The sequence below is a fragment of the Pseudomonas sp. B21128 genome, from assembly GCF_044218865.1.
Classification (GTDB): Bacteria; Pseudomonadota; Gammaproteobacteria; order Pseudomonadales; family Pseudomonadaceae; genus Aquipseudomonas; species Aquipseudomonas iridis.
Genome location: NZ_CP162590.1, coordinates 2,592,408 through 2,823,093, shown reverse-complemented (window position 1 = coordinate 2,823,093; position 230,686 = coordinate 2,592,408). Strand labels below are relative to the sequence as shown.

Genomic DNA, 230,686 nt, shown 5'->3' with positions numbered 1-230,686 from the left:
GGCCCTTGCTCAGCACGTCGTTGAACTTGACGGCTTTTGGCAAGTGATAAGCCGGGACCATTTTCTTCACGTACTTGATGACGCTGTTGATCAGCAAGCGCTTGATCGGCGGCAGCAGGTCGGCGACTTCGGTGACGATGACGTGTTTGACGCCGGTTTTCGGCACCACGGCTTCGGCCAGGTGCGCCATGTTCGCCAGGCACACCAGCGCTTTGGCACCGGAGTCGTTGAATTGGTGTTCCATTTCCCGCGTGGTGTACAGCGGGTTGGTGTTAACCACGATCAGCCCGGCGCGGATCGCACCGAAAACGGCCACCGGGTATTGCAGAACGTTGGGCAGTTGCACGGCGATTCGATCACCGGGCTGCAAATCGGTATGCTGTTGCAGATACGCGGCAAACGCACCGGACAATTCATACAATTCACCGTAGGTGATCGTCTTGCCCAGGTTGCTGAAAGCCGGTTTGTCGGCGAAGCGTTGGCAGGATTGCTTCAACACTGCCTGAATGTTCGGATACTCGTCTGGATTGATGTCGGCAGCAATTCCAGCCGGGTATTTATCCTTCCAAAAGTCTTCGATCATGGAAGCCCACTCCTCAGCAACGCGAATTCTTCACCGCATTTGATGCGATTATTATTGGTGTGTGTTTTGTATTGGTGAATCTGGCTTGTATATAGGCCGAGAAGTCACAAAGCGCGCCGAGAGTAGCAGCTTTGCCGAGGGTCGACTAGAGCCAAAAGCGGCCCCTACAGTCACATTGATGACTCAAGACTTTCTAGCAGTCATTTTAGAGCAAAAATCCTAGAACACCTCGAAAGCCCCCGAAATTCAGGGGCTGCACCCTGAAAGCATCGCGGGCAAGCCCGCTCCTACAGGGGCATTGTAGATCCCTGTGGGAGCGTGGCTTGCCCGCGATCCGCGCAAAGCGCGAACCTTCACTGATCAAGCGATATCGCGCAACTCACGCCGCAGAATCTTCCCGACCGGCGTCATCGGCAACGACTCACGCAACACAATGTGCTTGGGCACTTTGTACGCAGTGAAATTCTCCTTGCAATAAGCCTTCAGCTCTTCAAGGCTGACGCCGTTTTCCCGCGCCACCACGAACAACTTCACCGCCTCGCCCGAACGCTCGTCCGGCACACCGATCACCGCGCAGTTGGCGACTTTCGGGTGGGCCATGACCACGTCCTCGATCTCATTCGGATACACGTTGAAACCGGAAACGATGATCATGTCTTTCTTGCGATCCACGATACGCACGAAACCGTCCGGATCGATGACCGCGATGTCGCCGGACTTGAACCAGCCCTCAGCATCCAATACTTCAGCAGTGGCATCGGGTTTGTTCCAATAGCCTTTCATGATCTGCGGGCCCTTGATGCACAGCTCGCCACGCTCGCCCATGGGCTGCTCGACGCCGTCGTCGTTGATCACTTTCAACAGTGTGCCCGGCACTGGCAAACCGACGGTGCCCAGACGCGACTGGTCGCCGTAAGGGTTGGTGCACGCCACCGGCGAGGTTTCGGTCAAGCCGTAACCTTCGGTGATGCGGCAACCGGTGATCTGCTCCCAGCGTTCGGCCGTCGCCTTCACCAGCGCCGTGCCGCCGGAGTTGGTCAGTTTCAGTGTGGAGAAATCCAGGGTCTTGAAATCCGGGTGCTCCATCAATGCGACAAACAAGGTGTTGAGCCCCAGCAGCGCCGAAAACTTCCAGTTCTTCAATTCCTTGATGAACCCGCCAATGTCCCGTGGATTGGTGATCAGTACGTTGTGGTTGCCGGAAACCATCATGCACATGCAGTTCGCGGTGAAGGCATAGATGTGGTACAGCGGCAGCGGCGCGATCATCACTTCCTGGCCTTCGCGCAGGAGCGGCTGACCATCCGGGCCGAGTTGCGCAAGGCAGGCGCGCACTTGCTGCATGTTCGCCACCAGATTGCCGTGGGTGAGCATTGCCCCCTTGGCGAGGCCTGTGGTGCCGCCGGTGTATTGCAACACGGCGATATCGTCGAGGCCGGCCTTCAGCGGCTTGATGCCCAGACCGCGACCCATGCGCAGCGCGCTTTTGAAAGAGATCGCCTGCGGCAATGAATACGCCGGGACCATTTTCTTCACTTTGCTGACCACGGTGTTGACCAGCCAGCCTTTGGCGGTGGGCATCAGGTCGCCCATCTTCGCTTCGATCAGGTATTGAATGTCGGTGTCGGGGAGCACTTCCTGGACTTTCTGGCCGAACATGTTCAGGTAGACCAACGCCCGCGCGCCGGAATCCTTGAATTGGTGGCGCATCTCCCGCGCGGTATACAGCGGGTTGGTGTTGACCACGATCAGCCCGGCGCGCAACGCACCGAACACGGCAATCGGGTAATGCAGGACGTTGGGCATCTGCACCGCGATGCGGTCCCCCGGCACCAGATCGGTATGCGCCTGCAGGTAACCGGCGAAGGCCGCGCTCTGGCGCTCAAGCTCGGCGTAGGTCAAGGTCACGCCCATGTTGCTGAACGCCGGGCGATCCGCGAACTTCTTGCAGGAACGCTCGAACACCTCGATCACCGACTTGAACTCCCCCATGTCGATGTCCAGCGGTACGCCGGCGGGGCGTTTGTCATTCCAGAAATCAGGTTGCATTGGTCTTGTCCTCTTTACCTGAGCCGATCCGGGCCGCTTTCTGTCATTTCTGAAAAAGCGGAGCTTCACGGACACTAGCAGTTATGGCCATTCAGGCAAATATGGGCGAGGTCCTCATTGATCGTGTGAATCTTCGTGCCGTGGCGTGGGCTGATCAGACGCGCTATACAATGTGCCGACGCTGAGCAAAGGAATCGCCATGACCCACGACACCCTATGGCTGGACGCGAGTGACCGCAGCCGCCTGTACGTCAATCGCTGGCTGCCGCCCGGGCCGCTCAAAGCGGTGATCCTGCTGGCCCACGGCATGGCGGAACACAGCGCTCGATACGCCCGACTAGCCGACACGTTTTGCGACAAAGGCTATGGCGTGTACGCCCCGGATCTTCGCGGACATGGCAAAACCGCCGATAACGGCACCCTCGGGCATTTCGCCGATGACGACGGCTGGTGCAAAGTCATCGGTGATCTGGCCAGTCTCAACCAGCACATCGGCCAGCAGCATCCCGGCGTGCCGATCATCCTGCTCGGCCACAGCATGGGCAGTTACCTCGCCCAGGGTTATTTGCTGCATCACAGCGCCAGTCTGCACGGGGCGATTCTCAGTGGCTCGAACTTCCAACCGGTGGCGCTCTATGGCGCGGCGCGGCAGATCGCCCGTCTGGAGAAGCTGCGCCAGGGCGGCAAGGGACGCAGCGCGCTGATCGAGTGGCTGTCGTTCGGCTCGTTCAACAAAAAATTCAAACCGGTGCGCACACCGTTCGACTGGCTGAGCCGCGATCCGGCTGAAGTCGACAAATACGCCAACGACCCATTGTGTGGTTTTCGCTGCACCAATCAGCTGTGGATCGACTTGCTTGGCGGCTTGCAGCAAATCAGCAAAGCGTCCAATCTCGCCCAGATCGCTCCGGGCCTGCCATTGCTGGTAATCGGTGGTGAATGTGATCCGGTGAGCGATGGCAAACGTCTGAAAGATCTGGCTGATGCATTGCGCTCGGCCGGCAGCCAGAACCTGCAACTGAAGATCTACCCGCAGGCGCGGCACGAATTGTTTAACGACACCAATCGCGACGAAGTGATCGCCGATGTGCTGGCCTGGATCGACCAGACCCTGAGCCATCCACGCCCTCAGCGCAGCGAATAATTTTTTGTGGATTGATCCAATCCATCACAGGAATCGAGACCGATGACCCAGGTTACCAACATCCCTTACGAAGCCCTCGAAGTCGGCCAGACCGCCAGCTACAGCAAGACTGTCGAAGAGCGTGACATTCAGCTGTTCGCCGCGATGTCGGGCGACCATAACCCGGTGCACCTGGACGCCGAATTCGCCGCCGCCAGCATGTTCAAGGAGCGCATCGCCCACGGCATGTTCAGTGGCGCGTTGATCAGTGCGGCGGTGGCCTGCGAACTGCCTGGACCGGGCACCATTTATATCGGTCAGCAGATGAGCTTTCAGAAGCCGGTGAAGATTGGCGATACCTTGACGGTACGTCTGGAAATTCTCGAGAAGCTGCCGAAGTTTCGCGTGCGCATTGCCACCCGCGTGTTCAACCAGCGTGATGAGTTGGTCGTGGATGGCGAGGCCGAGATTCTGGCGCCGCGCAAGCAGCAGACAGTGACATTGCCGACGTTGCCGGCTATTAGCATTGGCTGAATGATTGCGCTGTGTCAGGAAAATCTTTTCCCCTCACCCCAGCCCTCTCCCCCAGGGGGCGAGGGGGGAAAGAGAGCAGATTTGTGTGCTTTTCAAATCCTGAGTTCGACTCGTTCATTCAGGTCGATGTATAGCGCAAGACACCTCGGTCAGTCCCCTCTCCCTCCGGGAGAGGGCTAGGGTGAGGGGCTTTCCCCCCGGACATAAAAAAACGCCAGACTAGCTGGCGTTTTTTTTTCAGCCTACGAACGCTTACGAGCGTGCGCGAGCCTGGTTACGCAGGGCTTTCACCTGGTCGTGGTTACGTTGCACGCCGTGGTACTGACGCTCAACCAGATCACGAATACCGACCAGGTTGTGTTTGTTGATTTTTTCGATGGCTTCACGATAAGCCTTGAGGGCGTGGTCTTCACCGCGCTCGGCTTCGTTCAGCACGGCTTCTTCGTCTTTGCCGGTAAACATGGCTTTGACGTCGACCCAGCGACGGTGCAGGTCACCGCTGACACTGGTGGAGGTTTCCGGATCGCCACCCAGTTTGCGAACTTCAGCTTGCAGCTCGGCAGCGGCAGTGGCGCAATCGGCGGAGCGAGTCGCGAACAGGGTTTTCAGTTCAGGATGCTTGATGTCTTCAGCGCAAGTCTTGAACCCTTCCTGACCGTCTTTGCTGGTTTCGATCAGGTCGTTCAGTACAGAGATGGCTTCTTTATTAACGTCGGTCATTTTTCAATTCCTTGCGGGTTGATGAAAGATGCAAGGGATATTGCAGAGTGCGTGCCAGCTTTTTTGTTTTTTAAAAACCCTTATAAATCAACAATTTAAAGATAAATGAACTATCTGTATCTCGGTAATTTGCATGATCTGTCATTTGGCCTGCATGCAGAATGCCTGTATTTTTCAATCTGATTTGAATCCAGACGAAAACCGATGAATCCAGAAAAACTCGAACTGCTGATCACCCGCGAAATGCCCTTCGGCAAATACAAGGGCCGGATCATTGCCGATCTGCCGGGCCCTTACCTTAACTGGTTTGCCCGTGAGGGATTTCCTCACGGCGAGCTCGGTGGCTTGCTGGCATTGATGCAGGAGATCGACCACAACGGCCTCTCGGACTTGCTCGAACCACTGCGCGCCAAACACGGCAAACCTGCCCCGCGCCACTGAAGCGCCCTTCTCTATCAGAGTTAAGCCGACCATGCCTGATAACACCCGCCGCACCCGTGATGAAGACTTCTGGCAAACGTTCAGCAATCGCTACGACGCTCAATCCGCGCCGATAAACCTGGAGAACGGTTACTTCGGGCGCATGTCGCGCACGGTGATCGAGGAGTATCAGCGCAACATCGAGATGATCAACAACAGCAACTCGGTGTATGTACGCCAACGCTTCGAACAGCACGATAACCTCGACATCCGCGCGCAGTTGGCCGAGCTGATCGGGGTGCGTGCGCAGAGTGTCGCGTTCACCCGCAACGCCACTGAAGGCCTGCAATCGCTGATCCGCAACTACAATCGCCTGCAACCGGGCGATCAGGTGTTGATCTGTGATCTGGAGTACGACACGGTCAAGGGGGCCATGCGCTGGCTGGCAAGGCATCGCGGCGTCGAGGTGATCGAAATCGCCCACGCGCATCCGGCCAGTTTCGACAGCCTGCTGCAGACGTATCGCGAGGCGTTCATTCGCCACCCGAAACTCAAGTTGATGGCGCTGACCCATGTTACCCACCGCACCGGCCTGGTGATGCCCGTGCAGGCGATTGCTGCGCTGGCCAAGGAACATGGCGTCGATATCATCCTCGACGGCGCTCATGCGCTGGGTCAGATCGAATTCGATCTCGAAGCCATGGGTATCTCGTTCGCCGGCTATAACCTGCACAAATGGATCGGCGCGCCGCTGACCCTCGGCTTTATCTACATCGCCCCGCAACGCCTGGCTGAAATTGATCCGGACATGGGCGAGATGCATTACCCAGGCAACGATATCCGCGCACGCACGTCGTACAGCACGCCGAACATCCCGGCGCTGATGACGCTGCCGCTGGTGTTCGAGGAACATCGTTCACTCGGCGGCGCTGCGGCCAAAGGTGCGCGGCTCAATTACCTGCGCAATCTTTGGGTCAGCGCCGTGCGCCACTTGCCCGGTATCGAAGTCATGACCCCGGATGATCCGCGACTGTATTGCGGGATCACGGCGATGCGCTTCACCCGCCATGACGATCAACAGTTGATGGCCGAGCGACTGCTCAACGAATACAAGCTGTTCACCGTGGTGCGCACCGGCGCCGCGTGCGGGCCATGCATCCGCATTACGCCGGGGGTGACCACCACCGCCACCGACATGCAGTTACTGACCCGCGCGCTCAACGCGCTGCGTTGACTGGCTTAAACCGTGTACTTGTCGAAGTCCTCGGGTTTGATCTGCGACGACACCGCGAAGGTGTCGATGCCGATGGTCAGGTGGCCGAAAAAGCCGTCCTCGTGCGACTCTCGACCGATCGGCCAGACCGTCAGCGTCGAGGCTTCACCGTTCTGGCTGGCATAGAGAACGTCCTCGCCGTTGTTCCGCGGTAATGACGCGCGCCCGCGATAGGCCTGGGCATTGAGCACTGAACGGGAAACCACCTCGGGAAAATACAGCTGGCCGACCCAGGCGACATTGCGCTCCTCCAGGTACTCGTGACCGGCGACGATGCGCACCGCCACATGGATGTGCAGCGCACGCCCGGCATAGAACCCGGGATAGACAGTGGTGAACCGTACGCGGCCCATGTGATCACAGAACTGGCTGCCGCGCAGGTAAGTGTCATCATCCGTGCGCGGGATAGAGCCGATGGCCGCGACATCGACTTCCGCGTCCGGATTGAGGCGGCTCCAGCCCGAGTACGCGCCCCGTGCGTTGCAGTGCCAGATATCCACCAGCGCACCGTTGACGGGCTCGCCGGTCATGGCATCAACGATGGTCAGGCGCAGGATCAGCGGCACCCCTTCAGCGCCTTCGCTGATGTTGCGCCGCAAGAGTTTGGGGTTGCGAAAGAATGGCCCGGCGATTTGCTCGGGGGCCAGTTGATACAGCGACTGCTGCGCGGTTGATGCGAGATCTCGCTCCATGACTACGTCCTCTCTTCCATAAGATGAACGCAAGGTTAGCGCCACGAAAAATTTGCGGTGCGGTAACTATGTATCGCTGAGTAACCACGCCTGCCGTAAGCGCAGCGGTTTTCTGTGGGCAAAAAAAAACGGTGCACCGACCAAGCGCACCGTAAAGCCGTAGAACACACAACGAAGTGTCAGGTATTGATCAGTCCAGCAGCGCCAACGCCTCGGCGGTGCATTCCTGAATGCGGGCCCAGTCGCCGTTCTTGATCCACTCAGGATCAAGCATCCAGCTACCGCCCACGCACATGACGTTTTTCAGCGCCATGTAGCTCTTGATATTGGCCGGCCCGACGCCGCCAGTCGGGCAGAATTTCACTTCGCCGAACGGACCGCCGAGGGCTTTGATCGCGGCCACGCCGCCGCTGACTTCCGCCGGGAACAGCTTGAAGCGGCGATACCCCAGACCGTAGCCTTCCATGATCCCGGAGGCGTTACTGATGCCCGGCAACAGCGGAATCGGGCTGTCGACACTGGCTTCGAGCAGGTCACGGGTAATGCCTGGGGTGACGATGAATTGCGAGCCGGCCGCTTCAGCTGCCGCGAGCATGGTGCGATCCAGCACAGTGCCGGCGCCGGTCACAAGCTCCGGGCGCTGGTCACGCAGGATCTGGATGGCCTTGAGCCCGAACTGTGAGCGCAGGGTTACTTCCAACGCGGTCAGACCACCGGCAGCGAGGGCGTCGGCCAGCGGCAGTACGTCCTGTTCGCGGGCGATGGTGATCACCGGCAGGATCCGTGCCTTGGCGCAGATGCTGTCGATCAGGGCAACTTTGTCCGCCATGGAAACGGTCGGGGATGGGGTTGTCATAGCGGCTGTTCCTTGGCTCATGGGCACCAGTAAATCTCTAACGTAGGTTGCAGAAACGCGCGCACCGGCATGGCCGCGACGTCATCGGATGCCAGCGCGGCATTCAGGGTGGTCAGTTTCGACTGACCGGAAATCGACAGAATCTTGTGTTTCGCCGAAGCCAGCAGCGCACGGCTCATGGTCAGGCGCTGACGCGGCACACTCGGCGCCAGCATCGGCCAGCAACGACGCGTGCCATCGGTTTGCAGCGCTTCGGCCAGGTTCGGGCTGTCGGGGAACAGCGACGCGGTGTGGCCGTCATCGCCCATGCCCAGCACCAGCACATCAATCGGTGGCAACTCGGCCAGCAAACGGTCAGCCTGTTCGGCAGCCTGTTCGACATTCGCCGCAGCGCTGTAGAGGCTGAGGAATTGCGCCTTGGCCGCCGGGCCCTTGAGCAGATACTGCTTGAGCAGACCGGCATTGCTGTCGGCATGTTCAACCGGCACCCAGCGCTCGTCGGCGAGGGTCACAACGACCTTCGACCAGTCCAGGTCCTGCTTGGCCAGGTGCTGGAAAAACGCCACCGGGCTGCGACCGCCGGACACCACCAGCACCGCGTTGCCGCGTGCGGCGATGGCATCGCTCAGTTGCTTGGCCACATTCAGCGCCAGACCTTCGGCCAACAGCACCGCGCTCTTGAACGCGTGGGCATTCACGCCCGCAGGCAGTTTCACATCAGATATCGCCATACCACGACCTCCCGTCCCGCGTGATCAATGCAATGGAGCTCATCGGCCCCCACGACCCGGCCGCGTACGGCTTGGGCGCGTCACCGGATTTTTTCCACCCGGCGATCAGCTGGTCACACCAGTTCCACGCGGCTTCGATTTCATCTTTACGGACAAACAGGTTCTGATTGCCGTTCATCACTTCCAGCAACAACCGCTCGTAGGCATCGGGGATCCGCGCGCTACGCCAGGTGTCGGAGAAATTCAGTTGCAGCGGACCGCTGCGCAATTGCATGCCTTTATCCAGGCCCTGCTCTTTGGTCATCACGCGCAAGGAAATGCCTTCGTCCGGTTGCAGGCGGATGATCAGTTTGTTGCTGATCTGCAGGCGCTGCTCGGGGGCGAAGATGTAGTGCGACGGTTCCTTGAAGTGGATGACGATCTGCGAGAGTTTCTGCGGCATGCGCTTGCCGGTACGCAGGTAAAACGGCACACCGGCCCAGCGCCAGTTGCGGATGTCGGCACGCAGGGCGACGAAGGTTTCAGTGTCGCTCTGGGTGTTGGAATTCGGTTCTTCGAGGTAGCCCGGTACGGATTTGCCTTCGCTGTGCCCGGCAATGTACTGGCCGCGCACGACCTGAGTGGTCAGGCCTTCCGGGCTGATCGGCGCCAGCGCCTTGAGCACTTTGACTTTCTCGTCACGGATGCTGTCGGCGGACAGGTCGGCCGGCGGGTCCATGGCGATCAGGCAGAGCAGCTGCAACAGGTGATTCTGGATCATGTCGCGCAGTTGGCCGGCCTTGTCGAAATAGCCCCAGCGGCCTTCGATACCGACCTTCTCAGCCACGGTGATTTCCACGTGGGAGATGTAATTCTGGTTCCACTGGGTTTCGAACAGGCTGTTGGCGAAACGCAGGGCGATCAGGTTCTGAACGGTTTCTTTGCCCAGATAGTGGTCGATGCGGTAGGTGCGGTTCTCCGGGAAGAACTGCGCCACGGCGTCGTTGACCTTGCGCGAGGACTCCAGGTCGGAGCCGATCGGTTTTTCCAGGACCACACGGGTGTTTTCTGCCAGCCCGACATTCGCCAGGTTCTCGCAGATCGCGCCGTACACCGCCGCCGGAGTGGCGAAGTAGGCAATCATGCGTTGCGTGCTGCCGGCCATTTCGGCCAGCGCGACGTAATCTTCAGCCTTGAGAAAGTCGACGTGCAGGTAGGTCAGGCGCGCCAGAAAACGTTCAGCGACGGCCTCGTTCAACTCTTTGCCGACGTAGCGGCGCAATTCGGCGGAGATGAATGCCAGGTGCTGCTGCTCGGTGCCGTCTTCACGGGCCAGCGCGATGATGCGCGTGTCCTCGTGCAACAAGTCAGCGCCATCGAGGTGATAAAGGGCAGGAAACAACTTGCGCAGGGCCAGATCGCCAAGAGCGCCGAACAAGGCAAAGGTGCACGGTTCAACCGTAATCGAAGGCATGATGTTTGTTCTTTTATCAAGTTAAGCTACAAATACCTTTTTTCAAGGCATCACTCAAGGGAAAATGTAGTAATAACCACAACATTTTCGCAAAATACAGATTCCGAGTGGTGGTCGGTCGGAGCCATCAGTAGGATAGGCCACCGTTACGGGCGATATCAAAGGCCCAATTTGCATAGCCCGGCGCACCTTTGCGCAGGTGAATTAGGAATTCCATATGGATCGCGTGCGAAATTTACTGGAACAGATCCAGAGTCGCCTTGAAGACCTGAACAAGGCCGAACGCAAAGTTGCCGAAGTGATCCTGCTCAACCCGCAGCAGGCCACCCGCTTCAGCATCGCCGCCCTCGCCCAGGCAGCGTCGGTGAGTGAGCCGACGGTCAACCGTTTTTGCCGTTCGTTCGGTGTCAGCGGCTATCCCGAACTCAAGCTGCAACTGGCGCAGAGCCTGGCCAGCGGCGCGGCGTATGTCAGCCGGGCGGTCGAGGCCGACGACAATCCCGAAGCGTACACGCAGAAGATTTTCGGCAGCGCCATTGCCTCACTGGACAGCGCTTGTCAGGCGCTTGATCCGAACCTGATCAGCCGTGCCGTCGACCTGTTGATTCAGGCGCGACAGATTCACTTCTTCGGCCTCGGGGCTTCGGCGCCGGTGGCCCTGGATGCGCAACACAAATTTTTCCGTTTCAACCTGGCGGTGACAGCGCATGCCGATGTGTTGATGCAGCGAATGATTGCTTCGGTGGCGCACACCGGCGAGCTGTTCGTGATCATCTCCTACACCGGGCGCACCCGCGAACTGGTGGAAGTGGCGCGCATTGCCCGCGAGAACGGTGCTTCGGTGCTGGGTTTGACCGCCGAGAATTCGCCGCTGGCCAAGGCCAGCACCTTGAGCCTGAACATTCCATTGCCGGAAGACACCGACATCTATATGCCGATGACTTCGCGGATCATTCAGTTGACCGTACTGGATGTGTTGGCGACCGGGATGACGCTGCGTCGCGGAGTGGATTTCCAGCCGCATCTGCGCAAGATCAAAGAGAGCTTGAATGCGAGCCGGTATCCGGTGGGTGACGAGTTCAACTAAAGATCAAAAGCCCCTCACCCCAGCCCTCTCCCGGAGGGAGAGGGGGCCGACCGTGGTGTCTGGCGATCTACATCGACCTGAAACACTCAGTCGATTATGGATTCACCGACATTCATTCAGGTCGGTGAATCTCTCGTATATCCCCCATTCGGTCCCCTCTCCTGAAGGGAGAGGAGCCGACCGAGGTGTCTGGCGATCTGCATCGACCTGAAACACTGAGTCGATTATGGATTCACCGACATTCATTCAGGTCGGTGAATCTCTCGAATATCCCCCATTCGGCCTCTCTCCCGAAGGGAGAGGAGCCGACCGAGGTGTCTGGCGATCTGCATCGACCTGAAACACTCAGTCGATTATGGATTCACCGACATTCATTCAGGTCGGTGAATCTCTCGAATATCCCCCATTCGGTCCCCTCTCCTGAAGGGAGAGGAGCCGACCGAGGTGTCTGGCGATCTGCATCGACCTGAAACACTCAGTCGATTATGGATTCACCGACATTCATTCAGGTCGGTGAATCTCTCGAATATCCCCCATTCGGCCCTCTCTCCCGAAGGGAGAGGAGCCGACCGAGGTGTCTGGCGATCTACATCGACCTGAAACACTGAGTCGATTATGGATTCACCGACATTCATTCAGGTCGGTGAATCTCTCGAATATCCCCCATTCGGTCCCCTCTCCCGGAGGGAGAGGAGCCGACCGTGGTGTCTGGCGATCTACATCGACCTGAAACACTGAGTCGATTATGGATTCACCGACATTCATTCAGGTCAGTGAATCTCTCGAATATCCCCCATTCGGCCCTCTCTCCCGAAGGGAGAGGAGCCGACCGAGGTGTCTGGCGATCTGCATCGACCTGAAACACTCAGTCGATTATGGATTCACCGACATTCATTCAGGTCGGTGAATCTCTCGAATATCCCCCATTCGGTCCCCTCTCCCGGAGGGAGAGGGGGCCGACCGAGGTGTCTGGCGATCTACATCGACCTGAAACACTGAGTCGATTATGGATTCACCGACATTCATTCAGGTCGGTGAATCTCTCGAATATCCCCCATTCGGTCCCCTCTCCCGGAGGGAGAGGAGCCGACCGAGGTGTCTGGCGATCTGCATCGACCTGAAACACTCAGTCGATTATGGATTCACCGACATTCATTCAGGTCGGTGAATCTCTCGAATATCCCCCATTCGGTCCCCTCTCCCTCCGGGAGAGGGCTAGGGTGAGGGGCTACGATGTGGCTGACACACTCAAGCAGCCGCCCACGCCTGCAAACTCAAATGCGCCTTCTCCCCCGGCGCCAGATGCAGACTGTCGGTGCCTCCCGCCGCCGCCTCAACACATACAAACTCCAACACCTCATCCCAGCTAACGCCCAGCAAGGGCCGCGAGCCCGGATGCCACACCACCGTGTCTGCACTGTCACCCGTATCGATGCACAACTCGCGCTGCCAGGCGTGATCCTTGAGCTGTAATTCACCGTCGTGCTGGAACACCCGCTGACAGCCACCGTCGACGCGCAACTCACCTTCCTGCTGGCAAGCCTGGCGGTTCAACTGGTCATAACCTTGCGCGCCTTCGAGCCCAGACAGCGCTATCTCACCGACATCGCCAATACGCCAGTACGCGTGCAAAGCCTGGCTCAATTGGCATGGCATGTCGTCCTGGTGCTCGGTGCTCAAGCGCAATTCCATGCGTTCGCCAAGGTGAGCGTGAAGGTCAACCTGCCAGTCGCACAATTGCAATTGCCAATGCAGGCGCACGCCATCTTCAGCGCTGCTGCTGTCTAGCAACTTCCAGTCGAGCAGACGCGCCCAACCATGGGACGGCCACGCGTTTTCGCTTGGATGGCGGCCATACCAGGGCCAGCACACCGGCACACCACCACGGATCGCACCCACATGCGGCCACTTCGCCGCACACCACAACCACGGCTTTTGCCCGCGCGGCTGAAAGTGCAGCAACTGCGCGCCCTGACGACTGAACACGGCCTGACACAGCGGATGATCGATCACCAACACGTCGCGCATCTGATAGCGCTCCCAAGCGAAAACGGGCTGTTCGCGCAGGGATTTGAAGAAGCGTTGCAGCGGATGCTCATGCATGGGACCACGGTCCTGAAATCGTCTTTCACAGGGCGGCGCCTGCCCCAAAAAAAAGCGGACAGCCTAAGGGGCGTTCTCAATTGTTTTTCCCACCGCAGCGGGTACAAACAATTGAGAACGCCCCTCGCTGTCCGCAAATATGCGCACATAGAGAGGAGCTTATCGCAGACGCGTTAGAACACCGACTGAATTTTCAGACCAGCGACCAGAGCGTTGTCCACTTCATCAACACCGCCCGGGTGGGTGATGTATTGCAGGTTAGGACGCACGGTCAGCCAGTTGGTGACATGGAAGCCGTAGTTGATTTCGTAGTTGTATTCGGTTTCACGAATTGGCGAGAACGCGGCACTGTCGTAGTCGGACACACCGCTGGAAGCGTTCAGCAGTTCAGCGTTGCGCTTCACGTCCTTGTTGACGTGGATACGCGCCGCGCCGATGCCGACGTCATCCTTGGGACGTGCGTCGAACGGGCCTTTGTAGACAAACATCACCGACTGATAGTTGTCGATGAAGTTGGTGTCCTTGTCGTGGAACGTGGCGTTGGCCGCGATGTTCAGGCCGCGGGTCGCGTCACCGTTATGGCTGGTAAGTTGCTGTTGCGCCACGAACCAGTAACCGCTTTTGCTGCTGTGGGTCTTGTAGGCGTCGCCAGTCGTGGCAGCGTCGAAACCATTGATGTCTTCACGAACATCATCAGCGTCCGCCGTGCTCTTGTAGTAACCGACGCGGTATTCGCCCGGCAGGCTGTTAACCTTCGGCGACCAGACCAGTTCGACCGGCAAAACGGTGCCTTTGGTGCCGCTGCCGCTGAGTTTGAAGCCGTTGCCGTGCTCCAGTTGCGACGGGTTCTGGTTGTACGCACCGATCTGAGCGTAGAGCTCATCATTGATGTTGTACTTCACACGGATCGCGGCCTGGCTGACGGGCCAGTTGTACCAGATATTGGTCGCCCAGTTACCCACTTGCGAACCGCAGAACGCCAGGTTTTGGAAGTCGCACGGGAAGGTGTTGAAGTCTTCGCCTTCACCGAAGTAACCGGCCTTGACGTCGAGTTTGTTGTCGAAGAACTGGTGCTGAATCCACAACTGGGTCAGACGCACCATGTGGCCACGGCCGTAGACTTCCTGCGACGAACTCAAGGTGCCGGCACGCGGATCACCAACACGGTCGTTGGAGATGTTGTAGCCGTTACGGTTGGTCAGCTGGATCTTGGCCTGAGTATTGTCCCAGCCCCACAGCTTTTGCAGATCGAGTGCCACGCCCAGACCGAACTGGTCGGCGTAACGCGCAGTCTTGTCGTCGTTGTAGCCACCATTCAGGTTGCCACCGACTTCCCCAACGTAGTCGGCCTTGATGTCGATACCCTGCTCGATCAGCTTGGTCCGCTCGCCGCCCCAGTCACCGGTCATCCATTTGGAGTCGGAGCTGAAAGCATCCGCCGCCATCGCATTGCCGGCCAGCACCAGTGCTGCCGCAGCTGACACTTGGCAGATCAACCGGGCATTGACGTGTTTCATTTTCATCCCTACATCCTCGTCTTTATTGTTATTAACTGTTTTTATCTAACGCGGTTTACCTAAAGTGCGATGGATTACAGGCAACCCACCGCGTACTCCCCACTGTGGGAGCGAGCTTGCTCGCGAAGGCGGTGTATCAGGCGACATTGATGCTGAATGTCAGACCGCTTTCGCGAGCAAACTCGCTCCCACATTTGTTCTCTACCGGCCTTTGAATTGGGCCACGTTCGCAGACCGCGCATCGGTCTGTGCTTGACCGGCAACGCCCAACCGCTCGCCCGTCTTGGCATCAAACAACAACACTTTCGACGGATCGAATTGCAGCGTCAGGCTCTCGCCCACTTGCGGCGCCACGTCTGGCGCCAGACGGCAGCAGACCTTGGTGTCGTTCAGATTGACGAACACCAGCGTGTCCGGACCGGTCGGCTCGGTAACCTGCACTTCAGCGCGAATGCTCGGCAGGCCGTTGCCCTCGCCGTTCGCCAGAACGATCTGTTCCGGGCGCAGGCCGAGGATCACTTCGCGGTCTTCAAGACCGGCGTCCTGCATGCCCATCGGCAGTTCGCAACGGGCCTGGCCGCTGTCGAGCAGCGCCAACAGACGACCGTCCTTGCGTTGCAGACGCAGCGGGATGAAGTTCATCGGCGGCGAACCGATGAAGCTCGCCACGAACAGGTTGGCAGGGTCGTTGTAGATCTCTTTTGGCGTGCCGAACTGCTGAATGATGCCGTCCTTCATCACCGCCACTTTATCGCCCAGGGTCATCGCTTCGATCTGGTCGTGGGTCACGTACACCGTGGTGGTTTTCAGGCGCTGGTGCATCAGTTTCATTTCGGTGCGCATCTCGACGCGCAGTTTGGCGTCGAGGTTGGACAGCGGTTCGTCGAACAGATAAATCTTCGGCCGACGCGCCAACGCACGGCCCATCGCCACACGCTGTTGCTGACCACCGGAGAGCTGGCCCGGCTTGCGGTTGAGCAAGTGTTCGATCTGCAACAGCTTGGCCACGCGAGCGACTTCTTCGTCGATCGCCGACTGCGGCATCTTGCGAATCTTGAGACCGAACTCGATGTTCTCGCGCACGCTCATGGTCGGGTACAAGGCGTAGGACTGGAACACCATGGCGATGTCGCGATCCTTGGGGCTCATGCCGCTGACGTCTTGATCACCGATCATGATCGCGCCGCCGGTGATGGTTTCCAGCCCGGCGATGCAGTTCATCAGGGTCGACTTGCCGCAGCCCGACGGGCCGACGAGGATCAGGAACTCACCTTCCTTGATCGACAGTTCGATGTTCTTCAGGGTGTCCGGCAGGCCGGGGCCATAAGTCTTGTTTACGTTGCGAAGTTCGAGCGTTGCCATGATTACCCCTTGACCGCGCCGGCCGTCAGCCCGCGCACGAAATACTTGCCTGCGACCACATAGACCAGCAGGGTCGGCAGGCCGGCGATCATCGCCGCTGCCATATCAACGTTGTATTCCTTGGCGCCGGTGCTGGTATTGACCAGGTTGTTCAGCGCCACCGTGATCGGTTGCGAATCACCGCTGGAGAACACCACACCGAACAGGAAGTCGTTCCAGATCTGGGTGAACTGCCAGATCAGGCAAACCATGATGATCGGCGTCGACATCGGCAGAATGATCCGCCGGAAAATGGTGAAGAACCCTGCGCCATCAAGGCGTGCGGCTTTCACCAATGCATCGGGGATGCTCACGTAGTAGTTACGGAAAAACAGCGTGGTAAACGCCAGGCCGTAGACCACGTGGATGAACACCAGGCCGGTGGTGGTGCTCGCCAGGCCCATCTTGCCGAGGGTGAACGAGGCCGGCAGCAGCACGGTCTGGAACGGCAGGAAGCAGCCGAACAGCAGCAGGCCGAAGAACAGTTGCGAACCACGGAAGCGCCAGAACGACAGCACATAGCCGTTCAACGCACCGATGGCGGTGGAGATGATCACAGCCGGGACGGTGATCTTGATCGAGTTCCAGAAATAGCCGTCGACGGTGGCCCAGGCTTTCACCCAGCCGATGCCGGTGACCACGGTCGGCCAGCTCAGCAGGTTGCCGGTGCCGATGTCTTCCGGGGTCTTGAAGCTGGTCAGCAGCATGACCACCAGCGGCACCAGATACAGAAGCACCGCGAGGATCAGCACCGCGTAGATCGCGATGCGACTCAGGCTGATGGGGGATTTTGCAGCGAGACTAGTCATTACGCTTGGTCCTCAGCTCGGAGTACAGGTAAGGCACGATGATCGCGAGAATCGCACCGAGCATCAGAATCGCACTGGCCGAGCCCATGCCCATCTGGCCGCGACTGAAGGTGAAGGAGTACATGAACATCGCTGGCAGGTCGGAGGAGTAACCCGGACCACCGGCCGTCATCGCCGCGACCAGGTCGAAGCTCTTGATCGCGATGTGCGCCAGAATCATCACGGCACTGAAGAACACCGGGCGCAGGCTTGGCAGCACGACTTTCCAGTAGATGCGCGGCATGCTCGCGCCATCGATCTGCGCGGCACGGATGATCGATTGATCAACCCCGCGCAGGCCGGCGAGGAACATCGCCATGATGAAGCCCGAGGCTTGCCATACAGCCGCGATCACCAGGCAATACACCACGCGATCCGGGTCGATCAGCCAGTCGAGACGGAAGCCTTCCCAACCCCAGTCACGCAACAATTTGTCCAGGCCCATGCCCGGGTTGAGCAGCCATTTCCACGCGGTACCGGTGACGATCATCGAGAGCGCCATCGGGTACAGGTAAATGGTGCGAATAAAGCCTTCACGACGGATACGCTGGTCGAGGAACACCGCCAGCAACACGCCGATCACCAAGGTGATGCCGATGAACATACCGCCGAACATCGCGAGATTCTTGCTCGCGACCCACCAGCGATCGTTGTCGAACAACCGCGCGTATTGCGCCAGACCGGCCCACTTGTAGTTGGGCAGGAATGTCGAGGTAGTGAACGACAGGACGAACGTCCACAGGATGTAGCCATAGAAGCCCACCAGCACGATGAACATGCTCGGCGCCAGCACCAGTTTGGGTAGCCAGCGTTGCAATGCATCGAACGGCGAGGCTTTGCTGAACACAGCAACAGAACTCATGGGGAAATCCATAAAAAAGAGAAGAGCAGCTACAAGCTGCAAGTTTCAAGCTGCAAGATAAGCAGGGCAGTGCTTTTACTTACAGCTTTCAACTTGCCGCTTGCCGCTTGCCACTAAGGCTTATTTGGCCGACTTGATCGCCGCGCCGAGTTTCTTGGCGGTGTCGGCCGGGTCGGCTTTCGGGTCGTTGATGTAGTTGGTGACTACGTCAAAGAACGCGCCTTGTACGGCCAGCGTGGTCGCCATGTTGTGCGCCATGCTCGGCTGCAGGCCGCCGGACTTGGAGTCCGCCAGGAAGTCTTTGGCAGCCGTTTGTGCGCAGGAGTCGAAACCGAGTTTCTCCATGTCGTTCAACATGTCGATTCGTACCGGGATCGAGCCTTTGTTGATGCTGAAGACTTTCTGGAAGTTTTCACCCAGCACGACTTTGGCGATGTCCTGCTGACCCGCCGCGGTGCCCGCGTCTTTCTGCTTGAACACGGCCAGCGAGTCGATGTTGTAGGTGAACGCCTTATCGGTGCCCGGGAACGCTACGCACTGGTAATCCTTGCCGGCAATTTTCTTCGCGGCGGTCCATTCGGACTTGGCCCAGTCACCCATGATCTGCATGCCGGCCTTGCCGTTGATGACCTTGGCCGCTTCCAGGTTCCAGTCCTGGCCTTTGCCGTCGGCGTCCATGTAGGTCGCGACTTTCTTCAGCTCGGTGAGCGCCTTGACCATTTCCGGGCCAGTCAGTGCGGTGTTGTCGAGGTCGACCAGGGCTTTCTTGTAGCCATCAACCCCCATGACCGAAAGCACAACGGCTTCGAACACGGTGCTGTCCTGCCAAGGCTGACCGCCGTGCGCCAGCGGGATGAAGCCCGCAGCCTTGAGCTTGTCGCCAGCGGCGTAGAATTCTTCGAGGGTGGTCGGGGCTTTTTCGATACCGGCTTTCTTGAAGACTTCCGGATTGATCCACAGCCAGTTCACCCGGTGAATGTTCACCGGCACGGCCACGTAATCACCGTCGTACTTCACGGTATCGGAGACTTTCTTGTCGAGCAGGCTGTCCCACTTTTCCGACTTGGCAACGTCCTTCAGAACGTCGGTGTCGAGCAGACCGGTCGACGCCCATTCCTGGATGTCCGGGCCTTTGATCTGGGCAACGCCTGGCGGGTTGCCGGCCACTGCACGGCTTTTCAGCACCGTCATGGCAGTCGCACCGCCACCACCGGCGACAGCGCCGTCTTTCCAAGTGAAACCGTCTTTTTCGACTTGGGCCTTGAGCACATCAACGGCAGCTTTTTCGCCACCTGAGGTCCACCAGTGCACGACTTCCACCGAACCTTTGGATTCGGCAGCGGAAACACTGAGAGGCAGAATTGCGAGCGGGAACAGGGAGGCGACAGAAATGACAGTAGCGAGGCGAGAAATCGCATTCATCTGAGATGTACCTTTCTTGTTGTTATGCATTGCAAGTCTGGTGCTTGCGCTGCACAGGAGTTTAAACAGGGCGAATCCCCTCGCAGGTAACGAAGGGACGCGCGAATGTCACCACATGGTTACACAGGAATGCTCTGGGACAAGCGCTCCAGCGCAGTGGCCATGCTCGGCGCCAAGGGTAGACGCGGAATCAGCACCGCTTGCCAGGCGTGATACAGATCGGGTTTGCCCGGCCAGATATCGGCACTTGGAATGTTTTGCGGATTGAGTTCGTGGTGCCAACTGCCGTCGCAGCGGTCGATGAAATTCACATCGCAGAAATCCCAGAACAGTCGGTACCAGGTTTCATATTGCTCATCGCCGGTGCGCTTGAGCAAAGCGCTGGCCGCAGCACTGGCCTCGGCATGCGTCCAGTGCAAGCGATGGCGGACCACGGCTTGGTTGTTCCAATCGAGGGTGTAGACAATGCCCGGCGCGCCATCAACCTCCCAACCGTAACGGCAGTTTTGCTCGAAGAGTTTCTGCGCGTCGGTGGCGAGCCAGCCGGGAGTAAGCATGCCGGCCTGCACCCGCGCCGCTTCGAGGTGCAGCAAAAGGCGCGCCCACTCGAAACCGTGTCCCGGCGTGGTGCCGTAAGGGCGGAAACCGTCGGCGGGATTGTCATGGTTGTATTCGCGCAGCGGTTGCCAGTCGCGGTCGAAGTGCTCAATGACCATGTAATCGTTGGCAGCAGCGTGACCATGGATCACTCGCTCGACGATGCGCTGGGCGCGCACCAGCCAGCGTGGGTCTTCAGTGACATCGGCCAGGGCGAGGAACGCTTCGGTCGCGTGCATGTTGCTGTTCGCGCCGCGATAGGCTTCCTCTTCGCTCCAGTCACGATTGAAGAATTCGCGCATGGCGCCCTCTTCTTCGCTCCAGAAATAGGTGTCGATGATGTCGATCGCATCATCCAGCAGCGCCTGTGCGCCAGGACGTTGTGCGACCACCGCCGAGCTCGCCGCCAGTGCAACGAAGGCGTGCAGATAGGCGTTCTTACCCGTGTTGTCATCGCGATGCCCGGCCACCGCAAACCAGCCGCCGTGCAGCGCATCGCGCAGCGGCCCGCGCAGGGCGGCAATGCCGTGATCGACCAGTTCGGCAAACCCCGGCAAACCCTGAATATGGGCCATGGCGAAGCTGTGGGTCATGCGCGCGGTGTTCATGGTTTCGGCTCGTGCGTTCGCAGGCAAACGGCCGCGTTCGTCGAGGTTGCCGAAGCCTTCGGGCAGACGTGAAGCCCTGGCGAAATCCAGCAGGCGCAGGCCTTCGGCGGCAAGCCATTGCTGGTGCGCGGGGGCATTGAGCCAGCTGCTGAAGCCGGGTTCGAAGTGATCCATGGGGGGCCTTTTTTGTTGTTATGACTGCGGGGAGTCTAAACAACGGGCCGGGGTGGGCTTGTAACGAAGGGGACGGGTTTTGTCACTGATCCGTGACATAAAAAAGATCGCAGCCTTCGGCAGCTCCTACAGGGATCGGTGTAGGAGCTGCCGAAGGCTGCGATCTTTTGATCTTCAATCCATCGACCGCGGCAACTGCAACGTCACCCGCAACCCACCCTCACGCAGGTTCTGCAACGTCACCTCACCGCCATGGCTATGAGCGATATTGCGCGCAATTCCGAGGCCGAGCCCATACCCCTGCTGCTGTCCCGCCAACCTGAAGTGCGGCTCAAACACCTGCTCCAGCCGCTGCTCCGGCACGCCCGGCCCTTCATCATCGACGTGCAGGACGAATGCACTTTCATCGTCATCAATGTGCAGATGCGCGTTCTGTCCGTACTTCAACGCGTTGTCGATCAGGTTGCCGATGCAGCGCTTCAATGCCAAAGGTTTGCCCGAATACGCCGCCAGCGCCCGCCCATGCTGGGTCACGCGACCATTACCGTTGGGCGCCAGATAAGGCTCCACCAGACAATCGAGCACATGGTTGAGATCGACCGGTTCGATGTTTTCGTGGATGTCAGTGTCTTTCACGCATTGCAACGCGCCTTTGACCAGCAGCTCCAACTCATCCAGATCACGACCGAACTTGATTTGCAGCTGTTCGTCTTCGAGCAGTTCGACGCGCAAACGCAGACGGGTGATCGGGGTGCGCAAGTCGTGGGAAATCGCGCTGAACAATTGGCTGCGTTCGGTCAGGTAACGGCTGATGCGCTCGCGCATGGTGTTGAAGGCGCGGCCGACCTCGACCACTTCACTGCCGCCGCCCTCCGCCACCGGTTCGACGTCGGCGCCCAGCGACAGATCCCGCGCGGCTCGGGCCAGGCGCTTGAGCGGTCGGCTCTGCCAGTGCACCAGCACACCGATGAACAGCAGCAGAAAGCCGCTGGTGAGGACGATGAACCACACTTGCTGCGACGGCAGGCCTTGCTCTTCAAGACTGGTGTAGGGCTCGGGCAACAGCGAGGCGATGTACAGCCACTCGCCCGGCGCCATCTGAATCTGCGTGACCAGCACCGGCGGATTCACCGGCTCAAGGGTCAGCGCGTAGTGCGCCCAGGAGCGCGGCAACTCATCGAGTTTCAGCCCGGCGTTGAAGATGCGCAGATCCTCGGGACTGACGAAAGACACCGAGATGTCGGTGTCTTGACCGAGGGACTGACGCAGCACTTCGTCGACCGCTTTCATCACCGCGGCTTTACGCGGTGTGACCGGCAGCACGTCCATGCCCAGCGGCTTGTCGTTGAGCGTTACGACAAACCGCGTGCCGCCCATGCTGCGCAACTGATCGAGCACAAGCGGCCGATAGGCCACCGGCAACGAACGAAAATAACTGACGCTGGCGGTCATCGAATGAGCAAGGCTGCGGGCGCTGGTGACCAGGCCTTCGAGCTGGGTGGCGCGTAATTGCGAAACCCAGATCACACTCGACAAGGTCTGCGCGAACAGCACCGCGAGCAAGGTCAGCAGCAACATCCGCCCCAGCAGCGAACGCGGCACCGGCACTTTGCTGGCGAGCCGGCGCAGTGACTCAGTGACCATTGCCGGCAACCACGTTGGCTGCCAGTTGATAGCCGCTGCCGCGTACCGTGCGAATCAGCCGTGGCGGCTTTTCCGTGTCACGCAGACGTTGGCGCAAGCGGCTGACGGCCATGTCGACAATGCGATCGAGCGGCATCAGGTCGCGGCCGCGAGTGGCGTTGCCGATGGTGTCGCGGTCGAGAATTTCCTGCGGGTGATCGAGGAACAGTTTCAGCAGAGCGAAATCGGCACCGGACAGAATCACTTCCTCGCCGTCGGTGTGAAACAGCCGATGACTGACCATGTCCAGCCGCCAATCGTCAAACGCCAGCACTTCACTGCCGCTGCGTTCCTGGCCGAATTGTGCGCGGCGCAGCAGCGCTTTGATGCGCGCCTGCAGTTCGCGGGGGCTGAAAGGTTTGCCGAGGTAATCGTCGGCGCCGAGCTCCAGACCGATGACCCGGTCGGCCTCGTCGGAACTGGCGGTGAGCATGATGATCGGCACCTGCGCCTGACGCGGATGCTGACGCACCCAGCGGCACAGACTGAAACCGTCCTCGTCGGGCAGCATGACATCGAGGATCACCAGATCACTCGGCGCCTCGTTGAGGGCCTGACGGAAACTGGCGCCATCGGCTGTGGCCCGTACCTGAAACCCGGCACGGGTCAGATAGGTTTCCAGCAACTCGCGTATTTCCTGGTCGTCATCGACCAACAATATCGACTTGTTGACTGAGCTCACTTCGAAGGCATCCTTGTTGTTGGAATTGGGGCGGATTATGCCTGATGAACCTTGGAAATTTGTTGTCTGTTCTGGCCCCATCGCTGGCAAGCCAGCTCCCACAAAGATCTTTGTCGTTCACACAACCCGTGGGAGCTGGCTTGCCAGCGATGAAAGCAACTCGGTATCAAGCCTGCTCGAGGGCCACGCCGGCGCCAACCAGCCCGGAATACGGTGCCGTCACCAGCCACACCGGAATGCCTTTGAAGTAATCGCTCATGCAGCCCTTGTCGGCAAAACTGCGGGCGAAACCACTTTCGAGGAAGAAGTCGGCAAAACGCGGAATCACCCCACCGACGATAAACACCCCACCCCGTGCGCCCGTGGTCAGCACGTTGTTACCGGCCACGCGGCCGAGCCAGCAGCAGAACTGCTCCAGCACTTCCAGGGCAATCGGATCGCCTGCAAGGCCAGCGGCCGTAATGGCTTCTGGCGTTTCGAGCGTCGGTTCATGGCCATCCACCGCACAAATCGCCCGATAGACACGCGGCAAACCACCACCACTCAATGCAGTCTCCGCGCTGACATGGCCGATCTCGTTGTGGATGTGCTGCCACAGCTGTGTTTCACGCGGGCTGCTCAACGGCAGATCAACGTGACCACCCTCGCCCGGCAGCGCCGCAAATCGACCCTCGCCCAGATCGAGCAAAGTACCGACGCCAAGGCCGGTGCCCGGACCAATCACCACCGAAGGACGCAACGGTTCTGGCGTGCCTTCGCAAACCACACGGAATTCACCCGGCTGCAAACGCGTCATGCCCAGCGCCATTGCCGAGAAGTCATTGACCAGCAACAGCTGCTCGACCTGCAAAATGTTGCAGAACGCTTTGCGGCTCAGCCGCCAGTGGTTGTTGGTGAACTTGAATTCATCGCCACTGACCGGGCCGGCCACCGACAGGCACACCGAACCGATAGCGCCCGGCGCCAGACCGAGCCCGCTCAGGTAGAGGCTGATGGCCTCTTCCGGGCTGGCATGGTCGGCCGTGGCCAGCACCTGAATCGATTCCAGTTGCTGGTTTTTCCACAACGCGAACCGCGCGTTGGTGCCTCCGATGTCACCGACCAAAGCCAGTTTCAATTAAGCGTCTCCAGGGCAGAAGTGAAGGCGCTGGCGCCCTGCTCCGCCGAGCTGAAGGCCACGCGCATGAAACCGAACAGTTCGCGACCGCTGCCGATGTTGTTGCCCAACAGGCCTTTGGCGGGTTCGCGCGCTGCAAATTCGTCGGCGTCCACTTTAATTTCCAAAGTGCCTTTGACGCCATCGACGCGGATGATATCGCCCTCTTGCACGCGAGCCAAAGCACCACCGACATAAGCTTCCGGGCTGACATGGATCGCCGCCGGGATTTTCCCCGAGGCGCCCGACATGCGCCCGTCCGTCACCAGCGCCACTTTGAAGCCGCGATCCTGCAGCACGCCAAGGAACGGCGTCATCTTGTGCAACTCGGGCATGCCGTTGGAACGCGGGCCCTGGAAGCGCATCACGGCGACGAAATCCTTCTCCAGCAAACCGGCCTTGAACGCATCGGCCAGATCCTGTTGATCCTGGAACACCATGGCCGGCGCTTCAACAATCTGGTTTTCCAGCGCCACGGCAGACACCTTCATCACACCGCGACCGAGATTGCCCTCCATCACCCGCAGACCACCCTCCGGCGAGAACGCGCGTGCCACCGGGCGCAAAATGTTTTCGTCGAGGCTGTCGACCGGACCTTCACGCCAAACCAGTTCGCCGTTATCGAGGAACGGCTCTTTGGTGTACTTGCTCAAGCCGTGGCCGAGCACGGTGTTGACGTCTTCGTGCAGCAGGCCGGCACCGAGCAGTTCACGGATCAGGAACGACATGCCGCCCGCTGCCTGGAAGTGATTGATGTCGGCTTTGCCGTTCGGGTAAACGTGGCTCAGGGTCGGCACGACTTCGGAGAGGTCTGCCATGTCCTGCCAGGTCAGTTGAATGCCCGCGGCCATGGCGATGGCCGGCATGTGCAGGGTGTGGTTGGTCGAGCCGCCGGTGGCGTGCAGCGCGACGATCGAGTTGACCAGCGACTTCTCGTCGACGATTTCGCCGATCGGCATGAAGTTGCCGTTCTGCTTGGTCAGGCGCGTAACTTGATGCGCCGCTTCGCGGGTCAGTGCATCACGCAGCGGCGTGTTCGGGTTGACGAAAGAGGCGCCCGGCAAGTGCAGGCCCATGACTTCCATCAGCAACTGGTTGGTGTTGGCGGTGCCGTAGAACGTGCAGGTGCCCGGGCTGTGGTAGGACTTCATCTCCGATTCCAGCAGCTCTTCGCGGGTCGCTTTGCCTTCGGCGTACTTCTGCCGGACGTCGGCTTTTTCCTTGTTGGAAATGCCCGAGACCATCGGCCCGCCCGGCACAAAGATTGTCGGCAGATGACCGAAACGCAGCGAGCCCATCATCAGGCCCGGCACGATCTTGTCGCAGATGCCGAGCATCAGCGCGCCGTCGAACATGTTGTGGGACAACGCCACCGCCGTCGACATCGCGATCACTTCGCGGCTCGGCAGGCTCAGTTCCATGCCCGGTTCGCCTTGGGTCACGCCATCACACATCGCCGGAGTGCCGCCAGCGAACTGGCCGACCGAACCGATCTCACGCAAGGCGTTTTTGATCTGCTCAGGGAAGACCTCGTACGGCTGGTGTGCCGAAAGCATGTCGTTATACGAAGAAACAATGGCGATGTTCGCCGAGTTCATCATCCGCAAGCTGTGCTTGTCTTCAGTGCCACACCCGGCCACACCGTGGGCGAAGTTGGCGCATTGCAGCTTGCCGCGCATCGGGCCGTCAGTTGCAGCGCCGCGAATCAGCGCAAGGTAAGCCTGACGCGTGGCGCGGCTGCGGGCGATAAGCCGTTCGGTGACCTCAAGGACGCGGGGATGCATGTGTAGAACTCCAGGCTAACGGAAATGGCGACCTGATTGTCTATGCTGATCAAGGGCCCGCGCATTCGGGATGACGGACGGTTTTCTTGATCATTCGGACCAGTTGATTCAGGTCACTCGTTGTAGATAAGACAAAATATTGCCACTAAAAAGGCTTGTTTTCTATTTTTATGCGAATAATCTTGTAATTCCAACAACAAAACGACGGCGGCGCTGTTCCATGACTCTTCGAATCGCAATCAATGGTTTTGGCCGCATCGGCCGTAATGTCCTGCGCGCACTGTATACCCAAGGCTATCGACAGGATCTGCAGATTGTCGCCATCAACGATCTGGGCGACAGCTCAATCAATGCGCATCTGCTCAAATACGACACCGTTCATGGCACGTTCGACGCCGAAGTGGCGCACGACAACGAAAGCCTGACCGTCAACGGCGACCGCATTGCGGTGAGCGCCATTCGCAACCCGGCCGAGCTGCCATGGGCTGCGGAAAAAATCGATGTCGTCTTCGAATGCACCGGTCTGTTTACCGACCGTGCCAAAGCCGCTGCGCATATTACGGCCGGCGCGCGCAAAGTGATCATCTCGGCCCCGGCCAAAGGTGCCGATGCCACCGTCGTTTACGGTGTGAACCACGATATTCTGCGCCAGTCGCACCAGATCATCTCCAACGCTTCGTGCACCACCAACTGCCTGGCACCGGTGGCGCAAGTGCTGCACCGCGAGCTGGGCATCGAAAGCGGTCTGATGACCACGATCCACGCTTACACCAACGATCAGAACCTGACCGACGTCTACCACACCGACCCGTACCGCGCGCGTTCGGCCACGCAGAACATGATCCCGAGCAAGACCGGCGCCGCTGAAGCGGTGGGCCTGGTGCTACCGGAACTGGCGGGCAAACTGACCGGCATGGCCGTGCGGGTGCCGGTGATCAATGTGTCGCTGGTGGATCTGACCGTACAACTGAAGAAAGAAGCCACGGCCGAGGAAGTCAACGCACTGCTCAAGGCTGCCAGCCAACATTCGAAAATTTTGGGTTACAACACGTTGCCGCTGGTTTCCAGCGACTTCAACCACAACCCGCTGTCGTCGATCTTCGACGCCAACCACACCAAATCCAGCGGCAAACTGCTGAAAGTGCTGGCCTGGTACGACAACGAGTGGGGCTTCTCCAACCGCATGCTGGATAACTGCCTGGCGCTGTGTAACGCCGAGTAATCCCCCGCCCCACCCCTGATCCCTGTGGGAGCTGGCTTGCCAGCGATGAGGCAGGCACATCCAACATGGATATTGCCTGGCCCATCGCCATCGCTGGCAAGCCAACTCCCACAAGGTCGGTTATTCCCATTCAAAATCAATACTTGACCATTCAGCTAGATGATAAGCATTATCATTCGCTTGAAATGGATCAGGTCCTCCCGTGAGTCAATCGCGCTTCAACCACGTCTTCCTCACCCAGCGCATTTCTTTGCTGCGTACGCTGGAACGGATGGTCAACAATCACAGCACCGCTGAAGACCTGCTGCAGGAGACCTATCTGCGCGTGGCACGGGCGCTGAACGAGCGGGCCATCGATCACCTCGAACCCTTTGTCTTCCAGACCGCACGCAACCTGGCGCTCGATCATCTGCGTGCGCGCAAGATCCATTCGCGAACCATGGTCGATGACGTGCCGCAAGAAATTGTGCACAGCATCGCCGCCCCGGCCAGCAGCGCCGAAGACGCCGCCCACGCCGAACAAATGCTGGAGCGTTTGAACGTGAGTCTCAGTCAACTCAGCCCGCGCCAGCAGCAGATCTTCATCCTCAGCCGCCTGCACGGGCACAGTTATCAGGAAATCGCGCAAGAACTGAGCGTGTCCCTCAGCACCGTGCAGAAAGAACTCAAACTGATCATGAGCATTTGCATCGGCGTTGCCGAGCGACACGACAGCAGCGGCAAGCTGTAAGCTTCACGCTCCCAGTAAAAACGAAAAGCAGTTCACGCGTCTGGCTTGCAGCTTGAAACTTGAAACTGCTTCGCCAGAAGCCCGAGGAAACACCGTGACGGACACCCATCGCTCGCCTTCGTCCCCGTCGGCGCAGGACGCTGCAAGTGCAATGGACCAGGCCCTGGACTGGCTCATCGTGCTCGGCAGTCCGGACGAGGAGCAGACCCGGCAGTTCCATGCCTGGCTGGCAGCGGACCCATTGAATGCCGAGGCGTTCGCCAAGGCTCAGGCAATCTGGGACGGTCCGCAAATTGCCCAGTGCGCGCAAAACCTGGCTTCAAAACCCGCGAAAGTCACCTTCCTCCAGCGGCTGCGTCCACACTGGAAACCACTGGCCACCGCCGCCGTTCTGGTGCTTGGTCTGTTCAGTTTCAGCAACCTGCCGATGCGGTTGCAGGCCGATCACCTGACCGTGGTTGGCGAACGTCAGCGCTTGCAACTGGAGGACGGTTCGCAGGTCCTGCTCAACACCGACTCGGCGTTCTCCAGCACCATCGATGATCAGCAGCGCGTCGCGCGGTTGTATCAGGGCGAAGCGTTTTTCGAGGTCGCAGCCAATCGCAATCAACCGCTGGAAATTGACGCCGGCCCGGTCAAGGCCAGCGTGCGTGACACCGCGTTCGCCGTGCGCTATCTGGACGGGATCGCGCAGGTCAATGTGCAGCGTGGCGATGTCGATTTGCGCGCCACCCACAACGATGCGCGGATGCGCCTGTCTGCCGGGGAAAGCATCCGCATCGGCCCCAACGGTTTCGATCGCCCGGCCAAACTCGACGCGGCCACCGAGCTGGCGTGGGTGCAGGGTCGACTGGTGTTCGAGAACTGCCCGCTGAATCAGGTACTGGCCGAATTGCGCCGCTACTATCCAGGCTGGATCATCAACAACAACGAGCAGTTGGCCGACGTTGCCGTGACCGGCAATTACCGCCTCGATCAGCCGCTCGACGTGGTGCGTTCTCTGGCGCACATCACCTCGGCGCGTCTGCAGGAATTCCCGGCGCTGGTCATCTTGAACTAAATGAGAATTATTTTTACTCGATAGCGTGAGCGCGTTCGTCTAGTTATAGCCAATGCAATTGATTCGCATCCTCGGATGAGAATCAGCAACTATAAAGATTCGTGCGACACGGAGCGCTATCGATGTCCCTTCGCCTTACCCGCCAGACTTCTTCCCCTTCCCGCGTATTGTCGCTGCTGACCGCGGCCATCCTCATGGCCGGCACCGCGCCACTGATGGCTGCGACCGAGCAACCGGCGCGCAACATGGGTGATTACTCTTTCTCTATCAGTCAGCAGCCGCTGGTGTCGGCGCTCAACGCGTTCACCACCGTAACCGGTTGGCAGATCGGCTTGCCGGCAGAACTGGGTCAGGGCATCTCGTCGCCGGGTGTGCGCGGCTCTCTGCCACCGGAAAAAGCCTTGGAGCGTCTGTTGGTGGGGACCAACCTGAGCTTCCGCAAGCTGAGCAACAACAACGTCGTGCTGGAGAAGCGCAGCAGCAGCGGCGCACTGAATCTGGATCAGGTGACCATCAGCGCCACCCGCCAGGAACAGTCGGTGAACAGCGTGCCAAGCACCGTCACCGTGCACACCCGTGAAGAACTCGATCGCAACAACGTCAACTCCATCAAGGATCTGGTGCGCTATGAGCCGGGCGTGTCGGTCGGCGGCGCCGGTCAGCGTGGCGGCATCAGCGGTTACAACATCCGCGGCATCGACGGCGACCGGATTCTGACCCAGGTTGACGGCGTCGAAGTGCCGGACGGTTTCTTCAACGGTCCGTACGCCAAGACCCAGCGCAATTACGTCGACCCGGAAATCGTCAAACGCGTCGAGATCCTCCGTGGCCCGGCGTCGGTGCTGTACGGCAGCAACGCCATTGGCGGCGCCGTCAGCTATTACACGCTCGACCCGGACGACATCATCAAGCCTGGCAACGATGTTGGCGCGCGCCTGAAAACCGGTTACAGCTCGGCCGATGAAAGCTGGCTGAAATCCGCCACCGTCGCCGGCCGTGCCGATCAATTCGACGGTTTGCTGCACTACAGCCAGCGCGACGGTCACGAAACCGACTCCTACGGCAGCCACAACGGCACCGGCCTTGAGCGCACCGCCGCTAACCCGGAAGACGTCAAGGCGAGCAACGTGCTGGCCAAGATCGGCTGGAACTACAACGAAGATTCGCGCCTGGGCCTGACTTACGAAAAGTACAAGGATGATCGCGATACCGATCAGAAAAGCGCGTACGGCGGCCCGTACTTCAATGGCGCGCCAACCATCCCCAACAGCGTACTGCCCGGCGGCATGTACCAGTGGCGCACCGGCAACGACACCATTACCCGTGAGCGTTTCGGCCTTGAACACCGCTTCGCGCTCGACAGCTTGCTGGTGGACAACGTCAAGTGGAGCCTCAACCACCAGATCGCCAAGACCGACCAGAGCACCGAAGAGTATTACTACCCGATCACCCGAAAAGTGCTGCGCACCCGCGATACCGTTTACGAAGAAAAACAGTGGGTATTCGACGCGCAACTGGACAAGGCTTTTGCCATCGGTGACACCGATCACGTCCTGACTTACGGCACCACCATCAAGCAACAGAAAGTCACCGGTTCGCGCAGCGGCGACGGCAAGTGCCTGGCGGTTGGCCGTGGCTGCACTGCGATCGGCGCGACCAGTACCGCTGACGTGTTGGTGAAGGCCACCGACTTCCCGGATCCGACCATCAACACCTACAGCCTGTTCGCCCAGGATCAGATCAGCTGGAATGACTGGACCTTCCTGCCAGGCCTGCGCTATGACTACACCCAGCTCAAGCCGAAGATCACTCAGGAGTTCCTCAATACCGTGGCGGCCGATGGCCAAGGCACGGTCAGCGACAAGAACAAGACCTGGCATAAAGTCTCGCCGAAATTCGGTCTGACCTATGCCCTGAGCGAAAACTACACCTGGTACGGTCAATACGCCGAAGGTTTCCGCACGCCCACCGCGAAAGCCCTGTACGGCCGCTTCGAGAACAGCACCACCGGTTACCACGTGGCGCCGAACCCGGACCTGGAACCGGAAAAAAGCAAAAGCTACGAAACCGGCCTGCGCGGTAACTTCGAGCATGGCTCATTCGATGTGGCGGTGTTCTATAACAAGTACCGCGACTTCATCAACGAAGACGCGGTGTCGCCGGGTTACAACGAGCTGACCTTCCAGTCGAGCAACATCAAGCACGCGACCATCAAGGGTGCTGAAGTCAAAGGTCGTCTGAACCTTGACGCGTTCGGCGCACCGCAGGGCCTCTACACCCAAGGCTCGATTGCCTATGCCTACGGTCGCAACAACGACAGTGGCGAGCCGCTCAACAGCGTTAACCCGCTGACCGGTGTGTTCGGTTTGGGCTACGACCAGGACAACTACGGCGGCCTGCTGAGCTGGACCGTGGTGAAGAAGAAGGATCGCGTCGACGACAGCAACTTCAAGTCGCCGGACGGCGTCAGCAGCCAGTTCAAGTCGCCGGGTTTCGGCATTCTTGATATGACCGCGTTCTACAAAGTCACCAACGACGTCACCGTCAGCGGCGGCATTTACAACCTGACCGACAAGAAATACTGGCTGTGGGATGACGTGCGCGGTTACGACAGCGTCGGCGAAGCGTCGGTGACGCAACCGGCCAACCTTGATCGCCTGACCCAACCGGGTCGCAACTTCGCGATCAATCTGATCTGGGACATCTGACCCCACCCACCTCACTGCGCGTGTTCAAGCACCGCGCCGTGAGGCTTTTTTTACTGTCCGGCGCTTGCCCGTTCGTCTTGTTATCAAGCGCCTCATTTATCAAGGACACGTCATGACCTCTTCGGAAAAAGCCCTGCGTTCACAACGCCTGAACCAGATCACCCACGAGCCGCACAGCAAACTCGACACCTTGGTCAAAGCCCATGCGCCGTTTGAAACCCGCGCCAGCTTCGCCCGTTTCGTGGTCGCGCAATACCTGTTCCAGTCGGAACTGGTTGCGCTGTACAACGATGCCGAACTGACTGCGATCGTGCCCGACCTGCCGGCTCGCTGCCGCGCCGACGCGGCCAAGGCTGACCTGGCAGATCTCGATACCGAAGTGCCGGGCCCGGTACCCGGCGCGGTGAAGAACCCGAGCAAGGCGCGGGCGCTGGGCTGGATCTTCGTTTCCGAAGGTTCGAAGCTCGGTGCTGCGTTTCTGATCAAACGCGCCGTGGCGCTGGAGCTGAGTGAAACCTTTGGCGCCCGTCATTTGAGTGAGCCTGAAGGTGGCCGTGCTGAAGGCTGGAAGCGCTTTGTGCGTACTCTCGACTCGCTGCAGTTCAGCGCCGAAGAAGAGGCTGAAGTCGAGCAAGGCGCGCTCGATGCGTTCAACCGCTTCACCGTGCTGCTGGAACAGGCTTACGCCACAGAAACCGAAATGGCCTGATCCCTGGGCACAGAACAAAACCCTGTGGGCGCTGGCTTGCCAGCGATGAGGGCTGGTCAGTCTCCATTTATGTTGCCTGACCCACCGCTATCGCTGGCAAGCCAGCTCCCACAGGGAACAGAGTAAGTCTGTAAGATCCCCGTCTCGCCTCACAGCAATCCCGAGCCCATGCCGCAACCAGCCTCCTCCAAACTCGTCCGCCTGCTGTTCGGTCTGTTGGCCTATGTCAGCCTCGGCATCGGCCTGATCGCCATTGTCGTACCCGGGTTGCCGACCACCGAGTTCATCCTCCTCGCCGCCTGGGCGGCCACCCGCAGTTCTCCGCGCCTGAGTGCCTGGCTGGAAAATCATCGGCTGTTCGGGCCAATCCTGAATAACTGGCGCAACGGCAAGATCATCGCGCGCAAGGCCAAAGTCAGCGCCACGGTGAGCATGTTGCTGTGTGCGACATTGATGCTGGTAATGCTCGATCACGGCTGGCCGATCTATCTGGCAATGGCCGGGATGGGGTTGGGCAATCTGTGGATCTGGTCGCGGCCCGAGCCACGCGCAAATCCTTCCTGAAACAACGCACTGCGTCTCACAGCTGAAACATCCCTGTAATTAATCCCCTTTTCAGCACATTCCCCTGCGCAAACGTTTAGCGCTGACCGTCCGTCGGCAAGCACCTCATGCGCTCTCGTTCCACGCCGATGAGCATTGAATGGCGCTGAATGGATTTGGCGATTCGGGTACCTCGTACCCACAGCCCCCCGTTTATTCATTCGCGAGATCGCCCCATGTTCGACTCTCTTTCCATTCGCCTGAAAATCGTTCTGCTCTCCGGTCTGTGCCTGCTCGGTGTGGTTGCGCTGATCGTCGGCATGAACATTTACCAGACTAACCAGAACGACGAACTGGTCAGCCATTCCAGCAGCAAGATGCTCACGGCCAGTGTGCAAGACTTGCTGCAGGCCAAAGCCGCCGAACAGGCGGTGCGGGTGCAAAAAACCTTCGGCGAAAGCCTGTTGGTGATCACCGGCCTCGCTGACCAGATCAAGGACATGCGCGTGATGGCCGCCAAGCGTTCGCTGGACGCCGGCGCCCTGCGTGAAGAGCTGAACCTGAGCCTGAAAACCGCCTTCGAGCGCAACGATAAAGTGCTCGGCATCTGGCTCGCTTTCGAACCCGATGGCCTCGATGGCAAGGACAGCGAGTTCGTCAACGACGCCGCGCGTCAGTCCAACGAAGCCGGGCGTTTCGCCACCTACTGGAGCCGCGCCGGTGGCGCATCACTGAACACGATCATGGTCGAAGAGGACCTGACCAAAACCACCCTGAGCGTCAGCGGTACGCCCTATAACAGCTGGTATACCTGCCCTCGCGACAGCAAGCGCACCTGCTTGCTCGACCCGTATTCCGACACCGTGGGCACCAAGGAAATGCTCATGACGACCATTTCGGTGCCATTGATCGTCGACGGTAAAACCATCGGTGTCGCTGGCGTCGATATCGCCCTCGATGCCTTGCAAGGAGCGGCCGTCGAGTCCCAGCGCTACCTGTTCAACAACGCCGGGCACATGCTGATTGTTTCAGGCAGCGGCGTGTTGGCTGCCGACAGTTCCGACGCGGCCAAGGTCGGCAAAAAGATCAGCGAGACCCTCGGTGCCGATGGCAATGAAGTGCTGCAACTGCTCGGCAGCGCAACGCCGAAAATCCTTGAACAGGGCGACCTGATCCGGGCGGTGTATCCGGTCGATCCGATTGGCAACTCGCGCGCCTGGGGCGTGGTCATCGACCTGCCCAAACAGGTGCTGCTGGCCGACTCGGTCAAGCTGCAAGCGGTGCTCGACGAAGCACAGCAAACCGGTGTGATCACTGCACTGGTAGTGGCTGTGGTCGCAGGTCTCATTGGCCTGCTGCTGATATGGCTCACCGCTTCCGGCGTCACTCGTCCCATCAACAGCGTTGCCGAGATGCTGAAAAACATCGCCAGCGGTGAAGGTGATCTGACCCAACGCCTGAACTACAGCAAGAAAGATGAACTGGGCGAACTGGTGAACTGGTTCAACCGCTTCCTCGACAAGCTGCAACCGACCATCGCCCAGATCAAACAGAGCATCACCGAGGCTCGCGGCACTGCCGACCAGTCTTCGGAAATCGCCCGTCAGACCAGTGAAGGCATGCAGGTGCAGTTCCGCGAAATCGACCAGGTCGCCACCGCCTCCAACGAAATGAGCGCCACCGCCCACGATGTCGCCAACAGCGCATCGAACGCGGCCAACGCCGCGAAAGGTGCCGACCAGTCGGCCAAGGACGGCATGTCGATCATCGAGCGCAGCACCCGCGACATCAATCAACTGGCCGATGAGGTCAGCAAAGCGGTGACCGAGGTCGAAGCACTGGCGGTCAACAGCGAGCAGATCGGTTCGGTACTGGAAGTGATCCGCAGCATCGCCGAACAGACCAATCTGCTGGCGCTCAACGCCGCCATCGAAGCCGCCCGCGCCGGTGAAAGCGGTCGCGGTTTTGCCGTGGTCGCGGATGAAGTGCGCAACCTGGCCAAGCGTACGCAGGATTCGGTGGAAGAAATTCGCATCGTCATCGAGAAGATTCAGACCGGCACTCGCGGCGTGGTTGCGACCATGCATTCGAGCCAGACCCAGGCGCACAACAACGCCGGGCAGATCCGCCAGGCCGTGGATGCGCTGGGCAAGATCAGTGATGCGGTAACCGTGATCAGCGACATGAACCTGCAAATCGCCAGCGCCGCCGAACAGCAGAGCGCAGTGGCTGAAGAGGTGAACCGCAACGTCTCGGCGATTCGTACGGTGACTGAAACCTTGACCGGGCAAGCGACGGAGTCGGCGGCGATCAGCAGCCAGCTCAATGCGCTGGCCAGTCAGCAGATGAAGTTGATGGATCAGTTCCGCGTCTAGTGGATCACCTCAAGTCCGTGTGGGAGCTGGCTTGCCAGCGATGACCGTGGATCAGTTGATACAGGGGTCGACTGACACACCGCTATCGCTGGCAACCCAGCTCCCACAGGGTCAAAGGCGCCCAATCCCTCCGGGAGAGGGCTGGGGTGAGGGTAGCGTTCTCAAAGCGACAACACACCGCTGTATAACCCATAAGCCGCCAACCCCGCGCCAATGATCACGCAGGTAAAAATCCCCTTCTCGACCGTGGTGAACAGCGGCTCGCCCTGCTCATGTTTGGCTTTGGCAAACAGGATCACCCCCGGCGCATACAGCAACGCCGACAGCAGCAGATATTTCATCCCGCCGGCATACAACAACCACACCGCATAACTCAGGGCGATGCCGCCGATCAGCAGATCCTTGGTGCGCTCGGCCGAGGCGTGTTCGTAGGTTTCCCCGCGCCCGCTCAATAACACCGCGTAGGCCGCCGACCACAGGTACGGCACCAGAATCATTGATGACGCCAGATAAATAAGACTGGTGTAAGTGCCCTCCGAAACGAGCGTGATCAGCAGGAATATCTGGATCATCACGTTGGTCAGCCACAATGCGTTGACCGGCACATGGTTGGCGTTTTCCTTTTTCAGGAACGCCGGCATGGTCTTGTCCCGGGCCGTGGCGAAAAGGATTTCGGCGCAGAGCAACGCCCACGACAGCAACGCCCCAAGCAGCGAGATCGCCAAACCGATGCTGATCGCCAGCGCCCCCCACGGCCCGACGATGTGTTCAAGCACCGCCGCCAGCGACGGGTTTTGCAGATTGGCCAGTTCCGGCTGGCTCATGATCCCCAGTGACAACACGTTGACCAGCACCAGTAGCGCCAGTACGCCGATGAATCCAATCACCGTGGCACGCCCGACATCGCTGCGTTTTTCCGCTCGCGCCGAGTACACGCTGGCGCCCTCGATGCCGATGAAGACGAACACCGTCACCAGCATCATGTTGCGCACCTGATCCATCACCCCGCCGAAACTCGGGTTGCTGCGGCCCCAGATGTCGCGGGTAAAAATGTCAGCCTTGAACGCCAGCGCGGCGATGACGATGAACATGATCAGCGGCACGATCTTGGCCACGGTGGTCACCTGGTTGATGAACGCCGCTTCCTTGATCCCGCGCATCACCAGAAAGTGCACGGCCCACAGCAACACCGACGCGCAGCCAATGGCGATCGGCGTATTGCCTTGGCCGAATACCGGAAAGAAATAACCGAGTGTGCTGAACAGCAGAACGAAGTAGCCGACATTGCCCAGCCAGGCACTGATCCAGTAACCCCAGGCGGACGAGAAGCCCATGTAGTCGCCAAACCCGGCCTTGGCGTAGGCGTAGACGCCGGAGTCCAGCTCAGGCTTGCGATTGGCCAGGGTTTGAAACACGAAGGCCAGGGTCAGCATGCCAATGGCAGTGATCCCCCAACCGATGAGGATCGCCCCCGCATCGGCGCGTGCCGCCATGTTCTGCGGCAGTGAAAAAATTCCGCCGCCAATCATCGATCCCACCACCAGAGCGATCAACGCACCAAGGCGCAGCTTTTGCGTCGGTTGCGACATTCCAGTCTCCCTTTTATGTGGTGAGCGATTATTTGTAACAACTATTAATTAGATAAATAAAGCAGGATGACGAATATCAGTTAACGCCAATAAATATATAGCGGATAAAGCTAACGCCTACCACGTTAAGACATTTTTGTGCGCTGATCCTGATAAATCAATTCTGTACTGAAAACAGAAGTGAAAAATTTGCCAAACCCGGAAAAAGAACTAGCGTCATAACTCGAAAGTAATAATAGCCATTCCCGACCACATCGCGAAAACCGTCTAGAACGGGTCTTGCAGACGGTCGCTTTATGCCTGAAGCGACTCCCTAAGTCATTCATTAACAATGGAATGTGACCATGAACTGATCTATGTCAGCTATTTGTACAGACAACAGAACTACGCTGTGATCTCTTCCTGCAATGGAGTCATGCAATGTCTGAAGCTCCCGGAAAACTAAGACTCGGCGCACTGGTTGCATTAGTCGTCGGCTCAATGATCGGTGGCGGGATATTCTCCTTGCCACAAAACATGGCCGCCAGTGCCGACGTCGGCGCGGTATTGATCGGTTGGGCGATCACCGCTGTCGGCATGCTCACCCTCGCTTTTGTCTTCCAGACCCTCGCCAATCGCAAGCCTGACCTGGACGGCGGTGTCTACGCTTACGCCAAGGCCGGATTCGGCGATTACATGGGTTTTTCCTCTGCTTGGGGCTACTGGATCAGTGCCTGGCTGGGCAACGTCGGGTACTTCGTTCTGCTGTTCAGCACCTTGGGTTATTTCTTCCCGATTTTCGGTGAAGGCAACACGGTTGCTGCGGTCATTGGTGCTTCGATTCTGTTGTGGGCGGTGCATTTCCTGGTACTTCGCGGGATCAAGGAAGCGGCCTTCATCAACCTCGTGACCACCGTCGCCAAAGTCGTGCCGCTGGTGCTGTTTGTGTTGATCGCCGTCTTCGCCTTCAAACTGGACATCTTCACCGCCGACATCTGGGGCCTGAAAAACCCGGATCTGGGCAGCGTGATGAACCAGGTACGCAACATGATGCTGGTCACTGTGTGGGTGTTCATCGGCATCGAGGGCGCAAGCATTTTCTCGGCCCGCGCTGAAAAACGCTCCGACGTGGGTAAAGCCACCGTGATCGGTTTCATCACCGTGCTGCTGTTTTTGATGCTGGTGAACGTGCTGTCGCTGGGCATCATGACTCAGCCAGAACTGGCCAAACTGCAGAACCCGTCGATGGCTGCCGTGCTTGAGCACGTGGTCGGTCCGTGGGGCGCAGCGCTGATCAGCGTCGGTCTGATCATCTCGCTGCTGGGGGCGCTGCTGTCGTGGGTGCTGCTGTGTGCGGAGATCATGTTCGCCGCCGCCAAAGACCACACCATGCCGGAGTTTCTGCGCAAGGAAAACGCCAACCACGTACCGGTCAACGCCCTGTGGCTGACCAACGCGATGGTGCAGATTTTCCTGGTCATCACCCTGTTCTCGGCCAGCACTTACCTGTCGCTGATCTACCTCGCCACGTCGATGATTCTGGTGCCGTATCTGTGGTCGGCGGCCTACGCCCTGCTGCTGGCAGTGCGCGGCGAAAGCTATGAAGGTTTCGCGGCCGAGCGGCGCAAGGATCTGATCATCGGCGGCATTGCCCTGATCTACGCGGTGTGGCTGCTGTACGCCGGCGGCGTGAAGTACCTGCTGCTCTCAGCCCTGCTTTATGCGCCCGGCGCGATCCTGTTCGCCAAGGCCAAGCTCGAACTCAAACAACCGGTTTTCACCAACGTCGAGAAGCTGATTTTCGCCGCAGTGGTCGTAGGCGCCCTGGTGGCTGCCTACGGACTGTATGACGGCTTCCTGACTCTGTAATTGCCAAACGTTTATCTCTGGAGGATCACTGCAATGACCACGGAAAAAGTTAAGTACGGCGTCCATTCCGAAGCCGGCAAACTGCGCAAAGTCATGGTTTGCTCCCCAGGTCTGGCCCATCAGCGGCTGACCCCGAACAACTGCGATGAACTGCTGTTCGACGATGTGCTGTGGGTTGCCCAGGCCAAGCGCGACCACTTCGACTTCGTCACCAAGATGCGTGAACGCGGGATCGACGTGCTGGAAATGCACAACCTGCTGACCGACATCGTCGCCATTCCCGAAGCGCTGGACTGGATTCTCGATCGCAAGGTCACTGCCGATTCGGTGGGCCTGGGCCTGATCAGCGAAGTGAAATCCTGGCTGAAAAGCCTTGAGCCACGGCACATCGCCGAATTCCTGATTGGCGGCGTGTCCGCCGATGATCTGCCGGACAGCTTCGGCGGCAAGATCATCGAGATGTATCGCGATTTCCTCGGCCACTCCAGCTTCATTCTGCCGCCGCTGCCGAACACCCAGTTCACCCGCGACACCACGTGCTGGATCTACGGCGGCGTGACGCTAAACCCGATGTACTGGCCGGCGCGTCGCCAGGAGACACTGCTGACCACCGCCATCTACAAATTCCATCCGCAGTTCACCAACGCCGAATTCGAGATCTGGTACGGCGACCCGGACAAGGACCACGGCAGCTCCACCCTTGAGGGCGGCGACGTCATGCCAATCGGCAACGGCGTGGTGTTGATCGGTATGGGCGAGCGTTCATCCCGTCAGGCCATCGGTCAATTGGCGCTGAATCTGTTCAAGAACAAAGCCGTGGAGAAAGTCATCGTTGCCGGCCTGCCGAAGTCTCGCGCCGCGATGCACCTGGACACCGTGTTCAGCTTCTGCGACCGCGACCTCGTGACGATTTTCCCGGAAGTGGTCAACCAGATCGTCGCCTTCACCCTGCGACCAGATGAAAGCAAACAGGGCGGCATCGACATTCGCCGCGAAGAAACCAGCTTCCTCGACACCGTCGCGGCCGCGCTCAATCTCAAAGCGCTGCGCGTGGTGGAAACCGGCGGCAACAGCTTCGCCGCCGAACGCGAGCAATGGGACGACGGCAACAACGTGGTGGCCGTGGAACCGGGCGTGGTCATCGGCTACGACCGCAACACCTACACCAACACCCTGCTGCGCAAGGCAGGTGTGGAAGTCATCACCATCAGCGCCGGTGAATTGGGCCGTGGCCGTGGCGGCGGCCACTGCATGACCTGCCCGATCATCCGCGACCCAATCGATTACTAAACCTCTGAGCCCTGGCCGGCACTTACAACGTGCGGCCAGGGGGATAACCGATACCGAAGGAGATCCATCATGGCTTTTAATATGCGCAACCGCAGTTTGCTGAGCTTGATGCACCACACCACTCGCGAACTGAATTACCTGATCGACCTGTCCCGCGACCTCAAACGCGCCAAGTACACCGGCACCGAGCGTCCACACCTGCAAGGCAAGAACATCGCGCTGATCTTCGAAAAAACCTCGACCCGCACCCGTTGCGCGTTCGAAGTCGCGGCCCACGACCAGGGTGCTCACGTCACCTACATCGACCCGGTGTCGTCCCAGATCGGCCACAAAGAAAGCATGAAAGACACCGCCCGCGTCCTCGGCCGGATGTTCGACGCCATCGAGTACCGTGGCTTTGAACAGGAAATCGTCGAAGAGCTGGCCAAGTACGCCGGCGTCCCGGTGTTCAACGGCCTGACCGCTGAATTCCACCCGACGCAAATGATCGCTGACGTGCTGACCATGCGCGAACACAGCGACAAGCCGATGCATGACATCAGCTACGCCTACCTCGGCGACGCCCGCTACAACATGGGCAACTCGCTGCTGATGATCGGCGCCAAACTCGGCATGGACGTGCGTATCGCTGCGCCGAAAGCCCTGTGGCCACACGCTGACTTCATCGCTCAATGCAAAGCGTTCGCCGAAGAAAGCGGCGCGCGCATCACCATCACCGAAGACCCGAAAGAAGCGGTCAAGGGTGTCGACTTCATCCACACCGACATCTGGGTGTCGATGGGTGAACCGGTGGAAGCGTGGGACGAGCGCATCGAGCAACTGCTGCCGTACCAGGTCAACACGCAGATGATGAAAGCCTCCGGTAATCCACGGGTGAAATTCATGCACTGCCTGCCAGCGTTCCACAACAGCGAAACCAAGGTGGGTAAAGACATCGCCGCGCGCTATCCGCACCTGGCCAATGGCGTCGAAGTAACAGAAGAAGTCTTCGAATCCCCGGCCAACATCGCCTTCGAGCAAGCGGAAAACCGCATGCACACGATCAAGGCGATTATCGTGTCGGCGTTGGCGGATATCTAAAAGCCTGACGCAATCTTTCCTGCAGGATCACCGATCCTGTGGGAGCTGGCTTGCCAGCGATGGGATGAACCCGGGCTTTCAGACAACCCGTGGTGACGCCATCGCTGGCAAGCCAGCTCCCACATGGATCGAGTACACATAGAAAGATTGCGTCGCTCGAAACTTCTCTGCTCAAAAGGACATGCACCATGCGTATCGTCGTAGCGTTGGGCGGTAACGCCCTGCTCCGCCGTGGTGAGCCGATGACCGCTGACAACCAGCGCGCCAACATCCGCATCGCCACCGAGCAAATCGCCAAGATCCATCCCGGCAACCAACTGGTCATCGCCCACGGCAATGGCCCGCAAGTCGGTCTGCTATCGCTGCAAGCGGCGGCCTATACCTCCGTCAGCCCTTACCCGCTGGACGTGCTCGGTGCCGAAACCGAAGGCATGATCGGCTACATCATCGAACAGGAACTGGGCAACCTGCTGGACTTCGAAGTACCGTTCGCCACCCTGCTCACCCAGGTCGAAGTCGACGCCAATGACCCGGCCTTCAAGAACCCGACCAAACCGATCGGCCCGGTCTACGAGAAAGCCGAAGCAGAAAAACTTGCCGCCGAGAAAGGTTGGGCCATCGCCGCGGACGGCGACAAGTTCCGCCGTGTGGTCGCCAGTCCACGTCCGAAACGCATCTTCGAAATCCGTCCGATCAAATGGCTGCTGGACAAGGGCAGCATCGTCATCTGCGCCGGTGGCGGCGGGATTCCGACCATGTACGACGAAAACCGCAACCTCAAGGGCATCGAAGCGGTGATCGACAAGGACTTGTGCTCCTCGCTGCTGGCGGAACAGCTTGAGGCGGATTTGCTGGTGATTGCCACTGACGTCAACGCCGCGTTCATCGATTACGGCAAGCCGACGCAGAAAGCCATCGCCGAGGCCCACCCGGACGAACTCGAACGCCTGGGCTTCGCCGCGGGCTCCATGGGACCAAAGGTTCAGGCAGCCTGCGAATTCGCGCGCCATACTGGCAAGGTCGCGGTGATCGGTTCGCTGGCGGACATCGAAGCGATTGTCCAGGGCACCGCCGGTACACGGATCAGCACGGCGAAAACCGGTATTACCTATCGATAATCAGAAACGCCGGGGGCAGGCCCAGGGCCTGCCCTTCTCCCATGCCTTGAAAGGAGAAATCCATGGCCCAGTTTGAACCTGGTCACTTGCACATTGAGCGGCACGCGTTGACCCCGGACGACGTCAGTTACAACGTGCATCTGGACTACGAGGTGTTCACCGATCCTCAAAAAGGCCGAGGCATCCAGTTCACGATGCATGGCAACCTTCAGGGCAAGGACATGAAAGAGGCCTTCTTCCTGCCCAAAGAAGAGGCCTACAACTTTGCCAACAACGTAACGAAAATCGCCGAGAAGTACGGCATTCCCAAGACGCACAGTCAGATCGGTTCGGTTCACAAGCATTACGACATGATGTTTGAAGACATCCGCAAGCAGCTGGATATGAAATCCGGCGATCCGGTGAATCTCGAGCATTTTGAGTAAACCTTCAAAAGCCCCTCACCCTAACCCTCTCCCAAAGGGAGAGGGGACTGATTGGGGGATATTGCGGTATTACGCCGACCTGATGCTGCATCACTGAATCCATAATCGACTCGATTTACCAGGTCGACGCATAGCGCCAGACATCTCGGTCGGCTCCCTCTCCCCCGGGAGAGGGCTGGGGTGAGGGTGCTTTTGATTTAAGGCATACTTGCCCCCCTCCGCACTCCAGAACCCGAAACCGTCCCATGCGTATCCACGTCAGCTTCATCGACCGCGTCGGCATCACCCAGGAAGTACTGGCCATTCTCGGTGGGCGCAACCTTAATCTGGATGCCGTGGAGATGATCCCGCCGAACGTCTACATCGACGCCCCGACCCTGAGCCCGCAAGTGCTCGAAGAACTCAAGGATGCGCTGTTTCGCGTGCTCGGCGTGGAAGCGGTAACGGTGGTCGACATCCTCCCCGGCCAGCGTCGGCACTTGCAACTCGATGCGTTGCTCGCGGCGATGACCGACCCGGTGCTGGCCCTCGACAGTGCGGGCAAAGTGCTGCTGGCCAACCCGGCATTGATCGCGTTGTACGGGCGTGAGCCGGCGGGCGAAGGCGTCTCTGAGCTGTTCAACGATCCCGGCCTGCTGGAAACCCTGCTCGAACACGGTTTTCGCCTGCCGTTGCGCGAGATCACCGTCAACGGCCAGACGCTATTGCTCGACGCTACGCCGATCACCGACGCTGGCGCCCTGCTCACGCTGTATCAACCGAACCGCATCGGCGAACAGCTCTCGGCGTTGCACCACGACCACGCTGAAGGTTTCGACGCGCTGCTCGGCGAATCCCCGGCGATCCGCACCCTCAAGGCACGTGCGCAGCGCGTTGCCGCCCTTGATGCGCCGTTGTTGATTCAAGGCGAAACCGGCACCGGTAAAGAACTGGTCGCCCGTGCCTGCCACGCGATCAGTGCGCGGCACAGCGCGCCATTCCTGGCGCTGAACTGCGCGGCGCTGCCGGAGAACCTCGCCGAGAGCGAACTGTTCGGCTACGCCCCTGGCGCCTTCACTGGCGCGGCGCGCGGCGGCAAACCGGGGCTGATGGAGCTGGCCAACCAAGGCACGGTATTTCTCGACGAGATCGGCGAGATGTCACCGTACTTGCAGGCCAAGTTGCTGCGTTTTCTCAACGATGGCAGCTTCCGTCGGGTCGGCGGCGATCGTGAGGTGAAGGTCAACGTGCGAATTCTCAGCGCGACCCACCGCGACCTGGAAAAAATGGTCAGTGAAGGTTCGTTTCGCGAAGACCTGTTCTACCGCCTCAACGTGCTCAATGTTGAGGTGCCTCCATTGCGCGAACGCGGTCAGGACATTCTGTTGCTGGCGCGTTATTTCATGCAGCAGGCCTGTGCGCAGATTCAGCGCCCGGTCTGCCGCCTCGCACCCGGCACTTACCCGGCACTGCTGGGCAATCGCTGGCCGGGCAACGTGCGGCAGCTGCAGAACGTGATCTTCCGCGCTGCCGCGATCTGCGAGAGCAGCCTGGTCGATATCGGGGACCTCGACATCGCCGGCACGTCCGTTGCGCGCCAGGCCGACAGTGACGTCGACAGCCTTGAACAAGCGGTCGAAGGCTTCGAGAAATCGCTGCTGGAAAAACTCTACGCCAGCTACCCCTCGACCCGCCAACTGGCCAGCCGCCTGCAAACGTCGCACACCGCCATCGCCCATCGTTTGCGCAAGTACGGCATCCCCAACAAATCCTGAGAACACCGCATACCTGTGGGAGCTGGCCTGCCAGCGATGACGTCGGCATGGCCACGATTGAGGGTGACTGATCCACCGCAATCGCGGGCAAGCCAGCTCCCACAGGGAATGTGACGGATTCGAAATCCGTTCAAAAACGACCTCCATCTGTACTGAAAGCGCTACAGCGGAACGATATCGCTACACTCTCCTCCCGTCACCGCTGTGCAAGGCTTTGATCCCGTTCAGCTTTTTTCCTTGCCTCATGCTGTAGCGATTTCGCTACACGCACACCGTTGACCAAATCGCCAAAAATCAATAAGCCATTGTTTTATATAGATAAATACACATTGGCCGCGATCTTGCTAATCAATTGATCATAAATAAGGGCTTCCCTGCCCAAGCCTTCCACCGCGTCCACCAGACGAGTCTGGCCCCCGAGGAGTTTCCATGAGCGAGTTGCGTTTTACTGAAGATCACGAATGGCTGCGCGCCGAAGCTGACGGTAGCGTTACTGTCGGCATCACCGCTTTCGCGCAGAACGCCCTGGGCGACGTGGTGTTCGTGCAACTGCCTGAACTGCAGGCCTACGAAAAAGGCGCCGAAGCCGCCACCGTGGAATCGGTGAAAGCTGCCAGCGGCGTGTACATGCCCCTCGATGGCGACGTGTTGGAAGTGAACCCGGCGCTGGAAGACAGCCCTGAGCTGGTCAACGAAGATCCAACGGGCCAAGGCTGGTTCTTCCGCTTCAAACCAAGCGACGCCGCCGCTGTCGGCAAACTGCTTGATCAAGACGCTTACGACCGTCTGATCAAAGCCCAAGCCGAAGCCTGAGGAGAGCCGACATGACACAAGTAAACCTGGGCACCGCCAACGAATTCATCGCCCGTCACATCGGCCCGCGCGCCGGTGACGAGCAAGCCATGCTCAACAGCCTCGGCTTCGATTCGCTCGAAGCCCTGAGCGCCAGCGTCATCCCGGAAAGCATCAAGGGCACCAGCGTGCTCGGCATGGACGATGGCCTGAGCGAGGCCGATGCACTGGCCATGATCAAGGGCATCGCCGGCAAGAACCAGCTGTTCAAGACCTACATCGGCCAGGGCTATTACAACTGCCACACGCCGTCGCCGATCCTGCGCAACCTTCTGGAAAACCCGGCCTGGTACACAGCTTACACCCCGTACCAGCCAGAAATTTCCCAGGGCCGTCTCGAAGCGCTGCTGAACTTCCAGACCCTGATCAGCGACCTCACCGGCCTGCCGATCGCCAACGCCTCCCTGCTCGACGAAGCGACTGCCGCTGCCGAAGCCATGACCTTCTGCAAACGCCTGAGCAAGAACAAGGGCAGCCACCAATTCTTCGCCTCGATCCACAGCCACCCGCAAACCCTCGACGTGCTGCGCACCCGTGCCGAGCCGCTGGGCATTGAAGTGGTCGTGGGCGATGAGCACGCATTGACCGATGTAACGCCATTCTTCGGCGCGTTGCTGCAATACCCGGCCAGCAACGGGGATGTGTTCGACTACCGCGAACTGACCGAGCGCTTCCACGCCGCCAACGCCTTGGTTGCCGTAGCCGCCGACCTGCTCGCCCTGACCCTGCTGACCGCCCCGGGCGAGTTCGGCGCCGACGTTGCCATCGGTTCCGCACAACGCTTCGGCGTGCCGCTGGGCTTCGGTGGGCCGTACGCGGCTTACTTCTCCACCAAAGATGCGTTCAAGCGCGACATGCCGGGCCGTCTGGTCGGCGTTTCGGTTGACCGTTTCGGCAAGCCTGCCCTGCGCCTGGCGATGCAGACCCGCGAGCAACACATCCGCCGCGAGAAAGCCACGTCGAACATCTGCACCGCGCAAGTGCTGCTGGCCAACATCGCCAGCATGTACGCCGTGTATCACGGCCCGAAAGGCCTGACCCAGATCGCCAACCGCATCCATCACCTGACCGCGATTCTGGCCAAGGGCCTGACTGCCCTGGGTCTGAATGTCGAGCAGGAAAGCTTCTTCGACACCCTGACCGTGGCTACCGGCGCGCAAACCGCTGCGCTGCACGACAAGGCTCACGCCCAGCAGATCAACCTGCGCGTCATTGACGCCCAGCGTCTGGGTCTGTCGGTTGACGAAACCACCGCTCAGGCTGATATCGAAACCCTGTGGAGCGTCTTCGCCGACGGCAAAACCCTGCCGGACTTCGCCGCCCTCGCCGCCACCGTGCAGAGCACTATTCCTGCTGCGCTGGTACGCCAGTCGCCGATCCTCAGCCACCCGGTATTCAACCGTTATCACTCGGAAACCGAGCTGATGCGCTACCTGCGCAAACTGGCGGACAAGGACCTGGCACTGGATCGCACCATGATCCCGCTGGGCTCGTGCACCATGAAACTCAACGCCGCCAGCGAAATGATCCCGGTGACCTGGGCCGAGTTCGGCGCCCTGCACCCGTTCGCACCAGCCGCGCAAAGCGCCGGTTATCAGCAACTGACCGATGAGCTGGAAGCGATGCTCTGCGCCGCCACCGGTTATGACTCGATCTCGCTGCAACCGAACGCCGGTTCGCAAGGTGAATACGCTGGCCTGCTGGCGATCCGCGCCTATCACCAGAGCCGTGGCGATGACCGTCGCGACATCTGCCTGATCCCGTCATCCGCCCACGGCACCAACCCGGCTACTGCCAACATGGCCGGCATGCGCGTGGTCGTGACCGCGTGCGATGCGCGTGGCAACGTCGACATCGAAGACCTGCGCGCCAAAGCCATCGAGCACCGCGATCACCTCGCCGCGCTGATGATCACTTACCCGTCGACCCACGGCGTGTTCGAAGAAGGCATCCGCGAAATCTGCGGGATCATTCATGACAATGGCGGCCAGGTGTACATCGACGGCGCCAACATGAACGCGATGGTCGGCCTCTGCGCGCCAGGCAAGTTCGGCGGCGACGTGTCGCACCTGAACCTGCACAAAACCTTCTGCATTCCCCACGGCGGTGGCGGCCCGGGCGTCGGCCCGATCGGCGTCAAATCGCACCTGACGCCATTCCTGCCAGGCCACGGCCAGATGGAACGCAAGGAAGGCGCGGTCTGCGCAGCACCGTTCGGTAGCGCAAGCATTTTGCCGATCACCTGGATGTACATCCGCATGATGGGCGGCGCCGGTCTGAAGCGCGCTTCGCAACTGGCGATCCTCAATGCCAACTACATTTCCCGTCGCCTCGAAGAGCACTACCCAGTGCTGTACACCGGCAGCAACGGTCTGGTCGCGCACGAATGCATCCTCGACCTGCGTCCGCTGAAAGACAGCAGCGGCATCAGCGTTGATGATGTCGCCAAGCGCCTGATCGACTTCGGCTTCCACGCCCCGACCATGTCGTTCCCGGTGGCCGGCACGCTGATGATCGAGCCGACCGAAAGCGAATCCAGAGAAGAACTCGACCGCTTCTGCGACGCCATGATCCGCATCCGCGAAGAAATCCGCGCAGTGGAAAACGGCACGCTGGACAAGGAAGACAACCCACTGAAAAACGCTCCGCACACCGCAGCGGAACTGGTCGGCGAGTGGACTCACCCGTACAGCCGCGAGCAAGCCGTTTACCCGGTGGCCTCGTTGATCGAAGGCAAATACTGGCCACCGGTCGGTCGCGTCGACAACGTGTTCGGCGACCGCAACCTGGTCTGCGCCTGCCCGTCGATCGAAAGCTACGCTTAATAGAATCAGGGGGCAGGCTTACCTGCCCCGACTTTCAAGAACACCACAAATCCCTGTGGGAGCTGGCTTGCCAGCGATGAGGGTGGATCAGTCTCCATCTTTGTTGCCTGACACACCGCCATCGCTGGCAAGCCAGCTCCCACAGGGGGATGTACCAAGCCTGATGTTTCGCCAATTCCTATAACAAGAAACCGGAGAACCACTCATGTCATTAAGCGTGTTCGACCTGTTCAAGATTGGCATCGGCCCCTCCAGCTCCCACACCGTCGGCCCGATGCGCGCAGCTGCGCGTTTCGCCGAGGGTTTGCGTCGTGAAAACCTGCTGACTGCTACCGCCAGCGTTCGTGTCGAGTTGTACGGTTCTCTCGGCGCCACCGGCAAAGGACACGGCAGCGACAAGGCCGTGTTGCTAGGCCTCGAAGGTGAACACCCCGACACCGTTGATACCGAAACCGTCGCCGCGCGTTTACAGGAAATTCGCGGCAGCGCACGCCTGAACCTGCTCGGCGAACACAGCATTGCGTTCAACGAGAAAGAACACCTGGCGATGATCCGCAAGCCGCTGGCCTATCACCCCAACGGCATGATCTTCCGTGCGTTCGACGCGGCGGGGATTCAGATCCGGAGCCGCGAGTACTACTCGGTCGGCGGCGGTTTTGTTGTCGACGAGGACGCGGCCGGCGCCGACCGCATTGTGGAAGATGTCACCCCACTGACGTTCCCCTTCAAAAGCGCCAAGGACTTGCTCGCTCATTGCAGCACGTATGGCCTGTCGATCAGCCAAGTGATGCTGACCAACGAAAGCGCCTGGCGTCCGGAGGCGGAAACCCGCGCCGGCCTGCTGAAAATCTGGCAAGTCATGCAGGATTGCGTGGACGCCGGCTGCCGCAACGAGGGCATTTTGCCGGGAGGATTGAAGGTCAAACGCCGTGCGGCGGCGCTGCATCGGCAGCTGTGCAAAAACCCCGAATCTGCGCTGCGTGACCCGCTGTCGGTACTCGACTGGGTCAATCTCTACGCGCTGGCCGTCAACGAAGAAAACGCCAATGGCGGGCGCGTAGTGACCGCGCCTACCAACGGCGCAGCGGGAATCATCCCGGCGGTGCTGCATTACTACATTCGCTTTATTCCCGGTGCAAATGACGACGGCGTTGTGCGTTTTCTGCTCACGGCAGCAGCGATCGGCATTCTGTATAAGGAAAACGCCTCGATCTCCGGGGCCGAAGTCGGTTGTCAGGGTGAGGTCGGCGTGGCGTGTTCGATGGCGGCGGGTGCGTTGTGTGAAGTCCTCGGCGGCAGCGTGCAGCAAGTCGAAAATGCGGCGGAAATCGGCATGGAACACAACCTCGGCCTGACCTGCGACCCGATTGGCGGGCTGGTGCAAGTGCCGTGCATCGAGCGCAACGCGATGGGCTCGGTGAAAGCGATCAATGCGGTGCGCATGGCACTGCGGGGTGACGGGCAACACTTCGTCTCTCTCGACAAGGTCATCCGCACCATGCGCCAGACCGGCGCCGACATGAAAAGCAAATACAAAGAGACCGCCCGCGGCGGTCTGGCGGTCAACATTATCGAATGCTGATCACGTAATTAACTTCCTCTCCCTCTGAGAGAGAACGCGTAATTAACGCCCTCTCCCTCCGGGAGAGGGCTGGGGTGAGGGGCTCTTGACCTTGATCTTGATCTCCATCCCCAACCACCCATTCAAGGAGTCCCGCATGTCCACCGAACAACTGTCGAAAACCCCGCTGCACGCCCTGCACATCGAACTCGGCGCCCGTATGGTGCCGTTCGCCGGCTACGACATGCCGGTGCAATACCCTCTCGGTGTGATGAAAGAGCACCAGCACACCCGCGAGCACGCCGGGCTGTTCGATGTCTCGCACATGGGCCAGATCCATCTGACCGGCGCGAACGCCGCCAAAGCCCTGGAAACCCTGGTGCCGGTAGACATCATCGACCTGCCAGTCGGCATGCAGCGTTACGCGATGTTCACCAACGAGCACGGCGGCATTCTCGATGACCTGATGGTTGCCAACCTCGGCAATGATGAACTGTTCCTGGTGGTTAACGCCGCGTGCAAGGATCAGGACCTGGCGCATCTGCAAAAACACATTGGCGATCAGTGCACCATTACGGCGCTGTTCGAGGAGCGCGCACTGCTCGCGCTGCAGGGTCCTGCGGCGGTAACAGCACTGGCGCGTCTTGCTCCGGAAGTGGCGAAGATGACCTTCATGCAATTCAACCGGGTGCAGCTACTCGGCGTTGATTGCTTCGTCAGCCGCTCCGGTTACACCGGTGAAGACGGTTTCGAAATCTCGGTGCCGGCCGCCGACGCAGAAAAACTCGCCCGCGCCCTGCTCGCCGAACCTGAAGTAGCCGCCATCGGCCTCGGCGCTCGCGATTCGTTGCGCCTGGAGGCCGGCCTGTGCCTGTACGGCCACGACATGAACACCGATACCACGCCCATCGAAGCCAGCCTGCTGTGGGCCATGTCCAAGCCACGCCGCGCCGATGGCGCACGGGCCGGCGGTTTCCCGGGGGCAGAACCTATCTTCGCCCAACAACAAAATGGCGTCGCGCGCAAACGCGTCGGCCTACTGCCGCAGGAACGCACGCCGGTGCGCGAATGCGCGGAAATCGTCAACGAAGCCGGCGACATCATCGGTAGCGTGTGCAGTGGCGGCTTCGGCCCGACGCTGGGCGGGCCATTGGCAATGGGTTACCTCGACAGTGCTTACATCGCGCTCGATACGCCAGTGTGGGCAATCGTTCGTGGGAAAAAGGTGCAAATGCTTGTAAGCAAAATGCCATTTGTTCCACAACGCTACTACCGTGGTTGATTGACTGTTTCTATAAGTAACGCGATTGCGTTATGCGTGCACTAATGTGTAACGCAATCGCCATAAAACAGTGCAGTTTCTAACAACCGATTCGAATATGAACTTTACTTATAACGTTCGAAAACATTTGAACAAGCTAATCGTCTAAGCCCGCACTAGTGGATTGACTAAGTGCCATCAAGCGCAGCAAAACCGGGCCTGCAAGGGGCTTGTTTTTCCTCCGGTAGTTGGCGTAGAGTTTCTCCACTGTGTTTGCATGGGTCAGCGTGGAATCGTGACCTGGGCAGTAGCCTACAAGTTAGCTACATCCCGTTCGACGTCTTCTTACTCTCCTGCAACCAGCCCCAGTACTCTTTCATGAGAAAGAGGCTGTCATTAATTTATTGCGTCAAAGGAAATAAGAAATGTCCACACGTCAGAGCGGTACCGTCAAGTGGTTTAACGACGAGAAAGGTTTTGGTTTTATCACTCCAGAAAGCGGTCCGGATCTGTTCGTGCATTTCCGCGCCATTCAGGGCAACGGCTTCAAGAGCCTGAAAGAAGGCCAGAAAGTGACCTTCGTTGCAGTGCAAGGCCAAAAAGGCATGCAGGCTGACGAAGTACAAGCAGAAGCCTGATCTGTGTAACGAAAAGCCCCTGATATTGATATCAGGGGCTTTTTTGTGCGCGCGAATCCGTAAAATGGCAATTCCTTAAAGCGCCCAGAGGCTGCCATGTCGAAAAACCTGCTCACTCCCCAGGGCGATTTTCCTGCCGTTGGCCTCGGCCGTCGTCTGGCCGCGATGTTCTACGATTTTCTGTTGTGCACTGCCCTGCTGATCGTGACCGGCTTCGTTTACAAGCTCATCCAGGGTTTGATCATCGGTGAAGAACGCCTGCGGGTGATGACCGATGCCGGCCAGCTCGACGGTGATCCGTTGTACTCGACCGTGCTGCTGTTGGTATTGTTTGGATTCTTCGCCAAGTTCTGGACCCATGGTGGGCAGACGTTGGGCATGCAGGTGTGGGGCATTCGCGTGCAGAACGCCGATGGCACCGCAATCAGCCTGTGGCAGGCGTTGCTGCGGTTTATGGTGTCGATTGCGTCGTGGTTGTGCGTGGGTCTGGGATTCTTCTGGTCGCTGTACGACAAGCAGAAGCGCACGTGGCATGACATTTACTCGGACAGCTGCGTGGTGCGGGTTCCGAAGAAGACCAAGTAATTGCTGACACCAGAAACCAATGTGGGAGCGGGCCTGCTCGCTCCCACAGGTTTTGTATTTTGCTGATAGATCTCAGGCGTTACCGGCCAGCTTCATACGCGCCGCCTGGGTGAAATCCAGCATCCGCTTCAAAGGTCGAATCGCCTGCGGAATCAACGCCGGATCAACAAAGATCTCGTTCGTCCCTTCCTTCAAGCTCTTGAGCGTACGCTCAAGGGTATTCATGGCCATCCACGGACAATGTGCGCAACTGCGGCACGCGGCGCCGTTACCGGCGGTTGGCGCCTCGATGAAGACCTTGTCCGGGCACAGCTGCTGCATCTTGTAGAAGATGCCGCGGTCAGTGGCAACGATCAGGGTCTTGTTCGGCAGGGACTGCGCAGCGGCGATCAATTGGCTGGTGGAGCCCACGGCGTCTGCCAGTTCGATCACCGCAGTCGGCGATTCGGGGTGCACCAGAATGGCGGCGTCCGGGTACAAGGCCTTCATGTCTTCAAGCTGCTTGGACTTGAACTCCTCGTGAACGATGCAGGCTCCGTCCCACAGCAACATATCCGCGCCGGTCTTGCGCTGAATGTAGGTGCCCAGATGCTTGTCAGGCCCCCAGATGATGGTCTCGCCGTTGTCCATCAGGCTTTCGACGATTTCCAGTGCACAACTCGACGTCACCACCCAGTCGGCCCGGGCTTTGACGGCAGCGGAGGTGTTGGCGTAGACCACCACCGTGCGCTCCGGGTGCTGATCGCAGAACGCCGAGAATTCGTCAACCGGGCAACCCAGGTCCAGCGAGCACGTCGCTTCCAGGGTTGGCATCAGCACGCGTTTTTCCGGGTTGAGAATTTTGGCGGTCTCACCCATGAACTTTACGCCGGCGACTACTACGGTCTTGGCCGGATGGGCATTGCCGAAGCGGGCCATTTCCAGAGAGTCGGATACACAGCCACCGGTTTCTTCGGCCAAGGCCTGAATCACCGGATCGCAATAGAAGTGGGCAACCAGCACCGCGTCCTGAGCCTTGAGCTCGGCGGCGATGGCGGAACGGTAATAAGCCTCTTCCTCGGCAGTCAGCGGTTTGGGCTGTTTGGCATCGAGGTGGGCTTGAACCAGAAGGCGTTCGGAAATCTGCGTCATGTTCGCAAGACCTGCAGGCGCTTTCGCGCGAAAGTCGAGTATACACCCGGCTCCGGACCGCTTGAGGGTACCGCCGGGAGAGTGAGTTTTATCAGGCACGGACAGCGTTGAAGCTGCGCAAGGCTACAGAATATCCCGGGGATACAAAAGATGATTCTGACCTGCGTCAGTGCAACTTGCACTCGAACAACGCACGTCTAAATCGCAGGCAAAAAAAAACCCGGAAATCCTCACTTGCGTGGGCCTTCCGGATTTTCTAAACCGCCAAAAATGGTGGGTCGTGTGGGATTCGAACCTACGACCAATTGGTTAAAAGCCAACTGCTCTACCAACTGAGCTAACGACCCGCTGTGTGGTGGCGCGTATAATACTGATTTTTAAGGACTATTCAACACCTTTTTGAAAATAATCAAAAATAAGGTGTTGGGTCGCTCACGCCGGCCGCTGCAAAGCCTTCTGCGCGCAGGCGGCAGCTGTCGCATTTACCGCAGGCACGGCCTTCATCATCAGCCTGATAGCAGGAAACAGTCAGCCCGTAATCAACGTCCAGCTTCACGCCCGCCTGGACGATTTGCGCCTTGCTCAGGTTCTGCAACGGCGCCTGAATGCGGAAACCATCACCCTCGACGCCGGCCTTGGTCGCCAGATTGGCCATGCGCTCGAACGACTCGATGAACTCGGGGCGGCAATCCGGATAGCCGGAGTAGTCCACCGCGTTCACACCGATGAAGATGTCGCGTGCGCCAAGCACCTCTGCCCAACCCAACGCCAGAGACAGGAACACCGTATTGCGTGCCGGCACGTAAGTGACCGGGATGCCCTCACCCAGCTCTTCAGGGATATCAATGCTGGTGTCGGTCAGTGCCGAGCCGCCCATGCCATTGAGGTTGATGCCGATCACCTTGTGCTCGACCACCCCCAGGTCGCGAGCGACGCGCGCAGCGGCATGCAATTCGGCATGGGAGCGCTGGCCGTAATCGAAACTCATGGTGTAGCAGGCGTAGCCTTCCGCGCGGGCCATGGCCACGACCGTTGCCGAGTCCAGACCACCGGACAGCAGGATCACCGCACGTTTTTCGGTTGTATTCAGTTGTTCAGTCATTTCAGCGCCCCGGCTCATCATTCCATAGATATTTATGCAGCTGCAGTTGCAACCGCACTGGCAGGTTGTCCGCCACCACCCAATCCGCCAGATCCCTTGCGTTGAGGTCATGGTGACTTGGAGAAAACAGGACTTCGCCGGCACGCCGGTCGAGCCCGTACTGGATCAGCTTGGACACCGCCCAGTCGTAGTCTTCCCGCGAGCAGATGACAAACTTCACCTGATCGTTGGGCGTCAGCAGTTCGATATTTTCGTAAAGGTTGCGATGGGCTTCTTTCGAACCCGGTGTCTTCAGATCAAGGACGCGACTGACGCGCGGATCGACCGCCGAAATGTCGAGGGCACCGCTGGTTTCCAGCGAGACCTCATAACCGGCTTCACACAGCTGTTTGAGCAAGGGAATAGCGTTGGGCTGCGCCAACGGCTCACCGCCGGTGACACAGACGTAACGCGGTCGAAATCCGGCCACTTGCTCGAGGATATCGTCGAGGGTACGCACGGTGCCGCCGCTGAACGCGTAGGCACTGTCGCAGTATTGGCAACGCAATGGGCAACCGGTCAGGCGCACAAAAACAGTGGGCAGCCCGGCAGTCCGCGTTTCCCCCTGCAAAGAGTAGAAAACTTCGGTAATTCTCAATGTGTCTTGCATAGTCGCCACGGGCGTAACAGCTAAACAGGCTGTCCGCCTCCGTCAGGCACTTCAGGCAATCGCGCCAACGCGCGGACCACAAGAAGCGTGTTTCAGAAAAAGGGCGTGAATTCTAACGAAAAAACCCGCGACAGGCGCGGGTTTCTTCTAAACGGGTGCAGCCCCTGAAAAGCTCAGGCTTACATGCGCTGCAAATCGCGCTGGGCCAACTGAGCGGCGGACGTACCCGGATATTGGGCCACCACCTGTTGCAGAATGCCTTTTACCTTGTCGGTGTGACCGAGGCGGCGCTCTACGTCAGCCAGCTTGTACAGCGAATCCGGCACTTTGTTGTGCTTGGGATACAGTTGCGAAACCTTGGCGAAAGCCTGACCTGCACCTTGCAGATCACCCTTGGCCAGGTTCACTTCCCCCAACCAGTACTGGGCGTTGCCCGCGTATTGGCTGTTCGGGTATTTGCGCAGGAATGCCGAGAAGGCCTGGCTGGCCTTGTCGAAATCCTTGGCTTTGATCAGGTCGAAAGCGGCATCGTAATACAGCTTTTCCTTGGCCGGATCAGCCGGTTCGCTACCCGCAGCAGGTGCCTGGGCGGCAGCAGCCCCAGCGCCAGCGGCGGCACCGGCAGCAGCACTTGGATCGCCACCGGCAGAAGAATTCTCAGGAGTCGCGGCAGGTGCAACGCCGGTTCCTATGCGTCGATCAAGATCCTGGTATCGCTCCAGGGATTCTTGCTTCATACGCGCAACCTGGTTCTGCAGTTCTTCAATCACACCTTGCTGGCGCGAAATCTGATCCTGCATCTGTTGCAGTTGGTTAAACAGCATGCCTTGTGCCGAGGCAGGGGCCGAAGCCGCTCCCCCGGCATAGGCGCCGTTCGTACCGTAACCCGCAGGCGGATAACTGCTCCCGCTATTGTTATAACCGGAGTTGTCATCGACCACAGGAACCGCAGCCCACACCGCAAGCGGTGCGAGACTGAGAGCCAGAACAGTTACAGCACGACGGCACGTTCGCATATCGAATTACTTACGCAGTTCGACGCGACGGTTTTGAGCCCAGGACTGCTCGTCGTTGCCGGTAGCAACTGGACGCTCTTCGCCGTAGGAAACCAGTTCCAGCTGAGCTGGGGAAACACCTTGCAGTACCAGGTAGCGTTGAACGGCTTTCGCACGACGCTCGCCCAGTGCCATGTTGTACTCACGAGTACCACGTTCGTCGGTGTTGCCTTCCAGCACAACGCGAGCGCCGTTTGCTTTCAGGTCTTTGGCGTGAACGTCCAGAGCGCGCATGGCTTCTGGCTTCAGGTCCGAGCTGTCGTATTCGAAGTAGAAGGTGGTGATTGCGCGCAGAGCAGCTTCTTCGCTCAGGGAACCGTCAACGGCACCAGTGTTTGCGCCGTAACCAGCGTTTGGATCAACAGCGCCTTCACCGGCGTTGTCGCCGCCTTTGGACGAGCAACCTACAGCTACAGCCATGGCCAGAGCCAGCGCAGCAAATTTACCAAACTTCAGCATTTCCATCGTGAAACTCCTAATGAACCCCAGTGTGTTAAGTAAAACGTGTAGCGCCCGCTCACTTCAGGTAAGGGGACCAGGACGGTTCTCTGACTTCGCCTTGAGCGGTAGGAAGCGGGAGCCTAACGCGTCCATTAATGGACACGAGCATCAAGACTCCCCGGCCCTGTTGGCGGGTGGCGTAGATTACCATGGTGCCGTTGGGCGCAACAGTAGGCGACTCGTCCAGAGTGCTATCAGTGAGAATCTTTACACTACCTCGCTGCAAATCCTGGGCGGCCACCTTGAAATTGGTGAAACCATCCTGGCGATGGATCATCACCAGCGTCTTTTCATCTGCCGACAGTTTCGGGTTGGCGTTGTAGTTACCTACGAACGTCACACGCTCGGCACCACCGCCACTGGCGCTGGTTTTGTAGATCTGTGGCTTGCCGCCACGGTCCGAGGTGAAGTAGATGGTCGAACCATCCTTGCCCCAGTACGGTTCGGTGTTGATGCCTGGGCCCGCCGTTACACGGTTGATCTGACGCGAAGCCAGATTCATCACGTAGATGTCCGGGTTACCGTCCTTCGACAACACGAACGCCAGACGATCACCATTCGGCGACCAGGCCGGTGCGCCGTTCAGGCCTTCGAAGTTGGTGATCTGCTCACGACGACCGGTGTCGATGTTCTGCATGAAAATACGTGGACGCTTCTGCTCGAAGGACACGTAAGCGATACGCTTGCCATCCGGTGCGAAACGCGGCGACAGGATCGGCTCGCGCGACTGCAACAGAGTCACGGCGCGAGCACCGTCATAGTCCGAACGCTGCAAGGTGTAACGGGTGTTCTTCTCGGAGAAGCGTTCAGCCGTCACGTACAGCAGGCGGGTCGAAAACGCGCCCTGGATACCGGTGAGTTTCTCGAACGACTGGTCAGAGATGTAGTGCGCCATATCGCGCAGCTGCTCGGTGGTACCGGAAACACTGCCGTCAGCCACTTTCTGCTCGGTGGCCACGTTGAACAGTGCCCATTGCACCTGCAGACGACCGCCCGCTGGTGCGATGCTGCCGACCATCATGTATTGAGCACCCACCGCCTTCCAGTCACGGAAGATGATTTCGCTCGGCTGGCTTGGCTGGCTGATCATGTTTTGCTTTGGAATCGGCGAGTAGTAGCCCGAGTTACGCAAATCGTTACCAATGATTTCAGCCATGTCGTCCGGCAGGACGGCGCCGCCCTGCAAACCGAACGGTACAACGGCGATCGGAGTAGCCCGATCGCTGCCGCTGGTGACCAGAATGTTCTTTTCATCAGCCATCGCGATCCCTGCCATGCAGCAGATCACGACCAGCATTCCTCGAAGAAGGTTTCTCACAAGGCTAGATCCTCAGGTGTGAATGTCATCTTGAATGAACGATACGGAGCGAAATCGCTCGGCTTCATTCCCTGCATTTCTGTCAAACGTCCAATATTCTTGACCGCCGCTACTGCCGAAGCATCGAACGGACCATCGCCACTGGATTTGGACACGCTGACCGAAGTCACCGTACCGTCCGGCAACATGCCGATTTGCAACACGACCGTCATGCCTTTGCGCGCCGAAGGTGGACGAGCCCAGCCTTCCGCTGCCCGCGCACGAATCAGGTCATCGAAACTGCCCGCGACTTCGTCACCCTGCTCATCGGCCAAGGCCTGCTGACGCTGCGGCGTGTCGGAAAGCAAATCTGCCAAGGCCTGAGCCTTTTTGTCTTCGGTAGATTTACGTGCCGCTTCCTGCGCTTTCTTCTTCGCAGCATCGGCAGCAGCTTTCTTCTTCGCTTCGTCGGCGATTTTCTTCTTCGCCTCTTCAGCTTCAGATTTCTTCTTGGCGTCTTCGGCGGCTTTCTTCTTCGCGTCTTCGACGATCTTTTTCTTCGCTTCTTCAGCAGCCGCTTTCTTGGCCTCTTCTTCAGCAGCCTTTTTGGCTTCTTCTTCAGATTTCTTCTTGGCTATATCAGCCAATTGTTTCTCTTCTGCCTTCTTGGCTTCGGCGGTCTTCTTCGCGTCATCGGCTTTTTTGGCTTCATCAGCCTTTTTCGCCTCGTCCGCTTTTTTCGACTCGTCGGCCTTCTTGGCTTCCTCGGCCTTTTGAGCCGCTTCTTCTTTCTTTTGTTCCGCAGCTTTCACCGCTTCCTGCTCGACCTTTTTCTGTTCCATCTGCTCGACTTCAGTCTGACGCGCGGCGGATTTCTTCGCCTCACCCGCAATCTTCTGATTGGTCTGGGTAGTTGCCTGACTTTTCGATTTCAGCTGGTACAGGGTCGCCTGGACAATCGGCTTGGCCGGCGGCAGCTCTGGTGTAAAGGCGAAACTGACGAACAGCATGCCGAATACCAGCACGTGCAGGACAATCGCCAGAACACTAGGCCAGAAGTAGCTTTCCGAGGCAGACGGCTCTCGCAGTGGCTGCATCAGGGGGCCTCGGTAATCAAACCAACGTTACCGACCCCGGCTTTCTGCAATCCGCCCATGGCGCCCATGACGGAACCATAGTCGACGGTTTTGTCGCCGCGGATAAACACTTGGGTACGCTTGCCGTTACCGTTGCCGGCCGCGATGATTTTTGTCACCGCGTCGGTCATCTGCGGCAGGGTCATGGCCCTGTCCTGTTGCTTCTCGGTGTCGACTTCGCTGCCAAGGTTCCAGTAATAGGTCTTGTCAGCCTTGATCGAAATGGTCAGGACCTGGGTGTTGTTGTCCTGCGGCAAGGCTTCGCTGGAAACCTTGGGCAGATCAACTTTCACGCCCTGATTGAGCATCGGCGCGGTCACCATGAAAATGACCAGCAGTACCAGCATCACGTCGATGTAAGGCACCACGTTCATCTCGGCGACCGGCTTGCGCTTTTTGCGAGCTCGAGCGATTAAAGCCATTGGAAATTACCTGCTTATTCTTCGCTGGTGTGCACTTTGCGGTGCAGGATCGCCTGGAATTCATCGGCGAAGGTGTAGTAACGGCCCAGCAGGGTTTCGCTGCGAGCAGCAAAACGGTTGTAAGCGATTACCGCAGGGATGGCGGCAAACAGGCCGATCGCCGTGGCAATCAGTGCTTCGGCGATACCCGGAGCCACGGTGGCCAGGGTCGCTTGCTGGGCGCTGGCCAGACCGCGGAAGGAGTTCATGATGCCCCATACCGTACCGAACAGACCGATGTACGGGCTGACCGAACCCACAGTGGCGAGAAACGGCAGGCTCTGCTCGAGTTTCTCTTCTTCGCGGGAGATGGCAACGCGCATGGCACGGGCCACGCCTTCCATCACCGCTTCAGGATCGACACCTGGCTGCTGGCGCAGACGGGAGAACTCTTTGAAACCGGCGCGGAAGATTTGCTCGACGCCCGAATCCGGATCAGGGTTGCTGCCGGCCTGACGGTACAGTTTGGACAAATCGATACCCGACCAGAAGCGCTCTTCGAAGCTCTCCAGGGCGCGTCGACCGGCACGCAGCAGGTTGCTGCGCTGAAAGATCATGATCCATGAGGTCACCGATGCGGCCACCAGAGTCAACATTACCAACTGCACCACGATGCTGGCATTGCTGACCAGGCTCCACATGGAGGAATGGTCGACGACGTTAGCTTCCACGCTTTATCTCCTGCTTTGAGTGTGTACCCGGGCCGACCGCGTCGGCGAAAGCCGCACGCAAGTCTTCGGGAAGGGCCCGGGGTTTCAAACTGTTAGTGCGCACACAGGCCACCAAAAACTGCCCTTCACAGAGCAGCACATTATCCGTTGCCCGCCTGACCTGCTGTTTGAAACGCAGGCTGGCACGGTTCAATTCGATTACTTCAGCACTTACCAGAAGCTCGTCGTCCAGTCGCGCCGGCGCGTGGTAACGCGCTTCGCTGGAATGCACGACAAACAACAGGTCCTCGCCGGCAAGCTGCGATTGGGCAAAGCCCAGTTCGCGGAGCCGCTCGGTTCGAGCCCGTTCCATAAACTTGAGGTAATTAACGTAATACACGATGCCGCCCGCATCGGTGTCCTCGTAATAAACGCGACAACGATGTGCGAACGGCTCAAGCCCGTTTTGCGCGCGCATACTCTAGTGCTTACTCCTCATGTTGCCAATCCGGCCAGACAACTGTTTTTCGTTGTTTCAGGGCTTTACCGCAAAAGTACCGACCTCTGACAGTACAAACCCTGAATAAATCGACAACAAATGTGTATTAATCGTCCACGGCATCGAGAAACTCGTCTACCACGGGCGTCTCACCCATTCGTGACGGAATGTTTAAACCGAAATGCAGATACGCATGCCGTGTCACTACCCTGCCCCGTGGCGTGCGCATGATGTAACCCTGCTGGATCAGATACGGCTCCAGCACGTCTTCAATCGTGTGGCGTTCTTCACTGATGGCCGCTGCAAGGCTGTCGATACCGACGGGCCCGCCATCGAACTTCTCGATCATGGTTAACAGCAAGCGCCGATCCTGATGATCGAAACCATGCTCGTCGACATCCAGCAGGTTCAGCGCCAGATCCGCCACCGCTTTGGTGATGTGGCCCTTGGCGCGCACTTCGGCAAAATCGCGCACGCGGCGCAGCAATCGGTTGGCAATTCGCGGCGTACCACGGGCACGTCGAGCGATTTCGAAGGCGCCCTCCGGGTCCAGTGGCAGGCCAAGAATATTCGCCGAACGACCGACAATCGTCGCCAGATCCGCGGTGCTGTAGAACTCAAGACGCTGGACGATACCGAAGCGGTCACGCAACGGGTTGGTCAGCATGCCGGCGCGAGTGGTCGCCCCGACCAGGGTGAACGGCGGCAGATCGAGCTTGATCGAGCGTGCTGCCGGCCCTTCACCGATCATGATGTCGAGCTGGAAATCTTCCATCGCCGGGTACAAGACTTCTTCGACGATTGGCGACAGACGATGGATTTCATCGATGAACAGCACGTCATGCGGCTCAAGATTGGTCAGCAACGCCGCCAGATCACCCGGACGCTCCAGCACCGGGCCCGAGGTGCTCTTGATCGACACGCCCATTTCCTGGGCGATGATGTTGGCCAGCGTGGTTTTACCGAGCCCCGGCGGGCCGAAGATCAACGTGTGATCAAGCGATTCGCTACGGCCACGAGCAGCCTGGATGAACAGTTCCATCTGCTCGCGCACGGTCGGCTGACCAATGTAGTCAGCCAGACTGACCGGGCGAATGGCGCGGTCCTGGACTTCTTCGCGCTCGCGCGGAATGTGCGCAGCGGCGATCAGACGATCAGCTTCAATCACTTAAATCATTCCCTTCAGGGCGCGGCGGATCATGTCTTCACTGCTCAAATTCTTGTCCTTGATGGCCGAAATTGCCTTGCTCGCTTCCTGCGGCTTGTAACCCAAGGAAATCAGCGCGCTGACCGCATCGTTCTCGGCGGTATTGACCGGCGCCGGACCGTCCGGCTGATTTGGCACCAGGGCAAACATGGCCGGCGAGGTTTCCCAGGCCTTGAAGCGATCCTTCAGCTCGACGAGCAGACGCTCGGCGGTTTTCTTGCCGACGCCCGGCACCTTGGTCAGCGCCGACGTGTCCTGAGACTGCACACAGCGGACCAGTTCATCGACTTCCAGACTCGACATCAATGCCAGGGCCAATTTCGGCCCGACACCATTGAGACGGATCAACTCGCGAAAAAAGTCTCGCTCACGCTTGCCCGCGAAACCATAGAGTAACTGCGCGTCTTCGCGTACGACCAAGTGCGTGTGCAGGGTCAGCGGTTCACCGACCGGCGGCAGGCGATAGAGAGTGGTCATGGGCACTTCCAGCTCATACCCGAGGCCATTTACATCGAGAATCAGGTGCGGCGGCTGTTTCTCAGCCAGGGTGCCGCGCAAGCGTCCAATCACGTTTCAGATCCTTGAGCGTTGGCCAGCCGTGGGCTGGCGACTGACGGAGAGCGTGCTTCAGGCCGACGACCCAGGCGCGAAACCCGCATTCCGGAAAATTTGATTGCTGATGCTATCAGAGACGCAGGCGCCCGCCACGACTGCGTGCCGCTCCCAGCCCATGCGGCAGCAGACTGGAACGGGTGTGAGCGTGGCAAATGGCAATGGCCAGGGCGTCCGACGCATCGATTTGCGGTTTGCTGGTCAACTTCAGCATGTGCATGACCATCATCTGCACCTGCTCTTTATTGGCCGCGCCCGTGCCGACCACGGCCTGCTTGACCTGGGTTGCTGTGTACTCGGCAATTTCCAGGCTTTCTTCGGCACCGGCAACAATCGCCGCGCCACGGGCCTGCCCGAGTTTGAGCGCCGAGTCGGCGTTTTTCGCCATGAACACTTTTTCGATGCCCATGGTGACCGGGCCGTAGGTCTGAATGATTTCACGCACGCCGCGATAGACGATTTGCAGTCGTTCATGCAGTTCGCCAGCGCCGGTGCGTATACAGCCCGAGGCGACGTAGATGCAGCCGCCACGTCCGGTATCGCGAACAATGCCGTAACCGGTGATGCGCGAACCGGGGTCGATACCAAGAATTAAAGTCATAACGCCTGCGGGTTCGGAAAAAGCACGAAATTCGATACAACAAATAACAAATGTGGGAGCTGGCTTGCCAGCGATGACGGAGTGTCAGACCCCATCATTTTCTGATGTGCCGACGCCATCGCTGGCAAGCCAGCTCCCACATGAAAGCCTAGTCGCTCTTAACCGAGCTGAGCGGCCACGTCCTCCGGAATATCGGCGTTGGAATAAACGTTCTGCACGTCGTCCAGGTCTTCAAGCATGTCGATCAGCTTGAGCACCTTCTCCGCGCCCTCCAGGTCCAGTTCGGCGCTGGTGGTCGGCAGCATGACGATTTCCGCGTCATCACCCTTGAAACCGGCGGCTTCCAACGCGTTACGCACGGAATAGAAACCGGCGAACGAAGTGAACACGTCTATCGAACCATCTTCGTTCGTCACCACGTCATCGGCGTCGGCTTCCATCGCCGCTTCGATCAGTGCGTCCTCATCAACGCCCGGGGCGAAGGCGATCTGGCCCTTGCGCTCGAACAGGTACGCTACCGAACCGTCGGTGCCCAGGTTACCGCCGCACTTGCTGAACGCATGGCGCACAGCCGCTGCGGTGCGATTGCGGTTGTCGGTCATGCACTCGACCATCACCGCCACGCCGCCCGGGCCGTAACCTTCGTAACTCAGCTCGACCATGTCGTCGGTGTCGGCGGCACCGGCACCACGAGCAACCGCGCGATCGATGATATCGCGGCTCATGTTCGCACCAAGGGCCTTGTCCAGGGCCAGGCGCAAACGCGGGTTGGAACCCGGATCACCGCCCCCCTGACGGGCAGCGACGGTCAGCTCACGAATCCACTTGGTAAAGATTTTGCCTTTCTTGGCATCCTGACGTTCTTTGCGGTGCTTGATGTTCGCCCACTTGGAATGACCCGCCATAACTCGCTCCGAATTCTCTTTGAAACGTTGCCCGCCCTGCACTTGCAGCGGCCGGCAAACAAAAAATCTTGAACAGCTTTCAAACCATAAGAAAGAAAAAAGGCGCATCCGAAGATGCGCCTTCAGGCCCGTCTTACTCAGCCTTTGGCGTTTCGCGCAAACGAATGTGCAATTCGCGCAATGCCTTGGCATCCACTACACCCGGTGCTTGCGTCATGACGTCGGCAGCGCTCTGGGTTTTCGGGAAAGCGATCACTTCACGGATCGACTGGGCGCCGGTCATCAGCATCACCAGACGGTCCAGACCGAAGGCCAGGCCACCGTGCGGCGGTGCGCCGTACTTCAGGGCGTCGAGCAGGAAGCCGAACTTCTCTTCCTGCTCCGCTTCGTTGATGCCCAACAGACGGAACACCGACTGCTGCATTTCCTTGCGGTGGATACGGATCGAACCGCCACCCAGCTCAGTACCGTTCAGCACCATGTCGTACGCGCGGGACAGAGCAGCGGCCGGGTTGGCTTCAAGCTCTTGCGGCGTGCACTTCGGTGCAGTGAACGGGTGGTGCAGCGCAGAGAAGCTGCCGTCGTCGTTTTCTTCGAACATCGGGAAGTCGACGACCCACATTGGCGCCCACTCGCAGGTCAGCAGCTTCAAGTCGTGACCGAGCTTGATGCGCAGTGCGCCCAAGGCTTCGCTGACGATCTTGGCCTTATCGGCGCCGAAGAACACGATGTCGCCATCGACTGCGCCAACGCGATCGAGGATCACGTTCAGCTTGTCTTCCGGGATGTTCTTCACGATCGGCGATTGCAGGCCTTCAACACCGGCAGCGCGCTCGTTGACCTTGATGTACGCCAGGCCCTTGGCACCGTAGATGCCGACGAACTTGGTGTAATCGTCGATCTGCTTGCGCGGCATGCTCGCCCCGCCTGGAACGCGCAGTGCGGCGATACGGCATTTCGGATCGTTGGCCGGGCCGCTGAAGACCTTGAAATCGACTTCTTTGAGTTGATCGGCAACGTCGACCAGTTCCAGCGGGTTACGCAGGTCTGGTTTGTCGGAACCGTAGCGGCGCATGGCTTCTTCGAAAGTCATGTGCGGGAATTCGCCGAATTCCAGACCCAGCACTTCCTTGAACAGGTTGCGGATCATTTGCTCGGTGAGGCCCATGATCTCTTTTTCATCGAGGAAGCTGGTCTCGATGTCGATCTGGGTGAATTCAGGCTGACGGTCGGCACGCAGGTCTTCGTCGCGGAAGCACTTGGCGATCTGGTAGTAACGGTCGAAGCCGGCCACCATCAGCAGTTGCTTGAACAGCTGCGGCGATTGCGGCAGTGCGAAGAACGAACCGGCGTGAGTACGGCTTGGCACGAGGTAGTCGCGTGCGCCTTCCGGAGTTGCACGGGTCAGGATCGGCGTTTCAACGTCGAGGAAGCCGTTTTCGTCGAGGAAGCGACGGATGCTGGTGGTCATGCGCGAACGCAGACGCAGCTTCTCGGCCATTTCCGGACGACGCAGGTCGAGGAAGCGATAGCGCAGGCGGGTTTCTTCGCCAACGTCGGAGTATTCGTTGAGCGGGAACGGCGGGGTTTCCGACTCGTTCAGCACTTCCAGTTCGTAACCCAGCACTTCGATCATGCCCGACGCCATGTTGGCATTGGTTGCACCGGCCGGACGCAGACGCACCTTACCGGTGATCTTCACGACGTACTCGCTGCGCACGCGATCGGCGGCGGCGAAGCTCTCGGCGCGATCCGGATCGAACACCACCTGGGCCAGACCGTCACGATCACGGATATCGAGGAAAATCACCCCGCCGTGGTCGCGGCGACGGTGAACCCATCCGCAAAGGGTAATTTCCTGACCTTCCAGGCTTTCGTTCAGTTGGCCGCAATAGTGGCTGCGCATCATGGTAGTGGTTCGCTTCTCGTAATTCGAAATTCGGTGGAGATCCCGTCGCACTCAAGCATTGTGCGACCCGTGGAAACTCACGCGTGTCGTTCGACCTGGGCCTGAACCCTAGTCAGATTTGTCGCTACCGGCCAGGTTCTTCTTGGTTCCGGTCTTGAAATCGGTTTCGTACCAACCGCTGCCGCTGAGGCGAAAGCCGGGCATCGACAGCTGTTTCTTGAGCTCTGGCGCCTGGCAGGCAGGGCAGTCGACCAGCGGTGCATCGCTGATCTTTTGAATGGCTTCCAACTGATGACCACAGGAAGCACATTGATAATCGTACATCGGCATGGGGGTGTCTCGGCGATCAGATTGCCACCGCGCGCAGGGCTTTGCGGCGAAAGAGCGGGATTATATCCATTAAATGCGGCCTGTGCAGCCGTAAGACTGCACAGGCCGCAACCTCCTTTGCAACCGCTGTTTCAGAGCGATTTCGCTGACTCAGCGACTTTGATCCCGTTCATGACACACACCACTCGTACCAGCGCACTGAAATTTTTCACCCCGCCGTGACGCAAATGCACCTCACGGTCAACGTGGGATAACAGAGAGCTGATCGAACAGCAGTTGTCTTTGGCCATGGCGCCGAGGATGTTCCAGTACACCTGCTCCAGCCGCAGGCATGTCGCGTATCCGTTCAAACGCACGGATCGGGACAGTGGCTGTACCAATGACATGTCGAATTCATTGACGAACGGATCGAACTTCAATTCATGCTGCAAGCCGACAATCCTGTCGACTCGCCTGTCTCCCTCTATCATATCGGTGACACTCCTTTGCCATCTCTGCGTGTTTTTCCAAAGTCACATCCTGTGACTTCATAAAAACGCAGACGCAAAGTTATATCCAGATGACTAATTGACCATCCCCGTAGGATAAGCCAACGATAGAAGTAAGACTTTGGACAGCGCGAGCACCCCCAAGGCCTGCCCGCGCACCCGGGTCAGGCTTCGAGCAATGCGCGCAACATCCACGCGGTTTTTTCATGGACCTGCATGCGCTGGGTCAGCAGATCGGCCGTCGGCTCATCGCTGACCTTGTCGAGCAGCGGGAAAATGCCGCGCGCGGTGCGTGTCACGGCTTCCTGACCGTCGACCAATTGCTTGATCATGTCCTCGGCGCTGGGCACACCCTCCTCCTCTTTGATAGAAGAAAGCCGCGCATACGTGGCATAAGCGCCTGGAGCCGGGAAACCAAGGGCGCGAATGCGCTCGGCGATTGAATCGACGGCCAGTGCCAGCTCGTTGTATTGCTCTTCGAACATCAAGTGCAGCGTGCGGAACATCGGGCCTGTGACGTTCCAGTGGAAGTTATGGGTTTTCAGATACAGCACGTAGGTGTCCGACAGCAGACGCGACAGCCCCTCGACGATGGACTTGCGGTCTTCTTCACTGATACCGATATCGATTGCCATGTTTACCCCCTAACGGCGATTTGAATTCATCCAAGGTACCGCCCCACTCTAGCAAGGCTGTCGATCCCTCGCAGCCCCGAATCGACACTCGCACTGCGACAAATCGACCACTGTGCTGCCGCTGGCCGGCCTGATTTGAGTAGCTGCAGGCTTTGCTGTTAAATAGGCAGTGTGTCGCTATGCCCCATTTTCCGGGGATTTGCGCATAGGCTGATGCTGCGTCCGTGTCCACCGCCTCTTATTTTGTCCCGAAGCGAACCGTGCGCCTCCAGCTCTTCCTTGTGAGCCGTTAATAACGTGAGCCAATCAAAATGTTGAAAATCGTCCACCTGCTAATGGGCGCAGCGGCACTGCTGCTGTCGTTCATACCTAGCTTGAAATCCGAAGCCGTTCCCTACCTGCAACAACCCGATGCACTTTACCTGGCCTTTTTCGGCCTGCTGAACCTGGTCATTGCCCCAGTGATCCCTTACTGGAACAAAGGCCCGCGCCAGCATCTGCAAAATCTGGTCAGTGCTCTTCTGGTGCTGACTGTCGTCCTCCAAACCTTGACCCTGATCGCGCCGATGCCTGTCATCGCCGGCCAGCCAGCCGTGTTGTTCAGCCTGGTGATTGCCCTGGTTGCCGTGGTCCTGCACCTGGCCGTCAGCTTTTATCGATCTTCACCGGCCGCCACGCCAACCACCTACGACATGACCAACCGCGATACCGGTACCGTCAAGTGGTTCAACACATCCAAAGGCTTCGGCTTTATCTCCCGGGATTCCGGTGATGACATTTTCGTGCACTTTCGCGCGATCCGTGGCGAAGGCCACCGCGTTCTGGTTGAAGGCCAGCGCGTGGAGTTCTCGGTGATGAACCGGGACAAAGGACTGCAAGCCGAGGACGTGATCGCCGCGCTGCCGCGTCGCTGATCCAAGGCATAAAAAAACCGCGAGCAGCGTGCTGTTCGCGGTTTTTTTACGCCTGTTGAAAACACTTAATAGTGTGGCGGGGGTGCTTCTTCCTCGAAGGATTCGAACTGCCCGACCATCTCTTCCTGACGCTTGAGCAACGCAGCCATTTGCAATTGCAGACGCTCGACCACCCGCTGCTGCGCTACCAGGATGTCGTTCAATGTCTGGATAGTGTCGTCCTGAAACGCCAGACGGCTTTCCAGATCGTTAACGCGTTCTTCCAGGGTCATGACTCAGCCCTCCAAAAAGGTGAAATCTTCGGTCAGCACCACACGCAACTGCGCGCGAATGGCAGCCACCTGTTCGCTGTCATAAGGCTTTGCCGGATGCTTGCCCCAGACCGGCGCAGGCCACGCCGCGTCGTCGCGTTTGCGCACGATCACATGCATGTGCATCTGACTGACCACGTTGCCCAGCGTCGCGACGTTCATTTTGTCGGCGTCGAACAAGTCTTTGAGCAACTCGGCCAGCGCGGTGGTTTCCAGCCAAAGCTGTTGCTGATCGGCGACATCCAACTGAAACAATTCGCTGATACCGTTGCGGCGTGGCACCAGGATGAACCACGGGTAGTTGGCGTCGTTGGACAGCAACAGTCGGCAAAGCGGAAAGTCGCCGATGGTCAGCGTGTCCTGTTGTAGTCGTGAATCTAAAGCAAACACTGCGCGCACTCCCGGCTGATCTACGTAATTTCGCTTGGCAGCCCACCCGACAGGCAGCGCACCAAGCGACAGAACCGCAGCATACCTGCGAATGCGCCCGCCTTCACGACGACTGTGAGCTGCCATCCTCCGGGCGCCCCGACATGTGACATTTTGAGACACCCCGCACCAGCACGGAACCTGAACCGATGATCATCACACTCAAATGGCCGGAATCCCTTGAGGTGCTCACGATCATCCGCAGCCTGAACTGTATGAATCCGGTACAGCGTGTAAATTTTTTGCACCAAAACCGCACAGTGGGTCTACGCTCAGTGCGTCGGGCATCCGCCGAATACTCACTGGCAGGGTGAACCGGTAACGTTTTTTGATGTCAGGCGCCGATTGCTGCGTGGCAACACCATACGAACAATCGCGTCAAGCCCTTACAAAAAGCGGCTTGGTGCCCAGTATTTATGAGGCTTTTACAGGTAAAGACAAGCGTATTGAAAAATAACCGCAGCGAAATTGCAGTTTGTGCACGCTTGTTGCATTCGTACTCACATGGACTATAAGCGCACCACGGGATGTGGGAGCCTTAAGCCCGACAAAAAAAGTGGCAGGGCTGCCCGATGGAGATTCAAGTGTTTTGCCAGGGACTCTTTTTTAACGATGCAAAAGGCTACAAAAACAGCGAGAAAGTTGTCGGTCCGATTGCATCGGTACTGTGAATTTGCGACATCTACCAAGCCATCTGCGACAGCGTCGTAAAGAAGCTGAAAGGTTAGATTTGCAAGTATCGCCAACAATGGCGGCGTGATATAAGTTTGCGCCGACACAAAAAGAAAGAGCCGCCCAGATAATAAAACAGGTGGGACGGCAGTACTCTTCTAAAAACCAAAGGAGCAAATCACGATGCGCGTGATGAAGTGGAGCATGATCGCACTGGCTGTTTCAGCAGGCACCTCGCAGTTCGCAATGGCGTCCGCCCAGGATGAATCCAAAGGCTTCGTTGAAGACAGTACCTTCAATGTAAAGACCCGCATGCTGTATATGAACCGTGATTTCAAGAATGAAAACTTGAAAACCAGCCCATCGGGTGAGCGCCAAGGTTACCGCGAAGAAACCGGTATTGGCATGCACGCCATCTTCGAATCCGGCTTCACTCAAGGCACCATCGGTGTTGGTGTTGACGCTTTCGGTCTGGGCTCGATCAAGCTCGACAGCGGCCGCGGTCGCACTGGCAACGGCCTGTTCGCTGCCGATAGCGATGGCACACCTGAGGACACTCAGTCCAAAGCCGGTGGCGCAGTTAAATTCCGCCTGTCCAACACTGTCTTGAAGTATGGCGACCAATTCGTCGCCAGCCCGGTTTTCTCCACCGACGACAGCCGTTTGCTGCCTGAAGCCACCACCGGCACCTTGCTCGTATCCAAGGAAATCCCTGGCCTTGAGCTGAGCGCTGGTCGTTTCACCGCGATGAGCTCCCAGACCGGCATGGGCCATGACACCATCGTTGACGGCGGCCTGCCGTCCGCCAATATCGGTGGTGCCACCTATCAGTTCACCGACAACTTCGTCGCCGGTGTTGCGGCTTCCGACGTGGATGACCACTTCAAGAAGCAGTACCTCAACGCCAACTACACCCTGCCGATCAACGATGAACAGTCGTTGAACTTCGACTTCAACGGGTACAAGAGCAAGAGCCAAGGCCAGGAACTGTCGGGTGATATCGACAACCGCATCTGGTCCCTGGCTGCCGCTTACAGCATCGGCGCCCACAAATTCACCCTCGCTCACCAGCGTTCGACCGGTGATACCGGTTACGTATACGGCGTAGACGGCGGCGGCACCATTTTCCTCGCCAACTCCGTGCAGTACTCCGACTTCAACGGTGCAGACGAGCGTTCGTGGCAGGGTCGCTACGACCTGAACATGAAAACCTACGGCGTACCGGGCCTGAGCTTCATGACCCGTTACATCAAAGGTGACAACATCTCTACCGGTGCTGAAGAAGGCAAGGAACACGAGCTGGACTTCGAAACCAAGTACGTCATGCAGAATGGCCCGGCAAAAGACCTGTCCTTCCGCCTGCGTAGCGCCTGGTACCGCTCCAACACCGCTTATAACGGCGGTGACAACAACGATCTGCGTCTGATCGTTGAGTATCCGCTGAGCATCTTGTAATCCGGATGTAGTTCAGCAGTACTGTAGAGCTCTGCTCTAATTAGAACCGCTCACCCTGACAGGTGGGCGGTTTTTTTTGCTTATTCAATAGCCGCCTAAGCATATTTGAATAGCAAGCTAATTATGTAGACCGATGCGGGCTTACTGCGAACAATAAAAAACCCAAGAGACTTTGCAGCTCTTGGGTTTAATTGCCTTACTTGACCCTCAGGGCCAATAATCGATCGCTTACTGCGGTGCGCCTTCCTGGACCACACGAATAACGCGCTGCGGAAACGGAATATCAATGCCTGCAGCTTTTAAACGATCGCGGGACTGTTCGTTAAACATGAACATCACATCCCAATAGTCTGCGGTTTTAACCCACACACGCAGGGAAACCGTGATCGAACTGTCGCCCAGTGTCGAAATCACGGCCTGCGGCTCAGGATCTTGCAGAACACGCTCATCCTTGGCCAGATCCAGCAGCACCTGACGGGCCTTTTGCAGATCGGCTTCGTAATCCACGCCCACATCGAACACAACCTTGCGGGTTGGCTGACGGTTGGTATTGGTGATGATGCCGTTCGACAGGTTGCCGTTTGGCACGATGACGGTCTTGTTGTCGCCGGTGCGCAGGACGGTATGGAAAATCTGGATGCTGTCGACGGTACCCGCCACGCCTTGCGCTTCGATCCAGTCACCGATGCGGAACGGACGGAAGAGCAGAATCAGTACGCCGCCGGCGAAGTTTGCCAGGCTGCCCTGCAACGCCAGACCGATGGCCAGACCCGCAGCACCGATCGCTGCAACGAACGAGGTGGTTTCGACACCGATCATCGAGGCCACGCTGACGACCAGCAGCACCTTGAGAATGATGTTGGCCAGGCTGCTGATAAAGCCTTGCAGCGCCAGGTCAGCGTTACGCAGGGCCAGCAAACCACCGAGTTTTTGCGTGACCTTGTTGATCAGCCACCAGCCGATCGCCAGGGTAATCACTGCCAGCAGCACGCGGCTGCCGTATTCCATGATCATCGGGATCCACGCCTGGGATGCCTTGACCAGGTGGTCTACTTCAGCATTCAAATCCATGTTCTATCTCCTGATTTCCGGCTACCCGGGATGTGCACAAATAAATGTGGGAGCGAGCCTGCTCGCGAAAGCGCTGTGTCAGTCAACTTATTGCTGAATGACACAGCGCTTTCGCGAGCAGGCTGGCTCCCACAGTTTCCACGGATAACGCTTAGTCGCGGAAGTTGTTGAACTGCAGCGGCATGCCGAATTCCTTGGCACGCAAGGCCGCGATGGCTTCTTGCAGGTCGTCGCGCTTCTTGCCGGTCACACGCACCTGCTCGCCCTGAATGGCAGCCTGCACCTTGAGTTTGGCGTCCTTGATGTGCCCGACGATTTTCTTCGCCAGTTCCTTGTCGATGCCTTCCTTGAGTACAGCGTCCTGCTTCATCAGCTTGCCCGAGGCGTACTCATCCTTGACTTCAAGGCACTGCACGTCGATCTTGCGCTTGACCAGGGCCAGCTTGAGGATTTCGATCATCGCTTCCAGCTGGAATCCGGCTTCAGCGGTCAGACTGACAGTCAGGTCCTTTTCCTTGAACTCGAAACTGCCTTTACCTTTCAGGTCATAACGACGATCGAGTTCCTTCACGGCGTTCTCGACCGCGTTGGTGAGTTCGTGTTTGTCCAGTTCGGATACCACGTCGAACGACGGCATGTAATTTCTCCAATAAAAAGGCGCGCCCGATGTGGATGGAGCGCGCTTGGCTTGCGGTTAAAATCGGGCTCATTATAACGGGTCTTTTCCTGTCGACACGCGAGCCGCGCATGCCTGTCCCCAATCGAGCAAAAAACTGATGTCTACCCCTTGGCACATTCTCGGCGCCGGCAGTCTCGGCACACTCTGGGCTACGCGGCTGGCTCGGGCCGGCCTGCCGGTGAGGCTGATCGTGCGCGACGTGACGCGTTTGCACAGCTATAACGCAGCCGACGGGTTGACCCTCGTAGAAAACGGACAAGCCATCACCTATGCAGTTCCCGGCGAGACCCCGGACAATCCCGAACCGATCCGTCGCCTGCTGGTGGCCTGCAAGGCCTACGACGCCGAAAACGCGGTGGCCCGGCTCACCCCGCGCTTGACGCCCGATGCGGAAATTATTCTGCTGCAAAACGGCCTCGGCAGTCAGGACGCTGTCGCCGCGCGAGTACCGCATGCGCGCTGCATCAGCGCTTCGAGTACCGAAGGGGCATTCCGCGATGGCGACTGGCGTGTGGTGTTCGCCGGTCACGGTTTTACCTGGCTCGGTGATGCCGCTCATCCGGTGGCACCGATCTGGCTGGATGATCTTGAGGCGGCGAAAATCCCCCACGAATGGAGCACCGACATCCTCACACGGCTGTGGCGCAAACTGGCGCTCAACTGCGCGATCAATCCGCTGACGGTGCTGCACAACTGCCGCAACGGTGGCTTACAGGCGCATCATTGCGAAGTCGCCACGCTCTGCGCTGAGCTTGCCGAGCTGCTGCAGCGCTGTGGCCAACCTGCGGCGGCGGACAATCTGCAACAGGAAGTCGAACGGGTGATCCAGGCCACCGCGGCCAATTACTCATCGATGTATCAAGATGTCGCCAATCAGCGCCGCACGGAGATCAGCTATCTATTGGGCCACGCCTGCAAAGTCGCCGCACGCCACCAACTGAACCTGCCGCACCTCAATCAATTGCAGCAACGCCTGATCACTCATCTGCGCAGCCTCGGATTGCCCAGCGACTGAGCAGCGGCTACGCTGGCGACTTGTTCCTTTGCTGCGAAAAACCCGATGCCATTGCGCCAGCGCCTCGAAAACCTGCCGGTCGGCCAGAAACTCCTGGCCGCCCTGCTGGTGCTGTTGACCACTGTGTTGCTGGTTGCCAACCTGACTTTTATCAGCGCCGCCTACTACATTTCCCAAGAGAGCATGGCCCCGCAGGCCTTGCAGACCATCGGCCGCCTGATCGCCAACCCGAGCCTTGTGAGTGAAGCCCTGCAATCACCGCAAAGCGCCGAACGCCTGCTCAAGGAACTCGACAGTTATTCACCACTGCGCGCCGCCGCCCTGTATGACGGCAAAGGCGAACGGCTGGCGCAATTGCAACACGGCGACAAACTCCACCTGCCGGAACGTTACCGGCACATCGAAGCCTGGCAACTCACCGAATTTCGCACCAATCAGGTGATCACCCTGCCCCGCCCCGGCACCGAGCCGGGTCATCTGCTACTGGTCGCCAGCAGCGAACTGCCGATGGCGTTCTACACCGGCACGCTCACGGCCAGCCTCGGCATCCTGATTTTCAGCGTGCTGTTGTGGCTGGTGATTGCCCGGCAGATCAAACGGCTGATCACCCGCCCTATCCATCAGTTGGAAGAGCTGTCGCGTCAGGTCACCCGCGAAGAGAACTACGCGTTGCGTGCCTCACGCGGCAACCATGACGAAATCGGCAGTCTCGCCGAGGCGTTCAATACCATGCTGTCGCGTATCGAAGCCCGTGAACAGCAGCTCAAACGCGCCCGCGATGACTCGCAAGCCGCTTACGATCAGGCGCAGGGGCTGGCTGAGGAAACCCGCCACACCAACCGCAAGCTTGAGCTGGAAGTTCAGGTGCGCAGCAAGATCGAAAAGAAACTCACCGGTTTCCAGAATTACCTCAACAGCATCATCGACTCAATGCCTTCGGCGCTGATCGCGCTCGATGAGCAGCTCTACGTCACCCAATGGAATCAGGAAGCCAGCGCCCTCTCCGGCACACGCCTGGACGAAGCGCTGAACCAGCCGATCTTCCTCGCGTTCGAACCGCTGAAACCGTTTTTGCCGCAGCTCAAGCAGACGGTCGAGCAGCACACCGTGGCGAAGATCGAACGGGTGACATGGTTCAAGGACGAAGAGCCCAAACATTACGCGCTGACCTTCTACCCGCTGATGGGCGGTACCGGGCGTGGCGTGGTGATCCGAATCGACGACATCACCCAGCGCCTGTCGCTGGAAGAAATGATGGTGCAATCAGAAAAAATGCTCTCGGTCGGCGGCCTCGCAGCGGGCATGGCCCATGAAATCAACAACCCGCTCGGTGCAATCCTGCACAACGTGCAGAACATCCGTCGGCGCCTGTCTGCAGACCTGCCAAAGAATCTCGAAACCGCCGAGCAACTGGGCATTGAGCTGGACACGGTCAACCGCTACCTGCAAGGCCGGGAAGTCCCGAAACTGCTCGACGGTATTCAACAGGCGGGCGCGCGCGCAGCGAAAATCGTCACCCACATGCTCAGCTTCAGTCGCCGCAGCACTCGTCAGATGGCGCCGTGCGATCTGCCGGCCCTGATTGATCAAGCGGTGGAAATCGCCGGCAACGACTTCGACCTGGCCATCGGTTTTGACTTCAAGGGTCAGGCGATCATCCGCCAGTTCGATCCGGCGCTCGGCCCGGTGCCGGGCACCGCCAACGAGCTGGAGCAAGTGCTGCTCAACCTGTTGAAAAACGCCGCGCAGGCCATTCATCAGCGCGAAGAGGACAGCGAGCCAGGCCGGATCATCCTGCGCACCCGGCTCAATCCGCCGTGGGCCGAGATTCAGGTCGAGGACAACGGCATCGGCATGAGCGAGAACGTGCGCAAGCGCACCTTCGAACCGTTTTTCACCACCAAGGAAATCGGCCAGGGCACAGGGCTCGGCTTGTCGGTGTCGTATTTCATCATCACCAATAACCACAAAGGGCAGATGGAAGTGCAGTCGGCGCCGGGGCAAGGAACGTGTTTCACTTTGCGTCTGCCGCTGGCCCAACCGCAGCCTGTCGCTGCTCAACCCATCAATTGACGAGGTAACCCATGGGCTTTCGCCTGTCGAAAATCTACACCCGCACCGGCGACAAAGGTGAAACCGGCCTGGGCGATGGCCGCCGCGTACCCAAGGATCATCCACGCATTGAGGCCATTGGCGAGGTCGATACGCTGAACAGTCAGGTCGGCGTGTTACTGGCCGGTTTGATGGCCGAGCGTGAGACGTATCCAGGCTTGAACGAGCTGATCGAGGTGTTGGCACCTTGTCAGCATCGGCTGTTCGACCTCGGGGGCGAGCTGGCGATGCCGGAATATCAGGCACTGAACGCGGCGGAAATCGAGCGGCTGGAAGCTGCGATTGATGTCTGGAATGAAGAGTTGGGGCCGCTGGAGAATTTCATCTTGCCGGGCGGTTCGATGCTGATTGCTCAGGCACATGTGTGCCGGAGTCTGGCAAGGAGTGCCGAGCGGCGGTGTCAGCATTTGAATGCTGAAGAACCCTTGGCCGGGGTTGGCCTGGCGTATATCAATCGGTTGTCGGATTTGTTGTTTGTCGCGGCACGGGTGATTGCGCGGCGTCAGGGGGTTGCGGAGATTTTGTGGCAGCCGGCGGCGAAGCCTCAGGATTATTAGCGCCAGGCAGGACGCCTTCGCGAGCAAGCTCGCTCCCACAGTTGATTGCGTTCATCCAGTGAGAATGCAGTCAAATGTGGGAGCGCGCTTGCTCGCGAAAGGGCCGGCAGCATCACCGCATAATCAGGCTTCAGGCCAGAACGCCCGAATCCCTGCCACACCCTGCGCGCCGACACCCCAGGCCTTTTCGCGCTCCGCCGGGCCAACTCCCCCCAACAAAAACACGGGTTTGCTGAAGCCCTCGATCAACGTCGAAGCCTGCTCCCAGCCCAGTGGCTGTGCATCAGGATGGGTCAAGGTCGGCTGGACCGGCGACAAGGTCACGAAATCCACACCCATCTGCTCGGCCAGCGCCAGTTCTTCGGCGTTATGGCAAGACGCCGCGAGCCAGCGCTGCGCCGGCAACGGACGCCCCGCCGCTGCATATTTACGCAACTGCGCGGACGTGATGTGCCACCCGGCAGACGGAAAATCGCCGAGCCATTCGAATGGCCCCTTGATCATCAACTGCGCCTTGCCCGCACACAGCCCTGCGGCGTCCACCGCCAGATCGCGGTACTTCGGGTCATAGCCATTGGGCGCGCGCAGCTGGATCAATTTGATCCCACCGGCAATCGCCTTCTGAATCCCGCGCAGCAAGGCCGGGGTTTCCAGATCTTCCGGTGTGATCAGGTACTCGGCCGGCAAACGTGCGGCTGCGACGATCGGCTGGTTGGCGGCAGGAAACTCGTAGTTCGCCAACTCCTTCGCCGTCACCCAGGCCAATGGCTGGCCTTCGGCGCCGTGCGGCTCGCCGCTGAAACCCGACACTTCCCAGACATCCAGCAACACCTGCTTGTCCGGGTAATCGTGACGCACCTTGATCAACGGCCGAGCGGCATCCACGGTGATGCCCAATTCTTCTTGCAGCTCTCGGCCCAGCGCGGTTTCGACCGATTCGTCGGCCTCGACCTTGCCGCCGGGAAACTCCCACAAACCACCCTGATGCTGGGTGTCGGCACGGCGGGCGATAAGGATTTTGCCACTGCTGTCACGAATGACGGCGGCGGCGACGTGTACGCGTTTCACGGGTTCAATTCCTCCAGTCCTGCCTTTTGCCACGCCTTGAAGGCGGGCCATTGGTAGACGGTTTCAACATAGGCTTCGTCGGCGTCCGGCAGTTTCACCTGATAGGTGCGCAGGCGCACGGCGATCGGCGCAAAAAACGCATCGGCCAGGCTCACACGGCCAAACAGGTAAGGCCCGGACTCGGTGGCGACGGCACGGCATTCTGCCCACAGCGCGAGCATGCGCTCGATATCGACCTTGACCTCGGGCGGCACCGGATTCAGCGGCGCGTCGTGGCTCAGGTTGAACGGCATGTGGTTGCGCATGGCGAAAAAGCCGCTGTGCATCTGCGCACAGGCTGATCGCGCTTGGGCGCGGGCGGCGATATCGGTTGGCCAGAGTTGCTCGGAAGGAAACTGCTCGGCCAGGTATTCGGCAATCGCCAGCGAATCGGCAACGGTGCCGCGGGCGGTTTTCAGCAGCGGTACCTTGGCGGTCGGCGAATGCTTGAGCAAAAGCGCACGGGTGTCCGGCTTGCCGAGTTTGATCAACTCTTCGGTGTAGGGGGCGCCGGTCAGCTCAAGCGCCAACGCGGCGCGTAACGACCAGGAGGAAAGCAGTTTGTCGCCGATGATCAGGTGCAGGGGCATGGTGTGGCGCCTTTTCGTCAGTGGAAAAGCTCTGGGACTTGTAGTGCCTGGACCGCCGCCTTCGCGGGCAAGCCCGCTCCCACAGTGATCCCGGATACTCACTAATGTTGTGTACACCAGTGAACCCTGTGGGAGCCAGCCTGCTGGCGATGCAGGTGACCCGGTCTCAGATCAGGTCCGGTACTCGGCGTTGATCTTCACATATTCGTGCGACAGGTCGGTGGTCCAGATGGTTTCGCTGCAATCGCCGCGACCCAGTTCGATGCGGATGGTGATCTCTTCCTGCTGCATCACCGCCGAACCCTGCGCTTCAGTGTAGGTCGCGGCGCGGGCGCCATGGCTGGCGATGCACACGTCACCGAGGAACACGTCGATCTTGCTCACGTCCAGATCCGGCACGCCGGCACGACCGACAGCCGCCAGAATACGGCCCCAGTTCGGGTCGGAGGCGAACAGCGCGGTCTTGATCAGGGGCGAATGCGCCACAGTGTAGCCAACGTCCAGGCATTCCTGATGATTGCCGCCGCCGTTCACTTCAACGGTCACGAACTTGGTCGCGCCTTCGCCGTCACGCACGATGGCCTGGGCCACATCCATGCACACGTCGAACACAGCCTGCTTCAACTTGGCGAACAGTTCACCTTCGGCACGGGTGATTTCCGGCAGCGCAGCTTTACCGGTGGCGATCAGCATGCAGCAGTCGTTGGTCGAAGTGTCGCCGTCGATGGTGATGCGGTTGAACGACTTGTTGGCGCCGTCGAGCATCAGGTTTTGCAAAACGTCACGGGAGACTTTGGCGTCGGTAGCGATGTAGCCCAGCATGGTCGCCATGTTCGGGCGGATCATGCCCGCGCCTTTGCTGATGCCGGTGACGGTGATGGTCACGCCGTCATGCTGGAACTGGCGGCTGGCGCCCTTGGGCAACGTATCAGTGGTCATGATCCCGGTGGCGGCCGCTTCCCAGTTGTTTTCCGACAGATCGTCCAGTGCGGCTTGCAGTGCACCTTCGATCTTCTCGACCGGCAGTGGCTCGCCGATGACACCGGTGGAGTAAGGCAGAATCTGGTTTGCATCGACGCCGGTCAGCTCAGCGAGCTTCGCGCAGGTGCGCTCGGCGGCGGCCAGACCCGGCTCACCGGTACCGGCGTTGGCGTTACCGGTGTTGGTCAGCAAGTAGCGCACATCGTTCTGTACGCGCTTCTTCGCCAGGATCACCGGCGCTGCACAAAAGGCGTTCAACGTGAACACGCCCGCCACCGTCGAACCTTCGGCGCAGCGCATCACCACGACATCTTTGCGCCCGGGGCGCTTGATGCCGGCCGAAGCAATACCGAGTTCAAAACCGGCAACCGGGTGCAACGTTGGCAAAGGACCAAGACCAACAGCCATGAATGCGCTCCTTACTCAATGATGTCTGCACCGCCCATTTGCAGGCAGTGGTTTAAATGGCAAAACGCCGCGACGGCAGGAGCCGGTCGCGGCGCGGGGTATTTCAGCGGTTGAAACGGGTTTTACTGGATCTGCCCGTGGCAATGCTTGAATTTCTTGCCCGAACCGCAGTAGCACAGTTCGTTGCGGCCCAGCTTCTGCTCGTTGCGAACCGGGGCGGTAGCGAGGGCCACATCGACCTCTTCACCGAGCAATTCCGGTTGCTCCAGACCTGGCGCTTCGGCGTGTTCGAACTGCATGCGGGCGGCCAGTGCTTCGGCTTCCTGACGCAGACGTTGCTCTTCGGCTTCCGGATCTTCGCGGCGGACCTGAACGTGCGACAGCACACGGATCGAGTCGCGCTTGATCGAATCGAGCAGCTCGGAGAACAGCGTGAACGACTCGCGCTTGTATTCCTGCTTCGGGTTTTTCTGGGCATAGCCACGCAGGTGGATGCCGTGACGCAGGTGATCCATGGTCGACAGGTGGTCTTTCCACAGATCATCCAGCACACGCAGAACGATTTGCTTCTCGAAGGAGCGCAGTGCCTCGGCACCGGCCTGATCTTCTTTCTCGTTGTACGCGGCCATCAGCTCGGTCATGAGCTTCTCGCGCAGGGTTTCTTCGTACAGGTGATCGTCTTCGTCGAGCCACTGCTGGATCGGCAGCGCCACACCGAAGTCGCTCTGCAGCGAAGCTTCCAGACCGGCGACGTCCCACTGCTCTGGCAGCGATTGCGGCGGAATGTGCGCGCTGACGGTGGCGTTGAGTACGTCCTGACGGAAGTCAGCGATGGTCTCGCCAATGTTGTCAGCGGCCAGCAACGTGTTACGCATGTGATAGATCACTTTACGCTGTTCGTTGTTGACGTCATCGAACTCGAGCAGTTGCTTGCGAATGTCGAAGTTACGGCCTTCAACCTTGCGCTGCGCCTTCTCGATCGCGTTGGTCACCATGCGGTGCTCGATCGCTTCGCCCGGCTGCATGCCCAGGGCTTTCATGAAGTTCTTCACCCGGTCAGAGGCGAAGATGCGCATCAGGCTATCTTCCAGCGACAGGTAGAAGCGGCTGGAACCGGCATCACCCTGGCGACCGGCACGGCCACGCAGCTGGTTGTCGATACGACGCGATTCGTGACGCTCGGACGCGATCACCTGCAAGCCGCCGGATTCCAGCACTTGTTGGTGACGCTTCTGCCAGTCGGCCTTGATCTGGGCGATCTGCTCAGGCGTCGGGTCTTCCAGCGACGCCACTTCAACTTCCCAGTTGCCGCCCAACAGGATGTCGGTACCACGACCGGCCATGTTGGTCGCAATGGTCAGTGCGCCCGGACGACCGGCCTGCGCGATGATCTCGGCTTCTTTTTCGTGGAACTTGGCGTTCAGAACCTTGTGTTCGATGCCTTCCTTCACGAGCAATGCGGACATGTGCTCCGAAGTTTCGATGGTGGCAGTACCCACCAGCACCGGACGACCGGCCGCCATGCTTTCCTTGATGTCAGTCACGATTGCCGCGTACTTCTCTTCGGCAGTCAAGAACACCAGGTCGTTGAAGTCCTTACGCGCCAACGGCTTGTTCGGCGGAATGACCATCACCTCCAGACCATAGATCTGGTGGAATTCGAACGCTTCGGTGTCAGCGGTACCGGTCATGCCGGACAGCTTGGTGTAAAGACGGAAGTAGTTCTGGAACGTGGTCGATGCCAGGGTCTGGCTCTCGGCCTGAATGTTCAAGCCTTCTTTGGCTTCGATGGCCTGGTGCAGACCTTCGGACAAACGACGGCCCGGCATGGTACGACCGGTGTGTTCGTCGACCAGTACGACCTGACCGTCCTGCACGATGTATTCAATGTTGCGATTGAACAGTTTGTGCGCGCGCAGACCGGCATAAACGTGGGTCAACAGGCCCAGGTTATGTGCCGAGTACAGGCTCTCGCCTTCAGCCAGCAGGCCGACGCGGGTGAGCATGTCTTCGATGAACTGGTGACCGGCTTCGTTGAGTTCGACCTGACGGGTCTTCTCGTCAACGGTGTAGTGGCCAGCCTTGGTGACTTCCCCTTCGACTTCTTCAACGTGCAGTTCCAGCTGCGGGATCAGTTTGTTGATCTCGGTGTACAGCTTGGAGCTGTCCTCGGCCTGACCGGAAATGATCAGCGGGGTACGTGCTTCGTCGATGAGGATGGAGTCGACTTCGTCGATCACGGCAAAATTGAGTTCGCGCTGGAATTTTTCTTCCATGCTGAACGCCATGTTGTCGCGCAGGTAGTCGAAACCGAACTCGTTGTTGGTGCCGTACGTGATGTCCGCCGCGTAAGCCTGGCGCTTCTCTTCCGGCGGCTGGAACGGCGTCACGACGCCGACAGTCAGGCCGAGGAATTCGTACAGCGGGCGCATCCAGTTGGCGTCACGACGCGCCAGGTAGTCGTTCACCGTCACAACGTGCACGCCCTTGCCGGACAGTGCGTTGAGGTAAACACCCAGGGTCGCCACGAGGGTTTTACCCTCACCGGTACGCATTTCGGCAATCTTGCCTTCATGCAAGGTCATGCCACCGACGAGTTGCACGTCGAAGTGGCGCATACCCATGACACGCTTGCCGGCTTCGCGGGCAACCGCAAAGGCTTCTGGCAACAGCTTGTCGAGGGTTTCCCCTTTGGCGATGCGGGCCTTGAACTCTTCAGTCTTGGCGCGCAATTGATCGTCCGAAAGGGCTACCATTTGCTCTTCGAAGGCATTGACGTTCTGTACCGTCTTGAGCATGCGTTTGACTTCACGCTCGTTCTTGCTTCCAAAAAGTTTCTTTAACAAAGGCGCAAACATATCGGCAGGATCTTCCACACTAAAGGGATGGAGGGCGGCCCCGTGAGTCGCCCGAGCAGCCCTCATGGCCGCATGCGAACGAGCATTCTACCCGGAAACGGTGGTGAGGAAAGTGGCGATATTCCACGATGCTGGCACTGCGCTTTGACGGGGCTCACTTAAAATAGGGGCGTTTTGCTCAACTTCAACCCACACGGGAAAGAAGTTAGTCGTTGATTTAATGGGTAAAGCAGGGGCAAAAGCAATGGGCGAGTGATTTCGTTGCTTTCTGCTACCATGGCGCTTCTGTTACTTCAGGTGTTCGATCATGGCATTTCGCCCTCTTACGGCCAAAGCACCCGCCGTTTTGCTACGCGAAGCCAAGCCGCTCAAAGCCATCCTCGGCCATGCCCATCGACTGGGTCATCTGCAACGCCTGCTCGAAAGCCAACTGCAACCCGCTGCCCGCGAACATTGCCATGTAGCCTCGTGGCGTGAAGGCAATCTGCTCTTGATCGTGACCGATGGCCACTGGGCCACGCGCTTGCGCTATCAACAAAAACGCCTGCAACGGCAATTGCAGATGTTCGATGAGTTCGCCAGCCTGACGCGGATTCTGTTCAAGGTGCAGCCGCCGACGGTTCAGCGCGGGGCGACCGGGCACACGATGGATCTGTCGACGAACGCGGCGGCGACCATTCAGGCCACGGCCGACGGGATCAGTGACCCGGGCTTGCGCGCGGCACTGGAGCGGTTGGCGGCACACGCAAAGGACAAAACCTGAAAGCCCAACCCTGTGGGAGCGAGCTTGCTCGCGAAAGCGGAGTGTCATTCAACCTACATGGCGTCTGACACGGCCCCTTCGCGAGCAAGTTCGCTCCCACAGTTAGATCTGCAGCCACACCATTGAATCAGCGGCGCTTGCTGCCGCCGAGCAGGGAGCCCATCAGGCCGCGCACCAGTTGTTTGCCCAGGTTGTTGGCGGCCTGGCGCATGGCAGACTTCAAGGCCTGGCCCGCCGCCGTGCCGAGAAATTCTCCGGCACGATCAGCCAGGCTCGGTTCCTCGGCCGCAGGTTTGCCCACGGGTGCCTCTGCCTCCGGCGCCAGGCCTTTACGCCCCATCAGGATTTCATACGCTGACTCGCGATCGATCGGTTTGTCGTAGCGCCCTTTGAACGGTGACCCGGCAATCAGCACCGTGCGCTCGGTTTCCGTCAGCGGCCCGATCCGCGACTGCGGTGGCGCCACCAGCACGCGCTGAACCATTTCCGGCGTGCCTTTTTCCGTCAGTGTGCCGACCAGCGCCTCGCCGATCCCCAACTCAGTCAACACCGACAGACTGTCGAATGCCGGATTGGGCCGGAAGCCGTCCGCCACCGCGCGCAGGGATTTCTGCTCCTTGGCGGTGAATGCGCGCAAGCCGTGCTGAACGCGCAGGCCCAACTGCGCCAGCACGTCGTCCGGCAAGTCGGCTGGCGATTGGGTGACGAAATACACACCCACGCCCTTGGAACGAATCAACCGTACCACTTGCTCCAGCCGTTCCTGCAACGCCTTGGGAGTGTCGCCGAACAGCAAATGCGCCTCATCGAAAAACAGTGCCAGCAGCGGTTTGTCGGCATCGCCGCGCTCCGGCAACTGCTCGAATAATTCGGCCAGCAGCCACAACAGGAACGTGGCGTACACCTTCGGTGCCTCGTGCACCAGACGACTTGCATCCAGCAGATGAATGCGCCCACGGCCATCGGCGGCCGGTTGCAGGATGTCTTCGAGCTGCAGCGCCGGCTCGCCGAACAGGGCTTCGGCGCCCTGCTGTTCCAGAGTTGCCAGGCGGCGCAACAGCGCCTGGCTGGAACCGGTGGTCATCAGCGCCGCGTCTTCGCCCAGCAACTGCGGGTTGTCCTTGAGGTGGTTGAGCAGCGCTTTCAAATCCTTCAGATCCAGCAGCAACAGCCCTTCGCGATCCGCGACCTTGAATGCGGCATACAACGCCGACTGCTGACTGTCGGTGAGCTCCAACAGACTGCCGATCAACAGCGGGCCCATTTCGCTCAACGTGGTGCGCAATGGATGACCGGACTCGCCGTGAATATCCCACAACGTCACCGGATAAGCCTGCGGCTGATGATTGAGCCAAGGCATGCCGGCGATGCGTTCGGCGACCTTGCCCTGAGGGTTGCCGGCAGCACCGAGGCCGCACAGGTCGCCCTTGATGTCGGCAGCAAATACAGCGACGCCGGCGTCGCTGAAGGCTTCGGCCAGGCGCTGCAAGGTCACGGTTTTACCGGTACCGGTGGCGCCGGCGATGAGACCGTGACGGTTTGCCAGGCGCAGGGCCTGTGCGATCGGTTGCCCCGCGAGATCGGCGCCGATTACGAGTTGCGATGAGTCAGGCATTTTGTCACCCAATGGTTAATCTTTAATGCGCGATGGCCGATAGATAAAGGCGTAGACCTGACTGAAAAGTCGGTAGGACATTTCCCTAAGGAGAGACGGAAATATCAGCTTTTATTCACCTTTGCCCATATTGCGCGTCTTTATAAAAGCACGCCCAGGACATTAAGACCTTAGCGGAACCCCAAGCCATGAACAAAAACCTGCGCTTCAGCCATAAAATTTTGCTTGCCGCCGCCCTCATCGTCGTCGCCGCTTTTGCCTCGTTTACGCTTTACAACGACTGGCTACAGCGCAACGCGATTCGTGAAGACCTGGACAACTATCTAAACGAGATGGGCGAAGTCACTGCCGGCAGTATCCAGACCTGGCTCAGCGGCCGCATTATGCTGGTCGAGAACGCCGCCCAGAACATCGCCATCAACCCCGAACCCGCCAACGTCGCCAGTCTGCTGGACCAGAAAACCCTGACGTCGACGTTTATGGCCACCTATCTGGGCGATGCCACTGGCCACTTCACCATCCGCCCGGACGTGAAGATGCCCGACGGTTTCGATCCGCGGGTTCGCCCTTGGTATAAAGGTGCCGAGAGCAGCAGCACCTCGACCTTGACCGAACCGTACATCGATGCGGCCACCGGTCAGTTGATCATCTCCGTCGCCACCGCCTCGAAAAAATCCGGCCAGAGCGTCGGTGTGGTCGGCGGCGACCTGAGCCTGCAATCACTGGTCGACACCCTAGCCGCCCGGGATTTCGACGGCATGGGTTATGTGTTCCTGGTCAGCGCCGACGGCAAGATTTTGGTGCACCCGGACAAAGCCTTGGTGATGAAATCACTCAAGGAAGCGTATCCACAGGACACCCCGCGCATCAGCAGCGATTTCAGTGAAGTCACCGTCGATGGCAAAACCCGCATCGTCACCTTCGCGCCGATCAAAGGCTTGCCGTCGGTGAACTGGTACATCGGCCTGTCGGTGGACAAGGACCAGGCCTTCGCGATGCTCAGCGAATTCCGCACCTCTGCCGTGATTGCGACCATCATCGCCGTCGGCATCATCCTTGCCCTGCTCGGCATGTTGATCCGCATCCTGATTCAGCCTTTGCACGTCATGACCCGTGCCATGGAAGACATCGCCGATGGCGAAGGTGACCTGACCAAGCGCCTGACTATCGTCAATAACGATGAATTTGGTGTACTGGGGACGGCGTTCAACCGCTTCGTCGAGCGGATCCACGGTTCGATCCGCGAAGTGTCATCGGCCACCGGCCAAGTCAACGAAGTCGCTCTGCGCGTGGTCGCTGCGTCTAATTCGTCGATGTACAACTCCGATCAGCAGGCTTCGCGCACCAGCAGTGTCGCCGCCGCGATCAATCAGCTGGGCGCCGCCGCACAGGAGATCGCCCGCAATGCCGCCCAGGCCTCGAATCAGGCCAGCGACGCCCGCGGCCTCGCCGAAGACGGCCAGCAAGTGGTGGATCGCAGCATCAAGGCGATGAATCAACTGTCGAGCATGCTCAGTGCGTCGAGCAGCAACATCGAGTCGCTCAACAGCAAAACCGTGAACATCGGGCAGATTCTCGAAGTGATCACCAGCATTTCCCAGCAAACCAACCTGCTGGCGCTCAACGCGGCCATTGAAGCGGCGCGTGCCGGTGAGGCCGGTCGTGGTTTTGCCGTGGTCGCGGATGAAGTGCGTAACCTGGCGCACCGCACGCAGGAATCGGCGCAGCAAGTGCAGACCATGATCGAAGAGCTGCAAGTCGGTGCGCGGGAATCGGTGAGCACCATGAGTGAGAGCCAGCGTCACAGCCAGGACAGCGTCGAGATCGCCAACCTGGCCGGTGAGCGTCTGAACAGCGTGACTCAGCGGATCGGCGAGATCGACGGAATGAACCAGTCGGTGGCGACCGCGACCGAGGAGCAGACGGCGGTGGTCGAGTCGATCAACGTCGACATCACCGAGATCAACACGCTGAACCAGGAAGGCGTGGAGAACCTGCACGCAACGCTGCGTGCGTGTTCGGATCTGGAGCAGCAGGCTTCGCGGTTGACGCAATTGGTGGGCAGTTTCCGCATTTAAGATCAAGAGCTCACCCCCCTCACCCCAACCCTCTCCCCCAGGGGGGCGAGGGGGAAAGGGAGCCGATCCTCAAGCTGTTCAAATCTGAGTTCGGCTCAAAAGTTCAGATCGATACAACAAGCCCACCCCTCTCCCCCGGGAGAGAGTTAGGGCGCTTTTCAAGACGTTCAAATCCTGAGTTCGACTCGGAATTCCAGGTTGACGCAACAACCCCAACCACCCCGATCAGTCCCCTCTCCCTCCGGGAGAGGGTTAGGGTGAGGGCGCTCTTCGTTCCAGCGCATAAATCCCGACCGAACATCTATTCTTCATAAAGGTCAACCAAGGGAGAACAACAGCGGAGGGATGATCACCGTGCACATTGCCGACATCACCATGTTCTACGCCCCGGCCAGCGGCGGCGTGCGTACTTATCTGGATGCCAAGCACCGTCGGCTGGGCATCAAATCCGGGATTCGCCACAGCTTGCTGATTCCCGGCGCAAAATTCGGCGAACACGATGGTGTGTACACGGTTCCCGCCCCCGCCCTGCCCTTCGGCAAGGGTTATCGCTTTCCGGTACGCCTGGCCCCGTGGCGAAATGTCCTTCAGGATTTGCAGCCGGACCTGATTGAAGTCGGCGATCCGTACCTCACAGCGTGGGCTGCTCTGGATGCCCGGCGACAGCTGGATGTGCCGGTGATCGGCTTTTATCATTCCGACCTGCCGCTGTTGGTCAGTAACCGCATGGGCCAGTGGGTCACGCCGAACATCGAGGCTTACGTCACCAAGCTCTACGGCAACTTTGACCGGGTTCTCGCGCCCAGTCAGGTCATGGCTGACAAACTCATCGGGCTCGGTGTGCGCAACGTCTTTGTGCAACCACTGGGTGTCGATCTGCAAACCTTCAACCCTGCCGCCCGTGATTCAGGCCTGCGCGCCGAGCTGGGGATCGACGAAGACACGCGTCTGCTGATCTTCGCCGGGCGCGGTTCGAAGGAGAAAAACCTGCCAGTGCTGCTCAAATGCATGCAACGCCTCGGCCCACGCTATCACTTGCTGTTGGTCGGCTCGTCGATGCCCGCCGTGGTGCCGGATAACGTCAGTGTCATCAATGAATTCTGCACCGCAGCGACCGTGGCACGGTTGATGGCCAGTGCCGATGCGCTGCTGCACGCTGGTGATCAGGAAACTTTCGGCCTGGTGATCCTTGAGGCCATGGCTTGCGGTATTCCGGTCGTGGCGGTGGCGGCCGGGGCGTTTGAAGAAATCGTCGCCGATTCCTGCGGCCTGCTCTGCGCACCGAATAACCCGCAGGCGATGGCCAATGCCGTGCGCGAATTGTTCAGTCGCGGCGTTTGCAAACTTGGCGCTCAGGCGCGCCAACATGTCGAACACCATTACGCCTGGGACACGGTCGTCGATAGCCTGCTGAGTCACTACCACGCGGTCCTCGGCCAGGCGATTCCTCGGGTGGCTAATGGCTGATCTCCTGAACCAACCCGCTGTGCTGCTGGTGTTGCATGATGTGGCGCCATCGACCTGGGCGGATTATCAACCGTTTGTCGAGGCGGTCGATGCACTCGGCAACGTGCCGATGACCTGGCTGGTGGTGCCGGACTTCCATCGCCACGACAATCTCGATGCGCACGCGGATTTTCGGCAGTTGCTGAGCGAGCGCGTCGCCCGTGGCGATGAATTGGCCCTTCACGGTTTTTTCCATGATGACCCGGAGCCTCGACCGCACACACCAAGAGACTGGTTCATGCGGCGCGTCTATACCCATGAGGGCGAGTTCTATCATTTGTCCCACGAGGCTGCCCTCGCCCGTTTACGCGCCGGCATTGAAATGTTCCAGCGCTACGACTGGCCATTGCACGGCTTCGTCGCTCCGGCCTGGTTGATGAGCGAAGGTACGCGCCAGGCGCTGCGCGAATTGCCGTTGCGCTACACCAGTGATCCACAGCATCTGTATCGTTTGCCCGATTTCACCCCTATCGACGCACCGGGTTTGGTCTGGAGTGCCCGCAGCGCCTGGCGTCGTGGCCTGTCAAAAATCCTCAGCGACCAACGTGAACAGCGCTGGCGCCAAGCGCCGGTGATTCGGCTAGGATTGCACCCGGTGGACATGCGCCACGGGTTCTCCCGCGACTATTGGCGCAATACCCTTGAACGGCTCCTGACGGATGGACGAGTACCGATGACCAAAATCAACTGGCTGGCCCAACAGCGCGGTCAACTGGAACGCGCCGCATGAACCGCGGCATTGTGCTGCTGATCGGACTGCTCGCTGCGGTGCTGATCCCGCTGCTGCTCGGTGGCAGTGACATCTGGGCGCGCCTGCAAAGTTTTCCCCTGAAGTGGCTGCTGATCATGTTTGGCATGATTCTGCTGTGCTGGGGCATCAACACCTTGCGCCTGCGGTTGCTGCTGGGCGATCAACGCGATCGCGTCACGCCGCTGAAAAGCCTGGGCGTGGTCATGGCGGCCGAGTTCGCCTATTGCGCGACACCCGGCGGCAGCGGCGGACCGCTGACGATCATGGCGCTGTTGGCCCGCTGCGGCGTACGACCGGCCCGTGGCAGTGCGGTGTTTGCCATGGATCAACTCAGCGATCTGCTGTTCTTTCTCTGCGCTCTGAGCGGAATTCTGATTTACGCCCTGTTTCAACACCTCAGCGACCGCATGGAATGGCTGCTGATTATCAGCGCCGTGTCGCTGTTCGGCGGGTTGTGCAGTTGTGTGCTGCTGGCGCGCTACCACCGTCGGCTGATCCGCCTGAGCGGCCGGGTGCTGGCACGCATGAACGTGCACCCCAGCACCCGTCGCCGCTGGGCACGCAAGCTGCTGCATTTTCTCGCGGCATTTATCGATACGCTGAAATTGCCATGGCAAACCTTGAGCAAAGTCTTCGCCCTGACCTGTGTGCATTGGCTGCTGCGCTACAGCGTGCTGTATCTGGCATTGCGCGGACTGGGAGCGGATTTGCAGTGGGCCTGGAGTTTTCTGGTGCAGATGCTTTCGCTGGGCGCCGGGCAGTTCAGTCTGTTGCCCGGCGGCGCGGGCGCTGCGGAGTTGACCTCGGCGGCGCTGCTGGCACCCATGGTCGGCAAATCGACAGCAGCGGCGGCGATTCTGATCTGGCGGGTGGTGACGTTTTATTTTTATCTGGTGGTGGGTGGGCCGGTGTTTCTGCTGATGCTTGGGCGACCGCTGCTGAGGAAACTGATGAAAGTCAGGCAGGCTTCTTAGCCTCTTCCTGTTCATCATTGAGTTGTTCCCACAACTCGGCCGCACCGGGAAACTCGGTGCCATCCTCCGGGCTCATATCATCCGGGTCATAACGACTCAAACAACCCTCGCCCACAGTAGCGGGTGCTTTGGAAGTGGCTTTGTCCAGTGGATCGCTCATGGCTTTTCCTCGGATCAAAAAACGGCAACGGGACTTATACGAAAAAGGGCCTGGACGATTGAACGCCCAGGCCTTTCCTTTTTCAAGCATCCGTGAGTTCGATCAGAACACCACAGTCTTGTTGCCGTGCACTAGCACTCGATCTTCGAGGTGATAACGCAGACCGCGCGCCAGAACCATCTTCTCGACGTCACGACCGAAACGCACCATGTCTTCGATGCTGTCGCTGTGGCTGACGCGCACAACGTCCTGCTCGATGATCGGCCCCGCGTCCAGCTCTTCGGTCACGTAATGGCAGGTCGCGCCGATCAGCTTCACGCCACGCAGGGACGCCTGGTGATAAGGCTTGGCGCCGACGAACGACGGCAGGAAGCTGTGGTGAATATTGATGACCTGATGCGCATATTCGCGGCACAGCGCCGGCGGCAGGATTTGCATGTAGCGCGCCAATACGACAACTTCGGCGTCGTGTTGTTTGACCAGACGCGACACTTCGGCGAAGGCCGGTTCCTTGTCCTGCGGATTGACCGGAACATGGTAATAAGGAATGCCGTGCCACTCGACCATGCTTCGCAGGTCGTCATGATTGGAAATCACGCAGGATATTTCGCAATCCAGTTCATCGCTGTGCCAGCGGTGCAGCAGGTCAGCCAGGCAGTGTGATTCGCGGCTGGCCATCAACACCACGCGTTTTTTCTGCTCGGTATCGGTGATGCGCCAGTCCATCGAGAACTCTTCGGCGATTGGCGCAAACTTCTCGCGCAATACTTCAATACCGAACGGCAGCGAATCGGCACGGATCTCGTGACGCATGAAGAACCAGCCAACCTGATTGTCGGAGTGGTGGCTCGCTTCGGTGATCCAGCCGTTGTGGGATGCCAGAAAATTACTGACTTTGGCAACGATGCCAACGCGGTCCGGGCAAGAAATCACCAGCCGAAAAGTGCGCATGAGGGGGTAACTCCAGAACTTCGCAAAGGCCGCCATTCTAGCGACTGCGCAGGAAAACTGCAGTATCGATGAACGCGCGCGCGCGACGGCCCCCGCAGCATGACGTTTTTTCACAGGATCACCGTCAACTTGCCCACCCACCAGTGGCCCTCTTGTGCCGGTCACTGTGAATATCTGTGATGACTGCATCACACTATTAAACTGAACATTCAATTTGCTGCTAATTCTTGTAACTCATTTAAATAAAAAACCCGGTTAAATGTTTACTTGATGAAACAGCCTGACTATTATTGCGCCACTGTCCCCTGCAATTCAGCACTCTACTAAGGTAGTAATCATGTCCTTGATCAACGAATATCGCGCCACCGAAGAAGCAATCAAAGAGCTGCAAGCCCGTTTGAAGAACCTGTCGCAAGACGACAAACTGCAAACCGAGCTGGAATTCGAAGGCAAACTGCGCACCCTGATGGGCGAATACTCCAAATCCCTGCGTGACATCATCGCGCTGCTGGATCCGGAATCGAAAACCAAAGCACCACGCGGCGGCGCAGTCAAAACTACCGGCACCAAGCGTGCTCGCAAAGTTAAACAATACAAAAACCCGCACAACGGCGAAGTCATCGAAACCAAAGGTGGCAACCACAAAACTCTGAAAGAGTGGAAAGCCAAGTGGGGCGGTGACGTGGTTGAAGGCTGGGCTACCCTGCTGGGCTAAGCCGCAACGCCTTCGCAGAGCAATCCGCGAAAACAGAAACGCCAGCGAATGCTGGCGTTTTTTTATGCTTGGAATTTGCTCCCGGCCATGTTCGATTTCAAAGATTCAAACGTTTGCGTAATGCCTGGACATAATTCTGCCATTCATTGAGCACCTCTTTTTGCATCGGTGTCGCACTTAGCAACCATTGCTCTGCGGCCTCCGTAAAAGATTTCAAGGTATTGGGTGCACCCCATTCAGGCTCGGACAAACGCTGCCGCGAAAATATTTGCCAGCGTTCCTGCTCTTCAGGATTCAACGTCTCTGGAAAGTTGCGTGCTCGATATCGAAAGAGTAATTCAGGCAAACGTTCATCATCGAAAGGCCATTGCTCTTGCGCCAATTGAGCAGGATCGGCCGCTCTGACTTGCTCACATAGACGCCGGTCGCGGTCACCGATAAATCCGTCGTACAACTGTTGTTCCGGATCCTCGCTCGGGGTGAAATCTTCACCGGCATAAATCGTCGCAACTTTATCTTTCCAAACTTGTTGTGCGTCAGTTAGTCGCAGCGTTCGTTCCTGATAAAGCGCCATGTCCAGGCCCAGCCGTTGCTGATCCTGCGCACGCAATACCGTCAGCGGTGCCACCACCGGGCAACGGTTTATATGAATCAGCTTGAGCGGCACCGGCAACTCGCCTTCCAGCAAATCGTCACGGCGGGTGTACAAACGCTGGCGCAGGGTTTGCGCATCCAGATCGAGCAAGCCCTGCGGATCGAGGTGCAAGTCGCAGACGATCAAGGCGTTGCGGTTTTTCGGGTGCCAGGCCAGCGGCAGCACAACGCCGACATAACTGCGCGCCGCGGAGAAGCGTCCGCTGATATGCACCATGGGCTGTAACAGGCGAATCTGATCCATGACCTTTTGCTTGCTGCGCAACTGGAACAGCCAGTCGTACAGCTTAGGCTGCTTGTCACGGATCAACCGCGCCAGCGCGATGGTCGCACGCACGTCCGACAAGGCTTCGTGGGCATGCCCGTGATCAATGTTGTTGGCGGCCGTCAGGCGGTCGAGCTTGAGGGTCACCCGCCCTTCGTCATCGGTCGGCCAGACCAGCCCGTCCGGACGCAAGGCATACGCGGCACGCACCACGTCGATCAAGTCCCAGCGACTGTTGCCGCCCTGCCATTCGCGCGCGTACGGGTCGAAGAAATTGCGATACAAACTGTAGCGGGTCATCTCGTCGTCGAACCGCAAGGTGTTGTAACCCGCACCACACGTGCCGGGAGCGGCCAGTTGCGCGTGCACCCGGGTCATGAAATCGGCTTCGCTCAAACCCTTTTCGGCGAGCTGGCTCGGGGTAATGCCAGTGATCGCGCACGCGGCCGGGTGCGGCAGGATGTCTTCGCTGGGCTGACAGTAGAGATTGACCGGCTCGTCGATTTCGTTGAGCTCATGGTCGGTGCGAATCCCGGCAACCTGCAGCGGCCGGTCGCAACGGGGATTGATGCCGGTGGTTTCGTAGTCGTACCAGAAGATGGAAGTCACGGGCGGTTCCTGAACTGAAGATCGGCGAAGTCTAGGCGCTCAACCGCGGTCGCGGCCAGCCTCGCGTCATTCAACCACCGGGCGACACACGATGTGCAATACATAGTTATGTCGTTTTCCCCCGAGAGGCTGCTAGCATCGACCCCACTTGCATCCCGAACAGGCGAACATCAGGTAGCCCATGCTCGAACCCACAGCACCGCCAAGGAAAGCACCGCTGGCCCCCCCGCTGGATACGCGGTATCAGGTCGAAACGCCGGAGGGTATCGACTTGCCGTTGCGTCCTGCCGGGTTGATGGTGCGAGCCATCGCTTTCGCGATCGATCTGGGGATTCGTGGCTTGATCATGGGCGTGCTGTTTATTGTGCTGGCGTTGCTCGGCAGACTCGGCATGGGCCTTGGCTCGCTGCTGTTGTTTGCGATCAGCTGGTGGTACATGGTGCTGTTCGAAGTGCTGCGTCAGGGGCGCTCGCCGGGTAAACAATGGATGGGATTGCGGGTGGTGCACGACGACGGCACCCCCATCGGCTGGTCGGCCTCCTTGCTGCGCAACCTGCTGCGTTTTGTCGACCTGCTGCCGTTCGGCTACTTCCTCGGCGCCATCAGTTGCCTGCAACACCCGACCTTCAAACGTCTGGGCGATATCGCCGCCGGTACGCTGGTGGTGTACAGCGAACGCCCGCTGACCCGCCCGCAATTACCCGACGCCGAACCCCGCCGCGCGCCCGTGCCGCTCACCCTGAGCGAGCAACGTGCTGTGCTCGGGTTTGCGGAACGCCAAGGTGAACTGTCACCTGCACGGGTCAATGAGCTGGCCGGTTTGCTGGCCCAGCCGCTGCATATTTCCGCCCCCAAAGCCGTCGCCGAACTCAACGGGATCGCTCGCGGTTTGTTGGGCCCGACATGAAGCAAAGTCTTTTCGAAAGTCGCCACAAGGCCGAATGGGAGCGTTTTGCGCTGGCCCTTGAACGCCTCGAACGGGGCAAGGAAACCTCGCAAGTGGCGGGTTTCCCCAAGGCATATCGACGCCTTTGCCAACACCTGGCGCTGGCGCAGGAACGCGGCTACAGCAGTTTTCTCATCGACTCTCTGCAACAACAGGTGTTGCGCGGCCATCAACAGCTGTACCGGCATCGCAGTCGACTGGGCGCCAACCTGATCGGCTTCATCCTCGCCGGCTTCCCCCGACTGGTGCGCAGCGAATGGCCCTTCGTGCTGGTCGCCGGCCTGCTGTTTTTTGGCAGCCTGATCGGCGTCGGCGTGCTGGTCTACATGTTCCCCGAGTTGGTTTACAACCTCATCCCCGCCGATCAAGTGCGTGAAATGCAAAGCATGTACGACCCGGTGGCCGGCCACCTCGGGCGCCCGGCCGAACGAGCTGCCAGCGAAGACTGGGTGATGTTCGGTTACTACGTGATGCACAACATCGGCATTGCCTTTCAGACGTTCGCCAGCGGTTTGCTGATGGGCGTGGGCAGCGCGTTTTTCCTGTTCTACAACGGTCTGGTCATCGGCGCCGTGGCCGGGCACCTGAGCGACATCGGTTTCGGCCAGTCTTTCTGGTCATTCGTCATCGCCCATGGCGCTTTCGAACTGACGGCCATCGCCCTGGCCGGCGCCGCGGGGCTCGAACTGGGCTGGGCATTGATCGCACCGGGGCGCCTGACCCGTACAGAAGCGTTGAAACGCGCCGCCCGCAAGAGCGTGTTGCTGATCTGTGGGGTCATGCTGTTCTTGCTGATCGCAGCGTTCATCGAAGCGTACTGGTCGTCGAAAACCAGCGTCGCGCCGCTCACCAAATACCTTGTCGGCGCCGGTCTGTGGATATTGGTCGCAAGCTATTTGCTGTTCGCCGGAAGGACCCGTCATGCGCCTGAGTGATGCCACCGTGGTGATCCGCCCGCGCACAACATGGGAAGCCATGGATCTGGGCGTGCTCATGAGCCAGCAACACCGGCGCCTGTTGATGACCAGTTGGGCCATCGTCACCCTGCCGCTGTTCGCTTTGTTGAGCGTGTTGCTATGGGACTCGCCGTCCCTGGCGGTGTTTATCTTCTGGTGGCTGAAGCCGGCCTACGAACGCCTGCCGCTGTACATTCTGTCCAAAGCCCTGTTCGGCGAAACCCCGACGCTCAAGCAAGCCCTGCGCGAGTGGCCGCGCCTGCTCAAGCCACAATTGCTGGCCAGCCTGACGTGGCGACGGCTGAGTTTCAGCCGCAGTTTCCTGATGCCTGTGGTGCAACTCGAAGGCCTGGACGGCAGTGCACGGCAACAACGTCTACAGGTGCTGCTGCAACGCAACGCCGGCGCCGCGCAGTGGCTGACCATCATCGGCGTGCATCTGGAAACGGCGCTGTGGATCGGCCTGCTGGTGCTGTTCTACCTGCTGTTGCCGCAGCAGATTGAAACCGATTGGGACTGGCAGTCGTTGATTCTCGCGGCGGATCACGAATGGCGCTGGCTGGAGCACCTGACCAATGTCTTCTATGCGCTGGTGCTGGTGGTGTGGGAGCCAATCTACGTGGCCTGCGGGTTCAGCCTCTATCTGAACCGGCGCACGCAACTGGAAGCGTGGGACATTGAACTGGTGTTCCGACGCTTGCGCCAACGGCTGAGCAGCAGCGTGCTTGGTGTGCTGCTGGCGGTGTGTCTGTTGCTGCCACCTGTGCAACCGGTCTGGGCTGCCGAGCCCGTTGATGCGCCGGACGCTCCACGTCTGTTGAATCAGCCACTGACCAGTCAGGCATCGCGCGACAGCATCAAGGCATTGCTCGAGCAACCGCCCTTCAAGAACCCGGAATCCCTCACCCGTTACCGCTTTGGCGATGACCCGGCAAACACCGCCAAAGAAGAACAACCCGGTGAAGCCCCGCAGTGGCTCAAAACCCTGCTGGGTTGGCTGGATGGCCAGCACTTCAACGCCTTGGCCACGATCATCGAAGTATTGCTGTGGGGCACATTGATCGCTGCGCTTGGCTGGCTGATCTGGCGTTACCGCGAGTTTCTGCAAGCGTTTGTCAGCCGCCGTCCGGCCCTTCCCGCCCGGGCAAAACGGCCCGCGCCGCAGCAAGCCTTCGGCCTGGATCTGAACCGCGACTCCTTGCCCGACGATATCGCCGCCCACGCCGAACAACTCTGGCAGAGTCAGCCACGCGCGGCCCTGAGCCTGCTCTATCGTGGCCTGCTCAGCCACTTGCTCCACGACTTCGATCTGACCCTGAAAGCTGCCGACACCGAAAATCAGGTGCTGGCGCGAGTCGAACAACTCCAGCGTCCGGAGCTACTCGCTTTCAGCCGCACCCTGACCACCCATTGGCAGAACATGGCCTACGGGCATCGCGTGCCGGCAGTGCACCTGCAACAACAATTGTGCGATGGCTGGCGCGCGTTATTCGGCCATGGAGCGTCCCGTTGAATCGGCGCACGCTGTGGTGGGTCGGCGCATTGCTCATCGCGCTGCTGAGTGCGCTGGGGGTTTTTCTCTTCCTTGTGGCCAAGCCTTATCAGGAACAGATCGATCACGGCCCATCGCCCGCCGCCCAGGCCAATCCCTATCTGGCGGCGGAAATGTTCTTGCGTGAGCGCGGCATCAACGTCAGCCATGCCGAAAGCCTGGCTGTGCTGCCGGATATCGAACCGCACGGGCACACCCTGCTGCTGTTCAACGACCGATCGCGGATGACTCCGCGTCAGGTCGATCAAGTCTTGAACTGGACGCGGGCGGGCGGACGGCTGGTGTTCGTTGCCGAATCGTTGTGGGATGAACAGTCAAAACAGAGCAACGACCTGTTGCTTGATCGGGTGCAACTGCATCAATCCCTGAGCAAGGATCTGAAGGATTCGCCCGCCGATCAGGAAAAAGATCCGTACCCGAAATTGACCAAGTTGTATCTGGAGGACGAAGACGCCCCGGCCTACGCCGGGTTCGACACCGACTTCCACCTCGACGACCCGAAGAATCTTGCGCAAGCCTGGGCCAACAGCGCCAAGGCCACACACATGATGCAACTGGCCTACAGCCTCGGTTCGATCACCGTGGTCACCGATGCCGAGTTGTGGAAAACCACGGCGATCGCCCAGTACGACAACGCCTGGCTGCTCTGGTACCTGAGTGCCGACACCGATGTCACGCTGATCTACAACACTGAACACGATGGCTTGCTGACGCTGCTCTGGCGCTATTTCCCGCACGCCATCGTCGCCCTGCTTGCGCTGATCGGTTTGTGGCTCTGGCAGGCCGGCGTGCGCCATGGCCCGCTTCAGGCGCCAGCCGCAAATGGCCGCCGGCAGTTGCAGGAACACTTGCGCGCCAGTGCCGATTTCATGCTTCGGCACAACGGTCAGCAAGCGCTGTTGCAGGCGCTGCAACAAGACGTGTTGCGCCGCGCCCGTCGTCGCCATCCCGGTTTTGATCAATTGAACGTTGCCGAACAATGGCTGGCGTTGTCGCGTCTGACCCGACAACCCACCCGCGCCATCAGCCAGGCCTTGAGCCCGGTGCCGAACCGGCGGATGTCCAGCGCCGATTTCTGCCGCCAGGTCGCCCACCTGCAAACCTTGAGGAACACGCTATGACTGAACAGATCGAGCCCGGCAGCGCCAGCCACGCCGCCCAGCAACGCCAGCGCGCCAGTCAACTGGCGCAAGCGGTGCGCAGCGAATTGCGCAAAGCGGTCATCGGCCAGGACCCGGTGATTGATGACGTGCTGACGGCGTTGATCGCTGGCGGCCATGTGCTGCTCGAAGGCGTTCCCGGATTGGGCAAGACCTTGCTGGTACGGGCGTTGGCGCGTTGCTTTGGCGGCGAATTCGCACGCATTCAATTCACCCCCGATCTGATGCCCAGCGACGTCACCGGCCATGCCGTGTATGACCTGCACACCGAGCAATTCAAGCTGCGCAAAGGCCCGTTGTTCACCAATCTGCTGCTGGCCGACGAGATCAACCGCGCCCCGGCGAAAACCCAGGCGGCGCTGCTCGAAGCGATGCAGGAGCGCCAGGTCACGCTGGAGGGACGCGCCCTGCCGATCGCTCAGCCATTCATGGTACTGGCGACGCAAAACCCGATCGAACAGGAAGGCACCTACCCACTGCCCGAAGCCGAACTCGACCGCTTCATGCTCAAGGTGCGCATGGACTACCCCGACGCGGAACAGGAACTGAGCATGGTGCGGCAGGTCAGTCGCTCGACCCGCGCCGACATGCTTGATGTGCAGCCGTTGCGCACCGTGCTGCAAGCCAAGGACGTGCAGGCCCTGCAACGTATCGCCAGTGATTTGCCGCTGGATGATCAGGTGCTCGATTACGCCGTGCGCCTGGCGCGCAGCACTCGCACCTGGCCAGGCCTGACCCTCGGTGCCGGGCCTCGCGCCACGATTGCGCTGGTGCGGTGTGCCCGCGCCAGAGCCTTGTTACGCGGCGGTGAGTTCGTGATTCCGGATGACCTCAAGGGCTGCGCGCTGGCGGTGTTGCGCCATCGTGTGCGCATTGCCCCGGAGCTGGACATCGAAGGCCTGCAAGTCGATCAGGTGCTGCAGCAACTGCTCGACCAAGTCCCGGCGCCGCGTCTGTGAAACCCTCGAAACTCTTATTGAGCTGGGTCGCCGTGCTGCTGGCCATCGGCATCGTGCTCGGCACTTTGCAGGCATTGCAAATCGAGCTCCCGGCCAGTCTGCTGTCGATCAACTGGGGATTGCTGCTGGCACTGTTGGCGTTGGCGACACTCGACGCAGTGCGCCTCAAGCGTTTGCCCACCGTGCGGATCAAGCGACAGATGCCCGGCAGCCTCGCATTAGGACGCTGGGGTGAGGTGCAGCTCAAGGCTGAACACCATTTTTCCGAGCCGTTGAACATTCAGATTTTCGACCATGTACCCGATGGCCTGAGTTTTGAAAACCTGCCGTTGAATGTTGCGCTGCAACCGGGTCAGCACAGCCAGATCAGCTATCGTCTGCGCCCGCTCAAGCGCGGGCATTTCAGTTTCGAACAGTGCGAAATCAGCCTGCCGAGTCCACTGGGTTTATGGTCGGGCAAACGCCTGCTCAGCGTGATCGACAACACCCGGGTTTATCCGGATTTCGCGCGACTCTACGGCGGCCAATTACTGGCGGTAGACAACTGGCTCAGCCAGCTCGGCGTGCGCCAACGGCAACGTCGCGGCCAAGGGCTGGAGTTTCTTCAACTGCGAGAATTCCGCGAAGGCGACAGCCTGCGCCAGATCGACTGGAAGGCCACCGCCCGCCAACGCACACCGATTGCCCGCGAGTATCAGGACGAACGCGATCAGCAGATCATCTTCATGCTCGACTGCGGCCGACGCATGCGCAGTCAGGACGATGACCTGTCGCACTTCGATCACGCGCTCAACGCCTGCCTGCTGCTCAGTTACGTGGCCCTGCGCCAGGGCGATGCGGTGGGCTTGAGCACCTTTGCCAGTGATCAACCGCGCTACGTTGCGCCGGTGAAAGGCAATGGCCAACTCAACGTACTGCTCAATAGCGTCTATGACCTCGACAGCACGCAACGCCCCGCCGATTACCAAGCCGCCATCAACCAACTCCTGGCGCGACAAAAACGCCGGGCACTGGTGGTGCTGGTCACCAATTTGCGCGATGAGGACGATGAGGAACTGCTCAACGCAGTCAAGCGTCTGAGCAAGCAACACCGAGTGCTGGTGGCGAGCCTGCGCGAAGACACACTCGACATATTGCGTAAGTCGCCAGTGCAAACACTGCCCGAAGCATTAGCCTATTGCGGCACCGTGAGCTATTTGAACGAACGGGCAGAACTGCATGAGCGGTTGAGTGCTCATGACATCCAGTTTTTGGATTCGCGCCCCTTTGAACTAGGGGTTGGATTGGTGACACGGTATCTGGCACTCAAGAAGGCGGGTAATTTATAAGCGCTGAGCAAAACACCCTTTCTCAGTGAAAAGGTGCTTATTGCTTAGCCGCCCTACAAGCCGTGTCAAACGATCGTTCCGTCGTATCGGTTGAGAATTTCCAACTGCCCGCCTCCTTGTGAGGCAATATCTGTAGCGGCCTCACCCAATAAATTAGTGCGTTTGTAAATCTGATTGGAACCGGCTTTATTGACCGGAACACGCTCTGCCCTCTTTCCCGAAAAAACCGATGTCGCTCGAATATGACGCTGTGTCCAGTTTATATCCGGCCATTGGAACTCTGGCGTCGTCCATCGCTCAACCGTCACAAGATTATGGGCCAACGACAGGGTTAATGGCGATGACGTAATTCCCCATTCGACTAGCATCAGCTGCAAGGAGAAATCACCTGACTCGTTACTGTGGAGACAGTCCAGTTCCCAGGTTTTTCCTTCCACTGTCAACAGCTCCTCTTTCCCCAGAGCAGGTGCAATCGTCACGGCGAGGTCTGCGCCAGGCTCCCTCCCCCAAATCAGTTTTACAGGCTTGTCCAGCAAGGTGCTGGAGGGTTTGGGCCGAACGGTAAGCGTGTGCTTTGCGCCAAGACATGGAAAAGCGCCACCTCCGAAGGCAACATCAGATTCGTCAAACTTGATTTCCAGTTCCTGCGCCAAATTCACTATCTTCCCCGGCACGGTGGGTGACACCGGTAGCTCGGGAAGTAAAGGCAGGGCAAATTCCAATTTAAAAGCTCCGCTGGGTGCGCCATTTGTTCTGATAGTCCAACTCAGCGAAGTGGTGTCCTCGGCCATTTCAATCAACTGCCCTAAAGGAGGATCGAAAACCAGCCCTTGTCCCTCTTGGCCGGACTGGTATCGCATAGTAATAAAGGCGTCCGGATCGCCGATCAGCCAACTGTATTCATAGTCCAGTGTCAGTGTGCATTCGTCGTTGTCCAATAAATTCAGCGCCAGGTCAGGCCACCTCACACGTTGACCATTAACGTAGGGCGCAAACTCTTGCAGCCAGGTATTTGAGTGGGGCATCGCATTAGTACTCATGCTTATAACTCCCTTGTAAAACGCCAGAGCAAACTAACTAAATAGATGAATGACTTCCCCCAATAAGGTCAGTCAGCATTCGGCACCAGCACAAACTCAATCGACCGAACTTGCCATCCGGCAAACCCACCCTTGACAGAGGCCTGGAGCCACGCACGTCTTATGCCTGGTAATCTGAATTCGACCCGTGCATCGCCGTGGACATCTGTTCTGGTCGGCGCAAGAATTCTGTCAGGGTATTCCCACTCCACTTCGACGTCAGGCAATGGCTCACCGGTAAGGGCCGAAACGACATTGACGACAGCTGAAACCCGCTCTCCGACCTGGCCACTGGGCTTTGGACTGGTGAGTGAGTGAATTTGCCGGGGCTCATTAAGGAAGAACGGCAACGTAAGTGTCTCCGAGTACTGCGCATCGCCAACCGTAGCCGTCAACTCAAACGCCCCCGGTGTGACGGGAACAAAACGAATCCTCGCTTCCCCATAAAAATTGCTTTCGGTTGTGACTTCCCCAAGATCAGGACTGCGCAAGGTGACGGTCATGCCCGCCATCGGTTTATCCGTAACCGAGGAGACCACCGTGATCTGTTCAAACACCTCATCACCCCAGAACAACGTCTGGTTGACGGTCTGACGCTCGGCAATTTTTACCACCTGCGAGCCTTCCCCCAAGGACATCGCGTTCACCGGGGACAAGTTCGCCAGTCGATCGGAGGCCAAGCACAACCCGAAGCTGCCATCCACAACGCTATCGACGATGAATTGACAATCGAACCCTTCCGTCAAGAATGGAATCGGCTTCCCGAGCGCAGGTTCAAGAAAACGTATGCCTAACTGCGCAGGCCCGGTGCCCGTCATCCCCAGCGCGAGCTGGTGATTGAACAGTTCACTGTTTTGCGCTGCCGTGACTCTGAGCGTGTAGATGCCTTTACGCCGCGGGAAGTAGGTCTTTTCACCCCACGCCTGGGCCGGCTGGCCTTCATAGCTGACCATCAACCCGTCCCACGGATTTCTCGCCAGCGCTTTGACCTGAATTGAGCCCGAGTCTGTGTAGCCATCGAAATCGCTGTCTACCAACGCGATCACCGAATGCTCGCCGGGCGTTGTCGGTGCAAAGGGGAAACGGCTCCACCCTTCATCATCGGTCGGTGCAATGTCACCGCCGACGCCGTCCCGCCATTTCACGTTGGCTTGCCCCACCGGCCGGCCGGTGTAGTGCGAAAAGACCTGTGCCCACAACCACACCGGTTCTTGACCAACGACCAGGTCCACTGCCGATTCGAGCACGGTCTGAATCCTGACTTTGTTGTGATACAGCTCCATCGGTTTAGCGACAGCAACAAAGTCCAGTTCAGGCACGCCGACGGTCAGATCGAAACGCCCCCGCTGCTCGCTGGCGGAAAAGTCCAGCGTCCACGCCACGCCACCATCATCCAAGGTTCGAGCAACATCCAGCGCCGGCTCAACCGTTGCACCCAGCTTCTCAGCGGAATCTCCCGTCCATTTCACTTCAGCCTTCAGCCCCACTAACGGACTTAGGGCATTGGGCAAGATTTTGAAATGGTGAATGGCCCCCAGACACGGATAAAACAATTGTTCGTCCAACTGCGCCCGAACTTGATCGAGCATCAGTTGCACTTCTTTATTCAGGTCCGCCGCCAGCAACCTCCCGGGCAGCGCTCGAACAGCGCTTTCGCCATTAAGGCGTAACTCCAGATCGAACAAACTGCTGGTACTGTTATCTACCGCAGACTCCAGGGTCCACTCCGCGCCTGTTTCCCCGATCCCCTGCCATTGTCCAAGGTCAGAGGGGGTCAACCCGATGCCCGGGTCACCGCCACGCCAATTCAACCTGATGAATTGGCCGATCCAGGGGCTGTTGGCGACTGGCTCGACCTTCAGAGTATGGGTCTGCCCACGTCGGCAGAGCAGACCGACCGATTTCAGATCGACTGTCTTGCCGTCGAGCAGGATCTGCACATGGCTCTTCCAGGGGCTGGTCGCAATGGCGTGAACGGCGAAGTCTCGAGTGATCGAGGCCGCTTCGGGATGTGCCTTGATGTAGGCGGTGACCACAAAGTCGCCTGCGGTTTTCGGCGTGTACAACAAGCTTGCCCAGCCACCCGCGCCGGTCACGCACTCTATGACCTCACCTTCAGGTGTTCGCCAGTCCACCAGCGCATTGCTGACCGGAGCGCCATCGCCCAAGGAGGCCTGATACAGCACCTGCACCCGCAACAGCACACTTTCTTCTTCGTCCACGATCGGCGACTTGTTGGCCTCATGCACCTTGCCGATCTTTACCTGGTTGCGCGCCAGCGACATCGGTTTTGGCGGCGAGAGGTGCAACAGTTTCGAACAGCGCAGTGTCAGCTGGAATCGCCCATCGATTTTGTCGTCACAGATCAGCTTCCACGCCAGATCTCCCGATGTCACAGGCACCGGAGTACCGAGCGCCGGGCTGACGTCAACGCCGAGTTGATCAGCGCTATCGCCTTGCCAAAACATTGAAAGTTCGGTGCCGGCGAAGAGGCTGTCCTCAGCAAATCTCAGCTGAACCGAATGGGAACTGCCCCGGTTCGGATAACCTTGCGCCTCCCAGGCCGTCAACCTGCCATCCACAACGGCCTGCAGCTCTGGCCACGGATCCTTCGCGAGCACCGTGACCTGAAACGTTCGAATGACGACACCATCGGTGTAATAGGGGCTGGCAACCGACGCGGTGACATCAAAATCACCGGCAGCGGTCGGCTGATAGACATAGTCACACCAGCCGTTTTCATCGGTGACGGTCGAGTCTTTCAGACCTTGCCCTTCAACCGACCAGGTGACTACCTGGCCAGCCATAGGCTGCCGTGTGTAATACGACACCACCCGCGCACCCAGCCTTACATTCTGCCCGTGCTCCAGCACCGGGTAATGGGCAGCTTCGCGCTCATCCGTGAACGCCAACCGGTGATGCCCAAGCAACACCGGGATAACGTAGGGCATGGCGCTGTAGCGGTTATCCAGGGTCAAATCAAATTCATGACTTTGCTGATCTTCGATCCGCGGGCTATCGAGCAGCCATTCTGCTTCCACCGACTGATTCACCCCCCAGGCGGGTTTGGCGGTCACCGCCTCCTGCGGATTGCGCTCAGCATTCAGCGACGCGCCACTGCCCAGCCAGATACTGTCGGATTCGGGCAAGAACTTCAGTTTATGGGGTTGCCCAGCTTCTTTCGTTCCCAAGCACAGGTATAACGGGGCGCCTGGCAGCAGCGTCTGCCCATCGAGTTGTATTTTTTCCAGCGTCAATGGCGTCAGATGCAGCAGCAATTTTACGCGCGTTATACGGATGTTCGATTGCCTGTCCGAAGGGTCATTCTTCGGGCTGGTGATCTCGATGGTCAGTTCATCATCCCGTGACACTTGCACGAGTTCCTGAACATATTCAATCGGTTGGAAATACAGTGGCTTTCCGCCTACAGGAGAAGACGGAGCTTGATCCAGACGGTTCGCCCCCCCGGGTTTAAGCTCGATAGCGAGTAATTCATCCCCCTTTCTGAGGATTCGCACCCAACCTGACTGGACATGTCGCACCTCACAAAGAAAGCTCAACGCATATCGCGCATTGACGCTTGGCTCCATGGGGATTTTGATGGTCTGCCGAACCCACCCCCCGTTGGTGGCTTCTAGAAGATTGACGCGGTCCAATCCATGAAAATCCGCTGTAATGCCGACCAGCCCACCGATTTTCCACCCCGTCAGACGTCTGAAATCCCCATTGACCACCAGACTTTCATTCGCTTGAATGACGGGTTCATCCATGATTGCGTGCTCCTTTGCCGGACTTGCCTTGTTCGGGATTTTCGATTGCGTTGACCAGATCCATCACCTGTCTGACAAACGATGCATCACCGGCTTTGCACTTGATGTTCAGGCTCACGACGGCATCGATCAGTGTTTCCAGCACCCCAGATTGCGAGAGGCTTGCCGACCACGGGAACTCCAGTTTCCAGGTGGATACGGCGCCCGTGTTTTCGAAAGAATTGAGCAGGCCTTCGTCGGGTTTCATCGCCGTCATGCCGGCGTCGGCGATGCCCGATGACAAGGCGATCTGCTGGCCGCTGCGCAAATTGAACAGCACATCGGAAGGCGCGACTCCTTGCGGATTGTGCAAGTACTGCACCGATTGCGTGGTGGCCCGGGTCGCCGTTTTGCTACTGATCTGCAGCAGCGTGGCTCGAACATCCTCGTAGGGCCCGAGCAGAACCGGCAGATTGACTTCTACCGAACTGATCTGGCGGCAGTAATGCCCCGGATGATCGCGGTCGAAGAGCAACTGCGACAAGCTGAACTCCAGCGAACCGGTTTCGCGCAACTGCTTGAGCGCTTCAGCCCAGCTCCCTGCACTTTTCTGTCGTTCGATCGGGTCGTCAAACAGTTTGCGCAGCGACACTGTTTTCGTCAGTTCGAGTCGCCGCTCATAGCGCTGCAGGTATTCGCGCTCCATGCGCAGCAAGTGCCCACGCAAATGCTCGCCTGCCGTGAAGCCATGCCGCTGGTCGAACCACACTTGAGGCATGGGGATTTGCGTATCGTAATCGCCGGTTTCGGCATTCATCGAGTTCTGCGCCGTCAGGCACAAACTCACGACCGCGTCGTAAGCCTGGTAATGCAAAGCCTTGAGCTGACCGAGCAGCCAGCCGAACAGCTCCGCATTGGTCGCGCGTTTTTTCAGGTAGTTGTAAATCGTCAACGCCTGGTGATTGGCTCGCAAGGTTTGCGCCAGGCTGGTTCGGGCAGCCGTAACTGCATGACGTTGCGCCTCGATTTGCGCATCGATGGCATCGACTTCCAACAACGCCTGATCTCGTTGCAGTTGCCAATCATCACGGCGTCGACGATAGGCTTCGGTGGTTGCCTGCTTGTCGGCGTCCATTTGCGCCACTGACGAAGCAATGCCCAACCCAAAACTGACGGCCTCAAGCGCCTGATCAATCCGATGCCCGCCATTGGCAAGCCCGATGATATTCGGCAGCGACGCCATCACCGCCGCCGCAGGCTTGATGGCGGAGGACGCCAGCGAGAGCTGTTTGGACTCGTACAGACTGTCCATGACTTCGTATTCGACAGCCGACACGTTTTCGTCATAGTTGCGTGCGTACGCCTCAGCGCGGTGCTGCGCCACGGCGCGACTTTGCTCAAGCGCCGTCACGCTGGCTTCCAGTTGCGCAATGGATTGTTCCTGCACGGTTTTGGCGTAATCGCCCAATTCCACCAGATGGGTTTGCTGCAATTCCTCCTGCTCGGCGCGATCACGCCGTTCAAGCATGCTTAGCACCTGGCCACCCAGGTCCTGCAGCGCCTGCACGGCACGCAATGCCACTTCGTAGCTAACGCGCCAGCGAAACGCGTTAACCACCAGCCTGCCGCCCATCGGCCGAGGGCCAGCGCCGCCGCCGGCTGCGAGATCACGCAGCAACTGGTTCGGATCGGTTGGCGGGCTGAACAGCGGAATCAACAGCGGTTTACCGTCAATGGTGAGGTTGTTGCGCAGGTTGTCCAGACGTTGCTGTGGCAGCGCAAACAGATCCAGCAACGGTTGATTGATCGGCTTCTTGAACGGCCCGCAGGCCAGCATGCCCAGCATGGGCGCCACATCGGAGCCAGAAGCCACGTCCGCGAGGCTGAAGTTCAGCGCCTGCTCAAAGGCTTCAAGCTCTGGGCGGGTTTCGCACTGCTTCAACAGTGAGGCAACCGTCATGGTCTGCCAACGCGACACCGTGCGCGCAGTGGGTGCCTTGCCCATCAGGAATCCCGCTTGCACGTAGCACAGCTTGGCCGCCACAAGGCTATCGCGGGTCATCTGCCGATAATGCCTGTCGCCCCAGTTCACGAGATTAATCACGTATTCGCAGAACATCAGAATCTTGAAGTGATCGGGTTTCGAATAGCCGATGGCATCCGGATCGGTGGGGGCCAAGGCTTCGCAGCCCGGGTTACCCTGGTTGTTGGCCAGCGGTCGGCAGCGCCAGTAGCGTGGTTTGCCATTAACGTCAGACTCATCCGCCGTCGCCTGTGGGTCGAACACGTAATGCAGCCAGCTCTGCGAATCGGCAAAGCGCTCTTCGTTGCCCAAGAGCTTGGCTACCAGATGCGGCAGATGGAAAAACAGCTCCCAAAAAAACAGCCCGTTGGCCCCGTCAAACGCCCCGTTGGGCTCCTTGAATATCGGATCATTTGCCGGTGGCGGTTCGACGATGAACTGAGTCTCCAAATCCAGTACCGCAGCCACGGAATTATCGGAGAGCTTGACCAACTCAGGCCCGAACAGTGAATTCAGACGGACGTACTTCAGGTACGGCGTCGGCAGGTTAAAGCCGAGAAACTGCGCCGCGTCAGCGCTGTTTTTCAGCAGGGTCGGCGCAGTGAAGTCCGACAGATTGACAATCGTCAGATTGAACTCTCTACCGCCAAAACCGGCAGTTTTCGTAGCTAGCCCGAACGCAGTGGGTTGCGCCCATGAGCCTTTGTCACGGCACACCGTCAGCGGTGTGGTTACCCAGCCACCGGCGGGGGAAAGGTGAACCTCGAGTTGTTCATCGGCCCCCGTTCCCTCTATCAACCCCATTACAAAGGGAAGCGTTGGCGGGGTGTTTGGCAATCCTGTGGGTTCACACAAACCGATCACTGTGACCTTATCAACGTTGCCTTCACGCACGGCGGTGGCCTGCAGACTCAGAAAAGGCGACAGGGACCCCTCGGGTTTGCTCACGCTAGTCATCGTTACTTGATGGCCCAATGAATGCTGAACGGTGTCCGGCGAGTCAAACCGCTCCCGTGCCACCTCCAGCCGAGTGCCGACGTCAATTGTGTCCGGGCGCATCAGCACATCGAAAATCATGTGCTTGTTCAACACATATGGCTTTTGACCCGCCGTGATCAAAACCCCCAGTTTGCCCTTCGACGAGGGACTGTCCATCAGCACCGTGGCAACCAGACGAAAATGCTCCGGTTCATCGTCGGACCTGGCATCTTCACTGTAGATATCCAGCGGCGCCGACCACTGCCCACTCTGCGTCATGAACGCGAGCTTGACACTCAAATGAGCCGGCAGAAAATCATCAGCTTTTTGGCCGGCCACCTTGTCCCGCCATTCAGCCCAAACCAGGCACAAGCGACCGTTCCAGAAAACCGGGCGCATTTCCAGCACCCGATGGGCCGGCTGAATACCAATCTCCTGCCATTCACTCCAGGCCGCGGGATTTACGCCAACGCAGGTGGACGTCAGTTCGATCTCGGCCTTGCGCCAGTAGTACTGGAACGGCTGCGCTCGCTGGCGCCCAATAAAATAGTAATCGGCCAGGTCAGGCGTGGCGCCGTCCATGTAGCAACTGAGCACATCCAGATCACAGGTCTGCTCGAATCTATGCAGGTACCCCTGCAGCGCGGTTTGCACCGAATCATTATTCAAGCGGCTCTGGTTGAGGTCGTTTTCAAGGCTCTTGAACAGGCTGGACTTGCGTTGCCGGACAAAGGGGTTGATGTAGTTTTCCGGGTAGATTGCAATCAACTGCACCGCTGCCCAGTCCGGATAGTTGTTGTATAGCTGCCATTCGGCCAGGTCACGCGGCGGGAACTGATGCGTGGTGAAGCCAGGTTCCAGCTTGCGATACACCGCATGTATGTATTGCTGCACACAACTCGTCGCCTCGGCCACCCAGGAGCTCTGCACCGCAAACGTGTCCAGCGGGTCCATCCGCAAGAGTTCGAACATATCGGCGGGCGTCTTCACAAACCCGTATTCCGCTTTATTGACTTGACCGATGCTGTATTCGAGCAGTGCAGAACGACGTTTTTCCAGCAAAACGCCAATGTCACTCAGTGCCATGATCCTTGCTCCTTGGGAAAACCCGATACAAATCCTTGGTGAGACGAGCGCTTACTCCGGGGCCTTATCGCCCTCGAACGTGATGGGGTTGAATACGGCCTCTTCCTCACTGCCCTGGCTGAGCACACTGAATTCAAAGGTTCCTCCGGTAGGACTGGAGACGAACACCCGCGTGAGCCCTTGCTGATTGGTGAAGGCTTGTGAGGGCCGCACGATCGCAACAGGTCTTTTTGAGTACTCGACGCTCGCTACGAGCCAGTCCACCAACATGTCCTGACCAAGGTTTCCATAGCAATCCATCATCGTGGCGTAGAGCTCGACCTCCCTCCCCCTCGGCACCACTTCCGATGGCACGGGGGATCTGTAGAAGAGCGGGAACCCCATGGTCTTGGAATCAGCAATAATGTTGATGGTCGGAGCGTATTCGGGATCGAAAAGATCCAGCCAATACTTCGGCGTCTCCGCGCCCAGATGCCTGCCGGGCCTGTATTCGGACTTCAGCGTGCCTGTGATGTCGGTAATGCCGTTCTCTAGAGTGCCCAGCGTGGTCTGCCAATAAACCGTGATCCCCTCAAGAGCCTGTCCCGCGGCATTCTTCACCGTCACCGTGAAGGTGGCTTTCTCATCGGCGTTCCTGGCAATGAGTTCTGTGTTGTCGACGACACACGTTGTCGTGACCAGCTGTTTCAAATCAGTCGCCATCTCGACGCGTGGTGCGTGTTTTCCGGTTTCGCTCAACAAGGCGCGCTCGGCCGCGTCGGCATACGCCTTTTTGGAATCGGAGTCGTTCACTGTCGCGGGCAAGGTACCGATCTGAAAAATCGTCTGGGCATCAATACCGGTCTTGGTGGACAACACCAGGACCCGCATCAACAGATCCAGTTGTTTGAGGTTCTTGAGAATCGACAGAGCGGGGTCAATGCGTTCGGCACACTCGCGCACCTCCTGCACGCTCCAGCCGAAATACTCGGCGAGTTTGATGGTCGACGCCTGGTACGCCAAAGCCCTGGCGTGATCCGACAAGGTTGGCAGTGCATTGACCTGACGCAGGTAGTCGAGCAGTTTGTGCGGCGGTTGTTCGCTGAGTGCAAATGCCCGCTTGAGTACCGACAGGTAATAAAGCGTGTTCAGTGAAATCGTGTATTTATCGGCTTGACCGAGCCAGGCCAGATGGCCGTAATCCAGATAGTCCTGCAACAACTCCGCAGTGAGCTCCAGGGTCGAAGCCACCGCACTGCGCCGTCGCACCTCGGCCAACAGATCGATCAACGAATCGGTTTCGACATTGCGCCTCTGCTCCTGGGTGTCGCCCGTCAAACCGATCCGCTGAATCAATAGCTTCAACAAACGGAACACCGTAGTGCCGGCCCAATTGATGACCGGAATCGCAAGTTCCACCGCAACGCCGGCATAAACCGCCAGCGTTTCTTTCACCACAGACACCTGCGCGTCACGGGCTTCCAGAAGCACGTTGAGCATGCTCTCAACGAGAGCGTCGCGTTGAGGAGCCCAAGTGGCGCCAAGCGCATTATCGACCGCCCAGCCAAGCCGTTTACGGGCAAAGCTCAGGTATTCGTCCGGCGTCCCGACGGGTGCCAGCACCAAACCGCTGGGATCAACAATCGGCCCCAATGGCTCGGAATTCCCATCAGGTAGCGGCAGGTCGACGCTGTGCGTCAGAAAGTCCAGCCAGTCTGATCCTCCGGCAGGAGGCAGGCCGGCCATCAACAAACCGGCATTGGTAAAAAGCGCGTTCGGCAGCAGATTGCGTATTTGCTCGAAGAGCGCCAGATCTCGCTCCCACGCCTCTCGCCCTGGCGACAATTCAACCGCGTGCTGCATCACCCACAGCACTGGCAGTTCACTTTGCTCGCACCATTGCACGCAGGCGTCCATGACACTGATAAGCGTCAATATGTCCGGAGTAGTACCGCTTCCAGACTGGATCGCAGGCTTCCCCGCAAGACCATTGACCCAGGCATCGCCGCCCAGCAATTGCAACATCAGCACGCCTTCGAGCGGTGTCATGCGCAACACCCGAGGCAACCATACCAGCCGGTAGAAGCTCGAGATGATCGGCAGACTGCGTTGCAATGTGTTGTTGTGCAGGTTGTGCGCGCGGGCAACGGCCACCGCTAGATACTGATAAGTATGCAAGTCGATCCGCAGGCCGGCGCACAGTTGGTTGATCGTCAGATCATCCGCACCCGGTTCCGGCACAACCGGGAATGTCCCCCCATCAAGCTTCATGGGCTGGCGATAGTTCGCTTGAGCGTTGAACACCTGATCAAACTGCGAGAACGCTTCGCCGCGACCGTAAATCGACATGCCATCAAGGAACACAGCAAAGTCTGCGGCTGTGCATTTGTAGCGTTGGCGCAAGATCTGGAATAACCCGAGCGCATGGACAGTTTTGTCCGAGATCAGCCATTTGCCATCGACGCTCGAATCGCCACGCCCCTCGGCCCGCAGTGCGGCCACCAGTAAGGCGTCCACCTCATCGCTGGGCAATTGCAGCCAGATATCGAGACGTATCTTGCGGTTCATCCGGTGGAAGACGATCCGGTCCTTGGCGATACCGGGGTTCAGGGACAATTTGTTCAATGAAGAAGCGGTTTCGGTGGTGATAAACACACCAGGATGGCTATTGGCATTGATGTAAACCGAGCCGGATCGACCGCTTTCAGATTCTTGCGCAACCTGCGGGTGTTCATAGGTTACGTTGGCCGAACGCTGCGGAGCGAATGCCTTGACCGATAACAAACTTTCGAGCGTCAACGTGTCGAGTTTGGTTTGCGCGGCGAAGTACGGAACATCGTGCAGAGCCTTCCACTCCTCCCCCCGTGCACCGAAGTTAACGAGATAAAACGTTTTCCAGGCGTCTTCATCGGCAGGCACCGCTTCCGTCAGCAACTCTCGCTGGTAAGGGCCCAGACGCGAAGCATGTGAAAGCGCCCGAGTGGGGCGGGCAGCCTTGGAACCGCCTAGAAAATAGGGGTAAGACAGATCCACAGCGTCTACAAAGTCGCCCACCGACAGCGCTTTGAGCTCAGCGATGCCGTCGATCGTGACCCAATGTTGGTAATAGGGCAGGCCGTTGGGATAACGCGATGTGATCAAGGCGTCTTCGATGTCGGTATTCGGCGGGTTCGCAACGATAAAGGCTTCCAGCACCGACGTGATGATGTCGACCGAGGACACCGATTGGTACACCGCATTGAAGTCGACCGACAACGTCATCAAATCGGTACGGCGCTTATCGAGCGCGATCTTTTGACTGTCGCCTTGAGGCTCGATACGGTCGCGAACCCAGACCAGCAAATCGATCAGATACGCCACCGGTGAAATGCACGATTCCAGCGCGTCCGGCGGGCTCATTGTTTCAAAAGCGGTTTTGAAAATGTCTTCGTATTTCGGGCCGTCGACCATCGACAACAGCCCTGAAGAAGGATCGCCCTGCCGGCTTCGGTCAGTGACAAGGGTGTGCTCGATAAACTGGCGGCGCACATACGTGGCCATACTGTTGGCCCGACGCAAAAAACGCTGCGCATCTTCGACGCTCAGGCCGTATTCCCTGACGAGGCCGGGTACGCCCTTTTGCACCAATGGAAAAATCGAACCGCCCTGCACAAGGTAAGTCTTGAGGTTTTGCAGACCGATGCCATGTATCTGTTGCTCTTCACTGAACAACTGCTCGTACAGTTGCACTGTCGGGCGGATGGCTTGAGCCATGATCCTGTTCCTTGAGTCGATAACCGTCTGCTGCAGCCTTACGCGATGGCGTCAGGCTGCAATGTCTTGGTTTAGATTTGGCGCCGATTCAAGGCCGAGATCTACTGTCAGATCTGACAGGTTTGATGACCGCTTGTCGGATTTAGAGGTCAGCTTTTCCCGATATCTCGGGTTCCACCTCAAAACGCGGACTGATTACCCAGGCCGAGTGTGACCCTTCATTTCCTCCGGCCAGCGTCTGGCTGAACCGCACCCATTGCCCGCCCACGCGCAGGGGTTTCACGGCCTGGCCTTGCCATCCATTGCCCGTGACTGGAACATCCGCAAGCCACTTCTGATCCGGGTCGTACCAGCTCACTGCCTCACCGACACCTGTACGCCCTCGTCCGGCCAACAGCAGCGGATTCTCGACCCGACGCCCTGCCGCCGGGATATCGATGGACGGCAGAAACGAGCCCAACAGCACTGGACGCAGTGCGGCTTCAGATTCGAATTCATCCAGCGCCGACGTCACCTCCAGGCTGTGGATTGCGCCGGTTTGAGTGAGCACCAGCGTCACCGACCAGGTACGGTCCGCCATGACGGCAGCACTGGCTTGTGCGGCGCCGAGTTTCACCGTAACGGTGTCGCCCGGCACGCCAAAGCCCGACACCACCACCCGCTGCCCGATGAGCTGACCAGCAACCGGCGTCTCGACAAAGGGCGCCGCCGGAGCGACGCTGTATTGCACAGCCTCCGTGAACCCGGAATGGTGCGGTTTGCCGCCCTCTTCGAAACTCTGCCGGGCCTGGATGGTTTTGACGCCCACCGGCAATGTCACCTCGCACTCCCACTCACCGTCCGCCCTCACGACAATGTTCTCGAGCCATGGCTTGGTGGCGTCCACCATCCAGACCTGCACCCGCGCTCCTGGCCTGCCCCGCCCTTTAAGCTTGCCGGTTCGGGGCAGTGTCCCGCCCGCTGTCGGCTGAGTGATTTGCGGCGGCAGCACCACCACGTTGAAGTTGAGCCGCTTACTTTTGGAGACGCGGTTCTTGTCGCTCTGATGGGCTTCGATGCCGTATGACCTGAGATTCAGGCTGCGGACAGGGACCTCCCAATCCCCATCCGAACTCAGCACTTGGGCCGGAGACAAATTTTTGTCGTACACCACATCACGCACCTGCATCGTGGCGCCTTTCATTCCGCCGGAGCCTTTGATCATGAGTTCGTGACCCACGTTACTGCCTTCGCTCGGGTGCGTGATGACCGCAGTGATCATGGGCCGCCGAATCGTGAAAGATTCCGTCGCGACAGGTGAGGTCTGGGTAGCAACGGTTTGACTGACGGTGATCGTGTAAGCGGTGTCGTGATCGAATTCGGTGGGGCGGCGCAGGGTCCAGATACCTGCGTTCTCGGTCGCTGGGTAGGCCGTGGCGTCGTCGCTGAAGCTGACTGTCACCACGGCACCCGACCAGCAGGTGCCACTAAAGGTGGGCGACAGACCGTCTTCGACTGGCAAATTAATAGTCGGCGCCTGGGGCGGAATGGTAACGGGATGCTTAACCCAATTAAGCGACTGATGCGCGTCCAGAAACTGCTTGATATGCACTTCCCGTTTGAGCGTCGGCCCCCACTGTTGACTGGCTCTGCTCAGCCATTCCCCATTCTCCACGACCACGTCGGGAGCAGCCAGACTGCCGCCGCCGGGGTTGAAAATCTTCACGGTGGCACCGGTAAAACCCTTACCGCTGAAGGTCGGCTGATAATCATCAGTGGAACTCACGGCATACACGTCGGGCAGTAAATTGTTGATGTCGAAGTTGTATGGCAACGACTCGATCCAGCCGCTGGCATTGTCGGATACCTTTTGCACAATACTTGCCGGGTGCTTGCCGATCGGCCAGTCAGTCGCCTTGATTTCCCATTTGCCATCCGCGGCAACAATCGGCTGTGGCAGAGTGACCGGCGAACCTGGAACGGTGATAACGACCGTTGCACCGGGGTAGCCAGTGCCAGAGAAGGTTATCGATTTGTCGATAATTTCGACTTTGACGTCGCCCATTTGGGCGGGGCGGATTTTGAAGGCGCGCGGTGCGCTACGTTCGGTTCTTTTGCCCGAGGCTATCTGCTCAACCGCTAATGAATGATTGCCTGGCTTGAGCGTGACCTGCACCTCCCAAATTCCGGCGGCTCCCACCGTTCCACTTCCAACCATTTGCGAGTCAAAGAATACCTCGACCCTACTGTTAAAACCGCTTAGCCCGTTATCACCTTTAAGGGCGAAGGTTCGATCCTGAACTGAAGACACAGCAGGCGCGGTTATGCGAGGCGTGCCTAGCACATAGAAGCTGACCGCTGGCGAGTAACCATGAGGCACACCTGGAAACTGGTACTGCGCTTCAATCGTCAAGGGCCCACTGGGCAATACCACTCCTTTTTTCAGTGCCAGTTGCCAATTTTCGATTTCAAAGGTCTCACGCTCGCTATATACAACAGAATGATTCTGCGCATTGACCACGATGATGGAAGAACCTGGTTGGCAAGTGCCTTTGAAAACCAACTGCGAAGGAAAAACCAATGCATTATTTGTAGGCGATGAGATAGTTGCAGGGGCTGGCTGGATTAGTACTATCTTCACGGCATCCGCATTATCAGATGTCACGTTTTTGAATGTCTGTCGACAGGTCAGAATGTTCTCACCCAGCGCTAATCCGCGAGATTCAATGCTCCATTTACCATCCGCACCTGCAATGCTCGTTCCGTATGAAACTTGAGAATCATGTTTGAACAGCGTCACTTGCGCATTGGGTAAAGCGCCCGTTCCTTCGATGGTGGGCGTGAGCCCGATAAAGGGCCCACGACTGGTTATAACTGGCTTTCGAACGATGTAAAAGCGAGCTGAGGCAGAAGGCGCCGGAAAATTCACATGGTAGGTAGTCGTTAAAAGACACTCGACTCCAGCAGCCTCGATTATTTCAAACTCATACCAGGAACCACTGTGTCTACCGTAATACTCCCATTGATTGGCGACTGGTGGGTTTTTAAGCGTAGCCCACCACTCTCCCTGCGCGGTAGCAGGAAAGGTCATTCTGACTCTGAGAGGAAGTTTTTGCGCGGACCCCTCAAACGAAGGAGGGAACGTGGGTGCTGGTACCGCGACTCTCGATTCATCAGAGTTCAGCTCATTGCCGAACTCGGAATTAATTGAACCTGACTTTTTATTCTGGATTAAATTGGTTTCTCTATCGTCATTTTCCACAACCGTATTCCCTCGCCCTGTCAGTCAGTAACCTTCTTACATCGCAATCCCTTCCACTTCCTACCTGTAAAACCTGACAGTCCCGACGAACGGTAGCTAACCCACCACGTCGTAATCAGTGAGAGGTCAACGCTGTTCAGGTCATTCGCTCACGACATCAAAACGCTCACTGACCAGCGAGCTCGAAACAGGTACACCCGCCGCATCGTGGACCTGGCACAACAGCCAATGGGCACCCTCGAGCAATGATTGCCCGGCCCTGCCCTGCCATTGGCCGTTGCTGACAGGCAGCTGAGCCACCACTTCGTCCGGGTTGTACCATCTCGCCAGCCGCGCGATGCCCGACCGCCCCTGTCCGGCCAGTGCTATCGGGTTGCTGACTGATCTGCCAGCAGCGGGTCGGTCAATAGACGGTGTGTACTGCAACTGCCTGACCCGACGCAGGGTGACTTGTGACTCAAACCCCTCGCACGTGGCCACGACGAGCAGGGAATATTCACCGTCCGCAGGTTCCACCTGCAGCTTGAGAAACCAGGTTCTGTCCTGCGCAATTACCATCGACACGCCGTTCACGCTAATCGTGTCACCCGGCACACCGAAGCCGGCAACGGCTATTTGCTGCCCGATGAACATCCCTTCGACCGGCGTCTCGACAAAGGGCGCTGCCGGAACGACGCTGTATTGCACAGCCTCCGTGAACCCGGAATGGTGCGGTTTGCCGCCCTCTTCGAAACTCTGCCGGGCCTGGATGGTTTTGACGCCCACCGGCAATGTCACCTCGCACTCCCACTCACCGTCCGCCCTCACGACAATGTCCTCGATCCATGGCTTGGTGGCGTCCACCATCCAGACCTGCACCCGCGCTCCTGGCCTGCCCCGCCCTTTAAGCTTGCCGGTTCGGGGCAGTTTCCCGCCCGCTGTCGGCTGAGTGATTTGCGGCGGCAGCACCACCACGTTGAAGTTGAGCCGCTTACTTTTGGAGACGCGGTTCTTGTCGCTCTGATGGGCTTCGATGCCGTATGACCTGAGATTCAGGCTGCGGACAGGGACCTCCCAATCCCCATCCGAACTCAGCACTTGGGCCGGAGACAAATTTTTGTCGTACACCACATCGCGCACCTGCATCGTGGCGCCTTTCATTCCGCCGGAGCCTTTGATCATGAGTTCGTGACCCACGTTACTGCCTTCGCTCGGGTGCGTGATGACCGGAGTGATCATGGGCCGCCGAATCGTGAAAGATTCCGTCGCGACAGGTGAGGTCTGGGTAGCAACGGTTTGACCGACGGTGATCGTGTAAGCGGTGTCGTGATCGAATTCGGTGGGGCGGCGCAGGGTCCAGATACCTGCGTTCTCGGTCGCTGGGTAGGCCGTGGCGTCGTCGCTGAAGCTGACTGTCACCACGGCACCCGACCAGCAGGTGCCACTAAAGGTGGGCGACAGACCGTCTTCGACTGGCAAATTAATAGTCGGCGCCTGGGGCGGAATGGTAACGGGATGCTTAACCCAATTAAGCGACTGATGCGCGTCCAGAAACTGCTTGATATGCACTTCCCGTTTGAGCGTCGGCCCCCACTGTTGACTGGCTTTGCTCAGCCATTCCCCATTCTCCACGACCACGTCGGGAGCAGCCAGACTGCCGCCGCCGGGGTTGAAAATCTTCACAGTGGCACCGGTGAAACCCTTACCGCTGAAGGTCGGCTGATAATCAGCAGTGGAACTCACGGCATACACGTCGGGCAGTAAATTGTTGATGTCGAAGTTGTATGGCAACGACTCGATCCAGCCGCTGGCATTGTCGGATACCTTTTGCACAATACTTGCCGGGTGCTTGCCGAGCGGCCAGTCAGTCGCCCTGATTTCCCATTTGCCATCCGCGGCAACAATCGGCTGTGGCAGAGTGACCGGCGAACCCGGAACGGTGATAACGACCGTTGCACCGGGGTAGCCAGTGCCAGAGAAGGTTATCGATTTGTCGATAATTTCGACTTTGACGTCGCCCATTTTAGCGGGGCGGATTTTGAAGGCGCGCGGTACACCACGCCCAAATCGCACGCCGTTTACAACCGTCTCAGGTACAAGCGATATAGGTCCTGGCCGCAAGTCAAGACGCACATCCCAGCTAGGGGTCGCCGCTTTCCAAGCCAATGTGCCCCCCCCATCCTGCAAGATTTCGATGACTGCGCCTCGGACTCCACGGTCGCCCGAAATAGTAGCGGCCATTTCAAGCGTTGATCCGGAGGCTGGATGAGTTATTACTGGCAACCCGAACGCCTGCACGGTATATGGCTTCGAGTAACGGAGTTGCGACCCCTTGATTTGGAACTGCAATTGAATCTGCAATTGCTCCCAAGACAGTGGTGCATCTGGCCTTAGCGGGAGCGACCAGTTCGAACCCACAACTTTGCGCTCTGACAATTTGAAAGAATGATCAGACGCCTTAACCACCACTAAAGTAGTACCGGCGGCAGCTGTTCCTTTAAATTCCGTCATCACTGCAGTTTCTACTGGACTGGTTAACACGGGCGCAGCTAATTCGACACAAACCACCGACGGCGAAATCCTTTCAATCAAGCCAGGTAACTTCTCATAGACTCTGAAAACGCCTGGCACGACACCCGAATTCAAAGTCAATGTCCACTTACTGTCAGAACCAACAGTAACAACATCGGTTATTTGTTGCCCCGTAATTTCCCATACAAGGTATACAGTACTGCCCGACACAGCAGTACCTGTGAGCTGTCTTTGGATGATATATCCATCATCGAAAGTGGCCGGCGGCTTCACAAGAACACGTTGAATTCCTGCTTTCGCAGGTCCCCCCCAAATACTCCAATAACCCTCAAATTGACCAGCACCGTCTTTCAGTCCGGAAACGTAAATCGAATGCCACTGACCCGCCTCGAACAACTGAGGTTTAAGAACAGTTTCGACATTTGGCCCACTACGATAATTTATCCATACCTCATACTTTCCAGCGAAACCCGAAGGAATGTGAAATTTAAGCTGCATATTACTGCTGACCAGCATTTGAAAACTGTCATGATAAAACCTTAAGGGTGGGGCCGAATTAGCGGTAACGACTGCCGCGACAGTATCAACATTGTCGATATAACCGTCAGGCCCAACCACGGGCAAACCCTCTAGATCATTGGCTATTACTGGGTTTGGAATAACTGTTACTTTGATATCCGACATAGCGCAGTTCTCTATTCGTACTTTTGAGCGGGACGACTTTCAATAAGCATTTAAATACGCCAAAAAACGTGCACTCCACACCTGTAAAATCTGACAGTCCCGACCAACGGTAATTAATCCCACAACACAATCCGGTGGCGTCCTTCAGCTATCAACACGCGGCTACGTTGCCTTGCGCCTTTGCCTACACATCCCTCAGAATCCGCCGGCTTGTGCGCTTTGCTGATGCCCCGTAACTTGGTCCGTGCCGCTGCCCATCAGTGGTCGGGTTTAGTCGCCCGGTAGGTATACGAAGCTGCATAAGCGTCATCAAGTCGGGTATTCCCTATCCCCGCACTCGATGGTGGCTGTGCGCAGGGCGCCCTCGGGCGCGCCGGTTTTTTCGTGTTCCTCCCGGTCGACTAACCTGCGTCCAGCCGCCACCCTCGCGCAATTCCGTGGATCGCGGCATGCAGATGTTCATGATCGCCCCCGATCTCAATCCCGAAGCCGTCGCCATTCAGACGTACGAGACGTTTTCGTCGGTGAGCATTCTGTTGCTCGATCTGGCAGACAGCCTCGAAGACAAGCCGCGTCATCTGGCGATGGCGATTTATCAGTTGAGCGAGATGGGTTTGTTGCTGGCGGAGAAGACGCTGGATAACGAGCGGGCGATAGCGGTTACCTGATCGCCAGCCTGCGGCGCCTCGACTGACGCGATTGCGGGCAAGCCCGCTCCCACCGGCTCAACGAGCAGAGACAGCCGCTCTGAACGACGCAAACCTTGTGGGAGCTGGCTTGCCAGCGATAGCAATAATGAAGGCGCCGCTCAAATCAGGCAGAGGCCGGCAACGACTGGAAGCTGAAGTACTGGCGCAACGCCTCGACCAGTTGCCCGTATTCCGGGGGCGGTCGTTGCAGGATGAAGCCGGCGTCGTAGTGCAGTGGCGTCGCGTCTTCGTGACACCACAGGCAGCAAGCGGTGAAGTCGATCACCTGCTGACAGCCATCGTCGCCGGGGATTTTCAGGCGCAGATTGAAATCCACACCGATCATCATCGGCAACTGGCTGATCAACATCAGCCCGTCCGCGGACACATTGCCGAGAAAGCCGATGGGTTTGTCGGTGACGCTATTGAACACTCTGAGGAAATACGGCAGCTGATGCCGTTCGATCCGGCGGTCGGTAAACATGCGCAGTTCGCCATGCAAGGCTCCATCACAGAGCCGCGCTTTTGCTTCGGAACGTGCTGTACAACAGAGACGACACAGGCACGCTCTCCCCGCTTCCGGTGTGACGGTCGCTACCTCGCCGCCACATTACAACTGACCAGTCGCAGGTGTTGCCCCGGATTAGAGACTCGGCTCTAAAACCGGATCATTCGACTATAGCTGAGGCTGTACAATCGGCCAGATTTTGTATGACAAATGCCATCAGAAACGGGTTGGCCGCACCACGGCTGCCGCACTGCGCGTCGGGTAGTGGCCCAGGCTCTGCAGGGTTTCCAGGCGCGCACGGGCGCGGTAGGCGTATTCGCTGTTGGGATACGAAGCGATGATGAATTGATAGGTCTGCGCCGCATCGACAAACATCTTCTGTCGCTCCAGGCACTGGCCGCGCATCATCGACACTTCCGGCCACACGTACGGGCGGGCACGGCTGGCGCGTTCGACCTTGGACAGCTCGAGCATCACTTGCTCGCAATTGCCCCGGTCATAGGCGCTGTAGGCGTTGTTCAAATGATGGTTCATCGACCAACGGGTGCAGCCCGTCACGGCGAGGACGCTGAGGGCAAGGGCGGCAATGGGCAACAATCGCATGGGGGTTCTCCTGTCTTGAGCTCTGTATCGACCCATGGTCGGAAATCTTCAGGTGCGTTTGTCCCAAAGTTGCCAGGTTCAATAAAGAAAACAATAAGTAGTGCAAACGAACAATGACTACACCCTCGGAGCATAGTAGCCTCTGCCTGCGCTTGAACTCAGGAGTCTTTGCATGTCCGTCCGTCGTACCAAAATCGTCGCTACCCTTGGCCCGGCCAGTAACTCGCCGGAAGTTCTCGAACAGCTGATTCTGGCTGGTCTGGACGTCGCCCGTCTGAACTTCTCCCACGGCACCCCCGACGAGCACAAGGCTCGCGCGAAGCTGGTGCGTGACCTCGCTGCCAAGCACGGCCGCTTCGTTGCCCTGCTGGGTGACCTGCAAGGCCCGAAAATCCGTATCGCCAAATTCGCCAACAAGAAGATCGAGCTGAAGATCGGTGACCCGTTCACCTTCTCCACCAGCCATCCGTTGACCGAAGGCAACCAGCAAGTGGTCGGTATCGACTACCCGGATCTGGTCAAGGACTGCGGCGTGGGCGACGAGCTGCTGCTCGACGACGGCCGCGTGGTGATGCGCGTTGATACCGCCACGGCCACCGAACTGCACTGCACCGTGACCATCGGCGGCCCGCTGTCCGATCACAAAGGCATCAACCGTCGCGGTGGCGGCCTGACCGCACCGGCCCTGACTGAAAAAGACAAGGCCGACATCAAGCTCGCCGCTGAAATGGAAGTCGACTACCTCGCGGTGTCCTTCCCGCGTGACGCCGCCGACATGAACTACGCCCGTCAACTGCGCGACGAGGCCGGCGGCACTGCCTGGCTGGTGGCGAAGATCGAACGTGCCGAAGCCGTGGCCGACGACGAAACCCTCGACGGTCTGATCCAGGCGTCCGACGCGGTGATGGTTGCCCGTGGTGACCTGGGTGTGGAAATCGGCGACGCCGAGCTGGTAGGCATTCAGAAGAAAATCATTCTGCACGCACGCCGCCACAACAAGGCTGTGATCGTAGCGACCCAGATGATGGAGTCGATGATCCAGAACCCGATGCCGACCCGTGCCGAAGTGTCCGACGTGGCCAACGCCGTGCTCGACTACACCGACGCCGTGATGTTGTCCGCAGAATCGGCTGCCGGTCTGTATCCGCTGGAAGCTGTGCAAGCAATGGCGCGTATCTGCGTCGGCGCTGAAAAGCACCCGACCGGCAAGACCTCTAGCCACCGCATCGGCAAGGAATTCACCCGCTGCGACGAGAGCATTGCGCTGGCGACCATGTACACCGCCAACCACTTCCCGGGCGTCAAAGCGATCATCGCGCTGACCGAAAGTGGCTACACCCCGCTGATCATGTCGCGCATCCGCTCTTCGGTGCCGATCTACGCGTTCTCGCCGCACCGCGAGACTCAGGCGCGCGCAGCGATGTTCCGTGGCGTGTACACCGTGCCGTTCGACCCTGCATCGCTTGAGCCGCACGAAGTGAGCCAGAAGGCGATCGACGAGCTGGTCAAGCGCGGCGTTGTGGAAAAAGGCGACTGGGTCATCCTGACCAAGGGCGACAGCTACCACACCACCGGCGGCACCAACGGCATGAAGATCCTGCACGTGGGCGACCCGCAGGTCTGAGTGATCAACTGCCGAACAAAAAACCCGTCATGAGAATGACGGGTTTTTTTTGGCCTGGCATGGCAGTCAAGGTGTTGCGGGCGCGACGGCACGATGTGGGTGAGAATCGGTTTTTTGTTGCATTCAAACTGGCTTCACTCTTTGGAATTCGCCCCTGTCAACTGTCATGTCTGACAGTAGAAGCAACCTGTTTTTAGGTATCCACTGCATGTTCCTGCGGCGATTTTCGTCGAAGCCACAGGATCCTCTTTATGCAGAAGGAGCCGCTCATGAACATGCAACAGTTGAATAATGCAGGGAAGCTCGATCTGGACTTTGGTAAAAACGGCGTTATGCGAATCGACGTACCGGGTCACCCAGATATCTACCTTTCAAGCGTAAGAATCGGACCGGACGGGAAAATATATTTCGCCGGCGTCACCACCCCCTTCCTAGGGGAGCGCCTATACCTCATCGGCCGGTGCAATTCAGACGGCAGCATGGACAGCGAGTTTGGTACTGAGGGCTTTGTCACGGGTGTGATTGACGGTTTTGAGGTTTTTTTTTGCAAGGGTTTCACTTTTCAGGCGGATGGAAAAATACTGATCGCCTACCTTTTAGGAAACGAACGGGCCCCAGAAGGGATGGGCGTTTCCAGGTACGACATGTCAGGCCAACTGGACCGGGAGTTCGGTACCAACGGTCGTACGCTGATCGATATTCAACTGTCGCCGTTGGCCGCAGAAGCACCACCAGAAGAGAAGCGCGCAATGGGCAGCAGCGGGGCCAGTGCCAGTGGTATCCAGGCGCTGGCAGACGGAAAAATGCTGGTCTTCCAATCCACCGGGCTCAACGGTCTGAAAATGGTCGGGCTGATAGCCCGCGTCGACGAAAACGGCGCTCTTGACCTGAGTTTCAATCAGGTTGGCTACGTCACCGTCGCTCATCCCGGCGCCCTTACATACAACACGATTTTGCGAAGCATCATGGTCCAGGCCGATGGCAAGTACCTCGGCTGCGGGAATGTATTTGACGATGCGAAAGACGCTGGCATGTTCGTGCGCTACGACACCTCGGGGAAACTTGACCCGACATTCGGCAACGGCGGGTTTGTCCTGGTGGAGGACGCGCAGTCACCCATGTTCAACGCCATGGCTCAGCAGCCCAATCAGCGAATTCTCGGCGTAGGCGAAACATATTTAAGAGCTACCGGTGATAGCGCCGCCGTGATGCTCAGCCTCGAACCCGATGGCAGCCCGAACATTCAGTTCAACCGTGGCAAGCCACTGTTTACCGATCTGGGCGAAGGAGCCGTTACCGGCTGGTTGGGGGCGGGTATCCAGAAAGACGGCAAAGCAGTCGCAGTCGGGGGGCTCGGCGAGCCGTTTGCAGAAGTTGACATCGCCTTGATGCGCACGATTGATGGCACGCTGGATCCGACTTTCAATGACGGTCAGGGATGGGTAACCACTCACCTGGAGAGTGGCGTGGAGGTGGCAACGGGCATGGCCTTACAGGACGACGGCAAGATCCTGATCTGCGCAGACATGCCCAACAGGAAGGGGGCGCTGTTGCGCTACCACGGCTGATCATCTCGGGGACCTGCGTCATTGCAAAAGCCTCGCTGTTTGACGGCGGGGTTTTTCAATCCATGGACGCACCTGATGATCGACTGATCCGCCCCTTTTGCGAGCCACATCGTGCCAACCTGTGGCAGCTGGCTTGCCAGCGATGGCACCGGCCAGAGCAGCAAAACTTCAACGCCGTTTGATAAACCCGGTCAACGCCGCCAGCGCTTCCGGCGAGCGCAGCCGCTGGGTGAACAAGGCGCCCTCCTCCTCGATCACTTTGCGGATCAACTCTCGATCCGGCGCTTTCATCAGTTGCTTGCTGATGCGCACCGCTTCGGCGGGCAGTTCATCAAAGCGCAGCGCCATCTCGCGGGCCCTGGCCAGTACCGCTTCGCCGCTGCCCAATGCCTCTGTCGCGATGCCCCAGTTGGCGGCCTGTTCACCGCTGAACCCTTCGCCGAGCAACAGCAGTTCGCACGCTTTGGCGTGCCCAAGCATGCGCGGCAAAATCAGGCTGGAACCAAACTCGGGGCATAAACCAAGGTTGACGAACGGCATGCGCAGTCGCGCATCGCGGCTGACGTAAACCAGATCGCAATGCAGCAACAGTGTCGTGCCAATCCCCACCGCCGCCCCCGCCACAGCCGCGATCACCGGTTTGCGGCATTCAAGCAGGTTGAGCATGAAGTGGAAGACAGGGCTGTCGAGATCGCCAGGCGGCTGCTGGATGAAGTCAGCGATGTCATTGCCGGCCGTGAAGCACTCGGCGCTGCCGGTGATCAGTACGGCGTTGATTTCGGGGTCGCTGTCGGCCTGCTTCAACGCCTCGGCGAGACGGCTGTACATCGCACGGGTGAGGGCGTTTTTCTTGTCGGGACGGTTTAGCCGCAGGGTCAGCAGACCGCGTTCGCGTTCCAGCAGGATGATTTCGGTCATGGCATGTCTCGCTACGAAAACAAGCGCTCAACCACGGCTGAGAAATACATCGGCCAGCAATTGATTACGCGGCAGTCCGGCCAGGTACAAACGCTTGGCAAAGGCGTCGACGCTGGCTGTTGAGCCGCAGACTAAGGCCAGGGTTTGCCGGGAAACAAGGCGCAGTTGCGCCAAAGCGGCGGCTGACTCGGCCGCCGTCCACAGGTCGATCGTGAGGTTTTCACGCTGGGCAGCCAGTGCAACAAGGGGTTTGGCCAGATAGTGCTCGCTGGCGTCATGGGCCAGGTGAATGACGCGGATGGCGCCTTGGTGATCCTGGCGCAAGGCTTCGCGCAACACACCGAACAACGGGCCGAGCCCCGTACCGGCAGCCATAAGCCACAACGGTCGGGTGTGCCAGTCGGGGTCGTAATGCAGCGCACCGCCGCGCAATTCGCCGAGGCGGATCGGGTCGCCGATTTGCAGGCGTCGCGCCGCATCGCAGAAGTCGCCGGGTTGGCGACAATCGAGGTGGAATTCCAGAAAACGATCTTCTTGCGGCAGGCTGGCCAGCGAATAGGGCCGCGCGATGTGGTTGATCCACAGCACCAGATGCTGTCCGGCGCTGTAACGCAACGGCCGTTGCACACTCAGGCGCAAACGCAGGACGCTGTCGCTGAGCCAGTCCAGCGCTTCGACAATGGCCGGGCGGCCGTCCTCGATCGGGTCGAACGTGTGCACCTGCAAATCTTCGATCACCTGACACTGGCACGCCAGACGCCAACCCTGCTGACGCTGCTCGGCGCTCAGGGCATCCGGGCGATTATCCGCCGGCAAGCCTTGCACGCACTGCACCAGGCACGCGTGGCAACTGCCGGCGCGACAACTGTAGGGCACGGCCACACCGTTCTGATTAAGGGCGTCGAGCAAATTGCCGCCCGCCGCCACCGACCATTGCCGGTCACCGACGCGAAGTTCAGGCATCAAGGTTCTCCCACGCGGCCGCACAGCGATTGCGCCCGTCACGCTTGGCCCGATAAAGCGCCTGATCGGCGCGTTGCAGGGCGTCGTCGAGGTCATCACCCAAGGCCAGCAGCGTCATGCCAGCCGACAGACTGAGATTACGCACGTTCAGGCCAACCAGTTCAACATCGGTGAACGCAATGCGCAGACGTTCACAGCAAGCAGTGAGACGCTCGGCATCGCAGTCTGGCAGCAAGACGACAAATTCCTCGCCCCCGTAGCGCGCCAGTACGTCGCCGTCGCGCAGGCACGCCTGGGCGACACCGGCAAACGCCTGCAATACCTGATCGCCAGCGGCGTGACCGTAGAAGTCGTTGATGCGTTTGAAATGGTCGAGGTCGATCAGCGCCAGACCGTGCACGGCATCATTGTCCATCGCGTTCAGTTCACGCGAGGCCAGACGCAGGAAGTGCCGACGGTTGAACAGGCCAGTCAGTTCGTCGGTGGCTACCAGGTCTTCGAGTTGACGCATCATGCCGCGCAAGGTGTCCTGATGCGCTTGCAAGGCAAACCGGCGCTGGCGCATGCGTTGACGCGACACCTGAACAAATCGCGCGTAAAGCACCAGCCACGCCAGCACCATCGCCAGGATGCACACCTGCAATGCCGCGAGCGCAGGCTCCGGCAAGCGCATGTGGTAAGCGTCCCACAGGGTAATCGCACAGAAACTGAAGAACACCAGCAACGCACAGCGGATGAACGCCCGCCGGCTCAGGTGAAACAGTCCAAACAGCAGGATCAGCACGTAGAACACCAGAAAGGCGCCGCGCGCTTCGTCCAGATGAGCGATCAGCCAGGTCTGCCAGCCGAGTCCGAGCAACACTTGCGTTTCGGTCAGGCTTGGATCGTCAAAACGCTGGTTACAGCCCGACCAGAACAGGCCGAACAGGATGGCTTGGCTGATGACCACGAGCGCGCTGCCAACGGCAATCGTGCTCAAGGACTGGTCGTAGTGCCCGGTAAAAAACGCCAGCCACAGCAGCAGTAAAGCCAATCCATAGGTGGCTGCAGCGAGGGCAAAGCGTTTGAGCAAAAGACGTTGAATGGCGTTATGGGTCAATCGTTGACTCACCGTGCGTTTGGAGGCTGACCGAGTGTCCTACCCTACAGACCGGCTGCCACTTTAGTGGCGTAGTCGATAAATGACCACCGATTTTCGGGCTCGAAATTTGACGTCAAAAGTGTGGCCCGCATGCACTGCCAGAAGCCCTCACCCTAGCCCTCTCCCAGAGGGAGAGGGAACTGACCGCATTGTTCTCACAAGCTCCATCGACCTGCGATACCGAGCCGAACCCAGCTTCAAACAACACCAGGATCAGTGCCCTTGCCCATTGTCCTCTTGGGGGAGAAGGAACTGACCGCGTTGTTCTCACACGCTACACCGAACTGCGATACCGAGCCGAGCTCAAACTCTGCAACCCGCACAGATCGGCTCCCTTTCCCCCTCGCCCCCTTGGGGGAGAGGGTTGGGGTGAGGGGGAGCGGATTTCAGGTTGCACACACAATCCCCCTCAACTCGCCAACCCATGCGACCAACGAATGACTGCCGGCGCGTGTATGCCCCACCGAGGCGCGGTATACTGCCGCGCCTTTTTAGCGTCGCGCCAGCAGCCCCGGCGTGCCCGGCCCGAAGGGCCAGCTTCAAGTGGCAAGCTCCAAGCCGCAAGCCGAAGCAGTCCGCGTACTGCTTTGAACTTGCAGCTTGAAACTTGAGGCTTGTAGCTGCCCCATAGAATGTTCCCGTCTTTTAGAGGAGCGCGACTCATGACCGTGATCAAGCAAGACGACCTGATTCAGAGCGTTGCCGACGCCCTGCAGTTCATTTCCTATTACCACCCGGTGGATTTCATCCAGGCGATGCACGAAGCCTACCTGCGCGAAGAATCGCCAGCGGCCCGTGATTCGATGGCACAGATCCTGATCAACTCGCGCATGTGCGCCACTGGCCACCGCCCGATCTGCCAGGACACCGGTATCGTCACCGTATTCGTGCGGGTAGGCATGGACGTGCGCTGGGATGGCGCCACCATGAGCCTGGACGACATGATCAACCAAGGCGTGCGCCAGGCTTACAACCTGCCGGAAAACGTCCTGCGTGCCTCGATCCTCGCCGACCCGGCGGGTGCTCGCAGAAACACCAAGGACAACACCCCGGCCGTCATTCACTACTCCATCGTCCCGGGTAACACCGTGGAAGTGGACGTGGCGGCCAAGGGCGGCGGTTCCGAGAACAAGTCGAAAATGGCCATGCTCAACCCGTCCGACTCGATCGTTGACTGGGTGCTGAAGACCGTTCCGACCATGGGCGCCGGCTGGTGCCCACCGGGCATGCTGGGCATCGGTATCGGCGGCACCGCCGAGAAAGCGGCGGTGATGGCCAAGGAAGTGTTGATGGAGTCCATCGACATTCACGAGCTGATCAAGCGTGGCCCGTCCAGCCGCATTGAAGAAATGCGTCTGGAGCTGTTCGAGAAGGTTAACCAGTTGGGCATCGGCGCCCAGGGCCTCGGTGGCCTGACCACCGTGCTCGACGTGAAAATCATGGACTACCCGACTCACGCCGCCTCGCTGCCGGTGTGCATGATCCCGAACTGCGCCGCCACCCGTCACGCGCACTTCGTGCTCGACGGTTCCGGCCCGGCCTCGCTGGAAGCGCCACCGCTGGACGCCTACCCGGAAATCGTCTGGGAAGCCGGTCCGTCGGCTCGCCGCGTCAACCTCGACACGCTGACCCCGGAAGACGTGCAGAGCTGGAAGCCGGGCGAAACCGTCCTGCTCAACGGTAAGATGCTCACCGGTCGTGATGCTGCGCACAAGCGCATGGTCGAGATGCTGAACAAGGGCGAAACCCTGCCGGTAGACCTCAAAGGTCGTTTCATCTACTACGTCGGCCCGGTTGATCCGGTCGGTGACGAAGTGGTTGGCCCGGCTGGCCCGACCACTGCAACGCGGATGGACAAGTTCACCCGTCAGATCCTTGAGCAGACCGGCCTGTTGGGCATGATCGGCAAGTCCGAGCGTGGTCCGACCGCGATCGAAGCGATCAAGGACAACAAAGCCGTGTACCTGATGGCTGTCGGCGGCGCCGCTTATCTGGTCGCCCAGGCGATCAAGAAATCCAAGGTATTGGCGTTCGCCGAGCTGGGCATGGAAGCGATCTACGAGTTCGAGGTCAAGGACATGCCTGTCACCGTTGCGGTGGACAGCCAGGGTGAATCGGTACACATCACCGGTCCTGCGATCTGGCAAAAGAAGATCAGCGAGAGCCTGGCAGTAGAAGTGCAGTAAGCGCTTTACCGTTGTAAAGAGAGGCCGGCCCGTCATACGACGGGCCGGCCTTTTTTGTGTCTGCTGCTCACCGCTCGTGACGTTTTAGCAATAAAAACCGATGCAAAGCACACAAATTGATCTTGTGCACCTGTCAGATCTGACAGGTTACGGCCCGAGCCATTATTGGTAGCGTCGATTCAACCACGCCACTGCAACTGCACCGGACGCAATCATGGCTGACCAAGAACTGAGCATCGTTACTCCGTCCATCGCCAAAAGCGCGACGATCGCCACTATCGGCAAGAGTTGGGGCTCCGTGGGTCCGACCGGTGCAGCGTCGTTCGAGCTGCCCATTCCGCTGTCGAGCGGATGGGGGGCCGCTCCGCAATTGTCCCTGACGTATAGCAGCCAGAGCGGTAACGGGCCGTTCGGTATCGGCTGGAGTCTGGGACTCAACCAGATTAGCCGGCGCACCCACAATGGCGTGCCACGTTATACCGAGCACGACGAGATCATCGGCCACGAGGGTGAAGTGTGGATGCCAGAGCTGGAGGCCGATGGCACGATCAAGTCGCGCCTTGAATCGACCTACGACGGTAAAGACATCGGCCCGCACCGCGTGGTGCGTTATTGGCCACGGATTGAAAGCGACTTCGCCCTGCGCGAACACTGGCAGCGCCTGCCCTCTGCGAAGGACGTCGCGGCGCCCGCGTTTTGGCTGATTCATGGCGCCGACGGCTCGCTGCACGTTTACGGCAAAACCGCCGCCTCCCGCCGTGCCGACCCGGATGACCCTCTTCACGTAGGCGCCTGGTTGCTCTGCGAAAGCATGACCCCGCATGGCCAACACATTTGTTTCGTTTACAAAACCGATGATCAAGATCCCGACCCGATTCATGACTACCGCGCCCAGCGCTATCTGGAACGGGTGTGTTACGGCAATTTCAAGGCGAGCACCTATCTGTTCGCCTGGACCGTGGAAGACCCGACCGATCTGGATTGGCAGTTTCAGCTGATTTTCGACTATGGCGAGCGCACGACGTCACTGAGCGAAGCTCCGGCGTATGACGCCGACACACTCCGGCCATGGCCTGTTCGTCCGGACCCCTTTTCGACATACGGACAAGGTTTTGAGATCGGCACTCGCCGACTCTGTGGGCAAGTGCTGATGTTTCATCAAAACCCCGCCAACCTCAGTGCAAAACCGCTGCTGGCGCGACGTCTGCTGCTGGAATACCAAACCCCGCAGAACGTCACGCAATGGGCCTACAGTCTGATCACCGCCGCGCACTATCAGGCTTTCGATGCCAGCGGCAAGGTCGTACACACGCCACCGGTGGAGTTCGACTATTCAACCTTCGAGATCAACAAAACCCCTCAGCGTTTGCTTGAGGCTGACCACCAGCCGGGCGTCGAAGATGGCGGGTTTTACCAGTGCGTCGACCTGCACGGCGAAGGCCTGCCGGGGTTTCTCTGCCGTTATGACCAGGCCTGGTACTACCGTGAACCGCTGCGGGCAACGGCGGGAGGTGATGAAATCGACTACGGCCCCTGGACGGCGCTGGCGCAGACTCCGGTGAGCGATCGTCACCGTACGGTCCAGCAACTGCTCACCGACCTGACCGGTGACGGGCGTCTCGACTGGGTTACCGCGCAGCCGGGCAGCAGCGGTTTCCGTACGCTGAATGCGCAGCGCGACTTCGCCGATTTCCTCCCGTTCAACCGGTTCCCGCTGGAGTTTTTCAACACGCTGTCGACGCTGGGCGACTTGTGCGGTGATGGTCTGAGTTCGATTGCCCTGATCGGCCCGAATTCGGTGCGCCTGTACGCCAACCGCCGCGAAGAAGGCTTCGCAGCAGCACAGGACGTACCGCATGTGCCGGCCGATGATCGTTTGCCCTTGTTCAGTCACTCACCGACTGAACTGGTGCTACTCGGCAACCTGATGGGCAGCGACATGCCGGAGCTGTGCCGCATCCGCCATGACGAAATCCGCTGCTGGCCCAACCTGGGTCATGGCAGGTTTGGCGAGGGTCGCAAGATCAGCGCCCTGCCCTTCACGTATGAGCAATTCGACGCATCGCGGGTACGTCTGGCCGACCTTGATGGCTCCGGTGCACCGGCGTTGATCTATCTGAAATCCGATTCGTTCGAGATTTATCTGAATCGCGGTGGCAATGGCCTGGAGCAGATCCCCGTCACCGTGCCTTGGCCCGAAGGCGTGCGTTATGACCGTTTGTGCCAGGTGAGCTTCGCCGACCTTCAAGGTCTGGGCTGTGCCAGTTTGATCCTGACAGTGCCGCACACCACACCGCAGCACTGGCGTTACGATTTCGTTTCGGCCAAACCCTATCTGTTGAGCGCCAGCAACAACAACATGGGTTGTAACACCCGCGTGGTCTACCGCAGCTCCGCTCAGGAATGGCTGGATGAAAAACAGCACATCCTCAAGCGCAAACGCCTGCCGGTTTCGCATTTGCCGTTCCCGGTACCGGTGGTCGCCAGGCAACAGCAACTGGATGAGATCACCGGCAACTGCCTGACGCAGCTGTTTGCCTGGCGTGAAGGCGTTTACGACGGCAAGGCGCGCGAATTTCGTGGTTTCGGTCTGTTGCAGCAAACCGACAGCGAAAGCGCCATTGGCGCTGACGACGTCGGTTTCAGCGAGCCGGTGCGGGTGTTCACCTGGTTTCACACCGGGCAATCGATGAATCGCTCCCGCGAGCGCTATTTCAACCAAGACAAGGACGCCATTGCGCTGGGCGAGACGTTGTTCAGTCTCACGCCGCCCAAGGAAGAGTTCGATCAACCGATTGCCCCGCATGACGCTGATACCGACTACCAGATTTCCCGAGCGCTGGTCGGTTCGATCTCGCGTATCGAAACCTATGCCGACGCAGACATGGATAAGCCAGGAATCGCCACACCTTTTGCGGTGCAAGAGCTGCGCTATCTGGTACGCGAAGTCCGGCCTCAGGGTCAGTACGCCGCCGCCGTTTTACTGCCGTTGACGCTGGAAAAAATCAGCTACCAGTACGATCGGTTTATCGACGATCCGCTGTGCCGTCACGAGGTCGGCCTGCGCTGGAACGAATACGGCTCGCCAACTCAGGCCCTGACTGTGAGCTATGCGCGCCGCCTGACAGACAAAAGCCCCCCACCCTTCAGCGAGCCAGATGAGCAACAGTGGTGGCGCGACGCCCATGACGAAGCTCAGCAGTCGTATTACCTGAGCGAAACCCGTGCGCAGTCCATTGACCTGATTGACTCTCAGCACTGGCGCCTGGGCTTGCCGTATCGGCAACGCGGTAATGCACTGGTGTTGCCCAAAGGCACACTGCCGACCGGCCTTTCGCCTGCGCAGGTGTCTTTTGAAGAGCTGGGGCGTCACCAGGATTCGCCGCACTGGAAGACCGGGCGGGTGTTGACCACCCAGTCCGTGCAGCGTTACGTGAAAACCGACGGCACACCACTGGCCGATGGCATTGCCGAATTTGAAGCACTGGCAGGCCCTCTGGAAATGGCGCAACTGGACCAGACCGCACTGGATGCCTACGACGTCCTGCCGCCACCGTTCAACATCCATACGGAACTGACCAACATCGGTTATACGGCGATGCGGTTTCTGTTTGAGCCGCCTCCCCCGGCCGGGGCCGAACCTGCACTTTACTCCGCGCATTTCGGCTTTGCCGAGTACGCCGGCCTCGATGGCTTCTACAAAGTCCTGCGCTACAGCGAAACCCCCAGCCACGGCCACACAGAGGCCCGATACGACGACTACAACCTCGCCATCACCAGCGTCGTGTTGCCCGATGGCTGTACCACGCGCATCGTCTACGACTACCACGCCCTGCAACCGCAGAAAATCATCGACGCCAACGAGAACACACAAGAGGCCATTTACGAACCTTCTGGCCAGCCGCTGGCGACCAGTTTCTGCGGCACTGAAAACGGTGAACGGGCAGGCTTCTGCCCGCTGAGTGAATACCAACGTCCCGAGGATCTGCGGCCGGACACGGCCATAGCCGATCCGGAGGGCGCGGTGCAAAAAGCCGCCAGCACCCTGCGCAAAGACTTGTTCAGCTGGATGGGGCAGATTCCCCTCAGCGACAGCTCCAGCAGCGCATGGATCGCCAGCGGCTATCTACTGCCCAGCGGCCATATTCGCGCCAGCGCACGCCAGCGGCTCGCGCATCGCAGCACGCTGAGCGCGGCAGAACAGGCGTTGCTCCAAGCGATCACATCGGCCTGGCGCGAGCCTGTGCACAGCGTCGTGCTCAGCGCCGACCGCTACCCCTATGACGAGGTGAAGGCACAAATCCAGATCATCAAGACCTGTGTCGACGGCTTCGGCCGAGCCCTGCAAACCCAGCAACTGGTTGACCCGGGCATGGCCTACAAAGTAGTGAATGGTGCGCTCGTCATTGAAGATGGCAAGTATGTCGAGGTATACGCCGACCCGAGGTGGCGCATCAGCGCTCGGGTCGAATACAACAACAAGGGCTTGACGGTCCGCGAGTATCGACCGCTTTTTGTCGATACCCATGGCTACGTCAACGACGAGTCACTGCACGAACGGGGCTATTTCGATCAACTGTGCTACGACCCATTGGGACGCATGATCAAACTGATCAACGCCAAGGGCGACTTCTCGTGCGAGACCTATCATCCGTGGTACCACACCAGCCTGGACTTCAACGACACCGCTGAAGCAGCACCCGACATTCGGTTTTTACGCTGATGCCCGCCAGCGTGCATCAGCGCACGCCATCACTCACGGTGAATGATGGTCGTGGCCTGCCGATTCGCCAGGTCAGCTACCTGCGCAGCGTCGCCGGGGAGCCTGCAACCGCGCTGATCACCCGCCAGGGTTTCGATGTGACCGGGCGCAACGTGACGCAACGGGACCCGCGCTTGCCCGTGCCGAACCTTGTGAAGGTTTACGGGTTGGGCGGCGAGGTGCTGAAAGTCGACAGCGTCGATGCGGGCTGGCGCCTCAATTTGCCGGGGTTGGCCGGTGAGCCCCTCGCGCGCTGGGACGAGCGCTGCAGCCATTGGCGCACGACCTTCGACACACAGTTGCGCGTGGTGACAGTGGAGGAAAACGGCCAGGCCGATGGCGATATTTTCACCTACGCCGATGCCTCGGCGGATCCCGAGCAAAACCAGCGCGGGCAGTTACTGGCACGAAAGGACGCGTCTGGTACGTTGCACATGGACAGCTATGGTCTGCTCGGCCAACCGCTGAGAGAAACCCGCACTTTTGTTGATGGCGAGGCGTTCACCAGCCAACGTATTTTCAGTCCACTGGGCGCAGTGCTGGAACAGACCGACGCCGGCGGGCATCAGCAGCAATCGCGCTATGGCCTGACCGGGCACCTGAAGCAGGTGCGATTGCGGCTGAGCGCTAACACCGATTGGCAACCGGTGATACTCGATATCCGCTTGAACGCTGCCGGGCAGATCACCGAGCAACACGCTGGCAACGAGGTGATCAGCCAGTGGACTTACGATCCGGCCAATGGTCGCTTGCAGAGCCAGTCCAGCCGCAAAGGCAGCGATCCGCTGCTGCAAAGTTTCGAGTACAGCCATGATTGCGTCGGCAACATCATCCGTATCGAGGACCGCACCTTCCAGGCGGTGCATTTCGCCAACCAGGTCGTCGACGGCCACCGCGATTTCACTTATGACTCCCTCTACCGACTGACTCGCGCAACCGGCTACGACGACGGCCCGCCATCAGACATTCCTGGCTTGCCGCAGCCAACCGATCCGAATAAACGCCTCAATTACACCCAGACCTATCAATACGACAACGGCGGTAATCTGCTCGAACTGCGCCATGTGCGCGCTGAAGCCTGCTACACGCGACGAATGCGCATAGATCCGAACAGCAACCGTGGCGTGCGCTGGCAACCGAACGCTCCTGAGCCGGACTTCGATCAACTGTTCGACCGGCACGGCAACCTTCTGGCCATACAACCCGGCCAGCCACTGAAATGGAACGCTCGTGACGAACTGCAAAGCGTCACCCGGATTCGCCGCGAAGACGGTCGCGCCGATGCCGAGCATTACCACTACAGCGCGGGTGCACGGGTATTCAAGCGCGATGAAACCTTTACCGGGACCACCGGACACTTTCATCAGGTGCGTTACCTACCGGGGCTGGAGATCCGCACGAAAGACAATGGCGAAGAACTGCACGTCATCAATGCAGGCAGTGCGCGTTGCCTGCACTGGGTAAAAAATCCACCCCCAGGCGTGCCTAGCACTCAACTGCGCTACAGCCTTGTCGACCACTTGGGCTCCTCTGTGATGGAACTCGATGAGCACGCAAAAACCATCAGCCACGAAGGCTACTACCCGTTTGGCGCCACCGCGTGGCTGGCCGAAAAGTCGGCGATTGAGGTCAGCTACAAGTTCGTGCGTTATAGCGGCAAGGAAATGGATATCAGCGGTTTGTATTACTACGGTGAAAGGTATTATGCGCCCTGGTTACAGCGCTGGATAAATCCTGATCCGTCAGGCTCGGTAGACGGTCTGAACCTTTACAGCATGACGGGCAACGACCCGATCAACTTTATCGACAGGCAAGGGACGACGAGGACAGCGGCGGGAACAGTGACCCTTACAATCAGTCCTGATCCCTCGACACCCCCGGAATTAGTGAGCAATCCACGCGACAATCCGCCTCCACTGCCGCCCCCTGAACCAAGGAAACCCTGGAAAGAGATTGCCAGGGACACCGTCCGCAGCGCCGTCAATTCGAGAGTCGGTCTGGCACTGCTTCCAACCGGTGGATCATCGCCGGCCACTGGAGCCGTGGTTACAGCAATGGTCGCCAGTGTCGGGCAGGTGATCGTGCATTCCACGCTTTTCAATCCGGGCTGGTCCCCTCCCGGAAGCTGGGATCCGGCAACCGGTGGCGGCTTGCCGCCTGCAGAAGTCACTCAGGATGCCAACCGACAGTTCAACCAGATCAACGTCGCTGCCACCGTTGTCGCCACGTTGGCAGGAACGATGCTGGGACCGATAGTGGGAGGTTATGTCGACGAATTGAGAGACACTCAAAATATAAAAGCAAAGAGCGCCAAGGCAGAAAAAATGATCGACAGGATCGACGGTCTGATTGCCGAACACCGCGTGATGGACCAGGTATCAAAGAAGGCGCAAAACGCACTGCGTGATCAGGTGCTGGAAGTTGAAGAGCTGACGGGAATTACCTGGGACTCCATGAATCAGCTGGAAAAAATAGGCCGATTACGTCCTCAAGAAGGCGCTTGCGACGTGTCCACGCAAACGGCTGCCTTTGATCGACAAGTACGTTTTCGCGTCCCGATGAAAGCGCGCAAATCAGCCAGGCACTGAGGGTTACAGAAGTTTCAGTGTTCTTGTTTCTTGCGACGGGCGCCATGCTATGGTGCCCGCCCGACTCCTACCTGCTCGCTCCCGTATGCCGCCGACTTCCCGTACCCTGCGTCTGTCGTTGTATACCCTGCTGATCATCGCCGGTGCGGCGCTTGCCGCCACGCTTGCCATCCGCCACGCCGAACGTCAGGCGCTGGAAGAAGACGCGGCCCGGGCCAATCAGCAACTGGCGCTCTATGCCAATTCGCTGCACACCCTGATCGACCGCTATCGCGCCCTCCCCGCGGTCCTGGCCCTGGACCCGCAATTGCGCTCGGCACTCGCCGGCCCCGTTGATGCCGAGGTCCAAACGGCACTGAATCTGAAACTGGAAAAGATCAACGGCGCGGCGCAGTCCTCGACCCTTGAACTGCTCGATCACACCGGCCTCGCCGTCGCCGCCAGCAACTGGCGTCTGCCCAGCAGCTATGTCGGCCACAATTATGGCTTTCGACCGTACTTCAGGCAGACCCGCACCCAGGGCACCGGGCGTTTTTACGCGGTGGGCGTGACCAGCGGAATTCCCGGTTACTTTCTCTCCAGTGCGGTGCTGGGCGACAACGACCAGTTCCTCGGGGCGATGGTGGTCAAACTGGAGTTTCCCGAACTTGAGCGGGAATGGAGCCAGGGCAACGACACCTTGCTGGTCAGCGATGCGCGCGGAATCATTTTTATCGCCAACCAGCCCGGCTGGCGCTATCGCTTGTTGCGCCCCTTGAGTGCCAGCGATCAGGCTGAAATCAAGACGACGCGTCAGTACGACAAACAGTCGCTGACGCCACTGACTCATCTGTCGTTGCGCCGCTTTGATGACAACAGCGATCTGCGCCGCGTCGAAGGCCCGCAAGGGACGGCGGACTATCTGTGGGAGTCGCTGCCACTGACCACCGAAGGCTGGACCCTGCATCTGCTGCGCCACCCGCAAGTGGCTTTCGAAGACCTGCGCAACGCCGGCCTCGCGGCTGCTGGCGTATGGCTGGCGCTGGTGTTTCTGTTGCTGTTCCTCAATCAGCGCTGGCGCCTGTCGAAGGTCCGTCAACGCAACCGCGAAGAACTCGAGCAACTGGTCGAAGAACGCACCCGCGAACTGCGCACTGCGCAAGAAGGCCTGGTGCAGTCAGCAAAACTCGCCGCCCTCGGCCAGATGTCCGCCGCCCTGGCCCATGAAATCAACCAACCGCTGACCGCTCAGCGCATGCAGCTGGCGACTTTACGTCTGCTGCTCGACCATGGCCGCGTCGATGACGCCTACAAGGCCCTGAAACCGGTGGACGAGATGCTCACGCGCATGGCCGCCCTCACCGGTCACCTGAAAACCTTCGCACGCAAGAGCCCCGGTGGTTTGCGCGAGCGTCTGGATCTGGCGACGGTGGTCGATCAATCGCTGCAATTGCTCGACGCGCGCCTGCGTGACGAGCAGGTCAGCCTGGTGCTGCACCTGACCCGCCCGGCGTGGGTGCGCGGTGATGCGATCCGTCTCGAACAGGTGTTGATCAACCTGCTGCGCAACGCCCTCGATGCCATGCAGGGCAAACCGTGCAAGCGCCTGGAAATCCGTCTGCAAGCCGACGAGCAATTGTGGCGTCTGAGCGTCATCGATAATGGCGGCGGCATTGCCGAAGAACATCTGGGCCAGGTGTTCGACCCGTTCTTCACCACTAAACCTGTCGGTGACGGCCTCGGCCTGGGGCTGGCAGTATCCTTTGCCATCGTGCACGAATCCGGCGGCCGTCTGAGCGTCGAGAATGGCGACAGCGGTGCAACGTTCATCCTGACTCTGCCGATTGATCTGGAGGCACACAACTGATGCTCAACTCGGTGATGGTGGTCGATGACGAAAGCAGCATTCGCAGTGCCGTCGAGCAGTGGCTGAGCCTGTCGGGATTCGAGGTACAACTGTTCAGCCGCGCCGAAGAATGCCTCGCCGCCCTGCCCGCGCACTTTCCCGGGGTGATCCTCAGCGACGTGCGCATGCCCGGCCTTAGTGGCCTGGAACTGCTGGCCGAGGTGCAGCGCCGCGACGCCGACCTGCCGGTGATTCTGCTCACCGGGCATGGAGATGTGCCGATGGCGGTCGAAGCGATGCGCGACGGTGCCTACGACTTTCTGGAAAAACCGTTCAGCCCGGAGACGTTGCTCGGCAGCCTGCGCCGGGCGCTGGAGAAACGCCGACTGGTCCTGGAAAACCGCGCCCTGCACGAGCAGGCCGATAACCGCGCCAAACTCGATTCGACGTTGCTCGGCGTGTCCCGTGGCTTGCAGACGTTGCGCCGGCAGGTATTGGATCTGGCAACGTTGCCGGTCAATGTGTTGATCCGTGGCGAGACCGGCAGCGGCAAGGAACTGGTTGCGCGCTGCCTGCATGACTTCGGCCCGCGGGCGGACAAACCGTTCGTGGCGCTCAACTGCGCGGCGATCCCTGAACAGCTGTTCGAAGCCGAGCTGTTCGGCCATGAGAGCGGCGCGTTTACCGGCGCCTCCGGCAAGCGCATCGGCAAACTGGAATACGCCGATGGCGGCACGCTGTTTCTCGATGAAATCGAAAGCATGCCGCTGGCCCAGCAAGTGAAATTGCTGCGGGTATTGCAAGAGCAGAAGCTTGAACGACTGGGGTCGAACCAGAGCATTCGCGTGGACTTGCGGATTGTCGCGGCGACCAAACCGGACTTGCTCGACGAGGCGCGTGCCGGGCGTTTCCGCGAAGACCTCGCGTATCGCCTCAACGTTGCCGAGCTGCGTTTGCCGCCGCTGCGCGAACGCCGCGAAGACATTCCGTTGCTGTTCGAATCATTCGCCCAAAGTGCGGCGCAGCGTCTGGGTCGCAGCTTCCCACCGTTGACGGGTGCGCAGTTGAGTCATCTGCTCTGCCATGACTGGCCGGGCAATGTGCGCGAACTGGCGAACGTCGCCGAACGACAGGTGCTGGGTCTGGATGAACCGGCACCGGGAATCGATCCGGGGCAGTCGCTGGCGGCGCAACAGGAAGCGTTCGAGGCGCAGTGTTTGCGCGCGGCACTGACGCGGCACAAGGGTGATGTGAAAGCGGTGCTTGAAGAGCTGCAACTGCCGCGGCGTACGTTCAATGAAAAGATGCAGCGGCATGGGTTGAGCCGGGAGATGTTTTTGCTGGATTGAATGCCGCCTGGGATTTTCGGTGGGGCTGAAAACCAGCCCCTCACCCCCGCCCTCTCTCAATGGGAGAGGGGGAAAGGGAGCCGATCTTCAAGTTTTTCAAACCTGAGTTCACCCCGATTTTTCAGGTCGACGGACCTCGAAAATTCAACCCGGTCAGTCCCCTCTCCCCCCGGGAGAGGGTTAGGGTGAGGGGCTTGTGATCTTCGCTGCAATAAGCGGAAATCCGCTCAAGCGCTCCACACCATAAGCAACAATCCGCTCACCCAACCCCGCCAACCCTTCTAAACCGCCCCTCCCCCCGTTGGCACAGCTCCTGCTATAGCCCCCGCAGGCTGCGTTTTAACGCGCTCCACAAAAACAATTAAACGAAGGATCCTTCAATGGATAACTCCAACGCCCTGCCACTTGGGTCGGCTGCCGCGCCGGCCAAAGAAAGAACCACCGCGAGCCGGATCAAATCGATCTTCAGCGGTTCCGTTGGCAACATGGTCGAGTGGTACGACTGGTACGTCTATGCCGCCTTCTCGCTGTACTTCGCCAAGAGCTTTTTCCCTGCCGGTTCCTCCACCGCACAATTGATGAACACCGCTGCGATCTTCGCCGTGGGCTTCCTGATGCGCCCGATCGGTGGCTGGCTGATGGGCCTGTACGCTGACAAGGTCGGACGCAAGAAAGCGTTGATGGCCTCGGTGTACCTGATGTGCTTCGGCTCGCTGATCATCGCGTTGAGCCCCAACTACGCCACCATCGGCATCGGCGCACCGATCCTGCTGATCTTCGCCCGTCTGTTGCAAGGCCTGTCGGTCGGCGGCGAGTACGGCACCTCCGCAACGTACCTGTCGGAAATGGCGACCAAGGACCGTCGCGGCTTCTTCTCCAGCTTCCAGTACGTGACCCTGATTTCCGGCCAGCTCATCGCCCTCGGCGTGTTGATCGTGCTGCAACAGACACTCACCACCGAGCAGTTGTACGCGTGGGGCTGGCGCATTCCGTTTGCCATCGGCGCGCTGTGCGCAGTGGTCGCGCTGTACCTGCGTCGCGGCATGGAAGAAACCGAGTCGTTCACCAAGAAAGAGAAGTCCAAGGAAAGCGCAATGCGCACCTTGATGCGTCACCCCAAGGAGCTGGCCACCGTGGTTGGCCTGACCATGGGCGGTACGCTGGCGTTCTACACCTACACCACCTACATGCAGAAGTACCTGGTCAATACCGTCGGCATGAGCATCTCCGACTCGACGACCATCTCTGCCGCCACGCTGTTTTTGTTCATGTGCCTGCAACCGATCATCGGTGGCCTGTCGGACAAGATCGGTCGTCGTCCGATCCTGATCGCCTTCGGTGTGCTCGGCACGATTTTCACCGTGCCGATCCTGATGACTCTGCACACCATCCAGAGCTGGTGGGGCGCGTTCTTCCTGATCATGGCGGCGCTGATCATCGTCAGCGGTTACACCTCGATCAACGCGGTGGTCAAAGCAGAGCTGTTCCCGACTGAAATCCGCGCCCTGGGCGTCGGCCTGCCCTACGCACTGACCGTGTCGATCTTCGGCGGCACCGCCGAATACATCGCGCTGTGGTTCAAGAGCATCGGTATGGAAACCGGTTACTACTGGTATGTGACAGCGTGCATCGCCGTGTCGTTGCTGGTGTACATCACCATGAAGGACACCCAGAAGCATTCGCGGATCGTCACTGACTGATTGACTGACTGAACGTCACGCAAGATCAAAAGATCGCAGCCTTCGGCAGCTCCAACAGGGGTTGTCGGAGGCTGCGATTTTTTGTTTCCGGCGATTAATCACCGGTTAATTCTGCCTCGGCATCCTGTGCCTACCTGATCGATTACCTGCGCGACGTTCGCTCCTGATGATGGAAGCCATTAAATGCGTCGCCCTTAACATCAAGTTAATCGATAGTTTTTAGCATTATTTTGCGCTTTTTAATCAATTTAGTTGGCGTAGCATGAAACCCATGCAAGACACACCCGCCAACGAATCTGGAGTAACGAACATGAAAACCAAACTGATCCTCGCCCTGACCCTGTCCGTACTGGCCGCCAACACCTTTGCTGCCGATGGTTTTGATCGCACCGGCTCGGCCGTTGCCGCCGATGGTTACGACCGCACAGGCTCCGCCACTGTTGCTGCCGACGGTTTCGACCGCACCGGTTCCGCCACTGTTGCCGCTGACGGTTTCGACCGCACCGGTTCCGCCACTGTTGCCGCTGACGGTTTCGACCGCACCGGTTCCGCCACTGTTGCCGCTGACGGTTTCGACCGCACCGGTTCCGCCACTGTTGCTGAAGATGGCTATGACCGTACTCAATCCGCTTCCATCAGTTAAGCGCCGCTGCACAGCGCACAGCCCGGCCTCGGCCGGGCTTAGTCATTTCTGGAGGATGGCAATTTTATGAAATCACTGGAGAACCTGTGGGAGCTGGCTTGCCAGCGATGGCGGACTGTCAGTCGACATTAACGCCGCATGAAAAAATGCCATCGCTGGCAAGCCAGCTCCCACAGATTGCTCATTAAATGGAATATCTGTGGCTGACTGGAAATTGCCTCAATGTGCTTGCACTATTAGCCGCCAGCCCCAGCCCCTCAGGAACACACGCCATGCCCGATGACATCCACTTCTACGAACCCGCCAACGGCCACGGCCTGCCGCACGATCCGTTCAACGCCATCGTCGGCCCACGGCCCATCGGCTGGATTTCCTCGCAGGATGCCAACGGCCAGTTGAACCTGGCGCCGTACAGCTTCTTCAACGCCTTCAACTACATTCCGCCGATCATTGGCTTCTCAAGCGTCGGGCGCAAAGACAGCCTCAACAACATCGAGCAGACCGGCGAATTCGTCTGGAACCTCGCCACTCGCCCGCTGGCCGAACAGATGAACCAGAGCTGCGCAATGGTCGCGCCAGAGGTCAACGAGTTTGAACTGGCAGGCCTGACGACCGTGGCGTCGAAAGTGATTTCAGTGCCACGCGTCGCCGAAAGCCCGGTGTCCTTCGAGTGCAAGGTCACGCAGATCATTCAATTGCAGCGCGCTGATGGCGAAACCGTGCCGAGCTGGCTGATCCTCGGCGAAGTGGTCGCCGTGCATATCGCCAAGTGGCTGTTGAAAGACGGGGTCTACGACACCGCCGCGGCAGAACCGATTCTGCGCGGCGGCGGGCCGGCGGATTATTTCCAGTTGGGGCCTGAAGCCCTGTTCAAGATGTGGCGTCCGGGCGCGGCGAAGTAACGAATTACCAGATCAACTCGGCGTCTTCGGTGACGCCCTTGAGGCGGTCCAGCTCATTGATGGCGGCCTCATCGGCCGCGATGGCGCCGGGGAAGACCTGATCTTCCAGCAGTTTGTGAAAGCGTGGCGCACCGCCGTCGACCAGGGCCTTGACCGCGATTGCCGCGTAATAGCCCTTGTTGCCACCCAGCTCGACGGGGACAACTGCGGATACTGCTTCGAAGTGTTCGAACTCTTTACGTGCCATGTCGCAAGTCCTGGCTCAGTCAATTAAGCGGGACATTAAACCCTCAACCGACGAGTTTGTGTATCGGTGCTGCACACTGGCCGAGCGCCTGTGCCGCCGAGACATCCTTGAAGGTGTGGAAATCCAGACTGTTGACCACCAGTTCCTGCACCAGCTCGGCGAAGATTTCCATCGCCGGACTGTTGAAGTAAGCGGTCATCATCTGCTGATTGCTCCAGAAACCGGAGACCAGCCACAACTCGGGATCACACTGCGAATGCTGCAAGGCAAAGCTCAGGCAACCGGGGGCGGCGCGAGAAGGATCGATCAACGCGCTCAGGCGTACACCGAGTTCTGCCGAGCGTCCGGCGCGCGCTCGAACGAAGGCCATGTGACTGACGGGAATCTGCTTGGACATGTTCAACCCTCCCAGGGAGTTGCGTGGCAGCCGGGGGGAGGCTGCGACAGGATCCAAGGTTAAGGCGCAGACGCGAGGTGCCGTTAGTCAATTTCTGCCGCCCTGTTGCACAATCCTGCGAAAGTCGTTGCAACAACCGTCACACAGGCTTTGTGCAGGAGCTGCCGAAGGCTGCGATCCTTTGACCTTTAAAAATCAACAGATCGCAGCCTTCGGCAGCTCCTACAGGGTTCGACGACAAATCAACGCCGCGACCCCGTGCAGAATCAGGCAAGCATTTGGCAGGATGTGTCTACCGCTGACGCTTGCACAAACATATGCTCTGCTCCATTCCACCTCCCTTGCCGAGGATGCCGTGCATGACGTCATTCGATCGTTTTCAAGCCGAACCCAGTGCTGACATGGAAAAGCAGCGTGCGGAACTGGCGGCGATCATCCGCCGCAACACCACCGACGATGGCAGCTATCAGACCGCTGTCGGTTCGCTGTTCATGTCGCGCCACACCCGATCCCACGATTTCGCCCCGGTGCTCGCGCAACCGGCGCTGTGCATCATGGCGCAAGGTCGTAAAGAGGTGCGGCTGGCCGATGAGTTCTTCAATTACGACCCGCTGAATTACCTGGTGGTCTCGGTTTCGATGCCGTTGAGCGGGCGAGTGGTTAACGTGTCGCCTGAAGAGCCGATCCTGGCCGTACGCCTGGATATCGACCCGGCAGAAATCACTGCACTGATCGCCGACGCCGGCCCCATGGCCGTGCCGACCCGGCCGACCGGACGCGGCTTGTATGTCGAGAAAATCGACAGCGCGATGCTCGACGCGGTGCTGCGTCTGGCGCGTTTGCTCGATGCACCGAAAGACATCGCCATGCTCGCGCCGCTGATTCGCCGGGAGATTCTCTATCGCCTGTTGCGCAGCCCGCAGGGTCATCGTTTGTATGAGATCGCGATTGCCAACAGCCAGAGCCATCGCATCAGTCAGGCGATCAAGTGGCTCAACGGCAACTTCGAACAGCCGCTGCGTATTGATGATCTGGCCAAAGAAGTGAACCTCAGCGTCTCGACCTTGCATCACCGTTTTAAAGCGATGACGGCGATGAGTCCGCTGCAGTATCAGAAGCAGTTGCGCCTGCAAGAGGCGCGGCGCTTGATGCTGGCCGAGGGGCTGGAGGCTTCGGCGGCGGGGTATCGGGTGGGATATGAAAGCCCGTCGCAATTCAGCCGCGAATACAGCCGATTGTTTGGGGCGCCGCCGTTGCGGGATCTGGCGCGGTTGCGCTTGTCGGTCTGATCCAGATTATTTGCTGCGGCGACGGACCTTTTCGCGGGCAAGCCCGCTCCCACAGGTTCATTGGTGTGCACACATTTTATGCACGACAGCGATTCCTGTGGGAGCGGGCTTGCCCGCGAAGAGGCCAGTCCAGTCAACACATCTGTGTGATCAAACCGCCCGGATCACGTGTTTGATTTCCTGAAACGCCGCCAGCCCCCACGGGCCCAATTCACGACCGATGCTGCTCTGCTTGTAACCGCCCCACGCGGCTTGCGGGAAAATCACCTGCGGTGCGTTGAGCCACACAAGACCCGCCTGCAGGGCGTTGGCGACACGATCGGCGGTCTCGACATCACGGGTCACCACACTGGCGACCAGACCGAACTGGCTGTCATTGGCCAATGCAATCGCCTCGGTTTCGCTGCTGAAACTGCGTACGCAAAGCACCGGCCCGAAAATCTCTTCGCACCACAGCGCACTGTCCAGCGGCACGTCAGTGAACACGGTCGGCTGCAAGAAATATCCACGCGGCAAATGTTCAGGACGATGGCCGCCGCAGAGCAACTTCGCGCCAGCACTCAGCCCACGATCAATATGCCCAAGCACTCGCTGGTATTGTGCCTGATTGACCAGTGCGCCCATTTCTACTTCCGGGTCGAACGGATCGGCCACGCGAATCGCTTGTGCACGTTTTTGCAGGCGAATGAGGAATTGTTCCTCCAACTCTTCGGCGACCAGCACGCGACTGGTGGCCGAGCACATTTGCCCGGCGTTGAAGAACGCGCCGCCGCAGGCCAGTTCAACTGCGAGATCAATGTCAGCATCCGCCAACACCAGCAGCGAGGATTTACCGCCCAATTCGAGGCTCACGCCCTTCACGGTTTCGGCGGCCCTCTGCATCACCTGCACGCCAACCGCATTGCTGCCGGTAAAGGAGATTTTGGCGAGACGCGGATCTGCCGACAGCGGCGCCCCCACTGCCAGACCAGTGCCGCAGACCAAATTGAACACACCGTTCGGCAACCCGGACTCAGCCATGATCGCCGCCAGTTCCAGCTCCGGCAACGGCGTGACTTCCGACGGTTTGAGCACCACGCAGCAACCGGCGGCCAAGGCTGGCGCAAGTTTCCATGCCGTGGTGACCATCGGGAAATTCCACGGCACGATCAACCCGACCACACCGCACGGCTCGCGTCGCAGGCGTGCGCTGAAATCATCGCTGGGCAGCGGCACGTTGCTGTCCTGTTGCGCATCGAGGCCTTCGGCGAGTTCGGCGTAGTACTCGAACGTGGCGATCACGTCATCGACATCGATGGCCGCTTCGAATAGCGGTTTGCCGTTGTTGCTCGACTGCAATGTCATCAAGTGCTCGCGACCGTTGCGCACCCCGTTGGCGATGTTGCGCAGGATCGCGCCGCGCTCGGCGCCCGTGGTTTGCGACCAGCTCTTGAAAGCTTCAGTCGCCGCGCTGACGGCTTGAGCGACTGCGCGCTCGTCACCGCCGATGACCGTGGTCAGCAACGCTTCGGTGGCCGGGTTGATCACTCGCAGATGTTCACGGCCGGCCGACCATTGGCCGTTGATGTAGAGGCCATCGAGTGTGGTGGGGAAAGTCATCATTGCGCCACCGCCTGCATCCACTGGCTCTGGTCGATTTCAATCACGGTCGGGCCTTGGCGATCGGTTGCAGCCCTGAGTGCGCCACGCAACTGTTCAACCGAGCTGATCGCTTCGGCCGCACATCCCAGGGCCTTGGCCACGCCGATGAAGTCCGGGGTGTAGATGTCCACGCCAACCGGCTCGATGGCACGGTTGACCATGTACTTCTTGATCTCTTCGTAGCCCTGGTTATTCCACAGCAGGACGATGACCGGGGTGCGCGCTTCAACGGCGCTGGCCAGTTCCGGCAAAGTGAATTGCAGGCCACCGTCGCCGATCAGGCAGACTACTGGCGGGCGAACCCCGCTCTCGGTGCTGCCGCCGAGCCACGCACCGATGGCCGCAGGCAGTGCGTAACCGAGGGTGCCGTAACCGGTCGACGAGTTGAACCAGCGACGCGGGCGCTGCGGGTTGAACGTGAGGTTGCCGGTGTACACCGGTTGTGTGGAGTCACCGACAAATACTGCCTCCGGTAATTCGTGCAGCACGGTTTCGAGGAACCGCGTCTGGGCCCGCGTCGGTGCGTCCCAGGTGGCGGCCAGATCATCGCGCAGACGCGCAGCACGCACCTGTCCCCAATCACTGCTGCGCTCGGCCAGTGGTTTGTGCGACAGCGCACTCAGCAATGCTTGCGCGGCGTTGCGCGAGTCGGCGACCAGGGCGACATGCGGCGGATAGTTGCGCACGGTCTGATCGGCGTCGATATCGATGCGCAGCAGCTTGCCGGGAATCCCGAAACCCCCGGCGAAAGTGACGTCGTAATCGGTCTCCGCCAGTTCGGTGCCGATCGCCAGAACCACATCGGCATCGGCGACCAATGCGCGGGTGGCGACGAGGCTTTGCGTTGAGCCGATCAACAGCGGGTGACGGGACGCCAGCATGCCTTTCGCGTTGATGGTCAGCGCTACCGGAGCGTCGAGCAACTCGGCCAATTCGGTGAGTTCGGCGGCGGCATCAATGGCGCCACCGCCAGCAAGAATCAGCGGACGTCTGGCGCCGGCCAGCAGCTCGGTCATGCGGCTGACGGCCGCTGGGGCAGCACCCGCGCGGTCGATGCTGACCGGGACACTGGCAAGCAGTTCATCGGCCTCTTCTACCAGCACATCCAATGGAATTTCGATGTGCACCGGACGCGGACGGCCGGCCTGGAACAGGGCAAAGGCGCGAGCCAACACGCCGGGCAACTCCGCCGCCGACATCAGCGTATGGGAGAACGCGGCAACGCCGCCGACCAGTGCGCTCTGGTTCGGCAGTTCGTGGAGTTTGCCGCGACCGCCGCCCAACTGACTGCGCGATTGCACGCTGGAGATCACCAGCATCGGGATCGAGTCGGCATAGGCCTGGCCCATGGCGGTGGTGATGTTGGTCATGCCTGGGCCGGTAATGATGAAGCACACACCCGGTTTGCCGCTGGTGCGCGCATAGCCGTCAGCCATGAATCCGGCGCCTTGCTCATGCCGTGGAGTGACGTGGTTGATGCTCGAACGGGCCAGCCCGCGATACAGTTCCACGGTGTGCACCCCTGGAATGCCGAACACCTGCTCGACCCCATAACCTTCGAGTAACTTGACCAATACTTCGCCACACGTCGCCATGTCGATTGCCCTTCTTTTTGATCGATACGCTGAACCCATGTGGGAGCGAGCGTGCTCGCGAAGGCGTCGTACCAGTCAACCTCCATGCTGACTGTCAGTACGCATTCGCGAGCAAGCTCGCTCCCACAGGGTCCATGGAATGACCTCATTGGAACGGTGCGCAGGTAGCGGCAACAATCGATTAAAAGTCATACTAGCCATGTCCTCACGTCATAGCTTGGATCCACATGAAACGACTGCCGCCCCTGCCCGCCCTGCACACGTTCTGGATCACCGCCCAGTGCTGCAACTTCACCCGGGCTGCCGAGCAGTTGCACATCACGCAGGGTGCAGTCAGCCGACAGATCGCCGGGCTGGAAGAGCATTTGGGTTATCCGCTGTTCATTCGCCTGGCCCGAGGGTTGAAGCTGACAGCTGAAGGTGGGGAATGGATGTTGCGCGTGCAACAGATGTTCGGCCTGCTTGGCGAGGCCGTTGAGCAGATCGGCGTGCGCCGTCAGACCCTGCAACTCAAGGCGCCGAGTTGTGTGATGCGCTGGCTTTTGCCACGGTTGCTGCAATGGCAGAAGGAGCGCCCGGACGTGCCGGTAAAACTGACCGCGTCGTTGCAACATGGCGTCGACTTTCAACGTGAGCAGTTCGACGCGGCGGTGATTTATGGAACACCGCCCGACAACTCGCCGGGGGCGTTGCATCTGTTCGATGAACAACTGACGCCGGTCTGTTCGCCACTGCTGCTCAAAGGCTCGCCGGCGCTGAAGACACCCGCCGACCTGCAGCAACATCTGCTGCTGCATCCAACGCACGATGTGCAGGACTGGTCGGTGTGGCTGAGCGCCGCCGCACTTCAATTGAACAATGTCAGCAGCGGTCAGCATTTCGAAACGCTGGATCAGGCCATGTCGATGGCGTCCCATGGGACGGGGGTGGCAATCGGTGATTGGTCACTCATCGGTGATGACCTGCACGCGGGAAGACTGGTGATGCCGTTTGAGCTGAAGGTGAAGACAGGGCTGGCTTATTACGTTGTGGTGCCGCCGGGCGGGGAAACTTCGCCGCCACTTGAAGAGCTGATGCTGTGGCTGGTTGAGCAGGCGCATTTGCGCTGAGGCCTTCCCCCTCACCCTAACCCTCTCCCAAGGGAGAGGGGACTGACCGTGGGATGTTTAAGAGATACGCCGACCTGGCAATGCTTTACCGAATCCGTAATCGACTCGATTAGCTCAAGTCGATGCAGCACGCAAAACACCTCGGCCAGCTCCCTCTCCCCGGGGAGAGGGCTGGGGTGAGGGATGTTTGAGAGATACGCCGACCTGACAGTGCTCTACCGAATCAATAATCGACTCAATCTTTCAAGTCGATGCAGCACGCAAAACACCTCGGTCGGCCCCCTCTCCCCCCGGGAGAGGGCTGGGGTGAGGGGCAACCGCCTCAATACCCAACAGTAAACCGCTGGCGCGAATGCTTCGGCGCCTCCACCTCGTCGATCAGCGCAATCGCGTAATCGGCAAAGGTGATCCAGCTCCGCCCTTCTTGACTCACCAACAGGTGATCCTCGCCGACGCGAAACTTGCCGCTGCGCTCACCTTCGATAAACTCCGCCGACGGTGACAGGAAGGCCCAGTCCAGATCCTGCTCCTGGCGCAACGCATCAAGAAACGCAGCACCGGCACTGGCCTCGGTTTTGTACTCCGCCGGGAACCCCGCACCGTCGATCACCCGAGTGTCGTCCGGCAGCAACAGCGAGCCGGCACCGCCGACCACCAACAAGCGTTTCACACCCGCCTGCTTCACCGGCCCGACAATGGCGCTGGCCGGCACCGTGGCGAAATGCGCGGCGGTGATCACCACATCGTGTCCCGCCACCGCATCTTGCAGCGCTGCTGAATCCAGCACATCGACATTCTTGCTGACCACACCGGCACGCGAACCGATCTTCGACGTATCGCGGGCAATGGCAGTGACGCTATGACCGCGACGCAGGGCTTCTTCCAGCAGTTGGCTACCGGCACGACCGGTGGCACCAATGATTGCGATTTTGCTCATGACATTCTCCAGTTGGCTTGAGAGTGCTGCTTTTTCAGAATCGGGTTACCACTGCATCTCACCCTTGGCGACTTTGGCGCTCAGTTCCAGCGAGCTTTCTTCGCCCAGCGTCGGGTAGCGCTTTTTCATCGCGGCGATCAGTGCAGCGGCGTCCTTGGCTTTGGCGGTTTCTGCGTCGAACGCCTTAATGTAGTCGGCGGTGAATTTAACGCTCGCCGGCGAACGGCTGCCATCACCCAGGTAATGTCCTGGCACCACGGTTTTCGGTTTCAGGGTTTCGATCGAGTGCAACGTTGCCAGCCAATCGGCGTGGGATTGCGCGGTCTGGGTGTCGGCCATCCAGACGTGGATGTTCTCGGCGACGACCACGCCACCGACCACGGCCTTGAGCGACGGAATCCACACGAAGCTGCGATCCGGTTGTTTGCCGTCCAGCCCGATCACCTGCAACTTCTGCCCTTCGAGCATCAGGCTGTCGCCCTTGAGGACGCCCGGCACGATGGTTTTGGCGGGCACGTCAGCGCCCATTTTCGGGCCCCAGAACGCGAGTTTTCCTTCGACGGTCTTGTTGATGTGATCCACGGTCGGCTGCGAGGCCAGCACCTTGGCGTCAGGGAAGGCTTTGGTCAGGGTATCGAGGCCGAAGTAGTAATCCGGATCACCGTGGCTGATGTAAATGGTGCTCAGGTGCTTGCCGCTGGCGCGGATCTTTTCCACCACCTGTTCAGCCTGGGATTTGCAGAACTGCGCGTCGACCAGAATCGCGTCTTTCGCGCCGCTGACCAGCACCGAGGTCACCGGGAAGATTGCCTGGGCGCCCGGGTTATAGACATCGAGGGTAAGGCTGGCAGCGGCCGCGTGGGCAGCGAAGCCGAGGGAGGCCGTGGCGAGTAAAACGCGTTTGATTGTGGTGAAGCCTATCATCTGTTGCTCCAGGGTCCGAAATGCCGTGTCTGGCGATGGGACAGAGCTTAGTTGCCTGACTCAGTACAAAAAATGCGATGCTTGAACATAGTTTGTTTCTGAAAGCGGGCAAATCATGGATCGTCTCCAAGCAATGCGAGTATTCGTCACGGTGGTGGATCTGGGCAGCCAGTCGGCCGCCGCCGATCATCTGGACCTCTCACGCCCGGTGGTTTCGCGTTATCTGGCAGAACTGGAAGACTGGGTCGGTGCACGCCTGATGCACCGCACTACGCGCAAATTGAGCCTGACCGCTGCCGGCAGTGAAATCCTGCCGCGTTGCCGACAAATGATCGAACTGTCGAGCGACATGCAAGCCGCCGTCAGCGAACCCGACGATGCGCCGCGCGGGTTGCTGCGGATCAGCGTCAGCACCTCGTTCGGCCAGGCGCAACTGGCCGATGCGATGGCGGCTTACGTCAAACGCTATCCGGGCGTGAGCATTGACCTGCAGATGCTCGATCGCACGGTGAATCTGGTGGATGAGCGGATCGACCTGGCGATTCGCACCAGCAACGATCTTGACCCCAACCTGATTGCCCGGCGCCTGACGGTGTGCCGCTCGGTGGTCTGCGCGAGCCCGGCGTATCTGCGTGAAAATCCGCCGCCACAGCGCGTCGAAGACCTCAGCCGGCACAACTGCCTGACCCACTCGTATTTCGGCAAGAGTCTGTGGCACTTCGAAGAGGACGGCGAGCAGGTGTCCGTGCCGGTGCAGGGCAACATCAGCGCCAACGAAGCCAGCACGCTGTTACGCGCGACCCTGGCCGGCGCCGGGGTGGCGATGCTGCCGACGTATCAGGCCGGGGGGCCTATTCATGCGGGTGAATTGATTCGGCTGCTGCCTGGTGTCGAGCCGCGACAGCTGAACATCTACGCGGTCTACGCCTCACGCAAGCACATGCCGACGGCGTTGCGCAGTCTGCTGGATTTTCTGGTGGTGAGGTTTCCCGAGAATCCTGAATGGGATGTGGGTCTCTAACAGGGATCCATCACTGTTCTGAATGTCGCGTTACATGTGCCATCGCGCTGGCTGGCAAGTCCTTGGCGCTGACCTATGCTGACAGTAATACCGCAGAGTATTCGTTCAGAGGTCGAACACCATGAACATCAAAACAAAAAGGTACTGCGCAATTTTCATCACCTGCGCCGCCACGCTCGCGCTGTATGGCACTGCCGCCTGGCGGGTCGAGCAGCAACGACAACTGCCCCGTGAATACGCGAGTTGCAACTACGAGCGCTGCATTCCGCACAATGCCACGCTGAACGCATTGCGCTGATTCAGCTGACTGGAATGACATCCTGTGGGAGCTGACTTGCCAGCTCCCACAGGTTTTTGCAGCGCCTGTGACGCTACTGCTCGGCCTTCAACCGGTCGCGAAACGCCTTCGGCGATATCCCCACCCGACGCCTGAACAACCGCGTGAAGTTGGTCGGATCGGAAAACCCCAACAATTCCGACATCTCATAAATCGTCATGCTGGTGTAAGTGAGCAAGCGCTTGGCTTCCAGCAACTGACGCTCGTGCATGATCTGCAACGCCGGTTGCCCCGCCAGCTCACGGCAGGTGCCGTTGAGGTGCGACACCGAAATGCCTAGCCGATGCGCCAGGTCCTCAACCTTTACGTGCTGGCGATAAGTCTCTTCCACCAGTTGGATAAAGCCATTGAGGTATTCGCGCTGGCGCTGTGGCCGCTGGCTGGCCTTGTGGCGAACAATGGCCTGACGACTGACCCAAACCATGATCACGCTGACCAGCGCATGCATGAGCATTTCCCGCGCCGGTTGATGACCGTTGTACTCAGCCTGCAACGCTGAAAACAGGCTGTTCAGATAATCGCCGTCGGTGCCCGCCGAATAGGCATGCGCCTGCGCCAACGCGTGCACCGCGTCGCCCAGTTGAGCCTGCAAGTGATGGATCAGCGGCGTTGCGAGCGTGACGATGAACCCTTCAACGTCCTCGGAAAAGCGAAAGCCATGCACCGACAACGGCGGCAGGACCTGAATCGCGGGTGTTTCGAGCAGGGTGCGCTGGCCTTCGATTTCAAGCTCTGCCTGACCTTTGAATACGAAGAGCAACTGACACAAATCGGCGTGGCGGTGGGGTTTGATTTCCCATTGATGTTCGCGACTGCGTGAGGAAATGGTTTCACAGTGCAGCAAGTCAGGGGTTGGCCAGTCCAGGCTTTCACCGTAGAGCTTGAACACCGGAATCGAAGGCAGCTCGGGCTTGTTCATCACTTCAATTCAGGCCTCTTGTATTGCGGGCGATAATCGCCCCGATTGGCAGAATGTACAGGTATCGGCTCAGTTTTCACCTTCAATTGACAGACCCGCAAGGGAAAAATGCAAGCACTCGATCCATAAAAATCATTCACCGGCGAATGTCGCGTGAAGCTTGCGAGTCATAAGAACAATGAAAACGCTAAAAACCCAAGTCGCCATCATCGGCGCCGGTCCGTCTGGATTGCTCCTCGGCCAACTGCTGCACAACGCCGGCATCGATACCCTCATCATCGAGCGTCAGACACCTGACTATGTGCTCGGGCGGATCCGCGCCGGTGTGCTTGAACAAGGCATGGTAGAGCTGTTGCGTGAGGCGGGTGTCGGTCAGCGAATGGATGCCGAAGGGTTGGTGCACGGAGGGTTCGATCTGGCTTTGAACGGGCGCCAGGTGCACATCGATCTGCACGCTTTGACCGGTGGCCAGAGCGTGATGATCTATGGCCAGACCGAAGTCACCCGCGACCTGATGGCCGCTCGTCGGGAGGCAGGGGCGACGACGATTTACGCAGCGAGCGATGTCGTTCCTCACGGCATGAAAAGCGACGAAGCTTTTGTCACCTTCGAAAAGGATGGCGAAACCTGGCGTGTCGATTGCGATTACATCGCCGGTTGCGACGGTTTCCACGGTGTCGCCCGCCAGTCGATTCCGGCTGATTGCCTGAAGGTGTTCGAGCGGGTGTATCCGTTCGGCTGGCTGGGGATTCTTGCCGATACCCCGCCCGTGCATGACGAGCTGGTCTACGCCCGCCACGCGCGTGGTTTTGCCCTGTGCAGCATGCGCTCGGCGACTCGCACCCGGTATTACCTGCAAGTGCCCGCAGACGAAAACGTCGACGACTGGTCCGACCAGCGCTTCTGGGATGAACTGAAAAGCCGCTTGCCCGTAGAGCTTGCAGAGAAACTGGTCACCGGTCCGTCGATTGAAAAAAGCATCGCGCCGCTGCGCAGTTTTGTCGTCGAACCGATGCAGTACGGGAGAATGTTTCTGGTCGGCGATGCCGCGCACATCGTCCCGCCCACCGGTGCCAAGGGTTTGAATCTGGCGGCCAGCGACGTCAGCACACTGTTCAACATTCTGCTGAAGGTCTATCGCGACGGCCGCACGGAGCTACTGGAGAAATACTCCGAGATCTGTCTGCGCCGGGTGTGGAAGGCCGAGCGTTTTTCCTGGTGGATGACCTCGATGCTGCATCGCTTCGACGATCACGATGCTTTCAGCCAACGCATCAGCGCCTCGGAACTGGACTACTTCGTCAGTTCAGAAGCCGGTCGGAAAACCATTGCAGAAAATTACGTCGGACTTCCGTACGAGGCTATCGAATAGCCTGCTACCGACTTACACTGGCGAGCATCCCCGCTCGCCTGACGATCTGCGGGACTTCCACTGCCCGCAGGTTTGCCCGTGACCCATCTCAATCATCCCGAAACGCCCAAACCGGCCATTCGCAGCGTGCTGGTTGCGCTGATGATGGCGATTTTTCTGGGCGCGCTGGATCAGACCATCGTTGCCGTGTCGATGCCGGCCATCTCCGCACAGTTCAAGGATGTCAGCCTGCTGGCCTGGGTGATTTCCGGATACATGGTGGCGATGACCGTGGCGGTGCCGATCTACGGCAAACTCGGTGATTTGTACGGGCGACGCAAACTGATGCTGTTCGGCATGGGCCTGTTTACCTTGGCCTCGTTGTTCTGCGGCATGGCGCAAAGCATGGAGCAACTGGTGCTGGCGCGGATCCTTCAGGGGATCGGTGCGGGCGGGATGATCTCGGTCAGCCAGGCGATCATCGGCGACATCGTGCCGCCGCGCGAACGCGGCCGCTATCAGGGTTACTTCAGCAGTATGTACGCCGTCGCCAGCGTCGCCGGCCCGGTGCTGGGTGGCTACATGACCGAGTACCTGTCGTGGCGCTGGGTGTTTCTGATCAACCTGCCACTGGGCCTCGGGGCCTGGTGGGTGGCCAATCGCAATCTGCGCGGGCTGCCGATTCCGCAGCGTAAACCGGTCATCGATTACCTCGGCACGCTGCTGATGATCATTGGCCTGACGGCATTGTTGCTTGGCATCACGCAGGTCGGTCAGGGCCATTCGTGGCGCAGCAGCGAAGTGCTGGGGTTGTTCGCTTGTGCGGTCGTGGTGTTGGCGATTTTCGTCTGGCACGAGCGTCGCGCACGGGAGCCGTTGTTGCCGATGCATCTGTTTGCCAACCGTAATGCGTTGCTGTGCTGGTGCACGATTTTCTTTACCAGTTTCCAGGCGATTTCGCTGATCGTGTTGATGCCGCTGCGCTTTCAAACCGTCACCGGTGCCGGCGCCGACAGCGCCGCGCTGCACTTGCTGCCGCTGGCCATGGGGCTGCCGATCGGGGCGTTTTTTGCCGGCCGGCGCACGTCCATCACCGGGCGCTACAAACCGCAAATTCTGACGGGTGCGATCCTGATGCCGATCTCGATCGTCGGCATGGCGTTCAGCCCGCCCGAAGCGACGCTGATGAGCGGGTTGTTCATGGTACTCAGCGGTATTGCCGGCGGCATGCAATTCCCGACTTCATTGGTCGGCACGCAAAACTCGGTGGAGCAACGCGACATTGGCGTCGCTACCAGCACCACTAACCTGTTCCGTTCGCTGGGCGGCGCGGTGGGCGTGGCGTTGATGTCGGCGCTGTTGCTGGCGTTGCTGCAGGATTCGAATTTCGTCCATTTGGCGAGCAGTTCGCTGATGGCCGAGGGACATTCCGGCAACGTGCTGCTGGACGGTTTGAACGCGGCGCCGGGTGATGCGCAAAACGCCTTGCGCGCGGAGCTTGCGGTGACCTTCCGGCATTTGCTGTGGGTCAGCGCGGCGGTGTCGCTATTGGGGCTGGCGGCGGCGATTGCGATGCCAAACAACCTGCTGCGCGGACGTGAGCACGGCGCGAAATAGCACACGCACGGCAAAAACCTGTGGGAGCGGGCTTGCCCGCGCCCACAGGATCTGTGTGATCAGGGACTGTAATACCCAACCGCCACCAGAAAATGCCCGACCTTCTTCAGGTACGCATGCTTGTCTTCGACCTTCCCGGTCACCGGGTTCTTCCAGCGATATTCGTATTCGCCATCATCCTGCTTGCCAATCAGCGCCAGAATCGGCTCGCCCACCGGTTTGCCTTCCGGGTCCTTGATCTTGCTGAAGTCGGTATTGATCAGGCGCAGATTGGTGCCGTGGGCAACGTAGCGCTGGTTATTCAGATCGACCACGAACACATACAGGTCATCCTGCAGATAACCGCCCTTGAGCGAATTGATCGCCGTCAGCGTGCCTTTTTCGTCTTTGCCAAGATCCGTGGCGGCTTTGTCGAGCAACGCCTTGGCTTGTTCTGCCGACGCACGGGGCAGGTAGTAACCGACCGCGAGGATGCGCTGGCCGATGCGCTGATAAAACACGTGCTTGCGCTCGACTTTGCCGTCGGCCCAGTTCTGCCAACGGTATTCGGCCTGCTGGATGCCATTGCCTTCCGGCACCCGCAACGCTTCCTTGAAGGCTTTTTGCAGATCAGGGCCGAGCACTTCGCTGACATCGCGGCCGATGAGCGCCGATGACGGGCCGCCACTGGCGAGCATCACGCCTTTGGTGTCGACCACGAACACGTAGCGGTCCTTGTCGACAAACTCGCCCTGGCGACTGAACGCGGCGAACGCCTTGTCACCGTTGTCGTGGTAATAGGCCAGTGCTTTTTCCAGCAGGGCAATAGCGGCCTTGCTGTCATCCTTCTCGGTGGTCGCGGCGCTGGCTTGCCCCAACCCCATGAACAGCATCACGCCGAGCCAGGCCACTTTATGCAAAAACCCCATGACGCATCCCTCGTTCTTGTTGGTGTTACAAGAGCGTAGACGGGTTGGGGTCATGTATGGATATTCAGAATGATGCAGGGGATTGCAGAGCCCAGTGCGGTGAGGGGAATCGATGCCCTCACCGCAAGGGCTCTTCGCTGCAGTTGATCAAGCGTTACGGCCGCGCATTGATCTGCTGCTGCAGGTTCTGGATCTGCGCCGACAGCGTGTTGAGGTTGCGGGTCATCTGGCCACGAAACGCATCGAACTCCGCCGTATTGCCGCCCCCCTGTGGCGTGGCCGGACGGTTGTCCTGCATGCTTTTGAGGACGACGATTTCCTGCGCCAGACGATCAATCTCGGCGCTCGGGTTACCCTGCTTCTTCAAGGCCGCGATATCCGCGCCAAGGCTCTTGAACTGCGCATCGAAAGCCTTGAGCTGAGCGTCGACCTTACTGGTGTCGGCCGGCGTGCTTTTAATGGTTGCCAGCTCTGCGCTCAGGGCTTTTACCTGCGCTTGCAGTTGAGTATTGGCAGCCTGCTGCTCGGTGGTCTGGGCACTCATCTGCGCCAGACGCTTGTCCAGATCACTGGCCTGCCCCGCCACACCCTGCTGCTGTTTGCCTTGATCGAGCAGCTTGCTTTCCAGCTGTTTGATCTGCAGCTTCAAGGCTTCGCTGTCGGTGCTGACGTTGGTCTGGCTGGCGACAACCTTGCCGGAAATATCCTGCAAGCGCCCTGCCGCTTCCTCGCTGATCCGCGCGAAACTTTCCTGGGTGGCCACCAGTTGCTGCTCCATCAGCGAGATCTGCTGAAAACTCCACCATGCCAAGCCGATGAACGCGAAGAACAGTGCGCCGACCAACGCCCACAGCGGCCCGGTGCTGGCGGCCTTGACCGTGACCACCGGCGGTGTACGCGAGTGCACGGCGGTGCGGGAAGTGGTCGGAATGTCATCGTCGTCGAAGGTGTCGGCACGCAGGCTCGGTACATCATCGAAATCGTCGTGGGCATCATTACGCATGGACATTGAGGCAACCTTTGTGAATCGCGGTGATGGCTAAATGCTGCGAAGTATAACCGCCGCAGCCGCAGGATTGACCCTAAAGCGCCGATGCGGTTCATTGCCGGCCGGCCGATAGGTATCAACGCGTTTCAGCGAATGTCCTGAGCTTTCCACCAACCGCAGAACTCGTCGAGGGCCGTCCACAGGCTGACTTTCGGATCGTAGTCCAGATAATGCCGTGCGCGGCTGATGTCGAGGGTGAAGTTTTTCTTCATGACCTGCATGCCCAACCGCGACAGCGTCGGCTCGGGACGCCCCGGCCAGAGTTTGCAGGCACCTTCGTTCAGCGCCGCGACACTGTAGGCGAGCCCGTAGGATCGGTACTTGGTGACCTGTGGCACGTCCATTTTGCGCATCACGTAATTGACCACGTCCCATAAAGGCACGGGCGCGCCGTTGCTGATGTTGTAGGCCTTGCCCAGCGCGGAGCCCGCCGCCAGCAGACTGCTGAGCAGCGCTTCGTTGAGGTTGTGCACGCTGGTGAAATCGACCTTGTTCAGGCCGTTGCCGATGATCGCCAGACGGCCCTTGCGCTGCATGTTCAGCAAGCGCGGAAAAATGCTCATGTCGCCGGCGCCCGTCACGAAGCGCGGGCGCAAGGCGATGGTTTCCAGGCCGAATTCCTGTGCGCCGAAGACTTTTTGCTCGGCCAGGTACTTGGTCGCGGCATAGGGATGCTTGAAGCGTTTGGGCACCTGTTCTTCTGTCAGGCCCAGGTGATCGCGACCATCGAAATAAATCGATGGCGAGGACAAATGCACGAGACGGCGAACCCGTTGTTTCAAGCACGCTTCGACAACGTTTTCGGTGACCTGCACATTGCCCTGATGGAAGTCTTGATAACGGCCCCACAATCCGACGGCGCCAGCACAATGCACCACGGCCTCGACGTCGGCGCAGAGATCGCGCACCCGTTGCGGATCGGTCAGATCACCGGGGACGAACTCGGCGCCACGGCGCACCAGATGCTCGACGCTCTCGGCGCGGCGGCCGTTGACCCGCACGTCCAGGCCCTGCTCCAGGGCGAAACGCGCAAAGCGCCCGCCAATGAAGCCGCTTGCGCCGGTGACCAGAATTTTCATGTAGAGCTCCAACAAAACCAGCTGCGAGCTTCAAGCTTCGAGCTGCAAGATAAAAACAGTGCGCAAGCTTCACTTGCCGCTTGCAGCTTGACGCTTACAGCTGCTTCAAGGGCACCAGCCATTGCGCTGAAGAACGTACCAATTGCTCGGTCAGCAAGCTCAGCAGTTGACCGCCATTGCGCCAATGATGCCAGTACAACGGCACATCAATCGGTTTATCTGGCAACAGTTCGCGCAACACGCCGCGTTGCAATTGCTCGTGCACTTGCAGTTCTGGCACAAGGCCCCAGCCCAGACCGGCCTCAGTCAGCCGGATAAAGCCTTCGGAGGACGGGCACAAATGGTGCTCGAAACCGCCATCCACGCCCAGCGATGCCAGATAGCGATGCTGAAGGAAATCGTCCGGGCCAAACACCAGCGCCGGGGTGCGCGGCAGTTGTTCGGCGCGCACGCCATCGGGGAAATGTCGCTCGATGAACGCCGGGCTGGCCAGTGCGCGATAGCGCATGGCGCCGAGCAAGACACTGCGCGCGCCTGCTACCGGACGTTCGCTGGCGCACAGGCAAGCGGCGACTTCACCGGCGCGCATGCGTTTGAGGCCGACGGTCTGGTCTTCGACGATCAGATCGAGCAACAGATGGTGTTCGGCGCAGAAATCCCCCACCGCTGGTGCCCACCACGTGGCGAGGCTGTCAGCGTTGAGGGCAATACGCAGGCGTTCCGGCAGCCCTTCTTCATCCAATGCAGGCACGAGGGTCTGCAAGTCGCGCTCAAGCAAGCGTACCTGCTGCACATGGTTGAGCAGACGCCGGCCTATCTCGGTAGGCGACGGCGGTGTGCCGCGCACCAACACCGGTTGGCCGACCCGCGCTTCCAGCAGTTTGATGCGCTGCGAGATCGCCGATTGCGACAAACCCAACACCTGCGCTGCGCGTTCGAATCCGGCCTGCTCGACCACGGCGGCCAAAGCGGAAAGCAATTTATAGTCGAACATCAGTTTTCCTAATGAGCGATCAGCATTATTGGTTTTTCTTATACAGCTTTCGACCGGACAATAGCCAGCAAGCACTCTTTATCAAGGACTACCCAATGGCTGGCGAAACCTCGCTCTCGACCTTGCTGCGCAGCATGAGTCCGCAACTCAATGCCGGCGACTACGTGTTCTGCACCCTGCGCGACAGCCAGTTGCCGAGCGGTCTGGAGATCGTCGGCAGCTTTCGTGAACAGGAAGGGCTGACCGTGATTCTCGAACGTTCCCACGCCGAGCAGGCCGGTTTCAGCTTTGACTACGTGGCAGCGTGGATCACCCTCAACGTGCATTCGGCGCTGGAAGCTGTCGGTCTCACCGCCGCGTTCGCCACCGCATTGGGCAACGCCGGAATCAGTTGCAACGTGATCGCCGGTTACTACCACGATCATGTGTTTGTCGGCCAGGCCGACGCCGAACGCGCCATGCAAGTGCTGCGCGATCTCGCAGCCAACGCGGAGTAAATCTTATGTGGCAAAGCTATGTGAATGGTTTGCTGGTGGCGTTGGGGCTGATCATGGCGATCGGCACGCAAAACGCCTTTGTCCTGGCGCAAAGCCTGCGACGTGAACACCACCTGCCGGTGGCGGCGCTGTGCGTGGTGTGCGATGCGCTGCTGGTGGCGGCCGGGGTGTTCGGTCTGGCGACGATTCTGGCGCAGAGTCCGACGCTGCTGGCGATCGCCCGCTGGGGCGGCGCGACCTTCCTGATCTGGTACGGCAGTCAGGCGCTGCGCCGGGCGTTCTCGAAGCAAAGCCTGGATCAGGGCGGGAACCAGACCGTGCGTTCGCTGCGGGCGGTGATGCTCAGTGCGCTGGCGGTGACCCTGCTCAACCCGCATGTTTATCTGGATACGGTGTTGCTGATCGGCTCGCTCGGTGCTCAGCAGTCGGTGCCGGGAGCCTACGTGGTGGGTGCGGCGAGTGCGTCACTGCTGTGGTTTTTCACACTGGCGTTGGGTGCTGCGTGGTTAGCGCCTTGGCTGGCACGTCCGGGCACATGGCGGATTCTCGATCTGGTCGTGGCGCTGATGATGTTCACCGTGGCGGGTCAATTAATTATCGCGGGCTGATTTATTCCAAAAGGCTCTGGAACCTCTATCCCACACAGTTGTTGCGTGGTTAAGCCGCAACCCCGGTGCTATGATCCGAACCCGCGCCGCAAAGAGTAAAAACTCGTCGGTGCATTTCTGGCCGCCCGTGATCGGCCTTGCGCTCACCGCAACAGACCTGATTAGGAGAATTATCATGGCTTTCGAATTGCCGCCGCTGCCTTACGCACACGATGCCCTGCAGCCGCACATTTCCAAGGAAACCCTGGAATACCACCACGACAAGCACCACAACACCTACGTCGTGAACCTGAACAACCTGGTGCCAGGCACCGAGTTCGAAGGCAAGACCCTGGAAGAAATCGTCAAGGCTTCCTCGGGCGGTATCTTCAACAACGCCGCTCAGGTCTGGAACCACACTTTCTACTGGAACTGCCTGGCGCCAAACGCTGGCGGTCAACCAACCGGCGCACTGGCTGAAGCCATCAACGCAGCCTTCGGTTCGTTCGACAAGTTCAAGGAAGAGTTCAGCAAAACCTCGATCGGCACCTTCGGTTCCGGCTGGGGCTGGCTGGTGAAAAAGGCTGACGGTTCCCTGGCTCTGGCCAGCACCATCGGCGCCGGCAACCCGCTCACCAGCGGCGACACCCCGCTGCTGACCTGCGACGTCTGGGAACACGCTTACTACATCGACTACCGCAACGTTCGTCCGAAGTATGTCGAAGCGTTCTGGAACCTGGTCAACTGGAAGTTTGTTGCTGAGCAGTTCGAAGGCAAAACCTTCACCGCTTAAGCTGCATTGCACTATTGCTGTGGGCTGACTTGAAGAGTCGGGAAACAGCGCAAGAAAAAACCGAAGCCCTGAACAGGGCTTCGGTTTTTTTTTGCCTGCAGAAAAACGCTTGAGTACACATCGATCTGATATTCGAAACCTTCATCTAGAAAATCCCCACTATTCCAAATCACTATAAATAACTGTCAGTTCTGACAGTTACCTGTCGTCATGTTTTTGCGTACGTTCAGATCTCCATGAAGGCCCTGATTGTTCAGGGCAACGCATCTATAGGGAGATTAAACATGGCGCATAATCCAATGGGCACGGATCCGGCCAATTACGCAAGCGATCCGGTCTTCAACGCCACCACCCAGAGTTCCAACATGGTTAACCCTCGCACCGGTTTGTTTGAGGCGTACCTGAAGATGCCCTCGGTAATCGGCAATTCCGGCAGCGGCCCGATAGTCGATATGAGCCTGTTCTATAGTCCATTAAGTAATAACATGTTCGCACTGGGTGACGGCTGGGAACACAATTTCGCTATCTATAGCGAAGAGCACGAAATGCTGACGCTGCACACAGGAGAGAAGTTGGACCTGAAAAAAGGCGAAGACCTAAAAAACTTAGTGCTTATCGCTGAATGGGGCACCGACGGCAAACTGACTATTTACCGCAAGGGTGGCAGAACAGAAGTATTGACAAAGTTAGGAGATACTGATTTTTATCTACCCGAATCACTGACAACTGACGGTTATAACTATGTAACCTTTAGCTGGACCAGCACTCCTCATGTTATAGACTGGAGAATTTACCATCAAATCATGCTGCTAAGCATCCAGGATAAAACCCGCACGCTGATTGAACTGAACTACACACTTGCCGAAGATGAAAATCAGCCCAGCGCGCCTGTCACCGTGACTTATTGGCCCGATGATCCCACGGAGACGCTACGCTATCAGCTGACCATTGAAGACTACGCTCTTAGATCAGTGAAACTCGCTGAAGGTATCGAAGCCACTTTCGGATATATCGATCACAAAAATGCGGGCTGGTTAATGAATGAGTTCAAGGGTTGGGAAGGCCTTGTCGAGGCGATTCAATACGATGACAAGGGCGTGCCCTTCCCGCCCCCCGCTTTCGGAGGGATTCCCTGCGTCGAAGAATATAAAAAGATTCCTAATGGCGGCGCGCCAACGTGTCGCGCCTCTTATAAATATAGCTACAACTTAACTGATCTGTATTACGAAACAAAAAAAATCGAACCCACTAAAGCAACCACTTACAGGTTCAAAATACTCGACAACGAAATCATTTCAGAAACCGTGCATTTCGAAGGCATCGGGGAATATAAAACAGACTACCGAATATCCACCACGGAAAACAACTTGCAAAACAGCAGGAACATGACTTACGACAGCCATGGTGAATCTCGAAAAATACCAATTCACAACAAACTCGACAAGAATGGCGGCCTGATTGAAAGCAGACAAGACGGGATAATTAAAAACTTCACATATATTGATGGAGAAAAATTCCTTTCAAACTATATAAGTAAAGAGTCTACGAAAGCAGACACCCTTCTGGACCGTACCCTCATCACAAAAACTTACGAGTACATCAGTGTAAGCGGGATGAGCGAGCTCAAGCCCGCCGTCATTGTTGAAAATTTTAATCCATTCGGTTCGCCAATCGACCGCGCTTCGGAAATCCAGAAAATCGTTTACTACGACGAAAATGATTTTCGTAAAGGCCGCCAAAAGAAAGTCACCCGCACGCGCAACCAAATCCATGAACCGCAACGTTCCTTCGTGTATTCGCTCGGAGGGCCAAACAATACAGAACTGACGATCGAGATAATCGAAGAAGTTGAGAGCTTTGACACGAGTACGCGGAAATCGTCACACACGCAAAGTGTCCTGAGCGGACGTCTCATTCGCCAGGTAGATACAAACGGCAATCGGGCTGAATATAGTTATGACGCTTTTGGAAGAGTGACCAGCCATACCCTGTGCGCCCAAAGTTCAACCTATAAACAGACCACTACATACGCTTACCCGTCTCCCGGAAAAGTGAAGATCACTGAGCCAAATGGACGAGTCCTTTTAAATGAATACGATGGCCAGGATCGTCTGCTCAGGGAGTACGAATACGTTTCCGCAGGCACGCAGCGACTGAACAAGGAGATCAGCTACGACGACTCCGGGCGCGAACTGCGCAGCACCCAATATGATTACCAGGACGGCACGGTAATGGTCGTGTGGAGCGAGAAAAAATATGATCCGTGGGGTGAAGACGGTGGAACACGCTACAGTGATGGTCGAGAATATTTCATTCAATACGACCCGATAGAGATGGTTCGGCAAGAGTGGAGCGGAAAGTCGACAGACAAGCACCGCAAGATCACAAGTTACAATCGGGACGAGACAATCAAGAAAGTCGAGTGGGTTGGACAAGACGGCAAGGTCTACCAAACCAAGATCGCTACTTATGACGCCAAGAATCTCTTGCAGCATTTACGGACAACGGGAGAATACGGCGTTACCAACATCGACTATGACTATGACGCCTTCGGACGCGTGCTAAAGGAGGACCATCAGGAAATAGATAACGTTGTCCTTCTTCCCCCATCACAGAATTACACTTATGAATACGCTTATTCCAGGCATTCACCGAATGACGACCCTGAGCACATCGCGATCAGGTCTGGGGCGCGATATCAATTATTGGGCTCCCGTTTGTTCGATCAATGGGGGCGTACCATCAATAGGGGCTCAGCAGGCGTCACGGAACAGTACACGTACGAGGGAGCCAGCCCGGTACCCACCTCCACCACTAAGCCTGACGGTGTCGTCCTGTTGCATGAATACATCAAGGAATTTGGCAATAAACCGAGCAAAGTCAGCACTCAAAATGGAAGTCAGCAAAAAACCTTCACGTATGCCTACGGGCAGCAGCGAGTCTCCAACGCAAGCGAGGGAGAACACTTTCTCGAATATACCCGTGACCGCGATTTAAAAATCACCCAACAACGCGTTCAGACTCGACCAGGCGAAGAGAAGAAACTGTCCTACTCGTACTCACCAAGGGGGCGCTTGCTCAGTGTGATGGACGCGTCCGGAAAACTGACGAAGTTTGTTTATAACGACAAAGGGCAGCGCATCCAATGTGTCAGCCCCGACCATTCCACGACATTCAGTTACACCGACCAGGGGCAATTACGTGAGGAAGCCGTTGTAGATACCGCGGACGGTGCTCAGAAAACCGTCAACGTAAGTTATACCTATGACGCGGAACAACGTGAAACGAGCCGCCGGTTCATGTTCGCTGGCAACGACCAAGCGAATCTGGAAATCGCAACTGCTTACTACGCAGATGGAAAAATCAAATCGGTTCAGCTGAAAAATGGCGCCGATATAAAAGGTTCGCGCAGCTTCACTTACAACGCGGGCGGTCGACTCAAGTCATGCAAGACCACGGGGGTATGGAGTCCACTGACCCCCAAGGGCACACCCATCAGCGAGGAACAGTTCGCTTACGACATACGGGGTAATGTCGCCGACTGCATCACCACCTTCGTCGGAGGCAAGAACACCGCCACTTATAGCTACGATCGGAACACCGGTTCCCGCCTGGAGAGAATCAAGAACAGCCATCAGGACTACACTCGCGATGCGAGCCTGTATTACGACAAGGCTGGTCGGATGGAGAGGGATCAGGTCGGAAAAACATACAGCTACGACTGGTTGGGGCGACTCATACAGGCAGGAGGCACCCGATACACCTACGATCCCACCGATCGGCTAATGACGTATGACCACGGGAAGGGCGAGGGTAAACGTCAAACCCTTTATAACGAATTGCAGATTAATGGCGACTACGCACTCGGCACCAACGACAGCAATCGTCACCTTGAGCCGGGCAGTGCCGCCTGCACCATACAACGTGTCAGGCGTTCAGGCGTGAATCGAACATTGTTCGCATTGCGCGACCTCGACGGCACCGTGTGGATGACTCATGACGTGCAGGCCGGAACCTCAAAATTTCATGCCTATTCCCCTTACGGCGAACTCTTCCTTCCCGAACCGGAATCGTTGCTGGGTGCCAAAGGTGAATTGCGTGACGCCGTCAGCGGACAGTATCCACTGGGTGCCGGGTACCGATTTCTTGACCCTGCGACCCGACAGTTCAATGCCCCCGACTCGGCCAGCCCCTTCGACGCGGGCGGTCCCCACGCGTACGGTTATTGCAATGATGGCGAACCCGTCAACTATCACGATCCGAGTGGCCACTTCTCGGCGAGTAGAGCATTGAGCAACATTTGGGGGGACAACCTCCCGCAACCATTGGGTCTTGGGGAGTCGGGGCCGATTATGGTCACGGCTATCTGGAGCGGTGTTGGTGTATTAATGGCGATCATGACAGCGGGTGCGAGCCTGGTAGTCGCTAGCCTCTCCGTCGCTTTCGCCGTTATTTCCGCAACAATGTCCGTCATATCGGCAGTCATTGCTGACACCAATCCAGAATTGTCGTCCGTATTGGCTTGGGGAGGGATGGTATTTGGAATGGTCTTTGGATTTTGGACCCTAGGATCGAAGATTGTGCAGAATGCAGTCCAATTTGCCAAATGTTTGGCTAATACGGCACGGGCTATCGGCAACAGCATTTTCCAACGCACGGCGACACTTTCATCTGCCGGTAAGGCATTCCTCAAGGCCCTCGGCGGGGGGACGAAGAATATGACCGGAGCCGGGAGTCTGTTTCAGAGCGGAAGGTTCAACACCAAGGCATTTACAAAATCATTTCAAGCATTCAACTTTGAAGACCTCAACACCATGGCTTCCAGCATCTTGGGAATCCTGGAAAATATCGGATCCAGTCCGGAGCCGAACTCGGATTCTAATTCGGACTACACCGATCTATTGGCTTCGTATCTCGGGTATGGCACCTCTTTACCTCATGGTAACTGGGCTGCACTTTGGACCGCCGTTCGGTAGCGCTGATTGGTAACCCGTATCCGGTTCCGATGATACCTACCTACCAAAACCCGGCTATGCCGGGTTTTCTTTCACTTTGGCTTTTTGCAGGCGCTGCCGAGGGCTACGATTTTGTGCTGTTCAATGTCAAAAATCGCGGCCTTCAGCAGCGCCAACAGGCAAATAGCGTTGTTCTCACGCTCAAAGCCGCCACGCGCCGCTTGCCGCCGTGCCACAGAGGACTAACATCCAACAGAAGAAAATTTGTCCCGCGTCGCTCAAGTTGAGGGCTAAAACTACCGACACAGTACGAATAGGGCTAATACTCCAGATAGCTGCATGCTGGCCAGCCCTGCAGGCAAGTTATCCTGTGCCTGATTGTCCCTTTGACTGCCAACCCGGGATTGCCAATACTCATGGCAAATTGACGCTACCGCTCGGAACAAGGAATAACCCTTTGAAGCTGGAACTCAAGAACAGCTTGTCGGTGAAGTTGCTCCGGGTCGTGCTCCTGTCAGCATTGATCGTCGGCGTTGTCTTGAGCTGCGCGCAGATTGTTTTCGACGCCTACAAGACCCGTCAGGCGGTGGCTGGTGACGCCGAACGGATACTCGACATGTTCCGCGATCCGTCGACTCAGGCCGTTTACAGCCTCGATCGTGAAATGGGCATGCAGGTGATCGAAGGCTTGTTCCAGGATGAGGCCGTGCGCCAGGCGTCCATCGGCCATCCCAACGAAGCCATGCTCGCGCAAAAGTCCCGCGACCTGCAGCATTCCAGCAGCCGCTGGTTGACCGACCTGATCCTGGGTCAGGAACGCACGTTCACCACGCAACTGGTGGGACGCGGCCCCTACAGCGAATATTACGGCGACCTGAGCATCACCCTCGACACCGCCACCTATGGCGAAGGCTTTATCGTCAGCTCCGTGATCATCTTCATCTCCGGCGTTTTGCGTGCATTGGCCATGGGCCTGGTGCTGTATCTGGTTTATCACTGGCTGCTGACCAAACCGCTGTCGCGGATCATCGAGCACCTTACCGAGATCAATCCGGACCGTCCCAGCGAGCACAAGATCCCGCAGCTCAAGGGCCACGAGAAAAACGAGCTGGGCATCTGGATCACCACCGCCAACCAGTTGCTCGAATCGATCGAGCGCAATACGCACCTGCGTCACGAGGCGGAAAACAGCCTGCTGCGCATGGCCCAGTACGACTTCCTCACCGGTCTGCCGAACCGCCAGCAATTGCAGCAGCAACTGGACAAGATTCTGGTCGACGCCGGCAAACTGCAACGCCGGGTCGCGGTGTTATGCGTGGGGCTGGACGATTTCAAAGGCATCAACGAGCAGTTCAGCTATCAGACCGGTGACCAACTGTTGCTGGCGTTGGCCGATCGACTACGCGCCCACAGCGGTCGCCTCGGCGCCCTCGCCCGTTTGGGCGGCGATCAGTTCGCCCTGGTGCAAGCCGATATAGAACAACCCTACGAAGCGGCGGAACTGGCGCAAAGCATTCTCGATGACCTGGAAGCAGCATTTGCCCTCGATCATCAGGAGATCCGTCTGCGCGCGACCATCGGCATCACCCTGTTCCCGGAGGACGGCGACAGCACCGAGAAGCTGTTGCAGAAGGCCGAACAGACCATGACGCTGGCCAAGACCCGCTCGCGCAATCGTTATCAGTTCTACATCGCCAGCGTCGACAGCGAGATGCGCCGCCGCCGTGAACTGGAAAAAGACCTGCGCGATGCGTTGCTGCGTGACCAGTTCTACCTCGTCTATCAGCCACAGATCAGCTATCGCGATCACCGCGTGGTCGGTGTCGAGGCGCTGATTCGCTGGCAGCACCCGGAACACGGCCTGGTGCCGCCAGACCTGTTCATCCCGCTGGCCGAACAGAACGGCACGATCATCGCCATCGGTGAATGGGTACTCGATCAGGCCTGCAAGCAATTGCGCGAATGGCACGACCAGGGCTTCGCCGATCTGCGCATGGCGGTCAATCTGTCCACCGTGCAATTGCACCACGCCGAGCTGCCACGGGTGGTCAACAACCTGATGCAGATGTACCGCCTGCCGCCGCGCAGTCTGGAACTGGAAGTCACCGAAACCGGCCTGATGGAAGACATCAGCACCGCTGCCCAGCACTTGCTGAGCCTGCGTCGCTCGGGTGCGTTGATCGCCATCGACGACTTCGGCACCGGTTATTCATCGCTGAGTTATCTGAAAAGCCTGCCGCTGGACAAGATCAAGATCGACAAAAGCTTCGTGCAGGATCTGCTGGACGATGACGACGATGCGACCATCGTTCGCGCGATCATCCAACTGGGCAAAAGCCTTGGCATGCAGGTGATCGCCGAGGGCGTGGAAACCGCCGAGCAGGAGAGCTACATCATCTCCGAAGGCTGCCACGAAGGTCAGGGCTATCACTACAGCAAACCGCTGCCGGCGCGGGAGCTAAGCGTTTATCTCAAGCAGGCGCAGCGCAGCAACGCGGCAATCCTCTAGAAGATCAAAAGATCGCAGCCTCGTTTCACTCGACAACTCCTACATTTGACATGCGCTCCGCTGTAGGAGCTGCCGCAGGCTCGTGCCGCGATCGGACGATCTTTTGATCTTGATGCGCGAATAAGAAATATTTCCAAGCACTGCCCTTTACACATAATGCGAAAGATTTGCATTATGTCGCAGTTTTGCGCCTCCAGCGCGAGTTCACTCAACTACCGAAGCAGGATGTTCGCCATGATTCGTATGCCTCTGGCTACCGCCAGTTTGCTGGCCATCGCTATTTCTCTCGCCGGTTGCGGCGAAGGCAAAGACAAAGAAAAAGCCTCCGAAATGACGCCGGCTTCCAGCAGCGCTGCTCCAGCCCCTGCCGCTGCGCCTGCGCCTGCTGCCGGTAAAGTTGACGATGCCGCCGCCAAGGCTGTGGTCGCGCACTATGCCGACATGGTCTTCGCCGTTTACAGCGATGCCGAATCCACCGCGAAAACCCTGCAAACTGCGATCGACGCCTTCCTTGCCAAACCGAATGCCGACACCCTGAAAGCCGCCAAGGCTGCCTGGGTCGCCGCTCGCGTTCCATACCTGCAGAGCGAAGTGTTTCGCTTCGGCAACACCATCATCGACGATTGGGAAGGTCAGGTTAACGCCTGGCCACTGGACGAGGGTCTGATCGACTACGTCGACAAATCCTACGAGCACGCACTGGGTAACCCGGGCGCCGCTGCCAATATCATCGCCAACACCGAAGTCCAGGTCGGCGAAGACAAGGTCGACGTCAAAGACATCACCCCGGAAAAACTCGCCAGCCTGAATGAACTGGGCGGTTCCGAGGCCAACGTCGCCACCGGCTACCACGCCATTGAATTCCTGCTGTGGGGCCAGGACCTCAACGGTACCGGCCCTGGCGCTGGCAACCGTCCTGCTTCCGACTACCTGGAAGGCGCCGGTGCCACTGGCGGTCACAACGATCGTCGTCGTGCTTACCTGAAGTCGGTGACCCAATTGCTGGTCAGCGACCTGGAAGAAATGGTCGGTAACTGGAAGCCGAACGTGGCTGACAACTACCGCGCCACCCTGGAAGCCGAGCCGGGCGAAACCGGTCTGCGCAAAATGCTCTTCGGCATGGGCAGCCTGTCCCTGGGCGAACTGGCGGGCGAGCGCATGAAGGTTTCTCTGGAAGCCAACTCCCCGGAAGACGAACAGGACTGCTTCAGCGACAACACTCACTACTCGCACTTCTACGATGCCAAAGGCATTCGTAACGTTTACCTGGGCGAGTACACCCGTGTTGACGGCACCAAGATGACCGGCGCCAGCCTGTCGTCGCTGGTGGCCAAGGCCGATCCGGCTGCCGATACCGCACTGAAAGCCGATCTGGCCGCGACCGAAGCCAAGATTCAGGTCATGGTTGATCACGCCAACAAGGGTGAGCACTACGACCAGTTGATCGCGGCGGGCAACACGGCCGGCAATCAGGTCGTGCGGGACGCCATCGCGTCCCTGGTCAAGCAGACCGGTTCGATCGAAGCCGCTGCCGGCAAACTGGGCATCAGCGACCTGAACCCGGACAGCGCTGATCACGAGTTCTGATCAAGCGCGTCTGACTGAAAAAGGCGACCTTCGGGTCGCCTTTTTCATGCCTGCCATTGGCGGTGATGCTGATGGCGCCATCGCTGGCAAGCCAGCTCCCACAGGTTTCTCAGCGCTCGCAAGATCTGTGTACGCCAACAATCCCTGTGGGAGCGAGCGTGCTCGCGAAGGCGCTGGATCAGATACAGAAGCATCAACCGACACAGCGCATTCGCGAGCAAGCTCGCTCCCACCGTTTTCTGCGCTGTGCTTCACACCTGAGCCCCCCTGCTCCACATCAAGCAAACGATAATTCCTCTTATTCAAACTCCCTCGCCCTGTTAGACTTTGCGCCTTTGTTTTCGCCCGTCCGCAGGATGTCTGATGCCCTCGCTGCCTCTTCGCTTGTCCGCACTGTTTCTGGCCCTGGGCCTGAGTGCCTGCGATGACGCCCCGCGTTTCACCAAGGCTGAGCCCGGTGAAGCACGCTCGGGCGGTGCGGCGACCGTGCGCAAGAGCGATCAGAACGCATTTTCCCTGCCCTCGGCCAACCTGCCGCCGTCGCGGCGGGTGGATTTCAGCGTCGGCAACAGTTTCTTTCGCAGCCCTTGGGTGACCGCGCCATCGACCACCACCGCGCGCGACGGCCTCGGCCCGCTGTTCAACACCAACGCCTGCCAGAACTGCCACATCAAGGACGGTCGCGGTCATCCGCCACCACCAGACGCGGCCAACTCGGTGTCGATGCTGGTGCGCCTGTCGATCCCCGATGCGCCGCAATACGCCAAAGTCATCGAGCAGCTCGGCGTAGTGCCGGAGCCGGTGTACGGCGGGCAGTTCCAGGACATGGCCGTGCCGGGCGTTGTGCCGGAAGGCAAGGTGCGCGTCGAGTACACGCCGGTTTCGGTGCGTTTCAAGGACGGCAGCGAAGTCGAACTGCGCAAACCGGTGTTGCAGATCACTCAGCTCGGCTACGGCCCCCTGCACCCCGACACACGTTTCTCGGCACGTGTCGCCCCGCCGATGATCGGCCTCGGCCTGCTTGAAGCGATCCCCGAAGACGCGATCCTCGCCAACGCCGCCGCGCAGGCCAAAGACAAAAACGGCATCAATGGCCGACCGAACCGCGTTTGGGACGACGAACTGCAAAAAACCGTCATCGGTCGATTTGGCTGGAAAGCCGGGCAACCCACCCTCAATCAACAGAATGTTCACGCGTTTTCAGGTGATATGGGCCTCACCACCCGCCTGAGACCGTTCGATGACTGCTCTGACGCGCAAACCGCCTGCAAACAGGCGCCGAACGGCAATGGCCCGAATGGCGAGCCGGAGGTCAGCGATAACATCCTGCGACTGGTGCTGTTTTACAGCCGCAACCTGGCCGTGCCCGCGCGCCGAGGCATTAACGACGAACAAGTGCTGGCCGGCAAAAACCTGTTTTTCCAGGCCGGTTGCCAGTCGTGTCACACACCGAAATACACCACCGCCGCCAACGCGGCCGAACCTGAACTGGCCAATCAAGTGATTCGCCCGTACAGCGATCTGCTGCTGCATGACATGGGCGACGGTCTGGCCGACAACCGCACCGAATTCCAGGCCTCCGGCCGCGACTGGCGCACGCCGCCGTTGTGGGGGATCGGCCTGACGCAAGCGGTCAGTGGCCACACCCAGTTTTTGCATGATGGTCGCGCACGCAATTTGCTCGAAGCGGTGCTCTGGCACGGCGGCGAAGCCCAAGCTGCGCAGCAAAAGGTTTTAGCTTTCAATGCCGAGCAGCGTGCCGCGCTGCTGGCGTTTTTGAACTCACTTTAAATACAGATAAAGATCCGGGAGCCCGACATGTTCCGTCCCAAGCTGTTGTTCACCAGCCTTGCCGCCCTCGCCCTCGGCGCCTGCTCGCCGCAGGATCCGCAAGCCGTTACCTCGGCTGCCATCGCCAAGTCGGTGATCCTGCCGACCTATACGCGCTGGGCAGAGGCCGACAAGCAACTGGCCGTCAGCGCCCTCGCCTACTGTCAGGGCAAGGAGACGCTGGAAACCGCCCGCGCCGACTTCCTGCACGCGCAGAAAGCCTGGGCTGAGCTGCAACCATTGCTGATCGGGCCACTGGCCGAGGGCAACCGTTCCTGGCAGGTGCAGTTCTGGCCCGACAAGAAGAACCTCGTCGGCCGTCAGGTCGAGCAACTGGTCCTCGCGCAACCGCAGATCGACGCCGCCGCACTGGCCAAATCGAGCGTCGTGGTGCAAGGCCTGTCGGCGTACGAATACATCCTGTTCGACGCCAAGCCAGACGTCGCCAACGCCGAGCAGAAAGCCAAATACTGCCCGCTGCTGATCGCCATCGGCGAACGCCAGAAGCAATTGGCCGAAGAGATTCTGCAAGGCTGGAACAACACCGACGGCATGCTCGCGCAGATGAGCAAGTTCCCCAATCAGCGCTACGCCGACTCGCACGAAGCGATCGCCGATCTGCTGCGTGTGCAGGTCACCGCACTCGACACCCTGAAGAAAAAACTCGGCACGCCGATGGGCCGTCAGAGCAAAGGTGTGCCTCAGCCATTCCAGGCCGATGCGTGGCGCAGCCAGTCGTCAATGACCGCGCTGCAAGCCAGCCTCGCCGCCGCCAAAACCGTTTGGGAAGGCGTCGACAACAAAGGCCTGCGCGGTCTGTTGCCGGCTGAGCAAAAGCCACTGGCGGACAAGATCGATGCTGCCTACGCCGCGTCGCTGAAACTGTTCGACAGCACCCAGCGTTCGCTCGGCGAAATGCTTGAAGACGACGCGGGTCGTCAGCAACTCAACGATATCTACGACAGCCTGAACGTCGTCCATCGCCTGCACGAAGGCGAACTGGCCAAGGCGCTGGGCATTCAACTGGGCTTCAACGCCAACGACGGTGACTGATGAGGGCAAGTGCCATGCTGCGACGCCAGGCTCTGACTTTAGGTAGTTTGCTGCTGGGAGCAGTGACGCTGGGCGGCTGGACGCTGTTCAAACGCAAGGATCAGAGCCCGCTGCTGCTGTCGGCTCGCGACGATACCGACGGCAAACACTACGCCGTCGGCTATCGGCTGGATGGCACGCGCGTGTTCGCCACCCAGGTGGGGCAGCGCTGCCACGACATCATCAATCATCCGACGCTGGCGATTGCGCTGTTCGTCGCCCGCCGGCCGGGGACCGAAAGCTACCTGATCGACCTGCGCGACGGCACGTTGCTGCAAACCGTGACGTCGCAGCCGAACCGGCATTTCTACGGCCACGCCGTAGTGCACAAGGACGGCGAATACCTGTACGCCACCGAGAACGACACCACCGATCCGGGTCGTGGCCTGCTCGGGGTGTACAAATTCGAAGGCGCGCGGCTGGTGCACAGCGGCGAGATTTCCACCCATGGTCTCGGTCCGCACCAGGTGTCGTGGATGCCCGACGGCGAGACGCTGGTGGTGGCCAACGGCGGGATTCGGACCGAGGCCGAAAGCCGCGTCGACATGAACCTCAGCGCCATGGAACCGAGCCTGGTCCTGATGCAACGCGACGGCACCCTGCTGAGCAAGGAAACCCTCGCCCAGCAGATGAACAGCGTGCGCCACCTGGGGATTGCCAGCGACGGCACCATCGTCGCCGGTCAGCAATTCATGGGCGCGTCACACGAGCGCTCGGAGCTGCTGGCGATCAAGCGTCCGGGGCAACCGTTCGTGGCGTTCCCGGTGCCGGAGCATCAGTTGCAGTCGATGGGTCACTACACCGCCAGCGTCGCGGTGCACAGCGACCTGCGACTGGTGGCGCTGACCGCCCCGCGTGGTAACCGCTTCTTCATCTGGGATCTGGACAGCGGCGAAGTCCGCCTCGACGCACCGCTGCCCGATTGCGCCGGCGTTGGTGCGGTGCAGGACGGCTTTGTCGTGACCTCGGGTCAGGGGCGTTGCCGCTACTACGATTGCCGTCAGGCTGAACTGCTGGCCAAGCCGCTGGAATTGCCGGCAGGGCTCTGGGACAACCATCTTCATCTGATGGCGTGACGCGCGTTTAAAAGATCGCCGCCTTCGGCAGCGCCTACAGGGGATCACGGTCTCCTGGAGCGCGGCAGACGGCGGCGATCTTTTTCCATTCCCTATAAAAACTGCCAGTTGGAATCCCCCCTGAACTCGGAGTAATGTTGCCCGCCTGTCTCACCTGATTTATCCAAGGAACTGGAAATATGCTGCGTCGCCGCATGCTGATCATGTTGGGTGTTGTTTTGCTGATTGTCCTGGTGCTGGGCGGTTACAAAGCCTTTTCGATTTACACCATGGTTCAAGGCTTCTCCAAGCCGAAACCACCGATCAGCGTTGCCGTGGCCACTGCCAGCGAGCGCCCGTGGCAGATGCGTTTGCCCACCGTCGGCAGCCTCAAGGCGCTGCAAGGCGTCGACCTGAGCCTGGAATCCTCCGGCACCGTCACCGAGCTCAAATTCGAATCAGGGCAGAAGGTCAAGGCCGGGCAACCGCTGCTGCAACTCGACAGCGCCGTTGAAGCCGCTCTGCTGGAGACCGCCAAAGCCGACCTGGGCCTGGCGCAACTGGACTTCGGTCGTGGCAGCCAACTGATCGACAGTCGCGCCATTTCCAAAGGTGAATACGACCGACTCTCGGCGGTTCTGCAAAAGGAGCGGGCCACGGTCAATCAGCTCAACGCAGCGCTGGCGAAAAAACGCATCCTCGCACCGTTCAGCGGCACCATCGGCATCCGTCAGGTCGACGTCGGCGACTACCTCGCCAGCGGCACCAAAATTGCCACTTTGCAGGATCTGAGCAGCCTCTACGCCGACTTCTATGTGCCCGAACAATCGGTGCCGAAACTGGCCATCGGCCAACCGGTGAACATCTCGGCCGCCGCTTACCCCGGGCAGGTTTTTCAGGGGAAGATCAGCGCGATCAACCCGCTCGTCGAAAGCACCACGCGTAACGTGCTGGTCCGCGCCACCCTGGCCAACCCCGACGGCAAATTGTTGCCGGGCATGTTCGCCAGCCTCGAAGTGCTGCTGCCTGATCCGCAGAAACACATCGTGGTGCCGGAGAGCGCGATCACCTACACCCTCTACGGCAACTCGATTTACGTGGTCGGGCAGAAGAAAGCCGAGGACGGCAGCCTCGAAAAAGACGACAAGGGCCAACCAGTGCTGGTCGCCGAGCGTCGCTTCATCGAAACCGGTGAACGCCGCGACGGGCTGGTGATGATCAACAAGGGCGTGCAGAACGGCGAACACGTGGTGACGGCCGGCCAGATCAAACTGGACAACGGCGCCCACATTGCCATCAGCGACGACAAGACCCTCGGCGAGCAGAACAGTCCGCCCCGCGCCGACTGATCAAGGAATCCCCATGGCTTTTACCGACCCGTTCATCCGCCGCCCGGTGCTCGCCACCGTGGTCAGCCTGCTGATTGTGCTGCTGGGCTTCCAGGCCTGGAGCAAGCTGCCGCTGCGCCAATACCCGCAAATGGAAAACGCCCTGATCACGGTGACCACCGCCTACCCCGGGGCCAACGCCGAAACCATTCAGGGCTATATCACCCAGCCGATGCAGCAGAGTCTGGCCAGCGCCGAGGGCATCGATTACATGACGTCGGTCAGTCGGCAAAACTTCTCGACGATTTCGATTTACGCGCGCATCGGTTCCAATACCGACCGCCTGTTCACCGAGTTGCTGGCCAAGGCCAACGAAGTCAAAAACCAACTGCCACAAGACGCCGAAGACCCGGTACTGAGCAAGGAGTCCGCCGACGCCTCGGCGCTGATGTACATCAGTTTCTTCAGCAAAGACCTGAGCAACCCGCAGATCACCGACTACCTGTCACGGGTGATCCAGCCAAAACTGGCAACCCTGCCCGGCATGGCCGAAGCGGAGATCCTCGGCAATCAGGTATTCGCCATGCGCCTGTGGCTTGATCCGGTGAAGCTCGCCGGTTTCGGCCTCAGCGCCAGCGACGTGACCAATGCCGTGCGCCAGTACAACTTCCTCTCCGCCGCCGGCGAGGTAAAAGGCGAGTACGTGGTCACCAGCATCAACGCCAACACTGAATTAAAGTCCGCCGAAGCCTTCGCGGCGATTCCGCTGAAGGTCAGTGGCGACAGCCGCGTGTTGCTCAGCGATGTCGCTCGGGTCGAAATGGGCGCGGAAAACTACGACTCGATCAGCTCGTTCGGCGGCACGCCCTCGGTGTATATCGGCATCAAGGCCTCGCCGGGAGCCAACCCGCTGGATGTGATCAAGGAAGTGCGCAAGATCATGCCGGAGCTGGAGGCGCAGCTGCCGCCGAACCTCAAAAGCGAGATCGCCTACGACGCCACGCTGTTCATTCAGGCCTCCATCGATGAAGTGGTGAAAACCCTGTTCGAGGCGGTGCTGATCGTCATCGTCGTGGTGTTCCTGTTCCTCGGCGCACTGCGTTCGGTGGTGATCCCGGTGGTGACCATTCCACTGTCGATGATCGGCGTGATGTTCTTCATGCAGATGATGGGCTACTCGATCAACCTGCTGACCCTGTTGGCGATGGTGCTGGCCATCGGCCTGGTGGTCGACGATGCGATTGTCGTGGTGGAGAACATCCACCGACATATCGAGGAAGGAAAAACCCCGTTTGACGCAGCGCTTGAGGGCGCGCGTGAAATCGCCATGCCGGTGGTGTCGATGACCATCACTCTGGCGGCGGTTTATGCGCCAATCGGTTTCCTCACCGGGCTGACCGGGGCGCTGTTCAAGGAGTTCGCGCTGACCCTGGCCGGCGCCGTGGTGATTTCCGGCGTCGTCGCCCTGACCCTGTCACCGATGATGTGTGCGTTTTTGCTGCGTCACGAGGAGAACCCCACAGGCCTGGCGCATCGACTCGACCGCATCTTTGAAAGCCTCAAGCGCCGCTACCAGAGCACCCTGCATGGCACGTTGAACACCCGCCCGGTGGTGCTGGTGTTCGCCTTGATTGTGCTGTGCCTGATCCCGGTGTTCCTCAAATTCACCAAATCGGAACTGGCGCCGGACGAAGACCAGGGCATCATTTTCATGATTGCCACCGCTCCGCAGCCGACCAACCTCGATTACCTGAGCACGTACACCGACGAATTCATCAAGATCTTCAAGGAGTTTCCGGAGTACTACTCCTCGTTCCAGATTAACGGTTACAACGGCGTACAGGCGGGCATTGGCGGGTTCCTGCTAAAGCCCTGGAACGAGCGCGGCCGTACCCAGATGGAAATCCTGCCCGAGGTGCAAGGCAAACTGCAGAGCATTCCGGGCTTGCAGATTTTCGGCTTCAACCTGCCCTCCCTGCCCGGCACGGGTGAAGGCTTGCCATTCGAGTTCGTGATCAACACGGCCAACGACTACGAACTGCTGCTGCAAGTGGCCGACCGGATCAAGAAACGCGCCATGGAGTCAGGCAAGTTTGCCTTTGTCGACCTCGATCTGGCGTTCGACAAACCGGAAGTGGTGGTCGACATCGACCGCGCCAAAGCGGCGCAGATGGGCGTGTCGATGCAGGATCTGGGCGGCACCCTGGCGACGTTGCTCGGGGAGGCGGAAATCAACCGTTTCACCATCGAAGGGCGCAGCTACAAGGTCATCGCCCAAGTGGAACGCCCCTTCCGTGACAACCCGGACTGGCTGAACAACTACTACGTGAAAAACACCCAGGGCGAGTTGCTGCCGCTGTCGACGCTGATCAAGGTCAGCGACCGCGCACGACCGCGTCAACTCAACCAGTTCCAACAGCTCAACGCGGCGAAGATCTCTGGTTTCCCGTTGGTGAGCATGGGCGAGGCGATCGACACCGTATTGCAGATCGCCCGGGAAGAGGCGCCGGCCGGGTTCGCGTTCGACTATGGCGGCGCATCGCGACAATTCGTGCAGGAAGGCAGTGCCTTGTGGGTGACGTTCGCGCTAGCGCTGGCGATCATTTTCCTGGTGCTGGCGGCGCAGTTTGAAAGTTTCCGTGATCCGTTGGTGATTCTGGTGACGGTGCCGCTGTCGATCTGCGGAGCGCTGATCCCGCTGTTCCTCGGCTGGTCGAGCATGAACATCTATACCCAGGTCGGCTTGGTGACGTTGATCGGGCTGATCAGCAAGCACGGCATCCTGATCGTCGAGTTCGCCAACCAGTTACGCAAGGACAAGGGCCTGTCGGCGCGTGAAGCGGTCGAAGAGGCCGCAGCGATTCGGCTACGCCCGGTGTTGATGACCACGGCAGCGATGGTGTTCGGCATGGTGCCGCTGATTTTGGCGACCGGCGCGGGGGCCGTCAGCCGCTTTGATATCGGGATGGTGATTGCGACGGGGATGTCGATCGGGACGCTGTTTACGCTGTTTGTGCTGCCGTGTATTTACACACTGCTGGCGAAACCCGATCCCAAACAAACCCAATAACCCTGTGGGAGCGAGCCTGCTCGCTCCCACAGGGGCTGGGGTGAACCTTGATAAAGCACAATAAAAAAGGCCTCGCATCTGCGAGGCCTTTTATTTGGGCTTCAATCGGTTCAACTCTGTGGCCTCATGCCTTGAGTCAGTCCGAACATGAATAACAACAAATCATGATCGGGTTGAGTTGCCACGGAAGCTTTCGCTATCCGTGGTACTGCACAGTGCGCATCCGTCGTGGATGCGCCGAGAACCTGCATGCGCGGCTGCTCCCAGGCAGCCACCGCCAGTGAAGCAACTGCCAAGGCTCCTACCAAGAACAAACCTCGTGCAATTTCGAGTTTCATCGCTATAAACCTTTGATAGCGCTGCCAAACGCCGTCTCGTAAAAGTAGACGAGTTTCTTCCAGTCGGCATCGCGGAACGACGAATGGCGACGCAATTGCTTCATGTCATGGGAGGCGGCGCGATAGGCGGTCAGACGTTGGCGGCATTTCTCAAGATCGATCAACGCCACTTCGACGGTGGCCGACTCGCCTTCGCCCGTCACCCGCACAAAAACGTGCTTGATGTAGATGCAACTGTGCTGCCAGCGGCCCTTGTGCATACGCGCCAGGTTTTCGGCCAGATCCTTGAGCACACGCTCATAGACCGCGTCGCCGCACTGATCGCGACCACCGGCAGACGCCAGCCAGTGTTCCAGTTCCTGAAAACCGTCCAGAGACTTGGTTACCAGCAGAGCCCGCCACTTGTGCTGCGGATCAGGCTGGGCACCGCAGAAAACGATTTGCGGCACGCGAACGCCGAGCTTGCTGACACCGGTCAGGGCATCCAGCTCGCGCAGTACAGTCGGGCGTCCGAACGGATGCAGCCAACTGCGATAAATGTGACCGGTCTGGCGTTTGGCATACAGCAACTGGCCATCGCGGCCGACAATCCGTTGCACGCCGCTTTCGCCGCCACGGCGCACATTGGGTTCTTCGACCCACTCACCACGCTGACTCCAGTAGTAGTCGAAACTGTCCTGAGGAGTCACTTGCGCTTCTGCTGCCATTTGCACTGCCATGCTTTACCTCTTGCGTAATACGTAAACTCGCCACATCGCATAGAGCGGAATAAAGTCGAGTTGTTCCTGAATGCGGAAACCCGCTGCTTCAAATTCTTTTTCGACCGTAGCCGCCGGAATCAAAAAGCGATTCTGGTAATCACGGTTGGGACGATCCTTTTCCGCACGCTTGCGTTTCCAGGCCTTGAAATTGCCGTCGACCCACAGCGACACGATCACGCTGTCACGGGTCACGCGCTCGAACTCGCGCAGAATCGCCATGCGGTGCTCGGCTTCTCCGATGTGGTGGAGCAAGCGCATGCAGAAAATGCTGTCGACGGCGTTATCCGGCAAAGCAATATCGAAAGCGGAGGTGTGCAACGGTTGCACCCGTTTCACCACATCCGCCGGTTGTCCTTCCAATGCGGTCTTGATCATCGACTCGGAGTTGTCCGCACCGATAATCACCCGATTGGGCTTTTCCGCCAGCAACGGCCAGAAGCGTCCGGCACCGCAAGGCAAGTCCAGCACCAGACCGGGTTCGCCCGCCAGTGTCAGAGCCTTGCGCGCCATCTGCTCGTCGCGCAGATGGGAAAGACGACGTCCGAGGCTTTCTTTATGTTTGCGCAGATATTTCTTAGCGTGTTGATCGTCGTACTTTTCGGAAAAATCGAGCTTGATCGGGCCGGTCATCACCAGGACTCCTGAATTACTGATGGCACCACCTTAGGGAGCGGCGTGTCAGCAGCAGGTCATCCAAATGTGAAAAAAATGTCAGGTACACCGACAAATTATTACAACGTTATACAGGATTTAGACAGGTTGGCGGGAGTAGCCTGAAGCCACTATTTGCGTCCGAAATGGCCAAGATCTACCTCGAAGCGGCAGCCATTGGGTTCCATCGTGCTCAGGCTCACAGTCCAACCCTGGTTTTCGCAGATGCGCTGTACCAGTGACAGACCCAGCCCCAGACCTTCCCCGCGCTTCTCGCTGCCACGCACGAAAGGCTCGAACATGGCCTCACGTTTCTCTTCAGGAATGCCGACGCCGGAGTCTTCGACGACAAATCCATTGGCGGTGAGCGTCAGCCGGATGAAACCGTGCTCGGTGTAATGCAATGCGTTGCGCAGCAAGTTGCCCATCACGGCGTTCAGCAGGGTGGCGTTATAGCGGGTATCCGCTGGGTTACCGGGATCAAGGGTGAGGGTCAATCCCTTGCGCTCGATCGGCTCGCGCCACAGGCACACCAGACTTTCTGCCACTTGCGTCAGGTTTTGCTGCGGTGCCGCCCCGGCTTCTTCATTCTGTGCGCGGGCGAGCATCAGGAAGGTCTGCACCAACTCGCGCATTTCCTCGCTGGCGCGGGCAATACGCTCGACCTGGGAACGGCCGCGCTGGTCGATTCCCGGGTTTTCCAAGAGCAGTTCGCAGGAGCTCGCCAGCACCATCAACGGCGTGCGCAACTCATGGCTGACGTCACTGGTGAACAGTCGTTCGCGGGTCAGAGCCTGGCGCAAACGCCCCAGCGTGGCATCGAACGCCACCGCCAGCTCACCGACTTCATCGGCCGCGTAGTCCGGCGCCAGCGGCGGCGCCAGACCCAGCAATTGATCGCGATGGCGAACCTGACGAGCGAGGCGCACCACCGGCGCCATGACCTTGCGCGCGAGCACCCAGCCGAGGAATACCGCCAACGCCAGGCTGAGCACAAAGCCCACCAGCACCACGGCAAACAGCACACGCTCACGTTCTTCGAAATCGCTTTGATCCTGCAGCAGCACATACCGCCGCCCATCCACGACTTCGACCATCGCGTGGTACGACAGCTGCTCGCGGAAAACTTCGTGGAAACCCGCATCCAGATGACGCAGATCCTTGGGCAAGTCGAAGTCGCCGGGGCCACCACTGAAGTAGAACAGTTGATCCGGCTCCGGGCGATGGCTCCAGTCAGAGACATTGTCCATCAGCAACAGGCGCTGCAAATCGCCGCCCAGCCCTGCCGAAATCAGTTTTTCCTCGACCAGATGCACCGTCGCGACAATGCCCATGGCGAAGGCGCCGGCAACCAGTGCGCTCATCAGCGCAAAGGCGATGATGATCCGTTGGGAAAGGCTTTGCTTAAACTCCATCACGCCCCTCGGCCAAGCGATAACCGACGCCGTGCACGGTGTGCAGCAAGGGTTTGGCAAACGGTTTATCGATCACCTGACGCAATTGGTGGACGTGGCTGCGCAGGCTGTCGCTGTCCGGGCAGTCATCCCCCCACAGCGCCTCCTCGAGAATTTCCCGACGCAGCACGTGCGGGCTCTTCTGCATCAATACCGCCAGCAGTTTGAGGCCGACCGGGTTGAGCTTGAGCAGCTTGCCTTCGCGGGTCACTTCCAGGGTGTCGAGGTCGTAGCTCAGATCGGCGACCTGCAAGGCACGCCGGCCGCCGCCCTGCGCCCGGCGCATGACCGCTTCGATCCGCGCAGCCAGCTCGGACAAGGCGAAAGGCTTGATCAGGTAATCGTCGGCGCCGGACTTGAAGCCCTGCAAACGGTCGTCCAGTTGATCGCGAGCGGTGAGCATGATCACCGGAGTGTCACGGCGGGCGTCCTCGCGCAGGCGTTTGCACAGGGTGTAGCCGTCGATGCCGGGCAGCATGATGTCGAGCACGATCAGGTCGTAGTGCTCGGTGGCCGCCAGATGCAGGCCCGACAGACCGTCCTGGGCGCAATCGACCGTATAGCCTTTAAGCCCCAGGTAATCGGCCAGATTGGCCAGGATGTCGCGGTTGTCTTCGACCAATAGAATTCGCATGGGCACCTCTTGCGTACACGGTTACCGCCGTCATGGCACGCGCAGCTTACGGCCAACGGTGGCTCAGGGCTAGGCATGAAGCGGGATGTTTATCGATAAACCGGTCGTTTGTGCCGGCCAACGATTTTTTCACTTTCGATTAACAAATCACCCACGCACGCGGGCGCAGACTGCGCGCGATTACGCCCCTCACAACATTTGCCGACCAAGGAATTGCCATGGTGTCGACCTCTGCCCGTCCCGTTTCAAGGCCTCTGAATTTCTGGTTGTGCCTGGGCATTCCTGCCTTGGCTGCACTGGTGCTGATGCTGCTCGAACTGACCGATCTGGACATGGATCTGGCCAGGCTGTTCTACGATCCGATTGCGGGGGACTTCATCGGCCGGCACAGCTTCTTCCTCGAAGACATCCTGCACGACCGCGCCAAGCAGGTTGTGATCGCATTTTCGGTGTTCGCCATTTTCGGTTTCATCGGCGCGTTCTTCATCAACAAGCTCAAGCCGTTCAAGCGCGAGTTGGGCTGTCTGGTGCTGTCCCTTGGGCTGGCGACTTCGTTCGTGACGCCGGTCAAAGCAGTGACCGCCGTGCAATGCCCTTGGAGCCTGGAGCAGTTCGGCGGCCATGAAACCTACAGCAAACTGATGGATCATCGCCCGCCGACCGATAAACCCGGGCGTTGCTGGCCGGGCGGACACGCGGCCACCGGGTTTACTCTGTTTGCGTTGTTCTTCGTGTTGCGTGACCGGCGTCCGCGCCTGGCGCGACAGGCGTTTATCTTTGCCTTTGCGCTGGGCTCGGTGTTCTCGATCAGCCGGATGATGCAGGGCGCGCACTTCTTTTCGCACAACGTGTGGACGGCGATTTTCTGCTGGCTGATTTGTCTGGGATCGTATTACTGGGTGCTGTATCGCCCGTCGGTGAAGGCTGAATCGGTGATCAACACACAACCGGTCAACGCCTGAACTGACGCCTTCGCTGACAAGCCAGCTCCCACAGGGATCACTGCTGCTCATGGCATCTGTGAACACTGGAGATCCGTGTGGGAGTCTGGCTTGCCAGCGATGGCCGCGCTCAGGTTTCAGGTGAATCTCAAATCAGCGGCAATAAAAAACCCCGCCTGCTTATCGCAGGCGGGGTTTTTGCGTTACAGGGTAAGGCTGGCTTACATCATGCCGCCCATGCCACCCATGCCGCCCATGTCTGGCATACCGCCGCCAGCCGGAGCGTCTACTTTTTTGTCAGCGATTGCAGCTTCGGTGGTCAGGATCAGGCCACCGATGGAAGCTGCTGCCTGCAATGCCGAACGAGTCACCTTGGTAGGGTCCAGGATGCCCATTTCGATCATGTCGCCGTACACGCCAGTTGCAGCGTTGTAACCGTAGTTACCTTTGCCGTTCTTGACTTCGTTGACCACGACGCTTGGCTCATCGCCGGAGTTGGCAGCGATCTGGCGCAGCGGCGCTTCAACGGCACGACGCAGTACAGCGATACCAACGTTCTGGTCAGCGTTGTCGCCGGTCAGGTTGCTCAAGGCTTCCAGAGCGCGGATCAGCGCAACGCCACCGCCAGGTACCACGCCTTCTTCAACGGCTGCGCGGGTTGCGTGCAGGGCGTCTTCAACGCGGGCTTTCTTCTCTTTCATTTCAACTTCGGAACCAGCGCCAACCTTGATGACTGCAACGCCGCCGGACAGCTTGGCCAGACGCTCTTGCAGTTTTTCACGGTCGTAGTCCGAGGACGTTTCGGCAACCTGAGCACGGATCTGAGCGATACGCGCTTCGATGTCGCCAGCTACGCCAGCACCGTCAACGATGATGGTGTTTTCCTTGGAAATGGTCACACGCTTGGCGCTACCGAGATTTTCCAGGGTGGCGCTTTCCAGGCTCAGGCCGATCTCTTCGGAGATAACGGTACCGCCGGTCAGAACGGCGATGTCCTGCAACATGGCCTTGCGACGGTCGCCGAAGCCTGGAGCCTTGACGGCTGCAACCTTGACGATGCCACGCATGTTGTTCACAACCAGAGTCGCCAGGGCTTCGCCTTCAACGTCTTCGGAAACGATCAGCAGTGGACGGCCGGCTTTGGCAACGGCTTCCAGTACCGGCAGCATTTCGCGGATGTTCGAGATCTTTTTGTCGACCAGCAGAACCAGTGGGCTCTCCAGTTCGGCAACCATGGTCTCAGGCTTGTTGACGAAGTACGGGGACAGGTAGCCACGGTCGAACTGCATGCCTTCTACAACCGACAGTTCGTTTTCCAGGCCAGTGCCTTCTTCAACGGTGATCACGCCTTCTTTACCGACTTTTTCCATGGCTTCGGCAATGATTTCGCCGATGGAGCTGTCGGAGTTGGCCGAGATGGTGCCGACCTGAGCGATGGCCTTGGTGTCAGCGCATGGCTTGGACAGGTTTTTCAGCTCAGCAACAACGGCGATGGTCGCCTTGTCGATGCCGCGCTTGAGGTCCATCGGGTTCATGCCGGCAGCGACAGCTTTGTAGCCTTCGTTGACGATGGCCTGTGCCAGCACGGTAGCGGTGGTGGTGCCGTCGCCTGCGTCATCGTTGGCACGGGAGGCAACGTCTTTGACCAGCTGCGCGCCCATGTTTTCGAAACGGTCTTCGAGTTCGATTTCTTTGGCGACGGAAACGCCGTCCTTGGTGATGGTCGGAGCGCCGAAGCTCTTCTCGATGATCACGTTACGGCCTTTCGGGCCCAGGGTCGCTTTTACAGCGTCAGCCAGGACGTTGACGCCCTTGAGCATTTTCTTACGGGCGGAATCGCCAAACAGAACTTCTTTAGCAGCCATGATCGATATTCCTTAAATACTTTGTAGTAGCGGGAAAATGGACGGGGGTAATCAGCCTTCGATAACGGCGAGAATTTCGTTCTCGCTCATTACCAACAGGTCTTCGCCGTCGACTTTCACAGTGTTGCTGCCGGAGTAAGGACCGAACACAACCTTGTCGCCTTCCTTAACGGACAGTGCGCGCACTTCGCCGTTTTCCAGAGCTTTGCCCGGGCCTACAGCGAGAATCACACCGTGGTTGGCTTTTTCAGCAGCCGAACCTGGCAGGACGATACCGCCAGCGGTTTTCTTTTCTTCTTCGCTGCGACGGATTACGACGCGGTCATGCAGAGGACGAAGCTTCATTGTCGATCTCTCCTAATTGTGGTTTTCATCGGCCGGTGTAGTCCCGGCGGGTTTAACAAATCCGGCCTTCGCCGGGTGCGCCTCGTCGAGCGAGACGCGGAAGTCTGACTGGCGCAACTGCCAGAAACCTTTCGGTGACCGTTACATAAGGGCGCACAAGCTTATTACAAGGGCGGACGCAGAAAATTTTTCATCGCAACGCCCGGATGCAGCCCACATAAAAACCCGGCACCCGAGGGTGCCGTGTCGATCCAGGTGTCACTTGGTGTCGCGGTGCTCGAACTCGCCTTCGATCACGTTGGGCTCACGGCCCAGCGTATCGCGTGGGGCAGGCCCGCCGCGTGGTTGCAGATCGTCAGCGAACGCACGCTGGCGCATCGCCTGATCTTCGGCGCGCTGGCGCATTTTATTGGCCAGCAGTCGACGCGTGAACGGCAGCAGCATCACCAGACCGACCACGTCGCTGATGAAGCCCGGCAGAATCAACAAACCACCGGCCAGTGCCAGCATCAGACCTTCAAGCATGGTTTGCGCAGGCAGTTCGCCGCGGTTCAGGCTTTCACGGGCACGCAGTGCCGTGGCCAGACCGGCGACGCGCAGCACGAAGACCCCGAACATCGAGCCGAGAATGATCAGCAGCAGGGCCGGGAAGAACCCGATAGCCCCTGCCACTTTGACGAATACGAACAGCTCCAGCACCGGAAACAGCAGAAAGAGCAACAAAAAAGGGCGCATCTAACTTTCCTCTACGCAAGAAATGCCTTGCAGTAAGCCTTAGATGACGTCGCCCTTTCGTGAATTCAAGCGTCGGCCACTGCATTTTTTGGCCAATGCTCGGCGTGAGCCAGAGAAACCAAGGCTTCGCGCACTTGTATCGGCGTATGACATGGTGCTTGAAACGGCAACCAGTACAGCGCCTGACCGATGCGCAGGTGCATGCCTTCGGTGTCGATTCCGGCCAGTTGCGCCGGCACGGTTTTCGGCAGCCCGGCGAGATCGACGTAATGCGCGATGGCTTTGGCGTGGTCGCTGTTCATGTGTTCGACCATGCTGATCTCGGCTTTGCCGGCGAACGGGTTGGCCAAGGTCAGTTGATCGACCCAGTGAATGGCGCCGAAACCACCGATGTAGCGATGGCGCACCGGATTCAGCACCCAGAAATCGAATTCGTGAGCCTTGTGGTAGTTCTGCGAGTCGGGGAAGTAGCGGTAATAACGCTCGGCCGCCGCTTCAATGCAGGCGGTGTCTTCAAGCTTTTGCGCTTCGGCCAGATAGGTCAGGCGACCAACGGCCTGCACGTCATCTGCCTCGCGCTCACCCACCAGCATCGAGCATTTCGGGTCTTTTTGCAGATTGTGCGTGTGCTGGGCGATGCGGCTGATCAGGATCAATGGTCGGCCCTGCCCGTCCAGGCAATACGGCACGACGGAGCCAAAGGGAAAACCGGGCATGGATTTGGAGTGGGTCGAGAGCACTCCACGGTATTCCTTGAGAAGCAATTCTCGGGCATTCTTCGCCACTTCAACGCTCAATTTATGACTCCTTAAATAGAATCCGTCGAAAAAACGGACAGGTGCGCGGGATATGTTCCGCTCACCCTCGGGCAATTCTCAGGTGCAGCCAGGCCACATCCGGCGCAGATCGAGAGGCGCTCTGAAGGAAATCCACTCTGACCTGCTATCGGGGCATGCGAATGCAACTCAACGACAAAGTAATCATTATCACTGGCGGTTGCCAGGGTTTGGGCCGTTCGATGGCCGAGTATTTCGCCGGCAAAGGCGCGAAGCTGGCGTTGGTCGATCTGAACCAGGAAAAGCTCGACGACGCCGTCGCCGCCTGCAAAGCCAAAGGGGTCGAGGCCCGCAGCTATCTGTGCAACGTCGCCAATGAAGAACAGGTGGAGCACATGGTCGCGCAGGTCGCCGCCGATTTCGGCGCGATCCATGGTTTGATCAACAACGCCGGGATTCTGCGCGACGGCCTGCTACTGAAGGTCAAGGACGGCGAAATGACCAAGATGAGCCTGGCCCAATGGCAGGCGGTGATCGACGTCAACCTGACCGGCGTATTCCTCTGCACGCGCGAAGTCGCGGCGAAAATGGTCGAGCTGAAGACCAGCGGCGCAATCATCAACATCTCGTCGATATCCCGGGCAGGCAACGTTGGCCAGACCAACTATTCCGCAGCCAAGGCTGGTGTAGCGGCGGCGACCGTGACGTGGGCCAAGGAACTGGCGCGTTATGGCATTCGCGTAGCGGGCATTGCGCCGGGCTTCATCGAAACCGAGATGACCCTGGGCATGAAGCCGGAAGCGCTGGAGAAGATGACCGCGGGAATTCCGCTCAAGCGTATGGGCAAACCGCAAGAGATCGCCCATTCGGCGGCGTACATCTTCGAGAACGACTATTACACCGGTCGGATTCTGGAGATGGATGGCGGGCTGCGTATCTAACTATCGACACAAAACAACTGTGGGAGCGAGCTTGCTCGCGAAAGCGGTGTGTCATTCAACTCATCAGTTGTCTGACCCAGCGCTATCGCGAGCAAGCTCGCTCCCACAGGTTTTTCCGTGTTGCTGATGTATCAATCGTCGCTGATGGTGATGTTCGGCATCGCGGGTGTCGCCGCTTCCTGCAACACAATCCGCGCGCCAACGTGACGGGCCAGTTCCTGATAGACCATGGCAATCTGGCTGTCCGGCTCGGCGATCACCGTTGGCTTGCCGCCATCGGCCTGTTCACGGATCAGCATCGACAACGGCAGCGAGGCCAATAGCTCGACGCCGTACTGCGTCGCAAGCTTCTCACCGCCCCCTTCACCGAACAGATGCTCGGCATGGCCGCAATTGGAGCAGATGTGCACGGCCATGTTTTCCACCACGCCCAACACCGGAATGTTGACCTTGCGGAACATTTCCACGCCTTTGCGCGCGTCGAGCAAGGCCAGATCCTGCGGTGTGGTGACGATCACAGCGCCTGCCACCGGGACTTTCTGCGCCAGGGTCAACTGGATGTCGCCGGTGCCTGGCGGCATGTCGATCACCAGATAATCGAGATCGCCCCATGCGGTTTGCGTAACCAGTTGCAGCAATGCGCCGGAGACCATCGGCCCACGCCAGACCATTGGCGTGTTGTCGTCCGTCAGGAACGCCATCGACATGACTTCGACGCCGTGGGCCTTGAGCGGCACGAACCACTTCTGATCCTTGATTTCAGGGCGAGTGCGCTCGGGAATGCCGAACATGATGCCCTGACTCGGGCCATAGATATCGGCATCGAGAATCCCGACCCTGGCGCCTTCACGGGCCAGCGCCAACGCGAGGTTAGCAGCGGTGGTCGACTTGCCGACACCGCCCTTGCCCGACGCCACGGCCACCACGTTCTTGACGTTGGCCAGCCCCGGGATCTGCGCTTGAGCCTTGTGCGCAGCGATCACCGTGTTGACCTCGACTCTGGCAGTCACTACGCCGTCGAGATTTTCGATCGCCAGTTGCAGCAATTGCGCCCAGCCGCTTTTGAACAGACCGGCGGCGTAACCGATTTCCAGCTGCACATTGACGCGGTCACCGACGATCTCGATGTTTTTCACGCAACCGGCGCTGACCGGGTCCTGGTTCAGGTAAGGGTCGGTGTATTGGCTGAGGACGGCTTCCACCGCTGCGCGAGTGACGGCACTCATGGGCAACTCCGATAACAAGACTGGGAAAAGATGGCGGGTATCGTACCTGAATGAAACAGGTGCACAGGGTGAAAAATATGCGCCAGCGCTTTATAGTGGCCGACCTCCGTTTCATCAAGTAGCGAAGCCCTACATGTCCGAGCCACGCAAGATCCTCGTCACCAGCGCCCTGCCCTACGCCAACGGTTCGATCCACCTTGGCCACATGCTGGAATACATCCAGACCGATATGTGGGTGCGCTTCCAGAAGCATCGCGGCAATCAATGCATCTACGTCTGCGCCGACGACGCCCACGGTTCGGCGATCATGCTGCGCGCAGAAAAGGAAGGCATCACCCCGGAACAACTGATCGCCAACGTGCAGGCTGAACACAGCGCCGACTTTGCCGAGTTCCTGGTCGAGTTCGACAACTTCCACTCCACTCACGCCGAAGAAAACCGTGAGCTGTCGAGCCAGATCTACCTCAAGCTGCGTGACGCCGGGCACATCGCCCAACGTTCGATCACCCAGTATTTCGACCCGGAAAAGAAAATGTTCCTGGCCGACCGCTTCATCAAGGGCACCTGCCCGAAATGCGGCACTGAAGACCAGTACGGCGACAACTGCGAAAAATGCGGTGCGACCTACGCACCGACTGATCTGAAGGATCCGAAGTCGGCCATCTCTGGCGCCACCCCGGTGCTCAAGGATTCCCAGCACTTCTTCTTCAAACTGCCGGACTTCCAGGACATGCTGCAAACCTGGACCCGCAGCGGCACCTTGCAGGACGCCGTGGCCAACAAGATCGCCGAATGGCTGGACGCCGGCCTGCAACAGTGGGACATCTCCCGCGATGCGCCGTACTTCGGTTTCGAGATCCCGGGCGAGCCGGGCAAGTATTTCTACGTCTGGCTGGATGCGCCAATCGGCTACATGGCCAGCTTCAAGAATCTGTGCGACCGCACGCCGGAGCTGGACTTCGACGCGTTCTGGGCCAAGGATTCCACTGCCGAGCTGTACCACTTCATCGGCAAGGACATCGTCAACTTCCACGCCCTGTTCTGGCCAGCCATGCTCGAAGGCGCCGGTTACCGCAAACCGACCGCGATCAACGTACACGGCTACCTGACCGTCAACGGCCAGAAGATGTCCAAGTCGCGCGGCACCTTTATCAAGGCCCGCACGTACCTGGATCACCTGTCGCCGGAATACCTGCGCTACTACTACGCAGCCAAACTGGGCCGTGGCGTCGACGACCTCGACCTGAACCTCGAAGACTTCGTGCAGAAGGTCAACTCCGACCTGGTCGGCAAAGTCGTCAACATCGCCAGCCGTTGCGCCGGTTTCATTCAAAAGGGCAATGCCGGCCTGCTGGTCGACAACAATGCCGCGCCTGAACTGACCGAGGCTTTCCTCGCCGCCGCGCCAAGCATCGCCGACGCTTATGAAGCCCGCGACTTCGCCCGTGCCATGCGCGAAACCATGGCCCTGGCCGACCGCGCCAACGCGTGGATCGCCGACAAGGCACCGTGGTCGCTGAACAAGCAGGAAGGCAAACAGGATGAAGTCCAGGCGATCTGCGCCACCGGGATCAACCTGTTCCGCCAACTGGTGATCTTCCTCAAGCCGGTGCTGCCGCTGCTGGCCGCCGACGCCGAAGCGTTCCTCAACGTCGCCCCGCTGACCTGGAACGACCACACCACCCTGCTGGCCAATCATCAGCTCAACGAATTCAAGCCATTGATGACCCGCATCGACCCGGTAAAAGTACAAGCGATGAGCGACGCCTCGAAAGAAGACCTGACCGCCAGCCAGACCGATACCGGCGCAGCCGCCCCTGCGGGCAACGGCGAGCTGGCCAAGGACCCACTGTCACCGGAAATCGACTTCGACGCATTCGCTGCGGTCGACCTGCGCGTTGCACTGATCATCAAGGCTGAAGCCGTGGAAGGCGCTGATAAGCTGTTGCGCCTGACCCTGGATATCGGTGACGAGCAACGCAACGTGTTCTCCGGGATCAAGAGCGCTTATCCGGATCCATCCAAGCTCGACGGTCGCCTGACCATGATGATCGCCAACCTCAAGCCGCGGAAAATGAAGTTCGGTATTTCCGAAGGCATGGTGATGGCGGCAGGTCCTGGCGGTGAAGAAATCTACCTGCTGAGCCCGGACAGCGGCGCCAAGCCAGGTCAGCGCATCAAGTAAGACTCTGCGGCAAATCGATCCCACAGGCGTGCGCGCATGCCTGTGGGATTTTTCATATCTGGCCCACTCACCGTCGCTGCCGGATAATGCCTAACCTTATGAGACATCCGCCCGTTTCGCCGGCAGCCCCATGACCGAACTCGTGCTTACGCTTATCAGTGCTGCGCTGCTCAACAACTTCGTGTTGCACTGGCCGCTGGGCGTCGATCCGCTGTTGGCGGGCAGTCGTCGGCAGGTGCATGCGCTGGGGCTGGCGACCTTGTGTCTGATGGTGATCGTCGGCGTGGTCGGCTACACAATCTGGCACTGGCTGCTGGTCCCCCTGCAACTGCAAGCGCTGCGCCTGTTCGTGTTTTTGCCATTGAGCGTGTTGCTGATCGCGCCGCTGCTGAAACTCTTGGCGCGTGGGTTGCCGAACCTGCCGTTCGAGGGTTTGTGGCCGCTGTTGCTGGGCAACGCCGGCGTGCTTGGGCTGGCGCTGATCAATGCGCAGAGCGATCAAGGCCTGTTGCACGCGGCAGCAATGAGCCTCGGTGCCGGGCTGGGTTTCTGGCTGGCGCTGAGCCAGTTCAGCGATTTGCGTGAGCGTACAACCGACAACGATATTCCCCTGCCCTTTCGTGGCCTGCCGATCGACCTGATCGGCGCCGGACTGATCGCAGTGATTTTTCTCGGATTCAGTGGACTGATCAAAACATGAGTCTGATTCAACGCATCGACGCCCTTCTGCCGCAGACACAGTGCGGCAAGTGCGGTCATCCAGGATGCAAACCTTACGCACAGGGCATCGTCGACGGCGAGCCGATCAACAAGTGCCCCCCGGGTGGTGATGAAACCATCGCGGCGTTGGCCGAGCTGTTGAAAGTGCCGGTGCTGGAGCTGGACGTCAGTCGCGGTTCGGCACCAGCGCAGGTGGCTTACATCCGCGAAGCCGAATGCATTGGCTGCACCAAGTGCATTCAGGCCTGCCCGATTGATGCCATCGTCGGCGCGGCGAAATTGATGCACACCGTTCTGATCGACGAATGCACCGGTTGCGACCTGTGCGTGGCGCCCTGCCCGGTGGACTGCATCGAAATGCATCCCCTGCCACCGAGCACACTCCCTGTGGTCGGTGGCCTCGCGTTCAGTCTTGAAGAACAGCGCGCGCGCGCCGCCAAACGTGATCACGCCCGCCAGCGCTTTGAACGACGCAATGCCCGCCTGCAACGCGAAGAACAACACAAACAGGCTGAGCGCGAGGCGCGAGCCAAACGCGCCGCTCAATCTGAAGTGACAACGCCCGACCCAGTGCAAGCTGCACTGGAACGCGTGCGCGCGCAAAAATCCGCAGGCGCCGACGCCGCATTGAAAAAAGCCAAGATCGATGTCGCGATGAGCCGTGCGCAACTGCATAAATCGCTGAAAGCCTTTGGTCATCCGCCGACCTTTGAACAGCAGTCGCAATTGATCGTGTTGCAGCAGCAATTCGAAGTGGCTGAACAGGCTTTGGCCAAACTCGAAAGCAGCGCACCCGCCACTCCGGCAGCGCCAGCGCCGGCGAAAGACGCGGACCTGAAACGGGCAAAAATTCAATTGGCCATGCGCCGCGCCGAACTGAAAAAGGCCCAGACCGCCGAAGCGCCGACCGCGCAGATTGCCACGCTGGAACAGGCGTTACGTGACGCCGAGCAAGCGCTTCACGCCGCCGAAGCGGCCAGCGATCAGCCTGCGCCTGACCTGGTGCGCGTGGAAAAACGCCCGATCGACAGCCAACTTCGCCAGTTGAAAACCGAATTGGCCTACGCCCGCGCTGACCTGAACAAACTCGAACGACGCGCTGACACCCCGGCCGAAACCCTCGACAAGGCCCGCGCGCGCCTGCAGGACGCCGAGCGCCAGGTGCAAGATCATGTCGCGCCTTGAGACACCCGACGATCGCCTGCAACAGGCGATGAGACTGGTGCTGCTTGCCATGCTGCCGGGGCTGCTGAGCTTGTTGTGGTTTTACGGATGGGGCGTATTGATCAATCTGATCCTTTGCGTCGCCTGCGCACTGGCGGTCGAGGCAGGCGTCGCACGCCTGCGCGGGCAAGTGTTGCAGCCGCTGCTCGGTGACGGCAGCGCACTGGTCAGCGCGACTTTGTTGGCCGTCACCCTGCCGCTCTATTGCCCTTGGTGGCTGACGATGACAGCGACCGCCGCAGGTCTGCTGTTTGGCAAACATCTGTACGGCGGCGTGGGCAAAAACCCGTTCAATCCGGCCATGCTCGGTTTTGCCTTGGTCATTGTGATGTTCCCGCAGCCAATGACCCAATGGCCGGCCCATGGCATGGCGCTGCTCGACGCCTCGCAACAGGTATTCAATCCGGGGCAGGCCCCGGACGCCTGGGTTCAGGCCACAGCCCTGGACAGCCTGCGCATCAATAAAAGCCTAACCATCGATGAATTGTTCGCCGTCAACCCGGCCTTCGGGCGCTTCGGCGGGCGTGGCGTGGAGTGGGTCAATCTGGCGTTTCTCGTCGGCGGGCTGTTTCTGCTGCAAAGGCGAGTATTCGGCTGGCACGCGCCCGTCGGTATGCTCGCCAGCCTGTTTTTAGTCAGCCTGCTGTGCTGGAACGGCTCGGGCTCGGACTCCCACGGCTCGCCGCTGTTTCATCTGCTGAGCGGTGCCACCATGCTCGGCGCGTTTTTCATCATCACCGAACCGGTATCCGGGGCAAAAAATGCGCTGGCGCGTGTGCTGTTCGGCGCCGGAGTCGGACTGCTGACTTACCTGATCCGCACCTGGGGTGGTTACCCGGACGGCGTCGCGTTCGCGGTGCTGTTAATGAATCTCTGCGTGCCTGCACTCGAGCGTTTCGCCGTGCGCCGACAGACACCGGTGCGCCCATGAACCGCACAAAGAGCGCACTCACGCTGCTGCTGTTGGCTTTCGTCGGCATCACGGCGACGTATCTTGTGCAACGCAGCAATGCGCCGCAGATTGCCGCCGAACAACGTCTGCTCGACAGTCGCAAACTGCTCGACGTGCTCGCCCCGGACAGCTACGACAATCAACCACTCGAACAGCCGCTGGCCCTGGCGGACGTTGCCTTGCGCCACAGCACGCTCACCGGCGGCTATCGCGCGAGCAAAGCCGGGCGACCGGTCGCGGTGTTGCTGCGCAGCCGAAGCAAGGGTTATGCCGGCAGCATCGAACTGCTGATTGCCATTGATGGTCATGGAAAATTGCTGGGGGTAAAAACCCTCACGCAAAATGAAACGCCCGCGCTCGGCGGACATCTGGGCGAATGGCCGAATGCATGGCTGTCGGTGTTTATCGGGAAATCGAGTGACGAGCCGACGGATGCCGGTTGGGCGCTGAAAAAGGATCAGGGGCAATTCGATCAAATGGCCGGTGCGACCATCACTTCCCGCGCGGTGATCAACGCTGTTCATGACGCTCTGCGTTATTTTGACCAACAGCGTGTGGCATTGCTGGGGAGCCCACCATGAACCGCACGGCGCACGTGGCGAATTCATTGATGCTCATGCTTTTGCTCGGGACGACGAGTTCGTTGGCTGGCGCGCTGGGCGCGATCTTGATGTTCGCGGTGGTAGTGGGCGCCTATGGCTTGTGCATGTCTTTTTTACGCTCGCACCTGACGCCTGCGGCCACCTGGTCAGCAGCCCTGCTACTCGCCGCGACGCTGACCAGTTGTGCCGAGGTCTTCGCGCAACGCTGGTTTCTTGCGTGGCATCAGGCTTTTGGTCTGTATGCGGGGTTGATTGCCTTGCAGTGCCTGGTACTCGAACACAACGGATTTTTCCGCCAGACACCGAGCGAGCGCCTCAAGCTAAGCGGTATGTTCAGCGCCTTGATGGTGATACTCGCCGTCGTGCGTGAGCTCGCAGGCCAGGGTCGCTTGGGCCGAGGACTGTCAGAACACTGGCAAGGTCTGGTTTTATTCAGCGAGGGCCTGCCTCTGGCAACCCTGGTTCCCGGCGCACTGATTATGTTGGGGTTGCTGCTCGCGGCCCGTCAGGCGTGGACTCGCTCGAACTCTATCCCCAAGGAAACGCATCGCCCATGAATGCCGCAAAACGTCTTGAGATTTTCCGCCGACTGCACGAAGACAATCCCGAGCCGAAAACCGAACTGGCCTACTCCTCGCCCTTCGAATTGCTGATTGCGGTGATTCTTTCGGCGCAGTCGACCGACGTTGGCGTAAACAAGGCGACGGCCAAGCTGTACCCGGTCGCCAACACCCCGGCAGCGATCTACGCGCTGGGCGTCGAGGGGCTGTCCGAATACATCAAGACCATCGGCCTCTACAACAGCAAGGCCAAAAACGTCATCGAGACGTGCCGCTTGCTGGTCGAACGCCACAACGGTGAAGTGCCGCAAACGCGGGAGGAGCTCGAAGCGTTGCCCGGTGTCGGTCGAAAGACCGCCAACGTGGTGCTCAACACGGCGTTCCGTCAGTTGACCATGGCCGTAGACACGCACATCTTCCGGGTCAGCAACCGCACGGGCATCGCCCCCGGCAAAAATGTGGTCGAGGTGGAAAACAAGCTTATGAAGTTTGTACCAAAGCAATTCCTGCTCGATTCCCACCACTGGCTGATTCTTCACGGACGCTACGTGTGTCTGGCGCGCAAGCCGCGGTGCGGCAGTTGCCGAATCGAAGACTTGTGCGAATACAAACAAAAAACATCGGACGATTGATCAGTTATAGAAATAAATGAGTGATCGATTGAAAAAATCTTTTTTACCCGCCGCCGGAATGTCGATATAAGGGGCGCCAACGGCAGTCTTAGGGCGGGAGTCAATCTGATGAGTACTGATAAAGAGGAACTGGAACTGGAAGTGGATGATGACCCCACGGACGACGCCGAACCCGTGGTTGAAGTCGCCAAGACCAACCTGAGCAAACGCCGCACGATCGACAACCTGCTGGAGGAGCGCCGACTGCAAAAGAAGTTGGCCGATTACGACTTTGATTTCTGATATTTGAAAGCCTCCCGAAACGGAGGCTTTTTCGCTTTTGATGGCTAGCTGAATTCGATCGGCCCATGACCCCGTCAGCGACTGAAGTATTCAGACAAGCCCGTTTCGCTGGGCCAGCTCGATCAGATCAACCAGTGAACGCGCATTGAGTTTCAGCAACAAGCGGGTCTTGTAGGTACTCACTGTCTTGTTACTCAAAAACATTCCATCGGCGATTTCCTTGTTGGTCTTCCCCCGCGCCAACTGTTGCAACACCATCATCTCGCGCCCGGAAAGGCGATCCACCATGTCTGCTTCACTGGCATTGCCCAAGCTGGTACGTACGGTGTGCAACGCCTGATTGGGAAAATAACTGTAGCCAGATAAAACAGCTTTGATCGCACTTAGCAATTCGGTCAAATCCTGCTGTTTGCATACATAACCCGCCGCCCCCGATTGCATGCAACGCATTGAAAAATGACCCGGCGCCTGGGAAGTCAATACCAGGACTTTAATAGGCATTGCGACCGACGTCAGTCGTGCAATGACTTCCAGACCATCAAGTTTCGGTATTCCAATATCCAGAATGACAATATCCGGCATTTGTTCGCGAGCCAGTTGTAATGCATCCACGCCGTTATCCGTTTCTGCAATGACTTCGTAGCCATGACGTTCCATCAGCATACGTACCGCAAGACGAATGACGGGGTGGTCATCCACGATCAGCACTTTATTCATGGGCAAGTCCAGTTTCGCTGTTCGAATTTTTAGAACACGCACAATAGCCCAGCCCTTTGCTCTATGGCATGTCAGGTCTCTCATGCACTTGCATCGAGAGACGTCCCCTACAGCCATCGAGGAATAATCCTACAAAAAACCGGTATCGCTATAAACACCCGACAAAAAAACACTCAACCCATCTGCAAAACTTCCGATTTTCACTTGTAACAGTGCGCGACCCATATCGGCCGAAGAGCCGCCTCGAGAGCCGTTTTCATGACCGTCAATCGGCAGCTCGGTGCGCAATGCCCGCATCACACCTGAAATATTGCGCAAATCAGAAACATCAGGCAATGACGGCAATCTCCTACAAACCTCCGCTACACGTCAGAAAATCATAAACACTTGAAACAAGATATTTATATTCAAATAAGTACTTTTACTATAAACAGAAAACAGCAAACCTCAACTTACTCACGCATAAAAACATACAACCCACTCATAAGGCCCCACCTGAACAGGAGAGCAAGAGCATGTTAAAAATCAGAAAGAGAATTACTAATCCGATGACGGTTATCGCCATATTTGCCGCAATTTCGGAAGGCTCCGCCGCGGTATCTTTACCGTTTCTTGACAACGAAGATCGGGAGATCTATGTGTGGTTTCTTATCAGCTTCCCTTTTTACTTGTTATTTCTTTTCTTTATTACTTTGAACTTCAATCATCGCACGCTCTATTCACCCTCGGATTTCGGAAAAGACAAAAGCTTTTTAAAAGTCATCGACAACGATGACCGCGACAGCAAACGGCACGCACCGCCGCATGAGCCCGATACACAGGCGACTTTCGGCCTATCAAGTCATATCGTCGCCAGCGAAACCTCTGCTGCACGGCGCAGGGACTCGTGCAAAGTCCATAACGCATCTGACCCGCCGCCTGGCATCAGTGCGAAGGCGCCCCTGAGGGTTCAGCACAGCATTCAGCTGTCCGAGTCTTTCAGCAACCTGCACATCATTGATGCACGAGATATTGATGTGTCGAGAGAACTCGCCACAATTCTGGAAAAAATCCCACGAACCGACAGGAAAACGGTGCGGGTGATCATGTTTCTTTCCAACCATGTGTCGGACGGCTCACTGACGAAAAGAGCGTTACTGCGGATCAGGCATGCGAATAAAGGCTCAGGCACAACACTCTGTATTATCTACAACCTGTGTTCACAGACGGTCACGCTGCTGGGAAGCGCTTGAAGCATGGGGGATAGCAGCGCAAGCAAACGCAAAAGGGACATTGCAGGTAAGCGTCGGACAAAAGAATTCTATAAAAAAGGGCGGCCCGTCTCGAAGACGGGGCCGCCCTTTTTAGTGCGCGTCAGTCTGAAAATCAGAACAGCTTGCGGCCCTTGTTGGCAGCAATGCGCATACGCAGCGCGTTGAGCTTGATGAAGCCCGCCGCGTCAGCCTGGTTGTAAGCACCGCCATCTTCTTCGAAGGTCGCGATGTTGGCATCGAACAGCGAATCGTCGGACTTGCGGCCCGTCACGATCACGTTGCCTTTGTACAACTTCAGGCGAACCACACCATTCACGCTGGTCTGGGAAGCGTCGATCATCTGTTGCAGCATCAGACGCTCAGGGCTCCACCAGTAACCGGTGTAGATCAGGCTGGCGTACTTCGGCATCAGCTCGTCTTTCAAGTGAGCGACTTCGCGGTCCAGGGTGATCGATTCAATGGCGCGGTGAGCACGCAGCATGATCGTGCCGCCCGGAGTCTCGTAGCAGCCGCGAGACTTCATGCCGACATAACGGTTTTCGACGATGTCGAGACGGCCGATACCGTGAGCACCACCGATCTTGTTCAGCGTCGCCAGCACGGTGGCCGGGGTCATTTCGACGCCGTCCAGCGCAACGATGTCGCCGTTACGGTAGGTCAGTTCCAGGTACTGCGGGGTGTCGGGCGCCTTCTCCGGGGAGACGGTCCAACGCCACATGTCCTCTTCGTGCTCGGTCCAGGTGTCTTCCAGCACGCCGCCTTCATAGGAGATGTGCAGCAGGTTGGCGTCCATCGAGTACGGGGATTTCTTTTTGCCGTGGCGCTCGATCGGGATCGCGTGCTTCTCGGCATAGTCCATCAGCTTCTCGCGGGACAGCAGGTCCCACTCACGCCACGGCGCGATCACTTTCACGCCTGGCTTGAGCGCGTACGCACCCAGTTCGAAACGCACCTGATCGTTGCCCTTGCCGGTGGCGCCATGGGAAATGGCGTCAGCGCCGGTTTCGTTGGCGATTTCGATCAGGCGCTTGGCGATCAGTGGACGTGCGATGGAAGTACCCAGCAGGTACTCGCCCTCGTAAACGGTGTTGGCACGGAACATCGGGAACACGAAGTCACGCACGAATTCTTCGCGCAGATCGTCGATGTAGATTTCTTTGACGCCCATGGCCTGAGCCTTGGCGCGGGCCGGCTCGACCTCTTCGCCTTGACCGAGATCAGCGGTGAAGGTCACCACTTCACAGTTATAAGTATCCTGCAGCCACTTGAGGATCACCGAAGTGTCCAGGCCGCCGGAATACGCCAGAACGACCTTGTTTACGTCCGCCATGCCATCACTCCACGGGGTTCTACGGAAAGCCGAGGAGTCTACCGCCCAAACGCGATAATTTACAGAGGCGCGACAGCTTAAGACGACAAAGCGACAGAATCTGTCGAGGGCGCGACGATGACCAGCGGGTCAGGAAGTTGCCGCAGCGTTCGCCGGCGTGCTGGCAGTGGGTGCAGGTGCGGTCGTCGGGGCTACTCGCGCAAGGTGCACGTTGACCCGACGGTTCTTCGCGCGGTTGCTCGCATTGGTGTTAGGAACCAATGGGTAGCGCTCACCATGGAAACGTACGGTGATTTGCGATTCCTGAATGCCATTGGCCTTGAAGAAATCAACCACGGCCAAGGCCCGACGACGAGACAGTTCGCGATTGGTCAGACGATTGCCGCTGTTGTCCGAGTGGCCATCGAGTTCGATGTGATTAACCGTCGGATCAGCCTTCATGTACTCAAGCATCACTTGCAGCTTGGCCTTGGCAGCGGCATCGAGCTCGATACCTTCGCCAGGGAAGCCGATCTGCGATCGTTTAACCTGTTCGAAATTCTGCGGCAGCAATTTCGCCACACAGCTCTGGTAATCGTTGAAGGCCTTGCTGAACCTGACCGGCAACAAACGCACTTCCGAGACCCGACCATCGCCCGAGGCGCGACGGACAACAGGACTGCGCCCATCCATCAGACCACTGATCAAGCCGCCGGCCTGAGACTGCGAGCTGTTGAACAGGACGTTGCCGCTGCCCAGTCTTACAGTGCCCAGGTTGATGTCGCCACGCCCCGGCTGCCAAGGTGCTGCGGCGGCGAGCAACGTTGCCGAACCGCCGCCGAGCATGGCGTTGTAGGCATTCAGACGGAAGATCGCCTGCTCACCGGCCTTGCGCACGAACTCACCCGAGCCGAAATCCGTGATCGGTTGTGTCAGACGGCACTCGAACTTGTCGCCCGCGACCGTCCACTCAATGTTCTCCAGGCGAGTCTGGTACGTAAGCGCCATCGCAGGAAAACTGGCAAACACACTGAGCAAGGCTAAATATCGCTGGCGCACGGGAGGCTCCATTGGCTTCTGAAACACAAAGACCGATTCACACTACGTTTACGGCATACCTACGGGATATCGGAAGGTTCCCGCAAAACTTGATAGCGAGTGCCTGCAAGAGTCTTTTCCGGTAGCATTCCCCTCAGTTTGACCCGCCTGGAATCCCCTCATGTCCGACCGCCTGACCCTGCTGCGTCCCGACGACTGGCATATTCATCTTCGCGATGGTGCCGTGTTGACCAATACCGTTGCCGATGTTGCGCGCACGTTTGGTCGCGCCATCATCATGCCCAACCTGGTACCACCGGTGCGCAACGCCGCTGAAGCCGACGGCTATCGCCAGCGGATTCTCGCTGCCCGCCCGGCCGGCAGTCGCTTTGAGCCGTTGATGGTGCTGTACCTTACCGACCGCACCCAGCCCGAAGAAATTCGCGAGGCCAAGGCCAGCGGTTTCGTGCACGCCGCCAAGCTGTACCCGGCCGGCGCCACCACCAATTCGGATTCTGGCGTCACCAGCATCGACAAGATCTTCCCGGCAATCGAGGCCATGGCCGAAGTCGGGATGCCGTTGTTGATTCACGGCGAAGTCACCCGTGGCGATGTCGACGTGTTCGACCGCGAAAAAATCTTCATCGATGAGCACATGCGTCGCGTGGTCGAGCGTTTCCCGACGCTCAAGGTCGTTTTCGAACACATCACCACCGCCGATGCCGTGCAGTTCGTCAACGAGGCCCCGGCCAACGTTGGCGCGACCATCACCGCGCATCACCTGCTGTACAACCGCAACCACATGCTGGTGGGCGGTATTCGGCCGCACTTCTACTGCCTGCCGATCCTCAAGCGCAACACCCATCAGGAAGCCCTTCTCGATGCCGCCACCAGCAGCAGCGCGAAGTTCTTCCTCGGCACCGACTCGGCGCCGCACGCCCAGCACGCCAAGGAAGCCGCTTGCGGCTGTGCTGGCTGCTACACCGCGTACGCCGCCATCGAGATGTATGCCGAAGCCTTTGAACAACGCAATGCGCTGGACAAGCTCGAAGCCTTTGCCAGCCTCAACGGCCCGCGCTTCTATGGCCTGCCGGTGAACACCGATCGCATCACCCTGGTTCGTGACGAATGGACCGCCCCAACCAGCCTGCCCTTTGGCGAGCTGACCGTTATCCCGCTGCGCGCCGGTGAAAAACTGCGCTGGCGCCTGCTGGAGGAACACGCGTGAGTGAAGACCATTTCGACGACGAACTGGACGGTCAAAGTGGCGGCGGCGGTTCCCGTCACCCAATGGCAGCACGCTTTCGCGGCTACCTGCCGGTTGTTGTCGACGTAGAAACCGGCGGCTTCAATTCGGCCACCGATGCGTTGCTGGAGATTGCCGCGACCACTATCGCCATGGATGAAAAGGGTTTCGTTTATCCGGATCACACCTACTTCTTCCGTGTCGAGCCGTTCGAAGGCGCCAACATTGAAGCAGCAGCGCTGGAGTTCACCGGCATCAAGCTGGATCACCCGCTGCGCATGGCTGTCAGCGAAGAGACGGCTCTGACCGACATCTTCCGCGGCATCCGCAAGGCGCTGAAGGCCAACGGCTGCAAGCGCGCGATTCTGGTCGGTCACAACAGCAGCTTCGACCTTGGCTTCCTCAATGCCGCCGTTGCACGACTGGACATGAAGCGCAATCCGTTCCACCCGTTCTCCAGTTTTGACACGGCGACGCTGGCCGGTCTGGCTTACGGCCAAACCGTACTGGCGAAAGCCTGTCAGGCGGCCGACATTGATTTCGACGGTCGTGAGGCGCACTCCGCGCGTTACGACACCGAGAAAACCGCTGAGCTGTTCTGCGGCATCGTCAATCGCTGGAAACAAATGGGCGGCTGGGAAGACTTCAACGACTGATCCTCGTCGATCTACCGCTCATAAAAAAACCGGCCACGTGGGCCGGTTTTTTTGTACCGCAACGTTGCGCCTTACAGGGCAGCAGCGTTCTCGGTCAGGTAAGCCGCAACGCCTTCTGGCGAAGCGTTCATGCCTTTGTCGCCTTTTTTCCAGTTGGCAGGGCAGACTTCGCCGTGCTCTTCGTGGAATTGCAGAGCGTCGACCAGACGGATCAGCTCTTCCATGTTACGGCCCAGCGGCAGGTCGTTGATGATCTGCGAGCGGACAACGCCTTTGTCGTCGATCAGGAAGGCGCCACGGAAAGCCACGCCGCCTTCGGATTCAACATCGTAAGCCTTGGCGATGTCGTGCTTCATGTCGGCAGCCATGGTGTATTTCACCTGGCCGATGCCGCCATTGTTCACTGGGGTGTTGCGCCAGGCGTTGTGGGTGAAGTGCGAGTCGATCGACACAGCGATCACTTCAACGTTGCGTGCCTTGAAGTCAGCCATGCGGTTGTCCAGAGCGATCAGCTCGGACGGGCAGACGAAGGTGAAGTCCAGTGGGTAGAAGAACACCAGGCCGTATTTGCCTTTGATGGCCGAGGACAGGGTGAAGCTGTCAACGATCTCGCCATTGCCGAGTACGGCCGGGACGGTGAAGTCTGGGGCTTGTTTGCCTACGAGTACGCTCATTGATATCTCCTGGTGTAGAAACTTGAAGTTCAGGGTCCGGGCCAGCCTGCCACCCTCAGGCGACAGCCCTGTGACACGAACCCCCTTCGCAAGGGCCGACCATCATACACTGCGTTTTTGGCCTGTCCTTAACGGTTTTTCGCAGTGGCCGATCACAGGGCTGCATTTACAGGGCCAGGCAGATCGCCAGTCATCACCGTTCGTCAGTCATGGGCCAATTCGGTGAAAAGGCCTCGCAAAGCACTTTGACAATCATTCTCGTTATTATTAAGATCCATCGCAATTGAGTCACAACCAGCGACGGTTCTCACTTATGTATGTTTGTCTCTGCACTGGCGTCACCGACGGACAGATCCGCGAAGCGATCTATGAAGGTTGCTGCAGCTATAAAGAAGTCCGCCAGGCCACCGGCGTCGCCAGCCAGTGCGGCAAATGTGCCTGCCTTGCCAAGGAAGTGGTTCGCGAAACTCTGACCAAGCTGCAAACCGCCCAGGCCGCGATTCCTTATCCAGTAGAATTTACTGCTGCGTAACTACCCCTATTCCAAAGAACCGGACTTATGTCCGGTTTTTTTATGCCTGTAAATCAAGCGCTTAGGCTCCAGACGCGGAACACAAACATTCTTATTCCGATTAATTTTCATATATTATTCAATAACTTAGGTTTGACACTTATAAGTACGAAGCTCAAACTCCGCCTTATATACAGCTATTACAGGGCAGGACTCCGATCATGAAAGGCGACATTACAGTCATCCAGCATCTCAACAAGATCCTTGCCAATGAGCTGGTCGCGATCAATCAGTACTTCCTGCATGCGCGCATGTATGAAGATTGGGGCCTGAACAAGCTGGGCAAGCACGAGTACAAAGAATCCATCGACGAGATGAAGCACGCGGACAAGCTGATCAAGCGCATCCTGTTCCTCGAAGGTCTTCCAAACGTGCAGGACCTGGGCAAGCTGCACATCGGCGAGCACACCCAGGAAATGCTGGAGTGCGACCTGCGTATCGAGAAGACCGGCCACGCTGACCTGAAAGCCGCAATTGCCCATTGCGAAACCGTTGCCGACTTTGGCAGCCGTGAGCTGCTCGAAGATATCCTCGAATCCGAAGAAGAACATATCGACTGGCTGGAAACCCAACTGGGCCTGATCGGCAAAGTCGGTCTTGAGAACTACCTGCAATCGCAGATGGGCGAAGAGTGATTTAACACTCGCCAAACTCAAGCCATTAAAAAGCCCCGCCCTCTTTCGAGGTGCGGGGCTTTTTATTGCCCTTTGTGGGAGCCTGGCTTGCCAGCGATGCAGACGCCGCGATTTTACAGAAACACCGCGTCATCGGTTTCGCGAGCAAGCTTTGCTCCTACAACCAAGGCATCAAGCTTCGGACTTGTTCGCAGCAGCCGCTTCAACAGCAGTCTTGATGGTGGTTTGCAACGAACCGTCTGCAGCCATCTCGGTCATGATATCGCTACCGCCGACCAGTTCACCGCCGACCCACAGTTGCGGGAAAGTCGGCCAGTTGGCGTACTTTGGCAGGTTGGCGCGGATTTCCGGGTTCTGCAGGATGTCCACGTACGCAAACTTTTCACCACACGCCATCACAGCCTGTGCAGCTTTCGCGGAAAAGCCACATTGTGGGGCATTCGGCGAGCCTTTCATGTAAAGCAGAATGGTGTTGTTGGCAATCTGCTCTTTAATCGTTTCGATGATATCCATGGAGCACCTCGGCTGAACTTTCCGACTCACGGGTCGGCACGGTGGCGCATTGTAACGGAATCCCGAGCGCCATGCTCGGTCTCCCCGACAGACATGCTCAAGCCGCCGCCACGGTCACCGGCACACCATTGAGCGCCGCGTTGCCGGACAGCTCGTCGAGCTGACATTCATCGGTCAGGTCATTGGCGCTCGACCCCGGTTGACTGCTGGCAATCGCCATCTGCACACCCGGACGCGCATGCCCCCAACCGTGCGGCAGGCTGACCACGCCTTTCATCATGTCGAGGCTGCCGAGCACTTCCACTTCAATCTGCCCGACCCGCGAACTCACCCGCACAAGCTGCCCATCGGTGAGCCCACGGCTGGCCAGGTCGTCCGGGTGCATCAGCAACTGGTGACGCGGCTTGCCCTTCACCAGACGGTGATAGTTGTGCATCCATGAATTGTTGCTGCGCACATGCCGGCGACCGATCATCAACAGTTCATCAGCGGCCGGTGCCTGCAGGGCGGTGAACCGCGCCAGGTCAGCGAGGATCTCTGGTGGCGCAGCCTGTACGCGTTGACTCGGCGTTTTCAGGCGCGCGGCCAGATTAGGCTTCAACGCGCCCAGATCCATTCCGTGGGGATGATCGAAAAGAGTCGCCAGGGAAAGTTTTTGCTCTGAGGCGTCACCGTACATCCCCATGCGCAGTCCCATGTCGATCATCTTCGCCGGCGGCAGGGTCGGCTTCAGTTCCTTGCCGGTTTTCTCGGCGAAGGCCTTGGCCAGACCGACAAAGATTTCCCAGTCATGCAATGCGCCCTCGGGCTTGCCGAGGATCGCCCGATTGAAACGGGTGACGTTGCGCACCGCGAACAGGTTGAACGTGGTGTCGTAGTGGTCGTTCTCCAGCGCCGAAGTCGACGGCAGAATCAGGTCGGCATAGCGCGTGGTTTCGTTGATGTACAGGTCAATGCTGACCATGAACTCCAGACCGTCCAGCGCTTGTTCGAGCTGCCGTCCATTGGGCGTCGACAGCACCGGATTGCCGGCCACGGTGATCAGCGCACGAATCTGCCCTTCGCCTGCGGTGAGCATTTCTTCAGCCAGCGCCGACACCGGCAATTCGCCGCCATATTCAGGACGCCCGGAAACACGACTTTGCCATTTGTTGAAATGCCCGCCCGAGGTCGACGCCACCAGATCCACTGCGGGCTCTGTGCACAGGGCCCCGCCAACGCGATCCAGATTACCGGTGACCAGATTGATCAACTGCACCACCCAGTGGCACAACGTGCCGAACGCCTGGGTGGAAACGCCCATCCGTCCATAACACACCGCACTCGGCGCGGCAGCGAAGTCGCGGGCCAATTGGCGGATTTGCTCGGCGGGCACCGCGCACAGCGGGCTCATGGCTTCGGCGGTAAAAGTCGAAACGGCCGCGCGCACTTCGTCGAGGCCATCCACCGGCAAATGGCTGTCACGGGTCAATCCCTCGCTAAACAGCGTGTTGAGTAACCCAAACAACAACGCCGCATCGCCCCCGGGACGCACGAACAAATGCTGATCGGCGATGGCCGCCGTTTCACTGCGTCGCGGATCGACCACCACCACTTTGCCGCCGCGTGCCTGAATCGCCTTAAGGCGTTTTTCGACGTCGGGCACCGTCATGATGCTGCCATTGGACGCGAGAGGATTGCCGCCCAGGATCAGCATGAAATTGGTGTGATCGATGTCGGGGATCGGCAGCAGCAAGCCGTGGCCGTACATCAGGTAACTGCTGAGGTGATGGGGCAATTGATCGACCGATGTCGCGGAATAGCGGTTGCGGGTTTTCAACAGGCCGAGGAAGTAATTGCTGTGGGTCATCAGCCCATAGTTGTGCACGCTCGGGTTGCCTTGATACACAGCCACTGAATTCTGCCCATGCCGCTCCTGGATCGCCGCCAGACGCTCGGCCACCAGTGCAAACGCCTCGTCCCACTCGATCGGCAGCCATTCGCTGCCAACCCGTCGCATCGGCTGGCGCAGGCGATCCGGATCGTTCTGAATGTCTTGCAGGGCCACGGCCTTGGGACAGATGTGCCCACGGCTGAAGGTGTCGAGGGCATCACCCTTGATCGACGTGATCGCGACAGCGCCATCGGTTTCGGTGGTCTCGATGGTCAAGCCGCAAATGGCTTCACACAGGTGGCAGGCACGGTGATGAAGAGTCTTGGTCATGGCCAGTCTCTGTTTTGTTCTGGGCAGGCAACAACGCCTGCGGGAACAAAACTATGGCCCGTGTGCCAAAACGGCGCCAGCGACGTTCGTCTTGTGAATCGGCGGCCATCAGGCGAGCCGATAGCCCGACGCGATCAATTGATCGGCAGAGAGGGTGGCGGTGCCAACTGGATTTCCTGAATGGTTTCGATCTGCTCGTGGGCGATGTGCACGCCGGTGAGTTCGCCGATCAGGCGCCAATGCTCGTCGAGCCCGGCACTGATGGTCGCCATGCGATCAATCATTTGACGGCTGGCGGCCTTGACCACTTCGTCCTCGCTGCGCAGCAGTTCAAAGGACATTGAGGTCATTGAAGCGGTGAGATGGGTCAAGGAGCGAGCCGTGTGGCCCAGCAAATCCATTAACAGTTGTTCTTTCGATTCCATGCGGAGGCTTCCTGCGTCGCTCGAAGGCTATTTATAACTCAGCACTTTGCTTTAGCAAATGTTTCAACGCGAACATCCGACCAAGCGATTGCGCGATCACCCGGTATTAAAGCGACCAGCGTGGCGCCATACCCGCCACGCCTGATTGCCAAGCCCGGTAAGGCCAGTGTACAAAGAGGTTCGCTGCTGTCCTGAACCCGGCTTCAAATGCGCGACTGCAACTTGCCGTCCGCCCTCCGAATCCCGCAAAAACCGTAGCCTATTGGAAAAACGCGACATTTAATGTCAATATCGCGCCTTCCCCTATTTCGTCGCCCTGTGCGGCTTACGCCGCAGGTCTCGCCCGTTGTTCCGATAAACAAGGCTTTGAGCATCTGCGGTTTGTAGCAAAAGGTAGTCAATGATGAGCGCAAGGCACTTTCTCTCCCTGATGGATTGCACGCCCGAAGAGCTGGTCAGCGTGATCCGTCGAGGCGTTGAGCTCAAGGACCTGCGTAACCGCGGCGTACTGTTCGAGCCTCTGAAAAACCGCGTGCTGGGGATGATCTTCGAGAAATCCTCGACCCGCACCCGGATCTCGTTCGAGGCCGGCATGATCCAGCTCGGCGGCCAGGCGATCTTTCTCTCGCCGCGCGACACGCAACTGGGCCGTGGCGAGCCGATCGGCGACTGCGCCATCGTCATGTCGAGCATGCTTGATGCGGTGATGATCCGTACGTTCGCGCACAGCACTCTCACCGAATTTGCCGCCAACTCGCGCGTGCCGGTGATCAACGGCCTGTCCGATGACCTGCACCCGTGCCAGTTGCTGGCCGACATGCAGACTTTTCTTGAGCATCGTGGCTCGATCCAGGGCAAGACCGTCGCCTGGATCGGCGACGGCAACAATATGTGCAACAGCTATATAGAAGCGGCGATCCAGTTCGACTTCCAGTTGCGCATCGCCTGCCCGGAAGGCTACGAGCCCCACCCGGAATTCGTCGCCAAGGCCGGCGATCGTGTGACCATCGTCCGCGATCCAAAGGATGCCGTGCGCGGCGCGCACCTGGTGAGCACCGACGTCTGGACCTCCATGGGCCAGGAAGAGGAAACCGCCAAGCGCCTCAAGTTGTTCGCACCGTTCCAGGTCAATCGTGCCCTGCTCGACCTCGCGGCCGAGGACGTGCTGTTCCTGCATTGCCTGCCCGCGCACCGTGGCGAAGAAATCAGTCTCGACCTGCTGGATGACCCGCGCTCCGTCGCTTGGGATCAGGCAGAAAACCGTCTCCACGCACAGAAGGCCTTGCTCGAGTTCCTCGTCGAACCGGCATATCACCACGCATGAGCCATGAATTACTGCTGAACCTGCGCAACCTCGCTTGCGGCTATCAGGACCAACGTGTGGTGCAGAACCTTAATCTGCACCTCAACGCCGGTGACATCGGTTGCCTGCTCGGCTCATCCGGCTGCGGCAAGACCACCACCCTGCGCGCGATTGCCGGTTTCGAACCGGTGCACGAGGGCGAAATCACCCTGGGCGGCGAGACCATTTCCAGCGCTGGCTTCACCCTAGCGCCGGAGAAACGCCGGATTGGCATGGTGTTTCAGGACTACGCGCTGTTTCCGCACCTGAGTGTCGCGGACAACATTGCCTTTGGCATTCGCAAGCACCCGAACAAAACGCGTGTCACCGAAGAGCTGCTGGAACTGGTCAACCTGAAGAACCTCGGCAAGCGCTTCCCGCACGAGCTCTCCGGTGGCCAGCAACAGCGCGTCGCCCTCGCCCGCGCCTTGGCGCCAGAGCCGCAATTGCTGCTGCTTGATGAACCCTTCTCCAACCTCGATGGCGAACTGCGACGCAAGCTCAGCCACGAAGTGCGCGACATCCTCAAGGCTCGTGGCACCAGCGCGATTCTGGTGACCCACGACCAGGAAGAAGCCTTTGCGGTGAGCGATCACGTCGGCGTTTTCAAGGAAGGTCGACTGGAGCAATGGGACACGCCGTACAACCTGTATCACGAACCGGCCACCCAGTTCGTGGCCAGTTTTATCGGTCAGGGCTACTTCATTCGCGGCCAGCTCGCCAGCCCGGAATCGGTACAAACCGAACTCGGCGAACTGCGCGGCAATCGGGCTTATACCTGGCCGATTGGCGGCGCGGTGGATGTGTTGCTGCGTCCGGATGACATCGTGTATGCACCGGATAGCGCGCTGAAGGCGCAGATTGTCGGCAAGACGTTCCAGGGCGCATCGACGCTGTATCGCCTGCAACTGCCGACCGGAGCACAACTTGAATCGATTTTCCCGAGCCACGCCGATCATCAGGTCGGTGCCGAGGTCGGTATTCGCGTTGCGGCCGAACATCTGGTGCTGTTCCAGGCCTCGGGTAGCACAGCGGCGCAGATTCCCGCGGTGGAAACCGGCGTTCGGCGCTACAGCACTGCTCTCTGACCTAAACATATCGACGGTGGGAACTCGCTCCCACCGTTGGTTTTGCATCAACCGAGCAATAGCGTGCCGCTCGCAACCAGCGTCGCATTTCCGCCAATCTTCACCCGCTCCCCCTCGAACCGACAGAACAACTCCCCGCCTCGTGCCGAACGCTGACACGCGGTCAGACTCGATTTGCCCAGACGCTTCGACCAGTAAGGGATCAGGCTGCAATGAGTCGAACCGGTCACCGGGTCTTCATTGATGCCAATCGCCGGAGCGAAATAACGCGAGACGAAATCGTGCTGATTGCCGCGCGCCGTGACGATAGCGCCCAACCACGGCAGTTTGGCCAACGCGACCATGTCCGGCGTGCACTCGAGCACCGCCTGCTCCGATTCAAGCACCACGAACAGTTCGTTGGAGCCCAGCACATCCACCGCCTCGACACCCAGCGCACGCTCGACATCCAGCGTCACACCAATCTCCGACGGCACAATCGAGGGAAAATCCAGCCACAGACGACCCTCCTCACGGCTTACGCTCAGCGGCCCGGACTTGCAGGTGAAGTCGATACGTTCAGCACTTTCCTTGTAGATTTCGAACAGCACATAAGCGCTGGCCAGCGTCGCGTGACCGCACAACGGCACCTCGGTGGTCGGGGTAAACCAGCGAATATGCCAAGCCTGGCCTTCTCGCACCATAAATGCGGTTTCCGCCAGATTGTGTTCGGCGGCGATTTTCTGCATCAACTCATCGGCGAGCCACGCGTCGAGCCGATAGACCATCGCCGGATTGCCACTGAACGGCCGATCACTGAACGCGTCGATCTGATGAAATTCGAGCTGCATAACCTTCTCCCTAAGTCAGTCGGCAGAGCATGCAACCACGATGAAATCAGCGCCAGTGACAGATCCGGCGAAATTTCTTCATACAGCGCAAATGAATCTCACGCTCGGCCGATATCGGCAAATTTCGCTTGGGTGTGTTCAGCAAGTATTGTCGGCGCCAACTCGACTTCCAGCCCTCGCCGACCGGCACTGACATAAATAGTCGCAAAGCGCTGAGCTGAATTGTCAATAAAGGTGCGAAGGCGCTTTTTCTGCCCCAAGGGGCTGATACCACCCAACAAATACCCGGTGGAGCGCTGAGCCGCCGCCGGGTCTGCCATCTCGGCTTTTTTCACGCCAGCGGCATGGGCCAAGCCTTTGAGGTCGAGGCTTCCGACGACCGGCACCACCGCCACCAGCAGTTCGCCTTTTTCACTGGCCGCCAGCAGCGTCTTGAACACCTGCGCAGGTTCAAGGCCAAGCTTCTCTGCGGCCTCCAGCCCATAAGACGCGGCCTTGGGATCATGTTCGTAACTGTGCACGCGATGTTCGGCACGAACTTTTTTCAACAGGTCCAACGCAGGGGTCATAGCAACTCCAGGCTCGGCAGTGGCGGGAAATTCCTGCGCCGAATTCTAGGCCATCACATCACAAAAGGCTCTATTACAAGCCACGTTTCCCGCGGCCTGCCGGCATTCCGAGCACGCATCTCGGCGGTGACGGCACAGAATCATTCACACCACGAATAGTTACATTGTGACCGACAGTTCACTTTCGACCTTTGACAGGTTTGTTTCTTGTCTATATTTTTTCGAATCTGAATAATGTAAAAATTGCGGTCATCGCAGCACCCAGCAGTAAACCGGGAACAGGATGGGGATCCTGCCTCGGAGAAAATCGCGCCTTGCCCTGTCGGCAACGCGCCAGACAACAACAAAAATCGAGGTTTTCAATGACAACTGCTTTACAGCAACCATCGCTCTCAGGCCAATGCATGGCCGAGTTCCTGGGTACTGCACTCCTGATCTTCTTCGGCACCGGTTGTGTCGCCGCGCTCAAAGTCGCGGGCGCCAGCTTCGGCCTGTGGGAAATCAGCATCATCTGGGGCGTCGGCGTAAGCATGGCGATCTACCTCACTGCCGGGGTTTCCGGCGCGCACCTGAACCCGGCCGTGAGCATTGCCCTGACAATCTTCGCCGATTTCGAAAAGCGCAAACTGCCGTTCTACATCCTTGCGCAAATTGCCGGCGCCTTCTGCGGTGCGCTGTTGGTTTACACGCTGTACAGCAACCTTTTCTTCGATTTCGAACAAACCCATCAAATGGTTCGTGGCTCGGCCGCCAGCCTTGAGCTGGCGTCGGTGTTCTCCACCTTCCCGAACCCGGTGCTTTCCACCGCCCAGGCGTTCCTGGTCGAGATGATCATTACCGCGATCCTGATGGGCGTGATCATGGCCCTGACCGATGACAACAACGGACTGCCACGCGGCCCGATGGCACCGTTGCTGATCGGTTTGCTGATTGCGGTGATTGGCAGCTCGATGGGCCCGCTGACCGGTTTTGCGATGAACCCGGCGCGTGATTTTGGTCCGAAACTGATGACTTTCTTCACAGGCTGGGGTGAAATTTCCTTCACTGGCGGCCGTGATATTCCGTATTTCCTGATTCCGATTTTTGCACCGATTGTCGGTGCCTGCCTCGGCGCTGCCGGGTATCGCGGGCTCATCGCCCGTCACCTGACCGGCGCCACACCTGCTACAAAGGATGCAGAACCGGCCATTGACGGCAAACCAAGAACTTCTTGAAACAGTCGGCGCAGGTTCCTGCCCTATAGAACCTGCGCCACGGCCCACTCTCCCTTATTTCGTCCAAGGCAATCGACATGACCGACATTCAGAATAAGAACTACATCATTGCCCTCGATCAGGGCACGACCAGCTCCCGCGCGATCATTTTCGACCGCGATGCGAACGTGGTCTGCACCGCGCAGCGCGAATTCGCCCAGCATTACCCGCAAGCCGGCTGGGTCGAACACGACCCGATGGAAATCTTCGCCACCCAGAGCGCCGTCATGGTCGAAGCGCTGGCCCAGGCCGGTCTGCATCACGATCAGGTCGCCGCCATCGGCATCACCAACCAGCGTGAAACCACCGTAGTCTGGGACAAGACCACCGGCCGTCCGGTCTACAACGCCATCGTCTGGCAGTGCCGCCGCAGCACCGAGATCTGCCAGCAGCTCAAGCGCGATGGCCACGAAGAGTACATCCGTGACACCACGGGCCTGGTCACCGACCCGTACTTCTCCGGCACCAAATTGAAGTGGATCCTCGACAACGTCGAAGGCAGCCGCGAGCGTGCGCGCAACGGCGAATTGCTGTTCGGCACCGTCGATAGCTGGCTGATCTGGAAATTCACCGGCGGCAAGGTGCACGTCACCGACTACACCAACGCCTCGCGCACCATGCTCTTCAACATTCACTCGCTTGAGTGGGACGCGAAGATGCTGGAGATCCTCGACATCCCGCGCGAAATGCTCCCGGAAGTGAAAGCCTCGTCCGAGATCTACGGCCGCACCAAAAGCGGCATTGCCATCGGCGGTATCGCCGGTGACCAGCAAGCGGCGTTGTTCGGCCAGATGTGCGTTGAGCCGGGCCAAGCGAAAAACACCTATGGCACCGGCTGCTTCCTGCTGATGAACACCGGCGACAAGGCAGTGAAATCCAAGCACGGCATGCTCACCACCATCGCTTGCGGCCCGCGCGGCGAAGTCGCTTATGCGCTGGAAGGTGCGGTGTTCAACGGTGGTTCGACTGTGCAGTGGCTGCGCGATGAGCTGAAAATCATCAACGACGCCCACGACACCGAATACTTCGCCAACAAGGTCAAGGACAGCAACGGCGTGTACCTGGTACCGGCCTTTACCGGTCTCGGCGCTCCCTACTGGGACCCGTATGCCCGTGGCGCGCTGTTCGGCCTGACTCGCGGTGTACGCGTGGATCACATCATCCGCGCCGCGCTGGAATCGATCGCCTACCAGACTCGCGACGTCCTCGACGCCATGCAACAGGACTCCGGCGAACGCCTCAAAGCCCTGCGCGTAGACGGCGGCGCGGTGGCGAACAACTTCCTCATGCAGTTCCAGGCCGACATCCTCGGCACCCAGGTCGAGCGCCCGCAAATGCGCGAAACCACGGCACTGGGCGCGGCGTATCTGGCCGGTCTGGCGTGCGGCTTCTGGGGCAGCCTGGATGAACTGCGTGGCAAAGCAGTGATCGAGCGAGAGTTCGAACCGAGCCTGGACGAAGTCGAGAAAGAGAAGTTGTACAAAGGCTGGAAAAAAGCCGTCAGCCGCACCCGTGACTGGGCGCGTGAGGACGCTGAATAAGCCAGTCTGAAGACTGACTAAAGCTGGAAACTGGTCGGGAGGAGATTCCTGCGGCATCATGGGCAAATTTTGCACGGCAGCCCAAAGGAAGCCCCATGAATCTGCCTCCCCGTCAGCAGCAAATCCTCGAGCTGGTCCGCGAACGCGGCTATGTGAGCATCGAGGAAATGGCCACGCTGTTCGTTGTTACCCCGCAAACCATCCGCCGCGACATCAATCAGCTCGCGGAAGCCAATCTGCTGCGTCGTTACCACGGCGGCGCTGCCTATGATTCCAGCGTCGAAAACACTGCCTATGCGATGCGCGCCGATCAGATGCGCGATGAAAAACAACGCATTGGTGAAGCCATCGCCGCACAGATTCCCGATCATGCCTCGCTGTTTATCAACATCGGCACCACCACCGAATCGATTGCCCGCGCCCTGCTCAACCACAACCACCTGAAAATCATCACCAATAACCTGCACGTGGCGTCGATGCTCAGTGCCAAGGATGATTTCGATGTGCTGCTGACCGGTGGCAATGTCCGTCGCGATGGCGGTGTGGTGGGTCAGGCGAGTGTGGATTTCATCAATCAGTTCAAGGTTGATTTCGCGCTGGTCGGTATCAGTGGTATCGACGAGGACGGCAGTCTGCTCGACTTCGATTATCAGGAGGTACGGGTTTCACAAGCGATCATTGCCAATGCACGCCAGGTGATTCTGGCAGCGGACTCGAGCAAGTTCGGACGTAACGCGATGATCCGGCTCGGACCGATCAGCCTGATTGATTGCCTGGTGACCGACCAGCAACCGGTGCCGGCATTGGCGCAGTTGTTGAGTCAGCACAAGATTCGGCTGGAAGTGGTTTAACCCCCCCTAATCTTCATTTGCTGCGCCGACGCCTTCGCGAGCAGGCTCGTTCCCACATTGGAATGCATTTCAAACTGTGGGAGCGAGCCTGCTCGCGAAGGCAATCGAGTAAACAGCACACCTCTAGCGCCCCTTCGCGCATTTAATGTTCGGAAATTTTCCTTTGCCGGCCCTTCGATGAGTTTTTTCAATCGAATGCGACTGGCTGTGCGCGTGTTTATGGGCTACCATTTTCGCAAATGAACATTAATGTTCGAATTCAAATATAGAAAATCAAAAGAGCCCGAGGCCAGCCGATGTCTACATCTACCTTGCGTACGCCCCCTATCTCCGAGATCTACGATATCGCCGTCATTGGTGGCGGGATCAATGGGGTGGGGATCGCAGCGGATGCCGCCGGTCGCGGCCTCTCGGTGTTCCTTTGCGAAAAGGATGACTTGGCCAGCCACACCTCGTCGGCCAGCAGCAAGCTGATTCACGGGGGCCTGCGCTATCTCGAACATTACGAGTTCCGCTTGGTGCGTGAAGCGCTGGCTGAACGCGAAGTGTTGCTTGCCAAGGCCCCGCACATCGTCAAGCCGATGCGCTTCGTACTGCCGCACCGTCCGCACCTGCGTCCGGCGTGGATGATTCGTGCCGGTCTGTTCCTGTACGACAACCTCGGCAAGCGCGAAAAACTCGCCGGTTCGCGCAGTCTTAAGTTCGGCGCCGACAGCGCACTGAACAGCGAAATCACCAAAGGCTTCGAATACTCCGATTGCTGGGTCGACGACGCCCGCCTCGTGGTACTGAACGCCATGGCTGCGCGGGAAAAAGGCGCCCATGTGCACACTCAGACCCGTTGCGTCAGCGCCCGCCGCGCCAAAGGCTTGTGGCATCTGAATCTTGAGCGCGCCGACGGCAGCCTGTTCTCGATCACCGCCAAAGCACTGGTCAACGCCGCGGGCCCATGGGTTGCCAAGTTCATTCGCGATGACCTGAAGATGGAATCGCCATACGGCATCCGTCTGATTCAGGGCAGCCACATCATCGTGCCGAAGCTGTACGAAGGTGAACATGCGCACATTCTGCAAAACGAAGATCAGCGCATCGTTTTCACCATTCCGTACCTCAACCACTTCACCTTGATCGGTACCACCGACCGCGAGTACACCGGCGACCCCGCCAAAGTGGCGATCACCGACGGCGAAACCGATTACCTGCTGAAAGTGGTCAACGCACACTTCAAGAAGCAAGTCAGCCGCGACGACATCCAGCACAGCTACTCGGGTGTGCGTCCGCTGTGCAACGACGAGTCCGATAACCCGTCGGCCGTGACGCGCGATTACACCTTGGCATTGTCCGGTGGCGGTGAAGAAGCACCGCTGTTGTCGGTATTCGGCGGCAAGCTAACCACCTACCGCAAACTCGCCGAGTCGGCGATGGCGCAGTTAATGCCGCACTTGACCCAGATGCGCCCGAGCTGGACGGCTTCGGCGACCCTGCCCGGCGGCGAAGACATGACCACCCCGCAGGCCTTGAGCGCGTTGATCCGCGACAAGTTCGACTTCGTGCCAACCGAGATCGCCCGCCGCTGGTCCACCACCTACGGCAGCCGCACCTGGCGCATGCTCGAAGGTGTGGAAAGCCTCGCGGACATGGGTGAACACATTGGTGGCGGGCTCTACACCCGCGAAGTCGACTACCTGTGCAGCGAAGAGTGGGCAACGACCGCGCACGATATTCTGTGGCGCCGCAGCAAGCTGGGGCTGTTCACCACTCCTGCCGAGCAGGAGAAACTGGCGGCGTATCTGGGTAAGGTCGAGCAGAATCGCAAGATTGAAGCGGCTTGATATAACCATCGCTTAAATGAAAGCCCCTGAATTGTGAGATTCAGGGGCTTTTTTTATGTGGGTTCAGTTGCCTCACCCCGGCCCTCTCCCCTCTGCGCGGTCCAACGTTTCGGAAGGGCCAGGGTAAGAGGCCTCCCAACCATTCGGTTTTCCGAACGCGACTTTGCGGTCGATTCGGTTAACCGGATCAGATACGCCAAAAAAATCCGCCACAAAAGTTTAATAGCGTTATAAATCAGAGCTTTAGGTGTTATCGACTGGTATGGCACGACTCATGCTCTACACTCTCTCGACGAATGCCTGTTGTGCCAACACTTCAGGAGCCGTCAGGCATTCGAAGCACAAAAGGGCCGACAAACTGGCTCCATAAAAAAAACAATGTCGAGGAAAATTTGATGCGCATCGTTCCCCATATCCTGGGCGCAGCCATTGCTGCCGCTCTGATCAGCACGCCAGTTTTCGCCGCCGAACTCACCGGCACCCTGAAGAAGATTAAAGAGTCCGGTGTCATCACCCTGGGCCACCGCGATGCCTCCATCCCGTTTTCCTACATCGCTGACGCCTCCGGCAAACCGGTCGGCTACTCCCACGATATCCAGCTGGCTATCGTCGAAGCGATCAAGAAAGACCTCGACCTTCCAAATCTGCAGGTCAAATACAACCTGGTGACCTCGCAAACCCGTATCCCGCTGGTGCAGAACGGCACCGTGGACGTCGAGTGCGGCTCCACCACCAACAACGTCGAGCGTCAGCAGCAGGTTGACTTCTCCGTCGGCATCTTCGAAATCGGTACCCGTCTGCTGTCCAAGGTTGACTCCAAGTACAAAGATTTCGACGACCTCAAAGGCAAGAACGTCGTGACCACCGCCGGCACCACGTCCGAGCGCATCCTCAAGGCGATGAATGCCGACAAGCAGATGGGCATGAACGTCATCTCCGCCAAAGACCACGGTGAATCCTTCCAGATGCTGGAATCGGGCCGTGCCGTTGCGTTCATGATGGACGATGCACTGCTGGCCGGCGAAGCGGCCAAGGCCAAGAAAGCCACCGATTGGGCCGTGACCGGTACTCCACAGTCCTACGAAATCTACGGCTGCATGATGCGCAAGGGCGACGAGCCGTTCAAAAAGGCTGTGGATGACGCCATCAAGGCGACCTACGCATCGGGCGCGATCACCAAGATCTACGACAAGTGGTTCATGGCGCCGATTCCACCAAAAGGCCTGAACCTGAACTTCCCGATGAGCGACGAGCTCAAGGCTCTGATCGCCAATCCGACCGATAAAGCGGCTGACGACAAGAAATCCTGATTTCTGACTAACCTTATCTCCTGAAGGGGCTCGGCCCTTTCAGGAGTTTGTCACTCCCTGCTGGCACATTCTGGAAACACTCGAACCGGTGGCTGTCGAGCCGATCGCGTGTGCCTGATCTTCACGATCAGAGGGAACGGAGTTTCCCAGGCGGGCACTTGTATATCGATCGAATCGAGGGGAGACCCTAATGAATTACAACTGGGACTGGGGCGTGTTCTTCAAGTCCACCGGCGTGGGCAGCGAGACCTATCTCGACTGGTTCATTTCCGGTCTGGGCTGGACCATCGCCATCGCCATCGTGGCCTGGATCATCGCTCTGCTGCTGGGCTCGATACTGGGCGTCATGCGCACCGTGCCGAACCGCATCGTGGCGGGCATTGCGACCTGCTATGTCGAGCTGTTCCGTAACGTGCCGCTGCTGGTACAGCTGTTCATCTGGTACTTCCTGGTGCCCGACCTGCTGCCCGCCGATCTGCAAGAGTGGTACAAGCAGGACCTCAACCCGACCACCTCGGCTTACCTGAGCGTGGTCGTGTGCCTGGGTCTGTTCACCGCTGCGCGTGTTTGCGAACAAGTGCGTACCGGCATCCAGGCGCTGCCGCGTGGCCAGGAATCGGCCGCCCGTGCGATGGGCTTCAAACTGCCGCAAATCTACTGGAACGTGCTGCTGCCCCAGGCCTACCGGATCATCATTCCGCCGCTTACCTCGGAATTTCTGAACGTCTTCAAGAACTCCTCCGTGGCCTCGTTGATCGGGCTGATGGAGCTGCTCGCGCAGACCAAACAGACCGCTGAGTTCTCAGCCAACCTGTTTGAAGCGTTCACCCTCGCTACCCTGATTTATTTCACCCTGAACATGAGCCTCATGCTGCTGATGCGCGTGGTCGAGAAGAAAGTTGCCGTGCCCGGCCTGATCTCCGTGGGGGGTAAATAATGGAATTTGATTTCAGTGGCATCGTCCCGGCCATTCCCGGTTTGTGGAACGGCATGGTGATGACCCTCAAGCTGATGGCGATGGGCGTGGTGGGCGGGATCATTCTCGGCACCCTCCTGGCGCTGATGCGTTTGTCCTCGAGCAAACTGCTGTCGCGGGTTGCCGGCGCCTACGTCAACTATTTCCGTTCGATCCCGCTGCTGCTGGTGATCACCTGGTTCTATCTGGCGGTGCCGTTCGTGCTGCGCTGGATCACGGGCGAAGACACCCCGATCGGTGCGTTCACCTCATGCATCGTCGCGTTCATGATGTTTGAAGCGGCTTACTTCTGCGAAATCGTCCGCGCCGGTGTGCAGTCGATTCCCAAAGGTCAGATGGGCGCGGCGCAAGCGCTGGGCATGAGCTACGGACAGATGATGCGTCTGATCATCCTGCCACAAGCGTTTCGCAAGATGACCCCGCTGTTGCTGCAACAGAGCATCATTCTGTTCCAGGACACCTCACTGGTTTACACCGTGGGCCTGGTCGACTTCCTCAATGCCTCGCGCGCCAGTGGCGACATCATTGGCCGCTCCAATGAGTTCCTGATCTTCGCAGGTCTCGTGTACTTCACAATCAGCTTTGCCGCCTCGCTGCTGGTCAAGCGTCTGCAAAAAAGGTTCGCCGTATGATCTCTATCAAGAACATCAACAAGTGGTATGGGGACTTCCAGGTGCTGACTGATTGCAGCACCGAGGTCAAAAAAGGCGAAGTGATCGTGGTTTGCGGCCCGTCGGGCTCGGGCAAGTCGACCCTGATCAAATGCGTCAACGCGCTGGAACCGTTCCAGAAAGGCGACATCGTGGTCGACGGCACTTCGATTGCCGACCCGAAGACCAACCTGCCGAAACTGCGCTCGCGCGTGGGCATGGTGTTCCAGCATTTCGAACTGTTCCCGCACCTGACCATCACCGAAAACCTGACCATCGCGCAGATCAAGGTGTTGGGCCGCAGCAAGGAAGAGGCGACCAAAAAAGGTCTGCAACTGCTGGAGCGCGTCGGCCTGTCGGCTCACGCCCACAAGCATCCGGGCCAATTGTCCGGCGGTCAGCAACAGCGCGTGGCGATTGCCCGTGCGCTGGCGATGGACCCGATCGTCATGCTGTTCGACGAACCGACCTCGGCGCTCGACCCGGAAATGGTCAACGAAGTACTCGACGTGATGGTGCAACTGGCCCAGGAAGGCATGACCATGATGTGCGTGACCCACGAAATGGGCTTCGCGCGCAAAGTGGCTGACCGCGTGATCTTCATGGACGCCGGCAAAATCATCGAAGACTGCCCCAAAGAAGAGTTCTTCGGCGATATCAGCGCCCGCTCCGAACGCGCGCAGCACTTCCTCGAGAAAATCTTGCAGCACTAAAAAACTCTGCAGTACCTGTGGGAGCGCGCTTGCCCGCGATGGGCCTTGTCAGTTGAAGATGATGTCGACTGATAGACCGCTATCGCTGGCACGCCAGCTCCCACAGGGACAGCGTACTTGCTGCAAGTGTGCTGGTTGACCCAAGGCATCTGTGATGAAATGCGACCCCAATCTCTATCGCGCAGCAACGCCATCACTTGCCGTGAAGCCCCGTCTGATTCGTCACCTGTTCTTGCCGCCGCTGATCATCGCCCTGATGGTCGGACTGGGTTTTATCGGCTTCTGGACCAGTGAACATTTCGGCATCCGCAGCCTTGGCGAGAACGGCCAGCGTCAGCTTGAACTGCACGCCCGCGCCGTCGAGAGCGAAATCAGCAAATACACCTACCTTCCCAGCCTGCTGGAACTGGAAACCAGTGTCCCGCAATTGCTGGCCGACCCGACTCCGGAGCACCGGAAAACGGTCAACGATTACCTTGAAGGCCTGAACCGGCGCAGCCGCAGTCGGGCAATCTACGTGATGGACACCACCGGCCGCGTGATGGCCACCAGCAACTGGCGCGATGTCGACAGTTATCTGGGCGAAGACCTGTCCTTCCGTGCCTATTTTCAGAAAGCCATACGCGGTGAACCTGGCCGTTTCTACGGGATCGGCAGCACCAACGGCGAACCCGGCTACTACCTGGCCCATGGCCTGGAAGAACACGGCAAGATCATCGGTGTCGCCGTGGTCAAAGTGCGCCTCGAAGCCATGGAAGAACGCTGGCAACGGGCGCGCCTTGAAGCGTTTGTCAGCGATGAAAACGGCATCATCATTCTGTCCAGCGATCCGGCCAGACGCCTCAAATCGGTCATCCCGCTGAGTGACGAGGTCAAAGAGAAACTCGCCCGCAGCTTGCAGTATTACTGGTTCCCGCTCACCGAACTGCAACCGCTGGCCCGGGAAACCCTGGCCGAAGGCGTAGAGAAACTCACTTTTCCGGCCAACAGTGAAGTGCAGTCTGACGAAGACGACATCCGTTATCTGGCGCAGACCCGGCTTCTTAGCGACACACCGTGGAATTTCACCCTGCTGACGCCGCTTCAGGATTTGCGTCGCGAAGCGATCAACCAAGGCATTCTGGTCGCCGTCGCATTTGCCCTGGTGGCGTTCCTGCTGATTGCCTGGAATGAGCGGCGCAAGGTCATCGCCACCCGCCTCGCCGCCCGCGAAGCCTTGCAGGAAGCCAACAATCAACTGGAGCGTCGGATTACCGAACGCACCGCCGACCTGCGTGCCAGCAACGACCGACTCAAGAGTCAGATCCGCGAACGCCGGCAGGCTGAAGAGACGCTGCGCCGGGCCCAGGATGAACTGGTGCAGGCCGGCAAACTCGCCGCCATCGGCCAGATGTCCACGAGCATTGCCCACGAATTGAACCAGCCGCTGGCGGCCATGCGCACGCTCTCAGGCAATACCGTGCGTTTTCTCGAGCGCGGCCAGCTCGATGTCGCCAGCACCAATCTGAAAACCATCAACGACCTGATCGACCGCATGGGCCGGATCACCGCCAGCCTGCGATCGTTTGCCCGGCGTGGTGACAATCAGGGCCAGGCCAGCCTCGGCAAAGCCGTGGACGCGGCGCTGCAATTGCTCGGTGCGCGCCTGGAAAATCCGGCACTGCAACTGCACCGGCAATTCATTGATGTGCAGTTGCACATCGACCAGACCCGCCTCGAACAGATTCTGGTCAACCTGATCGGCAACGCCCTCGACGCCATGCAGGCGCAACCGCTGCCGCAACTGTGGCTGGAAGGCGAAGAGTTCAATGGCAAATATCGCCTGCGGGTGCGCGACAATGGCCACGGAGTCGACGTCGAAGCGCGCAAGCATCTGTTCGAACCGTTCTTTACCACCAAGCCCGGCGAACAAGGCCTGGGCCTGGGCCTGACGCTTTCCGCCAGCCTCGCCGCGGCCACGGGCGGACATTTGGGTGTCGAACACCCGGGTGGCGGCGGTACCACTTTCGTTCTCAGTTTACCGTTGGTAAGCCCTACCCCTGCCGAGCCAATATGAACCAAGACCTCAGTGTATTGATCGTCGAAGACGACCCCCATGTGTTGCTCGGCTGCCAGCAAGCGCTGACGCTGGAAGACATTCCCAGCATCGGCGTCGGCAGTGCAGAAGAAGCGCTGGAGCGCGTCGGCGACAACTTTGCCGGTATCGTCATCAGCGACATTCGCCTGCCCGGCATCGATGGCCTGGAACTGCTGACCCGGCTCAAGCAACGCGACCGCAGTTTGCCGGTGGTGCTGATCACCGGGCACGGCGACATCTCCATGGCCGTTGGCGCCATGCAGAAAGGCGCTTACGACTTCATGGAGAAACCCTTCTCACCGGAGCGCCTGGTCGATGTTGCACGCCGTGCGCTGGAGCAACGCAGCCTCGCCCGTGAGGTCTCGTCGCTGCGCAGGCAACTGGCCGAGCGGGATTCGCTCGAAGGCCGGATCATCGGGCGCTCGCCGGCCATGCAGAACCTGCGCGAATTGATCGCCAACGTCGCCGACACCTCGGCCAACGTCCTGATCGAAGGCGAAACCGGCACCGGTAAAGAACTGGTTGCCCGCTGCCTGCACGACTTCAGTCGGCGACACAGCAAGCAGTTCGTTGCACTGAACTGCGGCGGCTTGCCGGAGAACCTTTTCGAAAGCGAGATCTTCGGTCACGAGGCCAACGCGTTCACCGGCGCCGGCAAACGCCGCATCGGCAAGATCGAACACGCCGACGGCGGCACGCTGTTCCTCGATGAAGTGGAAAGCATGCCGTTGCCGCTGCAAATCAAACTGCTGCGCGTGTTGCAGGAACGCACCCTCGAACGGCTCGGTTCCAATCAGAGCGTCGCGGTGGACTGCCGGGTGATTGCAGCGACCAAATCCGACCTCGACGAATCGAGCAAGGCCGGCGAATTCCGCAGTGACTTGTACTACCGCCTCAACGTGGTGACGCTGGAGTTGCCGCCATTGCGCGAACGCCGCGAAGACATCCTGCAACTGTTCGAACACTTCACCCAGCAATCGGCCCTGCGCTTCGACCGTGCACTACCGGAAATGGACAACCAGACCCTGTCGCACCTGATGAGCCACGACTGGCCGGGCAATGTGCGAGAACTGCGCAACGTCGCCGAGCGTTTTGCCCTCGGTTTGCCCGCCTTCAAAAAAACCGGTGCCGGCAGCGCGGGCCAGGGTTTGGCATTTGCCGAAGCGGTGGAAGCCTTCGAACGCAACCTGCTCAGCGACGCGCTACAACGCAGCGGCGGCAACCTGACCCAGGCCAGCCTGGAACTGGGCATGGCCAAGACCACACTGTTCGACAAAGTGAAAAAATACGGGTTGAGCCACTGATGGATCTGTTGCTGAAAGCGGCACTCGGTGCCGCGGTTGTGTTGATTCTCGCGGCGTTGGCCAAGACGAAAAACTATTACATCGCGGGGTTGGTGCCACTGTTCCCGACCTTTGCGCTGATTGCTCACTACATCGTCGGCAAGGGGCGCTCGGTTGATGATCTCAAGACCACCATCGTGTTCGGGATGTGGTCGATCATTCCGTACTTTGTGTATCTGGCGACGTTGTATGTGATGGTCGACCGGATGCGGCTGGAGGCTTCGCTGGCCGTCGCCGCCGTGGCTTGGTTGATGGCGGCGACGGTGTTGGTGAGTGTGTGGGTACGGGTCCACGCCTGACATCGCAGGTACATGCAGGTCGATCAAGAGTTCGGTCTGGCACGCGCAGTTCGATTGTGGATTCCCCGCAGAACGTTCACGTCGGTGTAGTTGCGTAATATCCCCCGATCAGTCCCCTCTCCCTCCGGGAGAGGGTTAGGGTGTGGGGCGCTTCACAAACACTGCAAAACCACCCGTTACAGCAGATTCCGCCCCACCACCGGCTCAATCTGCGCCCAATGCGAATTGTCTTCACGATGCGCCTGCAAATACGGCAATACCGCCGCCAGTAACGGTTCCTTGAATGCTTCCTGAAAGCGGTGGGCCAGCCCTGGAATCAGCTTCAACTGACTACCGCGAATGTGCGCGGCCAAATGCACGCCATGCATGACCGGCAGCAGCGGATCGGCCGTGCCGTGCACCACCAGCGTCGGCACGCGCAACTGGTTGAGCAGCGCCACCCGACTCCGCTCGGCCAGTATCGCCATGATCTGACGTTTCACGCCTTCGGGATTAAACGCGCGATCGTAAGAAGCCGCCGCTTGCTCCAGCAATGCCTGGCGATCATCGCTGACCGCCGGGCTGCCGAGTGCCGCGAGTAAATCCGCCTGCTGCTCCAGCGCCATCTCCCGGTTCGGCGCACCGCGTTGCGCCAGCAACTGCACCAGGGCCGCGCTGGGCGCCGGCAAACCTTCAGCGCCGGAACTGGTCATGATCAGCGTCAGACTCTCAACCCGCTGCGGCGCCATGGCCGCCATGTGCTGAGCAATCATCCCGCCCATGCTGGCACCCAGCACATGGAATTGCTCGACATGCAGGGCCGTCATCAACCCCAGCGCATCGTCGGCCATGTCGGTCAGGCTGTACGGCGCCGCCACCGGCAGACCGAGCTTGTAACGCAGCACTTCAAAGGTCAGGTTGGCCTCCGCCGGTGCCTGACGCCAGGTCGATAACCCGACATCACGGTTGTCATAGCGAATCACTCGAAAACCCTGCTGACACAGCGCCTCGACCACTTCGTCCGGCCAGTGGATCAATTGCCCACCCAGCCCCATCACCAACAGCAATGCCGGATCCGAAGCACGGCCAATGCTCTGGTACGCCAGGCTGACCTGCGCCAGATCGACACGCTCGGTGGGCACATTCACATCGCATCGCGACGCCGCAGACGCCGGCACGCCGAAAAAAATCGCGGCCAGAACAGCCGCGATCAAACACCATCCTTTCATCATCAAAAACACCGAAACACAGAACCCCAGTAGAGCGCGAGTCTGATGAAGTTTGTACAAGCGCGCTGCCACAGTTACATGACAGTTTGATGAAGAGTGCCGAGCGGTCATCCGGCTTGAGGATAACTGCACGCCATGGGCAAGGTGCGATAACTATGTACCGCCATCTGCGCCGTCGACTGCCTTTGAATATCCGCCACTGAGGGGCGGATCCGCCGCCCCGGCACCGAGTTTTCTGCCCATGGACGCTGCTCTGTTATTGACCAGGCCTGAACCCACCTCCGTTGTCTGGCCTACCTTCAAACTCAATGCCCCCCTGCCCGATGAAAGTCTGGCGCTCAGCGCCATCAGTCAATGGCGACAAAGCACCGACGGCTTGCGCGAAGTGTTGAAGGCCACTCCGGGCATGCGCGACACGCTCAACCGACAGCTGCGCGAAAAACTCGATGTGGACGGCGAGAACACCGGGCTGCTGTTTCCTGCCACGGATCAACAGCCTGAACGCTTTATCAGTTTCACCCAGGCCTGCGCCTTCACCTTGCAATATCCGCAGCTGGACGCGGATCTGAACCAGCAGTGTCGCGTGTCCGGTATCGATCAGGCGCACCCGCTGCGGTCGCTGCAACCGCAGCAATGGCTTGAGCGCCTGAAGATGCTTGGCATTCAACAGGCGCATGCGCAGCGCTGGCGAACGTTCTGGGACAGTCGCGCGCCCGGCACCGCGCATGCCCGGCGCGAACAGGTCAAACAGCTGTATCGACTGCATTTCGAAGCCACCGTGCACCTGGCCCAAGCCCGCAAATCCCTGAGCGCCGAGCAACTCCAACTGTTGCTGCTGGTCCTTGATCCCCCGGCCGGGGCGTTACTGCTGAACATGCAGCCGGTCTACACCGAGCAACTGACGCTGGTGCTCAAAAACCAGCACAAGGTCCGGCTCAGCGGCGCGTGGGTAATTCGCGCCGGCGCCGATGCCGACGTCAACCTCCTGCTCTACCTGCCCTGCCGCGCCGTTGCGATCCAGGCGTTTGCGCGGCGCAGCGAGATGCAAGCGTGGCTGCTCGATCAGGCCCTCGTTCCGGCCGACCTGCCGACCGACGATATCCGCTTCGAATAAAGTCTCAAGACTGACGCCATGGCGCTGGGCAGCCACGATCTGCTTGCGCACCGCCAGCAATCGCAGATCACCCTGCTGACCACCCCCAGCCGCCGCGACGCGACCTTGGCCGCAGATGCCGGGCAATCCCTGTCCACGGTTGATCTGACTGATCAACAACGCAGCCACGACGAGCTCATTGCGCCACCACCGAGACCGGAGCCACCGCCGCCCCGTGTCGATGACGATGCCCTTGCAGATGAGCAGGCATTGTTCGGTAGCTTGTTCGCTGATATTCCCCGGTCGTTACGCCAGGCTGCCCTCGACAGCCAGCGCCGTGCGTTCGAAGAACGGGATGCAGGCGAGGGAATGCAGGCGATAAAGGAATCGCTCGAGGCACTGGAAGTGGCAGAAAAGGCCGCCGAAACGGCTGCTACCGCGCTGCTCTATCGTGAACGGCAATCGGATCTGCGCACCTTCCAACACGAGTTCACCGCGCTGCACGCCGCGCACAAGGCCGGGCTGCACGCCGAATGCGCCTTGCAACAAGCGCTGGGGCAACTTAGCGAAAACGAAGGCAACGCGTTTCGCACCGTGCTGGATGCAGCGCAGACAACCGGCGCCGCCGCGGTGGCTGCCAGCGTGAGCCTGTCGATGAGTACACAGACCGCTGGCCAGACCACGCTTACCACGCAAGCACTCGCCGGCGTCTGGGTCGTCACCCAGCCTTCCGCCCTCGTCGACCCGACTTCCCCCCACAGCCTGGTGCTCTACTGGCCCGGTGCAGGCGGTGGCTTGCAGCGCTTCGCCCATCGTCGCGAACTGGAACGCAAGCTGTTCAGGATCGATCCGGCAGACCGCACACTGACGCTGCAGCTCAAGCAGATTCGCGGCGATGCGTTGCGCCATGGACTCAATCAACTGACCAGCGAATTCGAAGAACACGCCGCCACGCTACGCCAGCGCCATGCCGCGCCGGCCGACACCGAGCGACTCGGCGAAGAACTGCAAGTGCTGCGCAACCAGACCCTGGCCCGATTGCAGGTACCGGTGCACGCCGCCAGAAGCCTGGCATTCACTCAGTTGCTGGAACAGGACCGAAGTGCCGCGCTGGTTTCCCACCTGCCCGACTGGCTGAAAACCATGACGCAGGCCGACCGCGTAACGCTCAAGGATTTGATCATGGCCTACCTGGCGGCGATGCAGCGCAGTCACGCCATCATGACGCTGCTGCTGGAACCACGCGATGACTTCACCCGCAAACACCTGCATGCCCGGTTGAGCAAAGACTTTGCACTCGAGGGCAGCTTCCAGATACAACTGGATCTACCCGATTCGACGAAATGGGAAACCCACTTCTTTGCCGCGCCCGGTGCGCCTTCGACGCCGGAGAGACTGGTCCTGCTGCCCAGTGCGGCGCGTAGCAACATGAGCCTCGAAGACCTTGCGCAGATGAACATCGACAATACACCCTCAATGAACCTCGAGCCGCTGGCGCTACGGTTGCGCTTTTTGAAGGTGACGGTCAGCGGACTCGACGATTCGCAGCGGCTGCGCCTGACGTCTGGTATCACGCGCGAATACCTGACCCGCGTGCTACCTGAACTGAACCTGCCGCAATCGTATGAACAACTGATCCGCGACACCTTTAACGGTAAGCAGAGCGAGTCGGCATTTGCCCGCGCGCATCGACGCGAATGCCTGACCGAGCCCTGGCGGCTCATGCTCCGGATGCAGGGTGAATGCGCCCTCATGCAACGGCATATCCACAGCACCGACCTGCACACGCTGAACATCGCCATCGACGCCAACACCACTCAAGCGTGGCGGCCCACAGGCAAACGCGTGGTGTTGCTCCCGGCCTATCTGAGTGCCGGGGGCAAGGACACACCCTATGAAGGGCCGGTGACACTCTCAGGCGTGACCTTTATTGAAGAACAGGTCAGCGGCGTGACCTTGCTGTACCTGCCCGACAGCCCCGACGGGCAATTCCTGCGCCGCTACGACAACCTTGAAGCCGCGCGCAAGGGTCTGTTCAACCTGTCGCTGTTCGACAAATGGGTCAAATACCTGGCAGGC

General features: G+C 59.0%; 190 protein-coding genes, 1 tRNA gene and 3 pseudogenes (2 of these 194 only partly in view). 101 read left to right on the top strand and 93 right to left on the bottom strand.

Going from position 1 to position 230,686, the window contains the following annotated elements; all coding sequences use genetic code 11:
* Positions 1-583: the start of a long-chain-fatty-acid--CoA ligase FadD1 gene (gene fadD1, locus AB4P91_RS12485; RefSeq protein WP_150597738.1), read on the bottom strand. Its footprint begins 1,115 nt before the window's first position; the window shows 583 of its 1,698 coding nt (coding positions 1-583); its start codon is at positions 581-583; the stop codon falls past the left edge of the window.
* Between the two features lie 360 nt (positions 584-943).
* On the bottom strand, positions 944-2,632 hold the full coding sequence (fadD2, locus tag AB4P91_RS12480) for a long-chain-fatty-acid--CoA ligase FadD2 (protein ID WP_150592900.1): 1,689 nt from the start codon (positions 2,630-2,632) through the stop codon (positions 944-946).
* A 199-nt stretch (positions 2,633-2,831) separates the two neighbouring features.
* On the opposite strand from fadD2, the gene AB4P91_RS12475 reads away from it, so the two are divergent.
* Together AB4P91_RS12475 and AB4P91_RS12470 are read left to right on the top strand one after the other, a co-directional pair.
* A complete protein-coding gene (locus tag AB4P91_RS12475) occupies positions 2,832-3,776 on the top strand; it encodes an alpha/beta hydrolase (protein ID WP_150592899.1) in 945 nt (314 codons plus the stop codon).
* Positions 3,777-3,818: 42 nt separating this feature from the next.
* Entirely contained in the window at positions 3,819-4,289 is a 471-nt protein-coding gene (locus AB4P91_RS12470; RefSeq protein WP_003227420.1) for a MaoC family dehydratase, read from the top strand.
* Between the two features lie 252 nt (positions 4,290-4,541).
* Here the strand turns inward: AB4P91_RS12470 and AB4P91_RS12465 are convergent, their stop codons facing one another.
* Positions 4,542-5,009 (bottom strand): PA2169 family four-helix-bundle protein, encoded by a 468-nt coding sequence (locus AB4P91_RS12465; RefSeq protein WP_047300134.1) that lies wholly within the window; start codon positions 5,007-5,009, stop codon positions 4,542-4,544.
* A 204-nt stretch (positions 5,010-5,213) separates the two neighbouring features.
* On the opposite strand from AB4P91_RS12465, the gene AB4P91_RS12460 reads away from it, so the two are divergent.
* Together AB4P91_RS12460 and AB4P91_RS12455 are read left to right on the top strand one after the other, a co-directional pair.
* Positions 5,214-5,450: a DUF3820 family protein gene (locus AB4P91_RS12460; RefSeq protein WP_003227425.1), complete on the top strand. Its 237-nt coding sequence runs from the start codon at positions 5,214-5,216 to the stop codon at positions 5,448-5,450.
* 31 nt (positions 5,451-5,481) lie between these two features.
* On the top strand, positions 5,482-6,663 hold the full coding sequence (locus AB4P91_RS12455; protein WP_395604882.1) for an aminotransferase class V-fold PLP-dependent enzyme: 1,182 nt from the start codon (positions 5,482-5,484) through the stop codon (positions 6,661-6,663).
* Positions 6,664-6,668: 5 nt separating this feature from the next.
* Here AB4P91_RS12455 and AB4P91_RS12450 read toward each other — a convergent pair whose 3' ends face one another.
* From AB4P91_RS12450 to zwf, 4 genes are all read right to left on the bottom strand, one after another.
* On the bottom strand, positions 6,669-7,394 hold the full coding sequence (locus tag AB4P91_RS12450) for an intradiol ring-cleavage dioxygenase (RefSeq protein ID WP_150592896.1): 726 nt from the start codon (positions 7,392-7,394) through the stop codon (positions 6,669-6,671).
* Positions 7,395-7,584: 190 nt separating this feature from the next.
* The gene (locus AB4P91_RS12445; RefSeq protein WP_150592895.1) at positions 7,585-8,250 is read right to left on the bottom strand and encodes a bifunctional 4-hydroxy-2-oxoglutarate aldolase/2-dehydro-3-deoxy-phosphogluconate aldolase; all 666 of its coding nucleotides are present in this window, start codon (positions 8,248-8,250) and stop codon (positions 7,585-7,587) included.
* A 17-nt stretch (positions 8,251-8,267) separates the two neighbouring features.
* Complete coding sequence (gene pgl / locus AB4P91_RS12440) at positions 8,268-8,981, bottom strand: 6-phosphogluconolactonase (protein ID WP_150597735.1); 714 nt, start codon at positions 8,979-8,981, stop codon at positions 8,268-8,270.
* The gene (gene zwf / locus AB4P91_RS12435) at positions 8,968-10,434 is read right to left on the bottom strand and encodes a glucose-6-phosphate dehydrogenase (RefSeq protein WP_150686891.1); all 1,467 of its coding nucleotides are present in this window, start codon (positions 10,432-10,434) and stop codon (positions 8,968-8,970) included. The genes pgl and zwf overlap by 14 nt, the downstream gene beginning before the upstream one ends.
* A 226-nt stretch (positions 10,435-10,660) precedes the next feature.
* On the opposite strand from zwf, the gene AB4P91_RS12430 reads away from it, so the two are divergent.
* Complete coding sequence (locus AB4P91_RS12430; protein ID WP_171057240.1) at positions 10,661-11,521, top strand: MurR/RpiR family transcriptional regulator; 861 nt, start codon at positions 10,661-10,663, stop codon at positions 11,519-11,521.
* A 1,248-nt stretch (positions 11,522-12,769) separates the two neighbouring features.
* Here AB4P91_RS12430 and AB4P91_RS12425 read toward each other — a convergent pair.
* From AB4P91_RS12425 to edd, 11 genes are all read right to left on the bottom strand, one after another.
* Positions 12,770-13,624 (bottom strand): D-hexose-6-phosphate mutarotase, encoded by an 855-nt coding sequence (locus AB4P91_RS12425; protein ID WP_042560602.1) that lies wholly within the window; start codon positions 13,622-13,624, stop codon positions 12,770-12,772.
* Between the two features lie 173 nt (positions 13,625-13,797).
* Positions 13,798-15,147: a carbohydrate porin gene (locus tag AB4P91_RS12420; protein WP_150592891.1), complete on the bottom strand. Its 1,350-nt coding sequence runs from the start codon at positions 15,145-15,147 to the stop codon at positions 13,798-13,800.
* A 195-nt stretch (positions 15,148-15,342) separates the two neighbouring features.
* Complete coding sequence (locus tag AB4P91_RS12415) at positions 15,343-16,503, bottom strand: ABC transporter ATP-binding protein (protein WP_042560604.1); 1,161 nt, start codon at positions 16,501-16,503, stop codon at positions 15,343-15,345.
* Positions 16,504-16,505: 2 nt separating this feature from the next.
* Positions 16,506-17,351 (bottom strand): carbohydrate ABC transporter permease, encoded by an 846-nt coding sequence (locus AB4P91_RS12410; RefSeq protein ID WP_042560605.1) that lies wholly within the window; start codon positions 17,349-17,351, stop codon positions 16,506-16,508.
* Positions 17,344-18,252: a carbohydrate ABC transporter permease gene (locus AB4P91_RS12405; protein WP_042560606.1), complete on the bottom strand. Its 909-nt coding sequence runs from the start codon at positions 18,250-18,252 to the stop codon at positions 17,344-17,346. Before AB4P91_RS12405 ends, AB4P91_RS12410 begins: the two co-directional genes overlap by 8 nt.
* Positions 18,253-18,372: 120 nt before the next feature.
* Entirely contained in the window at positions 18,373-19,674 is a 1,302-nt protein-coding gene (locus AB4P91_RS12400; protein WP_150592888.1) for an ABC transporter substrate-binding protein, read from the bottom strand.
* A gap of 119 nt (positions 19,675-19,793) precedes the next feature.
* Positions 19,794-21,053, bottom strand: coding sequence for an AGE family epimerase/isomerase (locus AB4P91_RS12395; RefSeq protein WP_395604881.1), 1,260 nt, complete (start codon positions 21,051-21,053; stop codon positions 19,794-19,796).
* A 174-nt stretch (positions 21,054-21,227) separates the two neighbouring features.
* Positions 21,228-22,697, bottom strand: a complete 1,470-nt coding sequence (locus AB4P91_RS12390; protein ID WP_047300145.1) for an ATP-binding protein — start codon at positions 22,695-22,697, stop codon at positions 21,228-21,230.
* Complete coding sequence (locus AB4P91_RS12385) at positions 22,687-23,418, bottom strand: response regulator (protein WP_042560610.1); 732 nt, start codon at positions 23,416-23,418, stop codon at positions 22,687-22,689. Before AB4P91_RS12385 ends, AB4P91_RS12390 begins: the two co-directional genes overlap by 11 nt.
* 166 nt (positions 23,419-23,584) lie before the next feature.
* Entirely contained in the window at positions 23,585-24,535 is a 951-nt protein-coding gene (locus tag AB4P91_RS12380) for a glucokinase (RefSeq protein WP_150686894.1), read from the bottom strand.
* Positions 24,532-26,358 (bottom strand): phosphogluconate dehydratase, encoded by a 1,827-nt coding sequence (gene edd, locus AB4P91_RS12375; protein ID WP_042560612.1) that lies wholly within the window; start codon positions 26,356-26,358, stop codon positions 24,532-24,534. Before edd ends, AB4P91_RS12380 begins: the two co-directional genes overlap by 4 nt.
* A 220-nt stretch (positions 26,359-26,578) precedes the next feature.
* Here edd and gap point away from each other — a divergent pair, with 220 nt between their 5' ends.
* The 8 genes and pseudogenes from gap to AB4P91_RS12335 all read left to right on the top strand — a co-directional run bounded on the left by gap (position 26,579) and on the right by AB4P91_RS12335 (position 35,705).
* The gene (gene gap, locus AB4P91_RS12370) at positions 26,579-27,580 is read left to right on the top strand and encodes a type I glyceraldehyde-3-phosphate dehydrogenase (protein ID WP_047300149.1); all 1,002 of its coding nucleotides are present in this window, start codon (positions 26,579-26,581) and stop codon (positions 27,578-27,580) included.
* Positions 27,581-27,782: 202 nt separating this feature from the next.
* Positions 27,783-28,310, top strand: a complete 528-nt coding sequence (locus AB4P91_RS12365) for an RNA polymerase sigma factor (protein WP_042560613.1) — start codon at positions 27,783-27,785, stop codon at positions 28,308-28,310.
* Between the two features lie 94 nt (positions 28,311-28,404).
* On the top strand, positions 28,405-29,370 hold the full coding sequence (locus AB4P91_RS12360) for a FecR family protein (RefSeq protein ID WP_395604880.1): 966 nt from the start codon (positions 28,405-28,407) through the stop codon (positions 29,368-29,370).
* A 122-nt stretch (positions 29,371-29,492) separates the two neighbouring features.
* On the top strand, positions 29,493-32,078 hold the full coding sequence (locus tag AB4P91_RS12355; RefSeq protein WP_395604879.1) for a TonB-dependent receptor: 2,586 nt from the start codon (positions 29,493-29,495) through the stop codon (positions 32,076-32,078).
* 112 nt (positions 32,079-32,190) lie between these two features.
* Positions 32,191-32,787: a biliverdin-producing heme oxygenase gene (locus AB4P91_RS12350; RefSeq protein ID WP_395604878.1), complete on the top strand. Its 597-nt coding sequence runs from the start codon at positions 32,191-32,193 to the stop codon at positions 32,785-32,787.
* A gap of 168 nt (positions 32,788-32,955) precedes the next feature.
* Entirely contained in the window at positions 32,956-33,351 is a 396-nt protein-coding gene (locus tag AB4P91_RS12345) for a YbaN family protein (RefSeq protein WP_150592882.1), read from the top strand.
* 149 nt (positions 33,352-33,500) lie between these two features.
* Positions 33,501-34,799: pseudogene (locus AB4P91_RS12340) on the top strand (cache domain-containing protein); the annotation flags it as partial.
* 150 nt (positions 34,800-34,949) lie between these two features.
* Positions 34,950-35,705: a methyl-accepting chemotaxis protein gene (locus AB4P91_RS12335; protein WP_395599692.1), complete on the top strand. Its 756-nt coding sequence runs from the start codon at positions 34,950-34,952 to the stop codon at positions 35,703-35,705.
* A gap of 161 nt (positions 35,706-35,866) precedes the next feature.
* Here the strand turns inward: AB4P91_RS12335 and arcD (AB4P91_RS12330) are convergent, their stop codons facing one another.
* Positions 35,867-37,294, bottom strand: coding sequence for an arginine-ornithine antiporter (gene arcD / locus AB4P91_RS12330; protein WP_150592880.1), 1,428 nt, complete (start codon positions 37,292-37,294; stop codon positions 35,867-35,869).
* Positions 37,295-37,714: 420 nt separating this feature from the next.
* Here arcD (AB4P91_RS12330) and arcD (AB4P91_RS12325) point away from each other — a divergent pair, with 420 nt between their 5' ends.
* From arcD (AB4P91_RS12325) to AB4P91_RS12270, 12 genes are all read left to right on the top strand, one after another.
* Positions 37,715-39,142 (top strand): arginine-ornithine antiporter, encoded by a 1,428-nt coding sequence (gene arcD / locus AB4P91_RS12325; RefSeq protein WP_150592879.1) that lies wholly within the window; start codon positions 37,715-37,717, stop codon positions 39,140-39,142.
* A gap of 33 nt (positions 39,143-39,175) precedes the next feature.
* Entirely contained in the window at positions 39,176-40,432 is a 1,257-nt protein-coding gene (gene arcA / locus AB4P91_RS12320; protein ID WP_150592878.1) for an arginine deiminase, read from the top strand.
* 69 nt (positions 40,433-40,501) lie between these two features.
* Positions 40,502-41,512 (top strand): ornithine carbamoyltransferase, encoded by a 1,011-nt coding sequence (locus AB4P91_RS12315; RefSeq protein WP_150592877.1) that lies wholly within the window; start codon positions 40,502-40,504, stop codon positions 41,510-41,512.
* Between the two features lie 188 nt (positions 41,513-41,700).
* Complete coding sequence (gene arcC, locus AB4P91_RS12310; protein ID WP_150686896.1) at positions 41,701-42,630, top strand: carbamate kinase; 930 nt, start codon at positions 41,701-41,703, stop codon at positions 42,628-42,630.
* Between the two features lie 62 nt (positions 42,631-42,692).
* Positions 42,693-43,055: a DUF5064 family protein gene (locus AB4P91_RS12305; protein ID WP_150592875.1), complete on the top strand. Its 363-nt coding sequence runs from the start codon at positions 42,693-42,695 to the stop codon at positions 43,053-43,055.
* A gap of 245 nt (positions 43,056-43,300) precedes the next feature.
* Positions 43,301-44,809 (top strand): sigma-54-dependent transcriptional regulator, encoded by a 1,509-nt coding sequence (locus tag AB4P91_RS12300; RefSeq protein WP_150592874.1) that lies wholly within the window; start codon positions 43,301-43,303, stop codon positions 44,807-44,809.
* Positions 44,810-45,238: 429 nt separating this feature from the next.
* Positions 45,239-45,622, top strand: coding sequence for a glycine cleavage system protein GcvH (gene gcvH, locus AB4P91_RS12295; RefSeq protein ID WP_150592873.1), 384 nt, complete (start codon positions 45,239-45,241; stop codon positions 45,620-45,622).
* 11 nt (positions 45,623-45,633) lie between these two features.
* Positions 45,634-48,486, top strand: a complete 2,853-nt coding sequence (gene gcvP, locus AB4P91_RS12290) for an aminomethyl-transferring glycine dehydrogenase (protein WP_395604877.1) — start codon at positions 45,634-45,636, stop codon at positions 48,484-48,486.
* A gap of 205 nt (positions 48,487-48,691) precedes the next feature.
* A complete protein-coding gene (locus AB4P91_RS12285; protein WP_150592871.1) occupies positions 48,692-50,068 on the top strand; it encodes an L-serine ammonia-lyase in 1,377 nt (458 codons plus the stop codon).
* A 136-nt stretch (positions 50,069-50,204) separates the two neighbouring features.
* Complete coding sequence (gene gcvT, locus AB4P91_RS12280; RefSeq protein WP_395604876.1) at positions 50,205-51,329, top strand: glycine cleavage system aminomethyltransferase GcvT; 1,125 nt, start codon at positions 50,205-50,207, stop codon at positions 51,327-51,329.
* 404 nt (positions 51,330-51,733) lie between these two features.
* The gene (locus tag AB4P91_RS12275) at positions 51,734-51,946 is read left to right on the top strand and encodes a cold-shock protein (RefSeq protein WP_003227496.1); all 213 of its coding nucleotides are present in this window, start codon (positions 51,734-51,736) and stop codon (positions 51,944-51,946) included.
* A gap of 96 nt (positions 51,947-52,042) precedes the next feature.
* Entirely contained in the window at positions 52,043-52,531 is a 489-nt protein-coding gene (locus AB4P91_RS12270; RefSeq protein WP_150686898.1) for an RDD family protein, read from the top strand.
* Positions 52,532-52,603: 72 nt separating this feature from the next.
* Here AB4P91_RS12270 and nadA read toward each other — a convergent pair whose 3' ends face one another.
* The 19 genes from nadA to AB4P91_RS12175 all read right to left on the bottom strand — a co-directional run bounded on the left by nadA (position 52,604) and on the right by AB4P91_RS12175 (position 67,699).
* Positions 52,604-53,662 carry a quinolinate synthase NadA gene (gene nadA, locus AB4P91_RS12265; RefSeq protein WP_042560632.1) on the bottom strand — a complete coding sequence of 353 codons (1,059 nt, stop codon included), beginning with the start codon at positions 53,660-53,662 and terminating at the stop codon, positions 52,604-52,606.
* A gap of 271 nt (positions 53,663-53,933) precedes the next feature.
* A tRNA-Lys gene (locus AB4P91_RS12260) sits at positions 53,934-54,009 on the bottom strand.
* A 62-nt stretch (positions 54,010-54,071) separates the two neighbouring features.
* Complete coding sequence (gene queC / locus AB4P91_RS12255; RefSeq protein WP_395604875.1) at positions 54,072-54,764, bottom strand: 7-cyano-7-deazaguanine synthase QueC; 693 nt, start codon at positions 54,762-54,764, stop codon at positions 54,072-54,074.
* Between the two features lies 1 nt (position 54,765).
* Positions 54,766-55,413, bottom strand: coding sequence for a 7-carboxy-7-deazaguanine synthase QueE (gene queE, locus AB4P91_RS12250; protein WP_150592868.1), 648 nt, complete (start codon positions 55,411-55,413; stop codon positions 54,766-54,768).
* Positions 55,414-55,592: 179 nt separating this feature from the next.
* On the bottom strand, positions 55,593-56,429 hold the full coding sequence (gene ybgF / locus AB4P91_RS12245; protein ID WP_395604874.1) for a tol-pal system protein YbgF: 837 nt from the start codon (positions 56,427-56,429) through the stop codon (positions 55,593-55,595).
* A gap of 6 nt (positions 56,430-56,435) precedes the next feature.
* Positions 56,436-56,933: a peptidoglycan-associated lipoprotein Pal gene (gene pal, locus AB4P91_RS12240; protein WP_003178634.1), complete on the bottom strand. Its 498-nt coding sequence runs from the start codon at positions 56,931-56,933 to the stop codon at positions 56,436-56,438.
* Positions 56,934-56,985: 52 nt separating this feature from the next.
* Entirely contained in the window at positions 56,986-58,266 is a 1,281-nt protein-coding gene (tolB, locus tag AB4P91_RS12235) for a Tol-Pal system beta propeller repeat protein TolB (protein ID WP_150593231.1), read from the bottom strand.
* 17 nt (positions 58,267-58,283) lie between these two features.
* A complete protein-coding gene (gene tolA, locus AB4P91_RS12230) occupies positions 58,284-59,363 on the bottom strand; it encodes a cell envelope integrity protein TolA (protein WP_047302760.1) in 1,080 nt (359 codons plus the stop codon).
* Positions 59,363-59,815: a protein TolR gene (gene tolR / locus AB4P91_RS12225; RefSeq protein WP_187679779.1), complete on the bottom strand. Its 453-nt coding sequence runs from the start codon at positions 59,813-59,815 to the stop codon at positions 59,363-59,365. Before tolR ends, tolA begins: the two co-directional genes overlap by 1 nt.
* Positions 59,816-59,838: 23 nt before the next feature.
* On the bottom strand, positions 59,839-60,534 hold the full coding sequence (gene tolQ / locus AB4P91_RS12220; RefSeq protein WP_008080223.1) for a protein TolQ: 696 nt from the start codon (positions 60,532-60,534) through the stop codon (positions 59,839-59,841).
* Positions 60,524-60,991: a tol-pal system-associated acyl-CoA thioesterase gene (gene ybgC / locus AB4P91_RS12215; RefSeq protein WP_064119107.1), complete on the bottom strand. Its 468-nt coding sequence runs from the start codon at positions 60,989-60,991 to the stop codon at positions 60,524-60,526. Before ybgC ends, tolQ begins: the two co-directional genes overlap by 11 nt.
* A gap of 127 nt (positions 60,992-61,118) precedes the next feature.
* Positions 61,119-62,180: a Holliday junction branch migration DNA helicase RuvB gene (ruvB, locus tag AB4P91_RS12210; RefSeq protein ID WP_150592864.1), complete on the bottom strand. Its 1,062-nt coding sequence runs from the start codon at positions 62,178-62,180 to the stop codon at positions 61,119-61,121.
* Positions 62,181-62,789, bottom strand: a complete 609-nt coding sequence (gene ruvA, locus AB4P91_RS12205; RefSeq protein ID WP_042560639.1) for a Holliday junction branch migration protein RuvA — start codon at positions 62,787-62,789, stop codon at positions 62,181-62,183.
* A gap of 115 nt (positions 62,790-62,904) precedes the next feature.
* Complete coding sequence (ruvC, locus tag AB4P91_RS12200; RefSeq protein ID WP_007912737.1) at positions 62,905-63,432, bottom strand: crossover junction endodeoxyribonuclease RuvC; 528 nt, start codon at positions 63,430-63,432, stop codon at positions 62,905-62,907.
* A 158-nt stretch (positions 63,433-63,590) separates the two neighbouring features.
* Complete coding sequence (locus AB4P91_RS12195; protein ID WP_395604873.1) at positions 63,591-64,337, bottom strand: YebC/PmpR family DNA-binding transcriptional regulator; 747 nt, start codon at positions 64,335-64,337, stop codon at positions 63,591-63,593.
* Between the two features lie 133 nt (positions 64,338-64,470).
* Complete coding sequence (gene aspS, locus AB4P91_RS12190; RefSeq protein WP_150592862.1) at positions 64,471-66,246, bottom strand: aspartate--tRNA ligase; 1,776 nt, start codon at positions 66,244-66,246, stop codon at positions 64,471-64,473.
* A gap of 108 nt (positions 66,247-66,354) precedes the next feature.
* Positions 66,355-66,576 (bottom strand): FmdB family zinc ribbon protein, encoded by a 222-nt coding sequence (locus AB4P91_RS12185; RefSeq protein ID WP_042560642.1) that lies wholly within the window; start codon positions 66,574-66,576, stop codon positions 66,355-66,357.
* A gap of 131 nt (positions 66,577-66,707) precedes the next feature.
* Positions 66,708-67,046, bottom strand: coding sequence for a ribbon-helix-helix domain-containing protein (locus AB4P91_RS12180; RefSeq protein WP_150592861.1), 339 nt, complete (start codon positions 67,044-67,046; stop codon positions 66,708-66,710).
* Between the two features lie 182 nt (positions 67,047-67,228).
* Positions 67,229-67,699, bottom strand: a complete 471-nt coding sequence (locus AB4P91_RS12175) for a Dps family protein (RefSeq protein ID WP_150592860.1) — start codon at positions 67,697-67,699, stop codon at positions 67,229-67,231.
* A gap of 311 nt (positions 67,700-68,010) precedes the next feature.
* On the opposite strand from AB4P91_RS12175, the gene AB4P91_RS12170 reads away from it, so the two are divergent.
* The gene (locus AB4P91_RS12170) at positions 68,011-68,613 is read left to right on the top strand and encodes a cold-shock protein (protein WP_042560645.1); all 603 of its coding nucleotides are present in this window, start codon (positions 68,011-68,013) and stop codon (positions 68,611-68,613) included.
* Between the two features lie 65 nt (positions 68,614-68,678).
* Here AB4P91_RS12170 and AB4P91_RS12165 read toward each other — a convergent pair whose 3' ends face one another.
* Both AB4P91_RS12165 and AB4P91_RS12160 read right to left on the bottom strand, forming a co-directional pair.
* Positions 68,679-68,885, bottom strand: a complete 207-nt coding sequence (locus tag AB4P91_RS12165) for a SlyX family protein (RefSeq protein WP_042560646.1) — start codon at positions 68,883-68,885, stop codon at positions 68,679-68,681.
* Positions 68,886-68,888: 3 nt separating this feature from the next.
* Positions 68,889-69,314 (bottom strand): HIT domain-containing protein, encoded by a 426-nt coding sequence (locus AB4P91_RS12160; protein ID WP_150592859.1) that lies wholly within the window; start codon positions 69,312-69,314, stop codon positions 68,889-68,891.
* Positions 69,315-70,208: 894 nt separating this feature from the next.
* On the opposite strand from AB4P91_RS12160, the gene AB4P91_RS12155 reads away from it, so the two are divergent.
* Positions 70,209-71,480, top strand: coding sequence for an OprD family porin (locus tag AB4P91_RS12155; protein WP_150592858.1), 1,272 nt, complete (start codon positions 70,209-70,211; stop codon positions 71,478-71,480).
* A 228-nt stretch (positions 71,481-71,708) separates the two neighbouring features.
* On the opposite strand, the gene AB4P91_RS12150 is transcribed toward AB4P91_RS12155, so the two are convergent.
* Entirely contained in the window at positions 71,709-72,551 is an 843-nt protein-coding gene (locus AB4P91_RS12150; RefSeq protein ID WP_150592857.1) for a mechanosensitive ion channel family protein, read from the bottom strand.
* Positions 72,552-72,702: 151 nt separating this feature from the next.
* Positions 72,703-73,188 (bottom strand): YajQ family cyclic di-GMP-binding protein, encoded by a 486-nt coding sequence (locus tag AB4P91_RS12145; RefSeq protein WP_042560649.1) that lies wholly within the window; start codon positions 73,186-73,188, stop codon positions 72,703-72,705.
* 139 nt (positions 73,189-73,327) lie between these two features.
* Between AB4P91_RS12145 and AB4P91_RS12140 the strand changes: the two genes are divergently transcribed.
* Genes AB4P91_RS12140 through AB4P91_RS12130 form a run of 3 tightly spaced genes read left to right on the top strand, consistent with a single transcriptional unit; the run spans position 73,328 to position 76,914 of the window.
* The gene (locus AB4P91_RS12140; RefSeq protein WP_395604872.1) at positions 73,328-74,245 is read left to right on the top strand and encodes a putative 2-dehydropantoate 2-reductase; all 918 of its coding nucleotides are present in this window, start codon (positions 73,328-73,330) and stop codon (positions 74,243-74,245) included.
* 45 nt (positions 74,246-74,290) lie between these two features.
* On the top strand, positions 74,291-76,318 hold the full coding sequence (locus tag AB4P91_RS12135) for a HAMP domain-containing sensor histidine kinase (RefSeq protein WP_150592855.1): 2,028 nt from the start codon (positions 74,291-74,293) through the stop codon (positions 76,316-76,318).
* Between the two features lie 11 nt (positions 76,319-76,329).
* A complete protein-coding gene (locus AB4P91_RS12130) occupies positions 76,330-76,914 on the top strand; it encodes a cob(I)yrinic acid a,c-diamide adenosyltransferase (RefSeq protein ID WP_395604871.1) in 585 nt (194 codons plus the stop codon).
* A 123-nt stretch (positions 76,915-77,037) separates the two neighbouring features.
* On the opposite strand, the gene AB4P91_RS12125 is transcribed toward AB4P91_RS12130, so the two are convergent.
* The 4 genes from AB4P91_RS12125 to secA form a co-directional block, all read right to left on the bottom strand.
* A complete protein-coding gene (locus AB4P91_RS12125) occupies positions 77,038-77,982 on the bottom strand; it encodes a Nudix family hydrolase (protein WP_150595664.1) in 945 nt (314 codons plus the stop codon).
* Entirely contained in the window at positions 77,979-78,611 is a 633-nt protein-coding gene (locus AB4P91_RS12120; RefSeq protein WP_150595665.1) for a glutathione S-transferase family protein, read from the bottom strand. The genes AB4P91_RS12125 and AB4P91_RS12120 overlap by 4 nt, the downstream gene beginning before the upstream one ends.
* Positions 78,612-78,782: 171 nt before the next feature.
* Positions 78,783-80,000 (bottom strand): bifunctional glutamate N-acetyltransferase/amino-acid acetyltransferase ArgJ, encoded by a 1,218-nt coding sequence (argJ, locus tag AB4P91_RS12115; RefSeq protein WP_150592851.1) that lies wholly within the window; start codon positions 79,998-80,000, stop codon positions 78,783-78,785.
* A gap of 122 nt (positions 80,001-80,122) precedes the next feature.
* Positions 80,123-82,858 (bottom strand): preprotein translocase subunit SecA, encoded by a 2,736-nt coding sequence (gene secA, locus AB4P91_RS12110; protein WP_042560656.1) that lies wholly within the window; start codon positions 82,856-82,858, stop codon positions 80,123-80,125.
* Between the two features lie 307 nt (positions 82,859-83,165).
* Here secA and AB4P91_RS12105 point away from each other — a divergent pair, with 307 nt between their 5' ends.
* Positions 83,166-83,621, top strand: a complete 456-nt coding sequence (locus tag AB4P91_RS12105; protein ID WP_042560657.1) for a DUF721 domain-containing protein — start codon at positions 83,166-83,168, stop codon at positions 83,619-83,621.
* Between the two features lie 127 nt (positions 83,622-83,748).
* On the opposite strand, the gene AB4P91_RS12100 is transcribed toward AB4P91_RS12105, so the two are convergent.
* Positions 83,749-85,236: a helicase HerA-like domain-containing protein gene (locus AB4P91_RS12100; protein ID WP_047303179.1), complete on the bottom strand. Its 1,488-nt coding sequence runs from the start codon at positions 85,234-85,236 to the stop codon at positions 83,749-83,751.
* Positions 85,237-85,424: 188 nt separating this feature from the next.
* On the opposite strand from AB4P91_RS12100, the pseudogene AB4P91_RS12095 reads away from it, so the two are divergent.
* From AB4P91_RS12095 to AB4P91_RS12075, 5 genes and pseudogenes are all read left to right on the top strand, one after another.
* A pseudogene (locus AB4P91_RS12095) lies at positions 85,425-86,408 on the top strand (cache domain-containing protein); the annotation flags it as partial.
* 141 nt (positions 86,409-86,549) lie between these two features.
* Positions 86,550-87,314 carry a methyl-accepting chemotaxis protein gene (locus AB4P91_RS12090; protein ID WP_390896373.1) on the top strand — a complete coding sequence of 255 codons (765 nt, stop codon included), beginning with the start codon at positions 86,550-86,552 and terminating at the stop codon, positions 87,312-87,314.
* A gap of 354 nt (positions 87,315-87,668) precedes the next feature.
* The gene (locus tag AB4P91_RS12085) at positions 87,669-88,781 is read left to right on the top strand and encodes a glycosyltransferase family 4 protein (RefSeq protein WP_395604957.1); all 1,113 of its coding nucleotides are present in this window, start codon (positions 87,669-87,671) and stop codon (positions 88,779-88,781) included.
* Complete coding sequence (locus AB4P91_RS12080) at positions 88,774-89,550, top strand: DUF2334 domain-containing protein (RefSeq protein ID WP_150592848.1); 777 nt, start codon at positions 88,774-88,776, stop codon at positions 89,548-89,550. The genes AB4P91_RS12085 and AB4P91_RS12080 overlap by 8 nt, the downstream gene beginning before the upstream one ends.
* Positions 89,547-90,545, top strand: coding sequence for a lysylphosphatidylglycerol synthase transmembrane domain-containing protein (locus AB4P91_RS12075; RefSeq protein ID WP_150595670.1), 999 nt, complete (start codon positions 89,547-89,549; stop codon positions 90,543-90,545). Before AB4P91_RS12080 ends, AB4P91_RS12075 begins: the two co-directional genes overlap by 4 nt.
* Here AB4P91_RS12075 and AB4P91_RS12070 read toward each other — a convergent pair.
* Both AB4P91_RS12070 and purU read right to left on the bottom strand, forming a co-directional pair.
* Positions 90,529-90,705, bottom strand: coding sequence for a hypothetical protein (locus tag AB4P91_RS12070; RefSeq protein ID WP_191627754.1), 177 nt, complete (start codon positions 90,703-90,705; stop codon positions 90,529-90,531). The genes AB4P91_RS12075 and AB4P91_RS12070 overlap by 17 nt on opposite strands.
* A gap of 102 nt (positions 90,706-90,807) precedes the next feature.
* On the bottom strand, positions 90,808-91,656 hold the full coding sequence (purU, locus tag AB4P91_RS12065; protein ID WP_042560661.1) for a formyltetrahydrofolate deformylase: 849 nt from the start codon (positions 91,654-91,656) through the stop codon (positions 90,808-90,810).
* A gap of 337 nt (positions 91,657-91,993) precedes the next feature.
* On the opposite strand from purU, the gene mvaT reads away from it, so the two are divergent.
* Positions 91,994-92,371: a histone-like nucleoid-structuring protein MvaT gene (gene mvaT, locus AB4P91_RS12060; protein WP_007933316.1), complete on the top strand. Its 378-nt coding sequence runs from the start codon at positions 91,994-91,996 to the stop codon at positions 92,369-92,371.
* A gap of 97 nt (positions 92,372-92,468) precedes the next feature.
* On the opposite strand, the gene sbcB is transcribed toward mvaT, so the two are convergent.
* Complete coding sequence (sbcB, locus tag AB4P91_RS12055) at positions 92,469-93,899, bottom strand: exodeoxyribonuclease I (protein WP_395604870.1); 1,431 nt, start codon at positions 93,897-93,899, stop codon at positions 92,469-92,471.
* A 181-nt stretch (positions 93,900-94,080) separates the two neighbouring features.
* On the opposite strand from sbcB, the gene AB4P91_RS12050 reads away from it, so the two are divergent.
* From AB4P91_RS12050 to AB4P91_RS12025, 6 genes are read left to right on the top strand one after another with little or no spacing between them, the layout of a single operon-like run.
* Positions 94,081-94,806, top strand: a complete 726-nt coding sequence (locus AB4P91_RS12050; protein ID WP_150686909.1) for an RDD family protein — start codon at positions 94,081-94,083, stop codon at positions 94,804-94,806.
* Complete coding sequence (locus AB4P91_RS12045) at positions 94,803-95,780, top strand: stage II sporulation protein M (protein ID WP_150595673.1); 978 nt, start codon at positions 94,803-94,805, stop codon at positions 95,778-95,780. Before AB4P91_RS12050 ends, AB4P91_RS12045 begins: the two co-directional genes overlap by 4 nt.
* The gene (locus AB4P91_RS12040) at positions 95,767-97,314 is read left to right on the top strand and encodes a DUF4129 domain-containing protein (protein WP_395604869.1); all 1,548 of its coding nucleotides are present in this window, start codon (positions 95,767-95,769) and stop codon (positions 97,312-97,314) included. The genes AB4P91_RS12045 and AB4P91_RS12040 overlap by 14 nt, the downstream gene beginning before the upstream one ends.
* Entirely contained in the window at positions 97,311-98,474 is a 1,164-nt protein-coding gene (locus AB4P91_RS12035) for a DUF4350 domain-containing protein (protein WP_395604868.1), read from the top strand. Before AB4P91_RS12040 ends, AB4P91_RS12035 begins: the two co-directional genes overlap by 4 nt.
* A complete protein-coding gene (locus AB4P91_RS12030; protein ID WP_395604867.1) occupies positions 98,471-99,472 on the top strand; it encodes an AAA family ATPase in 1,002 nt (333 codons plus the stop codon). Before AB4P91_RS12035 ends, AB4P91_RS12030 begins: the two co-directional genes overlap by 4 nt.
* Positions 99,469-100,800, top strand: a complete 1,332-nt coding sequence (locus AB4P91_RS12025) for a DUF58 domain-containing protein (RefSeq protein WP_395604866.1) — start codon at positions 99,469-99,471, stop codon at positions 100,798-100,800. Before AB4P91_RS12030 ends, AB4P91_RS12025 begins: the two co-directional genes overlap by 4 nt.
* A 65-nt stretch (positions 100,801-100,865) precedes the next feature.
* Here AB4P91_RS12025 and AB4P91_RS12020 read toward each other — a convergent pair whose 3' ends face one another.
* From AB4P91_RS12020 to AB4P91_RS11995, 6 genes are all read right to left on the bottom strand, one after another.
* Positions 100,866-101,840 (bottom strand): hypothetical protein, encoded by a 975-nt coding sequence (locus AB4P91_RS12020; protein ID WP_395604865.1) that lies wholly within the window; start codon positions 101,838-101,840, stop codon positions 100,866-100,868.
* Between the two features lie 68 nt (positions 101,841-101,908).
* Positions 101,909-105,649, bottom strand: coding sequence for an Ig-like domain-containing protein (locus tag AB4P91_RS12015; RefSeq protein ID WP_395604864.1), 3,741 nt, complete (start codon positions 105,647-105,649; stop codon positions 101,909-101,911).
* Complete coding sequence (locus tag AB4P91_RS12010; RefSeq protein WP_395604863.1) at positions 105,642-109,715, bottom strand: neuraminidase-like domain-containing protein; 4,074 nt, start codon at positions 109,713-109,715, stop codon at positions 105,642-105,644. Before AB4P91_RS12010 ends, AB4P91_RS12015 begins: the two co-directional genes overlap by 8 nt.
* 51 nt (positions 109,716-109,766) lie before the next feature.
* Positions 109,767-113,447: a Tc toxin subunit A gene (locus AB4P91_RS12005; RefSeq protein WP_395604862.1), complete on the bottom strand. Its 3,681-nt coding sequence runs from the start codon at positions 113,445-113,447 to the stop codon at positions 109,767-109,769.
* A 142-nt stretch (positions 113,448-113,589) separates the two neighbouring features.
* On the bottom strand, positions 113,590-116,688 hold the full coding sequence (locus tag AB4P91_RS12000; protein WP_395604861.1) for a hypothetical protein: 3,099 nt from the start codon (positions 116,686-116,688) through the stop codon (positions 113,590-113,592).
* Between the two features lie 141 nt (positions 116,689-116,829).
* Positions 116,830-119,883: a hypothetical protein gene (locus tag AB4P91_RS11995; protein WP_395604860.1), complete on the bottom strand. Its 3,054-nt coding sequence runs from the start codon at positions 119,881-119,883 to the stop codon at positions 116,830-116,832.
* A 422-nt stretch (positions 119,884-120,305) separates the two neighbouring features.
* Here AB4P91_RS11995 and AB4P91_RS11990 point away from each other — a divergent pair.
* Positions 120,306-120,551 (top strand): annotated as a pseudogene (locus AB4P91_RS11990) (DUF6124 family protein); the annotation flags it as partial.
* Between the two features lie 145 nt (positions 120,552-120,696).
* Here the strand turns inward: AB4P91_RS11990 and AB4P91_RS11985 are convergent.
* Entirely contained in the window at positions 120,697-121,056 is a 360-nt protein-coding gene (locus tag AB4P91_RS11985) for a PilZ domain-containing protein (RefSeq protein WP_150686921.1), read from the bottom strand.
* Between the two features lie 240 nt (positions 121,057-121,296).
* Positions 121,297-121,683: a tol-pal system YbgF family protein gene (locus AB4P91_RS11980; RefSeq protein ID WP_042560673.1), complete on the bottom strand. Its 387-nt coding sequence runs from the start codon at positions 121,681-121,683 to the stop codon at positions 121,297-121,299.
* Between the two features lie 172 nt (positions 121,684-121,855).
* On the opposite strand from AB4P91_RS11980, the gene pyk reads away from it, so the two are divergent.
* Positions 121,856-123,307, top strand: coding sequence for a pyruvate kinase (gene pyk / locus AB4P91_RS11975; RefSeq protein WP_042560674.1), 1,452 nt, complete (start codon positions 121,856-121,858; stop codon positions 123,305-123,307).
* A 269-nt stretch (positions 123,308-123,576) separates the two neighbouring features.
* Positions 123,577-124,875: a hypothetical protein gene (locus AB4P91_RS11970; protein WP_395604859.1), complete on the top strand. Its 1,299-nt coding sequence runs from the start codon at positions 123,577-123,579 to the stop codon at positions 124,873-124,875.
* A gap of 168 nt (positions 124,876-125,043) precedes the next feature.
* Here AB4P91_RS11970 and AB4P91_RS11965 read toward each other — a convergent pair whose 3' ends face one another.
* Genes AB4P91_RS11965 through AB4P91_RS11955 form a run of 3 tightly spaced genes read right to left on the bottom strand, consistent with a single transcriptional unit; the run spans position 125,044 to position 127,855 of the window.
* Entirely contained in the window at positions 125,044-125,793 is a 750-nt protein-coding gene (locus tag AB4P91_RS11965) for an enoyl-CoA hydratase-related protein (protein ID WP_395604858.1), read from the bottom strand.
* A 27-nt stretch (positions 125,794-125,820) separates the two neighbouring features.
* Positions 125,821-126,756: an iron-sulfur-binding ferredoxin reductase gene (locus AB4P91_RS11960; protein WP_150592830.1), complete on the bottom strand. Its 936-nt coding sequence runs from the start codon at positions 126,754-126,756 to the stop codon at positions 125,821-125,823.
* Positions 126,749-127,855, bottom strand: a complete 1,107-nt coding sequence (locus tag AB4P91_RS11955) for a diguanylate cyclase (RefSeq protein WP_150592829.1) — start codon at positions 127,853-127,855, stop codon at positions 126,749-126,751. Before AB4P91_RS11955 ends, AB4P91_RS11960 begins: the two co-directional genes overlap by 8 nt.
* Positions 127,856-128,559: 704 nt before the next feature.
* On the opposite strand from AB4P91_RS11955, the gene AB4P91_RS11950 reads away from it, so the two are divergent.
* The 8 genes from AB4P91_RS11950 (at position 128,560) to AB4P91_RS11915 (ending at position 143,852) form a co-directional block, all read left to right on the top strand.
* Positions 128,560-130,083, top strand: a complete 1,524-nt coding sequence (locus AB4P91_RS11950; protein WP_395604857.1) for a fumarate hydratase — start codon at positions 128,560-128,562, stop codon at positions 130,081-130,083.
* 214 nt (positions 130,084-130,297) lie between these two features.
* On the top strand, positions 130,298-134,806 hold the full coding sequence (locus AB4P91_RS11945; protein WP_395604856.1) for a SpvB/TcaC N-terminal domain-containing protein: 4,509 nt from the start codon (positions 130,298-130,300) through the stop codon (positions 134,804-134,806).
* Entirely contained in the window at positions 134,806-137,433 is a 2,628-nt protein-coding gene (locus AB4P91_RS11940) for an RHS repeat-associated core domain-containing protein (RefSeq protein ID WP_395604855.1), read from the top strand. Before AB4P91_RS11945 ends, AB4P91_RS11940 begins: the two co-directional genes overlap by 1 nt.
* Before the next feature lie 85 nt (positions 137,434-137,518).
* Positions 137,519-139,279: an ATP-binding protein gene (locus tag AB4P91_RS11935; RefSeq protein WP_395604854.1), complete on the top strand. Its 1,761-nt coding sequence runs from the start codon at positions 137,519-137,521 to the stop codon at positions 139,277-139,279.
* Positions 139,279-140,607, top strand: a complete 1,329-nt coding sequence (locus tag AB4P91_RS11930; RefSeq protein ID WP_395604853.1) for a sigma-54-dependent transcriptional regulator — start codon at positions 139,279-139,281, stop codon at positions 140,605-140,607. Before AB4P91_RS11935 ends, AB4P91_RS11930 begins: the two co-directional genes overlap by 1 nt.
* Positions 140,608-140,987: 380 nt before the next feature.
* Positions 140,988-142,307, top strand: coding sequence for an MFS transporter (locus AB4P91_RS11925; RefSeq protein ID WP_042560683.1), 1,320 nt, complete (start codon positions 140,988-140,990; stop codon positions 142,305-142,307).
* Between the two features lie 310 nt (positions 142,308-142,617).
* A complete protein-coding gene (locus AB4P91_RS11920; RefSeq protein WP_395604852.1) occupies positions 142,618-142,950 on the top strand; it encodes a hypothetical protein in 333 nt (110 codons plus the stop codon).
* A 272-nt stretch (positions 142,951-143,222) separates the two neighbouring features.
* Positions 143,223-143,852, top strand: a complete 630-nt coding sequence (locus AB4P91_RS11915; RefSeq protein ID WP_042560685.1) for a flavin reductase family protein — start codon at positions 143,223-143,225, stop codon at positions 143,850-143,852.
* A 4-nt stretch (positions 143,853-143,856) separates the two neighbouring features.
* Here AB4P91_RS11915 and AB4P91_RS11910 read toward each other — a convergent pair whose 3' ends face one another.
* Both AB4P91_RS11910 and AB4P91_RS11905 read right to left on the bottom strand, forming a co-directional pair.
* The gene (locus tag AB4P91_RS11910; RefSeq protein WP_042560686.1) at positions 143,857-144,099 is read right to left on the bottom strand and encodes a hypothetical protein; all 243 of its coding nucleotides are present in this window, start codon (positions 144,097-144,099) and stop codon (positions 143,857-143,859) included.
* Positions 144,100-144,142: 43 nt separating this feature from the next.
* On the bottom strand, positions 144,143-144,496 hold the full coding sequence (locus AB4P91_RS11905; protein ID WP_150592823.1) for a putative quinol monooxygenase: 354 nt from the start codon (positions 144,494-144,496) through the stop codon (positions 144,143-144,145).
* A 359-nt stretch (positions 144,497-144,855) separates the two neighbouring features.
* Between AB4P91_RS11905 and AB4P91_RS11900 the strand changes: the two genes are divergently transcribed.
* The gene (locus tag AB4P91_RS11900; protein WP_042560688.1) at positions 144,856-145,785 is read left to right on the top strand and encodes an AraC family transcriptional regulator; all 930 of its coding nucleotides are present in this window, start codon (positions 144,856-144,858) and stop codon (positions 145,783-145,785) included.
* 150 nt (positions 145,786-145,935) lie between these two features.
* On the opposite strand, the gene AB4P91_RS11895 is transcribed toward AB4P91_RS11900, so the two are convergent.
* Positions 145,936-147,384 carry an aldehyde dehydrogenase family protein gene (locus tag AB4P91_RS11895; RefSeq protein WP_395604956.1) on the bottom strand — a complete coding sequence of 483 codons (1,449 nt, stop codon included), beginning with the start codon at positions 147,382-147,384 and terminating at the stop codon, positions 145,936-145,938.
* Entirely contained in the window at positions 147,384-149,021 is a 1,638-nt protein-coding gene (locus AB4P91_RS11890; protein ID WP_395604851.1) for a 5-guanidino-2-oxopentanoate decarboxylase, read from the bottom strand. Before AB4P91_RS11890 ends, AB4P91_RS11895 begins: the two co-directional genes overlap by 1 nt.
* A 227-nt stretch (positions 149,022-149,248) precedes the next feature.
* Between AB4P91_RS11890 and AB4P91_RS11885 the strand changes: the two genes are divergently transcribed.
* On the top strand, positions 149,249-150,130 hold the full coding sequence (locus AB4P91_RS11885) for a LysR substrate-binding domain-containing protein (RefSeq protein WP_150592820.1): 882 nt from the start codon (positions 149,249-149,251) through the stop codon (positions 150,128-150,130).
* Positions 150,131-150,452: 322 nt separating this feature from the next.
* Here the strand turns inward: AB4P91_RS11885 and AB4P91_RS11880 are convergent, their stop codons facing one another.
* Both AB4P91_RS11880 and AB4P91_RS11875 read right to left on the bottom strand, forming a co-directional pair.
* Entirely contained in the window at positions 150,453-151,067 is a 615-nt protein-coding gene (locus AB4P91_RS11880) for an NAD(P)-dependent oxidoreductase (RefSeq protein ID WP_395604850.1), read from the bottom strand.
* Positions 151,068-151,112: 45 nt separating this feature from the next.
* Positions 151,113-151,991 carry an MBL fold metallo-hydrolase gene (locus AB4P91_RS11875; protein WP_395604849.1) on the bottom strand — a complete coding sequence of 293 codons (879 nt, stop codon included), beginning with the start codon at positions 151,989-151,991 and terminating at the stop codon, positions 151,113-151,115.
* Between the two features lie 115 nt (positions 151,992-152,106).
* Here AB4P91_RS11875 and AB4P91_RS11870 point away from each other — a divergent pair, with 115 nt between their 5' ends.
* A complete protein-coding gene (locus AB4P91_RS11870; RefSeq protein WP_224790539.1) occupies positions 152,107-153,012 on the top strand; it encodes a LysR family transcriptional regulator in 906 nt (301 codons plus the stop codon).
* Between the two features lie 121 nt (positions 153,013-153,133).
* Entirely contained in the window at positions 153,134-153,310 is a 177-nt protein-coding gene (locus tag AB4P91_RS11865; protein WP_191624002.1) for a hypothetical protein, read from the top strand.
* 73 nt (positions 153,311-153,383) lie between these two features.
* On the opposite strand, the gene AB4P91_RS11860 is transcribed toward AB4P91_RS11865, so the two are convergent.
* Entirely contained in the window at positions 153,384-154,268 is an 885-nt protein-coding gene (locus tag AB4P91_RS11860; RefSeq protein WP_150595696.1) for a helix-turn-helix domain-containing protein, read from the bottom strand.
* A gap of 178 nt (positions 154,269-154,446) precedes the next feature.
* Here AB4P91_RS11860 and pobA point away from each other — a divergent pair, with 178 nt between their 5' ends.
* Both pobA and AB4P91_RS11850 read left to right on the top strand, forming a co-directional pair.
* Positions 154,447-155,640 carry a 4-hydroxybenzoate 3-monooxygenase gene (gene pobA, locus AB4P91_RS11855; protein ID WP_395604848.1) on the top strand — a complete coding sequence of 398 codons (1,194 nt, stop codon included), beginning with the start codon at positions 154,447-154,449 and terminating at the stop codon, positions 155,638-155,640.
* Between the two features lie 78 nt (positions 155,641-155,718).
* On the top strand, positions 155,719-157,236 hold the full coding sequence (locus AB4P91_RS11850) for an MDR family MFS transporter (RefSeq protein WP_395604847.1): 1,518 nt from the start codon (positions 155,719-155,721) through the stop codon (positions 157,234-157,236).
* 59 nt (positions 157,237-157,295) lie between these two features.
* On the opposite strand, the gene AB4P91_RS11845 is transcribed toward AB4P91_RS11850, so the two are convergent.
* The 4 genes from AB4P91_RS11845 to AB4P91_RS11830 form a co-directional block, all read right to left on the bottom strand.
* A complete protein-coding gene (locus AB4P91_RS11845; protein ID WP_150686933.1) occupies positions 157,296-158,144 on the bottom strand; it encodes a cache domain-containing protein in 849 nt (282 codons plus the stop codon).
* A gap of 154 nt (positions 158,145-158,298) precedes the next feature.
* On the bottom strand, positions 158,299-159,153 hold the full coding sequence (locus tag AB4P91_RS11840; protein ID WP_150592813.1) for an ATPase: 855 nt from the start codon (positions 159,151-159,153) through the stop codon (positions 158,299-158,301).
* A gap of 125 nt (positions 159,154-159,278) precedes the next feature.
* Positions 159,279-160,271: an NAD(P)-dependent oxidoreductase gene (locus AB4P91_RS11835; protein ID WP_150592812.1), complete on the bottom strand. Its 993-nt coding sequence runs from the start codon at positions 160,269-160,271 to the stop codon at positions 159,279-159,281.
* Positions 160,272-160,365: 94 nt separating this feature from the next.
* Positions 160,366-161,265, bottom strand: a complete 900-nt coding sequence (locus AB4P91_RS11830) for a LysR family transcriptional regulator ArgP (protein WP_395604846.1) — start codon at positions 161,263-161,265, stop codon at positions 160,366-160,368.
* Positions 161,266-161,360: 95 nt separating this feature from the next.
* Between AB4P91_RS11830 and AB4P91_RS11825 the strand changes: the two genes are divergently transcribed.
* The 11 genes from AB4P91_RS11825 (at position 161,361) to AB4P91_RS11775 (ending at position 180,568) form a co-directional block, all read left to right on the top strand.
* Positions 161,361-161,762, top strand: coding sequence for an ACT domain-containing protein (locus AB4P91_RS11825; RefSeq protein ID WP_150595702.1), 402 nt, complete (start codon positions 161,361-161,363; stop codon positions 161,760-161,762).
* A gap of 5 nt (positions 161,763-161,767) precedes the next feature.
* Positions 161,768-162,370 (top strand): LysE/ArgO family amino acid transporter, encoded by a 603-nt coding sequence (locus tag AB4P91_RS11820; RefSeq protein WP_150592809.1) that lies wholly within the window; start codon positions 161,768-161,770, stop codon positions 162,368-162,370.
* Positions 162,371-162,545: 175 nt separating this feature from the next.
* Positions 162,546-163,142, top strand: coding sequence for a superoxide dismutase (locus tag AB4P91_RS11815; RefSeq protein WP_395604845.1), 597 nt, complete (start codon positions 162,546-162,548; stop codon positions 163,140-163,142).
* A 284-nt stretch (positions 163,143-163,426) separates the two neighbouring features.
* A complete protein-coding gene (locus tag AB4P91_RS11810; RefSeq protein WP_395604844.1) occupies positions 163,427-168,118 on the top strand; it encodes an RHS repeat domain-containing protein in 4,692 nt (1,563 codons plus the stop codon).
* Between the two features lie 436 nt (positions 168,119-168,554).
* A complete protein-coding gene (locus AB4P91_RS11805) occupies positions 168,555-170,606 on the top strand; it encodes a bifunctional diguanylate cyclase/phosphodiesterase (RefSeq protein WP_150592807.1) in 2,052 nt (683 codons plus the stop codon).
* 234 nt (positions 170,607-170,840) lie between these two features.
* On the top strand, positions 170,841-172,193 hold the full coding sequence (locus tag AB4P91_RS11800; RefSeq protein ID WP_150592806.1) for an imelysin family protein: 1,353 nt from the start codon (positions 170,841-170,843) through the stop codon (positions 172,191-172,193).
* Positions 172,194-172,556: 363 nt separating this feature from the next.
* The gene (locus tag AB4P91_RS11795; protein ID WP_395604843.1) at positions 172,557-173,984 is read left to right on the top strand and encodes a di-heme oxidoredictase family protein; all 1,428 of its coding nucleotides are present in this window, start codon (positions 172,557-172,559) and stop codon (positions 173,982-173,984) included.
* A gap of 27 nt (positions 173,985-174,011) precedes the next feature.
* On the top strand, positions 174,012-175,076 hold the full coding sequence (locus AB4P91_RS11790; RefSeq protein ID WP_150595705.1) for an imelysin family protein: 1,065 nt from the start codon (positions 174,012-174,014) through the stop codon (positions 175,074-175,076).
* Between the two features lie 14 nt (positions 175,077-175,090).
* Positions 175,091-176,191 carry a DUF1513 domain-containing protein gene (locus AB4P91_RS11785; protein WP_150595706.1) on the top strand — a complete coding sequence of 367 codons (1,101 nt, stop codon included), beginning with the start codon at positions 175,091-175,093 and terminating at the stop codon, positions 176,189-176,191.
* Positions 176,192-176,370: 179 nt separating this feature from the next.
* On the top strand, positions 176,371-177,519 hold the full coding sequence (locus AB4P91_RS11780) for an efflux RND transporter periplasmic adaptor subunit (protein ID WP_150592802.1): 1,149 nt from the start codon (positions 176,371-176,373) through the stop codon (positions 177,517-177,519).
* Positions 177,520-177,532: 13 nt separating this feature from the next.
* A complete protein-coding gene (locus tag AB4P91_RS11775) occupies positions 177,533-180,568 on the top strand; it encodes a multidrug efflux RND transporter permease subunit (RefSeq protein WP_395604842.1) in 3,036 nt (1,011 codons plus the stop codon).
* A 110-nt stretch (positions 180,569-180,678) separates the two neighbouring features.
* Here AB4P91_RS11775 and AB4P91_RS11770 read toward each other — a convergent pair whose 3' ends face one another.
* The 5 genes from AB4P91_RS11770 to colR form a co-directional block, all read right to left on the bottom strand.
* The gene (locus AB4P91_RS11770) at positions 180,679-180,906 is read right to left on the bottom strand and encodes a hypothetical protein (RefSeq protein ID WP_150592800.1); all 228 of its coding nucleotides are present in this window, start codon (positions 180,904-180,906) and stop codon (positions 180,679-180,681) included.
* Positions 180,907-180,908: 2 nt separating this feature from the next.
* Positions 180,909-181,625, bottom strand: a complete 717-nt coding sequence (locus AB4P91_RS11765; RefSeq protein WP_150592799.1) for a lipopolysaccharide kinase InaA family protein — start codon at positions 181,623-181,625, stop codon at positions 180,909-180,911.
* Positions 181,626-181,628: 3 nt separating this feature from the next.
* Entirely contained in the window at positions 181,629-182,297 is a 669-nt protein-coding gene (locus tag AB4P91_RS11760; protein ID WP_150592798.1) for a class I SAM-dependent methyltransferase, read from the bottom strand.
* Between the two features lie 152 nt (positions 182,298-182,449).
* Entirely contained in the window at positions 182,450-183,733 is a 1,284-nt protein-coding gene (locus AB4P91_RS11755) for a HAMP domain-containing sensor histidine kinase (protein ID WP_042560716.1), read from the bottom strand.
* Entirely contained in the window at positions 183,723-184,406 is a 684-nt protein-coding gene (colR, locus tag AB4P91_RS11750) for a two-component system response regulator ColR (RefSeq protein ID WP_042560717.1), read from the bottom strand. The genes AB4P91_RS11755 and colR overlap by 11 nt, the downstream gene beginning before the upstream one ends.
* Positions 184,407-184,624: 218 nt before the next feature.
* Here colR and AB4P91_RS11745 point away from each other — a divergent pair, with 218 nt between their 5' ends.
* Positions 184,625-185,368, top strand: coding sequence for a phosphatase PAP2 family protein (locus AB4P91_RS11745; RefSeq protein WP_395604841.1), 744 nt, complete (start codon positions 184,625-184,627; stop codon positions 185,366-185,368).
* Between the two features lie 200 nt (positions 185,369-185,568).
* Here the strand turns inward: AB4P91_RS11745 and groL are convergent, their stop codons facing one another.
* The 4 genes from groL to AB4P91_RS11725 form a co-directional block, all read right to left on the bottom strand.
* Entirely contained in the window at positions 185,569-187,212 is a 1,644-nt protein-coding gene (groL, locus tag AB4P91_RS11740; RefSeq protein ID WP_150592796.1) for a chaperonin GroEL, read from the bottom strand.
* Between the two features lie 51 nt (positions 187,213-187,263).
* The gene (locus AB4P91_RS11735) at positions 187,264-187,557 is read right to left on the bottom strand and encodes a co-chaperone GroES (protein ID WP_007916610.1); all 294 of its coding nucleotides are present in this window, start codon (positions 187,555-187,557) and stop codon (positions 187,264-187,266) included.
* Between the two features lie 258 nt (positions 187,558-187,815).
* Positions 187,816-188,292 (bottom strand): FxsA family protein, encoded by a 477-nt coding sequence (locus AB4P91_RS11730; protein WP_150592795.1) that lies wholly within the window; start codon positions 188,290-188,292, stop codon positions 187,816-187,818.
* Positions 188,293-188,357: 65 nt separating this feature from the next.
* Positions 188,358-189,089 carry a HugZ family protein gene (locus tag AB4P91_RS11725; RefSeq protein ID WP_395604840.1) on the bottom strand — a complete coding sequence of 244 codons (732 nt, stop codon included), beginning with the start codon at positions 189,087-189,089 and terminating at the stop codon, positions 188,358-188,360.
* A gap of 161 nt (positions 189,090-189,250) precedes the next feature.
* Between AB4P91_RS11725 and AB4P91_RS11720 the strand changes: the two genes are divergently transcribed.
* Positions 189,251-190,009, top strand: coding sequence for an SDR family oxidoreductase (locus AB4P91_RS11720; RefSeq protein WP_150601719.1), 759 nt, complete (start codon positions 189,251-189,253; stop codon positions 190,007-190,009).
* A gap of 131 nt (positions 190,010-190,140) precedes the next feature.
* On the opposite strand, the gene apbC is transcribed toward AB4P91_RS11720, so the two are convergent.
* The gene (gene apbC, locus AB4P91_RS11715) at positions 190,141-191,235 is read right to left on the bottom strand and encodes an iron-sulfur cluster carrier protein ApbC (RefSeq protein ID WP_150592792.1); all 1,095 of its coding nucleotides are present in this window, start codon (positions 191,233-191,235) and stop codon (positions 190,141-190,143) included.
* A 133-nt stretch (positions 191,236-191,368) separates the two neighbouring features.
* Between apbC and metG the strand changes: the two genes are divergently transcribed.
* The 8 genes from metG to AB4P91_RS11675 all read left to right on the top strand — a co-directional run bounded on the left by metG (position 191,369) and on the right by AB4P91_RS11675 (position 198,392).
* Positions 191,369-193,420 carry a methionine--tRNA ligase gene (gene metG, locus AB4P91_RS11710; protein WP_395604839.1) on the top strand — a complete coding sequence of 684 codons (2,052 nt, stop codon included), beginning with the start codon at positions 191,369-191,371 and terminating at the stop codon, positions 193,418-193,420.
* Positions 193,421-193,550: 130 nt separating this feature from the next.
* Positions 193,551-194,120: an electron transport complex protein RnfA gene (locus AB4P91_RS11705; protein WP_395604838.1), complete on the top strand. Its 570-nt coding sequence runs from the start codon at positions 193,551-193,553 to the stop codon at positions 194,118-194,120.
* Complete coding sequence (rsxB, locus tag AB4P91_RS11700) at positions 194,117-195,325, top strand: electron transport complex subunit RsxB (protein ID WP_395604837.1); 1,209 nt, start codon at positions 194,117-194,119, stop codon at positions 195,323-195,325. Before AB4P91_RS11705 ends, rsxB begins: the two co-directional genes overlap by 4 nt.
* Positions 195,312-196,295: an RnfABCDGE type electron transport complex subunit D gene (locus AB4P91_RS11695; protein WP_395604836.1), complete on the top strand. Its 984-nt coding sequence runs from the start codon at positions 195,312-195,314 to the stop codon at positions 196,293-196,295. The genes rsxB and AB4P91_RS11695 overlap by 14 nt, the downstream gene beginning before the upstream one ends.
* Positions 196,292-196,897 (top strand): RnfABCDGE type electron transport complex subunit G, encoded by a 606-nt coding sequence (locus AB4P91_RS11690; RefSeq protein WP_150592787.1) that lies wholly within the window; start codon positions 196,292-196,294, stop codon positions 196,895-196,897. The genes AB4P91_RS11695 and AB4P91_RS11690 overlap by 4 nt, the downstream gene beginning before the upstream one ends.
* The gene (locus tag AB4P91_RS11685; RefSeq protein WP_395604835.1) at positions 196,894-197,475 is read left to right on the top strand and encodes an Rnf-Nqr domain containing protein; all 582 of its coding nucleotides are present in this window, start codon (positions 196,894-196,896) and stop codon (positions 197,473-197,475) included. The genes AB4P91_RS11690 and AB4P91_RS11685 overlap by 4 nt, the downstream gene beginning before the upstream one ends.
* The gene (nth, locus tag AB4P91_RS11680) at positions 197,472-198,110 is read left to right on the top strand and encodes an endonuclease III (protein WP_047302889.1); all 639 of its coding nucleotides are present in this window, start codon (positions 197,472-197,474) and stop codon (positions 198,108-198,110) included. Before AB4P91_RS11685 ends, nth begins: the two co-directional genes overlap by 4 nt.
* 108 nt (positions 198,111-198,218) lie before the next feature.
* Positions 198,219-198,392, top strand: a complete 174-nt coding sequence (locus AB4P91_RS11675) for a PA3496 family putative envelope integrity protein (protein WP_115147783.1) — start codon at positions 198,219-198,221, stop codon at positions 198,390-198,392.
* Between the two features lie 90 nt (positions 198,393-198,482).
* On the opposite strand, the gene AB4P91_RS11670 is transcribed toward AB4P91_RS11675, so the two are convergent.
* Both AB4P91_RS11670 and AB4P91_RS11665 read right to left on the bottom strand, forming a co-directional pair.
* Complete coding sequence (locus AB4P91_RS11670) at positions 198,483-199,109, bottom strand: response regulator transcription factor (RefSeq protein ID WP_042560733.1); 627 nt, start codon at positions 199,107-199,109, stop codon at positions 198,483-198,485.
* A 129-nt stretch (positions 199,110-199,238) separates the two neighbouring features.
* On the bottom strand, positions 199,239-199,445 hold the full coding sequence (locus AB4P91_RS11665; RefSeq protein WP_395604834.1) for a hypothetical protein: 207 nt from the start codon (positions 199,443-199,445) through the stop codon (positions 199,239-199,241).
* A 179-nt stretch (positions 199,446-199,624) separates the two neighbouring features.
* Between AB4P91_RS11665 and AB4P91_RS11660 the strand changes: the two genes are divergently transcribed.
* Entirely contained in the window at positions 199,625-200,341 is a 717-nt protein-coding gene (locus AB4P91_RS11660) for a hypothetical protein (protein ID WP_150592785.1), read from the top strand.
* A 133-nt stretch (positions 200,342-200,474) separates the two neighbouring features.
* On the opposite strand, the gene AB4P91_RS11655 is transcribed toward AB4P91_RS11660, so the two are convergent.
* Positions 200,475-201,692 (bottom strand): argininosuccinate synthase, encoded by a 1,218-nt coding sequence (locus AB4P91_RS11655; protein ID WP_042560735.1) that lies wholly within the window; start codon positions 201,690-201,692, stop codon positions 200,475-200,477.
* 129 nt (positions 201,693-201,821) lie between these two features.
* The gene (locus AB4P91_RS11650) at positions 201,822-202,730 is read right to left on the bottom strand and encodes an OmpA family protein (protein ID WP_150592784.1); all 909 of its coding nucleotides are present in this window, start codon (positions 202,728-202,730) and stop codon (positions 201,822-201,824) included.
* Between the two features lie 160 nt (positions 202,731-202,890).
* On the opposite strand from AB4P91_RS11650, the gene pyrC reads away from it, so the two are divergent.
* Together pyrC and rnt are read left to right on the top strand one after the other, a co-directional pair.
* Entirely contained in the window at positions 202,891-203,937 is a 1,047-nt protein-coding gene (pyrC, locus tag AB4P91_RS11645) for a dihydroorotase (RefSeq protein WP_395604833.1), read from the top strand.
* Positions 203,934-204,611 (top strand): ribonuclease T, encoded by a 678-nt coding sequence (gene rnt, locus AB4P91_RS11640; RefSeq protein ID WP_042560738.1) that lies wholly within the window; start codon positions 203,934-203,936, stop codon positions 204,609-204,611. The genes pyrC and rnt overlap by 4 nt, the downstream gene beginning before the upstream one ends.
* Positions 204,612-204,682: 71 nt before the next feature.
* On the opposite strand, the gene AB4P91_RS11635 is transcribed toward rnt, so the two are convergent.
* On the bottom strand, positions 204,683-205,285 hold the full coding sequence (locus tag AB4P91_RS11635) for a peroxiredoxin (protein WP_003227723.1): 603 nt from the start codon (positions 205,283-205,285) through the stop codon (positions 204,683-204,685).
* 313 nt (positions 205,286-205,598) lie between these two features.
* Between AB4P91_RS11635 and AB4P91_RS11630 the strand changes: the two genes are divergently transcribed.
* A complete protein-coding gene (locus AB4P91_RS11630) occupies positions 205,599-205,817 on the top strand; it encodes a bacterioferritin-associated ferredoxin (protein ID WP_003227725.1) in 219 nt (72 codons plus the stop codon).
* A 200-nt stretch (positions 205,818-206,017) separates the two neighbouring features.
* The gene (bfr, locus tag AB4P91_RS11625; RefSeq protein ID WP_150686952.1) at positions 206,018-206,491 is read left to right on the top strand and encodes a bacterioferritin; all 474 of its coding nucleotides are present in this window, start codon (positions 206,018-206,020) and stop codon (positions 206,489-206,491) included.
* A gap of 171 nt (positions 206,492-206,662) precedes the next feature.
* On the opposite strand, the gene grxD is transcribed toward bfr, so the two are convergent.
* The 3 genes from grxD to AB4P91_RS11610 form a co-directional block, all read right to left on the bottom strand.
* Positions 206,663-207,004, bottom strand: coding sequence for a Grx4 family monothiol glutaredoxin (gene grxD, locus AB4P91_RS11620; protein ID WP_150592783.1), 342 nt, complete (start codon positions 207,002-207,004; stop codon positions 206,663-206,665).
* A 97-nt stretch (positions 207,005-207,101) separates the two neighbouring features.
* Complete coding sequence (locus tag AB4P91_RS11615; protein WP_395604832.1) at positions 207,102-209,207, bottom strand: molybdopterin oxidoreductase family protein; 2,106 nt, start codon at positions 209,205-209,207, stop codon at positions 207,102-207,104.
* A gap of 134 nt (positions 209,208-209,341) precedes the next feature.
* Positions 209,342-209,632, bottom strand: coding sequence for a hypothetical protein (locus tag AB4P91_RS11610; protein ID WP_150592781.1), 291 nt, complete (start codon positions 209,630-209,632; stop codon positions 209,342-209,344).
* A gap of 403 nt (positions 209,633-210,035) precedes the next feature.
* Between AB4P91_RS11610 and argF the strand changes: the two genes are divergently transcribed.
* Together argF and AB4P91_RS11600 are read left to right on the top strand one after the other, a co-directional pair.
* Complete coding sequence (gene argF, locus AB4P91_RS11605; protein WP_150592780.1) at positions 210,036-210,956, top strand: ornithine carbamoyltransferase; 921 nt, start codon at positions 210,036-210,038, stop codon at positions 210,954-210,956.
* Positions 210,953-212,062: an ABC transporter ATP-binding protein gene (locus tag AB4P91_RS11600; protein ID WP_150592779.1), complete on the top strand. Its 1,110-nt coding sequence runs from the start codon at positions 210,953-210,955 to the stop codon at positions 212,060-212,062. The genes argF and AB4P91_RS11600 overlap by 4 nt, the downstream gene beginning before the upstream one ends.
* A 47-nt stretch (positions 212,063-212,109) precedes the next feature.
* On the opposite strand, the gene AB4P91_RS11595 is transcribed toward AB4P91_RS11600, so the two are convergent.
* The gene (locus AB4P91_RS11595; protein ID WP_150592778.1) at positions 212,110-212,892 is read right to left on the bottom strand and encodes a PhzF family phenazine biosynthesis protein; all 783 of its coding nucleotides are present in this window, start codon (positions 212,890-212,892) and stop codon (positions 212,110-212,112) included.
* 98 nt (positions 212,893-212,990) lie between these two features.
* On the bottom strand, positions 212,991-213,461 hold the full coding sequence (gene ybaK / locus AB4P91_RS11590; protein WP_150686955.1) for a Cys-tRNA(Pro) deacylase: 471 nt from the start codon (positions 213,459-213,461) through the stop codon (positions 212,991-212,993).
* A 362-nt stretch (positions 213,462-213,823) separates the two neighbouring features.
* On the opposite strand from ybaK, the gene AB4P91_RS11585 reads away from it, so the two are divergent.
* The 11 genes from AB4P91_RS11585 to AB4P91_RS11535 all read left to right on the top strand — a co-directional run bounded on the left by AB4P91_RS11585 (position 213,824) and on the right by AB4P91_RS11535 (position 226,306).
* The gene (locus tag AB4P91_RS11585) at positions 213,824-214,675 is read left to right on the top strand and encodes an MIP/aquaporin family protein (protein ID WP_395604831.1); all 852 of its coding nucleotides are present in this window, start codon (positions 213,824-213,826) and stop codon (positions 214,673-214,675) included.
* A gap of 77 nt (positions 214,676-214,752) precedes the next feature.
* A complete protein-coding gene (gene glpK, locus AB4P91_RS11580; protein WP_150592775.1) occupies positions 214,753-216,255 on the top strand; it encodes a glycerol kinase GlpK in 1,503 nt (500 codons plus the stop codon).
* Positions 216,256-216,350: 95 nt separating this feature from the next.
* Positions 216,351-217,106 carry a DeoR/GlpR family transcriptional regulator gene (locus AB4P91_RS11575; protein WP_007916700.1) on the top strand — a complete coding sequence of 252 codons (756 nt, stop codon included), beginning with the start codon at positions 216,351-216,353 and terminating at the stop codon, positions 217,104-217,106.
* Between the two features lie 296 nt (positions 217,107-217,402).
* Positions 217,403-218,938 (top strand): glycerol-3-phosphate dehydrogenase, encoded by a 1,536-nt coding sequence (gene glpD, locus AB4P91_RS11570; RefSeq protein ID WP_395604830.1) that lies wholly within the window; start codon positions 217,403-217,405, stop codon positions 218,936-218,938.
* Between the two features lie 395 nt (positions 218,939-219,333).
* Complete coding sequence (locus tag AB4P91_RS11565; protein WP_042560751.1) at positions 219,334-220,248, top strand: glutamate/aspartate ABC transporter substrate-binding protein; 915 nt, start codon at positions 219,334-219,336, stop codon at positions 220,246-220,248.
* Between the two features lie 190 nt (positions 220,249-220,438).
* The gene (locus tag AB4P91_RS11560; protein ID WP_150592773.1) at positions 220,439-221,185 is read left to right on the top strand and encodes an amino acid ABC transporter permease; all 747 of its coding nucleotides are present in this window, start codon (positions 220,439-220,441) and stop codon (positions 221,183-221,185) included.
* Positions 221,185-221,856: an amino acid ABC transporter permease gene (locus tag AB4P91_RS11555; RefSeq protein WP_150592772.1), complete on the top strand. Its 672-nt coding sequence runs from the start codon at positions 221,185-221,187 to the stop codon at positions 221,854-221,856. The genes AB4P91_RS11560 and AB4P91_RS11555 overlap by 1 nt, the downstream gene beginning before the upstream one ends.
* Positions 221,853-222,587, top strand: coding sequence for an amino acid ABC transporter ATP-binding protein (locus AB4P91_RS11550; RefSeq protein WP_042560754.1), 735 nt, complete (start codon positions 221,853-221,855; stop codon positions 222,585-222,587). The genes AB4P91_RS11555 and AB4P91_RS11550 overlap by 4 nt, the downstream gene beginning before the upstream one ends.
* 154 nt (positions 222,588-222,741) lie before the next feature.
* A complete protein-coding gene (locus AB4P91_RS11545) occupies positions 222,742-224,643 on the top strand; it encodes an ATP-binding protein (protein ID WP_150595724.1) in 1,902 nt (633 codons plus the stop codon).
* A 44-nt stretch (positions 224,644-224,687) separates the two neighbouring features.
* Positions 224,688-225,968, top strand: coding sequence for a sigma-54 dependent transcriptional regulator (locus AB4P91_RS11540; RefSeq protein WP_235378459.1), 1,281 nt, complete (start codon positions 224,688-224,690; stop codon positions 225,966-225,968).
* Positions 225,969-225,976: 8 nt separating this feature from the next.
* Positions 225,977-226,306 (top strand): GlpM family protein, encoded by a 330-nt coding sequence (locus AB4P91_RS11535; protein WP_191624015.1) that lies wholly within the window; start codon positions 225,977-225,979, stop codon positions 226,304-226,306.
* 176 nt (positions 226,307-226,482) lie between these two features.
* On the opposite strand, the gene AB4P91_RS11530 is transcribed toward AB4P91_RS11535, so the two are convergent.
* Positions 226,483-227,517, bottom strand: coding sequence for an alpha/beta fold hydrolase (locus AB4P91_RS11530; protein WP_150592770.1), 1,035 nt, complete (start codon positions 227,515-227,517; stop codon positions 226,483-226,485).
* A 238-nt stretch (positions 227,518-227,755) separates the two neighbouring features.
* Between AB4P91_RS11530 and AB4P91_RS11525 the strand changes: the two genes are divergently transcribed.
* Complete coding sequence (locus AB4P91_RS11525; RefSeq protein WP_395604829.1) at positions 227,756-228,628, top strand: dermonecrotic toxin domain-containing protein; 873 nt, start codon at positions 227,756-227,758, stop codon at positions 228,626-228,628.
* 18 nt (positions 228,629-228,646) lie between these two features.
* Positions 228,647-230,686: the 5' end (the start) of a hypothetical protein gene (locus AB4P91_RS11520; protein ID WP_395604828.1), read on the top strand. The gene runs 2,649 nt beyond the window's last position; 2,040 of the gene's 4,689 nt are visible here — the first part of the coding sequence; the start codon lies at positions 228,647-228,649; the stop codon falls past the right edge of the window.

What these genes read in the sequence shown, in the direction of transcription:
- colR (WP_042560717.1), bottom strand. Translation starts at nt 184,406, where the DNA reads ATGCGAATTCTATTGGTCGAAGACAACCGCGACATCCTGGCCAATCTG.
- aspS (WP_150592862.1), bottom strand. Translation starts at nt 66,246, where the DNA reads ATGATGCGCAGCCACTATTGCGGCCAACTGAACGAAAGCCTGGAAGGT.
- pal (WP_003178634.1), bottom strand. Translation starts at nt 56,933, where the DNA reads ATGGAAATGCTGAAGTTTGGTAAATTTGCTGCGCTGGCTCTGGCCATG.
- AB4P91_RS12145 (WP_042560649.1), bottom strand. Translation starts at nt 73,188, where the DNA reads ATGCCGTCGTTCGACGTGGTATCCGAACTGGACAAACACGAACTCACC.
- grxD (WP_150592783.1), bottom strand. Translation starts at nt 207,004, where the DNA reads ATGGATATCATCGAAACGATTAAAGAGCAGATTGCCAACAACACCATT.
- AB4P91_RS11745 (WP_395604841.1), top strand. Translation starts at nt 184,625, where the DNA reads ATGGTGTCGACCTCTGCCCGTCCCGTTTCAAGGCCTCTGAATTTCTGG.
- AB4P91_RS12010 (WP_395604863.1), bottom strand. Translation starts at nt 109,715, where the DNA reads ATGGCACTGAGTGACATTGGCGTTTTGCTGGAAAAACGTCGTTCTGCA.
- arcD (WP_150592879.1), top strand. Translation starts at nt 37,715, where the DNA reads ATGTCTGAAGCTCCCGGAAAACTAAGACTCGGCGCACTGGTTGCATTA.
- metG (WP_395604839.1), top strand. Translation starts at nt 191,369, where the DNA reads ATGTCCGAGCCACGCAAGATCCTCGTCACCAGCGCCCTGCCCTACGCC.
- AB4P91_RS12355 (WP_395604879.1), top strand. Translation starts at nt 29,493, where the DNA reads ATGTCCCTTCGCCTTACCCGCCAGACTTCTTCCCCTTCCCGCGTATTG.
- AB4P91_RS12155 (WP_150592858.1), top strand. Translation starts at nt 70,209, where the DNA reads ATGCGCGTGATGAAGTGGAGCATGATCGCACTGGCTGTTTCAGCAGGC.
- AB4P91_RS12445 (WP_150592895.1), bottom strand. Translation starts at nt 8,250, where the DNA reads ATGACAACCCCATCCCCGACCGTTTCCATGGCGGACAAAGTTGCCCTG.
- AB4P91_RS11820 (WP_150592809.1), top strand. Translation starts at nt 161,768, where the DNA reads ATGTGGCAAAGCTATGTGAATGGTTTGCTGGTGGCGTTGGGGCTGATC.
- AB4P91_RS12140 (WP_395604872.1), top strand. Translation starts at nt 73,328, where the DNA reads ATGTCTACCCCTTGGCACATTCTCGGCGCCGGCAGTCTCGGCACACTC.
- AB4P91_RS12335 (WP_395599692.1), top strand. Translation starts at nt 34,950, where the DNA reads ATGCAGGTGCAGTTCCGCGAAATCGACCAGGTCGCCACCGCCTCCAAC.
- AB4P91_RS12130 (WP_395604871.1), top strand. Translation starts at nt 76,330, where the DNA reads ATGGGCTTTCGCCTGTCGAAAATCTACACCCGCACCGGCGACAAAGGT.
- AB4P91_RS12275 (WP_003227496.1), top strand. Translation starts at nt 51,734, where the DNA reads ATGTCCACACGTCAGAGCGGTACCGTCAAGTGGTTTAACGACGAGAAA.
- gcvH (WP_150592873.1), top strand. Translation starts at nt 45,239, where the DNA reads ATGAGCGAGTTGCGTTTTACTGAAGATCACGAATGGCTGCGCGCCGAA.
- pyk (WP_042560674.1), top strand. Translation starts at nt 121,856, where the DNA reads ATGTCCGTCCGTCGTACCAAAATCGTCGCTACCCTTGGCCCGGCCAGT.
- AB4P91_RS11685 (WP_395604835.1), top strand. Translation starts at nt 196,894, where the DNA reads ATGAACCGCACGGCGCACGTGGCGAATTCATTGATGCTCATGCTTTTG.
- AB4P91_RS11930 (WP_395604853.1), top strand. Translation starts at nt 139,279, where the DNA reads ATGCTCAACTCGGTGATGGTGGTCGATGACGAAAGCAGCATTCGCAGT.
- AB4P91_RS11905 (WP_150592823.1), bottom strand. Translation starts at nt 144,496, where the DNA reads ATGTCCAAGCAGATTCCCGTCAGTCACATGGCCTTCGTTCGAGCGCGC.
- gcvT (WP_395604876.1), top strand. Translation starts at nt 50,205, where the DNA reads ATGTCCACCGAACAACTGTCGAAAACCCCGCTGCACGCCCTGCACATC.
- queC (WP_395604875.1), bottom strand. Translation starts at nt 54,764, where the DNA reads ATGACTGAACAACTGAATACAACCGAAAAACGTGCGGTGATCCTGCTG.
- AB4P91_RS11705 (WP_395604838.1), top strand. Translation starts at nt 193,551, where the DNA reads ATGACCGAACTCGTGCTTACGCTTATCAGTGCTGCGCTGCTCAACAAC.
- gap (WP_047300149.1), top strand. Translation starts at nt 26,579, where the DNA reads ATGACTCTTCGAATCGCAATCAATGGTTTTGGCCGCATCGGCCGTAAT.
- AB4P91_RS11910 (WP_042560686.1), bottom strand. Translation starts at nt 144,099, where the DNA reads ATGGCACGTAAAGAGTTCGAACACTTCGAAGCAGTATCCGCAGTTGTC.
- AB4P91_RS11815 (WP_395604845.1), top strand. Translation starts at nt 162,546, where the DNA reads ATGGCTTTCGAATTGCCGCCGCTGCCTTACGCACACGATGCCCTGCAG.
- AB4P91_RS11865 (WP_191624002.1), top strand. Translation starts at nt 153,134, where the DNA reads ATGAACATCAAAACAAAAAGGTACTGCGCAATTTTCATCACCTGCGCC.
- AB4P91_RS12150 (WP_150592857.1), bottom strand. Translation starts at nt 72,551, where the DNA reads ATGGATTTGAATGCTGAAGTAGACCACCTGGTCAAGGCATCCCAGGCG.
- AB4P91_RS11945 (WP_395604856.1), top strand. Translation starts at nt 130,298, where the DNA reads ATGGCTGACCAAGAACTGAGCATCGTTACTCCGTCCATCGCCAAAAGC.
- AB4P91_RS11885 (WP_150592820.1), top strand. Translation starts at nt 149,249, where the DNA reads ATGAAACGACTGCCGCCCCTGCCCGCCCTGCACACGTTCTGGATCACC.
- AB4P91_RS12195 (WP_395604873.1), bottom strand. Translation starts at nt 64,337, where the DNA reads ATGGCGGGTCATTCCAAGTGGGCGAACATCAAGCACCGCAAAGAACGT.
- glpD (WP_395604830.1), top strand. Translation starts at nt 217,403, where the DNA reads ATGTCTACATCTACCTTGCGTACGCCCCCTATCTCCGAGATCTACGAT.
- AB4P91_RS12470 (WP_003227420.1), top strand. Translation starts at nt 3,819, where the DNA reads ATGACCCAGGTTACCAACATCCCTTACGAAGCCCTCGAAGTCGGCCAG.
- AB4P91_RS11920 (WP_395604852.1), top strand. Translation starts at nt 142,618, where the DNA reads ATGAAAACCAAACTGATCCTCGCCCTGACCCTGTCCGTACTGGCCGCC.
- AB4P91_RS11900 (WP_042560688.1), top strand. Translation starts at nt 144,856, where the DNA reads ATGACGTCATTCGATCGTTTTCAAGCCGAACCCAGTGCTGACATGGAA.
- AB4P91_RS11755 (WP_042560716.1), bottom strand. Translation starts at nt 183,733, where the DNA reads ATGGAGTTTAAGCAAAGCCTTTCCCAACGGATCATCATCGCCTTTGCG.
- bfr (WP_150686952.1), top strand. Translation starts at nt 206,018, where the DNA reads ATGAAAGGCGACATTACAGTCATCCAGCATCTCAACAAGATCCTTGCC.
- pobA (WP_395604848.1), top strand. Translation starts at nt 154,447, where the DNA reads ATGAAAACGCTAAAAACCCAAGTCGCCATCATCGGCGCCGGTCCGTCT.
- AB4P91_RS11775 (WP_395604842.1), top strand. Translation starts at nt 177,533, where the DNA reads ATGGCTTTTACCGACCCGTTCATCCGCCGCCCGGTGCTCGCCACCGTG.
- AB4P91_RS11735 (WP_007916610.1), bottom strand. Translation starts at nt 187,557, where the DNA reads ATGAAGCTTCGTCCTCTGCATGACCGCGTCGTAATCCGTCGCAGCGAA.
- arcA (WP_150592878.1), top strand. Translation starts at nt 39,176, where the DNA reads ATGACCACGGAAAAAGTTAAGTACGGCGTCCATTCCGAAGCCGGCAAA.
- AB4P91_RS12455 (WP_395604882.1), top strand. Translation starts at nt 5,482, where the DNA reads ATGCCTGATAACACCCGCCGCACCCGTGATGAAGACTTCTGGCAAACG.
- AB4P91_RS11565 (WP_042560751.1), top strand. Translation starts at nt 219,334, where the DNA reads ATGCGCATCGTTCCCCATATCCTGGGCGCAGCCATTGCTGCCGCTCTG.
- ybgC (WP_064119107.1), bottom strand. Translation starts at nt 60,991, where the DNA reads ATGCGCGCGCAAAACGGGCTTGAGCCGTTCGCACATCGTTGTCGCGTT.
- AB4P91_RS11790 (WP_150595705.1), top strand. Translation starts at nt 174,012, where the DNA reads ATGTTCCGTCCCAAGCTGTTGTTCACCAGCCTTGCCGCCCTCGCCCTC.
- AB4P91_RS12345 (WP_150592882.1), top strand. Translation starts at nt 32,956, where the DNA reads ATGCCGCAACCAGCCTCCTCCAAACTCGTCCGCCTGCTGTTCGGTCTG.
- AB4P91_RS12045 (WP_150595673.1), top strand. Translation starts at nt 94,803, where the DNA reads ATGAAGCAAAGTCTTTTCGAAAGTCGCCACAAGGCCGAATGGGAGCGT.
- AB4P91_RS11595 (WP_150592778.1), bottom strand. Translation starts at nt 212,892, where the DNA reads ATGCAGCTCGAATTTCATCAGATCGACGCGTTCAGTGATCGGCCGTTC.
- AB4P91_RS11630 (WP_003227725.1), top strand. Translation starts at nt 205,599, where the DNA reads ATGTATGTTTGTCTCTGCACTGGCGTCACCGACGGACAGATCCGCGAA.
- AB4P91_RS11560 (WP_150592773.1), top strand. Translation starts at nt 220,439, where the DNA reads ATGAATTACAACTGGGACTGGGGCGTGTTCTTCAAGTCCACCGGCGTG.
- AB4P91_RS11615 (WP_395604832.1), bottom strand. Translation starts at nt 209,207, where the DNA reads ATGACCAAGACTCTTCATCACCGTGCCTGCCACCTGTGTGAAGCCATT.
- AB4P91_RS12270 (WP_150686898.1), top strand. Translation starts at nt 52,043, where the DNA reads ATGTCGAAAAACCTGCTCACTCCCCAGGGCGATTTTCCTGCCGTTGGC.
- AB4P91_RS12180 (WP_150592861.1), bottom strand. Translation starts at nt 67,046, where the DNA reads ATGATAGAGGGAGACAGGCGAGTCGACAGGATTGTCGGCTTGCAGCAT.
- groL (WP_150592796.1), bottom strand. Translation starts at nt 187,212, where the DNA reads ATGGCTGCTAAAGAAGTTCTGTTTGGCGATTCCGCCCGTAAGAAAATG.
- AB4P91_RS12120 (WP_150595665.1), bottom strand. Translation starts at nt 78,611, where the DNA reads ATGCCCCTGCACCTGATCATCGGCGACAAACTGCTTTCCTCCTGGTCG.
- AB4P91_RS12135 (WP_150592855.1), top strand. Translation starts at nt 74,291, where the DNA reads ATGCCATTGCGCCAGCGCCTCGAAAACCTGCCGGTCGGCCAGAAACTC.
- AB4P91_RS11760 (WP_150592798.1), bottom strand. Translation starts at nt 182,297, where the DNA reads ATGACCGGCCCGATCAAGCTCGATTTTTCCGAAAAGTACGACGATCAA.
- argF (WP_150592780.1), top strand. Translation starts at nt 210,036, where the DNA reads ATGAGCGCAAGGCACTTTCTCTCCCTGATGGATTGCACGCCCGAAGAG.
- AB4P91_RS12005 (WP_395604862.1), bottom strand. Translation starts at nt 113,447, where the DNA reads ATGGCTCAAGCCATCCGCCCGACAGTGCAACTGTACGAGCAGTTGTTC.
- AB4P91_RS12300 (WP_150592874.1), top strand. Translation starts at nt 43,301, where the DNA reads ATGCGTATCCACGTCAGCTTCATCGACCGCGTCGGCATCACCCAGGAA.
- AB4P91_RS11875 (WP_395604849.1), bottom strand. Translation starts at nt 151,991, where the DNA reads ATGATAGGCTTCACCACAATCAAACGCGTTTTACTCGCCACGGCCTCC.
- AB4P91_RS11985 (WP_150686921.1), bottom strand. Translation starts at nt 121,056, where the DNA reads ATGTTTACCGACCGCCGGATCGAACGGCATCAGCTGCCGTATTTCCTC.
- AB4P91_RS11845 (WP_150686933.1), bottom strand. Translation starts at nt 158,144, where the DNA reads ATGGGGTTTTTGCATAAAGTGGCCTGGCTCGGCGTGATGCTGTTCATG.
- AB4P91_RS12395 (WP_395604881.1), bottom strand. Translation starts at nt 21,053, where the DNA reads ATGGATCACTTCGAACCCGGCTTCAGCAGCTGGCTCAATGCCCCCGCG.
- AB4P91_RS11825 (WP_150595702.1), top strand. Translation starts at nt 161,361, where the DNA reads ATGGCTGGCGAAACCTCGCTCTCGACCTTGCTGCGCAGCATGAGTCCG.
- nadA (WP_042560632.1), bottom strand. Translation starts at nt 53,662, where the DNA reads ATGACGCAGATTTCCGAACGCCTTCTGGTTCAAGCCCACCTCGATGCC.
- AB4P91_RS11890 (WP_395604851.1), bottom strand. Translation starts at nt 149,021, where the DNA reads ATGGCGACGTGTGGCGAAGTATTGGTCAAGTTACTCGAAGGTTATGGG.
- AB4P91_RS11555 (WP_150592772.1), top strand. Translation starts at nt 221,185, where the DNA reads ATGGAATTTGATTTCAGTGGCATCGTCCCGGCCATTCCCGGTTTGTGG.
- AB4P91_RS11880 (WP_395604850.1), bottom strand. Translation starts at nt 151,067, where the DNA reads ATGAGCAAAATCGCAATCATTGGTGCCACCGGTCGTGCCGGTAGCCAA.
- AB4P91_RS11635 (WP_003227723.1), bottom strand. Translation starts at nt 205,285, where the DNA reads ATGAGCGTACTCGTAGGCAAACAAGCCCCAGACTTCACCGTCCCGGCC.
- AB4P91_RS12090 (WP_390896373.1), top strand. Translation starts at nt 86,550, where the DNA reads ATGTACAACTCCGATCAGCAGGCTTCGCGCACCAGCAGTGTCGCCGCC.
- arcC (WP_150686896.1), top strand. Translation starts at nt 41,701, where the DNA reads ATGCGTATCGTCGTAGCGTTGGGCGGTAACGCCCTGCTCCGCCGTGGT.
- AB4P91_RS12390 (WP_047300145.1), bottom strand. Translation starts at nt 22,697, where the DNA reads ATGGTCACTGAGTCACTGCGCCGGCTCGCCAGCAAAGTGCCGGTGCCG.
- AB4P91_RS11600 (WP_150592779.1), top strand. Translation starts at nt 210,953, where the DNA reads ATGAGCCATGAATTACTGCTGAACCTGCGCAACCTCGCTTGCGGCTAT.
- AB4P91_RS11670 (WP_042560733.1), bottom strand. Translation starts at nt 199,109, where the DNA reads ATGAATAAAGTGCTGATCGTGGATGACCACCCCGTCATTCGTCTTGCG.
- AB4P91_RS11795 (WP_395604843.1), top strand. Translation starts at nt 172,557, where the DNA reads ATGCCCTCGCTGCCTCTTCGCTTGTCCGCACTGTTTCTGGCCCTGGGC.
- AB4P91_RS11575 (WP_007916700.1), top strand. Translation starts at nt 216,351, where the DNA reads ATGAATCTGCCTCCCCGTCAGCAGCAAATCCTCGAGCTGGTCCGCGAA.
- AB4P91_RS11860 (WP_150595696.1), bottom strand. Translation starts at nt 154,268, where the DNA reads ATGAACAAGCCCGAGCTGCCTTCGATTCCGGTGTTCAAGCTCTACGGT.
- AB4P91_RS12305 (WP_150592875.1), top strand. Translation starts at nt 42,693, where the DNA reads ATGGCCCAGTTTGAACCTGGTCACTTGCACATTGAGCGGCACGCGTTG.
- AB4P91_RS11830 (WP_395604846.1), bottom strand. Translation starts at nt 161,265, where the DNA reads ATGTTCGACTATAAATTGCTTTCCGCTTTGGCCGCCGTGGTCGAGCAG.
- AB4P91_RS11730 (WP_150592795.1), bottom strand. Translation starts at nt 188,292, where the DNA reads ATGCGCCCTTTTTTGTTGCTCTTTCTGCTGTTTCCGGTGCTGGAGCTG.
- AB4P91_RS12070 (WP_191627754.1), bottom strand. Translation starts at nt 90,705, where the DNA reads ATGAGCGATCCACTGGACAAAGCCACTTCCAAAGCACCCGCTACTGTG.
- AB4P91_RS12350 (WP_395604878.1), top strand. Translation starts at nt 32,191, where the DNA reads ATGACCTCTTCGGAAAAAGCCCTGCGTTCACAACGCCTGAACCAGATC.
- AB4P91_RS11960 (WP_150592830.1), bottom strand. Translation starts at nt 126,756, where the DNA reads ATGCCTGAACTTCGCGTCGGTGACCGGCAATGGTCGGTGGCGGCGGGC.
- AB4P91_RS12075 (WP_150595670.1), top strand. Translation starts at nt 89,547, where the DNA reads ATGAACCGCGGCATTGTGCTGCTGATCGGACTGCTCGCTGCGGTGCTG.
- AB4P91_RS11800 (WP_150592806.1), top strand. Translation starts at nt 170,841, where the DNA reads ATGATTCGTATGCCTCTGGCTACCGCCAGTTTGCTGGCCATCGCTATT.
- AB4P91_RS11940 (WP_395604855.1), top strand. Translation starts at nt 134,806, where the DNA reads ATGCCCGCCAGCGTGCATCAGCGCACGCCATCACTCACGGTGAATGAT.
- ybaK (WP_150686955.1), bottom strand. Translation starts at nt 213,461, where the DNA reads ATGACCCCTGCGTTGGACCTGTTGAAAAAAGTTCGTGCCGAACATCGC.
- purU (WP_042560661.1), bottom strand. Translation starts at nt 91,656, where the DNA reads ATGCGCACTTTTCGGCTGGTGATTTCTTGCCCGGACCGCGTTGGCATC.
- AB4P91_RS12165 (WP_042560646.1), bottom strand. Translation starts at nt 68,885, where the DNA reads ATGACCCTGGAAGAACGCGTTAACGATCTGGAAAGCCGTCTGGCGTTT.
- AB4P91_RS11970 (WP_395604859.1), top strand. Translation starts at nt 123,577, where the DNA reads ATGAACATGCAACAGTTGAATAATGCAGGGAAGCTCGATCTGGACTTT.
- AB4P91_RS11935 (WP_395604854.1), top strand. Translation starts at nt 137,519, where the DNA reads ATGCCGCCGACTTCCCGTACCCTGCGTCTGTCGTTGTATACCCTGCTG.
- zwf (WP_150686891.1), bottom strand. Translation starts at nt 10,434, where the DNA reads ATGCCTTCGATTACGGTTGAACCGTGCACCTTTGCCTTGTTCGGCGCT.
- AB4P91_RS12410 (WP_042560605.1), bottom strand. Translation starts at nt 17,351, where the DNA reads ATGACTAGTCTCGCTGCAAAATCCCCCATCAGCCTGAGTCGCATCGCG.
- AB4P91_RS12170 (WP_042560645.1), top strand. Translation starts at nt 68,011, where the DNA reads ATGTTGAAAATCGTCCACCTGCTAATGGGCGCAGCGGCACTGCTGCTG.
- AB4P91_RS12050 (WP_150686909.1), top strand. Translation starts at nt 94,081, where the DNA reads ATGCTCGAACCCACAGCACCGCCAAGGAAAGCACCGCTGGCCCCCCCG.
- AB4P91_RS12450 (WP_150592896.1), bottom strand. Translation starts at nt 7,394, where the DNA reads ATGGAGCGAGATCTCGCATCAACCGCGCAGCAGTCGCTGTATCAACTG.
- AB4P91_RS11980 (WP_042560673.1), bottom strand. Translation starts at nt 121,683, where the DNA reads ATGCGATTGTTGCCCATTGCCGCCCTTGCCCTCAGCGTCCTCGCCGTG.
- AB4P91_RS11525 (WP_395604829.1), top strand. Translation starts at nt 227,756, where the DNA reads ATGGACGCTGCTCTGTTATTGACCAGGCCTGAACCCACCTCCGTTGTC.
- ruvC (WP_007912737.1), bottom strand. Translation starts at nt 63,432, where the DNA reads ATGACTTTAATTCTTGGTATCGACCCCGGTTCGCGCATCACCGGTTAC.
- argJ (WP_150592851.1), bottom strand. Translation starts at nt 80,000, where the DNA reads ATGGCTGTTGGTCTTGGTCCTTTGCCAACGTTGCACCCGGTTGCCGGT.
- AB4P91_RS11950 (WP_395604857.1), top strand. Translation starts at nt 128,560, where the DNA reads ATGACCGTGATCAAGCAAGACGACCTGATTCAGAGCGTTGCCGACGCC.
- AB4P91_RS11840 (WP_150592813.1), bottom strand. Translation starts at nt 159,153, where the DNA reads ATGTCCATGCGTAATGATGCCCACGACGATTTCGATGATGTACCGAGC.
- AB4P91_RS12465 (WP_047300134.1), bottom strand. Translation starts at nt 5,009, where the DNA reads ATGACCGACGTTAATAAAGAAGCCATCTCTGTACTGAACGACCTGATC.
- AB4P91_RS12460 (WP_003227425.1), top strand. Translation starts at nt 5,214, where the DNA reads ATGAATCCAGAAAAACTCGAACTGCTGATCACCCGCGAAATGCCCTTC.
- AB4P91_RS11925 (WP_042560683.1), top strand. Translation starts at nt 140,988, where the DNA reads ATGGATAACTCCAACGCCCTGCCACTTGGGTCGGCTGCCGCGCCGGCC.
- AB4P91_RS12040 (WP_395604869.1), top strand. Translation starts at nt 95,767, where the DNA reads ATGCGCCTGAGTGATGCCACCGTGGTGATCCGCCCGCGCACAACATGG.
- AB4P91_RS11695 (WP_395604836.1), top strand. Translation starts at nt 195,312, where the DNA reads ATGTCGCGCCTTGAGACACCCGACGATCGCCTGCAACAGGCGATGAGA.
- AB4P91_RS11810 (WP_395604844.1), top strand. Translation starts at nt 163,427, where the DNA reads ATGGCGCATAATCCAATGGGCACGGATCCGGCCAATTACGCAAGCGAT.
- AB4P91_RS11995 (WP_395604860.1), bottom strand. Translation starts at nt 119,883, where the DNA reads ATGTCGGATATCAAAGTAACAGTTATTCCAAACCCAGTAATAGCCAAT.
- AB4P91_RS12415 (WP_042560604.1), bottom strand. Translation starts at nt 16,503, where the DNA reads ATGGCAACGCTCGAACTTCGCAACGTAAACAAGACTTATGGCCCCGGC.
- AB4P91_RS11660 (WP_150592785.1), top strand. Translation starts at nt 199,625, where the DNA reads ATGTTAAAAATCAGAAAGAGAATTACTAATCCGATGACGGTTATCGCC.
- tolB (WP_150593231.1), bottom strand. Translation starts at nt 58,266, where the DNA reads ATGCTGGTCGTGATCTGCTGCATGGCAGGGATCGCGATGGCTGATGAA.
- AB4P91_RS11785 (WP_150595706.1), top strand. Translation starts at nt 175,091, where the DNA reads ATGCTGCGACGCCAGGCTCTGACTTTAGGTAGTTTGCTGCTGGGAGCA.
- queE (WP_150592868.1), bottom strand. Translation starts at nt 55,413, where the DNA reads ATGCAAGACACATTGAGAATTACCGAAGTTTTCTACTCTTTGCAGGGG.
- ybgF (WP_395604874.1), bottom strand. Translation starts at nt 56,429, where the DNA reads ATGCGAACGTGCCGTCGTGCTGTAACTGTTCTGGCTCTCAGTCTCGCA.
- AB4P91_RS12105 (WP_042560657.1), top strand. Translation starts at nt 83,166, where the DNA reads ATGGCATTTCGCCCTCTTACGGCCAAAGCACCCGCCGTTTTGCTACGC.
- AB4P91_RS11675 (WP_115147783.1), top strand. Translation starts at nt 198,219, where the DNA reads ATGAGTACTGATAAAGAGGAACTGGAACTGGAAGTGGATGATGACCCC.
- gcvP (WP_395604877.1), top strand. Translation starts at nt 45,634, where the DNA reads ATGACACAAGTAAACCTGGGCACCGCCAACGAATTCATCGCCCGTCAC.
- AB4P91_RS11770 (WP_150592800.1), bottom strand. Translation starts at nt 180,906, where the DNA reads ATGAAACTCGAAATTGCACGAGGTTTGTTCTTGGTAGGAGCCTTGGCA.
- AB4P91_RS12020 (WP_395604865.1), bottom strand. Translation starts at nt 101,840, where the DNA reads ATGAGTACTAATGCGATGCCCCACTCAAATACCTGGCTGCAAGAGTTT.
- AB4P91_RS11835 (WP_150592812.1), bottom strand. Translation starts at nt 160,271, where the DNA reads ATGAAAATTCTGGTCACCGGCGCAAGCGGCTTCATTGGCGGGCGCTTT.
- AB4P91_RS12015 (WP_395604864.1), bottom strand. Translation starts at nt 105,649, where the DNA reads ATGGATGAACCCGTCATTCAAGCGAATGAAAGTCTGGTGGTCAATGGG.
- AB4P91_RS11545 (WP_150595724.1), top strand. Translation starts at nt 222,742, where the DNA reads ATGAAATGCGACCCCAATCTCTATCGCGCAGCAACGCCATCACTTGCC.
- pgl (WP_150597735.1), bottom strand. Translation starts at nt 8,981, where the DNA reads ATGGCGATATCTGATGTGAAACTGCCTGCGGGCGTGAATGCCCACGCG.
- AB4P91_RS11780 (WP_150592802.1), top strand. Translation starts at nt 176,371, where the DNA reads ATGCTGCGTCGCCGCATGCTGATCATGTTGGGTGTTGTTTTGCTGATT.
- apbC (WP_150592792.1), bottom strand. Translation starts at nt 191,235, where the DNA reads ATGAGTGCCGTCACTCGCGCAGCGGTGGAAGCCGTCCTCAGCCAATAC.
- glpK (WP_150592775.1), top strand. Translation starts at nt 214,753, where the DNA reads ATGACCGACATTCAGAATAAGAACTACATCATTGCCCTCGATCAGGGC.
- pyrC (WP_395604833.1), top strand. Translation starts at nt 202,891, where the DNA reads ATGTCCGACCGCCTGACCCTGCTGCGTCCCGACGACTGGCATATTCAT.
- mvaT (WP_007933316.1), top strand. Translation starts at nt 91,994, where the DNA reads ATGTCCTTGATCAACGAATATCGCGCCACCGAAGAAGCAATCAAAGAG.
- AB4P91_RS12475 (WP_150592899.1), top strand. Translation starts at nt 2,832, where the DNA reads ATGACCCACGACACCCTATGGCTGGACGCGAGTGACCGCAGCCGCCTG.
- AB4P91_RS11610 (WP_150592781.1), bottom strand. Translation starts at nt 209,632, where the DNA reads ATGGAATCGAAAGAACAACTGTTAATGGATTTGCTGGGCCACACGGCT.
- AB4P91_RS12400 (WP_150592888.1), bottom strand. Translation starts at nt 19,674, where the DNA reads ATGAATGCGATTTCTCGCCTCGCTACTGTCATTTCTGTCGCCTCCCTG.
- AB4P91_RS11585 (WP_395604831.1), top strand. Translation starts at nt 213,824, where the DNA reads ATGACAACTGCTTTACAGCAACCATCGCTCTCAGGCCAATGCATGGCC.
- AB4P91_RS12420 (WP_150592891.1), bottom strand. Translation starts at nt 15,147, where the DNA reads ATGAAAATGAAACACGTCAATGCCCGGTTGATCTGCCAAGTGTCAGCT.
- AB4P91_RS12100 (WP_047303179.1), bottom strand. Translation starts at nt 85,236, where the DNA reads ATGCCTGACTCATCGCAACTCGTAATCGGCGCCGATCTCGCGGGGCAA.
- arcD (WP_150592880.1), bottom strand. Translation starts at nt 37,294, where the DNA reads ATGTCGCAACCGACGCAAAAGCTGCGCCTTGGTGCGTTGATCGCTCTG.
- AB4P91_RS12030 (WP_395604867.1), top strand. Translation starts at nt 98,471, where the DNA reads ATGACTGAACAGATCGAGCCCGGCAGCGCCAGCCACGCCGCCCAGCAA.
- AB4P91_RS11530 (WP_150592770.1), bottom strand. Translation starts at nt 227,517, where the DNA reads ATGATGAAAGGATGGTGTTTGATCGCGGCTGTTCTGGCCGCGATTTTT.
- nth (WP_047302889.1), top strand. Translation starts at nt 197,472, where the DNA reads ATGAATGCCGCAAAACGTCTTGAGATTTTCCGCCGACTGCACGAAGAC.
- AB4P91_RS11895 (WP_395604956.1), bottom strand. Translation starts at nt 147,384, where the DNA reads ATGACTTTCCCCACCACACTCGATGGCCTCTACATCAACGGCCAATGG.
- AB4P91_RS12285 (WP_150592871.1), top strand. Translation starts at nt 48,692, where the DNA reads ATGTCATTAAGCGTGTTCGACCTGTTCAAGATTGGCATCGGCCCCTCC.
- secA (WP_042560656.1), bottom strand. Translation starts at nt 82,858, where the DNA reads ATGTTTGCGCCTTTGTTAAAGAAACTTTTTGGAAGCAAGAACGAGCGT.
- AB4P91_RS11870 (WP_224790539.1), top strand. Translation starts at nt 152,107, where the DNA reads ATGGATCGTCTCCAAGCAATGCGAGTATTCGTCACGGTGGTGGATCTG.
- fadD2 (WP_150592900.1), bottom strand. Translation starts at nt 2,632, where the DNA reads ATGCAACCTGATTTCTGGAATGACAAACGCCCCGCCGGCGTACCGCTG.
- AB4P91_RS11655 (WP_042560735.1), bottom strand. Translation starts at nt 201,692, where the DNA reads ATGGCGGACGTAAACAAGGTCGTTCTGGCGTATTCCGGCGGCCTGGAC.
- AB4P91_RS11550 (WP_042560754.1), top strand. Translation starts at nt 221,853, where the DNA reads ATGATCTCTATCAAGAACATCAACAAGTGGTATGGGGACTTCCAGGTG.
- AB4P91_RS11965 (WP_395604858.1), bottom strand. Translation starts at nt 125,793, where the DNA reads ATGACCGAAATCATCCTGCTGGAACGCGAACGCGGTCTGCTGACCCTG.
- AB4P91_RS12175 (WP_150592860.1), bottom strand. Translation starts at nt 67,699, where the DNA reads ATGGCAATCGATATCGGTATCAGTGAAGAAGACCGCAAGTCCATCGTC.
- AB4P91_RS11720 (WP_150601719.1), top strand. Translation starts at nt 189,251, where the DNA reads ATGCAACTCAACGACAAAGTAATCATTATCACTGGCGGTTGCCAGGGT.
- AB4P91_RS11915 (WP_042560685.1), top strand. Translation starts at nt 143,223, where the DNA reads ATGCCCGATGACATCCACTTCTACGAACCCGCCAACGGCCACGGCCTG.
- AB4P91_RS12080 (WP_150592848.1), top strand. Translation starts at nt 88,774, where the DNA reads ATGGCTGATCTCCTGAACCAACCCGCTGTGCTGCTGGTGTTGCATGAT.
- AB4P91_RS12185 (WP_042560642.1), bottom strand. Translation starts at nt 66,576, where the DNA reads ATGCCGATGTACGATTATCAATGTGCTTCCTGTGGTCATCAGTTGGAA.
- edd (WP_042560612.1), bottom strand. Translation starts at nt 26,358, where the DNA reads ATGCATCCCCGCGTCCTTGAGGTCACCGAACGGCTTATCGCCCGCAGC.
- AB4P91_RS12315 (WP_150592877.1), top strand. Translation starts at nt 40,502, where the DNA reads ATGGCTTTTAATATGCGCAACCGCAGTTTGCTGAGCTTGATGCACCAC.
- tolA (WP_047302760.1), bottom strand. Translation starts at nt 59,363, where the DNA reads ATGCAGCCACTGCGAGAGCCGTCTGCCTCGGAAAGCTACTTCTGGCCT.
- AB4P91_RS11690 (WP_150592787.1), top strand. Translation starts at nt 196,292, where the DNA reads ATGAACCGCACAAAGAGCGCACTCACGCTGCTGCTGTTGGCTTTCGTC.
- AB4P91_RS11765 (WP_150592799.1), bottom strand. Translation starts at nt 181,625, where the DNA reads ATGGCAGTGCAAATGGCAGCAGAAGCGCAAGTGACTCCTCAGGACAGT.
- AB4P91_RS12405 (WP_042560606.1), bottom strand. Translation starts at nt 18,252, where the DNA reads ATGAGTTCTGTTGCTGTGTTCAGCAAAGCCTCGCCGTTCGATGCATTG.
- AB4P91_RS12425 (WP_042560602.1), bottom strand. Translation starts at nt 13,624, where the DNA reads ATGCATGAGCATCCGCTGCAACGCTTCTTCAAATCCCTGCGCGAACAG.
- rsxB (WP_395604837.1), top strand. Translation starts at nt 194,117, where the DNA reads ATGAGTCTGATTCAACGCATCGACGCCCTTCTGCCGCAGACACAGTGC.